At 73.3% G+C, this 227,627-nt stretch carries 193 protein-coding genes, 3 rRNA genes, 2 pseudogenes and 1 riboswitch (2 of these 199 only partly in view); of the genes and pseudogenes, 94 read left to right on the top strand and 104 right to left on the bottom strand.

Going from position 1 to position 227,627, the window contains the following annotated elements:
* Positions 1 to 572 carry the 5' portion of a non-homologous end joining protein Ku gene (ku, locus tag OG294_RS33770; protein WP_327070351.1) on the bottom strand. It extends 502 nt beyond the left edge of the window, so 572 of the gene's 1,074 nt are visible here — the first part of the coding sequence; its start codon is at positions 570 to 572; its stop codon lies beyond the left edge, outside the window.
* A gap of 148 nt (positions 573 to 720) precedes the next feature.
* Here ku and OG294_RS33765 point away from each other — a divergent pair, with 148 nt between their 5' ends.
* Positions 721 to 1,716 (top strand): acyltransferase domain-containing protein, encoded by a 996-nt coding sequence (locus tag OG294_RS33765; protein ID WP_327070350.1) that lies wholly within the window; start codon positions 721 to 723, stop codon positions 1,714 to 1,716.
* A 16-nt stretch (positions 1,717 to 1,732) separates the two neighbouring features.
* Here OG294_RS33765 and OG294_RS33760 read toward each other — a convergent pair whose 3' ends face one another.
* Positions 1,733 to 2,590: a (2Fe-2S)-binding protein gene (locus OG294_RS33760; RefSeq protein ID WP_327070349.1), complete on the bottom strand. Its 858-nt coding sequence runs from the start codon at positions 2,588 to 2,590 to the stop codon at positions 1,733 to 1,735.
* A gap of 110 nt (positions 2,591 to 2,700) precedes the next feature.
* Here OG294_RS33760 and OG294_RS33755 point away from each other — a divergent pair, with 110 nt between their 5' ends.
* From OG294_RS33755 to OG294_RS33715, 9 genes are all read left to right on the top strand, one after another.
* Positions 2,701 to 3,729: a FecCD family ABC transporter permease gene (locus OG294_RS33755; protein WP_442789376.1), complete on the top strand. Its 1,029-nt coding sequence runs from the start codon at positions 2,701 to 2,703 to the stop codon at positions 3,727 to 3,729.
* Complete coding sequence (locus OG294_RS33750; RefSeq protein WP_327070348.1) at positions 3,726 to 4,781, top strand: FecCD family ABC transporter permease; 1,056 nt, start codon at positions 3,726 to 3,728, stop codon at positions 4,779 to 4,781. Before OG294_RS33755 ends, OG294_RS33750 begins: the two co-directional genes overlap by 4 nt.
* A complete protein-coding gene (locus OG294_RS33745) occupies positions 4,778 to 5,602 on the top strand; it encodes an ABC transporter ATP-binding protein (RefSeq protein WP_327070347.1) in 825 nt (274 codons plus the stop codon). Before OG294_RS33750 ends, OG294_RS33745 begins: the two co-directional genes overlap by 4 nt.
* A 50-nt stretch (positions 5,603 to 5,652) precedes the next feature.
* Entirely contained in the window at positions 5,653 to 6,660 is a 1,008-nt protein-coding gene (locus OG294_RS33740) for an ABC transporter substrate-binding protein (protein ID WP_327070346.1), read from the top strand.
* A gap of 132 nt (positions 6,661 to 6,792) precedes the next feature.
* Entirely contained in the window at positions 6,793 to 8,004 is a 1,212-nt protein-coding gene (locus tag OG294_RS33735) for an ATP-grasp domain-containing protein (protein ID WP_327070345.1), read from the top strand.
* Positions 8,001 to 9,740, top strand: a complete 1,740-nt coding sequence (locus tag OG294_RS33730; RefSeq protein WP_327070344.1) for an IucA/IucC family protein — start codon at positions 8,001 to 8,003, stop codon at positions 9,738 to 9,740. The genes OG294_RS33735 and OG294_RS33730 overlap by 4 nt, the downstream gene beginning before the upstream one ends.
* On the top strand, positions 9,737 to 10,987 hold the full coding sequence (locus OG294_RS33725) for an MFS transporter (protein WP_442789276.1): 1,251 nt from the start codon (positions 9,737 to 9,739) through the stop codon (positions 10,985 to 10,987). Before OG294_RS33730 ends, OG294_RS33725 begins: the two co-directional genes overlap by 4 nt.
* Entirely contained in the window at positions 10,987 to 12,747 is a 1,761-nt protein-coding gene (locus OG294_RS33720) for an IucA/IucC family protein (protein ID WP_327070343.1), read from the top strand. The genes OG294_RS33725 and OG294_RS33720 overlap by 1 nt, the downstream gene beginning before the upstream one ends.
* Entirely contained in the window at positions 12,744 to 14,003 is a 1,260-nt protein-coding gene (locus OG294_RS33715; RefSeq protein WP_327070342.1) for an alanine racemase, read from the top strand. Before OG294_RS33720 ends, OG294_RS33715 begins: the two co-directional genes overlap by 4 nt.
* Before the next feature lie 677 nt (positions 14,004 to 14,680).
* Here OG294_RS33715 and OG294_RS33710 read toward each other — a convergent pair.
* Positions 14,681 to 15,889, bottom strand: a pseudogene (locus OG294_RS33710) (MFS transporter); the annotation flags it as partial.
* Between the two features lie 56 nt (positions 15,890 to 15,945).
* On the opposite strand from OG294_RS33710, the gene OG294_RS33705 reads away from it, so the two are divergent.
* Positions 15,946 to 16,503, top strand: coding sequence for a CGNR zinc finger domain-containing protein (locus OG294_RS33705; RefSeq protein WP_327070340.1), 558 nt, complete (start codon positions 15,946 to 15,948; stop codon positions 16,501 to 16,503).
* Between the two features lie 20 nt (positions 16,504 to 16,523).
* On the opposite strand, the gene OG294_RS33700 is transcribed toward OG294_RS33705, so the two are convergent.
* Positions 16,524 to 16,925 (bottom strand): SHOCT domain-containing protein, encoded by a 402-nt coding sequence (locus OG294_RS33700; RefSeq protein ID WP_327070339.1) that lies wholly within the window; start codon positions 16,923 to 16,925, stop codon positions 16,524 to 16,526.
* A gap of 268 nt (positions 16,926 to 17,193) precedes the next feature.
* On the opposite strand from OG294_RS33700, the gene OG294_RS33695 reads away from it, so the two are divergent.
* The gene (locus OG294_RS33695) at positions 17,194 to 19,872 is read left to right on the top strand and encodes a glycoside hydrolase family 31 protein (protein WP_327070338.1); all 2,679 of its coding nucleotides are present in this window, start codon (positions 17,194 to 17,196) and stop codon (positions 19,870 to 19,872) included.
* Positions 19,873 to 20,033: 161 nt separating this feature from the next.
* Positions 20,034 to 21,869, top strand: coding sequence for a SpoIIE family protein phosphatase (locus tag OG294_RS33690; protein ID WP_327070337.1), 1,836 nt, complete (start codon positions 20,034 to 20,036; stop codon positions 21,867 to 21,869).
* 6 nt (positions 21,870 to 21,875) lie between these two features.
* Here OG294_RS33690 and OG294_RS33685 read toward each other — a convergent pair whose 3' ends face one another.
* The 4 genes from OG294_RS33685 to OG294_RS33670 form a co-directional block, all read right to left on the bottom strand.
* A complete protein-coding gene (locus OG294_RS33685) occupies positions 21,876 to 22,106 on the bottom strand; it encodes a hypothetical protein (RefSeq protein ID WP_327070336.1) in 231 nt (76 codons plus the stop codon).
* A gap of 71 nt (positions 22,107 to 22,177) precedes the next feature.
* Entirely contained in the window at positions 22,178 to 23,155 is a 978-nt protein-coding gene (locus tag OG294_RS33680) for an ABC transporter substrate-binding protein (protein WP_327070335.1), read from the bottom strand.
* A 22-nt stretch (positions 23,156 to 23,177) separates the two neighbouring features.
* The gene (locus OG294_RS33675; RefSeq protein ID WP_327070334.1) at positions 23,178 to 24,194 is read right to left on the bottom strand and encodes an ABC transporter permease; all 1,017 of its coding nucleotides are present in this window, start codon (positions 24,192 to 24,194) and stop codon (positions 23,178 to 23,180) included.
* Positions 24,191 to 24,958 carry an ATP-binding cassette domain-containing protein gene (locus OG294_RS33670; protein WP_327070333.1) on the bottom strand — a complete coding sequence of 256 codons (768 nt, stop codon included), beginning with the start codon at positions 24,956 to 24,958 and terminating at the stop codon, positions 24,191 to 24,193. The genes OG294_RS33675 and OG294_RS33670 overlap by 4 nt, the downstream gene beginning before the upstream one ends.
* Before the next feature lie 209 nt (positions 24,959 to 25,167).
* On the opposite strand from OG294_RS33670, the gene OG294_RS33665 reads away from it, so the two are divergent.
* Entirely contained in the window at positions 25,168 to 26,211 is a 1,044-nt protein-coding gene (locus OG294_RS33665) for a LacI family DNA-binding transcriptional regulator (RefSeq protein ID WP_327070332.1), read from the top strand.
* A gap of 37 nt (positions 26,212 to 26,248) precedes the next feature.
* Here OG294_RS33665 and OG294_RS33660 read toward each other — a convergent pair whose 3' ends face one another.
* Positions 26,249 to 26,758: a histidine kinase gene (locus tag OG294_RS33660; protein WP_327070331.1), complete on the bottom strand. Its 510-nt coding sequence runs from the start codon at positions 26,756 to 26,758 to the stop codon at positions 26,249 to 26,251.
* 195 nt (positions 26,759 to 26,953) lie between these two features.
* Here OG294_RS33660 and lnt point away from each other — a divergent pair, with 195 nt between their 5' ends.
* Positions 26,954 to 28,510, top strand: a complete 1,557-nt coding sequence (lnt, locus tag OG294_RS33655; RefSeq protein ID WP_327070330.1) for an apolipoprotein N-acyltransferase — start codon at positions 26,954 to 26,956, stop codon at positions 28,508 to 28,510.
* A gap of 6 nt (positions 28,511 to 28,516) precedes the next feature.
* On the opposite strand, the gene ligD is transcribed toward lnt, so the two are convergent.
* Positions 28,517 to 29,551, bottom strand: coding sequence for a non-homologous end-joining DNA ligase (gene ligD / locus OG294_RS33650; RefSeq protein WP_327070329.1), 1,035 nt, complete (start codon positions 29,549 to 29,551; stop codon positions 28,517 to 28,519).
* Positions 29,552 to 29,608: 57 nt separating this feature from the next.
* Here ligD and OG294_RS33645 point away from each other — a divergent pair, with 57 nt between their 5' ends.
* The 6 genes from OG294_RS33645 to OG294_RS33620 all read left to right on the top strand — a co-directional run bounded on the left by OG294_RS33645 (position 29,609) and on the right by OG294_RS33620 (position 33,906).
* Positions 29,609 to 30,706: an ATP-dependent DNA ligase gene (locus OG294_RS33645; RefSeq protein ID WP_327070328.1), complete on the top strand. Its 1,098-nt coding sequence runs from the start codon at positions 29,609 to 29,611 to the stop codon at positions 30,704 to 30,706.
* Between the two features lie 54 nt (positions 30,707 to 30,760).
* Entirely contained in the window at positions 30,761 to 30,994 is a 234-nt protein-coding gene (locus tag OG294_RS33640) for a DUF3040 domain-containing protein (protein ID WP_327070327.1), read from the top strand.
* 124 nt (positions 30,995 to 31,118) lie between these two features.
* Complete coding sequence (locus OG294_RS33635) at positions 31,119 to 31,622, top strand: hemerythrin domain-containing protein (RefSeq protein WP_327070326.1); 504 nt, start codon at positions 31,119 to 31,121, stop codon at positions 31,620 to 31,622.
* Positions 31,623 to 31,700: 78 nt separating this feature from the next.
* The gene (locus OG294_RS33630; RefSeq protein WP_327070325.1) at positions 31,701 to 31,982 is read left to right on the top strand and encodes a DUF6158 family protein; all 282 of its coding nucleotides are present in this window, start codon (positions 31,701 to 31,703) and stop codon (positions 31,980 to 31,982) included.
* Between the two features lie 53 nt (positions 31,983 to 32,035).
* A complete protein-coding gene (locus tag OG294_RS33625; protein ID WP_327070324.1) occupies positions 32,036 to 32,665 on the top strand; it encodes a TIGR03086 family metal-binding protein in 630 nt (209 codons plus the stop codon).
* A 293-nt stretch (positions 32,666 to 32,958) separates the two neighbouring features.
* Positions 32,959 to 33,906, top strand: a complete 948-nt coding sequence (locus OG294_RS33620; RefSeq protein ID WP_327070323.1) for a hypothetical protein — start codon at positions 32,959 to 32,961, stop codon at positions 33,904 to 33,906.
* A 68-nt stretch (positions 33,907 to 33,974) separates the two neighbouring features.
* On the opposite strand, the gene OG294_RS33615 is transcribed toward OG294_RS33620, so the two are convergent.
* Complete coding sequence (locus OG294_RS33615) at positions 33,975 to 34,199, bottom strand: DUF2277 domain-containing protein (RefSeq protein ID WP_327070322.1); 225 nt, start codon at positions 34,197 to 34,199, stop codon at positions 33,975 to 33,977.
* A 105-nt stretch (positions 34,200 to 34,304) separates the two neighbouring features.
* On the opposite strand from OG294_RS33615, the gene OG294_RS33610 reads away from it, so the two are divergent.
* The 3 genes from OG294_RS33610 to OG294_RS33600 all read left to right on the top strand — a co-directional run bounded on the left by OG294_RS33610 (position 34,305) and on the right by OG294_RS33600 (position 37,255).
* A complete protein-coding gene (locus OG294_RS33610) occupies positions 34,305 to 35,849 on the top strand; it encodes an ATP-dependent DNA ligase (RefSeq protein WP_327070321.1) in 1,545 nt (514 codons plus the stop codon).
* Positions 35,850 to 35,937: 88 nt separating this feature from the next.
* A complete protein-coding gene (locus OG294_RS33605) occupies positions 35,938 to 36,588 on the top strand; it encodes an NAD(P)-dependent oxidoreductase (RefSeq protein WP_327070320.1) in 651 nt (216 codons plus the stop codon).
* 172 nt (positions 36,589 to 36,760) lie between these two features.
* Positions 36,761 to 37,255, top strand: a complete 495-nt coding sequence (locus tag OG294_RS33600) for a MarR family winged helix-turn-helix transcriptional regulator (RefSeq protein ID WP_327070319.1) — start codon at positions 36,761 to 36,763, stop codon at positions 37,253 to 37,255.
* A gap of 38 nt (positions 37,256 to 37,293) precedes the next feature.
* Here the strand turns inward: OG294_RS33600 and OG294_RS33595 are convergent, their stop codons facing one another.
* From OG294_RS33595 to OG294_RS33585, 3 genes are all read right to left on the bottom strand, one after another.
* Positions 37,294 to 37,914: an Rv1733c family protein gene (locus tag OG294_RS33595; protein WP_327070318.1), complete on the bottom strand. Its 621-nt coding sequence runs from the start codon at positions 37,912 to 37,914 to the stop codon at positions 37,294 to 37,296.
* A gap of 190 nt (positions 37,915 to 38,104) precedes the next feature.
* Entirely contained in the window at positions 38,105 to 38,866 is a 762-nt protein-coding gene (locus OG294_RS33590) for a VOC family protein (RefSeq protein WP_327070317.1), read from the bottom strand.
* Between the two features lie 36 nt (positions 38,867 to 38,902).
* Positions 38,903 to 39,970 (bottom strand): helix-turn-helix transcriptional regulator, encoded by a 1,068-nt coding sequence (locus tag OG294_RS33585; protein ID WP_327070316.1) that lies wholly within the window; start codon positions 39,968 to 39,970, stop codon positions 38,903 to 38,905.
* Positions 39,971 to 40,068: 98 nt separating this feature from the next.
* Between OG294_RS33585 and OG294_RS33580 the strand changes: the two genes are divergently transcribed.
* Positions 40,069 to 41,586, top strand: coding sequence for an MFS transporter (locus OG294_RS33580; protein ID WP_327070315.1), 1,518 nt, complete (start codon positions 40,069 to 40,071; stop codon positions 41,584 to 41,586).
* Positions 41,587 to 41,721: 135 nt separating this feature from the next.
* Here the strand turns inward: OG294_RS33580 and OG294_RS33575 are convergent, their stop codons facing one another.
* Both OG294_RS33575 and OG294_RS33570 read right to left on the bottom strand, forming a co-directional pair.
* Entirely contained in the window at positions 41,722 to 42,219 is a 498-nt protein-coding gene (locus tag OG294_RS33575) for a universal stress protein (RefSeq protein ID WP_327070314.1), read from the bottom strand.
* A 123-nt stretch (positions 42,220 to 42,342) separates the two neighbouring features.
* The gene (locus tag OG294_RS33570) at positions 42,343 to 44,016 is read right to left on the bottom strand and encodes a SpoIIE family protein phosphatase (protein ID WP_327070313.1); all 1,674 of its coding nucleotides are present in this window, start codon (positions 44,014 to 44,016) and stop codon (positions 42,343 to 42,345) included.
* A gap of 77 nt (positions 44,017 to 44,093) precedes the next feature.
* Here OG294_RS33570 and OG294_RS33565 point away from each other — a divergent pair, with 77 nt between their 5' ends.
* Entirely contained in the window at positions 44,094 to 45,596 is a 1,503-nt protein-coding gene (locus OG294_RS33565) for an MFS transporter (RefSeq protein ID WP_327070312.1), read from the top strand.
* A gap of 7 nt (positions 45,597 to 45,603) precedes the next feature.
* Here OG294_RS33565 and purB read toward each other — a convergent pair whose 3' ends face one another.
* The 4 genes from purB to OG294_RS33545 form a co-directional block, all read right to left on the bottom strand.
* Positions 45,604 to 47,034 carry an adenylosuccinate lyase gene (purB, locus tag OG294_RS33560; RefSeq protein ID WP_327070311.1) on the bottom strand — a complete coding sequence of 477 codons (1,431 nt, stop codon included), beginning with the start codon at positions 47,032 to 47,034 and terminating at the stop codon, positions 45,604 to 45,606.
* A gap of 94 nt (positions 47,035 to 47,128) precedes the next feature.
* Complete coding sequence (locus tag OG294_RS33555) at positions 47,129 to 47,560, bottom strand: MarR family winged helix-turn-helix transcriptional regulator (protein WP_327070310.1); 432 nt, start codon at positions 47,558 to 47,560, stop codon at positions 47,129 to 47,131.
* Between the two features lie 91 nt (positions 47,561 to 47,651).
* Positions 47,652 to 48,047 (bottom strand): DUF3037 domain-containing protein, encoded by a 396-nt coding sequence (locus tag OG294_RS33550; protein WP_327070309.1) that lies wholly within the window; start codon positions 48,045 to 48,047, stop codon positions 47,652 to 47,654.
* The gene (locus tag OG294_RS33545; RefSeq protein WP_327070308.1) at positions 48,047 to 48,823 is read right to left on the bottom strand and encodes a HipA family kinase; all 777 of its coding nucleotides are present in this window, start codon (positions 48,821 to 48,823) and stop codon (positions 48,047 to 48,049) included. Before OG294_RS33545 ends, OG294_RS33550 begins: the two co-directional genes overlap by 1 nt.
* A gap of 135 nt (positions 48,824 to 48,958) precedes the next feature.
* On the opposite strand from OG294_RS33545, the gene OG294_RS33540 reads away from it, so the two are divergent.
* A complete protein-coding gene (locus tag OG294_RS33540) occupies positions 48,959 to 50,317 on the top strand; it encodes an NAD(P)/FAD-dependent oxidoreductase (protein WP_327070307.1) in 1,359 nt (452 codons plus the stop codon).
* Between the two features lie 73 nt (positions 50,318 to 50,390).
* Here the strand turns inward: OG294_RS33540 and OG294_RS33535 are convergent, their stop codons facing one another.
* Both OG294_RS33535 and OG294_RS33530 read right to left on the bottom strand, forming a co-directional pair.
* A complete protein-coding gene (locus OG294_RS33535) occupies positions 50,391 to 51,569 on the bottom strand; it encodes a GDSL-type esterase/lipase family protein (protein WP_327070306.1) in 1,179 nt (392 codons plus the stop codon).
* 186 nt (positions 51,570 to 51,755) lie between these two features.
* Complete coding sequence (locus OG294_RS33530) at positions 51,756 to 53,108, bottom strand: aminotransferase class I/II-fold pyridoxal phosphate-dependent enzyme (RefSeq protein WP_327070305.1); 1,353 nt, start codon at positions 53,106 to 53,108, stop codon at positions 51,756 to 51,758.
* 35 nt (positions 53,109 to 53,143) lie between these two features.
* Here OG294_RS33530 and OG294_RS33525 point away from each other — a divergent pair, with 35 nt between their 5' ends.
* The 4 genes from OG294_RS33525 (at position 53,144) to OG294_RS33510 (ending at position 56,829) form a co-directional block, all read left to right on the top strand.
* On the top strand, positions 53,144 to 53,866 hold the full coding sequence (locus OG294_RS33525; RefSeq protein WP_327070304.1) for a pyridoxamine 5'-phosphate oxidase family protein: 723 nt from the start codon (positions 53,144 to 53,146) through the stop codon (positions 53,864 to 53,866).
* Positions 53,860 to 54,495, top strand: a complete 636-nt coding sequence (locus tag OG294_RS33520; RefSeq protein ID WP_327070303.1) for an FMN-binding negative transcriptional regulator — start codon at positions 53,860 to 53,862, stop codon at positions 54,493 to 54,495. Before OG294_RS33525 ends, OG294_RS33520 begins: the two co-directional genes overlap by 7 nt.
* Positions 54,496 to 54,545: 50 nt before the next feature.
* Positions 54,546 to 56,000, top strand: a complete 1,455-nt coding sequence (locus OG294_RS33515) for a sugar porter family MFS transporter (protein WP_442789275.1) — start codon at positions 54,546 to 54,548, stop codon at positions 55,998 to 56,000.
* Positions 56,001 to 56,127: 127 nt separating this feature from the next.
* On the top strand, positions 56,128 to 56,829 hold the full coding sequence (locus OG294_RS33510; protein ID WP_327070302.1) for a dienelactone hydrolase family protein: 702 nt from the start codon (positions 56,128 to 56,130) through the stop codon (positions 56,827 to 56,829).
* Here OG294_RS33510 and OG294_RS33505 read toward each other — a convergent pair.
* On the bottom strand, positions 56,801 to 57,901 hold the full coding sequence (locus OG294_RS33505) for a hypothetical protein (RefSeq protein ID WP_327070301.1): 1,101 nt from the start codon (positions 57,899 to 57,901) through the stop codon (positions 56,801 to 56,803). The two genes, OG294_RS33510 and OG294_RS33505, sit on opposite strands and share 29 nt — an antisense overlap.
* Before the next feature lie 153 nt (positions 57,902 to 58,054).
* On the opposite strand from OG294_RS33505, the gene OG294_RS33500 reads away from it, so the two are divergent.
* The gene (locus tag OG294_RS33500; protein ID WP_327070300.1) at positions 58,055 to 59,416 is read left to right on the top strand and encodes an MFS transporter; all 1,362 of its coding nucleotides are present in this window, start codon (positions 58,055 to 58,057) and stop codon (positions 59,414 to 59,416) included.
* Between the two features lie 20 nt (positions 59,417 to 59,436).
* Here OG294_RS33500 and OG294_RS33495 read toward each other — a convergent pair.
* Positions 59,437 to 60,639 (bottom strand): annotated as a pseudogene (locus OG294_RS33495) (MFS transporter); the annotation flags it as partial.
* 44 nt (positions 60,640 to 60,683) lie between these two features.
* Here OG294_RS33495 and OG294_RS33490 point away from each other — a divergent pair.
* Positions 60,684 to 61,322, top strand: coding sequence for a TetR/AcrR family transcriptional regulator (locus tag OG294_RS33490; RefSeq protein WP_327070299.1), 639 nt, complete (start codon positions 60,684 to 60,686; stop codon positions 61,320 to 61,322).
* Positions 61,323 to 61,408: 86 nt separating this feature from the next.
* The gene (locus tag OG294_RS33485; RefSeq protein WP_329587963.1) at positions 61,409 to 61,645 is read left to right on the top strand and encodes a hypothetical protein; all 237 of its coding nucleotides are present in this window, start codon (positions 61,409 to 61,411) and stop codon (positions 61,643 to 61,645) included.
* Positions 61,646 to 61,702: 57 nt separating this feature from the next.
* Here OG294_RS33485 and opgC read toward each other — a convergent pair whose 3' ends face one another.
* Positions 61,703 to 62,854, bottom strand: a complete 1,152-nt coding sequence (gene opgC / locus OG294_RS33480) for an OpgC domain-containing protein (RefSeq protein ID WP_327070298.1) — start codon at positions 62,852 to 62,854, stop codon at positions 61,703 to 61,705.
* 103 nt (positions 62,855 to 62,957) lie between these two features.
* Entirely contained in the window at positions 62,958 to 64,784 is a 1,827-nt protein-coding gene (locus OG294_RS33475) for a penicillin-binding transpeptidase domain-containing protein (RefSeq protein ID WP_327070297.1), read from the bottom strand.
* 170 nt (positions 64,785 to 64,954) lie between these two features.
* Here OG294_RS33475 and OG294_RS33470 point away from each other — a divergent pair, with 170 nt between their 5' ends.
* Positions 64,955 to 66,742 carry a hypothetical protein gene (locus OG294_RS33470; RefSeq protein ID WP_327070296.1) on the top strand — a complete coding sequence of 596 codons (1,788 nt, stop codon included), beginning with the start codon at positions 64,955 to 64,957 and terminating at the stop codon, positions 66,740 to 66,742.
* Here OG294_RS33470 and OG294_RS33465 read toward each other — a convergent pair.
* Together OG294_RS33465 and OG294_RS33460 are read right to left on the bottom strand one after the other, a co-directional pair.
* Complete coding sequence (locus OG294_RS33465; protein WP_327070295.1) at positions 66,666 to 68,804, bottom strand: tetratricopeptide repeat protein; 2,139 nt, start codon at positions 68,802 to 68,804, stop codon at positions 66,666 to 66,668. The genes OG294_RS33470 and OG294_RS33465 overlap by 77 nt on opposite strands.
* A gap of 144 nt (positions 68,805 to 68,948) precedes the next feature.
* The gene (locus OG294_RS33460) at positions 68,949 to 69,365 is read right to left on the bottom strand and encodes a hypothetical protein (protein ID WP_327070294.1); all 417 of its coding nucleotides are present in this window, start codon (positions 69,363 to 69,365) and stop codon (positions 68,949 to 68,951) included.
* 373 nt (positions 69,366 to 69,738) lie between these two features.
* Between OG294_RS33460 and OG294_RS33455 the strand changes: the two genes are divergently transcribed.
* Positions 69,739 to 71,436, top strand: a complete 1,698-nt coding sequence (locus OG294_RS33455; RefSeq protein WP_327070293.1) for a hypothetical protein — start codon at positions 69,739 to 69,741, stop codon at positions 71,434 to 71,436.
* A 7-nt stretch (positions 71,437 to 71,443) separates the two neighbouring features.
* Here OG294_RS33455 and OG294_RS33450 read toward each other — a convergent pair whose 3' ends face one another.
* A complete protein-coding gene (locus tag OG294_RS33450) occupies positions 71,444 to 73,636 on the bottom strand; it encodes an NB-ARC domain-containing protein (RefSeq protein WP_327070292.1) in 2,193 nt (730 codons plus the stop codon).
* Between the two features lie 139 nt (positions 73,637 to 73,775).
* Positions 73,776 to 74,363 carry a hypothetical protein gene (locus OG294_RS33445; RefSeq protein WP_327070291.1) on the bottom strand — a complete coding sequence of 196 codons (588 nt, stop codon included), beginning with the start codon at positions 74,361 to 74,363 and terminating at the stop codon, positions 73,776 to 73,778.
* Between the two features lie 83 nt (positions 74,364 to 74,446).
* On the opposite strand from OG294_RS33445, the gene OG294_RS33440 reads away from it, so the two are divergent.
* The 3 genes from OG294_RS33440 to OG294_RS33430 all read left to right on the top strand — a co-directional run bounded on the left by OG294_RS33440 (position 74,447) and on the right by OG294_RS33430 (position 76,409).
* Entirely contained in the window at positions 74,447 to 74,974 is a 528-nt protein-coding gene (locus OG294_RS33440; protein ID WP_327070290.1) for a PadR family transcriptional regulator, read from the top strand.
* Positions 74,975 to 75,181: 207 nt separating this feature from the next.
* Positions 75,182 to 75,373 (top strand): YegP family protein, encoded by a 192-nt coding sequence (locus OG294_RS33435; protein ID WP_327070289.1) that lies wholly within the window; start codon positions 75,182 to 75,184, stop codon positions 75,371 to 75,373.
* Positions 75,374 to 75,524: 151 nt separating this feature from the next.
* A complete protein-coding gene (locus tag OG294_RS33430) occupies positions 75,525 to 76,409 on the top strand; it encodes a PhzF family phenazine biosynthesis protein (protein ID WP_327070288.1) in 885 nt (294 codons plus the stop codon).
* Here the strand turns inward: OG294_RS33430 and OG294_RS33425 are convergent.
* Together OG294_RS33425 and OG294_RS33420 are read right to left on the bottom strand one after the other, a co-directional pair.
* Positions 76,387 to 77,190, bottom strand: a complete 804-nt coding sequence (locus tag OG294_RS33425; RefSeq protein ID WP_327070287.1) for a CPBP family intramembrane glutamic endopeptidase — start codon at positions 77,188 to 77,190, stop codon at positions 76,387 to 76,389. The two genes, OG294_RS33430 and OG294_RS33425, sit on opposite strands and share 23 nt — an antisense overlap.
* Before the next feature lie 73 nt (positions 77,191 to 77,263).
* Entirely contained in the window at positions 77,264 to 78,766 is a 1,503-nt protein-coding gene (locus tag OG294_RS33420) for a glutamate-cysteine ligase family protein (protein WP_327070286.1), read from the bottom strand.
* 364 nt (positions 78,767 to 79,130) lie between these two features.
* Here OG294_RS33420 and OG294_RS33415 point away from each other — a divergent pair, with 364 nt between their 5' ends.
* Both OG294_RS33415 and OG294_RS33410 read left to right on the top strand, forming a co-directional pair.
* Entirely contained in the window at positions 79,131 to 79,742 is a 612-nt protein-coding gene (locus OG294_RS33415) for a hypothetical protein (RefSeq protein ID WP_327070285.1), read from the top strand.
* Between the two features lie 334 nt (positions 79,743 to 80,076).
* Positions 80,077 to 80,268 carry a DUF5999 family protein gene (locus OG294_RS33410; protein WP_327070284.1) on the top strand — a complete coding sequence of 64 codons (192 nt, stop codon included), beginning with the start codon at positions 80,077 to 80,079 and terminating at the stop codon, positions 80,266 to 80,268.
* A gap of 139 nt (positions 80,269 to 80,407) precedes the next feature.
* Here OG294_RS33410 and gcvP read toward each other — a convergent pair whose 3' ends face one another.
* Complete coding sequence (gene gcvP / locus OG294_RS33405; RefSeq protein ID WP_327070283.1) at positions 80,408 to 83,308, bottom strand: aminomethyl-transferring glycine dehydrogenase; 2,901 nt, start codon at positions 83,306 to 83,308, stop codon at positions 80,408 to 80,410.
* Between the two features lie 232 nt (positions 83,309 to 83,540).
* A riboswitch (glycine riboswitch) is annotated at positions 83,541 to 83,646 on the bottom strand.
* A gap of 173 nt (positions 83,647 to 83,819) precedes the next feature.
* On the opposite strand from gcvP, the gene OG294_RS33400 reads away from it, so the two are divergent.
* Together OG294_RS33400 and OG294_RS33395 are read left to right on the top strand one after the other, a co-directional pair.
* Positions 83,820 to 84,857, top strand: a complete 1,038-nt coding sequence (locus OG294_RS33400; protein WP_327070282.1) for a PRC and DUF2382 domain-containing protein — start codon at positions 83,820 to 83,822, stop codon at positions 84,855 to 84,857.
* Positions 84,858 to 85,056: 199 nt separating this feature from the next.
* Positions 85,057 to 86,550, top strand: coding sequence for an MFS transporter (locus OG294_RS33395; protein WP_327070281.1), 1,494 nt, complete (start codon positions 85,057 to 85,059; stop codon positions 86,548 to 86,550).
* A gap of 164 nt (positions 86,551 to 86,714) precedes the next feature.
* On the opposite strand, the gene OG294_RS33390 is transcribed toward OG294_RS33395, so the two are convergent.
* The 14 genes from OG294_RS33390 to OG294_RS33325 all read right to left on the bottom strand — a co-directional run bounded on the left by OG294_RS33390 (position 86,715) and on the right by OG294_RS33325 (position 103,373).
* Positions 86,715 to 88,133 carry a DNA polymerase IV gene (locus tag OG294_RS33390; protein WP_327070280.1) on the bottom strand — a complete coding sequence of 473 codons (1,419 nt, stop codon included), beginning with the start codon at positions 88,131 to 88,133 and terminating at the stop codon, positions 86,715 to 86,717.
* 91 nt (positions 88,134 to 88,224) lie between these two features.
* Positions 88,225 to 88,953, bottom strand: a complete 729-nt coding sequence (locus tag OG294_RS33385) for a SanA/YdcF family protein (RefSeq protein WP_442789274.1) — start codon at positions 88,951 to 88,953, stop codon at positions 88,225 to 88,227.
* Between the two features lie 76 nt (positions 88,954 to 89,029).
* Positions 89,030 to 89,713, bottom strand: coding sequence for a MerR family transcriptional regulator (locus OG294_RS33380; protein WP_327070279.1), 684 nt, complete (start codon positions 89,711 to 89,713; stop codon positions 89,030 to 89,032).
* 254 nt (positions 89,714 to 89,967) lie between these two features.
* The gene (locus OG294_RS33375; protein WP_327070278.1) at positions 89,968 to 90,441 is read right to left on the bottom strand and encodes a bifunctional nuclease family protein; all 474 of its coding nucleotides are present in this window, start codon (positions 90,439 to 90,441) and stop codon (positions 89,968 to 89,970) included.
* 96 nt (positions 90,442 to 90,537) lie between these two features.
* Positions 90,538 to 91,224, bottom strand: a complete 687-nt coding sequence (gene ftsR, locus OG294_RS33370) for a transcriptional regulator FtsR (RefSeq protein ID WP_327071766.1) — start codon at positions 91,222 to 91,224, stop codon at positions 90,538 to 90,540.
* Between the two features lie 172 nt (positions 91,225 to 91,396).
* Positions 91,397 to 92,245: an FHA domain-containing protein gene (locus tag OG294_RS33365; RefSeq protein WP_442789273.1), complete on the bottom strand. Its 849-nt coding sequence runs from the start codon at positions 92,243 to 92,245 to the stop codon at positions 91,397 to 91,399.
* 208 nt (positions 92,246 to 92,453) lie between these two features.
* Positions 92,454 to 93,455, bottom strand: coding sequence for a DUF881 domain-containing protein (locus OG294_RS33360; RefSeq protein WP_327070277.1), 1,002 nt, complete (start codon positions 93,453 to 93,455; stop codon positions 92,454 to 92,456).
* A gap of 14 nt (positions 93,456 to 93,469) precedes the next feature.
* On the bottom strand, positions 93,470 to 93,802 hold the full coding sequence (locus OG294_RS33355; protein WP_327070276.1) for a small basic family protein: 333 nt from the start codon (positions 93,800 to 93,802) through the stop codon (positions 93,470 to 93,472).
* On the bottom strand, positions 93,799 to 94,812 hold the full coding sequence (locus OG294_RS33350) for a DUF881 domain-containing protein (protein ID WP_442789272.1): 1,014 nt from the start codon (positions 94,810 to 94,812) through the stop codon (positions 93,799 to 93,801). The genes OG294_RS33355 and OG294_RS33350 overlap by 4 nt, the downstream gene beginning before the upstream one ends.
* 81 nt (positions 94,813 to 94,893) lie before the next feature.
* Positions 94,894 to 97,389: a mannose-1-phosphate guanyltransferase gene (locus tag OG294_RS33345; protein ID WP_327070274.1), complete on the bottom strand. Its 2,496-nt coding sequence runs from the start codon at positions 97,387 to 97,389 to the stop codon at positions 94,894 to 94,896.
* 139 nt (positions 97,390 to 97,528) lie between these two features.
* On the bottom strand, positions 97,529 to 98,143 hold the full coding sequence (locus OG294_RS33340) for a CDP-alcohol phosphatidyltransferase family protein (protein ID WP_327070273.1): 615 nt from the start codon (positions 98,141 to 98,143) through the stop codon (positions 97,529 to 97,531).
* Positions 98,144 to 98,252: 109 nt separating this feature from the next.
* Positions 98,253 to 98,369 (bottom strand): 5S ribosomal RNA (gene rrf / locus OG294_RS33335).
* Positions 98,370 to 98,456: 87 nt separating this feature from the next.
* Positions 98,457 to 101,575, bottom strand: a 23S ribosomal RNA gene (locus tag OG294_RS33330).
* Between the two features lie 276 nt (positions 101,576 to 101,851).
* Positions 101,852 to 103,373, bottom strand: a 16S ribosomal RNA gene (locus tag OG294_RS33325).
* Together the 16S, 23S and 5S rRNA genes form the textbook arrangement of a ribosomal RNA operon.
* A 704-nt stretch (positions 103,374 to 104,077) precedes the next feature.
* Between OG294_RS33325 and OG294_RS33320 the strand changes: the two genes are divergently transcribed.
* Positions 104,078 to 104,527, top strand: a complete 450-nt coding sequence (locus OG294_RS33320; RefSeq protein ID WP_327070272.1) for a PTS sugar transporter subunit IIA — start codon at positions 104,078 to 104,080, stop codon at positions 104,525 to 104,527.
* 112 nt (positions 104,528 to 104,639) lie between these two features.
* On the top strand, positions 104,640 to 106,310 hold the full coding sequence (gene ptsP, locus OG294_RS33315) for a phosphoenolpyruvate--protein phosphotransferase (protein WP_327070271.1): 1,671 nt from the start codon (positions 104,640 to 104,642) through the stop codon (positions 106,308 to 106,310).
* A gap of 58 nt (positions 106,311 to 106,368) precedes the next feature.
* Here the strand turns inward: ptsP and OG294_RS33310 are convergent, their stop codons facing one another.
* Together OG294_RS33310 and OG294_RS33305 are read right to left on the bottom strand one after the other, a co-directional pair.
* Positions 106,369 to 108,504 carry an acetoacetate--CoA ligase gene (locus tag OG294_RS33310; protein WP_442789271.1) on the bottom strand — a complete coding sequence of 712 codons (2,136 nt, stop codon included), beginning with the start codon at positions 108,502 to 108,504 and terminating at the stop codon, positions 106,369 to 106,371.
* A gap of 51 nt (positions 108,505 to 108,555) precedes the next feature.
* Complete coding sequence (locus OG294_RS33305) at positions 108,556 to 109,794, bottom strand: M20 metallopeptidase family protein (protein WP_327070269.1); 1,239 nt, start codon at positions 109,792 to 109,794, stop codon at positions 108,556 to 108,558.
* Between the two features lie 144 nt (positions 109,795 to 109,938).
* Here OG294_RS33305 and OG294_RS33300 point away from each other — a divergent pair, with 144 nt between their 5' ends.
* Together OG294_RS33300 and OG294_RS33295 are read left to right on the top strand one after the other, a co-directional pair.
* Entirely contained in the window at positions 109,939 to 110,583 is a 645-nt protein-coding gene (locus tag OG294_RS33300; RefSeq protein WP_327070268.1) for a TIGR03085 family metal-binding protein, read from the top strand.
* 50 nt (positions 110,584 to 110,633) lie between these two features.
* Complete coding sequence (locus OG294_RS33295; RefSeq protein ID WP_327070267.1) at positions 110,634 to 111,350, top strand: ArsR/SmtB family transcription factor; 717 nt, start codon at positions 110,634 to 110,636, stop codon at positions 111,348 to 111,350.
* Between the two features lie 10 nt (positions 111,351 to 111,360).
* On the opposite strand, the gene OG294_RS33290 is transcribed toward OG294_RS33295, so the two are convergent.
* Positions 111,361 to 111,918, bottom strand: a complete 558-nt coding sequence (locus OG294_RS33290; RefSeq protein ID WP_327070266.1) for an NUDIX domain-containing protein — start codon at positions 111,916 to 111,918, stop codon at positions 111,361 to 111,363.
* 102 nt (positions 111,919 to 112,020) lie between these two features.
* Between OG294_RS33290 and mmuM the strand changes: the two genes are divergently transcribed.
* From mmuM to OG294_RS33260, 6 genes are all read left to right on the top strand, one after another.
* Complete coding sequence (gene mmuM, locus OG294_RS33285) at positions 112,021 to 112,947, top strand: homocysteine S-methyltransferase (RefSeq protein ID WP_327070265.1); 927 nt, start codon at positions 112,021 to 112,023, stop codon at positions 112,945 to 112,947.
* Positions 112,948 to 113,214: 267 nt separating this feature from the next.
* A complete protein-coding gene (locus tag OG294_RS33280) occupies positions 113,215 to 113,979 on the top strand; it encodes an IclR family transcriptional regulator (RefSeq protein WP_327070264.1) in 765 nt (254 codons plus the stop codon).
* Positions 113,980 to 114,427: 448 nt separating this feature from the next.
* The gene (locus tag OG294_RS33275) at positions 114,428 to 115,165 is read left to right on the top strand and encodes an MIP/aquaporin family protein (RefSeq protein ID WP_442789270.1); all 738 of its coding nucleotides are present in this window, start codon (positions 114,428 to 114,430) and stop codon (positions 115,163 to 115,165) included.
* 111 nt (positions 115,166 to 115,276) lie between these two features.
* Entirely contained in the window at positions 115,277 to 116,812 is a 1,536-nt protein-coding gene (gene glpK, locus OG294_RS33270) for a glycerol kinase GlpK (RefSeq protein ID WP_327070262.1), read from the top strand.
* Positions 116,813 to 116,939: 127 nt separating this feature from the next.
* Positions 116,940 to 118,535 (top strand): glycerol-3-phosphate dehydrogenase/oxidase, encoded by a 1,596-nt coding sequence (locus OG294_RS33265; RefSeq protein ID WP_327070261.1) that lies wholly within the window; start codon positions 116,940 to 116,942, stop codon positions 118,533 to 118,535.
* 151 nt (positions 118,536 to 118,686) lie between these two features.
* Positions 118,687 to 119,217 (top strand): YbhB/YbcL family Raf kinase inhibitor-like protein, encoded by a 531-nt coding sequence (locus OG294_RS33260; RefSeq protein ID WP_327071764.1) that lies wholly within the window; start codon positions 118,687 to 118,689, stop codon positions 119,215 to 119,217.
* Positions 119,218 to 119,287: 70 nt separating this feature from the next.
* Here the strand turns inward: OG294_RS33260 and OG294_RS33255 are convergent, their stop codons facing one another.
* Entirely contained in the window at positions 119,288 to 119,734 is a 447-nt protein-coding gene (locus OG294_RS33255) for a nitroreductase family deazaflavin-dependent oxidoreductase (protein WP_327070260.1), read from the bottom strand.
* 82 nt (positions 119,735 to 119,816) lie between these two features.
* Positions 119,817 to 122,006 (bottom strand): hypothetical protein, encoded by a 2,190-nt coding sequence (locus tag OG294_RS33250; protein WP_327070259.1) that lies wholly within the window; start codon positions 122,004 to 122,006, stop codon positions 119,817 to 119,819.
* 590 nt (positions 122,007 to 122,596) lie between these two features.
* On the opposite strand from OG294_RS33250, the gene OG294_RS33245 reads away from it, so the two are divergent.
* Entirely contained in the window at positions 122,597 to 123,754 is a 1,158-nt protein-coding gene (locus OG294_RS33245) for a UDP-N-acetylglucosamine--N-acetylmuramyl-(pentapeptide) pyrophosphoryl-undecaprenol N-acetylglucosamine transferase (RefSeq protein ID WP_327071763.1), read from the top strand.
* Between the two features lie 91 nt (positions 123,755 to 123,845).
* Here the strand turns inward: OG294_RS33245 and OG294_RS33240 are convergent.
* Together OG294_RS33240 and OG294_RS33235 are read right to left on the bottom strand one after the other, a co-directional pair.
* Positions 123,846 to 125,083, bottom strand: a protein-coding gene (locus OG294_RS33240; RefSeq protein WP_327065281.1) for an IS3 family transposase whose coding sequence is annotated in 2 segments (ribosomal slippage) — positions 123,846 to 124,810 and positions 124,810 to 125,083 — 1,239 coding nt in all. Because the reading frame shifts where the segments join, the coding sequence is not laid out codon by codon here.
* A 51-nt stretch (positions 125,084 to 125,134) separates the two neighbouring features.
* Positions 125,135 to 125,536: a hypothetical protein gene (locus OG294_RS33235; RefSeq protein WP_327070258.1), complete on the bottom strand. Its 402-nt coding sequence runs from the start codon at positions 125,534 to 125,536 to the stop codon at positions 125,135 to 125,137.
* Between the two features lie 104 nt (positions 125,537 to 125,640).
* Here OG294_RS33235 and OG294_RS33230 point away from each other — a divergent pair, with 104 nt between their 5' ends.
* The gene (locus OG294_RS33230) at positions 125,641 to 126,135 is read left to right on the top strand and encodes an AAA family ATPase (RefSeq protein ID WP_327070257.1); all 495 of its coding nucleotides are present in this window, start codon (positions 125,641 to 125,643) and stop codon (positions 126,133 to 126,135) included.
* Here the strand turns inward: OG294_RS33230 and OG294_RS33225 are convergent.
* From OG294_RS33225 to OG294_RS33210, 4 genes are read right to left on the bottom strand one after another with little or no spacing between them, the layout of a single operon-like run.
* Positions 126,099 to 126,989 carry a glycosyltransferase family 2 protein gene (locus OG294_RS33225; protein WP_327070256.1) on the bottom strand — a complete coding sequence of 297 codons (891 nt, stop codon included), beginning with the start codon at positions 126,987 to 126,989 and terminating at the stop codon, positions 126,099 to 126,101. The two genes, OG294_RS33230 and OG294_RS33225, sit on opposite strands and share 37 nt — an antisense overlap.
* Positions 126,986 to 128,221 carry a glycosyltransferase gene (locus OG294_RS33220; protein ID WP_327070255.1) on the bottom strand — a complete coding sequence of 412 codons (1,236 nt, stop codon included), beginning with the start codon at positions 128,219 to 128,221 and terminating at the stop codon, positions 126,986 to 126,988. The genes OG294_RS33225 and OG294_RS33220 overlap by 4 nt, the downstream gene beginning before the upstream one ends.
* The gene (locus OG294_RS33215; RefSeq protein ID WP_327070254.1) at positions 128,218 to 128,922 is read right to left on the bottom strand and encodes a hypothetical protein; all 705 of its coding nucleotides are present in this window, start codon (positions 128,920 to 128,922) and stop codon (positions 128,218 to 128,220) included. Before OG294_RS33215 ends, OG294_RS33220 begins: the two co-directional genes overlap by 4 nt.
* Complete coding sequence (locus OG294_RS33210) at positions 128,919 to 130,073, bottom strand: glycosyltransferase (RefSeq protein ID WP_327070253.1); 1,155 nt, start codon at positions 130,071 to 130,073, stop codon at positions 128,919 to 128,921. The genes OG294_RS33215 and OG294_RS33210 overlap by 4 nt, the downstream gene beginning before the upstream one ends.
* A 143-nt stretch (positions 130,074 to 130,216) precedes the next feature.
* Between OG294_RS33210 and OG294_RS33205 the strand changes: the two genes are divergently transcribed.
* The 3 genes from OG294_RS33205 to OG294_RS33195 all read left to right on the top strand — a co-directional run bounded on the left by OG294_RS33205 (position 130,217) and on the right by OG294_RS33195 (position 133,269).
* Positions 130,217 to 131,188, top strand: a complete 972-nt coding sequence (locus tag OG294_RS33205) for a helix-turn-helix domain-containing protein (protein ID WP_327070252.1) — start codon at positions 130,217 to 130,219, stop codon at positions 131,186 to 131,188.
* Positions 131,185 to 131,754, top strand: coding sequence for a peptide deformylase (locus tag OG294_RS33200; RefSeq protein WP_327070251.1), 570 nt, complete (start codon positions 131,185 to 131,187; stop codon positions 131,752 to 131,754). The genes OG294_RS33205 and OG294_RS33200 overlap by 4 nt, the downstream gene beginning before the upstream one ends.
* Positions 131,755 to 132,357: 603 nt before the next feature.
* Positions 132,358 to 133,269 carry a hypothetical protein gene (locus OG294_RS33195; RefSeq protein WP_327070250.1) on the top strand — a complete coding sequence of 304 codons (912 nt, stop codon included), beginning with the start codon at positions 132,358 to 132,360 and terminating at the stop codon, positions 133,267 to 133,269.
* A gap of 18 nt (positions 133,270 to 133,287) precedes the next feature.
* Here the strand turns inward: OG294_RS33195 and OG294_RS33190 are convergent, their stop codons facing one another.
* Positions 133,288 to 133,833, bottom strand: coding sequence for a hypothetical protein (locus tag OG294_RS33190; protein ID WP_327070249.1), 546 nt, complete (start codon positions 133,831 to 133,833; stop codon positions 133,288 to 133,290).
* A gap of 445 nt (positions 133,834 to 134,278) precedes the next feature.
* On the opposite strand from OG294_RS33190, the gene OG294_RS33185 reads away from it, so the two are divergent.
* From OG294_RS33185 to OG294_RS33175, 3 genes are all read left to right on the top strand, one after another.
* A complete protein-coding gene (locus OG294_RS33185; RefSeq protein ID WP_327070248.1) occupies positions 134,279 to 135,406 on the top strand; it encodes a hypothetical protein in 1,128 nt (375 codons plus the stop codon).
* 734 nt (positions 135,407 to 136,140) lie between these two features.
* Positions 136,141 to 137,340, top strand: a complete 1,200-nt coding sequence (locus OG294_RS33180) for an SMI1/KNR4 family protein (protein WP_327070247.1) — start codon at positions 136,141 to 136,143, stop codon at positions 137,338 to 137,340.
* A gap of 257 nt (positions 137,341 to 137,597) precedes the next feature.
* A complete protein-coding gene (locus tag OG294_RS33175; protein WP_327070246.1) occupies positions 137,598 to 138,083 on the top strand; it encodes a hypothetical protein in 486 nt (161 codons plus the stop codon).
* 387 nt (positions 138,084 to 138,470) lie between these two features.
* On the opposite strand, the gene OG294_RS33170 is transcribed toward OG294_RS33175, so the two are convergent.
* Positions 138,471 to 139,562, bottom strand: coding sequence for a SagB/ThcOx family dehydrogenase (locus OG294_RS33170; protein WP_327070245.1), 1,092 nt, complete (start codon positions 139,560 to 139,562; stop codon positions 138,471 to 138,473).
* 576 nt (positions 139,563 to 140,138) lie between these two features.
* On the opposite strand from OG294_RS33170, the gene OG294_RS33165 reads away from it, so the two are divergent.
* Together OG294_RS33165 and OG294_RS33160 are read left to right on the top strand one after the other, a co-directional pair.
* Positions 140,139 to 142,577 (top strand): helicase-associated domain-containing protein, encoded by a 2,439-nt coding sequence (locus tag OG294_RS33165; RefSeq protein ID WP_327070244.1) that lies wholly within the window; start codon positions 140,139 to 140,141, stop codon positions 142,575 to 142,577.
* A 69-nt stretch (positions 142,578 to 142,646) separates the two neighbouring features.
* A complete protein-coding gene (locus OG294_RS33160) occupies positions 142,647 to 144,230 on the top strand; it encodes an IS1182 family transposase (RefSeq protein WP_327071662.1) in 1,584 nt (527 codons plus the stop codon).
* A 221-nt stretch (positions 144,231 to 144,451) separates the two neighbouring features.
* On the opposite strand, the gene OG294_RS33155 is transcribed toward OG294_RS33160, so the two are convergent.
* The 4 genes from OG294_RS33155 to OG294_RS33140 all read right to left on the bottom strand — a co-directional run bounded on the left by OG294_RS33155 (position 144,452) and on the right by OG294_RS33140 (position 148,268).
* Positions 144,452 to 145,273, bottom strand: a complete 822-nt coding sequence (locus OG294_RS33155; RefSeq protein ID WP_327070243.1) for a hypothetical protein — start codon at positions 145,271 to 145,273, stop codon at positions 144,452 to 144,454.
* Positions 145,270 to 145,839 (bottom strand): potassium channel family protein, encoded by a 570-nt coding sequence (locus tag OG294_RS33150; protein WP_327070242.1) that lies wholly within the window; start codon positions 145,837 to 145,839, stop codon positions 145,270 to 145,272. Before OG294_RS33150 ends, OG294_RS33155 begins: the two co-directional genes overlap by 4 nt.
* Before the next feature lie 162 nt (positions 145,840 to 146,001).
* Positions 146,002 to 147,357 carry an MFS transporter gene (locus OG294_RS33145; RefSeq protein WP_327070241.1) on the bottom strand — a complete coding sequence of 452 codons (1,356 nt, stop codon included), beginning with the start codon at positions 147,355 to 147,357 and terminating at the stop codon, positions 146,002 to 146,004.
* Positions 147,358 to 147,362: 5 nt separating this feature from the next.
* Positions 147,363 to 148,268 carry a DMT family transporter gene (locus OG294_RS33140; protein ID WP_327070240.1) on the bottom strand — a complete coding sequence of 302 codons (906 nt, stop codon included), beginning with the start codon at positions 148,266 to 148,268 and terminating at the stop codon, positions 147,363 to 147,365.
* Positions 148,269 to 148,399: 131 nt separating this feature from the next.
* Here OG294_RS33140 and OG294_RS33135 point away from each other — a divergent pair, with 131 nt between their 5' ends.
* A complete protein-coding gene (locus OG294_RS33135; protein WP_327070239.1) occupies positions 148,400 to 149,305 on the top strand; it encodes a LysR family transcriptional regulator in 906 nt (301 codons plus the stop codon).
* A 96-nt stretch (positions 149,306 to 149,401) separates the two neighbouring features.
* Here OG294_RS33135 and OG294_RS33130 read toward each other — a convergent pair whose 3' ends face one another.
* From OG294_RS33130 to OG294_RS33110, 5 genes are all read right to left on the bottom strand, one after another.
* The gene (locus tag OG294_RS33130) at positions 149,402 to 149,824 is read right to left on the bottom strand and encodes a hypothetical protein (RefSeq protein WP_327070238.1); all 423 of its coding nucleotides are present in this window, start codon (positions 149,822 to 149,824) and stop codon (positions 149,402 to 149,404) included.
* A gap of 6 nt (positions 149,825 to 149,830) precedes the next feature.
* Entirely contained in the window at positions 149,831 to 151,087 is a 1,257-nt protein-coding gene (locus tag OG294_RS33125) for an amidase domain-containing protein (RefSeq protein WP_327070237.1), read from the bottom strand.
* A gap of 2 nt (positions 151,088 to 151,089) precedes the next feature.
* On the bottom strand, positions 151,090 to 151,413 hold the full coding sequence (locus OG294_RS33120; protein ID WP_327070236.1) for a type VII secretion target: 324 nt from the start codon (positions 151,411 to 151,413) through the stop codon (positions 151,090 to 151,092).
* 176 nt (positions 151,414 to 151,589) lie between these two features.
* The gene (locus OG294_RS33115; RefSeq protein WP_327070235.1) at positions 151,590 to 152,969 is read right to left on the bottom strand and encodes a GntT/GntP/DsdX family permease; all 1,380 of its coding nucleotides are present in this window, start codon (positions 152,967 to 152,969) and stop codon (positions 151,590 to 151,592) included.
* Positions 152,966 to 153,553, bottom strand: a complete 588-nt coding sequence (locus OG294_RS33110) for a gluconokinase (protein WP_442789269.1) — start codon at positions 153,551 to 153,553, stop codon at positions 152,966 to 152,968. Before OG294_RS33110 ends, OG294_RS33115 begins: the two co-directional genes overlap by 4 nt.
* A gap of 184 nt (positions 153,554 to 153,737) precedes the next feature.
* On the opposite strand from OG294_RS33110, the gene OG294_RS33105 reads away from it, so the two are divergent.
* Positions 153,738 to 154,502 carry a FadR/GntR family transcriptional regulator gene (locus OG294_RS33105; protein ID WP_327070234.1) on the top strand — a complete coding sequence of 255 codons (765 nt, stop codon included), beginning with the start codon at positions 153,738 to 153,740 and terminating at the stop codon, positions 154,500 to 154,502.
* Positions 154,503 to 154,613: 111 nt separating this feature from the next.
* Positions 154,614 to 154,895: a hypothetical protein gene (locus tag OG294_RS33100; RefSeq protein WP_327070233.1), complete on the top strand. Its 282-nt coding sequence runs from the start codon at positions 154,614 to 154,616 to the stop codon at positions 154,893 to 154,895.
* 28 nt (positions 154,896 to 154,923) lie between these two features.
* Here OG294_RS33100 and OG294_RS33095 read toward each other — a convergent pair whose 3' ends face one another.
* Entirely contained in the window at positions 154,924 to 156,030 is a 1,107-nt protein-coding gene (locus OG294_RS33095) for an NADH:flavin oxidoreductase/NADH oxidase (protein WP_327070232.1), read from the bottom strand.
* Between the two features lie 449 nt (positions 156,031 to 156,479).
* Here OG294_RS33095 and OG294_RS33090 point away from each other — a divergent pair, with 449 nt between their 5' ends.
* Together OG294_RS33090 and OG294_RS33085 are read left to right on the top strand one after the other, a co-directional pair.
* Complete coding sequence (locus OG294_RS33090; RefSeq protein WP_442789268.1) at positions 156,480 to 160,355, top strand: Pls/PosA family non-ribosomal peptide synthetase; 3,876 nt, start codon at positions 156,480 to 156,482, stop codon at positions 160,353 to 160,355.
* 21 nt (positions 160,356 to 160,376) lie between these two features.
* Positions 160,377 to 161,729: a M1 family metallopeptidase gene (locus OG294_RS33085; RefSeq protein WP_442789267.1), complete on the top strand. Its 1,353-nt coding sequence runs from the start codon at positions 160,377 to 160,379 to the stop codon at positions 161,727 to 161,729.
* A gap of 22 nt (positions 161,730 to 161,751) precedes the next feature.
* On the opposite strand, the gene OG294_RS33080 is transcribed toward OG294_RS33085, so the two are convergent.
* The 4 genes from OG294_RS33080 to OG294_RS33065 all read right to left on the bottom strand — a co-directional run bounded on the left by OG294_RS33080 (position 161,752) and on the right by OG294_RS33065 (position 164,209).
* On the bottom strand, positions 161,752 to 162,213 hold the full coding sequence (locus tag OG294_RS33080; protein WP_327071761.1) for a helix-turn-helix transcriptional regulator: 462 nt from the start codon (positions 162,211 to 162,213) through the stop codon (positions 161,752 to 161,754).
* 48 nt (positions 162,214 to 162,261) lie between these two features.
* Positions 162,262 to 162,672, bottom strand: a complete 411-nt coding sequence (locus OG294_RS33075; RefSeq protein ID WP_327070229.1) for a VOC family protein — start codon at positions 162,670 to 162,672, stop codon at positions 162,262 to 162,264.
* An 82-nt stretch (positions 162,673 to 162,754) separates the two neighbouring features.
* Complete coding sequence (locus tag OG294_RS33070; protein WP_327070228.1) at positions 162,755 to 163,720, bottom strand: pyridoxamine 5'-phosphate oxidase family protein; 966 nt, start codon at positions 163,718 to 163,720, stop codon at positions 162,755 to 162,757.
* A 42-nt stretch (positions 163,721 to 163,762) separates the two neighbouring features.
* A complete protein-coding gene (locus tag OG294_RS33065) occupies positions 163,763 to 164,209 on the bottom strand; it encodes a VOC family protein (RefSeq protein ID WP_327070227.1) in 447 nt (148 codons plus the stop codon).
* A gap of 158 nt (positions 164,210 to 164,367) precedes the next feature.
* On the opposite strand from OG294_RS33065, the gene OG294_RS33060 reads away from it, so the two are divergent.
* Positions 164,368 to 164,922 carry a CGNR zinc finger domain-containing protein gene (locus OG294_RS33060; protein ID WP_327070226.1) on the top strand — a complete coding sequence of 185 codons (555 nt, stop codon included), beginning with the start codon at positions 164,368 to 164,370 and terminating at the stop codon, positions 164,920 to 164,922.
* A gap of 30 nt (positions 164,923 to 164,952) precedes the next feature.
* Here the strand turns inward: OG294_RS33060 and OG294_RS33055 are convergent, their stop codons facing one another.
* On the bottom strand, positions 164,953 to 165,762 hold the full coding sequence (locus tag OG294_RS33055) for a hypothetical protein (RefSeq protein ID WP_327070225.1): 810 nt from the start codon (positions 165,760 to 165,762) through the stop codon (positions 164,953 to 164,955).
* A gap of 248 nt (positions 165,763 to 166,010) precedes the next feature.
* Here OG294_RS33055 and OG294_RS33050 point away from each other — a divergent pair, with 248 nt between their 5' ends.
* Together OG294_RS33050 and OG294_RS33045 are read left to right on the top strand one after the other, a co-directional pair.
* Positions 166,011 to 166,925: a CAP domain-containing protein gene (locus OG294_RS33050; protein WP_327070224.1), complete on the top strand. Its 915-nt coding sequence runs from the start codon at positions 166,011 to 166,013 to the stop codon at positions 166,923 to 166,925.
* A 138-nt stretch (positions 166,926 to 167,063) separates the two neighbouring features.
* A complete protein-coding gene (locus OG294_RS33045; RefSeq protein WP_327070223.1) occupies positions 167,064 to 167,594 on the top strand; it encodes a hypothetical protein in 531 nt (176 codons plus the stop codon).
* 21 nt (positions 167,595 to 167,615) lie between these two features.
* On the opposite strand, the gene OG294_RS33040 is transcribed toward OG294_RS33045, so the two are convergent.
* On the bottom strand, positions 167,616 to 169,127 hold the full coding sequence (locus tag OG294_RS33040) for an AfsR/SARP family transcriptional regulator (RefSeq protein ID WP_327070222.1): 1,512 nt from the start codon (positions 169,125 to 169,127) through the stop codon (positions 167,616 to 167,618).
* A gap of 167 nt (positions 169,128 to 169,294) precedes the next feature.
* On the opposite strand from OG294_RS33040, the gene OG294_RS33035 reads away from it, so the two are divergent.
* On the top strand, positions 169,295 to 172,336 hold the full coding sequence (locus OG294_RS33035) for an AfsR/SARP family transcriptional regulator (protein WP_327070221.1): 3,042 nt from the start codon (positions 169,295 to 169,297) through the stop codon (positions 172,334 to 172,336).
* Positions 172,337 to 172,494: 158 nt separating this feature from the next.
* Positions 172,495 to 172,908 (top strand): VOC family protein, encoded by a 414-nt coding sequence (locus tag OG294_RS33030; protein WP_327070220.1) that lies wholly within the window; start codon positions 172,495 to 172,497, stop codon positions 172,906 to 172,908.
* 11 nt (positions 172,909 to 172,919) lie between these two features.
* Here the strand turns inward: OG294_RS33030 and OG294_RS33025 are convergent, their stop codons facing one another.
* From OG294_RS33025 to OG294_RS33015, 3 genes are all read right to left on the bottom strand, one after another.
* A complete protein-coding gene (locus OG294_RS33025; protein WP_327070219.1) occupies positions 172,920 to 177,494 on the bottom strand; it encodes a hypothetical protein in 4,575 nt (1,524 codons plus the stop codon).
* A gap of 101 nt (positions 177,495 to 177,595) precedes the next feature.
* Positions 177,596 to 178,453: a hypothetical protein gene (locus OG294_RS33020; RefSeq protein WP_327070218.1), complete on the bottom strand. Its 858-nt coding sequence runs from the start codon at positions 178,451 to 178,453 to the stop codon at positions 177,596 to 177,598.
* A 49-nt stretch (positions 178,454 to 178,502) separates the two neighbouring features.
* Entirely contained in the window at positions 178,503 to 180,035 is a 1,533-nt protein-coding gene (locus OG294_RS33015) for a hypothetical protein (RefSeq protein WP_442789266.1), read from the bottom strand.
* A 248-nt stretch (positions 180,036 to 180,283) separates the two neighbouring features.
* Here OG294_RS33015 and OG294_RS33010 point away from each other — a divergent pair, with 248 nt between their 5' ends.
* The 4 genes from OG294_RS33010 (at position 180,284) to OG294_RS32995 (ending at position 184,275) form a co-directional block, all read left to right on the top strand.
* A complete protein-coding gene (locus OG294_RS33010) occupies positions 180,284 to 181,060 on the top strand; it encodes a LamB/YcsF family protein (RefSeq protein ID WP_327070217.1) in 777 nt (258 codons plus the stop codon).
* Positions 181,060 to 181,707 (top strand): 5-oxoprolinase subunit PxpB, encoded by a 648-nt coding sequence (gene pxpB / locus OG294_RS33005; protein WP_327070216.1) that lies wholly within the window; start codon positions 181,060 to 181,062, stop codon positions 181,705 to 181,707. The genes OG294_RS33010 and pxpB overlap by 1 nt, the downstream gene beginning before the upstream one ends.
* A 140-nt stretch (positions 181,708 to 181,847) precedes the next feature.
* Positions 181,848 to 182,900, top strand: coding sequence for a MerR family transcriptional regulator (locus tag OG294_RS33000; protein ID WP_327070215.1), 1,053 nt, complete (start codon positions 181,848 to 181,850; stop codon positions 182,898 to 182,900).
* A gap of 4 nt (positions 182,901 to 182,904) precedes the next feature.
* Positions 182,905 to 184,275 (top strand): MFS transporter, encoded by a 1,371-nt coding sequence (locus tag OG294_RS32995; RefSeq protein ID WP_327070214.1) that lies wholly within the window; start codon positions 182,905 to 182,907, stop codon positions 184,273 to 184,275.
* On the opposite strand, the gene OG294_RS32990 is transcribed toward OG294_RS32995, so the two are convergent.
* Positions 184,252 to 185,697 (bottom strand): HEAT repeat domain-containing protein, encoded by a 1,446-nt coding sequence (locus tag OG294_RS32990; protein WP_327070213.1) that lies wholly within the window; start codon positions 185,695 to 185,697, stop codon positions 184,252 to 184,254. The genes OG294_RS32995 and OG294_RS32990 overlap by 24 nt on opposite strands.
* A gap of 401 nt (positions 185,698 to 186,098) precedes the next feature.
* Here OG294_RS32990 and OG294_RS32985 point away from each other — a divergent pair, with 401 nt between their 5' ends.
* Both OG294_RS32985 and OG294_RS32980 read left to right on the top strand, forming a co-directional pair.
* The gene (locus tag OG294_RS32985) at positions 186,099 to 186,452 is read left to right on the top strand and encodes a hypothetical protein (protein ID WP_327070212.1); all 354 of its coding nucleotides are present in this window, start codon (positions 186,099 to 186,101) and stop codon (positions 186,450 to 186,452) included.
* Positions 186,453 to 186,609: 157 nt separating this feature from the next.
* Complete coding sequence (locus OG294_RS32980; RefSeq protein WP_327070211.1) at positions 186,610 to 186,786, top strand: hypothetical protein; 177 nt, start codon at positions 186,610 to 186,612, stop codon at positions 186,784 to 186,786.
* 52 nt (positions 186,787 to 186,838) lie between these two features.
* Here OG294_RS32980 and OG294_RS32975 read toward each other — a convergent pair whose 3' ends face one another.
* Positions 186,839 to 188,320 carry a DNA-binding protein NsdB gene (locus OG294_RS32975; RefSeq protein WP_327070210.1) on the bottom strand — a complete coding sequence of 494 codons (1,482 nt, stop codon included), beginning with the start codon at positions 188,318 to 188,320 and terminating at the stop codon, positions 186,839 to 186,841.
* A gap of 573 nt (positions 188,321 to 188,893) precedes the next feature.
* Between OG294_RS32975 and OG294_RS32970 the strand changes: the two genes are divergently transcribed.
* Positions 188,894 to 190,018, top strand: coding sequence for a phosphotransferase (locus tag OG294_RS32970; RefSeq protein WP_327070209.1), 1,125 nt, complete (start codon positions 188,894 to 188,896; stop codon positions 190,016 to 190,018).
* A gap of 149 nt (positions 190,019 to 190,167) precedes the next feature.
* On the opposite strand, the gene OG294_RS32965 is transcribed toward OG294_RS32970, so the two are convergent.
* From OG294_RS32965 to OG294_RS32955, 3 genes are all read right to left on the bottom strand, one after another.
* Positions 190,168 to 191,403, bottom strand: coding sequence for an acyl-CoA dehydrogenase family protein (locus OG294_RS32965; protein ID WP_327070208.1), 1,236 nt, complete (start codon positions 191,401 to 191,403; stop codon positions 190,168 to 190,170).
* Between the two features lie 326 nt (positions 191,404 to 191,729).
* A complete protein-coding gene (locus OG294_RS32960) occupies positions 191,730 to 192,224 on the bottom strand; it encodes a hypothetical protein (RefSeq protein WP_327070207.1) in 495 nt (164 codons plus the stop codon).
* A 642-nt stretch (positions 192,225 to 192,866) separates the two neighbouring features.
* Positions 192,867 to 193,088 (bottom strand): DUF397 domain-containing protein, encoded by a 222-nt coding sequence (locus tag OG294_RS32955; protein WP_327071759.1) that lies wholly within the window; start codon positions 193,086 to 193,088, stop codon positions 192,867 to 192,869.
* A gap of 338 nt (positions 193,089 to 193,426) precedes the next feature.
* Here OG294_RS32955 and OG294_RS32950 point away from each other — a divergent pair, with 338 nt between their 5' ends.
* From OG294_RS32950 to OG294_RS32940, 3 genes are all read left to right on the top strand, one after another.
* A complete protein-coding gene (locus OG294_RS32950; RefSeq protein WP_327070206.1) occupies positions 193,427 to 193,942 on the top strand; it encodes a PTS-dependent dihydroxyacetone kinase phosphotransferase subunit DhaM in 516 nt (171 codons plus the stop codon).
* A gap of 201 nt (positions 193,943 to 194,143) precedes the next feature.
* Complete coding sequence (locus OG294_RS32945) at positions 194,144 to 195,082, top strand: NAD-dependent epimerase/dehydratase family protein (RefSeq protein ID WP_327070205.1); 939 nt, start codon at positions 194,144 to 194,146, stop codon at positions 195,080 to 195,082.
* 197 nt (positions 195,083 to 195,279) lie between these two features.
* Positions 195,280 to 196,314 (top strand): polysaccharide deacetylase family protein, encoded by a 1,035-nt coding sequence (locus OG294_RS32940; RefSeq protein ID WP_327070204.1) that lies wholly within the window; start codon positions 195,280 to 195,282, stop codon positions 196,312 to 196,314.
* A gap of 48 nt (positions 196,315 to 196,362) precedes the next feature.
* On the opposite strand, the gene OG294_RS32935 is transcribed toward OG294_RS32940, so the two are convergent.
* Positions 196,363 to 197,157, bottom strand: a complete 795-nt coding sequence (locus OG294_RS32935) for a glutamate racemase (RefSeq protein ID WP_327070203.1) — start codon at positions 197,155 to 197,157, stop codon at positions 196,363 to 196,365.
* Between the two features lie 44 nt (positions 197,158 to 197,201).
* Between OG294_RS32935 and OG294_RS32930 the strand changes: the two genes are divergently transcribed.
* The gene (locus OG294_RS32930) at positions 197,202 to 198,395 is read left to right on the top strand and encodes a glycosyltransferase (RefSeq protein ID WP_442789265.1); all 1,194 of its coding nucleotides are present in this window, start codon (positions 197,202 to 197,204) and stop codon (positions 198,393 to 198,395) included.
* A 52-nt stretch (positions 198,396 to 198,447) separates the two neighbouring features.
* On the opposite strand, the gene OG294_RS32925 is transcribed toward OG294_RS32930, so the two are convergent.
* A complete protein-coding gene (locus OG294_RS32925; RefSeq protein WP_327070201.1) occupies positions 198,448 to 199,119 on the bottom strand; it encodes a thiol:disulfide interchange protein DsbA/DsbL in 672 nt (223 codons plus the stop codon).
* A gap of 75 nt (positions 199,120 to 199,194) precedes the next feature.
* The gene (locus OG294_RS32920; protein ID WP_327070200.1) at positions 199,195 to 199,974 is read right to left on the bottom strand and encodes a slipin family protein; all 780 of its coding nucleotides are present in this window, start codon (positions 199,972 to 199,974) and stop codon (positions 199,195 to 199,197) included.
* A gap of 259 nt (positions 199,975 to 200,233) precedes the next feature.
* Between OG294_RS32920 and mscL the strand changes: the two genes are divergently transcribed.
* From mscL to OG294_RS32895, 5 genes are all read left to right on the top strand, one after another.
* Complete coding sequence (mscL, locus tag OG294_RS32915) at positions 200,234 to 200,677, top strand: large conductance mechanosensitive channel protein MscL (RefSeq protein ID WP_327070199.1); 444 nt, start codon at positions 200,234 to 200,236, stop codon at positions 200,675 to 200,677.
* Between the two features lie 229 nt (positions 200,678 to 200,906).
* Positions 200,907 to 201,581, top strand: a complete 675-nt coding sequence (locus tag OG294_RS32910) for a DUF6643 family protein (RefSeq protein ID WP_327070198.1) — start codon at positions 200,907 to 200,909, stop codon at positions 201,579 to 201,581.
* A gap of 177 nt (positions 201,582 to 201,758) precedes the next feature.
* Positions 201,759 to 202,637 (top strand): MOSC domain-containing protein, encoded by an 879-nt coding sequence (locus OG294_RS32905; protein WP_327070197.1) that lies wholly within the window; start codon positions 201,759 to 201,761, stop codon positions 202,635 to 202,637.
* A gap of 123 nt (positions 202,638 to 202,760) precedes the next feature.
* A complete protein-coding gene (locus OG294_RS32900; protein WP_327070196.1) occupies positions 202,761 to 205,148 on the top strand; it encodes a right-handed parallel beta-helix repeat-containing protein in 2,388 nt (795 codons plus the stop codon).
* An 85-nt stretch (positions 205,149 to 205,233) separates the two neighbouring features.
* A complete protein-coding gene (locus tag OG294_RS32895; protein WP_327070195.1) occupies positions 205,234 to 206,079 on the top strand; it encodes a DeoR/GlpR family DNA-binding transcription regulator in 846 nt (281 codons plus the stop codon).
* On the opposite strand, the gene OG294_RS32890 is transcribed toward OG294_RS32895, so the two are convergent.
* From OG294_RS32890 to OG294_RS32870, 5 genes are all read right to left on the bottom strand, one after another.
* Positions 206,058 to 206,549: a GNAT family N-acetyltransferase gene (locus OG294_RS32890; RefSeq protein ID WP_327070194.1), complete on the bottom strand. Its 492-nt coding sequence runs from the start codon at positions 206,547 to 206,549 to the stop codon at positions 206,058 to 206,060. The two genes, OG294_RS32895 and OG294_RS32890, sit on opposite strands and share 22 nt — an antisense overlap.
* Before the next feature lie 12 nt (positions 206,550 to 206,561).
* The gene (locus OG294_RS32885; protein ID WP_327070193.1) at positions 206,562 to 207,686 is read right to left on the bottom strand and encodes a PLP-dependent cysteine synthase family protein; all 1,125 of its coding nucleotides are present in this window, start codon (positions 207,684 to 207,686) and stop codon (positions 206,562 to 206,564) included.
* Positions 207,687 to 207,779: 93 nt separating this feature from the next.
* Positions 207,780 to 208,106, bottom strand: coding sequence for an SHOCT domain-containing protein (locus OG294_RS32880; protein WP_327070192.1), 327 nt, complete (start codon positions 208,104 to 208,106; stop codon positions 207,780 to 207,782).
* Positions 208,107 to 208,395: 289 nt separating this feature from the next.
* Positions 208,396 to 209,040, bottom strand: coding sequence for an RICIN domain-containing protein (locus OG294_RS32875; RefSeq protein ID WP_327070191.1), 645 nt, complete (start codon positions 209,038 to 209,040; stop codon positions 208,396 to 208,398).
* A 166-nt stretch (positions 209,041 to 209,206) separates the two neighbouring features.
* Entirely contained in the window at positions 209,207 to 210,460 is a 1,254-nt protein-coding gene (locus tag OG294_RS32870) for an ROK family protein (protein ID WP_327070190.1), read from the bottom strand.
* A 17-nt stretch (positions 210,461 to 210,477) separates the two neighbouring features.
* Between OG294_RS32870 and OG294_RS32865 the strand changes: the two genes are divergently transcribed.
* Both OG294_RS32865 and OG294_RS32860 read left to right on the top strand, forming a co-directional pair.
* Complete coding sequence (locus OG294_RS32865; RefSeq protein WP_327070189.1) at positions 210,478 to 211,758, top strand: MFS transporter; 1,281 nt, start codon at positions 210,478 to 210,480, stop codon at positions 211,756 to 211,758.
* A complete protein-coding gene (locus OG294_RS32860) occupies positions 211,755 to 212,243 on the top strand; it encodes a HutD/Ves family protein (RefSeq protein ID WP_327070188.1) in 489 nt (162 codons plus the stop codon). Before OG294_RS32865 ends, OG294_RS32860 begins: the two co-directional genes overlap by 4 nt.
* On the opposite strand, the gene OG294_RS32855 is transcribed toward OG294_RS32860, so the two are convergent.
* The 4 genes from OG294_RS32855 to OG294_RS32840 form a co-directional block, all read right to left on the bottom strand.
* A complete protein-coding gene (locus OG294_RS32855; RefSeq protein ID WP_327070187.1) occupies positions 212,233 to 212,817 on the bottom strand; it encodes a GNAT family N-acetyltransferase in 585 nt (194 codons plus the stop codon). The genes OG294_RS32860 and OG294_RS32855 overlap by 11 nt on opposite strands.
* An 11-nt stretch (positions 212,818 to 212,828) precedes the next feature.
* Complete coding sequence (locus tag OG294_RS32850; RefSeq protein ID WP_327070186.1) at positions 212,829 to 213,581, bottom strand: acyltransferase; 753 nt, start codon at positions 213,579 to 213,581, stop codon at positions 212,829 to 212,831.
* Positions 213,582 to 213,653: 72 nt separating this feature from the next.
* Entirely contained in the window at positions 213,654 to 214,436 is a 783-nt protein-coding gene (locus OG294_RS32845; RefSeq protein WP_327070185.1) for an enoyl-CoA hydratase family protein, read from the bottom strand.
* 151 nt (positions 214,437 to 214,587) lie between these two features.
* Positions 214,588 to 215,859 (bottom strand): MFS transporter, encoded by a 1,272-nt coding sequence (locus tag OG294_RS32840; RefSeq protein WP_327070184.1) that lies wholly within the window; start codon positions 215,857 to 215,859, stop codon positions 214,588 to 214,590.
* Between the two features lie 70 nt (positions 215,860 to 215,929).
* Here OG294_RS32840 and OG294_RS32835 point away from each other — a divergent pair, with 70 nt between their 5' ends.
* Positions 215,930 to 216,925: an ArsR/SmtB family transcription factor gene (locus tag OG294_RS32835; protein ID WP_327070183.1), complete on the top strand. Its 996-nt coding sequence runs from the start codon at positions 215,930 to 215,932 to the stop codon at positions 216,923 to 216,925.
* A gap of 19 nt (positions 216,926 to 216,944) precedes the next feature.
* On the opposite strand, the gene OG294_RS32830 is transcribed toward OG294_RS32835, so the two are convergent.
* The 3 genes from OG294_RS32830 to OG294_RS32820 form a co-directional block, all read right to left on the bottom strand.
* The gene (locus OG294_RS32830) at positions 216,945 to 217,616 is read right to left on the bottom strand and encodes a response regulator transcription factor (protein WP_327070182.1); all 672 of its coding nucleotides are present in this window, start codon (positions 217,614 to 217,616) and stop codon (positions 216,945 to 216,947) included.
* The gene (locus tag OG294_RS32825; RefSeq protein WP_327070181.1) at positions 217,613 to 218,887 is read right to left on the bottom strand and encodes a sensor histidine kinase; all 1,275 of its coding nucleotides are present in this window, start codon (positions 218,885 to 218,887) and stop codon (positions 217,613 to 217,615) included. The genes OG294_RS32830 and OG294_RS32825 overlap by 4 nt, the downstream gene beginning before the upstream one ends.
* Positions 218,888 to 218,977: 90 nt before the next feature.
* The gene (locus OG294_RS32820; RefSeq protein ID WP_442789375.1) at positions 218,978 to 220,207 is read right to left on the bottom strand and encodes a geranylgeranyl reductase family protein; all 1,230 of its coding nucleotides are present in this window, start codon (positions 220,205 to 220,207) and stop codon (positions 218,978 to 218,980) included.
* A gap of 334 nt (positions 220,208 to 220,541) precedes the next feature.
* Between OG294_RS32820 and OG294_RS32815 the strand changes: the two genes are divergently transcribed.
* Positions 220,542 to 221,915, top strand: a complete 1,374-nt coding sequence (locus OG294_RS32815; RefSeq protein WP_327070180.1) for a dipeptidase — start codon at positions 220,542 to 220,544, stop codon at positions 221,913 to 221,915.
* Between the two features lie 7 nt (positions 221,916 to 221,922).
* Here the strand turns inward: OG294_RS32815 and OG294_RS32810 are convergent, their stop codons facing one another.
* Positions 221,923 to 222,786: a DUF4184 family protein gene (locus tag OG294_RS32810; protein WP_327070179.1), complete on the bottom strand. Its 864-nt coding sequence runs from the start codon at positions 222,784 to 222,786 to the stop codon at positions 221,923 to 221,925.
* 51 nt (positions 222,787 to 222,837) lie between these two features.
* On the bottom strand, positions 222,838 to 223,881 hold the full coding sequence (locus OG294_RS32805) for an NUDIX hydrolase (protein WP_327070178.1): 1,044 nt from the start codon (positions 223,879 to 223,881) through the stop codon (positions 222,838 to 222,840).
* A gap of 428 nt (positions 223,882 to 224,309) precedes the next feature.
* Here OG294_RS32805 and OG294_RS32800 point away from each other — a divergent pair, with 428 nt between their 5' ends.
* A complete protein-coding gene (locus tag OG294_RS32800) occupies positions 224,310 to 224,873 on the top strand; it encodes a DUF1707 and FHA domain-containing protein (protein WP_327070177.1) in 564 nt (187 codons plus the stop codon).
* A gap of 31 nt (positions 224,874 to 224,904) precedes the next feature.
* On the opposite strand, the gene OG294_RS32795 is transcribed toward OG294_RS32800, so the two are convergent.
* The 3 genes from OG294_RS32795 to OG294_RS32785 all read right to left on the bottom strand — a co-directional run.
* Positions 224,905 to 226,320 carry an AMP-binding protein gene (locus tag OG294_RS32795; RefSeq protein ID WP_327070176.1) on the bottom strand — a complete coding sequence of 472 codons (1,416 nt, stop codon included), beginning with the start codon at positions 226,318 to 226,320 and terminating at the stop codon, positions 224,905 to 224,907.
* A 126-nt stretch (positions 226,321 to 226,446) separates the two neighbouring features.
* Positions 226,447 to 227,409, bottom strand: coding sequence for an electron transfer flavoprotein subunit alpha/FixB family protein (locus OG294_RS32790; protein WP_327070175.1), 963 nt, complete (start codon positions 227,407 to 227,409; stop codon positions 226,447 to 226,449).
* A 42-nt stretch (positions 227,410 to 227,451) separates the two neighbouring features.
* Positions 227,452 to 227,627, bottom strand: partial view of an electron transfer flavoprotein subunit beta/FixA family protein gene (locus OG294_RS32785; RefSeq protein ID WP_442789264.1) — the 3' portion only. 613 nt of this gene lie beyond the right edge of the window; the window shows 176 of its 789 coding nt (coding positions 614-789); its start codon lies off the right edge, out of view; the stop codon is at positions 227,452 to 227,454.

The raw sequence follows: 227,627 nt of genomic DNA, 5'->3' as shown, positions 1-227,627 counted from the left end.
TTCTCGGAGGGCTCGGCCACCGTCTCGGGCAGGTTGTCGATCTCCTGGTGCGGATCACGCACCTCCTCGGCGTAGTGCATGGTCTGCAGCACCAGCACGTCGCCCTCCACCCGCACCGCCGCCAGGTACTGCTTGCCGCGCATCACGAAGGTGGCCAGCCCCGCCCGGTTGGTGTCCGCCAGCGCGCGGTGCAGCAGCCCGTAGACCCGCGCGTACTCCTTGCCGCGCGGCCCGAGGTAGTACGTCCTGTCGAAGTAGATCGGGTCCACCTCGGCCAGGTCCACGAAACCGCTGATCTCGATGGACTTGGACCGTCCCGGCGAGATCTGCTCCAGCTCGGCGGGCTCCAGCACCACGTACTCGCCCTCGGCCAGTTCGAAGCCCTTGACCACCTCGCGGAACTCGACCTCCTCACCGGTCCGCTCGTTGACCCGCTGGTTGCGCACCCGGTCGGAGGTCCCGCGCTGCAGCTGGCGGAAGTGCACGGAGTGGTCCTCGGTCGCCGAGTACAGGCCGACCGGTACGGTGACCAGTCCAAAACTCAGCGTGCCCGTCCAGATCGGCCTGGCCATCGCCACCTCCTCCTTGCCTTCACCGGGCCTCCAAGTATTTCACCGGATCATCAAGCATGCCGCCGAGCGGACCCGGTCGGCGGACCCTCCCGCGGGGTCCCGCGCAGGTAGCCTGGCGCGGTTGCGAGCCGGGAGGGGAGAACCGCCGATGGGTGCGTTGGGCCAGCTGCTGCGAGCCGACCAGGGCCTGACCCGCTGGTGGGACCGGCAGGCGCCACAGGACGCCTGGCCGACCGGGGTGCGGCTGCCCGGGGCCGGCCAACTGCCGGGGCGACTGCTGGACCTGACGGTGCCGCACGAGGACATCAACCCGTTGCTGGCCGCCTGCGCGCTCACGGCCGCAGAGCCGGTCGCCGGCCGGCTGGTGGAGCACTGCGCCGCACGACTCGTCCGGGAGATCGGCACGGTGGGGCTGCCAGCGCCCGAGCCGCCGCCACTGCCCCCGCTGCCGCCGGGGCTCGCGGCGTTCGGCCGCTGGTTCCCGGTCCTGGTCCATCTGACCGCACTCCCCCACACCCGCGCCTACCACCGGCAGCGCGGCATCCCCGTGGAGGTCTCCCGGCACACGCTCGCCGATCTCGGCCGCACCATGGCCCTGCACCGGCGCCGCCACGGCACCGGCGGCCTGCTGCACCCGCACTGGTTCGCGCACCACGTGCGCGGGGAGCTCTACCAGCTGGGGCGGCTGCAGTTCGAGCGCACCCGGCTCGGCGGGCGCTGCGGGCAGTCGGTCGCGGCCGCGGGGCTGCCGCACGGGCCGGGCACCCCCAGCCTGGCGATCCACATCCCGGACCACCTGGGCCCGTTGACGCCCACCGCCTGCGAGGACGCGCTGGCGCGGGCCCGCGCGTTCTTCCCCCGGCACTTCCCCGAGCAGCCGCTCACCGTCGCCACCTGCCACTCCTGGCTGCTCGACCCGCAGTTGCGCGGCTACCTGCCGGCCGGCGCCAACCTGCTCCGCTTCCAGGACCGGTTCCACCCGTGCTACGAGCCGGACGACACCGCGCCGCTCGTGTACGTCTTCGGCACTCCCGACCCGCCCCTCGACGCACTGCCCGCGGGCACCACCCTGGAGCGTACCCTGGTCGACCACCTGCGCGCCGGCGGCCACTGGTACGGCGGCAACGGGTGGCTGGAACTCTGAGGCGACGCCCACCTGTTCAGGCCTCCAACCTGCGCACCCGTTCCCCGTCCCCCGTGCGCGGGCAGGTGATGCAGGTGTCGGCCGGGCGCACCACGTAGTAGAGGCAGCAGCCCAGCCGGGTGCGCGTCAGGTGCTCGGCGCCGCCGCTGCCCGCCAGGCGCCGGAAGTCGGCCGAGCCGACCATCGGCGCCGTGCCGCCGGGCAGCAGCTCCGCGGCCCGCGCCACCGCGTCCTCCTCCCGGCCGAGTTCGCGGCCCAGGTACCAGAGCGCGGAGACCAGGTCGTCGGTGACCATCCCCCACAGCGCACGGCTGCCGCGCTTGGCGACCGGACGGAAGGCTTCCAGCACCGGCTCGGCGTGCTCCGCCACCGCAGCGCGCAGTTCCGCGCGCAGCTCGGAGCCGCCCGGCACCACCCGCACGCCCGCCACGCCCCGGGCCGCCGGATCGTCGGACAGACAGGCGAAACCGCCGGGCCGGAAGGCCAGTTCACCGCTGTGCGGCGCGATCCACAGCTGATCGGCGCCGAGCACCGGGACCCGGCGCTCCAGGTACCAGGGCCCGACGGCGAGCAGGCAGACCGACCAGAGGTAGTGGTGCAGCAGGCGGGCGGCCGACACGTGCGGGGGCACCGCGCAGCCGTGGTCGGCGCGAATCCGGCGGGCCTCGCCGGCGACGAGCTCGTCCATCCGCTGCGCGAAGTCGCGGGCCGCGACCCAGCCGGTCGGCTCCGGCGCCGACCCCGGCCCGCCCTCCTCGCACACCCGCACCCGCAGCGCCGGACAGTCGGCGTTCAGCTGCCGGCAGGCGTCGGCGAGGAGCTCGGGGGCCGTACGGGGCGTCAACCCCGGGGGCACCATCAGCGTTTCGACCATCGCGAGAACTCCCCGTCAGATTCGGATCTTCAGAGTAAGGTAAGGCTCACCTTAAAGGCGAGCTTGACTTTCTTAGGTTTGCCTAACCTAATATTGATCTCGTGTTGAGAATCGACCTGCCGGCCCCCGCCGGCCCGGCCCAGCGCTCGTCGGCACCCCGGCAGACCCTGCTGTTCGCCCTGAGCCTCGCTGTCCTGCTGCTCTGCCTGGCAGCGAGCCTGGCGCTGGGCTCGCGCTCGGTCCCGCTGTCCACCGTCCTCGACGCGCTGAGCGGCTCGGCCAAGCCGACCGACACCGGCGCCCAGGTGGTGACGGGCCTTCGGGTGCCGCGCACGGTGCTCGGGCTGGTGGTCGGCGCCGCGCTCGGCGCGGCCGGCGCCATCGCGCAGGGCGCCACCCGCAACCCGCTGGCCTCACCCACCACCCTGGGCATCAACGCCGGCGCGAGCTTCGCGGTGGTCACCGCCATCTACGCGCTGCACCTCCACCAGCCCGTCCAGTACGTCTGGTTCGCCGTGGCCGGTGCGACGGTGGCCGCGCTGGCCGCGCACGCGATGGCCCGGCAGACCGGCGATCTCGACCCGACCAAGCTCGCGCTCGGCGGTACCGTGCTGGCCGCGGTGCTGACCTCCTGGACCTCCGCGCTGATGCTGTTCAGCCGCCGGACCCTGGACGAGGCGCGGTTCTGGCTGGTCGGCTCGCTGGACGGGCGCGGGCTCGACGTGCTGACGCCGGTGCTGCCGCTGCTGGTCCTCGGCCTGGTACTGGCGATCGCCGTCGCCCCGGCGCTCAACGCGCTCGCGCTCGGCGACGAGGCCGCCCAGGCGCTGGGCGTGCCGGTGGCCCGGATCCGCGGCACCGCCGGGCTGAGCGTGGTGCTGCTGGCGGCCGGCGCGGTGGCGGTGGCGGGGCCGATCGCCTTCGTCGGCCTGGCCGCCCCGCACCTGTGCCGCCAGGTGTTCGGCAACGACCACCGGCTGCTGCTGCCCGGCTGCCTGATCGGCGGTCCGATCCTGCTGCTGGCCGCCGATGTGCTCGGGCGGCTGGTGATCCGCCCCTCCGAGCTGGAGGTCGGCATCGTCACCGCCTTCCTCGGCGCCCCGCTGCTCGCCCTGCTGGCCCGGCGGGCCGCCCGATGACCACGACCCCGACCTCGCCCACCCGCCCCGCACCGCGCGGCGCCCGGGTCCGCCGGCGCCGGCGCACCCTGCTGATCTGCCTGCTGGCGCTGGCCCTGCTGGTGGTGCTCACCGCGGTCGGCCTGAGCACCGGCGAGGTGTCGATCCCGCCGCTGACCGCGCTGCGCGCGCTGTTCGGCTTCGGCGACTCTGGCGACGTCCTGGTGGTCCAGCAGTTCCGGGCACCCCGGGTGCTGGCCGCGCTGATCGCCGGCGCCGGACTGGCCGTCTCCGGCGCACTGCTGCAGCGGCTCTTCCGCAACCCGCTGGCCTCGCCCGACGTGGTCGGGGTCACCGGCGGCGCCTCGTTCGGCGCGGTGCTGCTGCTCGCCTTGGGCGCCTCCCAACTCCTCGTGCCGCTGGCCGCGCTGGGCGGTGGACTGATCGCCGCCGCACTGCTCGGCGCCTTCGCCTGGCGCTCGCGCGCCGCGGTGGGGCGGCTGGTGCTGGTCGGGCTCGCGGTGCAGTCGGGGCTGGCGGCGGCGGTGAACCTGATGATCGTCCGCTTCCCTGCCGAGCTGGCCTCCTCCGCGCTGCAGTGGACCACCGGTTCGCTCTACGGGCGGACCTGGACGGAGATCTGGGTCGGCGGCGGCGCGATCGCGATCGCACTGACAGCGGTCCTGCTGCTGGATCGCCGGGTGGCGGTGCTGGACCTGGGCGACGACTCGGCCGGCGGCCTCGGCCTGCGCCCCGACCGGGCCCGGCTCCAGCTGCTGCTGCTCGCCATCACCCTCGCCTCGCTGGCGGCCGCGCTCACCGGCCCGGTCGGGTTCGTGGCGCTCGCGGTGCCGCACCTGGTGCGGTTCCTGGCCGGCCCGCCCACCCCCGCGACGCTCGCGCTGTGCGGGCTGCTCGGCGCCGTCCTGCTGCTCGGCGCCGACCTGACGGTGCTGCACCTGCTGCCCGTGGCCGGCCTGCCGGTCGGCGCGATGACCGCCACCCTCGGCGCCCCCTGGCTGCTGGTCCTGATGATCCGTCAGGGCCGACCGATGAACCGGAGTACCCGATGAGCCTGCTCGCCCCGCCGTCGACGGAGCACCCCAACCAGCTCGCCGCGCAGGGCCTGAGCCTGCGCTACGGAGCGCGCACCATCGTCGACGGCCTGGACCTGACGCTGCCCGGCGGCGCGGTGACGGCCGTGGTCGGCCCCAACGCCTGCGGCAAGTCGACCCTGCTGCGGGGCCTGGCCCGGCTGCTCGACCCCGCGGGCGGCACCGTCACGCTGGACGGCTCGGACCTGCACCGGATGCCCGCCCGGGCGCTGGCCAAGCGGATGGGCCTGCTGCCCCAGCAGCCGGTCACCCCCGAGGCGATCACCGTCGAGGCGCTGGTCCGGCTCGGGCGCTACCCGCACCAGCGGCTGCTCAGCCCCTGGTCGGCCGCCGACCAGGCGGCGGTGGAGGCGGCGCTGGAGCGCACCGGCACCGCCGCGCTGCGCGACCAGCCGGTCGACCAGCTCTCCGGCGGGCAGCGCCAGCGGGCCTGGATCGCCCTGACGCTGGCCCAGGACACCGAGCTGCTGCTGCTGGACGAGCCCACCACCTTCCTGGACCTGCGCCACCAGCTCGACGTGCTCGACCTGGTCGCCCGCCTGCACGAGGAACTCGGCCGCACCGTGGTCATGGTGCTGCACGACCTGGGCCAGGCCGCCCGCTACGCCGACCACCTGGTCGTCCTGCACGACGGCCGCCTGGCCGCCGCCGGACCGCCCGCCGAGGTGCTCGACGCCGAGCTGGTGGAGCGCGTCTTCCAGGTGCCGTGCCGGGTCATTCCCGACCCCGAGACCGGGACACCGCTGGTGATCCCGCGCGCCCGGGTCACCGCCGGCTGATCCCCCGCAAAGACCGACCGCCCCTTCCCCCTCGCAGAGAAAGCTCTCCCATGTCCCAGCGCACCACCCGTCTTCGCCGTCTGCCCGTCGCCGTCCTGGCCGCCGCGCTCAGCACCACCCTGCTCGCCGGCTGCGGCGGCGACAAGAGCAGCGCCGACGCCAAGCCCGCCGCGAGCGCCGGCAGCGACGCGGCGGCCGGCTTCCCGCGGAGCATCACGCAGGCGATGGGGACCACCGAGATCAAGAGCCGGCCCAAGCGCGTGGTGGTGCTCGACAGCGGCGAGCTGGACGACGTCACGCTGCTCGGCATCACCCCGCTGGGCGCGGTCTCCCCGCACCTGAAGACCGAGGGCGGCTTCCCGACCTACCTCAAGGGCGAGATCCAGGGCACCAAGGACGTCGGCCCGATGGCCGAGCCCAACCTGGAGCTGATCGCCTCGCTCAAGCCCGACCTGATCCTCTCCTCCAAGGTCCGCCACGAGAAGATCTACGACAAGCTCAGCGCGATCGCCCCCACCGTCTTCGCCCAGACCACCGGCGTGACCTGGAAGGACAACATCGCGCTGTACGCCAAGGCGCTGGGCAAGGAGGACGAGGCCAAGAAGGCGCTGGCCGACTACCAGGCCCGGGCCGCCAAGCTGGGCACCGAGATCAAGGAGAAGAACAACGGCACCATGCCGAACGCCTCGGTGGTGCGCTTCATCGCCGGCCCGACCCGGCTCTACCAGAAGGCCTCGTTCAGCGGCACCGTGCTGCAGGACGTGGGCCTGGGCCGCCCGGCCTCGCAGGACGTCGACGGCTCGATGATGGACGTGAGCCCCGAGCAGATCGACAAGGCCGACGCCGACCTGGTCTTCGTGACCGTGGCGGACGACCCGAACAAGACCCAGCAGAGCCAGGTCGAGTCCACCCCGGTCTGGCAGAACCTCAAGGCCGTCAAGGGCGGCAAGGTCTTCAACGTGCCGGACGAGACCTGGATGTCGGGCATCGGTGTGCAGGCCGCCGACCAGATGCTGAACGACATCGCCAAGGCGACCGGCGTCGCACCGGTCAACTGACGGACCACCGGGGCGGGTTCCCTCCCCGCACCCGCCCCGGTCACCCGGCCCCGCCTCCCGCTCGGGTCATCCCCCCGGTCTCCCATCCGACCAAGGGGTTTCCACCGACGGCTCCACCAAGACGAGGACTCCATGCGGCTCTACCTGCTCGCGCTCAACCCCACCGACTCGGTCACCCAGGGCTTCCTGCCCGCCGCGGCCAGACTGGGCCTGGCGGTCACCGTGCTGACCGACCACGCCGAGGCGCACCGCCTGGCGTACGAGGGGCGCAGCGGCCTGCCGGAGGACTTGGTGGTGCTGCCGTGCGAGGTGGCGGACTTCCGCGAGGTGGCCGGGCTGATCTCCCGCCAGCCGCAGCAGCCCGCCGCCGTGTTCAGCAACAGTGACCACCTGCAGACCTCGGCCGCGCTGGCCGCCGCCTACTTCGGGCTGCCGGCCAAGGACTGGCGGGCCACCCTGCGGGCCAAGAACAAGGCCGAGCTGCGCCGCCACCTGGCCGCCACCGGCCTGGACACCGTGCACAGCGCCGAACTGACGCCCGGTCAGCAGCTGGACGAGCTCGACCTGCCGCCCTTCCCGTGCGTGGTCAAGCCGCGCGAGGGGGTGGCCAGCGAGGACGTGGTGCTGGTCGCCGACCACGCCGAACTGGCCGCCCGCTGCGCGGAGATCCAGCACCGCCGCCCGGCCGCCACCCTGGTGATCGAGGAGTTCCTGACCGGCGAGCTGTACACCGTGGAGACGCTGGGCGACGGGCGGCGCCGCGAGGTGCTGGGCGGGTTCCACACCCGGCTCTCGCCGCCGCCGCACTTCATCGAGGAGGTGCTGACCTTCCTGCCCGAACACCCGCGCGAGGTGCTCGACCAGGTGCTCGCCCAGCTCGACGCGCTGGGGGTCGGGCTCGGCGCCTGCCACACCGAGTTCGTCGTCCAGCCGGACGGCCGGGCCCGGATCATCGAGGTCAACTACCGCGCCATCGGCGACCAGTGCGACCTGATGCTCGCCCAGCTGCTGGAGATCCCGTACTTCGAGCACGTGCTGCGGGTGCACCTCGGCCTCCCGCTGCCCGCCGAACTCGGCGCCCGTGACGACCTGCGGGGCCGCAACGAGGTGGTCTGCGCCGACCGCGCCGGCACGCTGACCGCTGCGCCGGGACCGCACGACGAGACGGCGGACGGCGTGCGACTGAGCTACCGGCCGCTGCGCGACCTGGGCGAGCGCCACGAGCACTACCGCACCAACCGCGACTACCTGGGCGTGGTCTGGGCGATCGGCCCCGACCAGCAGGCCGTGGACAGCGCCGTCGCCCGGTTCATCGCCGCGAACCGCTGGGAGATCAGCGCATGACCCTCGCCGAGACGGCCCCCGTGACCGCCGCCCCCGGCGCCGGCGACCCGCTGGCCGAGGCGCTCACCCTGCGGGTGCTCAGCGCGCTGCTGCGCGAGGACGTGCTCGGGCTGCGCACCCGCTCCCTCCCGGAGCGGCGCCCGGACGGCGACTGGCTGGTGCACGGCCGACTGGCGCTGCCGGTGGCCCCCGACGGCTTCCAGTGCGAACTCGCCGCCCGGCTCCCGCTGCTGGAGCTGGCGGGCCGCGCGCTCACCGACCTGACCGAGATCCTGGCGGCGCTGCGGGCGCAGGCCGAGGAGACGGACCGCGCCGGCTTCACCGCCTTCGCCGCCGAGTGCGCCCAGACGCTGGCCACCATGCGCCTGCACGAGGCCGAAGCACCCGCCGTGCTGGGCGCGTTGACCCGGTCCTGCGGCGCCGACCCGGCCCACTGGAGCGGACCGCGGGCGAGCCTGGGCTTCGACGTGCTGGCCGCCTACCTGGACCACCCGGTCTACCCCACCGCGCGCGGACGCTCCGGCCTGGACGTCGAGGCACTGCGCCGGTACGCGCCGGAGTGCCACCCCGCCTTCCTGCTGCGCTGGCTGGTGATACCGGCCGAGGCGCTGACCGTGCACGGCGAGGCCCCGCTGCCGTCCTGGTGGCCGACGCCCGCCACCCTCGGCCTGCCCGAGCTGAACGGTGGTCACCTCACCATGCCGGTGCACCCGTTGTCGCTCGGCGAGCCGCTGACCGAGGCCCTGCGTGACAGCGGCCTGGCGGGCCGGGCACAGCTGGCCGAGCGCCCGTACCTGGAGGTCACCCCCACGCTGTCGATGCGCACCGTCGCGGTGGCCCTCGACCCCGCGCTGCACGTCAAACTCCCGCTGGCCACCGCGACCCTGGGCCTGCGCAACCGGCGCACCATCAAGCCGGGCACGCTGGTGGACGGCGCGGCCGGGCAGCGGCTGCTCGCCGAGGTGCTGACCCGCGAACCGCGCCTGGCGGAACGGATCCTGCTCGCCGACGAGCAGTGCTACGCGCACGCCGGGCACGAGCTGCTCGCCGTCCTGCTGCGCCGCCTGCCGGACACCGGCCGGTCCGTCACCGTCTCGCTGGCCGCCCTGCTGGCCACCGCCCCGGACGGGCGCCCGGTGCTGGACTCGCTCGCCGACCGCTTCTACGGCGGCGACGCGCTCGCGCTCTACGACGAGCTGCTCACGCTGCTGCTGGACTGGCAGTGCACGCTCTTCGGGTACGGGACAGCCCTGGAGTCGCACCAGCAGAACACCTCGCTGGTGCTCGACCAGGTGGCCGGGCGCACCCGGCTGCGACTGCTCTACAAGGACAACGACGGACCGCGGATCAACCGCAGCCGCGCCGAACTGACGTTCCGTCAGGAACTGCTGGACGCCTTCGACGACGCGCGGGTGTTCGGCGACGACCGGGCGCTGACCGACCTGTTCACCACCATCACCGGCCACCTGTGCACCGCCTCGCTCGCCTTCGGGCTCGCCGAGCGCGGCCGGGCACCGCTCTCGGTCACCCTGGGGCTGCTGCGCCGGCGGCTGGCGGAGGCCATCGAGCGGCTCGGCGCCACCGGTGCCCCGCTGCGGGCCGCGCTGCTGGACGCCGATCGGCTGCCGGTCAAGGCGATGGTGAGCGCCGGCACGCTGCTCAGCAAGGAGCGCTCGGGCGCGGCGGACATCAACAAGCACTACACCAGCGGGCCGAACTACCTGGCGGACCGGTGAGGACGCAGCTGCGGCGCCAGGCCCACCCGGCCGACCGGCCGGACACCCGGCCGACCGACCCGCAGGCCGCCCCCGCTCCGGCGGGCCTGGCCAAGCGCCAGGTGCACGCGGTGGCCGGCTGCTACTTCGTGGCCTCCTTCGCCGCGCTCGGTCTGCCGCCCTACCTCACCGCGATCCTGCCGGGCCTGGGCGACCCGCACGGCCGCTGGGCCGGCCTGCTCTACATCGTCCCCACCGTCTTCAGCGCGCTCGGCGCCCCGCTCTGGGGGCGCCTGGCGGACCGCTTCGGCCGCAAGCGCCTGCTGCTGCGGGCCCAACTCGGCCTGAGCGTCTCGTTCCTGCTCGCCGGGCTGGCGAACAGCCTGCCGGCCTTCGCGCTGGCGCTGGTGCTGCAGGGCTTCCTCGGCGGAACCTTCGCGGCCACCAACGGCTACCTGGCCGCCGCCCTGGAGGGTCCGGGCCTGTCCCGCGCGCTGACCCTGATGCAGGGCGCCGCGCGGGCCGCGCTGGTGGCCGCGCCGATCCTGGTCGGCGCGCTGTCGCCGTGGCTCTCGCCGCACCGCCAGTACGTGGTGATGGCCGTGCTGCCGCTGGCCGCAGCCGCGCTGCTGGCCCGGCTGCCGGAGCCGCGCCGGGCCGAGCCGGTCACCACCGGCGCGGCCGACGCCGGGACCGGGCCGGCCGAGCAGCAGCCGCCCACCGGCCTGCGGGCGCTCTACCTCTACGAGTTCGCCTTCGTCTTCGCCACCATCATCTCCTTCCCCTATCTGATCGCCCTGGTCGAGCAGCGGGTGCCGGGCCTGAACGGAACAGTGGCCGGCGCGCTCTTCGCCCTGCCGCACCTGGTCTACCTGCTGACCGCCTCCCGCGTGCACACCGCCGTCCTGGACCGGCCCCGGGCCGCCCTCGCCCTCGGCTTCGCCCTGGTCGCCGCGGGCCTGGCCGGACACGCTCCCGCGCACTCCACGCTCACCTTCGCACTGGCCCGCCTGACGCTGGGCACCGGCATGACCCTGGGGCTGGTCAGTCTCTCGGTGCTGGCCGCCGACGCCGCCCGCGGCCGCCAGCCGGGCCGGATGTTCGGCACGCTCGAACTCATCTCCAAGGGCGGCGCGGTGGCCGCCGGCGCGATCGCCGCCCTGGTCAACTCGGCGTTCGGCGCCGGCGCCACGGTGCTGGTCGGCACCGCAGCCGCGCTGGTCGCCGCCGCCTCCTCCGTTCTCTCCCGCACCCGTTGGAGCCACTGATGCCGCCCACCGACACCTCCTCGCCCTCGCTCGCGCCCACCGCCCTGCCCGTGGCGGCCGACGTGGTGGCACACACCCTGGTCAACTGCCTGCTGCGGGAGGTCTCCGGACCCGAGCACCAGACCGCGGTGAACGAGGGCCGACTCCTGCTACGCCTGCCCAGGCGCGGCGCGCTGCTGCGGGTCGCGCTGCGCCGCACCTCGCTGCTGGGCGCGCACCGGTTCACCGGCCCCGTGCAGCTGGAGGGTCCCGACGGCTGGTCGGACCTCGGCTGGCGGGAGCTGGCGGAGCTGGTGCAGGCCGAACTGACGCTGCGCACCGGGGTCGCCAACGAGGAGTTCCTGGACCAACTGGCTTCCAGCCACGAGGGCGTGGCTGCCGCGCTGGCCGACCGGCCGGCGGCCGGTGCGGACCGCTACCTGGAGTCCGAGCAGGCGCTGGTCTTCGGCCACCGCTTCCACCCCGCGCCCAAGTCCCGTTCCGCGCAGGGCGCCGACGCCGGGACCTGGGCCGCGTACGCGCCCGAGGCCCGCGCCGCCTTCCCGCTGCGCTACCTGGCGGTGCGCGAACACCTGCTGGCCGAAGAGAGCGTGGACCCGGCGGCGAGCGCGCTGCTGGACGGACTGCACGAGGTGCCCGCCGGCTACCGGCTGCTGCCCGCGCACCCGTGGCAGTACCAGCTGCTCCGTGAGCACCCCCGGCTGCGGGCCGCACTGGCCGACGGCGACGTGCTCGATCTGGGCTGCGGCGGGCCCGAGTTCACCGCCACCGCCTCGGTGCGCACGCTGCACGGTGCCGGCGCCTTCCTCAAGTTCAGCCTGAACGTGCGGATCACCAACTGCCTGCGCAAGAACGCCGCCTACGAGCTGACCGGCGCGGTCGCGCTGACCCGGCTGCTGGACGGCGCGCTGGACGACCTGGCCGAGCGGTTCCCGGACGCCGCCATGCTGCGCGAACCCGCCTACCGCACCCTGGCGCTGCCCGGCCCGGACGGCACCGTGGACACCGAACTCTTCGAGGGCTTCGGCCTGATCGTCCGCGAGGACCTCGCCGCCCGGCTGCGCCCGGGCCTGACCCCGCTGCTGGCCGGCGCGGTCGCCGACGAATACCCCACCAGTTCGGCGCAGCTGGCCCAGCTGGTCGGCGCCGCGGGCCCGGCCGGCCTGCTCGACTGGTGGACCCGCTACCTGCGGCTGCTGCTGCCACCGGTGCTCGCCGCCTACTTCGACCACGGCGTGGTGCTGGAGCCGCACCTGCAGAACGTGCTGATCGCGGTGGACGAGGCGGGGCTGCCCGCCCAGTTGCTCTTCCGCGACCTGGAGGGCACCAAGCTGGTGCCCGAGCACAACACCGCGCTGCTGGCCGAGCTGCCGCCGCAGGTGGCCGGCCCGATGAGCTACGACGCCCAGCGCGGCTGGGACCGGGTGGTGTACTGCCTGCTGGTCAACCACGTGGCCGAGCTGCTCGCCGCCATCGCCGACCAGGACCCGTCCCTGGAGCCGAGGTTGTGGGAGCGGGTGCGGGCGGCACTGGGCGAGTACGCCGAAGGCCACGGCTGCCCGCCGCGGCTGCGCGCCCTGCTGGCCGGCGTGCCGCTGCCGGCCAAGGCCAACCTGCTGACCCGCTGGCAGCGCAAGGCCGACCGGGAGGCGGGCTACGTCCTGCTGCCGTCCCCCTTGGCCGCCTCGGTGCTGGCCCAGGCGGCCTGCCCGCCCGACCCCCGGCCGCTGGCCGACGAGCTGGTCCGGAGCGCCCGATGAGCACCACGCCCACCCTGACCCCCCAGGCCGCCCCGACCGCCCCGGTCATCCTGCCGGCCGCCGTCGCGGCCCAGGCCGGTGAACTGCCCGCCACCGCGCTGCCCGCCTACCTCTACGACCTGCCCGGCCTGCGCGCGCACGCGGCGGCGATCCGGGCCGCCCTGCCCGACCGGGTGGAGCTGTACTACGCCGCCAAGGCCAACCCCGACCCCGCCCTGCTGATCGCCCTGCGCGACTCGGTCGACGGCTACGAGGTATCCTCCGGAGGCGAGTTGGCTCATGTGCGGGCCGCCGTCCCCGGCGCGGCGCTGGCCTTCGGCGGTCCGGGCAAGACGGCCGAGGAGCTGGCCGCCGCGCTCGACGCCGGGGTGCACCGCTGGCACGTGGAGAGCGTGGCCGAGCTGCACCGGCTGGCCGAGGCGACCGCGCACCGCACCGGCGCCGACCGGGTCGACCTGCTGCTGCGCGTCAACCTGCCGCTGGGCGCGGGCGCGTTGGACGGCGTGCCGCTGGCCATGGGCGGGCGGCCCACCCCGTTCGGCCTGGACCCGGAGCAGGTGGCGCAGTGCCTGCGCCTGCTGGCCGGACCGCGCTGCGCCGGGCTGCGGCTGCGCGGCATCCACGCCCACCTGGCCAGCGGGCTCGATGCGGCGGGCCAACTCGCCGTCGCCGAGCAGGTGGTGGCCTGGGCCGCCGACCTCTCGGACCGGCTGCCCGCGCAGCTCGCGGGCGCGATCGAGGAGGTCAACGTCGGCGGCGGCATGGCGGTGGACTACGCCGACCCCACCGCCCGCTTCGACTGGACCGCCTACGGCGAGGGCCTGGCCCGGCTGCTGACCCGGCATCCGGGCCTGCGGCTGCGGATCGAGCCGGGCCGTGCGGTGACCGCCTACTGCGGCTGGTACCTGACCGAGGTGCTGGAGGTCAAGCGCAGCCACGGTGAGGAGTTCGCCGTGGTCCGCGGCGGCACCCACCACCTGCGCACCCCCGCCGCCCGCGGACACGCCCAGCCCTTCGCCGTCCTGCCCGTCGACGCCTGGCCGCACCCGTGGCCCCGCCCGGCACTCACCAGCGGCCGGGTGACCCTGGCCGGACAACTCTGCACCCCCAAGGACGTGCTGGCGCACCGGGCCGCCGTACCCGCCCTGCGCGCCGAGGACCGGGTGGCCTTCGCGATGGCCGGCGCCTACGCCTGGAACATCTCCCACCACGCGTTCCTGATGCACCCACAGCCCGGCTTCCACCTGCTGGAATAGGGCTCTCCACCCCTGGGTGGAGGCCGCGGGTCAACCCGTGCCCCACCCGGGGGCTGACGCCGCGGGGTCACCCGCCGGGCCAGTCTTACTGGTATGTCCACCACTGAGTACTGCATCCAAATCGCCCTGATCCTGCTGGTCCTGCGGCAGATGCGCGGCGGCAAGCTCGACCTGGCGGGTCTGGTACTGCCGGTCGTGATGGTCGGCGCCACCGCCGTCTTCTACCTGCGCCCGTTCCCGACCGCCGGCGGCGACCTCACCCTCGAGCTCGTCCTCGGGGGCACGGGGGTGCTGCTCGGCACGCTGGCCGGGCTGGCCACCCGGGTCTGGCGCACCCAGGAGGGCGTCTTCGCCAAGGCGGGCCTGTGGGCGGCGATCCTGTGGGTCGGCGGCATCGGCGCCCGGATCGCCTTCGTGCTGTGCAGCGAGCACACCGGCTTCGGCGACCAGGTGACCCGGTTCAGCATCGACCAGCACATCACCGGCCAGCAGGCCTGGGTCTGCGCGTTCGTGCTGATGGCGCTGGGCGAGGCCGTCGCCCGCCTGGTGACGATCCGGGTGCGCGCCCTGACCGCCCGCACCGAGTCCCGCCCGCTCGCCGCCCGCGTCGCCTGACGACCGGACGCCCCCCACGGCCCGCTGCCGCCGTTCGGACCCCCGACGGCGCCGCAGCGGGCCGCGAGCAGGTGGAGGCCGGCACCGGCCAGCAGCGCGGCGGTCGGCGAACGGGCGGCGAGGGGTCCGGCCAGGCCCGCGCCGAGCGCGAAGCCGGTGAGCTTCAGGCTGGCGCCGGTGGTGAAGAGCCGCCCCCGCAGCGCCTCGGGCGCCTCCCGGTGCCGGATCGCGAAGAGCGCGGTGAGCTGCGGCCCCTCCGCCGCACCGACGAGCACCACGGCGGCCACCAGCGCCACCGCCGAGCCGGTCGCCGCCAGCAGCAGCGCCCCGGCCTGGAGCACGGGGGCGAGCCGCAGCACCGTCTCCGGAGCCGGGGCCCAGCGCGCCCCGGGCACCCGCGCGAGCAGGGCGTTGGCGGCCAGCGCCGCCACCGCGATACCGGAGAGCAGCACCGCTCCGTCGCCGGCCCCGCCCAGCACCCGCTCGCCCAGCAACGGCACACAGGCCACCAGCACCCCCTGCCCGGCACAGGAGACCACCGAGCCGAGCGTCGCACGGGCCAGCACCCGGCTGTGCGTGATCGCCCGGACCCCGGCGGCAAGCTCGCCCACCAGCGAACCCGTCGAGCCGGTCGAACTCGCCAAGCGCGTCAAGTCCGCCAAGCCCGTCGAGCCGGTCCCAGCGGCCGCCCGCCGCGCCGCCGGCAGCCCCCACGCCGCGGGCACCGCCAGGCAGATCAGCGCGACCGCCACCGCCCCGGCCAGCGGCGCGCCGCACACCCCCGCCACCGTCCCGGGCAGCACAGGGCCGGCCAGGCTCGCGACGTCGAAGGTCATCGCGTCCAGCGCGGTCGCCCGCGACAGCCCGGCCGCCGCGACCACGCCCGGCAGCTGCGCCGTCCAGCCGCCGGACAGTGCCGGCCCCAGCAGCCCGGCCGGCACCGCGATCAGCGCGGTGACCAGCAGCGGCAGCCGTCCCAGGCTCAGCAACGCGGCCGCCAGCGCGCCCGCGTAGAGCGCGAGGGCCCCGGCCAGCAGCCGGCCCGGGCGGGCCGCGCGGTCGAGCAGCACCCCGAGGACCGGCCCGCCGACCGCCGCGGCGACCGTGAGGGCGGCCAGCAGCGCCGAGGCCGCGCCGGCCGACCTGGTGGCGGCCAGGCCCGCGAGCAGCAGGGCCGGTCCTGACATCTCGTCACCGGTCCTGGCCAGCGCCGCACCGACGAGATAGCCGGGAGTACCGAGGCGGGCACGGGGCACATCGCGCTTCTCCATGCGCGGCACGGTACGCAGGTAACGCAAAACTTCGCCACCTGCGTTACATTGACCCGATGCTCCCCACCCCCGCCGACTGGTCCGCCCGGCACTCCGTGACCGCCGTCGCCCGCCGCACCGTCGCGCTGGTCAACGCGCTGACCGGCGAGCCCACGAGCTCGGCCGCCCAGGTCGCCGCGGTGCTGCGGGAGCACGGCGAACCCGAGCCCGTCGAGCTCACCGCCGCCGACCTGGACGAGCTGCGCGCCGCCGCACTGCTGCTCCGCGAGGTCTTCGCCGCCGCGGACGTGGACGGTGCCGCCACCGCCCTCAACCGCCTGCTGGCCGCCCACACCGGGCGCCTGCGGCTCACCTCGCACGACGGCGGCACCCCCTGGCACCCGCACGTCGACGGCTCGGACGACGGACCGTGGGGCGCCTGGCTGCTGACCTCCGGCTGCCTGGCGCTGACCGTCCTGGTCTGGGACCGCCAGCGGCCGCCCGGCGGCCTGTGCTCCTCGCCCGGCTGCGGCAACGTCTACCTCACCCAGGGCAGCGGCCAGACCCGCCGCTACTGCTCGCGCCGCTGCGCGACCCGCGAACGCGTCGCGGCCCACCGCCGCAGCCGCCCCTGAGCGCCGGCTGCGCCTCGGCGTCAGCCCGTCGGCGCCGCGCCCCCGGGCCCACCCGGGCCGCCCGCGCCGTCACCCGCGCCCCCGGCCCCGCCCGCGCCGTCACCCCTGCCCCCACCCGCGCCGGGCCCGCGCAGCGTGCCCAGCCGTCGCAGGTACTCCTCCTCGTCGATCTCGCCGCGCGCATACCGCTCCCCCAGGATGCGCTCCGCCTCGCCGCCGCCCGCCCGGCCCGGCCAGGGGCCGCCGACCGCGGCGCCCGCCCCGGCACCGGACACGTGGTGCCGGTGGGTCGCGATGGTCCGGTACAGCATCACGATCAGCACGACGAGCAGTACCAGCAGCACGAACCCGCCGATCGAGAAGATCCAGAAACCGGCGTGCCAGCCGCCGATTCCCCCGTGGTGATAGCGGTGGAAGAACATCACGCGCCACCTCTCCGACCTCGCTCCCGAGGCCGTCCGCGCCGCACCCCCCGCTGGTCGAAACGCTTCCAGTGTGCTCCTGCTCCATGAGATTCCCTCTCAGAAAGCTGCGCGTTTCTGCTCACTACGCCATTGAGCGCGCAGAAACGCACTGCTAGGGTCAGCCCACGGCCGGTGGCTCGCCCAGCACACCGCCCACAGCCGTGTCATGGCCGCGCCACCTGGCTCCCGCACCAGCGCCCATCCCTCCACTCCTCTGGACGGCTGTATGCGATCGCGCCGAACACCCCACCGCACCCCTCCCCGCAGACTCCGCCGGGCCCGCACCGCCTCGCTGGCCGCCGTGCTCGGCGTGCTCTGCGCACTGCTCGGCGGCCAGGTCGCCGCCCACGCGGACACCACCTCCGGCGGCACCCTCGCCCTGAGCGGCTCGCACACCCTCAGCTGGCAGAGCCCGGTCTTCGCCAAGGGCTCGGTCGCCGACCCGGCGCACTGCCCGAGCCAGGCGCAGGACCCGCAGGGCCTGACCTGCGGCCGCTACGACCTGACCGTCGACGTCCCCGCCTCCTACTGGTCGGGCAACCCGGACGGCGGCGTCCCGCTCTCCGTCCAATGGCCCGACCAGAACAACGACTTCGACCTCTACGTCTACGACTCCACCGGCCACGAGGTCGCCGAGAGCGCCAGCTCCGCCGACCCGGAGGCGACGGTGATCCCGAACGCCTCCGGCACCTACCACGTGCTGGTGGTCCCGTACGCGGTGACCGACTCCGGCTTCACGCTGACCGCGAGCATCCCGCAGGCCACCACGGTGGGCGCCGCCACCGCGCTGAAGCACGACGGCAACGGCTACCTGATCCAGGCCGGCGCCGCCCGCGCCCGGGTGGACTTCACCGCCGAGGACGTCTTCCGCCTCCAGCTGGCCCCGGACGGCACCTTCACCGACCCGCCGGGCAAGGAGATGGTGCCCGACCCGCCGGCCGCGATCGCCGGCACCCACGAGTTCGACGCCGGCACCTACTGGGGGATCGCCTCCAAGGACCTGGTGCTGCGGGCCTACAAGAGCCCGCTGCGCTTCGCCCTCTACAAGTCCGACAACCGCACCGTCGTCTGGCAGGAGACCCGCGGCCTGACGTGGACCCAGGACGCGATGCAGCAGACCCTGGCCCGCGGCCCGCAGGAGCAGTTCTACGGCGCCGGCGAGCAGAACGGCAGCTTCTCGCACCGCGACCAGCAGGTGCACGTGGCCAACAGCTTCAACTGGAACGAGGGCGGCTACAACAACTCCCAGCCGTTCTACCTCTCCAGCGCCGGCTACGGCGTCTTCCGCGACACCTTCGCCCCGGGCCTGTACGACTTCGCCGACCCGGTGACCACCTCCGCCCAGGAGCGCCGCTTCGACGGCTACTTCTTCTACGGCCCGGACCTCAAGAAGATCATCGGCCAGTACACCGACCTGGTCGGCAAGCCCTTCATGCCCCCGGTCTACGGCCTGGAGCCGGGCGACTCGGACTGCTACCTGCACAACGCCAACCGCGGCGACCGGCACACCCTGGACGCGCTCAAGGTCGCCGACGGCTACACCCAGAACCAGACCCCGCTCGGCTGGATGCTGGTCAACGACGGCTACGGCTGCGGCTACGAGGACCTCGCGCAGACCGGCCAGGGCCTGCGCGACCACCACATGCAGCTGGGCCTGTGGACCTCCACCGGCCTGCCCAACCAGGGCGAGGAGGTGAAGGCGGGCGTACGGGTCCGCAAGCTGGACGTCGGCTGGGTCGGCCCCGGCTACCAGTTCGCGCTGGACGGCTGCCAGAGCGCCAAGGACGGGATCGAGCAGAACAGCGACGCGCGCGGCTTCGTCTGGCTGCCGGTCTCCTGGGCCGGCGTGCAGCGCTGCGGCGTGGTCTGGAGCGGTGACCAGACCGGCAACGACGACTACCTGAAGTGGCAGATCCCCACCTACGCGGGCGCCACCATGTCCGGCATCGCCTACGACACCGGTGACGTGGGCGGCATCTTCGGCAGCGATCCCCAGGTCGAGACCCGCGACCTGGAGTGGAAGACCTTCATCCCGACCATCATGACCATGGACGGGTGGGCCGCCAGCGACAAGCAGCCCTGGCAGTTCGGGGCGCCGTACACCGCGATCAACAACCGCTACCTGCAGCTCAAGGAGCAACTGCTGCCGTACTTCTACACGCTGGCCGCCCAGGCGCACCAGAGCGGCGTGGGGCCGGTGCGCCCGCTGGTGCTCGACTACCCGAACGACCCGAACACCTGGGGCGACGCGGCCACGTACGAGTTCCTGTCCGGTGACGACTTCCTGGTCGCGCCGGTCTACGACGGCTCGCAGACCCGCAGCGGGATCTATCTGCCCAAGGGCACCTGGGTGGACTACTGGTCCGGCAGGACCTATCAGGGCCCCACCACGATCAACGACTACCAGGCGCCGCTGGACACCCTGCCGCTCTTCGTCAAGGCGGGCTCCGTCGTGCCGATGTGGCCCAAGGGCACGCTCTCCTGGCAGACCCGGGACACCGGAAGGCTGGGCTACGACATCTACGCCCAGGGCCAGTCCGACTACACCCTCTACGAGGACGACGGCACCACCCGGGCCTACCAGCAGGGCGCCAGCGCCACCCAGCACGTCACCGTCCACGCGCTGGGCCAGGGCCGCGGCGTGACCGAGGTGAACGTCGGCCCGAGCGTGGGCAGCTACACCGGCAAGCCGGCGGCGCGCTCCTACGACTTCAGCGTGCACGTGGGCGCCGCGCCCGCCGTGGTGCTGCTGGACGGCCGTCCGCTGGCCCGCTCCGGGGCGGCGGACGGCAGCAGCTGGAGCTACGACGCGACGGCGGGCGTGGTGCACGTGACCACGCCGAAGGAGTCGACCAGCGGCTCGTTCTCGCTGCTGCTGGCGGGCGCGGGCGGCCTGGCCGGCTGACCCCGCCGCACTGTCCCCGTGCCGCCGGGCACCACCCCGTGGGGTGCCCGGCGGCACGCTGCTATCGATGGGATGATCGGACTGAGGAACGTCCCAGACGCCGCCCCCACCCTGGCAGCCACACCCGGCGCACCCCGCGCCGCCGAGCCGGCAGGAGGACCATGGCCGACCGCCAGCCACGCTCCTTCGACGGGCCCGGGCAGACCGGCCGCGACCCCCCGATCGCCTTCCTCGACGACGACCAGGCCCGGCGGCTGCTGGCCGAACTGGCCTGCGGCTGCGACGACCACCGCGACGAGTTCGACGTCCTGCTCACCGACTACCACCTCGCCCGCCAGGTCCTGGACGGGGCCATGGTGGGCATCGCCGTCTTCGACACCGAGCTGCGCTACCGCTACGTCAACCGGACCTTGGCGGAGATCAACGGGGTCCCCGCCGAGGAGCACACCGGGCGCCGGATGGCCGAGGTGATCCCGGGGATCAACGTCGACGCCGCCGAGAGCGCGCTCCTGGCGGTGCTGGCCGACGGCGAGCCGCGCACCCACATCGTGGAGGGCACCACCCCCTCGGGGCCGCCCACCGAGCCGCGCTGGTGGCACAACGCCTACCACCGCCTGGACAGCGAGGCCGGGACACCGCTGGGCGCGGTGGCCATGGTGCTGGAGATCACCGAGGACCGCCGGATCCGCCAGGCGCTGGACCGGGCCCGCACCCGGCTGGCGCTGCTGGACGAGGCGGCCACCCGGATCGGCACCACGCTCGACGTCGAGCAGGCCTCCAAGGAGCTCACCCGACTGCTGGTCCCGCAGCTGGCGGACGTCGCACTGGTCGACGTCCTGGAGCCCGGCCGCCGCTTCGCCGACTTCCCGGAGCCCGGCGCGCTGGCCATGCGCCGGCTCGCGCTGAGCAGCACCCCCGAGCTGGTCGGCACCGGCGCCACGGTCGGCGGCGCGGGCGCGCTGATCGAGCCCCAGGCGGGCTCCGCGGCCGCCCGCTGCGTGCTCGACCGGGCACCGGTCGTGCTCAACTTCCCGACCGACGAGGAGATCCGCACCTCCGCCACCAACGCCGAACGGGTCGCCCTCTACCGGCGGCTGGGCCTGCACTCGGCGGTCTACGTGCCGCTCACCGCGAGCGGCACGGTGATCGGCGTGGTGCTGCTGGCCCGCGCCGGCCGCTCGCCCGGCTTCAGCCCGGACGAGGTCGCGCTGATGGTCGAACTGGCCAGCCGGGCCGGCTCCAGCATCAGCAACGCCCAGCGCTACTCGCACGAGCACGCCTCCACGCTGGCCCTGCAACGGGCGCTGCTGGCCGAGCCGATGCGCCCGCACCCCGACGTCGAGAGCTGCGGCCGCTACCTGCCGGCCGGGGCCAGCGCCGAGGTGGGCGGCGACTGGTACGACACGGTGGCGCTACCGGGCGGCCGGACCCTGCTGGTGGTCGGCGACGTGATGGGCCACGGCCTGGACGCCGCCGCGACCATGAGCGAGTACCGCACCCTGGTGCGCGCGCTGGCGCTGCAGCGCCGCTCGCCGGCCGGGATCCTGCGGGAGGCCGAGCGCATCGTCGCGGCGCAGGGCCAGGAGCGGGTGGCGACCTGCGTGCTGGCGCTGCTCGACCCGGCCGCGCGGTCCTGCACCTACGCCAGCGCCGGCCACCTGCCGCCGCTGCTGCTGGCCCCGGGCGACCGGGCCCGGCTGCTGCGGCTGCCGGTCGCCCCGCCGCTGGGCGTGGACGTGGGCGGCCACCAGCAGCTCATCCTGCCGTTCGCCCCCGGTGCCACGCTGCTGCTCTACACCGACGGCCTGGTGGAGCGGCGCGACCGCGACATCGAGCAGTCGCTCGACGCGCTGGCCGCGCTCGCCCTGGACCCGACCGCGCCGCTGGAGCACCTGATCGACACCGCGCTGACCGGGCTGGGCGCCGGGCACGGCGAGGACGACGTGGCGGTGCTGGCCGCCCGGGTGGCGGACGGCCGGCCGCCACCGGGCCGCTGACCGGGCTCAGGCCTCGCCCGGGTGCCAGTTCGGCCACTCCCACGGGTGGTCCTGCCACTCCACCTGCTCGGAATCCTCCAGGTCCAGGCCCGGGAAGAGCCGGGCCGCCTCCGCTCGGAACTCCTGCCGGTCGACCGGCTCCCAGTCGTGGCCCTTGAACCGGACCAGGCGGTAGCGGTTGTCGCTGCCGAGCGGGGCGACCTCGACCAGCGGGTCGTGACTTCCATGTGTGTCCATAGCACCAGCGTGCGACAGCCACCGCGGTTCGTCCTGGCGGGGAGCCGCCAGAGGGACCTGGAAAGGCACGGTCAGGAGCTGCAGTCGCTCTTGTAGAGGAACCGGGCCACGCTGGGGTCGCCCACGTTGTCCCGGGTGATGCTGGCCAGGTCGGTCTGGATCGAGGGGGTGACCGGCTTCTTGGTGAGCGCGTCGACCAGCTGGTCGACCGCCTGCTGCCCGATCCCGTAGGGGTCCTGCGAGATCAGGGCGTCCACCGCGCCGCTCTTGAGCGCGGCGACCTGCTGCGGGCCGGCGTCGAAGGAGACCACCTTGATGCTGCCCTGCTTGCCCGCGTTCTTCAGGCCGGTGCCGACCCCCTCGCCGGTCTGCGAGTTGGCCGTGAAGATGCCCACCAGGTTCGGGTGGGCGGCGAGTTCGTCACCCACCGCGGAGGCGGCACCCTGCGCGGTGTCCCCCACCTGGCGGACGTCGTCGATCTTCAACCCGGGGTACTTGGCGGCGAGTTCCTGCTTGAAGCCCTGGATCCGGGCATTGGTGGTGGTCGTGGTCAGGTCGGGCGTGAGCACCACCACCTCTCCGGTTCCGTTGACCAGCTGGGCCATGGTGTCGGCCGCCTTCTGGCCGCCCTGGAGGTTGTTGGAGGAGATCCGGGTGACGCCGATCGAGCCGTCGGTCAGCGTGGTGTCGACGATCGCCACCTTGGTCCCGTTGTTCTGCAGGGTCCGGATCGGCCCCTGCAGCGAGTTCGGGTCCACCGGCGAGATCAGCACCCCGGCCGGCCGGGTGGCGGTCACGCTGGTCACCGAGCTGACCTGCTCCGGCACGCTCCACTCGGCCGAGCCGGTGGCGGTGAACTTCTCGCCGAGCTTGCCCGCCTCCGCCTGGGCGCCGCACTTCATGGTGATGTAGAACGGGTCGCCGGTGTTGCCAGCCACGAAGGCGATGGACTTGCCGCCCGCGCCCCCGCCGGAGCCGCCCGAGCTGCCACAGCCCGCCACCAGCGCCAGCAGGGCGACCGCGCCTACCGCCAGAATCCTTCTCTGCACCGTGAGTTCCACCTTTCTGGGATCATCGGTTGCTGCGTCTGCGCCGGCGCAACTGGTCGAAGTAGACGGCCAGGATCAGCACCGCGCCGACCGCCACGGTCTGCCAGAAGGACTGCACCTGGAGAATGGTGAAGCCGCTCTGCAGCACCGCGGGGATGAAGACGCCGATGACGGTGCCGATCACCGTGCCGACACCGCCGAACAGGCTGGTACCGCCGAGCACCACGGCGGCGATGGCGTTCAGGTTGTCCTGGGCGCCGCTGGTCAGCGTGGTGCTGCTGTAGTGCGCGAGGTTGAGCACGCCCGCCAGCCCGGAGAGCAGGCCGGACAGCGCGTAGACCTTGATCAGGTGCCGGTCCACCCGGATGCCGACCCGGCCGGCCGCCTCCTCGTTGGAGCCCACCGCCCGGGTGTAGCGGCCGAACCGGGTGGTGTTCAGCGCGAGCGTCGCCAGCGCGACCACCAGCACCGCCACCACGATCAGCCAGGGGATGCCGAACACACTGCCGCTGCCCACCGAATTGGCTAGCGAGGCCGGCACGTTGCCGACGTCCACACCGTGCGTGAGGATCTGCGCCAGGCCGAGCGCGATGCCCAGCGTGCCCAGCGTGACGATCAGCGGCGGAACCTTCGCCTTGGCCACCCAGAAGCCGTTGAAGACTCCCCAGACCAGCCCGGCGAGCAGCCCCGCGGCCACGCCGGCCAGCACGACCCCGATGCCCGGGTTCGGCCCCGCGTCCAGCCCGTTCATCGTCCGGACCGCGACGACGCCGGAGAAGATGAGCACCGAGCCGACCGACAGGTCGATGCCGGAGGTGACGATCACGAAGGTCTGGCCGACCGCGAGCACCACCAGGATGGCCGACTCGACGGCGATGGACTTGAACTCGAAGGTGGTGGCGAAGGCGTTCGGGCGCAGCGCCGAGAACACCGCCACCAGGACGAGCAGGACCAGGAAGGTCCACAGGGTGTTCTGGCCCCTGGCCCGCTGCCAGAGCAGCGCGAGGGCATGGTCCACCGGCGCCGGGCCTTTGCTCATGTCTCCTCCTCCTCGGTCGCCAGCGCCCCGGTCATCGCGGCCACCAGTTCGTCCAGCGTGGTCTCCGCCGCCTGGAAGCGCGCCACCCGCCGCCCCAGCCGCAGCACTTCGACCCGGTCGGCGACCGAGAGCACCTCGGGCATGTTGTGGCTGATCAGCACCGTGGACACGCCCCGGTCGCGGACCCGCCGGATCAGGTCGAGCACCCGCCCGCGCTGGAGCACGCCGAGCGCGGCGGTCGGCTCGTCCATGAAGACCACCCGGGAGGCCCAGGCCACCGAGCGGGCGATCGCCACGCTCTGCCGCTGGCCCCCCGAGAGGGTGGCCACCGGCGCGTCGATGTCCTTGAGCTCGACGCCGAGTTCGGCGAAGGCGGCCACCGAGTGCTCGCGCATCCCGCGCTTGTCCAGCACCCCGAACGCGCCCAGCAGCCCGGGGCGCAGGCGCTCGCGGCCGAGGAAGAGGTTGGCGGCGGCATCCAGGTCGGCGGCCAGCGCCAGGTCCTGGTAGACCGTCTCGATGCCCAGGCGCTGGGCGTCCCGCGGGCCGGCGAAGGAGACCGGGCGGCCGTCCAGCAGGATCTCGCCCTCGTCCGGAGCCACCGCGCCCACCAGGGTCTTGACCAGGGTGGACTTGCCCGCACCGTTGTCACCGATGAGCGCGACCACCTCGCCCGGGTACACGGTGAAACCCGCTCCGCGCAGTGCTTCCACCTGGCCGTAGGTCTTCCACAGGCCTCGTGCGTCGAGTAGCGGTTCGGTCATTCCTACCTCCGCCCTGACAACGTTGTCGCCTCTGGCATGAACTCATGGCGGTCGATCACCGTCAAGACTCCGAACCGAAGAAACGGCCGTCAATATCGCTTCGTAACACGCGAGTTCAGCAACTTACCGTCCGCCTGGGCACTACCTATACTGCGCTGGCAACGTTGTCAGAGCCGTCATGTCCACCGCACTCGGAAGGCGGCAGCTCCATGCCTGCACGTCAGGCGCGCCCCGCCGCGGAGCCGGCCGGGCGGTCCACCATGAAGGACGTCGCCGCCGCGGCGGGCGTCGGCGTCAAGACCGTCTCCCGGGTGGTGAACGAGGAGTCCGGGGTCACCGCGGCCACCGCGGCCCGGGTCCGCGAGGCCATCGAGGCACTCGGCTACCGGCGCAACGACGGGGCCCGGCTGCTGCGTCAGGGGCTGCGCACCGGCAGCGTCGGCCTGGTGCTGGAGGACCTCGCCGACCCGTTCTACGCGCCGCTGTGCCGGGCGGTGGAGGAAGTCGCCCGCCGGCACGGCTCGTTGCTCTTCTCCGGCTCCTCCGCCCAGCAGCCGCAGCGCGAACGCGACCTCGCGCTCGCCTTCTGCGCCCGCCGGGTGGACGGGCTGATCCTGGTGCCGACCGGCACCGACCAGGGCTACCTGCTGCCCGAGCAGGCGGCTGGCACCCCGATCGTCTGCGTCGACCGACCGGCCTGCGGCCTGGTGGCCGACACCGTGCTGAGTGCCAACGCGCGCGGCGCCCGCGAGGGCATCGAGCACCTGCTGCGCCAGGGGCACCGCCGGATCGGCTTCCTGGGCGACGCCCCCGAGATCCACACCGCCACCGAACGGCTGCGCGGCTACCGCGCGGCGCTGGCCGCGGCCCGGCTGCCGGCCCGCGAGAGCTGGGTGTCGATGAGCGCGCCCGAACCGGCCCGGATCCGCCTGGCGCTCCAGCGGATGCTCGCGGGCCGCTGGCCGGTCAGCGCCCTGCTGTGCGGCAACAACCGGATCACCGTCGCCGTGCTGCGCGAGCTGGCCGGGCTGCCGCACCGGCCCGCCCTGGTCGGCTTCGACGACTTCGAGCTCGCCGACCTGCTCACCGTGCCGGTCACCGTGGTGGCCCAGGACCCGGCCCGACTCGGGCGCACCGCCGCCGAGTTGCTCTTCGCCCGACTGGCCGGCGAGCACGGCCCGGCGCAGCGGATCGAGCTGCCGACCCGACTGATCCCGCGCGGCTCCGGCGAACTACCGGTGCGCTACGCCTGATCCACGCCCGACCACGCCCCATACATCTGACGAGTCGTCAGTTCTTCCCGCCCTGGGCCTCGTCCGCCGCCTGCTCGGCGGCCCGTACCTCGGCCGCCACCTCCTCGGCCGGCCGGCGCACCAGCTGACCGCCGTGCCGCTCGGCGAGCTCGTCCGCGGGCCGCTGGTCGTGCTCGTGCAGCTCGACGATCAGCATCGCGTGCCCCTCCGCCAGGTCGCGGCTGTAGACCAGCAGGCCCTCGGCCCCCTCCTGGAACTGCTTCAGCTCGGCGGCCCCGCCGAGCACCGTGCCGGCCGTCCAGCCGAGCAGCACCCCCACCGGCCCGCCCAGCAGACCGAGCAGCCCGCCGACGATCCCGGTGGCGACCGTCGGCGTCCCGGCCCCGCGCACCCAGCTCTCCGGCGTGTCGAGCAGTCCCTCGGCCGAGCGCCGCAGCACGGCCGCCTGCCGCGCCCCGGGCAGTTCCTTCGCCTCGGCGAAGGCGGCCAGCGCGGCGGCCGGGTCGGCGAAGGTGACGAAGAGCATGGTGTGGGCGTCGTCCGACATGGGGTCGTCCTCTCCGGAGCTGTGCGGCGCACGGGAGCCGTACCGCGCACGCTGGGGTCTGTCCGGTCGATCCTGCTCGGCAAGATCGGCTGGACAGACCCTAAGCGCCGCGCCCGGGCGGGGCGCGGTGCGACACGCGCGACCCAAGGGGCCGCCGTGGTAGTGCCGAGGGGTGTGTGCGCGGACAATCAGCGCATGTCGCTCCGTGCCGCGCTCAGCGTCCCCGCCCGCTACGGCTGCCTCGTCGCGGGCATGTTCCCGGTGCTCGCCTTCCCCTCGCTCGACCTGGAGCCGCTGGCCTGGGTCGCCCTGGTCCCCGGCCTGCTCCTGCTGCGCGCCGCGCCCAGCGCCCGGGAGGCGGCGGTGCGCGGCTGGTGGTTCGGCACCGGCTTCGTGCTGGCCGCGATGTACTGGCTGCTGCCCAGCGTGGGCCCGGCGCTGCCGCTGATCGCGGTGGTCTTCGGCGTGCTGCAGAGCGGCTTCGGCGTGGCCGCCCGGGCGCTGCTGCGACCGGCGCTGACGGCGCGTCGAGCGCTGGCCGCACTGGTTCTGCTACCGGCCGTCTGGGTGGTGGCGGAGTTCGCCCGCTCCTGGCAGGCGCTCGGCGGCCCCTGGGCGCTGCTCGGCGCCACCCAGTGGCAGCACCCCACCGTGCTGGCGCTGGCCTCGATCGGCGGCATCTGGCTGGTCAGCGCCGCGGTGGTGGCGGTCAACACCGCCGTGCTGCTGGTGCTGGTGGCCGAGCGCACGGCGCTGCGTGCGCTGGGCGCAGGCGCTGCGGCGGCCCTGCTGCTCGCCGGCCCCGCCGCCTTCGCGCTGACCCCGGCCCCGGTCGCGGTGCGCACCGCCACCCTGGCGCTGGTCCAGCCGGGCACCAGCCCCGACGGCGCCTCCCGCCTCGGTGCCTCGGCCGCACTCACCAGCGCCCTCACCGACCAGCCCGACCTGGTGGTCTGGGGCGAGAGCAGCGTCACCACCGACCTGTCCCGGGACACCGCCGCACTCTCGCGGCTGCGCGCGCTGGCGGCGGCCGGCCACACCGAGCTCCTGGTCAACGAGGACGCCCGGAAGGCCGACGGACACATCTCCAAGGACGCCGTACTGCTGGACGCGACCGGCATCCAGGCCCGGTACGCCAAGATGCGCCTGGTCCCGTTCGGCGAGTACATCCCGTTCCGCGCGGCGCTCGGCTGGCTGACGGGGATCAGCAAGGCAGCCGCCGAGAACCGCACCCCCGGCCACAGCTTCCACCTCTTCGAACCCGTCGACCGCTCCGGGCGCCCGCTGCCCACCGGGGTGCTGATCTGCTTCGAGTCGGCCTTCCCCGACCTGTCCAGGACCGCCACCCTGCAGGGCGCGCAGCTGCTCGTCTACCAGTCGGCCACCTCCACCTTCCAGCACACCTGGGCCCCGGAGCAGCACGCCTCCCTGGCCGCACTGCGCGCCGCCGAGACCGGTCGCCCGGTGGTGCAGGCCGCGCTCACCGGCGTATCGGTGGCCTTCGACCCGCAGGGCCGCGAGCTGGCCAGGTACGGCACCGGGCAGCGCGGCACGCTCACCGTCCAGCTCGGCCTGCCCGACCCGCGGGTGCGCACCGTCTACGACCGGATCGGCGACGTGGTGCCCTGGTCGGCGGTGGCGCTCAGCCTCGGCGCGGCCGGCTGTGCCCTGCGCCCGGGCCGCCCGCGCCGCGCCGCCACCGCCCCGGCCGGCGAGGGCGCCGAGCAGCCCGCCACCGCGAGCCGCACCTAGCCCCGTCTACGGCGTGTCCGGCGGCGTGTCCGGCGGATCGTGCCGGGCCCGGCTCGGCTGCACCCGCGGCGGCTCGCCCGGCGCCTTCGGGTGGTCGGGCGGGTAGGGCATCTCGCCCAGCCCCTCGTCCCGTTCCTGACGCTCCGCCAGCTCCAGCACCGCCTCCAACCCGAAGGCGTGCTCGTCCAGTTCGGCGTACGGATCGCCCAGCTCGGCCAGCCGCGCGGGCACCGTGCGCAGCGTGAAGTCGCCGGGCGCCGCCGCGTCCAGCTCCGTCCAGTGCAGCGGGGTCGAGACGGTCGCCTCGGGCCGCGGGCGCAGCGAGTAGGGCGAGGCGATGGTGCGGTCGCGGGCCATCTGGTTGTAGTCGACGAAGACCCGCCGGCCCCGCTCCTCCTTCCACCAGTGCGTGGTGACCTGGTCCGGCATCCGCCGCTCCAGCGCCCGACCGAGCGCGATCGCGCAGCGCCGCACCTCGGCGAAGGTCCACTCGGGGCGGATCGGCACGTAGACGTGCAGGCCGCGCCCGCCGGAGGTCTTGGGCCAGCCGGTCAGCCCGCACTCCGCCAGCACCTCGCGCAGCTGGTGCGCGGCGCGCACCGCGTCCGTGAAGTCGGTGCCGGGCTGCGGGTCGAGGTCCAGGCGCAGCTCGTCGGGCCGGTCGGTGTCGGGGCGGCGCACCGGCCAGGGGTGGAAGGTCAGGCAGCCGAGGTTGGCCGCCCAGAGCACGGCGGCCGGCTCGCCCGGGCAGATCTCGTCCGCGAACCGCCCGCTGGGGAACGCGATCCGCGCCGTGGGCAGCCAGTCGGGCGTGTTCTTCGGGGCCCGCTTCTGGTAGAAGAACTCGCCCTCCACCCCGTCCGGGAACCGCTGCAGCGTGGTCGGCCGGTCCCGCAGCCCGCGCAGCACCGCCTCGCCGACCGCCTGGTAGTACTGCGCGACGTCCAGCTTGGTGTACCCGGGGCCCGGGTAGTAGACCTTGCCGGGGTTGGACAGCTTGACGCTCCGCCCCCCGACCTCCAGCTGCACCGATTCGCCCATGTCTCCACGCTAGGTGCACGCGCTGCGGGGCGCGCGGGGGTGACGCAGGATCAGTGCATGGACCTTCCCGTGATGCCGCCCGTGCAGCCGATGCTCGCCAAGGCGGTCGACGAGATCCCCGCCGGCATGCACTACGAGGCCAAGTGGGACGGCTTCCGGGCGATCGTCTTCCGGGACGGCGACGAGGTGGAGGTGCTCAGCCGCACGGGCAAGTCGCTGGCCCGCTACTTCCCCGAGCTGCTGGAGGCCTGCCGCGCCGAGCTGCCGGCCCGCTGCGTGCTGGACGGCGAGATCGTGCTGGCGCACGACGGCCGGCTGCACTTCGAGGAGCTGCAGGAGCGGATCCACCCCGCGGCCTCCCGGGTGCGCAAGCTCGCCGCCGAGCACCCGGTCACCTTCATCGCCTTCGACCTGCTCGCACTGGACGACCAGGCGCTGACCGAGCAGCCGCTCTCCGTGCGCCGCCCCGCGCTGGTGCGCGCCCTCGCGGACGCCGGGCCCTGGGTGCACGTCGCGCCGGCCACCCGGGACCGCGAGCTGGCCGGCACCTGGTTCACCCGGTTCGAGGGCGCGGGGCTGGACGGCATCGTGGCCAAGCCGCTGGCGGAGCCGTACCGCCCGGGGGTCCGTTCGATGTTCAAGATCAAGCACGGCCGCACCGCCGACTGCGTGGTGGCCGGCTACCGCGAGCACAAGGACGGCCAGGGCGTCGGCTCCCTGCTGCTGGGCCTGTACGACGCGGCGGGCACGCTCCAGCACGTCGGCGTCTGCGCCTCCTTCACCGCCGCCCGCCGCCGCGAGCTGGCCGCCGAACTGGCCCCGCTGCGGCTGACCGATCCCGCCGGGCACCCGTGGGCCGCCTGGACCGAGGAGAGCGCGCACGAGGCGAGCCGGATGCCCGGTGCCCCCAGCCGGTGGAGCAGCGGCAAGGCCGGCCAGGCCGCCAAGGACGCCACCTGGGTCGCGCTCCGCCCTGAGCGGGTCTGCGAGGTCGCGTACGATCACATGGAAGGGACCCGGTTCCGGCACACCACCCGCTTCCAGCGCTGGCGCCCCGACCGGACCCCGCGAAGCTGCGACTACGGCCAGCTGGAGGAGCCGGTCGGCTACCACCTGGCGCAGCTGCTGGACGACGGCAGGTCGCCGGACCGGTGACGCGCGAGGACGTACCACCTGGCGCGGCACCCGAAGGGACAGCAGGTGAGGATCATGGTCCTGTCACGGCACGAGGCTCGGGAGAGCCGGCGGATCGAGGCGCGGCTGACGGCCGAGGACCCACAGCTGGCCCGCCGCTTCGAACAGTGGCGCCGCAGCCGCGAGCGAGTCGCGGAGGCCGCCGCCCTGGCCACCGGGCGCGGCGTGGAGAACCCGCTGGACGACTCCGCCACCCGGCTGCGGCGCCTGTGGCACGAGCTGCTGCGCGGCCGGATCCCGCTCCCCTAGAGCCTCTCCCCCGGGCCACCGGATCCCCCGATCGGGCGCACCCGCGCGCCCGCGCCGCCCGGCGGACCGTTCGTTTTGGCACCATCGACTCAGGGGACACGCGAGGCCGAGAAGGTGAGAGCGGATGTCCAGTGACGCGATCGTGCTGCTGAAGCAGGAACACAAGGAGCTGCAGCGGCTCTTCAAGGAGTACCGCGCGCTCGGCGCCGACCAGTCGGCTGCCCGCGGCGATCTCGCGCTGCACATCGTGCACGACCTCACCGTCCACTCCTACCTGGTCGACGAGGTGCTGTATCCGCAGGTCAGCGCCGTGCTCCGGGATCCGGCCCACGAGGCGCTGCGCGGCTACCGGGACCACCGGGTGATCGACCGGCTGTGCGAGGAGGTGGCGGCGCGCTCGCCCACCGAGCCGGGCTTCACCGGCCAGATGGACGCCCTGCTGTCGGCCGCCGCCCAGCAGATGAGCCGGGAGGAGCGCGAGTGGTTCCCGCAGCTGCGGGCCGCGCTGCGCCGCACCGACCTGCAGCAGATCGGCACCCGGCTGCTGGCCGTGCGCGAGACCGCACCGCGCCACCACCCACCGGTTTCCGGGACCCCGTCCGGGGCACCGGGCCAGACGGGGGCGTGACGAGCCCGGGACGGGTACCTGAAGAGCACGGGGGCACCGAGCACCATCCGCCAGCACGACAGCCAGGAGGCACCCGCTATGCAACCGACCGCCACCCCGGACGGCGACCCCGGGGGCGTCGCCGCCCGCAACCTGCTCGACGAGCGACTGCTGCACGAGCTGGAACAGCTCCACCGGACCAGGCACGAGACCTTCCTCTACGGGTCCGACGACGCGCTGCGGCACCACAACGAGCGCACCGCCGAACTGGAGGCGGAGTACCTGCGGCGCTTCCCGGACCGCCTGGTCACCGCGGGACGCACCCGCTCCGGCGCCCGGGCCAGGGAGACGGCCGCGCACATCGAGGCCACCCCGCAGTGAGCCGACCCGTCAGCACGCCGACCGCCGTGGCACCGCGCAGTGAGGAGGGCCCGATGAGCCAGGAGGGCGCCGACCGGCGCCGGCGCGAGGTGCTGCGCCTGTACGCCGAGGCGCTGGCCTCGGTGGGGCGCCGGGTCCAGGGCGTGGCCGCCAACCAGTGGCAGACCGCCAGCCCGTGCTCGGCGCGGTCGGTCCGCGAACTGGTCAACCACCTGACGGCCGAGCAGCTCTGGGTGCCCGAGCTGCTGCGCGGCGCCACCCCCTGCCAGGTGGGCGGCCGGTTCGCGGGTGACGTGCTGGGCGCCGACCCGGCCGCCAGCTGGAGCGCCGCGGCCACCGCCGCCCGGGAGGCGTTCGGTGCGCCGGGGGCGCTGGAGCTGGCGGTCCGCCTGTCCACCGGTGAGCGCCCCGCGCTGGAGTTCTGCGCGCAGCTGACCGTCGATCTGACCGTGCACACCTGGGACCTGGCCCGAGCCACCGGCCAGGACCCGCACCTGGCACCCGAGCTGGTGGAGTTCGCCCTGCACGAGCTCGCGCCACGCCCGGGGCCGGCGGTCGCGGTCGGGTGCTTCGCGCCCGCGGTGCCGACCGTGCCGCACGCCGATCCGCAGACCAGGATGCTCGGCCTGGTCGGCCGCCGCTGCGCGCCGCAACCACCGTTCGACCCCGAACTCACCGACTGACCTGATCGTCCGCCAGACCGGGCCCGAGGGACCCGGCCGGACCGGCCCGCCCGCGCGCTTGAACGCGCGTCACGCCGGCCCGACGATCGGTCAGGGACAGCTCCGCCCTGGTCATCGACCTGGGCGGATCGTCCGGTATCGTCCCGCTCTCAAGACGCAATGCCCCCGGCCGGCCGCCCGGCCCGCCGGGGCGGTGCGCTCTCACCACAGTGCGCCTACGTTCCCAGGGAGCAATCTCAGTGCACCACCCTCTGCGCCGGACTCTTCCGGCTCTGGCGGCGCTCGGCATAGCCGTGACCGCCCCCCTCCTCGCCGCCGGGCCCGCCCAGGCCCACGAAGGCGCGCGCTGCGACGACGCCGGTCTCAGCTACTCGACCGACGGCACGCACTGGGTCACCAGCGGCGGCCTGTCGGGCACCACCGGCAGCGTCCAGGTCAAGGTCGACGGCGCCAGCAAGGGCTGCTCGTACCAGGTCTCGCTGGCCTCGTACAGCACCCAGGGGCCCACCTGGGCCAGCTCCGGCACCCAGACCTTCCTCGGCTGGGCGACCACGACGCTGACCAGCGCGAAGCCGCAGGCGACGCTGGACATCAGCGCCCACCTGCCGCAGTGCTACGGCCAGATCGACCTGTACAGCGGTTCGGCCAAGCACGACGGGGTCAGCGCCCCGCTGCCGCACTACCCGACCGCCGTCTACAACGGCGACCTGATCAGCGCCTGGAACGGCGGCAAGGCGTGCCAGGCCCCGACGCCCACCCCGTCGCCCAGCGTCCCGGCCCCGACCCCGTCGGCCGGCGCGAGCGTCCCCGGCGTCCCGTCGCCCTCGCCGTCGGCGCCCACCTCGCCGAGCCCCTCGGCCGGTGTGCCGTCGCCGAGCGCCTCGGCCCCCGGCACGGGCACGCCCAGCGCCTCGCACCCGGCCTCGCCCAGTGCCTCGGCCCCGGCGGGCCCGAGCACCAGGCCGAGCGCCTCGGCCACGGTGCAGCCCACCAGCTCGGCCCCGGCCTCCGCGGTCGCCGTCGCGAGCCCGTCCTCGCCGGCGCCCACCGCCTCGGCCGACGCCACCGGTGAGCCGGTCGGCACGCCGTCGGTCAAGCCGGTCTCGGCCACGCCCACCGGCCTGGCCTTCACCGGCACCAACGGCACGCAGCTGACCGCCTTCGCGGGCGGCGGCGCGGCGCTGCTGGTGATCGGCGCCGGCGCGGTGTACTTCGCCCGCCGCCGCAGCGCCCAGCGCTGACCCACCCGCGCCCGTGTCACCGGCCTGCTCGGCCGGTGACACGGGCGCATGCGTCTGTCGGCCCGGGTTCAGTGGGCCCGGGCCGCGGCGCCCCGCACCTCCAGACCGGCCAGCAGCTGACCGGTGGCCGCGGCGATGTCCGCGACGGCCTGGTCGAACACCACCCGGTTGTGTGCGGCCGGCGCCCGGAACCCGGACACCTTGCGGACGTACTGCAGAGCCGCCGCGTGGATGTCGGCCTCGGTGACCTCGGGCGAGACGGGCGGGCGGAGGGTCTTGATGCTTCGGCACATGCCTCCAGTCTGCTCCTCGTCCCCGCGCACCCCCGCGCCACGCCGGCCTGCTCCCGTCGCCGGCCAGGAGTAGCGCCGCCCGGGGCAGCGGGCGAGCATGAGGGCATGCTGCTGGCCGACCTCGCCCGGACCTCGCAGGAGGTCGCCGCCACCTCGGCCCGTTCCCGCAAGACCGCGCTGCTGGCCGAGCTGTTCCGGGCCGGCGAACCGGCCGAGGCCCCCACCGTGATCACCTACCTGGCCGGCCGCCTGCCGCAGGGCCGGCTCGGCGTGGGCTGGAAGCTGCTCGCCGAGCCCGTTCCCCCGGCCACCGACGCCACCTTGACGGTCCGCCAGGTGTCCGCCGCACTGGACCGGCTCGCCGCCGTGCGCGGCGCCGGCGCCCAGGCCGAGCGGCGCCGCCTGCTGGCCGGGCTGCTGGCCGCCGCCACCGCGCCCGAGCAGGAGTTCCTGATCCGGCTGATCGGCGGCGAGGTGCGCCAGGGCGCCCTGGACGCACTGGCGGTGGAGGCGCTCGCGGCGGCGGCCGGCGCACCCGCCGAACAGGTGCGCCGGGCGGTGATGCTCGGCGGCACGCTGGGCGCGGTGGCCGAGCGGCTGCTGACCGAGGGCCCGGCGGCGCTGGCGGAGTTCCGGCTGACGGTCGGCCGCCCGGTGCTGCCGATGCTGGCGCAGAGCGCGAAGAGCGTCGACGAGGCGCTGGGGCGGCTGGGCCCGTGCGCGGTGGAGGAGAAGCTGGACGGCATCCGGATCCAGGTGCACCGCGACGGGCGGGCGGTGCACGTCTACACCAGGACGCTGGAGGAGATCACCGACCGGCTGCCCGAGGTGGTGGCCGCGGTGCTCGCACTGCCCGCGACGCGCGTGGTGCTGGACGGCGAGGTGATCGCGCTGGACGCCCGTGGCCGGCCGCGTCCGTTCCAGCAGATCGCGGGTCGGGTCGGCTCCCGGCTGGACGTCGCCGGCGCCACCGAGTCGGTGCCGCTCTCCCCCGCCTTCTTCGACCTGCTGACCCTGGACGACCGGGACCTGCTGGACCTGCCCGCCGAACGGCGGCACGCCGAGCTGGCCCGTCTGGTGCCGCAACCGCTGCGGGTGCGCCGACTGGTGGCGGCCGACCCGGCGGACCCGGCCACCCGGCAGGCGGCCGAGGCCTTCGCCGCCGCGGCGCTGGCCGGCGGGCAGGAGGGCGTGGTGGTCAAGGCGCTGGACGCCCCGTACACGGCGGGCCGGCGCCAGGCGTCCTGGCTCAAGGTGAAGCCGGTGCACACGCTGGACCTGGTGGTCCTGGCCGCCGAGTGGGGGCACGGGCGCCGGGCCGGGCGGCTGTCCAACCTGCACCTGGGCGCACGGCGGGCGGACGGTTCCTTCGCCATGCTCGGCAAGACCTTCAAGGGACTGACCGACGCGCTGCTCGACTGGCAGACCGAGCAGCTGGCCCGCCTCGCCGTGGAGCGACCGGCCTGGGGCGTGCGGGTGCGGCCCGAGCTGGTGGTGGAGATCGCCTTCGACGGGGTGCAGCGCTCGACCCGCTACCCCGAGGGGGTCACGCTGCGCTTCGCCCGGGTGCTGCGCTACCGCGAGGACAAGCCGGCCGCCGAGGCGGACACGGTCGAGGCGGTGCGGGCGCTGCTTCCGGAAGAAGTCTGAGGAATCCGGGCGCCCCGGAAATATCTGATTAGTCAGGTACTGTTCCCTCTGACGACAGGCCGTACCGAACCCCGCAAGGAGAGCCACCATGTCCAAGATCACCGTCTTCGGCGCCAACGGCACCATCGGCAGCCGCATCGTCCGCGAGGCACTGAACCGCGGCCACCAGGTCACCGCCGTGGTCCGCGACCCCGCCAAGATCACCGAGACGCACCCGTCGCTGACCGTCACCCAGGGCGACGTGCTCGACCCGGCCTCGGTCAGCGCCGTCGCCGCCGGCCAGGACGTGCTGGTCAGCGCTGTGGGCGGCGGGGACGGCCCGGGCCACCTGGCCACCATCGAGCCCTCCGCCAAGTCCCTGGTGGCCGGCCTGCGGGCACTGGGCGACGGCGCGCCGCGGCTGATCGCGGTCGGCGGCGCCGGCTCGCTGCGCACCCCCGACGGCAAGCAGGTCTGGGACAAGGAGGGGCTGCCGGAGTTCCTGCTGCAGATCATGCACGCGCACGGTGACGCGCTGGACTTCTACCGCACCGTCAGCGACGTGACCTGGACCAGCTTCAGCCCGGCCGGGACGATCGAGCCCGGCGAGCGGACCGGCGCCTACCGCACCGGCCTGGAGGACCTGCTGATCGGCGCGGACGGCACCAGCCGGATCTCCACCGAGGACTACGCCTTCGCACTGGTCGACGAGATCGAGCAGCCGGCGCACCTGGGCGAGCGCTTCACCGTCGGCTACTGAGACAGGCCGCTCGGGACGACCCCGGGGCGGGGCCGCCGGCCACCCACTGGACCAGCGGCCCCGCTCCGGCCACGATGGGGCACCGGTCGTCGCGGCCCGCGGCGGCCCGCCGGCCGGACCGTGACAGAGCGACCGGACCAGCAGACCGACAGGACCCCAGGGAGTGCCACCCGTGCCGGAGACCGCCCCGCAGCCCCGCACCGCCGCGCAGGTCGCCGCCGATCCGCGGATCCAGGCGATCGGCGTGCTCTTCAACACCTCCGCACTGATGGAACGGCTGCTGGGCGGCGCGATCCAGCGCGCGGCGGGGATCAGCCACTCGATGTTCGAGGTGCTGCTGATCCTGGCCGCCCACCCCGACGGCACCCCGATGAGCCGCCTCTCCGGCGGCCTGGTGCTCACCAGCGGCGGCGCCACCCGGCTGATCGACCGCATGGTGGAGGCCGGCCTGGTCACCAGGTCGCCCTCCCCCGCCGACCGGCGGGTCCAGCTGGTGACCATGACCCGCCAGGGCGAACGGACCCTGGTGACCGCCGCCGCGGCCCACACCCGCGAGGCCGAACGGCTGATGCACGGCGCCCTGTCGGCCGACGAGGCGAGCGGGCTGGTGACGGCGCTGGACCGGCTGGGCACCCACGCCCGCGCCGAGCTGCCGCCGCTGGGCTGACCCCGGCCGCTCACCGGTCCAGGCCGGGCGATCCACCGTCAGGGCGAGGTGCTGTCCGGGTGACCGTCCAGCCGTCCCGACCAGTGCGGCTCCACCGCCGCCCAGCCGCTGGCCCAGCGCTGCCCGCTGCGGCGCTCGATCACGTGCCGGCGCAGCCCGTAGGCGGCGAGCACGGCCGCGCTCGTCAGCAGCCACAGACCGGTGCCCGTGCCCACCGCCAGCAGGGCCAGGCTCAGGCGGGAGGGCGGCGGGTCGGTGAGGGCGCCGTCGTCGGTCACCCAGACCGGCACCGTGCCGCCCTGGAGGGCCGCCTGCGGCAGGTCGATCCGGGCAGTCACGGCGTACCCGGCCGGATAGTCCCAGGTCACGACCACCCCGTCACCGCCCTTGAAGCGGTGGCCGGGCGAGGTGGCGTCGGGGCGCACCGAACCGGTCACCACCGCCGCGATCCGGTGCAGGCGGGCGGTGCGGTCGGCGGCCCGGGCATCGGCGGCGAGCACGCCGCGGACGGCCGGCAGGGCGCCGAGCAGCAGCGCGGCCAGCAGGCCGAGGACGAGGAGCAGCAGCGCCCGGCTGCGGGCGCGGTCCAGCGGGCGACAGAGCGGGCCGAGGTCACCGCCCAGCGCGCAACGCAGGTGCTGCCAGGTCGCGTTGGGCATGCGCTGTCCGGACGGGACCCGCCGGTTCGGCGGCTCGCGCCGGTCCGGCTGGGGGTGGGTTCCAGGGTTGCGCCGCACGGTCATCCCTCCCCTCCCGTGCCGCACTGACAATCTGACGATAACTCAGCCAAGGGCCCCGACGGCAAGGGTCAGGACGGGGCGGATCCATGCGACCGCGGTGGGCGGACCATCAGTCGGTGCCGGCCGGACAGAGGCCGAAGGCGGCGCCCTGACGGTCGCCCAGCACGGCGATCCGCCGCCCGCCCGCCAGGTCCATCGGCCCCATCAGGGCCCGGCCGCCGAGCTCCTCGGCCCGCCGCACCGTGGCGTCCACCTCCGCCACCGCGAAGTAGGGCAGCCAGTGCGAGGGGACCTCGGGCGGAAACTCCTCGCCCAGCGCCGCCATGCCGCCGAAGTCCGCCCCGTCGATCCCCCACTGGCTGTAGCCCGTACCGGCGTTGAGGCTCCAGCCGAAGACCTCGCGGTAGAAGGCGGTGGCCGCCGGCACGTCGCGGGTGTGCAGCTCGACCCAGCCGAGCGAGACCGCCTCGTTGATCACCGCCGCCCCGGGGAAGGCCCGCGCCTGCCAGAGCGCGAAGACCGCGCCGGTGGGGTCGGCGGCCACCGCGAAGCGGCCCGCGTCGAAGACGTCCACCGGCTCCACCACCAGCCGCCCGCCCGCCCTGCTCACCGCCGCCACGGCGGCGTCGGTGTCGGGCACCGCGAACGAGACGCCCCAGGCGGTGGGCTGCCCGGGAGCGTAGAGCGGGCTGAGTGCGGCCACCGGCTGCTCGCCGCGCAGCAGCATGGTGTAGCCGCCGGCCTCCGGCCGCGGGTCGGTCTCGGCGCGCCAGTCGAAGAGCTCGCGGTAGAACTCCTTGGCGCCCTCCGGGTCGGCCGTGCCCAGCTCCACCCAGCACGGCCCGCCGGTGACCACTTTGTCGTACTTCACCCTGATTGCTCCCTCGGACAGGCCCTGGCCGGGACTCTAGCGGCCACCGTCCGACCCCGCCGGGCAGCGCGCCACGCCCGGACGATGGATTTCACCTCCCTCCGGCCCTTCCCCGGGCCCGGCGACCGGCCCGGTGGCCGGTCCGATGGCCGGTCCGGTGGCGCGGGTGATCCGGCCGCCGAGCTCGCGCAAATGGCTGACGAGCTCGGCCGGCTCCTCCACCTCGAAGTCGCAGCCGAGGGTGAGCAGCCGGAAGGCCAGCCACTCCAGCGTGTCCGCGCCGGAGCGCAGCCGGCAGCGCCGTTCGTCCAGCTCCTCCAGCTCGACCGGCGCCCCGCCGAGCCGGCGCGCCACCTCGGCCGCCGACAGCGGCAGCACCACCACCGCCCGGTAGGTCCGGGCCCGCTCGCGCAGCTTGCCCGCCACGTACGCCGCCGCGTCCGGCGCGGGCAGCTCGCGCGGCGGGCACCGCACCCCGGTCGGCTGTGCCGCCGTGATCCGGTCGACCCGGAAGATCCGCCAGTCGTCGCGGTCGTTGTCGAAGGCGACCAGGTACCAGCGGTGCCCCGTGGCGACCAGGCGGTGCGGCTCCACCTGGCGCCGGCTCTCGGCGCCGTCCGCGGCGCGGTAGGCGAAGCGCAGCCGCTGCGGCCCCGCCACCGCGCCGGCCAGCGCCGCGAGCAGCTCGGGGTCGATCGCCGGGCCGCCACCGGGCAGCGGGACGGTGGCCGCGTTGAGCGCGGTGACCCGGTGCCGCAGCCGGGTGGGGAGCACCTGGACCAGCTTGGCCAGCGCCCGCACCGAGGCCTCCTCTATCCCGCTGATCGCGCTGCCGGCCGCCGTCCGCAGCCCGACCGCGATGGCCACCGCCTCCTCGTCGTCCAGCAGCAGCGGCGGCATCGCCTTGCCGGCGGCCAGCCGGTAGCCGCCGACGGCGCCGAGGCTGGCCTGGACCGGGTAGCCCAGCTCGCGCAGCCGCTCCACGTCGCGCCGCACGGTGCGCGCGCTGACCCCGAGCCGTTCGGCCAGTTCGCTGCCCGGCCACTCGCGCGGGGTCTGCAGCAGGGAGAGCAGCTTGAGCAGGCGGGCTGGTGTGTCGGTCATGCCCCCAACGATGCCAGTCATCTGGGACAGGAACTGGCCTAGATGGCGTCTACCGTCCTTCCCGTCGACCCCCCACCCGCCAGGAAGGCACCCACCTGATGACCGGCACACCCCCGACCGCAGCCGACCAGTTGTCGGCCGTCCACGATCGGCGGCGCTGGATCGCGCTGGCGATCGTGATGATGGCCTCGTTCATGGACCTGGTCGACGTGACCATCGTCAACGTCGCGATCCCGAGCATCCAGGAGCACCTGGGCGCCTCGTTCAGCGCGATCCAGTGGGTGACCGCGGGGTACGCGCTGGCCTTCGCGGTGGGCCTGATCACCGGTGGGCGCCTGGGCGACATCTACGGCCGCAAGCGGGTCTTCCTGATCGGCATCGGCGGCTTCACCCTCGCCTCCGCGCTCTGCGGCCTGGCCGTCGACCCCGGGATGCTGGTGGCCACCCGGATCCTGCAGGGCGCGACCGCCGCGCTGATGGTGCCCCAGGTGCTGTCGATCATCCACACCAGCTTCCCGGCCCACGAGCGCGGCAAGGTCTTCGGGATGTTCGGCGCGATGGTGGGCCTGGGTGCGGTCAGCGGCCCGCTGCTCGGCGCACTGCTGACCGAGTGGAACCTGGGCGGGCTCGAATGGCGCCCGATCTTCCTGATCAACCTGCCGGTGGGCGTGGCCGGTCTGCTGCTGGGCCGGCGCTTCATCGACGAGTCGCGCTCGGCCCAGAGCCTGCGCCTGGACCTGGTGGGCATGGCGCTGGCCGCCCTCGGCCTGCTGATGCTGCTCTACCCGCTCACCCAGGGCCGGGAGTCCGGCTGGCCGCTGTGGGGCTTCGTCTCGATGGGCCTGAGCCTGCCGATGCTGGCGCTGTTCGTCCGCTACGAGCGGTTCAAGGCCCGCAAGGACGGCTCGCCGCTGGTCGAGCTGTCGCTCTTCAAGGTGCGCAGCTTCGCCGGCGGCATCGGGGTGCAGCTGGTCTTCGGGGTGACCTGCGGCATCTTCTTCCTGGTCTGGACGCTGTGGATGCAGATCGGCCTCGGCTGGAGCCCGCTGCGGGCCGGCACCACCGGGATCCCGTTCTCGATCGCGGTCTCGGCGGCGGCCGGGATCTCGGTCCAGCAGCTGGTGCCGCGCTTCGGCCGCAAGGTGCTGCAGACCGGCGCCCTGGTGATGGCCGGCGGCGTGCTGCTCTACCTCTGGGAGGCGCACCGCTACGGCACGGCGATCCACTCGTGGCAGATGGCGCTGCCGCTGGTGGTGATGGGCCTGGGGATGGGGCTGATCGTCGCGCCGCTGACCGACGCCGTGCTCGCCGACGTGCCGCGCGAGCACGCCGGCTCCGCCTCCGGCCTGGTCAACACCACCCAGCAGCTGGGCAACGCGCTCGGGCTGGGCCTGGTCTCGGTGGCCTTCTTCGGCGTGGTGGACGGATCGGCGCCCGGGCGGACGGTGGGCGCCGTCTTCACCCAGGCCTTCAGCCACTCGCTCTGGTGGCTGGTCGGCTGCCTGCTGGCGGTCTTCCTGCTGATGTTCGCGCTGCCGAACCGCAGGCCGGCCACGGCCGAGCCGGTCGAGGCGAGCGAGGCCGCAGCCGATCGCGAGCCGCTGCCGGTCGGCTGACCGCCGCCCGCGGCAGCCGGCCGCGAACCACGCCGGGCCACCAAGCCGCGCCGGGCCGCTGACCAGCCGTCAGCGACCCGGCGCGGTGGCGTGCGGCCTGGCGCGGCGGCGTGCGGCCCGCTGCGGGCCCCGGTCTCAGCCCAGCCGCACCGGCGCGGGCCAGGACCAGGGCAGGCGCGATCCGTGCACCGCGTGCTCCGGACCGGCCAGCAGGTCGCTCGCGGGCACCACCAGCACCGCGCAGTGCGCGTGCGCGTGGCAGTGCCGGGCCACCGAGCCGTGCCGCAGCCGGGCCACCCGGCCCGGGCGGCCCGCTCCCACCACCAGCAGGTCGTCCGGCCGGTCGGCCGCCGCCACCAGCGCCGCGCCGGCCTCCGCCCGCACCACCCGTGGCCGCAGCAGCAGCCCGGCGGGGTAGCCGCCGAAGGCCTGCTCGAAGATCACGTCCAGTCGGCGCCGCGCCGCGTGCTCGATCTCGGACAGCGGGCGCAGCGGGTCGTCCGTGGGCAGCCAGGCGGCCACCGGCACCAGTTCCGCATCCCGGTGCACGGCCTCCCAGGCCGCGCGATGGACGGCCGCCAGCGAGCTCACCGAGCCGCTGACCCCGACGATGACCCGTCCCTGGTCAACCATGGCGACCGCTTCCTCTCCGCGGGCCGGCCCTGTGCGCCGACCGCATTCGGCGCACCCGGGACCCGGCTCCCCATCCATTGGAGCCCCAGGACCCCGCTCGGGCACCGCCCCTTGACGCGCGCCCTACGCCGCGGGTCCGCTCCTTGACGGTTCCCGTACGTCCGAGGACGCCGCGCGGTGCAGGAGCAGCAGCGCGGCGTCGTCCTCGGCGTCCAGCCGCTCGCCGAGGGTGTCGCGCACGTGGTCGGCGAGCGCGGGCAGCGCCGCCGGTCCGCTCCCGAACACCTGGGCCAGCCGGGCCAGTCCGACCTCCAGGTCCTCGCCGGGCCGCTCGACCAGGCCGTCGGTGTAGAGCACCATGGTGTCGCCGGGGGCGAGCCGGAAGTCGGTGTGCGGGTAGCCGGCCGGGGCCCAGTCGACGGGCAGGCCCAGCGGCAGCCCGGTGGCCACCTCGATCCGGGTCACCGTGCCGTCGGCGTGCCGCACCAGCGGCGGCAGGTGCCCCGCGTTGGCCGCCCGCACCCAGCCGGTGGCGAGCGCGACCTGGGCGTACAGGCAGGTGGCGAACCGGTCGGCGTGCAGCTCCGCGAGGAACGACGAGGCCCGCGCCAGCACGGCGCCGCTGCTGTGCCCCTCGGCGGCGTAGGCGGTCATCGCGATCCGCAGCTGCCCCATGATCGCGGCCGCCTCGGTGTCGTGGCCCTGCACGTCGCCGATCGCCACCCCGACCACGTCCTCGGCCAGCGCCACCGCGTCGTACCAGTCCCCGCCGATCCAGATGCCCTCGCGCGCGGTGCGGTAGCGCACCGTCAGCGCGCCGCCGACCAGCACCGGCAGGCGGCGCGGCAGCATCGCGTTCTGCAGACCGGCGGCGATCTCCCGGGACTGGTCGACCAGCATGGCCCGTTGCAGCGACTGCGCGATCGCGCTGGCCAGCGTGGTGAGCAGGGTCCGGTCCTGGCTGCTGAAGCTGCGCTTGCCCTCGTAGACCAGGGCGAGTGCGCCGATCGGGCGACCCTGGGCGGTCAGCGGCAGGAACGCGGCGGCGGTGGCCAGGCTGTCGGTCAGCTGGTCGGCCAGGTCCGGGTAGCGGCGCACGAAGGCGTCGCGCGAGGTGAAGAAGGCGGCCTCTCCGGTGCGCACCACGTCGTTGAGCGGCCGGGGCTCGGTCAGCCGGGCCCGGTGCAGCTCGCGCAGCCGCACGTTCACCCCGCCCACCGCGCCGACCAGCCTGATCCGGCCCTGGTCCACCACGCCGAGGGTGATCCCCTGCGCGCCGAGCCGGCGCATGCTCTGGTCCCCCGTCAGCACGGTCACCACGTCCTCCACGCTGAAGGCCTCGCCGAGCGCCCGGGCCACCTCGCGCAACGCCTCCTCCTGGCGCTGGCGGTCGTCCTCGGCCATCAGGCGCAGCGCCGAGTGGGCCAGCTCCTGGGTGGCGTCGCGGACCACCCCCACCACCCGCAGGCCCGGATCGCGGATCGCCTGCCCCTGGGTGTGGGCCCAGTGCACCGAACCGTCGCGGTGGCGGACCCGGAAGTAGCTGCTGTACGAGTCGGTGCGCCCGGTACGGATCTCCTGCACCAGGGTGACCAGCCGCAGCACCTCCTCCACCGGGATCCGCCGGGACAGGCCGGCCACCATGCCGCTGTACTCCTCGGGCCGCAGGTCGAAGACGGCAAGGCCGCCCTCGTCCAGGGTGAAGCGGCCGGTGTCGGGGTCCCACTCGAAGCAGCCGAGCCCGGTGGCGGCGATCGCCTCCACCGGGTCGACGTGCGGGTGCGGTCGTTCGGTCATCGTCTGCCAGCCTTTCCCGGCAGCTGAGGCACCGCCACCGGGAGGCCGCCGGGCGGCCGGTACGGCAGGATCGAGGAGTGACGACGACACCTCAGGACGGCGGGCTGCGGCTGAACACCCGCCAGGGCCGCTGGGTGGTGCTGGCTGCGGCGCTCGGCTCGGGCATGGCGATGCTGGACGGCACCGTGGTGAACGTGGCGCTGCCGACCATCGGCCGCGACCTCGGCGCGAACCTGGCCGCGCTGCAGTGGACGGTCAACGCCTACCTGCTGACGCTGGCCGGCCTGATCCTGCTCGGCGGGGCGCTCGGCGACCGCTACGGGCGCCGACGGGTCTTCGTGATCGGCGTCTGCTGGTTCGCCGGCGCCTCCGGGCTGTGCGCGGTGGCCCCCGACGTCGACGTGCTGATCGCCGCCCGCGCGCTGCAGGGGATCGGCGGCGCGCTGCTGACGCCCGGTTCGCTCGCGCTGCTGCAGGCCACCTTCCACCCGGACGACCGCTCGGCGGCGGTCGGCGCCTGGTCGGGCCTGGGCGGAGTGGCCACCGCGGTGGGCCCCTTCCTCGGCGGCTGGCTGGTGAGCGGCCCGGGCTGGCGCTGGATCTTCGTGATCAACCTGCCGATCGCCGTCGTGGTGGCCGTGCTGACCCTGCGCCACGTGCCGGAGAGCCGCGACGAGCAGGCCTCCGGCCGCTTCGACGTGCCCGGCGCGGTGCTCGCCGCACTCGCCCTGGGCGGGGTCACCTACGCACTGACGGCGGCGGCGGGCGCGGTGACGCCGGCGGTCTGGCTGGCGGCCTGCGCCGGTGTGCTGCTGGGCGTCGCCTTCGTGGTCGTCGAGCGGCGCAGTCCGCGGCCGATGCTGCCGCTGGAGCTGTTCGAATCACGGCTGTTCAGCGTGATCAACGTGCTGACCCTCGCGGTCTACGGCGCACTGAGCGGGGTGTTCTTCTTCCTGCAGGTCCAGCTGCAGACGGTGTCCGGCTTCACGCCGCTGGTCTCCGGGGTGGCCTTCGCGCCGGTCACGCTGCTGATGCTGCTCTTCTCCGCCCGGGCGGGCCGGCTGGCGGGCCGGATCGGACCCCGGGTGCCGCTGACCCTGGGGCCGCTGATCAGCGCGGGCGGCGTGCTGCTGATGCTGCGGATCGGCCGGCACGCCTCGTACTGGACGGACGTGCTGCCGGCCGCCGTGGTCTTCGGGACCGGGCTGACCCTGCTGGTGGCGCCGCTGACCTCGACGGTGCTGGCGGCGGTGGAGGTGCGCAGGGCCGGTATCGCCAGTGGGGTGAACAACGCGGCGGCGCGGGCCGCGGGCCTGCTGGCGGTGGCGGCGCTGCCCCTGCTGACCGGCCTGAGCGGGGACGAGTACCAGGTGCCGGAGGCGGTGGACTCGGCGTTCCGCACCGCCGTGCTGATCTGCGCCGGCCTGCTCGCGGGCGCGGGCCTGCTGGCGCTGGCCACCGTGCCGGGGCGCACCCCGGCCGCGCCGGAGGTCACGACCGAGCCGGACAGCACCTGGTACTGCTCCACCACGGCCCCGCCGGTGGACCCGGGCCACGAGTGCCCCGGGTCCACCGGCTGACGGCTGCCTACAGGATGTCGCCGGGCGCGTACTTGGCGGCGGCCGGGTAGCGGTCGGCCACGACCTCGATCCGGCGCACCATCTCGGCCACCTGGGCCCCGGCGGCGCCGGTGAAGGAGAGCCGGTCGGCCAGCAGTGCGTCCAGCGCGGCCCGGTCCAGCGGGATCCGCTCGTCGGCGGCGAGCCGGTCGAGCAGCTCGTTCTCCCGCGCACCGGCCCGCATCGCCAGGGCGGAGGCGACCGCGTGCTCCTTGATCACCTCGTGGCCGACCTCGCGGCCCACGCCCGCGCGCACCGCGCCCATCAGCACCTTGGTGGTGGCCAGGAACGGCAGGTAGCGGTCCAGCTCGGCCTCGATCACGGCCGGGAAGGCGCCGAACTCGTCCAGCACCGTCAGGAAGGTCTCCAGCAGGCCGTCGAAGGCGAAGAACGCGTCCGGCAGGGCCACCCGGCGCACCACCGAGCAGGAGACGTCGCCCTCGTTCCACTGGTCGCCGCCGAGCTCGGCGGTCATCGAGGCGTAGCCGCGCAGGATCACGGCCAGGCCGTTGACCCGCTCGCAGGAGCGGGTGTTCATCTTGTGCGGCATCGCCGAGGAGCCGACCTGGCCCTCCTTGAAGCCCTCGGTCACCAGCTCGTGCCCGGCCATCAGACGGATCGTCTTGGCCAGGCTGGAGGGGCCGGCGGCCAGCTGGACCAGCGCGCTGAGCACCTCGAAGTCCAGCGAGCGCGGGTAGACCTGGCCGACGCTGGTCAGCACGTTGTCGAAGCCGAGGTGGCCGGCCACCCGCAGCTCCAGCTCGGCCAGCTTGGCCTCGTCGCCGCCCAACAGGTCGAGCATGTCCTGCGCGGTGCCGACCGGGCCCTTGATCCCGCGCAGCGGGTAGCGGGCGATCAGCTCCTCCAGCCGGACGAAGGCGACCAGCACCTCGTCGGCCACGGTGGCGAACCGCTTGCCGAGCGTGGTGGCCTGGGCCGCCACGTTGTGCGAGCGGCCGGCGATCACCAGCTCGGAGTGCTGGGCGGCGAGGCGGCCCAGGCGGACCAGCACGGCGACCACGCGGTCGCGCACGTGCTCCAGCGACTGACGGATCTGCAGCTGCTCGACGTTCTCGGTCAGGTCCCGGGAGGTCATCCCCTTGTGGATCTGCTCGTGGCCCGCGAGCTCGCTGAACTCCTCGATCCGGGCCTTCACGTCATGCCGGGTGACCCGCTCGCGGGCGGCGATCGAGGCCAGATCGACGTTGTCGACGACCCGCTCGTAGTCGGCGACGGCGGTCTCGGGCACATCGATGCCCAGATCCCGCTGGGCCTTGAGGACGGCGAGCCACAGGTGGCGTTCGAGGACCACCTTGTGCTCGGGGGACCACAGCTGGGCCAAGGTCGCCGAAGCGTACCGGGCGGCCAGGACATTGGGGATCTGGGGCTTGGCGCTCACGCTTCGCAAGCCTAACAGTGGAGGTCAGCGCGGCCGGACGACGGGGCGGCGGCAGCGGGTGCGACCGCCCGGCGCCCGGCAGCCGTCGGGGCGCTCAGCTCGCCAGCAGCGGCAGCAGCTGCTCGCACATGCCCAGCAGCCCGGCCCGCTGCTCGGCGCTGAGCGAGTCCAGCGCACGGTGCGCCCGGGTCATGTCGGCGCGGATCTTGAGCAGGGTCTCGCGACCCGCCTCGGTGATGGTCACGATCTTCACCCGGCGGTCGGTGGCGGCCGCCTCGCGGCGGGCCAGGCCCAGCGACTCCAGGCGGTCCACGATCCCGGTGACGTTGGAGGCGTCGCAGCCCAGGCGGCCGGCCAGGGCGCGCATCGGCACCGGCTCCAGCACCACGCCGAGCGCCTTGGCCTGGGAGGAGCTGAGCCCGTGCCGGCCCGCCGCGCCGGCGAAGTCCTGGAAGTAGGCGGCGCTCACGGCTGCCACCGCCTCCATCAGGGCGGCGGTGGTGACAGGTGATGCGGCGGTCGTCATGGGCACTATGAGATCACAGGAGGCATAAAAGTTTCATTCGCTTGAGCTTTGAGTTGCTCAAGCGACGCGCCGCCCCCGCCGGCGGACCCGCTCACGCGACCAGCTGCTCGAACAGCCGTGCCAGCTCCTGCTCCGCGTCGCCGGTCAGACCGGTGTGCACCGGGCCGGGCTGGACGACGGCGCTGCGCGGCGCGGTGAGCCAGCGGAACCGCTGCCCGGGGGTGTCCCCGGCCGCCGGCCCCGCCGCCGGACCACCGGCGCAGACGCCCTCGATCCCGCGCAGTGCCCGCGCCAGCCCGGCCAGGTCGACCGCCGGATCCAGCGCCAGCAGCTTCGCCTCGGGCAGCAGGGTACGGGCCAGCAGCCGCTCCTGACCGCGGCAGTAGAGGAGCACCCCGAGGTTGACGCACTCGCCGCGCTCCACCCGGGGCACGGCGCGGACCACCGCGTACTCGTAGTCGTGATACGCCACGTCATGGCGGTCCATCAGGCACTCACCTCCGTCAGCACGGGCAACCAGTCGCGCGGCCCGGCCAGCCGCGCCGACAACTGGGCGATGTAGGCGGCCCGGACGGCCTCCGGGTCCGCGAAGCCGGGCTCGTCGAGCAGGAACTCCACCGGGACCGCCGCCACCGCGCGGGCCAGCAGCTCGGGGGTGGCCGCGGCGGCGAGCGCACCGTCCGCCGCCGCCAGTGCGCCCGGGCCGGTGCAGAACCGGCGCAGCGCGTGGTCGCCGGCGTCGTACGGGCGCCGGGTCCAGCCGGCCGCGCCGGGCCAGTGGTGGTGGAAGATCAGGCTGGCGCCGTGGTCGATCAGGTGCAGCCGCCCCTGGGCCACCAGCAGGTTCGGGTTGCGCCAGGACCGGTCGACGTTGCCGATCAGCGCGTCGAACCAGAGCACCCGGGCGGCCTGGTCCGCGTCCACCTCGAAGCAGAGCGGGTCGAAGTTCAGCGCACCGCTGACGAAGGCCAGGCCCACGTTCACCCCGCCGCTGGCCCGCATCTGCTCCTGGATCTGCTGCTCCGGCTCGCTGCGGGCGAGCACCGGGTCGAGGTCGACCCGGACCAGCTCCGGCACCGGCAGCCCGAGCCCGCGCGCCAGCTCACCGGCCAGCACCTCGGCCACCAGCGCCTTGCGCCCCTGTGCCGCGCCACTCCACTTCAGCGCGTACAGCCGGTGGTCGTCGGCCTCCACCAGGCCCGGCATCGAGCCGCCTTCTCGCAGTGGCGTCACATAGCGGACCGCCGTCACCTCACGAAGCACGCGCCAACCCTACCCATCCGACCGGTTGCGGTGGCGCGCCCCCATGGGCCGTGCGAGGGTGGCCAGGATGTGGCGCCCCGTCACCCGGGCCCCACCGGAACCTTCGCCCCGAAGGGGCCTAGCGAAGGAAGTCAGATGGAACGTCCTCGGATCCTGGTGGTGGGCGGCGGCTTCGCCGGACTGGAGTGCGCCCGTCGGCTGGAGCGCAAGCTCGCCGCGACGGAGGCCCGGATCACCCTCGTCGCACCGTTCAGCTATCAGCTCTACCTGCCCCTGCTGCCGCACGTGGCCGCCGGCGTGCTCACCCCGTCGTCGGTCGCGGTCTCGCTGCGCCGCTCGCTGCACCGCACCGACATCATCCCGGGCGGCGCCATCGGGGTGGACCCGCAGGCCAAGGTCTGCATCATCCGGAAGATCACCGACGAGGTGATCACCGAGCCCTACGACTACCTGGTGCTGGCCCCCGGCAGCGTCACCCGCACCTTCGACATCCCGGGCCTGACCGACCACGCGCGCGGCATGAAGACCCTCGCCGAGGCCGCCTACGTGCGCGACCACGTGATCTCCCAGCTCGACCTGGCCGCGGCCACCCTGGACCAGGAGGAGCGCGCCTCCCGGCTGCAGTTCGTGGTGGTCGGCGGCGGCTACGCCGGCACCGAGACCGCCGCCTGCCTGCAGCGGCTGACCACCGCGGCGCTGAACCGCTACCCGCGGCTGGACCCGCAGCTGATCAAGTGGCACCTGATCGACATCGCGCCCAAGCTGATGCCCGAACTGGGCGAGCACCTGGGCAACCGGGCGATGAAGGTGCTGCGCGAGCGCGGCGTCGAGGTCTCGCTCGGGGTCTCGGTGGCCGAGGTCGGCGACACCACCGTGACCTTCACCGACGGCCGGGTGATCCCCTCGCGCACCCTGATCTGGACCGCCGGGGTGGCCGCCAGTCCGCTGATCGGCACGCTGGACGCGGAGACGGTGCGCGGACGGATCGCGGTGACCGCCGAGCTGCGGGTGCCGCAGTTCGAGGGCGTCTTCGCGCTCGGCGACGCGGCGGCGGTGCCCGACCTGGCCAAGGGCGACGGCGCGGTCTGCCCGCCCACCGCCCAGCACTCGGCCCGCCAGGGCCGCCGGGCCGCCGACAACCTGGTCGCCGCGCTGCGCAACCAGCCCCTGGAGCCCTACTACCACAAGGACCTGGGCCTGGTGGTCGACCTGGGCGGCAAGGACGCGGTCTCCAAGCCGCTCGGGGTGGAGATGACCGGCGTGCCGGCCCAACTGGTGGCCCGCGGCTACCACCTGATGGCGATGCGGACCAACGTGGCGAAGTTCCGGGTGGGCGCCAGCTGGCTGCTGAACGCCACCGCCGGGGACGACTTCGTGCGGCTGGGCTTCCTCTCCCGCCGGCCCGCCACGTTGCGCGACTTCGAGTACACCGACGCCTATCTGAGCAAGGAACAGATCCGCGAGCACACCCAGGCGCTGCACGCCAAGCACTGACGCGCCGCACCCGGACGCCGCCGCCGGCCCTCCCCGGGCCGGCGGCGGCGTGCTGCGTGCTGCGCGCGAGGGCTCAGGAGCCGGTCAGGTACATCCCCGAGGCGTCCTGGCCCGGCGTGTTGCGGCAGGCGGCATTGCCGCTCCCCTGCGCCCAGAGCAGCGACAGGCAGCGGCCGAGCGCGAGCTGGGCGTAGTAGTCGGGGTGCATCGACTCCTGGGTGGTGCCCTGGCTGGCACTGGTGAGGCCGGAGTCGACGAAGCGGGCCCACTCGCTGGTGGTCGCCGAGGGCGGGCTGTCCGCGGTGGCCTGCTGGGTGGCGGTGGAGCACACCTCACGGCCCTGGAGCAGGTCGCGCAGGTCCAGGAACTGCACGCCCTTGGCGGCGGCCACCGCCGCCAGCTGGTCGGAGACCTCGGGAACCATGGTGTCCCTGGCCCAGTCCGAGTCGGCGTTCCAGAACGGGCAGCCACCGGTGGAGGCGCGGGACCAGCCGCTCTCCGAGTAGCGGTTCTCGGCTGCGCGCGGGATCGGCGAGGGGTAGGACTGCAGCACGATCCGGTAGGAGCCGGCGGCGTAGCCGTCACCGGTCATCACCGCGCGGATGTCGTCGATCGCCTTGCCGACCCCGGCCATCGCGGCGGGCATCTTCGCCTCGATCGCGGACTGCTGGCTGTCCGCGCAGGTCGAGTCCCAGATCAGGTAGTCCTCGGCGCAGGTGCTGATGACGTCCGAGAAGCCGAGGTCGTTGCCGCCGATCGACAGCGTGATCAGCTTGACGTCGTTGCGGGCGGCCACGGTGGCCAGCTGGTCGGCCTGCGGGGCCTCGCCCTTGAGGCTCTGGCCGCCGTCCGCGGCCCGCAGGACGTTGGCGCTGGTGGCGCCCGAGCAGGCCAGGTTGATGCTCTGCTGGGCGATCCCGGCGGCGCTGTCGGCCTCGGCCACGTCGGAGCGGTCGCACCCGCTGGCGTAGGTCGAGCCGTAGACCGTGCTCGGGTCGGCGGTGCTGCCGTTCCAGGCCCGGTCGGTGCCGTCGTAGCCGCCGGAGGTGGCGTCGCTGTTGCCCATCCAGCGGCCGGCCTCCCCGGAGATGTAGCTGTCGCCGAGCGTGACCACGGCGGTGGGGCCGGCGACGGCGTGCGCCGGGGCGGCCAGCGTGAGCAGGCCGGTGGCGGTGAGCGGGAGGGCGAGCAGGGCGGCCAGCGGCCGGGTGGCCCTGCGGGTGCGCGTGGTTCTGGTCCAGCTTTCGGGCACGGCGGAACTCCTGCGTACGGCGGCTGCCCGAGGTGGGGTCGGGCGCCGCTGCGGGTGAGGGTGGGCCGCCGGCCGGTGGCGTGAGGAATCTGGCATGCCCGCGCCGGTTACCGCTAGGTAGCTGCACCATCTTTTCCGACGTGTTACCCGCGAGTTCAGACTCCGCGGCCCAGGTGCGCCCGCTGTTCAGATCTGCCGGGCACCCGCCTCCGTGCGGCCCAGGACCGCCGCGAGATCGGCGGCCAGCCGCGGCGCCTCGGCCGGATCCAGCCGGGCGACGGTGATCCGGATCCCGGGCGGCGACTGCACCCGGAACGCCGCCCCGGGCGTGACCGCCCAGTTCCGCTGCAGCAGGCCGACCACGACCGCGGTCTCCTCCGGCACCGCGACCCAGACGTTGATCCCGCTGGCGCCGTGCGCGGCGATGCCGTGCCCGGCCAGCGCCGCGAGCAGCGCCTGGCGGCGCTCGCCGTACGCCTGCGCGACGCCGGCCGGCCCCGCGCCGTGGGTGCGCCACAGCTCGGCCACCGCGCGCTGGAGCAGGTGGCTGACCCAGCCGGTGTCCAGCCGCTGGCGGCCCAGCAGCCGTCCGACGGTGTCCTGGTCCCCCATCAGCACGGCCAGCCGCAGGTCCGGGCCGAACGCCTTGGCGGCGGAGCGGACCACCACCCAGCGCGAGCAGATCGGCCGCCGGTCCGGCCCGCAGACCAGGGTGGCAAAGGGCAGGTCGGTGATGCCGTGCCCGTGGTCGTCCTCCAGCAGCAGCACCTCGGGGTGCCCGGCGAGCACCGCGCGCAGCGCGGCGGCGCGGGCGGTGCTGACGGCGGCCCCGGTCGGGTTCTGCGCCCGGCTGGTGACGACCAGCGCGCGGGCACCGGCCGCGAGCGCCGCGGCCACCGACTCGGGCAGCGGGCCCTGGTCGTCCAGGGCGACCGGCAGGGTGCGCAGGCCGTGGGCGGGCAGCAGGTCGAGCAGGCTGCCCCAGCCCGGGTCCTCCACCGCGACCAGGTCGCCGGGCCGCAGGCAGGCGGCGAGCACCCGGTCGATCGCGTCCAGCGCACCCGCGGTGACCGCGAAGGCGGCTCCGGGCACCCCGTCGGCCAGGAAGCCCGCCGTGGCGAGCTCGACCAGGTCGGGATCGGCGGCGGGGTGGCCGTAGAGCACCGGGGCCCGCTCGGCCGCGGCGGCGGCCACCGCGAGCGCCGGGCCGAGGTCGGGCAGCAGGCGCGGGTCGGGGTTGCCGGCCGTCAGGTTCCGGGTGCCGGACGGGACGTCCACCCGCACCTGGTCGCGGTAGCTGGTGACCGGGCGGGGGCGGATCCGGCTGCCCCGACGCCCGGCGGTCTCGATCACCCCGCGGTCGCGCAGCAGGCGGTAGGCCGCGGCCACCGTGTTGGGGTTGACGCCCAGTTCCTCGGCCAGCTCGCGCAGCGGGGGCAGCCCCTGGCCCGGCTCCAGCTCGCCGGAGCCGACCGCGCGCTCGACGTCGGCCGCGATCTCCGTGGCGCGTCGTCCTTGAATCCGATAGTCTCCTAGCACAAAGACAATTATGCACTAGTACATAGGGGGCTGTCATGTCGGACCCGCAGGCGCGGCGGACCGATCGGAGCGAGGAGCAGGGCGAGGAGACGGGCACCTCCTACGCGCGCACCACGCGGACCACACCCACCCGCTACAAGGACCGGGCCAGCTGGGAGCGGGCCGAGATCCACGCCGTGCTGGACACCGCCTGGGTCTGCCACCTGGGCTTCGTCGCGGCCGGCGGTCCGGTCGTGCTGCCCACGATCTTCGCCCGGGTGGACGACCGGCTCTACATCCACGGCTCCACCGGCAGCCGCCCGCTGCGCGCCGCCGGCGGCGAGGGCGGGCTGCCGGTCTGCGTCACGGTCACCCAGCTGGACGCCCTGGTGCTGACCAAGTCCGCCTTCAACCACTCCGTGAACTTCCGCTCGGTGGTCGCCCACGGCATCGCCGAGCAGGTCACCGACCCCGAGGAGCTGACGCTGGCGCTGGACGCGCTGGTCGACCACGCGATCCCGGGGCGCTCCAAGGACTGCCGGCCCGCCAACCCCAAGGAGCTGGCCAAGACGGCGGTGATCCGCCTGGTGCTCGACGAGGTCTCGGCCAAGAGCCGCGCGGACGGCGCCCACGACGATCCGGAGGACATGGACCTGCCGTACTGGTCGGGCGTCGTGCCCGTCAGCACCGTCTACGGCACGCCCGTGCCGCTCCCGGGCACCGAGCCCGAACTGCCCGGCTACCTGCGCGACTTCCAGCCGCCCGGTGCGCCGTGCTGATCCGCTCCTGGGACCGGGGCGAGCCGGCCGAGTGGCGCCAGTGGCTGGCCGGGCGCGACTTCGGCGTGCTGGCGGCCAACGGCACGGGCGGGAGCGGCCCGGTGCTGGTGCCCACCCACTTCGTGCTGGACGCCGACCGGGGCGAGATCGTGCTGCACCTGGGCAAGCCCAACCCGCTCTTCGCGGCGATCGAGGCCGACCCGCAGGTGACCCTCGCGGTGACCGACGACTACGCCTTCGTGCCCGGCTACTGGCGGCCCAGTCAGGTGCCCACCAGCTACTACGCCTCGGTGCAGTTCGACTGCCTGGCCGAGCCGGTGGACGACGCGGCGGGCAAGGCCGCGATCCTCAACCAGCAGCTGGCGCACTTCCAGCCGGAGACCCCGCAGGTCCGGGTGGTCCCGGGCGCCGAGCCCTACGGGCCGCAGCTGTCGGGCATCCGCGCGCTGCGGCTGACGGTGCGCCAGGTGCGGGCGAAGTTCAAGTACGACGACAAGGTGCCGGCCGAGCAGCAGGCGGCGATGGCCGAGCGGCTCGCCGAGCGCGCCGGCCCCGGGGACGCAGGGGCCCGGGCGCAGCTGCTGCGGCGCAACGCGCAGCGGGGCGGCTGCCCGCTCGGACCGCCGTAGGGCTGACATACCGGGCTCGTTGCGGGGCAGACGGGCGCTCAGCTGATCTGATGGAACGGATCGCCTCCGCCCACCCCCGGGAGCCCGCCCTGTCCAGGACCGCCTCGGCCCACCCCTCCCCCGAGCTCGCCCCGCTGGGCCATGTCGTCTTCATCTCGGCGGCGGCCGCCATGGGCGGCTTCCTGTTCGGCTACGACAGCGCGGTCATCAACGGCGCGGTCACCGGCATCCAGAAGCACTTCCGGGTGGGCAGCGGCGAGACCGCCTTCGTGGTGGCCATCGCCCTGCTCGGCTCGGCAGCCGGCGCGGTCGCGGCCGGCTGGCTGGCCGACCACTTCGGCCGGGTGCGGACCATGGTGCTGGCCGCCGTGCTCTTCGCGGTCAGCGGCGTCGGCTCGATGTTCCCGCCGAGCATCCAGGTGCTGGCCACCTGGCGGGTGCTGGGCGGCATCGCGATCGGCCTCGCCTCGGTGATCGCGCCCACCTACATCGCCGAGGTGGCGCCCCCGGCCTACCGGGGCCGGCTGGCCTCCTTCCAGCAGATGGCGATCGTGCTCGGCATCACCATCTCCCAACTGGCCAACTACGCGCTCAACTCGGCGGCCGGCGGGGAGTCCACCGGCCACCTGGCCGGGATCCAGGCCTGGCAGTGGATGCTCGGCGTGGAGACGGTGCCGGCGCTGGTCTACGGGCTGATGGCGCTCAGCATCCCCGAGTCGCCGCGTCACCTGATCGCCACCGGGCGGGAGGAGAAGGCCCGTCAGGTGCTGCGCGAGGTCGAGGGGCCCGGGGCGGACCTGGACCAGCGGACGGCGGAGATCCGCGCGGTGCTGCGCAGCGAGCACAAGCCCCGGCTCACGGACCTGACCGGCGGGCGCCTCGGCCTGCTGCCGATCGTCTGGGTGGGCATCGGTGCCTCGGTCTTCCAGCAGTTCGTCGGCATCAACGTGATCTTCTACTACTCCTCGCTGCTCTGGCAGTCTGTCGGGATCAACGAGAGCAACTCGCTGCTGATCAGCCTCTCCACCTCGATCGTCAACGTCATCGGCACGGTGATCGCGATGCTGCTGGTGGACCGGATCGGCCGCAAGCCGCTGGCGCTGGCCGGCTCGATCGGCATGGCGGCCTCGCTGGGCACCGCCGCCTGGGCCTTCTCCTACCGCCACGGCACCGGCACCAGCGCCACCCTGCCGAGCGCGCAGGGCACCGTGGCACTGGTCGCCGCCCACGTCTTCGTGCTCTGCTTCGCCTTCTCCTGGGGCGTGGTGGTCTGGGTGCTGCTCGGCGAGATGTTCCCGAACAGGATCCGCGCGCTGGCCCTCTCGGTGGCCGCCTCGGCCCAGTGGATCGCCAACTGGGCGATCACCGTCAGCTTCCCCGACCTGGCGGACTGGAACCTGTCGGCCACCTACGTGATCTACGCCTGCTTCGCGCTGCTCTCCATCCCGTTCGTGGCCTTCTGCATCAAGGAGACCCGCGGAAAGACGCTGGAGGAGATGGGCTGACGCCCCACCGGTGGCGCGCGACACGCCGATCATGGGCCGGGAACTGACTGCCGCTCGGCTCCCGGCCCGCATACCATCATCCCCGCGGGCCGCCCGGCCCGGTCCGCGGCTCACCAGGAGATGCCCGATGGCCGACCCCACCTCTGGAGCGCAGAACGTCACCTTCCCCAGCAACGGGGACCAGGCGCACGGCTACCTCGCGCTGCCACCCGCCGGGCGCGGGCCCGGGCTGCTGGTGGTCCAGGAGTGGTGGGGGCTGACCACCCACATGACCTCGATGGTCGACCGGTTCGCCGCCGAGGGCTTCCTGGCGCTGGCCCCTGACCTGTACGGCGGCGCCACCACCCACGACCGCGCCGAGGCCGCCGAGCTGCTCGCCGCCCTCCCGGCCGAGCGCGCCGCGCAGGACCTGCGCGGCGCCGTCGACTTCCTGCTCGAACACCCCGCCCTGGTCGGCGACGCGGTCGCCGTGGTCGGCTTCTGCATGGGCGGCGGCTTCGCGCTGCGCCTGGCCGCGCAGGAGGGTGACAAGGTGGCCGCCGTGGTCCCGTTCTACGGCCTGCCACGCGAGCAGGGCTACGACTACCGGGGCCTGACCGCCCACGTCCTGGGCCACTTCGCCGAGTACGACAAGGGACTGCCCACCGAGGCGGTCGACGAGGCCGCCATCCTGATCGGCGAGGCCACCGACCGCCGCCCCGAGATCCACTTCTACCCGGCCGGCCACGCCTTCATGAACGACGAGAACCTGCTGGGCACCTACGACCCCCTGCAGGCCAAGGTCGCCTGGCGCCGCACCCTCAGCTTCCTCCGCGGCCACCTGGGCTGAGGGCTTCGAAGGCGGGGTAGCCGGGCAGCGTGGGAGCGCTCCAGCCCGACGCCACGGTCGTCAGGAGCCGCTCCATCGTCCCGCTCAGCGCCGGCAGTCCGGGCAGCGCCGCCGCCTTCGCCCAGCGGTGGCCCAGCAGCTGGCGCCGGGTGGGCACCGGGCGCCGGGTGCGGTGCATCGGAGCGTCCTCGGGCAGGGCGCGCGGCAGCAGGCCGACCGTCAGGTCCACCGTCCACACCGCGACCGCCTCGGTCATGCCCTGCTCCCAGCACGCGTCCTCGGCCAGCTCGGGCCAGCTCGCCACCACCTCGGCGCGGAAGGTGCGCTCGACCTCGTCCGCCAGCGCCGCCGGCGGCTCGAAGACGCACCAGCAGGTGGCGAAGGGCATCCGGCAGTAGGCGGCGGTCAGGAAGACCGACTGGAAGCAGGCCGACTCGAAGTCGATCAACCGCAGCCCCCCGTCGGTCAGCAGGTTGTTGTCCGGGCAGGTGTCACCGGGTGTGAAGCCGGGGTAGCGCTCACCACCGGCCGTGCCGATCCGGGCCAGCTCAGCCGCGAGCCCCGGGGCGGGCTCGACACCGGCCGCCGCGAGCACGGCGGGCAGGTCGGCAGCATTCTGCGCGATCCACGGCTCGTGCGTCCAGGACGGCAGGCCCTGGTCGTAGCGCGCCCACAGCCGCTCGAACTCCGCGCGCCGGGTGGTGCCGGCGGCGGCCAGCCGGCCCAGGCCGCGCGCCCACGCCAGCAGTCCGCGCTCGGCGGCCTTCGGGTCGCTGCCGAGCAGCAGGTCGGCCAGGGTCGGCGCGGTGCCCAGGTCCGCCATCACCAGCAGCGGGAACTCCCGGTCCACTGCGAGCAGTTCGGGCCCACCCAGGCCGAGGGCGAGCCCGGCCGCCTCGGCGGTGAAGGCCCGGTGCGACTCGGGCTCGGCGGTGAAGGCCTTGACGATCACCGTGCCGCCCGCATCCGTGCGGCAGCGCAGGACGGTGCTGCGGCGGCTGCCGCCCAGGTCCACCGGGTCGGTCAGCTGACGGCCCAGCAGGGCGCTCGCGGTGCGGAGGATCTGGTCCATCGGGGCATCGTGCCAGCACGGAGGCCTCGGCACAGTTGATTTTCGATCAGCGCCGAGTTGTTTTCGATCGGCTTCTGCCGGGTAACTCACCCAACCTGTCCGTACCTGTCCGTAGCGTGGACAGGCAACCATGCCACCGTCATAGTCAGGCGAATGCCGAACCGAACCAAGGGCCACACCCGTCCGCCCGCCTGGGCCGGCCGCGAGTACCTGATCCAGACCGGCGCCACCGTGGTCAGCGGCCTCGGCAACGCCGGCGCACCGATCGCCACCGCCTTCGCGCTGCTGCGGATGGGCGGCGGCGCCGCCGCGATCGGCTACGTCACCGGCGCGCGGCTGGCCGCCACCGTGCTCTTCCTGCTGATCGGCGGCGCGGTGGCCGACCGGCTGCCGCGGCACCGGGTGATGGTCGCCGCCAACATCGGCAACGCGCTCTCCCAGGCGGCGCTGGCGGGCCTGGTGCTGACCGGGTCGGCCCGGCTGTGGCAGGTGGTCCTGCTGGCCGCGGCGAACGGGATCGGCCAGGCCTTCTACGCGCCCGCCGCCGAGGGCATGATCATGGAGTCGGTCGACCAGGAGCAGGCCCCACGGGCCTTCGCGCTCTTCCGCACCGCGCTGAACTCCGCACAGATCGGCGGCGCCGCGCTCGGCGGCGCGCTGGTCGCGGCGGTCGGACCGGGCTGGGTGCTCGCCCTGGACGCCACCACGCTGGCGGCGGCCGGCGCGCTGCGGCTCTTCCTGCGCGGGCCCGCGCCGACCGGGCACGTGGCGGACGGGCACGCGGCGGACGCCGTCGCCGAGCGTGGGGCCGGGCCCGGAATGCTCGCCGATCTGCGCGAGGGCTGGCGGGAGTTCACCTCCCGGCGCTGGCTGTGGGCCGTGGTGGTGCAGTACGGGGTGGTGAACGCCTGTCTGATCGCCGCCGAATCGGTGCTCGGCCCGCTCGTCGCCGACCAGCGGCTCGGCGGTCCCCGGCCGTGGGGCCTGGTCAACGCGGCGATGGGCGCCGGGCTGGTGGCCGGCGGCCTGCTGATGGTCCGTTGGCAACCGCGCCGGCTGCTGCTGGCCGGCACCGCGGGCGTGCTGCTCTTCGCCCTGCCCGCCGCCACCCTGGCGGCCGGCGCGCCGCTCGCCGTGCTGGGCGGCGCGATGTTCGCCTCCGGGATCGGCGGCACGGTCTACGGGGTCTGCTGGATGATCGCGCTGCAGCAGGAGATCCCGGCCGCCAGCTTCTCCCGGGTCGCCGCCTACGACTGGTGCGGCTCGGTGGCGCTGGCCCCGGTGGGCACGATGGCAGCCGCGCCACTGGCCGGCGGGCTCGGCCTGAACGGGGCGCTGTGGGCCTGCGCGGGCGGGATGACGCTGCTGTCGCTGCTGGTGCTGGCGGTCCCCGAGGTGCGGCAGCTGGCCCGGGTGACGGCGGACTCGTCCTCGACCGCACCGCGCCCGCCGGTGCCCGCCCCGGCCGCGGGCCGCCCGGAGACCGTTCCCGGCCCGGCGGAGGCGGCGGCCTGACCGCTCCCCAGCAGCCGGAACACCAGCGGCGCGACCAGCACCATCAGCACCGCGCCCACCAGGAAAGGGGCGCGCAGCCCGTAGCCGTGGGCCAGGACCCCGGCCAGCGCCGCGCCGACCGCGATGCCACCGTTGGCCACCATCTGGTAGGCCATGCCGACCCGGCCGAGCAGCTGCTCCGGCACCAGGTCCTGCCGCAGCGAGACCGCCAGCACGTTCCAGGCCATGCTCAGCGCCCCGTAGCCGACCGTGGCGCAGCCCGCCGTGCGCCAGCCGTCGGCCAGACCGGCGGTGGTCAGCGCCAGCGCCGAACCGAGCATGGTGACCAGCAGCGTCCAGCGCATGCCCAGCCGCCGGCCGAGGCGGGGCGCGACCAGCGAGCCGAGCACGCCGCCGACCGCGAAGGCCATGCTCAGCAGGCCGTAGCCGACCGGGCCCAGGTGCAGGATCCGGCGGGCGTAGAGCACCAGCACGGCGAGCACACCGCCGAAGACCAGGTTGGCCGTGGCCGCCGTCAGGCAGAGCGTGCGCAGCACCCGGTGCGCGGCCAGCCAGCGCGCGCCCTGGAGCGCCTCGGTGAAGAGGCCGGCCGGCGCCTGCCGGTCCGCCGGTGCCTCGGGCCGCTCGACCCGCAGCGTGCCCGGCAGCAGGAAGACCAGCAGAGCCGCCAGCGCGAAGGAGACCGCGTCCACCGCGAACGGCGCCAGCGCCGCGAGCCCGAAGCAGACGGTGCCCAGGGGCGCGCCGAGCAGCGAGTCCGTCACCAGCGCGCCCGCCTGCAGCCGCCCGTTGGCCCGGGGCCGGTCGGCCGGGCGCACCACGGCCGGCACCACCCCCGCCCAGCCCGCGTTGTAGAGCGTCTGCCCGCAGCCCAGCAGGAACCCGACCAGCGCGATCAGCGGAATCCCGGCGATCCCGCAGGCCACCGCGGCAGCGAAGCCTGCCACCAGCACCGCCCGGCAGGCGTCCACCGTCCAGAGCAGGCGCCGCCGGTCCACCCGGTCGGCCAACGCCCCGGCCGGCAGGCCGAACAGCAGCCACGGCAGCTGCTCGGCGACGGTCACCAGGGCGAGGTCGCGCGGGTCGCCGGAGATCCGGGCGGCCAGCAGCGGCAGCGCGACGAACCGCATGCCGTCGCCGAGCGAGGAGACGGTGACCGAGGTCCAGAGCAGCCGAAAACGGGATCCCAGCGGCTCGGCGGCCGCTCCCCCAGCGGGAAACATGAACTAGACTCTGGTTCAGCTTTGAGGTGCTGTCAAGGAGCGCGATGACCGAGAACGTCCCCCCGCCGCCCGCCGGCATCCTGCGCGAGCCGCAGCAGCAACGCAGCAGGGAGAAGGTCGCCCGCATCCTGGCGGCCACCACCCGCCTGCTGGAGGAGCATGCGTACGAGGAGATCGGCACCAAACTGATCGCCGCCGAGGCCGGCGTCTCGATCGGCGTGCTGTACCGCTTCTTCCCGGACAAGCACGCGATCGCCGGCACACTGACGCTGCGCTGGCTGGACGAGTTCCTGGAGCTGACCGAGCGCGCCCTGGCCGGCCCGCGCCCCGCGACGGCCGGCGAGCTGACCTCCCGGGTGCTCGACGCGCACGTGCGCTTCCGACGCGAGCAACCGGGCTTTCGCGGACTGTGGTTCAACGGCCCCCCGCAGCCGGCCCTGCGCGCCTACGACGAGGAGAACGACGCCCGGCTGGCTGCCGCGATCCGCACCGTCCTGGTGAGCGACTACGGCTACCCCGACACCCCCGCCTTCGCGCTGCGCACCGCTCTCGCCGTCTCCACCACGGGCAAACTGCTCGACACCGCCTTCCGCCACCGGCCCGAGGGGGACGAGGCGGTCCTCGCCGAGATCAGGCTGATGCTGAACGGCTGGCTGCTCGACCGCTCCCGCTCGTCCGGCTGAACTCGCCGACGCGGCACAACCTTTCACCCCCGGCGGCGGTCTCACCCGACAGGACTTCGAGGTCCGCCGCCCGGGAGGGAGACCCGTTGCCACGGCCGCCGCAGCTCTTCGTCTCCGACCTGCCGTCCGCCCGGCCGGAGGACCGCTGCTGGCTGGTCGAGCTGGCCGGCGTGGACGGCCGCCGGTACGCCTACCGGGTCTACGCCTCCGAACACGCGCTGCCGGGCGACCTGTTCTGGTCCGCCCTGCACCACCACGACGAGGGGCCGCTGCCGCGTGCGCTCGACCTCTTCGACAGCGCGCTGATCCGCCTGCTGGGCTGACGGCCGGGCCCCTGACAGCTGCGGGTGCCGCGGTCCGGCCCGCGGCACCCGCAGCCGCTACCGGGGGATCAGGAACGTCAGGAACCGTGCGCGCACCGCGACGTAGATCACCGCGATCACCGAGACGTCGAAGAGGGTGTTGCCCCAGAAACCGCGTGGCCCGATCACGAACGGGATCAGGAAGACGAAGAAGCTCTGCGCGACGTAGACGTACAGCGAGCTCCGGCCGAACGGCAGCAGCACCCGGCCCACGGTCCGCGCGATCGGCTCCTCGAACCTGCGGACCAGCAGGAAGGTGCCCGCGAAGCTGATCGGGGCCGCGAACGGGCGCAGCAGCCCCAGCCGGTTGTTCTGGAACAGGTGGTTGTAGGTGGCCGGGTCGACGATCAGTTCGGGGTGGAAGAGCAGGATCATGCCGACCACGTAGAGCGCGATGGTCGCCACGACCAGCCCGGTGCTCAGCACGCGCCGCGCCGTGGGCGAGAGCCGGCCCACCAGCCGCCGCAGGTCGTCCCAGTGGTAGCCGGCGATGGTGCCGAGGAAGAAGTACACGCCCCACTGCAGGAACGGGCTGAAGAACTTGGTGTCGTAGTGCGAGGGCAGCAGGAAGCCGGCGTAGGCCAGCAGCACGACCACCGGCGCCAGGCGGCGGGAGAGCAGCCACACCATCAGCGGCGCGAGCAGGAACATCGGCACGTAGAAGGTCAGGAAGTCCGCCCAGCCGTAGGTGTAGCGCAGGGTCAGGGTGTTGGCGACCAGGCCCAGCGGCGAGGAGTCGCTGTCGAGGCCGTCCTTGACGTTCGAGATGCCGTGCGCCACCGCGAGACGGCCGATCACGGTGAACAGCAGGGTGAGGGTGACGGCCAGCACGTACAGCTGGCCGGCCCGCTTCCAGGCATTGCGCGCCATCCGCATCGGGCCGTGCTGCTCCAGGTCGCGGCGGCGCAGCATCCCCACCAGCAGGCCGGAGATCAGGAAGAAGTTCTCGGCCTCGGAGACCAGCAACGAGCCGCGACCGTCGAAGAGGCCCAGCAACGAGGGGACGTAGTCCAGGTGGACCGCGGCGAGCACCCCCACGTAGTACCCGCGCATCAGATCGAGCGTCAGAAGGCGGGGCCGTCTCGCGACGGTCCCGCCAGGACCGGTCAGACCGGTCGCGCGCGCGGTGACGTTGGCCGGGGCCAGGGCAGGCAGATGCAGGAACGTCATGTGCCCATTGCGCCAGGCAAGTCTTTGACGCAGGTGAGAAGAGGGTTCACCCGGGCTCAGATATCAGGATCTTCTCAGGTTCCGCCGCGTGGCGTTCCCGGTGCTATCCGTTGCCGACCGCCAGCACCTGGGCCACCGCGCTGCCCGCCGCGCCCGCGCCGTGGCCGCCGCCCTCCACCTCGGCGGCCACCGCGAGGTTGCCCCGGTAGCCGGTGAACCAGCTGTTGGGGGCCGGGGCGCCGTCCACGTCCGCGGTGCCGGTCTTGGCGCCGACCTCACCGCTCAGGCCCGCCATCGCCTGCTGGGCGGTGCCGGCGGCCGCGGTCTGCGCCATCATCGCGCGCAGGCCCTTGGCCACCGGGGCCGGCAGCGACTCGGCAGCCTTCACCTGCTGCTGGCCGGGCAGCAGGACCGGCTGGCGGAAGGTGCCGTTCTGCACGGTCGCGGCGACCGAGGCCATGGTCAGCGCGTTGGCCTGGACGGTGCCCTGCCCGATCGCCTCGGCCGCCGCCTGGTCGGAGGCGTCCGGGTCGCCCGGCACCGGGATCCTGGCGTCGAAGCTCTGCACGCCCGGGGCCGTCGACCAGCTGAGGCCGATGCCGAACTGATCGCGCGCCACCGTGGTCAGGGTGCCGGAGGGAAGCTTGGCGCTCTCGTTGATGAAGGCCGTGTTGCAGGACTGGGCGAAGTCGTCGGCCAGCGTGTAGCCGGGGAACGAACCCTGTTCGTCGTTGTGCCAGAGCCGGGGCGAGTTGGCGGTCTCGGGGCAGGCCACCGGGGTGCTCGGCGTGTCACCGGCCTCCAGCAGGGCCGCCGCGGTGATCACCTTCATCGTCGAGCCGGGCGCGAGTTCGGCCAGGAACGCCTGGTCGAAGCCGCCCGCGGGCGCGTTCGCGACAGCCAGGATGTCGCCGGTGCTCGGCTCCACCGCGACCAGGCCGGCGGCGTTGCTGCCCGCCTGGCTCTGCAGTGCCTGCTCGGCGGCCCGCTGCACGTCGGCGTCCAGGGTCAGCCGCACCTGGCGGCCGGCCGACGGCGGCGTCACCACGAAGAGCTGCTGGGCCGGATTCCGGCCCGAGTCGTCCAGGAGCACCACGGCCTGACCGTTCCCGGTGTCCGGGTCGGCGCCCCCGTCGGGTGGGGCCGCGGACGACGCGCCGGCCGGGGAGAGGGCGGCCGAGGACGAGCCGGCGTTGCTCTGGATCGCGGCGATCAGCGGGGCCAGCGAGGGAAAGCCGGCGAGCGAGCGGCCCTTGCGGTCGGTCACCACCGCGGCCGCCTGCGGGGCGATCGCGCGCAGGGCGAGCGTCTGTCCGTTCGTCAGCTGCGGGTAGAGCACGCTCGGCGCCCAGTGCACCAGGGCCCGACCGTCGGCGGTGCGCAGCACGCCCAGCTGTCCCTGGTACTGCCAGGCCTGCGCGCCCGCGGCCGGGAAGCCGACCGTGGCCGTGAACCCCAGCGTCAGTCGGCCGGGCGCGGCGAGGGGCGATGCGCCCGACCCGGCGCCCGTGGCGGGCGAGGCGCTGTCCGGGGTGAGGGCCAGCGCGCTGAAGCCCAGTTGCTGGTGGAAGGCGCCGAGCGCGTCACCGGCGTCGCCCGGGTCGTCGGTCAGGCCGGCCGCGCTCGTCAGGTCGCCCTTGGCCCAGGCGGCCAGGAAGGCATCAACCGTGCCGGCGGCCTCGGCGGCGGTGGGCGGGGTGGGCGAGGCCGTCGCGCCGGACGCCGTGTGCGCGGTGGCGCCGGGCGCGGAGCGGGTGCCCAGCACCGCGGAGGCCAGGTTGTACGCGCCGCAGCCACCGACCGTCAGCAGGCCGGCGAAGACCAGCCCGCAGGCGATCCGCACCGCCGTGCGCGAGGGAGTGCGGCGGGCGGTGGGCGGGTCCTGTCCGTCGTGGCCCGCGTCCGCCCGGTGTTCGTCCTCGGGTTCCATCTCCGTGCTCCCCCTGTCGTCGGCCTTGACCGCTGTTCCGTGAGTCTGACGCGCCGACGCGGGAAGATGTTGCGGCGATTTCGATGAATCTTTCCCGGGCCGATCCGACGTGCATACTTACCGTCCGGACGCCGTCGGACGGCCCCGGTGAGCGGACGAGGGAGGGTGCATTGCGCGAGCGGTCGGACGACTGGATCCGTGTTCCGGTCGGCGATGAGGCGCACCGATGGGCCACCCGCGGGCGGTGCAAACGGGTCCTGCTGGTGGTGCACAACGTGACGGCCGCCACCCGCCTGCTCGACGTCATCCCCCTCTTCCGTGACGACCTCCGGATCCAGCTGCTGGCCACCTGCACGGGGTCCTCGCCGTTCGGGGCGGGCGTCACGGCTCTGCTGGCGTCGGTCGGCGTGCCGGTCCTCCCCTGGGAGCAGGCCACCCGGATACCGGTCGACCTGGCGATCTCGGCCAGCTTCGGCGGCCAACTCGACGCGATCAGAGGGAAGTTGGTAGTCCTGTCGCATGGCGTCGGATACAATAAGACGCTCGCAGCACCGGACACCGGACACCGGACACCGGACACCGGACATCCGGTCTTCGGCCTCGCCCCCGAGTGGCTCCTCGCCGACGGTGCTCCGGTCGCCGACGCGATGGTGCTCTCCCACCCCGAGCAGCTCGACCGGCTGCGCGAGGCGTGCCCCGAGGCAGTGGCGACGGCGGTGCTCGGCGGGGACCCGTGCTTCGACCGCATCCTGGCCGCCCGTCACCACCGTGACCGCTACCGGCGGGCGCTGGGTGTCCGCCCCGGACAGCGCCTGCTGCTGCTCAACTCCACCTGGAACCCCGCCTCGCTCTTCGGGGACGGCGGCGAGGAGGACGTCCTGCCACTGCTGCTCCCCCGGCTGACCGAGGAGCTGCCGCTGGACGACTACCGCCTCGCGGCCGTCCTGCACCCGAACATCTGGCACGGCCACGGCGCCGGCCAGATCCGGCTCTGGCTGGACCGGGCGCGCCGGGCCGGCCTGACCCTCGTCGACCCGCTGGACGGCTGGCGCCAGGCGCTCATCGCCTCGGACCTCGTCCTCGGCGACTTCGGCTCGGTCTCCTACTACGCGGCCGCCCTGGGCACACCCGTCCTGCTCGGCGCGGCGCCGCTGGACCTGCTCGGCCCCACCTCCCCGGTGGCCGACTTCGTGCGACGAGCACCCCGGCTGGACCCGTTCGCACCACTGCTCCCCCAGATCGACCGCCTCCTCCACGGGCATCAACCGCTGCCCGGCCCGGCCGAACTGACCAGCTCGGCCCCCGGGCGGTCGGCCGAGCTGCTGCGCGGGCTCTTCTACCGCCTGATCGGCACCCCGGAGCCCGCCGGACGAGCCGTGCTGGAGCCGCTCCCGCTGCCGCCCCACGAACCCGCGCCGCGCCGCGCACCACTGCGCGTGCTGACCCAGCTGCTCGACGGGGCCGAGGGCCCCGAGATCGCCCTGCACCGGTACGCCGACCCGCGCCACGAGCCCCAGGGCCCCGGCGAAGGTCAGCTGGCCGTTCCCGAGGACACGCTCGACCCGGGCGTCCTGGCGCTGGCCGACCTGATCCTCCGCCACGGCCCCGCCCACGACCCGCGCCTGGGCACCCCGCAGGCATGGGCCGCCGAAGTCCTGGAGCGGCACCCCTCCTGCACCCTCGCGGCCTACCTCACCGAGCCGGACGGCTGCACCGCACTGCACCGCGACGGCACGCTGTTCCGCCTCACCGCCGCTCCGGCCGGCGCCGACCCGGCCGCACACGCCTCCGCCCTGCTCGCCTGGCTGGGCGCCGGCCGGGCCGTCCCGCCCGGCCTGGAGCTCGCCGTCCGCACGGGGGCCGGCGTCGACCGGGTGAAGGTCACCGCTGTGGCTCCCGGCAGCGCCGGCGCAGCGCCTCGAGATGGACGAGATGGGTCTCCGCCTTCTCCTCGGTGAGGATCACCGCGGCCTCGTCGATCAGGGCCAGCGCCTCGGCGGGCCGCCCGGCGAGCAGGCGGGTCTCGGCGAGGTCGGTCAGCGTCCGGGCGGCGTTGTACTGCTCGCCGCCGTCGGCGCTGCGGAAGAACGCCAGTGCGCCGCTGAGCAGCTCGTCGGCGTGGGTCAGGTCGCCGAGCCCGCGCCGGGCCCGGCCGCGGTGGCGTTCCAGCAGGGCGCGGGCGCGCGGCAGCTCCTTGGCGTCCGGGTCGTCCTCGGCGATCCCGTCGAGCACCCGGTCGGCCTCCTCGAAGCAGCACAGCGCGTCCTGGAACCGCCACTGCCGCAGGCGCAGCAGGCCCAGCGACTCGACCGCGGTGGCCCGGCCCAGCGGCCGCCCGGTGGCCCGGGCGGCGTCGCCGGCCGCGCGCAGCTGGGTCTCGGCCTCCTCGTAGAGCTGGGACTCCATCAAGCCGTGGGCGAGCTGGGTGTGCATCCGCGCGACCATGCGCGGATCGAGGTCGCGCAGCCGGCCCGCGGCTCGCGCCCCGGCCCGCAGAGCGGGGAGCAGGACGTCGACGTGACCGACTTTCAGCTGCCAGGCCCAGAGCGCCTCCACCAGTTGGCAGACGGTGTCCGGATCCCCGAGGTCCTCCGCGGCACGGACGGCTTCGAGGAGGTTGCCCATCTCCTCGCCCAGCGCTGCCAACGCCTTGCCCTCGTCCTCGTACGGACCTTGGCCCAGCTGCTCGAAGAGGGGGCCGACGTGCCAGCGCTTCGGCAGCGCCCGGTGGTCCGCCCGGACGGCGACGTGCAGGTACCACTCGACCAGCGCAGCGGTGGCCGCGGCGCCGGCGGCCGCGCCCTCGGTCCGCAGCGCCTCCTGCTCGGCGTGCTTCCGCGCGGCCGGGCGGTAGCGGTACCGGCCGCTGCCCGCCTCCTCGAGCAGGCCCAGCGCGGTGAGTTCGGCGAGCATCCGGGCCGCCTGTGCGTGCGGGACGCCGGCGGCCACGGCCGCGCTGTCGGCGCTGACGGACGGCCAGGGGCGGAGCGCGTTGCGCCGGTAGAAGGCGGCGAGCTGCGGGTCGAACTCGCGGTACCGGTCCGCGATGACGGTGCGCACCGGATCCGCGGCGGTGCTGCCGCCGCCGTGCCGCGGGGGCACCGCCGTCAGGTGCCGGGCCGCCGCACGCAGCGCGAACGGGGAGCCGGCGCAGCGCTCCAGGACCGAGGGCAGGGTGGCGCGCGCCGCCGCGACGGCCTGCTTGCCCGCCACCTCGACGAGCAGGCGCTTGGCATCCCGCTCGGGCAACGGCCCGACCTCGATCGGCACCGCGTCCAGACCCGTCAGGGGACGGCGGGCGATCACCACGAGGAAGACCCCCGGAGCGGTGGTGATCAGCGGCTGGACCTGGCCGGCGGACTGGGCGTGGTCGAGCACCACCAGGAGGCTCCGGTCGGCCAGCAGGGTGCGGTAGAGATCGACCCGGTCCTCCAGCGTGGCCGGCAGCTGTGCGTCGGGCACGCCCAGTCGGCTCAGGAAGTACCGCAGGACGACGGCCGGTTCGGGCGCCGAGCCGAGCGCTCCGCCGCGCAGGTCGGCGTAGAGCTGGCCGTCGGGGAAGCGCTCGGTCTCCCGGTGCCCGAAGTGGACGGCCAGCGCCGTGGTCCCGATCAGCTCGGGCCCCACCAGCATCGCGATCCGGGCCCGTCCGTCCGGCTTGCGCGCCGCCTCGCGCTGCAGGGCGGCCAGTTGCTTCGCGCGGTCGGTGAAGAAACGGGTCGACGGCGGCAGCAGCGCCGGCGCACCGTGGCCCGGCGAGCGCCCCATCGCTCCCGCGGCCCCCATCCACACGGCCAACGCCTGGGCCTGCTCCGGTTCCTGCCGAAGCCGCTCCACGATCAGCGCAGCCAGCGCCGCCCGCTCCTGGGCCCCGCGGGGAGCCGGAACCTCCCGGCCGAACGCCCGCCGGACCACCCCGCCGAAGGATTCGTAGACCGCCTTGCCCGCCTCGGTGGCCATGCTCGCGCTCATCGCGCTCAGGACTCCCGTGACCGCCGAGACCGACAGCGGATCCACCACGCGCCACCCCCTGCTCCGTCGGCACAGCCGACCAGCACTGCTGCTCCTACCCTGCGTCACCCCAACCGTAGCCCCCGCAGGCCCCGTTGTCCGGCAACCCCTTCGTCCACGACCACCACCGGCGCCCGTGCGGGGACCGGCCGGCTACTGGGTGCCGTAGGTCAGCTTTCCGACGGTTCCGATCTGGAGCACCGTCCCGTGCACGGTTCCCTCGTTGTGGTTGTGCACGACGACCGAGGGCTGAGCCGCGTTCCCAGGGTCCAGGATGTCGAGCAGCGAGCGCAGCTCAGCCGCTGCTGCCGGATCGCTCGCCAGTAGTTCGCGCAGGCGTGACTCCCAGTCCTGCTGGATCCTCTGGACGACCGCACCATCGCCGGTCTCCTCGGCGAGCGCGAGTTCCGCGTACGCGACCTCCAAGCGCGCCGCCTCGGCCCGGTCGGCACGACCGTGGGTCAGCAGCCGGCCCGCCCGCTCCTTCACCTCCCCCCACAGGTCGGTTGCCGCGGCGCTCACGAACACCGCCGCGCCGCTCATCGCCAGCTCCACCAGTTCCGCCCCCATGGCGCCCCTCCTTCGACCGGGCTCGGGCAACCACCCTAGAGACAGCGGGAGTGGTTGGGTAGTGACCGTCCCGGGCGTGCCCGCATGCGGCGGCCGCAGGCGGCTCTGCCGCGCCACCACTGGTCACATAAAATGTGCTCACGATGCCAGCTCTGAGCAAACGGGGCGGTCAGCCAGTCAAGATGCCCGCTTCGCCGACTCAGGGAATCGAGGTCCAGGGGTTGTCCAGGAGCCGATCATGCGGTATCCAAAGTGGCCGCGAGCCGCGAGCCGCGAGCCGCGAGCCGCGAGCCGCGAGCCGCGAGCCGCGAGCCGCGAGCCGCGAGCCGCGAGGCCGTAGAGATCAGGGTTGAGCCAATGGTGCGGGGCGAGCGTGGACGGTAGGGCGAGTCTGCGGGCCCCGGTCGGCCCGGACGCCTGGCGCTGGCGTACCTTCCAGAGCGTCCGGACCCTCGTGGTCCCCGCCCGCACCGTCACCTCCACGGTGCGGGTGCTCGAAGTCCTTCCCGACCTGCTGCGCGGCGACGACCGGGTCTGCGTCGTGTTCGCCTACGATCCGACCTCCGCGTTCAGCGACGGGGTGCTGGAGCTGCTGCGCAGCGCGGATTGCCGCTTCGTCCCCTGGGACCACCTGTCCGATGTCGCGCCGCACCTCATCCTGTCGGCCAGTGAGAACATCGACCTGCCGGACAGCGACTGCCCGGTGCTCGTGCTCCCGCACGGCGTCGGTTTCCAGAAGCTCGTCCCCGACTCCCGCAGCACCGGCAGCCGACTGTCCGGCATGGTGTCCGAGAGGCTGCTGAAACGGGCCCGGCTTGCCGTCTCCCACCCGGACCAGGCGGCTCAGCTGCTGGCAGCGCACCCGGAGACCGAGGGACGCACCGTTCTCATCGGCGATCCTTGCTACGACCGGCTGGTGGCCAGTGTGCCGCAGCGCGACACGTACCTGCGGGCACTGCGCCTGGAGCCCGGCCAGCGGCTGGTGGTGGTCAGCTCGACGTGGGGACCGACCTCGCTGATCGCCCGGGTCCCGGATCTCCCTGCCCGCCTGCTGGCCGAGCTCCCGCTCGACGAGTACCGGGTCGCGGTCGTCCTGCATCCCAATATCTGGTCGACGCACGGGGCTTGGCAGATCCGCACGCTCCAGGCCGCCGCGTTGGAGGCCGGGCTGCTGATCATCCCGCCCACGCGCGGCTGGCAGGCGGCCGTCGTCGCCGCCGCCGCGGTCGTGGGCGATCACGGCTCGGTGACGCTGTACAGCGCGTCGCTGGGGCGGCCCGTGCTGCTCGCGGCCTTCGGCGACGACGCGGTGCCCGGGACCGCGGGGGCCGAGCTCGGTCGACGCGCTCCTCGGCTCGACCTCCAGGCCCCCTTGCGCGCCCAGGTCGAGCAGGCCATCGCCGGCCAGGAACCCGACCGGTGGACCGACATCGCACAGCGGGCCTTCGACCAGCCGGGCCGGGCCATGGAGCGACTGCGCTCCGCCGTCTACGACTTGATCGGGCTGCCGGAGCCGACCGGCCCGACACCCGTGCACGCGTTCCCGGTACCGCAGGTCCAACCGGGCCCGGTCACCGCGGCGGTGGTCTCGCTCCACCTCACCGCGGACGCCGACGGCTGGTCGCTGGCCGTGGAACGGTATCCCGCTCCGGTCGCGCGCCGGGCCGACGAGGGCCCCGGCGAGTTCCGCTACCTGGCCTGCGACCTGGCGGAGCCCGATCCGAAGCAGGTGCTCAACGCGTCGGTGCTGATCGAGCGGACACCACTCGACGCGACCGCGGCCACGCACCGGATCGCCGAGATCCTCCGGGCCTGTCCGGGAAGCCGCGCGGCGGCCACGGCGCTGGAGACCGCCGGCGAACACCTCGTCGGGCTGCGGGACCACCGCCTGATCCGGGTGACCACCGCCGACGGGGCGGCGGACCCCGATCTCGCAGCAGCCGCCGTCTACGCCTGCCTGCGTGCGGACATCCCCCTCGACGGAGCCCGGCTGACCGTGCGGATCGGTTTCGCGCGGACACCGGCCGTGCGGACACGGACCGTGGAGCTGCGTCAGCTCCGGAGAGGTTGAGGCGGTCCTACCGCTCCTGAGGACCGTCCTCCTCCGCCAGCCGACGCCGCAGGTCCTCCGCCTCCGGGCTTCCTCCCGCCTCGAAGATCTCCAGGGCACGGGCACGATGACGCCGGGCTCCGGCCCGGTCCGCCGTCGTCCGCTCGATCAGGTCGGCCAGTGCGATGCGGGCCCGTGCCTCGTAGTGCGTGGCATCCGCGTTCCGCAGGGCTTCCGCTGCCCGTTCGAGGTCGCCCCGGGCTCCCTCGACCTCACCCAGGCGCGCCCGAGCCCGACCGAGGGCAGCCAGCGCCCGGGCCGCCATCCTGCGGTCCGGCGGGCCGAGGCTCTCGAACTGCGTGATGACCCGCCGCAACGTGACGCAAGCCGCCTCGGGGCTGCCCGCGGCGTCCTGCGCACAGCCGAGGAAGTAGCTGGCGACGGCCACCCCTCGCGGGTCCTGGGCCTCGTGGTTGAGTCGGAGCGACAGCTCGAAGACCGTGACCGCACGAGCGGGGTCGTGCCGCTCCCAGTAGCGGCCGAGGAACTCCTGCACCGAGGCACGAAGCAGGGGGTGCCCCGACTCCTCCGCACGCACCACGGCCGTCTCCAGTTCGGCACTGGCCCGGTCGTCCTCCCCGAGATCGAGCAGGGGGCGGGAGAGCAGACTGCGCAGACGCGCTTCGGCCGCCACCGCCCGGTCGGCGATCGCGGCGTCCACGCCGAGTCGCAGGGAGTCGCACCAGTCGCCCAGGTGCCGGTGATGCAGGAAGAGCGCGGTGAACGCCTCGGCGAGCTGCCAGGCCTGCCGGTCCAGCGCCTGCCGCCGGGCGGCCCGCAGCACCGCGAGGACGTTGCCCCGCTCGGCCTCCAGCCAGGCCAGGGCCAGTTGGCCGGCCTCCTGCCCGGCCTGCGCGAAGGGGTCCGGAGCGTCCCGGAGCAGGTCTCGCAGGTCGGCGATCCGCAGCCGGTCGGCCTGGACGGCCCGGTCCGCCAGCGCGGTGAGGGCCAGGTAGTGCGTCACGAGGCGGGACAGAGCCGTGGCCTGCTCAGCCTCGGGGGTCTCCAGCTCGGCGCAGTGACGTGCGTGCAGGCGCACCAGGTCGTTCAGGTGGTAGCGGCCGTCGGCCGTCGCCTCCAGCAGGCTCGCCCGGACCAGTTGTGCCATGAGCCGCTGGACGGCGGCCGTTTCGAGCCCGCCGGCCGCGGCCACCGCGCCGGCGTCGAAGCTGGGCGTGGGCAGGATCCCCAGCAACCGGTAGAGCCAGGCCTGCTCCGGTGCCAGGGACCGGTAGGCGAGATCGAAGGCACCGGACACACTGCGCTCCCCTCCGGGGGTCTGTAGCGTCATCACCGACAGCCGGGCCGCGTCGTCCTCGAGTTCCCGTGCCACCGACGCCAGTGTGAGGTGCGGTTGCATCGACAGCCGGGCCGCCACCAGGTGCAGGGCGACGGGAAGCCCGCCGCACAGGGCCACGACCCGACGCGCGGCCGTCGGGTCGGCGCGGACCGGCTCCGGTTCGCACAGGGCGGTCAGCAGCTCCAGGCCGGCCGACTCGTCCAGCGGGTCCAGCTTCATCAGTCGCACGCCGTCGAGCCTCAGCTCGCCCAGCAGGATGTCACTGGTGGCCAGGAGCGCACTGCCCGCTCCCTTGGGGGTCAGCATCTGGACCTGGGCCGGCTCGGTCACATTGTCGAGCACCACCAGCAGGCGGTGCGCGCCGGACAGCCGACGGTACTCGCGCAGCCGGTCGTCGACACTGTTCGGCAGGTACTCCTCGGCCTGCCCGAGGGCCTTCAGGCAGACCGCCAGCGCCTCGGCGACGCTCCCGCTCACGCCGCCGTCCGAGGCCGCGAAGTCGACGTAGAGCTGCCCACCGGGGAAGCGCTGCCTGCAGTCGTACGCGAGCCGGCGGACCGTCGCGCGCCGACCGACCCCCGGCAGTCCGCTCACCACCGCCGACGCGACAGCATCGGCCGCGTCGTCATCCAACCATGCGCTCAGGGTGCCCAGTTCACTGACCCGGTTGATGAACCGGGACAGGTGCTGCGGCACGTCGTCAGGCCTGCTGCTGCTCCTGGAGGGCGTGGCCACGGGCACGTTGACGGTGATACCGCCGTGGACCCGACCGATCTGCAAGGCGTTGCCGTGGACCGTGCCGTCCAGGACGTTGCGGACGAAGGTCCGCTCAGCCGGCTCCTCGAAGCGGTCGTGGTCCATCCACTCTCCTGTCCTGGAGCCAGCCTGACAGGCCATCACGTTACCGGAGCACCTCCTCCACCACCGCTGGCTTCCCGATTTCCGGCACCGCGCTCCGAGCCGCCCCGTGGGTTCGGCCGGAGTCGCCCGGCACCCGGGCCTATACGGCCGGATCCACCCTCTGGTCCGCGGCGGCCTGGGCGCGCGCGGCGTACTTGCCCGAGAGGACGAACGGAACCACGAAGCCGAGCACCTGCACGGTGACCAGCGCCGCGGCGGCGGAGTGCGCGCAGCCGACGATGGCGGCGCAGGCGATCGCCGCACCGGTGAAGCCGGCCGCCCAGATGCCGGTGAGGACCTTGTTGACGTGGATGAAGCGCGGGGCGTTCCAGAACTCCTCGGGGACCTCGGCACGCGCGAAGGAGAGCGTGAAGGGCTTGCCGACGGCGAGCGAGCCGAGCGCCACGGCGGCCAGGGTCGCGTTGGCCAGCGCGCAGGTCCACCGGTGCAGGCCCGAAGTCGGGTCGGCCACCGCGATCACGGCCATCACCACGAAGAAACCGCAGGTGGCGGCGGACAGCAGGTCGGCTCCCTGCCGGCGTACCGCGCCGAGGAGCAGCAGCACGGCGGCGGTGGCGGCCGTGCACATGCCCAGGCGCCAGTCGAAGGCGCCCAGTACCGCGTAACAGAGCCAGGGGGCGAATCCGCGGACGTAGTTCACCGCGATGATCTCCTTTCGGAGCGACATTCCACTATTGGACGGTCACAGTGTGACCGGTCAGTCTTGGTCTGTCCAGACCTGACAGGTCAGCCCGGTAGTAGAGTGAGCCCATGAGCCTGCGCCACGCCGTCCTGGGCCTGCTGGCCGAGACCCCCAGCAGCGGATACGACCTGCTCAAGCGCTTCGAGTCGTCACTCGCCGCCGTCTGGCCCGCGAAGCAGAGCCAGGTCTACGGCGAGCTCGCCAAGCTCAGCGAGGCGGGCCTGATCGAGGTCACCGGCACCGGCGCCCGCAACCGCACCGAGTACGGCATCACCGACGCCGGACGCGCCGAACTGAAGGAGTGGCTGACCGGCCCCGGCCCCGGCGCCGACGCCGCCTACCGCAGCGCCGCACTCCTGCGCGTCTTCTTCCTCTGGACCCTCCCGCGCGAGGAGGGCGCCGCGTACCTCAAGGAGTTCGCCCGCCGCAACCAGGAGCGCAACGCCGTCCTTGCGCGCGTGCGTGAAGAGGCCGAGTGGATCGGCGACCCGGTCCAGGTCTGCGAATGGCTGGCCCTGGAGTTCGGGATCCGCGCTTCGCAGTCCGCCGGGGACTGGGCGGACTGGGCGGCCGAGCAACTGAACGAGCACCTGTAGGGCCACCCGGAGCGCCCGCAGCGCCCGGAGCGTCCGACGACGAGATCATCGACGCCCTCACCGTTCTCAACGGTAGAAGGCCAGTTGAACGCTGCCGCACACCGCCTCCCGGCACCCGCCCCCTGACGGACCGTCCGGCGTGCGACCCCGCCATCGACCCCCTACGGTGCGTCAGGAGGGGGCGTCCAACCCGAGAGGTGAAGATCCATGGCAGGGAAGTTCGAACTGTTCACCGACGAGAGCGGCATGCACCGGTTCCGGCTCAAGGCCAGCAACGGCTCGGTCGTCGTGGTCGGCGACGCGCACGAGACCAAGGAATCGCTGCTGCAGAACATCGAGTCGCTCCGCAAGCTCGCGCCGTACGCGGAAGTCCGCGAAGCTAGCGCGAGCCCGGCGTAGCAGGTCTCGACGCGGGTCGCGACGCGGGTCGCGAAGGCGCGGCGGGGAGCGGCCACGGTCGGCCGCTCCCCGCCGCTTTGCCCAGCCCGACCGGGCCAGACCCGCCGGATTGGCCCTGTTGACGGTTCCTGGGTACCCGTACGCTCGGGGAATGCGCATCTCGATCATCGACGCCTTCACCGACCGACCGTTCGCCGGCAACCCGGCCGGCGTCTGCCTGTTGGAGACGGCCAGCTGGCCGGACGAGAAATGGATGCGCCAGGTGGCCCGCGAGCTCAACCTCTCCGAGACGGCCTTCGTCCGCCCGCCGAGCCCGGCCGAAGCGGCCACCGGCACGGCTGCCGCTACCGCTTCGGACGGCGAAGTCGACTGGCTGCTGCGCTGGTTCACCCCGATGACCGAGGTCCCGCTCTGCGGCCACGCCACCCTGGCCGCCACCCACGCGCTGCGCACCCAGGGTCTGACCAACAGCCGCCCGATCCGGTTCGGAACGCTGAGCGGGGTGCTGACCGCGGTGCCGCAGGCCGACGGGACGATCAGCCTGGACCTGCCGGCCGCGCGACCGGAGCCGGCCGAGGTGCCGGACGGCCTGGCGCAGGCGCTCGGCCGACCGGTGGTCGGCTGCTGGACCACCGGTGAGCTCGACGTCCTGCTGGTCGAGCTGCGCAGCGAGCACACCGTCCGGGGCCTGGCCCCGGACCTGGCGGCCGTCACCCGCCAGCAGGCCCGCGGCGTGGCGGTCACCGCGCTCGCCGAGGACCCGGCGGACGGCTACGACTTCGTCTCGCGCTACTTCGCCCCGGCGGCCGGCGTGCCCGAGGACCCGGTGACCGGCAGCGCGCACACCGCGCTGGCGCCGTTCTGGGCCGAGCGGCTGGGACGCACCGTGCTGAGGGGCTACCAGGCCTCGGCCCGCGGCGGCCTGGTCCACTGCGAACTGCGCGGTGCGGCCGGGACCGGCTGGGACCGGGTGCTGCTCTCCGGCGGGGCCGTCACCGTGTTGGACGGCCGGCTCACCCCGTCGGCAGCCAGCTGACGTGACCGGCCAGCAGCGCGTACCCGACGAAGGCCGTCGTGTCGATCAGCGCGTGCGCCATGGCCATCGGCATCACCCGGCCCCAGCGCCGGTAGAGCAGGCAGAAGATCGCGCCCATCACCATGTTGCCGACCAGCCCGCCGACGCCCTGGTAGAGGTGGTACGAACCGCGCACCAGCGAGCTGGTCAGCACCACGGCCGGCCAGCCCCACCCGCGTTGTTCGAGGCGGCGGATCAGGTAGCCGAGCACCACCACCTCCTCCAGCACGGCGTTCTGGCAGGCGGAGCCGATCAGCACCGGGATCCGCCACCAGACGTCGGGCAGGCCGGAGGGCACCACGGTGAGGTTGGCACCGGCCGCCCGCGAACCCAGGTAGAGGGCCAGGCCGCTGCCGCCGATCACGGCGGCCACCGCCGCGCCGCGTCCGAGGTCGGCGAGCTTGTGGCGCAGGTCGAAGCCGAGCACCCGCAGGCTGGTGCCCTCGCGGATCAGCAGGTAGCCGACCAGCACCACCGGCATCAGGCCGCGGCCGATGTAGTAGAGCTGGTAGGCCAGGTCGATCCAGGGCCGCCCGGGGGCGGCCGAGGAGTTCAGCGGCGCGACCTGCTGGCTGAGCGCGGCGTGCTGGGTGAGCGAGTCGGCGAAGCTGATCGCCGCGTAGATCCCGCTGGCGCCCAGGGACAGGCCCAGGACGATCAGCAGCTCGGCGCCGAGCAGCCGCCGCCCGGGCGAGCCGGGCGGCAGGATGTTCTCCGGAGAGGCGGGCGGTGCGATCGTCATGGCCGATCATCCTGTCACACCGCCATGAGCACGCCCTTCACGGCTTTCACCCCCGCGCCGACCCGGCCGGCCCTCACCCCACCGGCCAGGTGTGCACGGGTTCCCCGCCGCGCATCAGCTCCATGTACCGCTTGGTCATGGTGGCCAGCGCGGTCGCCTGGTCCATCCCGTAGCGCTCGCGCAGTTGGTGGACGGTGGCAGCCTGCCAGGCGGCACCGTTGGTCCGGCGCAGGCAGCGCTGCTCGATGATGCCCAGGTAGCGGTCCCGGTCGGCCGGCTGCACGCCCCACTCGTCCAGGCCCTGGTGGGCCAGCGGCAGCAGCTCGCCGAGCACCAGGTCGACCACCGGCACCTCGGCGAGCGCGCCGCGCGCCCCGCGGCCCTGGCGCGGCCAGTGCAGCGCGGTGTCGATGCCGTAGCGCGCCGCGGTGTGGAAGTTCCGGTCGGCCCGGTCGAACGGCAGCCTGGTCCAGATCGGCCGGCTCTGCTCGGCGAGCACCCGGACCAGTCCGTAGTAGAAGGCGGCGTTGGCCAGCGTGTCGGCGACCGTGGGACCGGCCGGCAGGCAGCGGTTCTCCACCCGCAGGTGCGGCACGCCGTCGGCCACGTCGTAGACCGGCCGGTTCCACCGGTAGATGGTGCCGTTGTGCAGCCGCATCTCGGCGAGCCGCGGGATACCGCCGCAGGAGAGCACCTTGGCCGGGTCCTCGTCGTCGCAGATCGGCAGCAGGGCGGGGAAGTAGCGCAGGTTCTCGGCGAAGAGCTCCGCGGCCGAGTCCACCCAGCGCTCGCCGAACCAGGTGATCGGGCGCACCCCCTGGGCCTTGAGCTCGGCCGAGCGGGTGTCGCAGGCCTGCTGGAAGAGGACCGGACGGGTCTCGCGCCACAGCTCGCGTCCGAACAGGAAGGGCGAGTTGGCCCCCAGCGCCACCTGGACGGCGGCGATCGCCTGGGCCGCGTTCCAGACCGGGGCGAAGCGGTCCGGGGTGACCTGCAGGTGCAGCTGCAGCGAGGTCGCCGCCGCCTCCGCCACCATGGTCACCGAGTCCAGCACCAGGTGCTCGACCCCCTCGATGTCCAGCGCGATGTCCTCGCCGCGCGCCGCCATGATCTGGTCGCTGAGCAGCGTGTAGCGGTTGTTGTGCGACATCGAGTCCAGGCCGGTGTGCTCGACCCCCAGGGTCGGCAGCACGCCGACCATGATGATCCGGGCGCCGGCCTCGGCGGCCCGGCGGTCGGCGTAGCGCAGGCCGGTGTCGATCTCCTCGCGCAGCTCCTCGAAGACGTGGCCGCTGAGCCGGTGCGGGGCGATGTTGACCTCGATGTTGAACTTGCCCAGCTCGGTCTGGAAGTCGGCGGAGCCGATCGCCGCGAGCACCTGCTCGTTGCTCATCAGCGGCAGGCCCTGCTCGTCGGCCAGGTTCAGCTCGATCTCGAGGCCCAGGACGGCCCTGGGCCGGTCGAACCGGCCCTCGCGCAGCATCCGGTCCAGCGCCTCCTGACAGGACTGCAGTTTGCGTCGGTACTGCTGTCGGTCCGCCAGGTCGGCCCGGGTCGCGATGACCTTCTCCCCCACGGATACCCCCTTCGGCCGGTGTCACCGTGCCCAGCATCATGGTGCCCAGCATCATGCCCAGCCGGAAGATCGATACCCGATGCGCCCTTATGCCTTGCGCCACAAGGGAGCTGACGGCTTCTCACCTGTGTTTCCCGACTTGCCGGGCACGACAGAAGGTGATAAACAGGTCACCCTGCGCACTTGTTCGAGTAGGCTTCGCGCTGCACGCCGCCCCGACCCTTGGCCGAGGCGGCTCCCTCGCTTGCCGCGTGGCCCCCTCGCGCGCTCAGCCCCGCGATCACGCCCAACCGGACCCGGCTCTGTCGCGCCACGCCGGTATGCCGCTTTCGCACGCCGATCTCGCACGGAGAGGCGACCCGCCATGACCTTGCAAACGCCCCAGCCCCCGCCGAGCGCCCTGCGCGCCGTCCTGGCCGCCCTGAACTCCCAAGCCGCCCTGCGGCAGGCCGGGGCCGCCGCGCTGCGCAGTCCCACCGGGCCGCTGCAGCCCTCCCATCCCCTGGCGGTTCACCAGCTGCCGCCCGCGACGGCGACGGCGCGCGCGCTGGCGGAGGCCCCGCGCACGGGTTGGCGGTTCCTGATCGAGCACGGCGGCCAAGTGGTGGCGGCGGCCGAGGTGGTGAAGTCGGCCGAGGGCCACAGCTTCGCGCACTTCGCGGCGGGACCCTATCTCGACTCCACCATGCGGGCACTGGCTCAGGCCCGACACCTGGTGCAGTCGCTGCGCACCAGCCACCAGGCGCGGCTGCTCTCGATGCCCGGGCACTACGCCACCGCACTGTGGCTGCACGGCATCGACGCCGCGCCGGAGGAGGACCTGCTGATCCCGCTGGCCCCGGCCCCGCTCGGGGTGGCCGCGCACCGCGCCCATCCAGCGGGCGACCTGCTCGCGCTGCTCGCCCGCCCGAGTGCCGCGGCGCCGGTGCGGCCGGCCGCGCCCGCTCCGTTGGCCGCGGCGGTGCCCGCCCTCTGACCCCACCCGTTCGGACTACCTCGCAGCCACCCGGTCGAGTCATGGCCGGGTGGCCCGTTTTTGCGCCGCCGCCCGGTTCGACCATCTGAATGGGTGATCTCTGCCCTGGAGTTGTGGCGCATGTCACCAAACAGCTGCGGGACGGCCTCCGGATGCCGACACTGGGAACTGCGTGGAAGGACCACCTGTCCTACCCACAGAAGCGCCGACTCACACCTGGGCCGGCGGGACAGGATCCGACCACCGTCAACGGCGTTCCGGGGTTCGTGGGGCCTCAGGGCCCGGGCCGGCACCGCTGAGGGGGGCGGGATCGTGAGTGAAGCGGGGTACAACGATGTGCCAGCACCGACCTGAGTGTCCGTCGGCCGAGTCGGCCGACCGTGAGGCGGCGGTTCCGGTCGCCCGCCACCCCGAGCAGGGCTGGAGCCTGCTCTGCAACGGGGTCCTGCTGTTCGAGGACACCGGTGAGCTGCTGCCGGACGGCCGGGTGATCGCGCCGCACCGTTCGCGGCTGGTCGCCGCCTGACAGCCCACCCGGACGGGTTGCGGCCCCGGCCCACCGGGGCCCGGACGTGACGAGGTCCCCTGCGGAACCTGCCGCAGGGGACCTCGTCACGCGCGCGGCCGGGGCCGGCCCACCGGGGCCGACCGCCGGCTCATCCCGCTCAGGAGCCGTACTCGTCCAGCGGCGGGCAGGAGCAGACCAGGTGCCGGTCGCCGTAGGCGCCGTCGATCCGGCTCACCGGCGGCCAGTACTTGTCCGCCGGGTTCACGCCCGCCGGGAAGACCGCCTCCTGGCGGCTGTAGCCGTGCGCCCAGTCGCCGGCCAGCGTGGCGGCGGTGTGCGGGGCGTTGCGGAGCGGGTTGTCGTCCGCGGCCCAGGTGCCCGAGCCGACCTTGTCGATCTCGGCCCGGATCTCGATCATCGCGGCGCAGAACCGGTCGATCTCGTGCAGGTCCTCGGACTCGGTGGGCTCGATCATCAGCGTGCCGGCCACCGGGAAGGACATGGTCGGGGCGTGGAAGCCGTAGTCGATCAGGCGCTTGGCGATGTCGTCCACGCTCACCCCCGTCTCCTTGGTGAGCGGGCGCAGGTCGATGATGCACTCGTGCGCGACCAGGCCGCCGGGGCCGGTGTAGAGCACCGGGAAGTGCGGGGCCAGCCGCTTGGCGATGTAGTTGGCGTTCAGCACCGCGACCTGGGTGGCGCGCTTGAGGCCCTCGCCGCCCATCAGCCGCACGTACGCCCAGGAGATCGGCAGGATCGCCGCCGAGCCCCACGGCGCGGCCGAGATCGGGCCGACACCGGTGGCCGGACCGGCCTCGCTCTGCAGCGGGTGGTTGGGCAGGTACGGCGCCAGGTGCGCGCGCACCGCGACCGGGCCGACGCCCGGGCCGCCGCCGCCGTGCGGGATGCAGAAGGTCTTGTGCAGGTTCAGGTGCGAGACGTCCGCACCGAACTTGCCCGGCTTGGCCAGGCCGACCAGCGCGTTGAGGTTGGCGCCGTCCACGTAGACCTGGCCGCCGGCCTCGTGCACCAGGGCGCAGATGTCGGTGATCTGGGTCTCGAAGACGCCGTGGGTGGACGGGTAGGTGACCATCAGCACGGCGAGCTGCTCGCGGTGCTGCTCGATCTTGGCCTTCAGGTCCTCGACGTCCACGTCGCCGTCGGTCAGCGTCTTGACGACGACCACCCGCATGCCGGCCATCACGGCGGAGGCGGCGTTGGTGCCGTGCGCCGAGGCCGGGATCAGGCAGACGTCGCGCTGGGTGTCGCCGTTCGCGTGGTGGTAGGCGCGCACCGCGAGCAGACCGGCCAGCTCGCCCTGGGAGCCGGCGTTCGGCTGGATCGAGACGGCGTCGTAGCCGGTGACCTCGACCAGCTGCTGCTCCAGCTGGCGGATCAGGGTCAGGTAGCCCTGGGCCTGGTCGATCGGGGCGAAGGGGTGCAGCTGGCCGAACTCCGGCCAGGTGACCGCCTCCATCTCGGTGGTGGCGTTGAGCTTCATGGTGCAGGAGCCCAGCGGGATCATGCCGCGGTCCAGCGCGTAGTCCCGGTCCGAGAGGCGGCGCAGGTAGCGCAGCATCGCGGTCTCCGAGCGGTGGCTGTGGAAGACCGGGTGGGTGAGGTACTCGTCCTCGCGCAGCAGGTCGCCCGGGAGCGTCTCGGCGACCGAGTCCGCGTCCACGCCCGCGACGCCGAAGGCGGCCCAGACGGCGGCCAGGTGCTCGCGGGTGGTGGTCTCGTCGCAGGAGATCGAGACGGTGTCGGCGTCCACCTGGTAGAGGTTGATGCCCGCCTCGCGCGCGGTGGCGAGCACCGCGGCGGCACGGCCCGGGACCTTGGCGGTCACGGTGTCGAAGAACGCCTCGTGGGCGAGCTCGACGCCGCCGGCCCGCAGGCCCGCGGCCAGCGCGGCGGCGTAGCGGTGGGTGCGGCGGGCGATGTCGGCCAGGCCGTCGGGGCCGTGGTAGACGGCGTACATCGAGGCCATCACGGCGAGCAGCACCTGGGCGGTGCAGATGTTGCTGGTGGCCTTCTCGCGGCGGATGTGCTGCTCACGGGTCTGCAGCGCCAGCCGGTAGGCGCGGTGGCCGTCGGCGTCCACCGAGACGCCGACCAGGCGGCCGGGCAGCGAGCGGGCGTACTCGGCGCGCACCGACAGGTAGCCGGCGTGCGGGCCGCCGAAGCCCATCGGGACGCCGAAGCGCTGCGAGGTGCCGCAGGCGATGTCGGCGCCGAGCGCGCCGGGCGACTTGAGCAGGGTGAGCGCCAGCAGGTCGGCGGCGACCGCGACGATCGCGCCGAGCCCGTGCGCCTGCTCGATCACGGCGGCCAGGTCGCGCACCGCGCCGGAGGCGCCGGGGTACTGCAGCAGCACGCCGAAGACGCCGCCCTCGGCGATGTCGGCCGGGATGCCCTCGGACAGGTCGGCGACGACCACCTCGACGCCGGTGGGCAGCGCGCGGGTGCGGATCACCGCGAGGGTCTGCGGCAGGGTGTCGGCGTCGACCAGGAAGACGCCGCCCTTGACCTTGGTGACCCGGCGGGCCAGCGCCATCGCCTCGGCGGCCGCGGTGCCCTCGTCGAGCAGCGAGGAGCCGGAGGTGGGCAGGCCGGTCAGGTCGGAGACCAGGGTCTGGAAGTTGAGCAGCGCCTCCAGGCGGCCCTGCGAGATCTCCGGCTGGTACGGGGTGTAGGCGGTGTACCAGGCCGGGTTCTCCATGACGTTGCGCAGGATCACCGGCGGGGTGAAGGTGCCGTAGTAGCCCAGCCCGATCATCGGGGTGAGCACCTGGTTCTGCCGGGCCAGCTCGCGCAGTTCGGCCAGTACCTGGGCCTCGCTGCGGCCGGCCGGCAGGTCCAGGCCGGTGATGCTGCGGATCGCCTCGGGGACCGCGGCGGCGGAGAGCTCGTCCAGCGAGCCGTAGCCGACCTGGGCCAGCATCTTCTCCTGGGCGGCGGCGTCGGGGCCGATGTGGCGGGACTCGAAGGGGCTGGCGGTTTCGAGCTCGGCGAGGGTGGCGGAGCTGCGGGGGCGACCGGCGGTCGGCTGGGCAGTCATGGTGGTCGAGGCCTCCTGGTCACGGACCGGCGGGGGCACGCACGCCGCGGGCCCGCGCCGCTGTGGAGAGCGGATGGACCTGGACGGGCGAGCCCGACAGGCCTCCCCCTCTGTCATCGGGACCTGAGAGCTTCGCCCGCACGGAGCTGACGCCCCGCCGGCTTGCACCGTCGGTGAGGGTGGTGCCCGCCGGCTCCCTCGCCCGCGGCCCTGCCCTGCTTTCCAGAGTGACCTATCCCACACGGTACGGATGCCTGAGAGATTCCGGGGAGGGTTTGCTCCTTCGGCGCCCCAGTCCCCTCTGTTCCGAAGGGTGGGGACTCTCCCGAGCGGGTTCGGCGGTCGCGCCCAGGGTACCAGCGCGGGCCTGTCGGACGACCGTGCAGGTGAGCGAATGTGCTCGCCCACTTGGCGCAGTCCGCGCACGGACGGCGGCGCTTGGCTCGCCGTCATCCGATCCGTGCCTTTTGGTGTGAATCGCAGGCAGCAGCCACAGGAGGAAGAGGAAAGCGTGCAGACCGACATCGATCCCCGAGACCTGATCGGGCACAAGGCCGTCGACCGCAACGGCGACAAGATCGGCACGGTGGACGAGGTCTACCTCGACGACGCCACGGGCGAGCCCGAGTGGGCCGCCGTGCGCACCGGGATCTTCGGCCGGGACGCGTTCGTCCCGCTGACCACGAGCGAGTTCTCCGGCGAGGAGCTGCGCGTGCCCTACGACAAGTCCCTGATCAAGGAGTCGCCGGACTTCGGCGTCGGTCAGCACCTCTCGCCCGCCCAGGAGCTGCAGCTCTACCGCTACTACGGCCTGGACTCCCCCGGCACCGGCCGCACGACCGAGCGCGCCACCACCACGAACGGCTCGCCGGACCTGGACTTCGGGGTGGCCGCCGCCCCCGTGGCAGCCGCTGCGGCCCGCACCAACGGCTCGGCCGAGGCGGGCGCGGGCCAGCCGACCACCCAGCTGCCCCGGGCCCAGGGTGCCGCGCAGTCGGCGCCGGCCACCATCGGACTGGACAAGCCGGTCGAGCCGCCGCCGAGCCCCACCCCCGACCCGGTGCGCACCGCGCCCAAGACCGGCGCCGACCACGGCCCGGCCACCAACGCGCCGCCCGGGCCGGTGGAGCTGACGCTGCGCGAGGAGCGCCTGGAGATCGTCAACGAGTGGCACGTGCTGGGCACCGCCAGTCTGCGCAAGTACGTGGTGGCCGAGCCGGTGGAGCGCCGGATCGAGGTGGTGCGCGAACGGGTCCGGGTGGAGCGGGTACCGGTCAGCGATGCGGAGCGGGCCACCCTCACCGCGCAGGAGATCGCCGAGGCGGTCGAGGAGGTGACGCTGCGCGAGGAGCGTCCGACGGTGCGCAAGTACGTGGCTCCGCTCGAACGGGTGCGCCTGGTGGTCGAGCGGTACACCGAGGAGAAGGTGATCCGCGACGAGCTGCGCCGTGAGCAGGTGGAGATCCACGACAGCACCGCCGCCACCCCCGGGCACACCCCGATGCCCGCGCCGCAGCAGGCGGGCACCCCCACCGGCCTCGTCGGCTGACCCCCGGCGGCCCGGCCGAACCGGCCCGATCGAACGGCCCGGACCCGCTCGCGCGGGTCCGGGCCGTCGGCCTCGACAAAGCTTCAGCGGTAGATATTTGACAGAGTGAAGCACTTTCGGCATGGTTACTTCAGTTCATTGACTATCGCTGGCTTGAAGCAGCTGGAAAGCCGCTCAGCCCGTTTCTGAAGGAGCCACCGTGAGTGAGGCAGTCAAGCCCACCGCCTCGGCCGCGAAACCGAGCAGTGCCCGGGTACTGCCCGCCCTGATCCTGGCGATGCTGGCCTACAGCGTCATCCAGACCGCGGTCGTGCCGATCCTGCCGTCGCTGGCCCTGGAGCTGAAGGTCTCGGGCTCCAACATCACCTGGCTGATGACCGCCAACCTGCTCTCGGCGGCCGTCCTGACCCCGCTGCTGGGCCGCTTCGGCGACCTGCGGGGCCGCAAGCCGATGCTGCTGATCTCGCTGGGCGGGCTGGTGCTCGGCTCCGGGCTCGCGGTGGCGACCCACTCCTTCACCCTGCTGATCGTCGCCCGCGTGCTGCAGGGCGCCGGCGGTGGCGTGCTGCCGCTGGCGATCAGCATCGTCCGCGACGAGCTGCCGCGCGAGAAGATCACCGGCGGCGTCGCCGCGATCAGTGCCTCGATGGGCGTCGGCAGCGGTCTCGGCCTGGTCGCCACCGGCGTGCTGCTGGAGCACTGGGACTACAAGTCCATCTTCTGGATGGGCCTGGTCGCCGCCGTCGTCGCCATCGCCCTGGTGGTCCTGCGGGTGCCGAACGACCCGGTGACCGACAAGAACGGCGGCGCCGACCCGCTGGGCGCCATCGCCCTGGCCGGCTGGCTCTCCGCCCTGCTGATCGCGGTCAGCCGCGGCAACGAGTGGGGCTGGACCTCCACCAAGACGCTGGGCCTGTTCGCCGTCGCCGCCGTGGTCGCGCTGATCTGGGGCATCGTCGAGGTCAAGGTCAAGCACCCGCTGGTCGACATGAAGATGATGGCCCGCCCGGCCGTCGCCTTCACCAACATCTCCGGCCTGCTCATCGGCTTCGGCATGTACGGCTCCTTCCTGGTGATCAGCAACTTCACCCAGACCCCCGCGCAGCTCGCCCACTACGGCTTCACCGCCACCGTGCTGCACGCCGGTGTGCTGCTGCTGCCCTCCGCGGCCGGCTCGATGGTCGCCGCCCCGATCGGCGCGATGCTGATCGGCCGCAGCGGCCCGCGCCTGCCGCTGGTGCTCGGCGGCCTGTTCGGTGCCGTCTCGATGGCCTACCTGGCCCTGCGGCACAGCGCCGAGGGCGACGTCTACTTCGCCGCCGGGCTCTTCGGCCTCGGCGTCGGCCTGGCCTACGCGGCCATGCCCGCCTTCATCAACGGCGCCGTCCCGGCCGAGCAGAGCGGTATCGCCAACGGCATGAACGCGGTGCTGCGCACCGTGGGTGGCGCGATCGGCACCGCCGTGCTGGGTGCAGTCCTGACCGGCGACACCATCAAGTTCCCGCCGCAGATCGCGGCGATGGTCAAGGTGCAGCTGCCGACCCTGGACGCCTACAAGCACGCCTACTGGATCACCGCCGTGATCTGCCTGATCGCCGCCCTGGTCCCGTTCGCGATCCGGACGGCCCGGCAGGCCACCGCCCCGGTCGACCAGTCGGCCGACGCGCCGCAGCCCACCAAGACCAGCGCCTGACGCGCTGGGGCTCCCGCCGGTGCACGACCGCCGGGAGCCCGCCCGGCGCCGTCCAGGGATCGGTGGCGCCGGACCGTCGAACGCCCCGCCCGAGCTTCTCGGGCGGGGCGTTCGCCCTTTCCGGCCCTGTGGCGCCCTGGGGGCGACCGGCCCTGGCCGGGTGGCTACTCCTCCACCGGCCGCAGCGGCAGCGGCTCGGCCGGGCTCAGCGCCGGGTCGTCCACCAGGAAGGTGCGCACCCGGCCCGGCGGCGAGTCGGGCGTCTCGAAGCGGACCGTGACCCGGCCGACCCCGCTGCCCTGCACCCAGCCGGCGCCGAACTCCTCGTGCCGCACGTCCTGGCCCGGCATCCAGATCCGGGTGCCCAGCGCCTGGTCGGCCCCCGCCGTCGGGGTGGGGGCGGTGGCGGGCTCGCCCGGCTCCGTCCGGTCCGCCTGCTCGGCCTCGGCCGCCGCCTGCGCTTCGGCCTCCTCGGCCGCCTCGGCCGCCGCCTGGGCGAACAGGTCCTCCTGGGTGAACTCGGCCAGCTGGGAGACCCCGACGCCGAGCAGCCGGATCCCGCCCGTCAGGTTGACCTGGGCGGCCAGCCGTCGGGCGGTGGCGGCGATCACCCGCTCGTCGTCGGTGGGTCCGCGCAGCGTCTCGGAGCGGGTCAGCGTGCTGAAGTCGAACCGGCGCACCTTGATCACCACCGTCCGACCGGAACGGCCGGCCGCCCGCAGCCGTCGCACGCAGCGCGCGGCCAGCACGTCCAGTTCGTGCAGCACCCGGTCGCGATCGGCCAGGTCGACCTCGTAGGTGTCCTCCACGGAGACCGACTTGGCGTCCCGGTCCGGGACCACGGCGCGCTCGTCCAGCCCCCGCGCCATCAGCGACACGCCCGCCCCGTGCGCCCGTCCGAGCAGCCGCACCAGCTCGTCCTCCGGCTGCTTCGCCACCTCGGCCACGGTCAGCAGCCCGGCCCGGCGCAGCGCCTGCTCGGTGGCGGGGCCCACCCCCGGCAGCGCCCGCACCGGCATCGGACCGAGCACCGCCCGCTCCTGGCCGGGGGCCACCAGCACCAGGCCGTCCGGCTTGGCCTGCTCGGAGGCGATCTTGGCCATCAGCTTCGAGCCGGCTGCGCCGATCGAGGCGGTCAGTCCGGTGCGGCGGCGGATGTCGGCCCGCAGGTCCTGGGCGATCGCCTCGACGAGCGCGCTGCCCTCGCCCGGCGGCACCGCGGCCAGCGCCGCACCGTAGGGGCCGGCGGCCAGGTCCACGTACGCCTCGTCCACGCTCAGCTGCTCGACCAGGGGCGACAGCTCGCGCATCATCGCCATCACCTGCTCGCTGATCTCCCGGTAGGCGACGAAGCGCGGCCACAGGTAGGCGGCGTTCGGGCAGAGCCGACGGGCCACGGCCATCGCCATCGCGGAGTGCACCCCGAAGACCCGGGCCTCGTAGGAGGCGGTGGAGACCACGCCGCGGCCGCCGAGGCCGCCGACGACCACCGGCTTGCCGCGCAGGCTCGGCTTGGCCGCCTGCTCCACCGAGGCGAAGAAGGCGTCCATGTCGAGGTGGAGGATGCTCGGCACTGTCCGCACGAGTCGATCATCGCGCAGTGGTCTGACAGAGCGGGGCTGACAGAGCGGGTCCGGCAGGCACGGGCCGGCCGGGCCCTCGCCAGGGCCTGTCCTAGCCCGCCGGGTGCACCGCGTCCGCCAGCGCCCGCGCCACGCCCGGGTCCTTGGGCCCGAGATCCGTCGGGTCCGGGTGGAAGAGGGCGCTGAAGGCGGCCTTGTCCGCCCCGGGCAGCTCCCGCAGGCCGCCGTAGTACCAGGTGGCGTCACGTGTCTCGGGCACCCCGACGGCGTAGGAGTCGATGCCCGCCGCCCGGCAGAGCGCCAGCGCCCGGCGCACGTGGTAGTCCTGGCTGACCAGCACCGCGTGGTCGACGCCGAAGATCCGCCGGGCCCGGTCGCAGGAGTCCCAGGTGTCGAAGCCCGCGTAGTCGCGCACCACCCGCACCGCCGGCACCCCGTGCGCGACCAGGTAGTCGTACATCGTGCCGGGCTCGTTGTAGTCGGGCCGGCTGTTGTCCCCGGTGACCAGGATCGCCTGGACCTTGTGCGCCCGGTAGAGCTGCAGGGCGGCGTCCAGCCGGTGCGCCAGGTAGTCCGAGGGCTGCCCGTTCACCACCCCGGCGCCGAAGACCACCGCGACCGGCTCGGCCGGCACGTCGGCCACAGTTCGGATCCGGGAGTCCTGCGAGCAGAACAGCCAGGCACTGGGCAGCAGCGCGGCCGCGCCGAGCAGCACCAGGCCCTGGAAGATCCGCCGCTGCCGCCGACGCCCCCGCAGCAGCCCGCTCACTCGTATCCGCACCCGCACGATCAGTCCGCCCCTGGTCGACCCATGATCCATCACCAGCGCGGACGAGTGGCCGATCCCGGATGGTTCCGCGGCGGGGCGCCCGCTGTCACGGCCGCCGGTGCAGGGCTCAGACCGCGCGGTTGCGCCGCTGGGCCAGTTCGTCGGCCGGGTCGTGTCCGAGCAACGTCTCGCCGGTGTCGGTGCGCTCGGCGTGCAGCCGGGACAGGGTGCCCTCCAGCTCCTGCGCCACCGCACCCACCGCGATGCCGAACATCCCCTGACCGCCCTTCAGCAGGTCGACCACCTGCTGCGGCGAGGTGCACTCGTAGACCGTCGCCCCGTCGCTCATCAGGGTCAACCCGGAGAGCGCGGCCACCTCGGCGCACTGCAGATGGGTGACGGCCACCCGGATGTTCTGCAGCGATACGCCGGCGTCCAGCAGCCGCTTGACGATCTTGAGGATCAGGATGTCCCGGAAGCTGTAGAGCCGCTGCGCACCGGTCGGGTACGAGGCCCGCACGCTCGGCTCGAGCAGGCCGGTCCTGGCCCAGTAGTCGAGCTGACGGTAGGTGATGCCCGCCGCCGCACAGGCCGTCGGCCCGCGATAGGCCAGCGCCCCGGGGGCCGGGGTGATCCGCTCGACGGCCGGCTGGCCGGGCTGGACCGCGGGGAAGCGGCCGACTCTGGGCAGGTCGGCGATGGTCTCGACCGCCGGAGCCTCCCAGGAACGGCCGATCATCGCCCGGTTGCCACGTGGCGGATGGAGGGCGCACGGGCCTCCCAGGGCCGCCTCGTCGCCGCTGCTGCTCATGCCAACCTCCGTCCACTCGTGCGCCGGGCGCCCGGTTCAGGTCAACCCGGCGGCCACCCCTGACGGTAGGCAGTCGTCCAAGACGCGTCAACGATCGCCACGCCGGGTTGGCGAAACCGAATCACTCCGGAGAGTGGTTTCGCGTGCCCCCAGTGTGGGTACGACCGAACACTTTGGCAAAACAGCTGATCGACTCCCGCTCGGACGCCAGACCGCGCGGCCCACTGCGGGCCGCTCGCCGACCGGATCCGCGGCTACTGGGCGCTGCCGCCGAAGTCCTCCGGCGAGACCTGGTCGAGGAACTCGCGGAACTTCTCGACCTCGTCCTCCTGCTCGTCCGGGATCGCGATGCCGGCCTCTGCCAGCACCTCCTCGGCACCGAAGATCGGGGTGCCGGTGCGCAGCGCCAGCGCTATCGCGTCGGAGGGCCGGGCACTGACCTCCACACCACCGGTGAAGACCAGCTCGGCGTAGAAGACGCCCTCGCGCAGGTCGGTGATCCGCACCTCGGTGAGCTGCTGGCCCAGCGCCTCCAGCACGTCCTTGAACAGGTCGTGGGTCAGCGGTCGCACAGGCGTCATGCCCTGCTGGGCGAAGGCGATCGCGGTCGCCTCGCCTGGGCCGATCCAAATCGGCAAGTACCGATCACCCCCCACTTCGCGCAGCAGGACGATCGGCTGGTTGGAGGGCATCTCCACCCGGACACCTACGACGTCGAGCTCATTCACAAGGCAACCCTATGGCCCCGCTCCGAGATATGAAAGCGCGGCCGGTCCCCGCGCACGGGCGCGCCGCACCCGACCCGACCTCGCGGGTCAGAACACCTAGGGCCGCAGCCCGGCCTGGACCATGGTGGCGTGCAGCCGCACGGCCAGGGTGGCCAGCTCGCGGGCGGTGGTCTCGGCGTGTGCCCTGGTCTGCGGGTTGCGGTGGCGGCGCAACGGGGCGACCACCTGGTCCACCAGCGCGATCTCCCGCTCGGCAGCGGCCTTCACCTGGCGCAGGTGGCGCGGTTCGAGACCGAACCGTCCGAGCTCTGCCACCAGACGGGCGATCTGCAGGGTGTCGGCGTCGTACCCGCCGTCCGGTCCGGCCACCACCAGGCCGTAGGACTCCCAGGCGGCCAGGTCCCGCTCCTCGGCCCCGGCGGCGGCCAGCAGCTCGGCCCGGCCCAGCCGCACGCCCGAGCTCGGGCCCGCGGCTGCGACCAGCTCGCGGTCGGCCTCCTCCAGCGGGCCGGGGCGGGCGTCCGCCGCCGGCAGGGCCGGCGGCGCCTCCCCGCGCTCGATCGCGTCCAGGTGCTCGCGGATCACCCGCAGCGGCAGGTAGTGGTCGCGCTGCATGCGCAGCACGTAGGCCAGCCGCTCGACGTCGGAGGGGCCGAACTTGCGGTAGCCCGAGGGCGTGCGCTGCGGCTCGACCAGGCCCTCCGCCTCCAGGAAGCGGATCTTGGAGATGGTGACTTCCGGGAAGTCCTCGCGCAGGAAGGCGAGCACCGCGCCGATGCTCAGCAGCTCGCCGCCGCGTGGTTCGGCCGCCCGGGGCACGAGGCCGCCGGGGCGACGCTGGGGGGTCACGGTCTGATTCGAGGTCACTCGCGCTCTCCTGCCGCCGTCGTGGTGCCGAATCCCCCCGCCGTCCGCCCGTGCCCCAGCCCCGTGCCCCGCCGGCGCCCCCGGTGCCTCAGTACCGCTGAGGTCCCGCGAAGAACACCAGGCGGTACTTGCCGATCTGCACCTCGTCACCGTTGTTCAGACCGACCTCGTCGATCCGCTCACGGTTGACGTACGTCCCGTTCAGGCTGCCGACGTCCGCGACGCTGAAACCACCCGGGCGACGGCGGAACTCCACGTGCCGGCGCGAGACGGTGACGTCGTCGAGGAAGATGTCGCCCTGCGGGTGCCGACCGGCGGTGGTGACGTCCGCGTCCAGCAGGAAGCGGCTGCCGGAGTTCGGACCGCGCTGGACGATCAGCAGCGCGGAGCCCGGGGGCAGCGCGTCGATCGCGGCCAGCACCTCGGCCGAGAGCGCCGGGGTGGCCCCGGTGCCGGTGGCCGTGGGGTCGTAGGACTCCAGGCCGGAGATCGAGATGGTCGAGGTGGTCTCGGCCGGCATCTCCGGCGCACCACCGCGCAGCGGGCTGCCGCAGTTGTTGCAGAACCTGGCGGTGGCCGGGTTCTGGTTGCCGCACCGGGGACAGACGATCGGGCCGGTCATGTTCGCAGCCTCCTGGCGCGGTACTCCCCCTGGGACATGCCCGGCATAGGACTCCGGGGCAAACCCTCCACCAGAGGTTGAGGGTCCTGACGGGAAACCTATGCGCGGGCCGCCCGAAGGGTCAACCGACGCGCCGTAGCCCGCGTCGCGGAAGAGCGGGCGCTCACCGGCCGGCTGGTAGCCGTCCTGCGGGGCGCCACGCATCCCGGGGACCTGGCCCGCCTCGTCCTCCTCGCGCCGATGGCGCGCGGTGGGCATTTCCACCGCCGCGCGACGGCGGTTGGAGCGGCCGAACAGCTTCGAGAAAAAACTCACGGGCGAATCCCCTTGCGTGAAACAGACCCGCCCGCGGGGCAGGGTGAGAACCTCGGACAGGCGGCGAGCCCGGCGTTCGGCCGGGGCTTCGGGAGTGGTACAGCACAGTCTGACCGACGCCGTTCCGGTGGTCTGCACCGGGGGGCGCTCAGTCGCGCAGGTGGGAAGTGGTCCAGCCGACGGGGCGTCAGGCGAATCGGATGGTTCCTCACTTCGCCGCCGGCTTGGCGAACTGCGCCGATCCGGGTGCGGCCAGTGCGTCCACCGTCAGCTTCTGCTGCTCCGAGATGTTGGTACCCACCTGCTCCTTCTCCAAAGTACGGACGATGCCGCCCGGAATGTTCAGAGCGGGCGTCAGGTCCTGCGGACTGCCGATCACCGTGAAGCGGTACGGCTGCGCGACCTTCTTCCCGTCGATCGCCACCCCGCCCGAGGGCAGGTCGGTGAAGTAGGTGTGCGCCACCACTCGGACATCGTTGATCTGAATCGCCTCCGCCCCCGCAGCTCGGAGTTCCTGCAGGGTGTCCAGCAGCATATCTGCCTTGACCTGCCCCTGGGGGTCATCGACAGTCAGTACGATCCCCGGTCCGCTGGCCTTGACCGTGCCGGCCAGCACGCCCAGCTCCAGCGCCTTCTGCCGGGTCTGCTCCTGCGCCTCCTTGGCCTGGTTCGAGCTGTTCTCCAACTGGGTGAGGGACTGGTCCAGTTGACCCTTCTCCTGTTGCAGACGCTGCTGACGGCTGTCCAGTTCGTCCAGGATCCGGACCAGGTCCTCCTGACGGGCGCCGCGCAGCGCGCTGTGGTCGTTGGTGCTGCGCACCTGGATCGCCAGGCCCAGGCCCAGCGCGAAGAGCAGCAGGGCCACCACCAGCTGGCCACGGGACAGGCGCGGCGGCCACAGGGCCTTGCGCAGGCGTCCGCGGCCGTCGAGCGGGGGCCGCGCGGGGGCGGACGACTCGTCGGCCCTCTCGTCCCCGGCGACGCCCTCCGCAGCCGGGGCCTGCTCCTCGGCGGGTTCGTCCGTGCCGAGTCCGTCCGTGCCGGGGTCCTCCGTGCTGAGTTCGTCCGTGCCGGGGTCGTCGCCGACCGGCTCGTCGGTGTCGGGTTCGCCGCCGTCAGGTGCGTCGATCGGGGGCGCGCCGGTCTCGGGCGCCGTCGCGTGGCGCTCCCCCGGCTCGCGCGGTTCGTCCGCAGTCTCGTCCTGTGTCACGTCTCGCCCCGGCCTCAGGCCCGGAACACATGGCGCCGAATGGCGGCCGCGTTCGAGAAGATCCGGATGCCCAGCACCACGACCACGCCGGTGGACAGCTGCGACCCCACGCCCAGCTGGTCGCCGAGGAAGACGATCAGCGCGGCCACCACCACGTTGGACAGGAAGGAGACCACGAAGACCTTGTCGTCGAAGATCCCGTCCAGCATCGCCCGCACCCCGCCGAAGACGGCGTCCAGCGCGGCCACCACCGCGATCGGCAGGTACGGGACCACGGCGGCCGGCACCGAGGGCTGCACGAAGAGTCCGGCGACGACCCCGGCCACCAGGCCCAGTACGGCGATCACGGCTTGGATGCTCCTGTCGTTGAAGGCGAGGGGCCTATGGAGGCTGTGGAAGAGGGCTTGGCTGCCGGACTCCCGGCGGGAGCGGGTGCCGGGCCTGCGGAGGACACCGGTGCGGGAGCGGCCGAACCCTCGTCGGGTGTGGCGAGCCGCAGCGTGAAGCCGACCGCACCCGGCAGGTCCAACGAGTGCTGCGGGCTGACGGTCGCCCTGATCCCGTAGCTGTCCTCCAAAAGCCGGAGGTACTGACCGCCCATGCTGTCCTGGAAGGCGCCCGGCAGCCGCTTCTCGTCGCCCACCACCAGCACCGTGTACGGCGGCACCAGCGGCCGGTTGTCGACCAGGATCGCGTCACCGGCGGCCCGGATCGCCGAGAGCGCGGTGAGCCGCTGTCCGTTCACCGCGACCGCCTCCGCACCGGCCTGCCAGAGGCCGTTGACGATCAGTTGCAGGTCCCGGTCGTGCAGCCGCTCGCCGCTGAAGTTGTCGGCGGTGCGCGGGTCGACCCCGCCGCCGCCGGTATCGGAGGCGTCGTCGAGGACCAGCTTGAGACCGGGGCCCTTGACCGCGCCGGTGCCCACCGCGGAGGTCAGCGCGGCGAGGGCGGCGTCGTCGCCGTTCTCCTTCAGGGCGCGCCGCTGCTCCTGGTCGACCTGGGTCCGCGCCGCCTCGACCTGCGCCTGCAGCTTGTCGTCGGCCGCGGTGCCGTCGTTGACCCGCTGGACCAGCGCGTCGTGCTGCTTGGCCAGGGTGGGCTCGGCCTCGTGCGCGTTGACCCCACTGACCGTCACCACCGCGGCCGCCAGGGCCAGACCTGTCGCGAGCACCAGCCGGCCCTTGGCGGTGGTGGGCAGCCGACGGCGGCCCACCTCGCCCCGGGCCCGGGCGGCAGCCGCGTAGCCCTCGTCCAGACTCTGGTCCATGACGGTGGTCAGCAACGTCATCGAGGCGTCAGGGCGGGAGAACCGCCCGTGTCCCCTGGTCGGTGGCCGCGTCGCTGACATGCGGGACATCGTCCCATGACCGCGCGGCCCGCGACGACCAGCCCCCGACGTCAGGGACCGGCCGTGACGGGCCGCGCGGTCAGGCCTGGCTCAGCGTCCGGCGCTGTCGACCACCGCCGCCCACTCCTCCAGCAGGCTCTGGGTCGCCTCGTCGTCCGGCCCCTCGGCCCACAGGTGGGTGACCGCCTCCGCCGGGTCGGGCAGCACCAGGGTCCAGCGGCCGTCCGGCTCGACCACCCGGACACCGTCGGTGGTGTCCAGCAGCCGGTTGCCGGCCGCCTCCACCACCGAGCGCATCACCATGCCCTTGGCCGCCCACGGGGTGGCCACGTCGCGGCGCTGCATGTGGGCCTGCGGAATCCGCGCGTCGATCTGACTGAGCGTCAGCTGGGTGCGGGCCACCAGGCCGACCAGCCGGACGAACGCCGCAGCCCCGTCGAGCACCCCGCTGAACTCGGGGACCACGAAGCCGCCCCGGCCGTCACCGCCGAAGATCGTGCCCTCGGCGGCGGCCGCCTTGGCGAGGTCGTCGGGTGAGGTGCTGGTCCAGGTGACCTGGGTGCCGTGGTACGCCGCGACCTGCTCGGCGATCCGCGTGGTGGTCACCGGCAGCGCGGCCTGCCCGCTGCGCCGCTCGGCGGCGACCAGGTCGAGCAGCACCAGCAGCGCCCGGTCGTCCTCGATCACCCGGCCCAGCTCGTCCACGAAGGAGACCCGCTCGCCCACCGGGTCGAACCGCACCCCGAAGGCCGCCCGGGAGGAGGCCACCAGGGCACCGAGCCGGGCCAGGCCCGCCCTGCGCTCCTCGGCGTCCTCGGTGGGCCTGGCCTCGTCCAGACCGCTGCTGACGCTCAGTGCCTCCACCCCGAGCCGGCCCAGGATGCTGGGCAGGACCAGACCGGCGCTGCCGTGCGCGGTGTCCACCACCACCTTGAGCCCGGCCTCGCGCACCCCCGTGGTGTCGATCGCCCGCAGCAGGTTGCCCGCGTAGGAGTCGAAGACACTGGACGGGAAGGTCAGGTCGCCGATCTCGCCCGGGAACGCCCGGCGGTACTCCTGGCGGGCGTAGACCCGGTCCAGCTTGCGCTGGCCGGCCTGCGAAAGGTCGGCACCGCGCTCGTCGAAGAACAGGATGTCCAGCGAGTCCGGCACACCGGGCGTGGTGCGCAGGAAGATCCCGCCGGCACTGCCGCGCGCGGTGTGCTGACGGGCCACCGGCATCGGCACGTTCTCCAGGTCCCGGACGTCGATCGCGCTGGTCTGCAGTGCCGAGATCATCGCCCGTTTGAGCGCACGGGCACCACGCGAGTGGTCACGCGCGATGGTGACGGTCGCGCCCTTCTTCAGGGTGGTCGCGTACGCGCCGGCCAGCCGCACGGCCAGCTCCGGGGTGATCTCGACGTTGAGGATGCCGGAGACGCCGCGGGCCCCGAACAGGTGCTCCTGGCCGCGCGACTCCCAGATCACCGAGGTGTTGACGAAGGCGCCGGCCTCGATGGTCTTGAACGGGTAGACCCGCACCCCGCCGGCGATGATCGACTCCTCGCCGATCAGGCACTCGTCGCCGATGACCGCGCCGTCCTCGATCCGGGCCGCGCGCATCACATCGGTGTTCTTGCCGACCACGCAGCCGCGCAGGTTGGTCTGGGGTCCGATGTAGACGTTGTCGTGGATCACGGCCTTGTGCAGGAACGCGCCGCGCTTGACCACCACGTTGCTGCCGAGCACCGTGTGCTCGCGCAGCTCCACACCGGCCTCCACCTTGGCGTAGTCGCCGATGTAGAGCGGGCCGCGCAGGACCGCCTCCGGATCCACCTCGGCGCCCTCCGCGACCCAGACGCCCGGCGAGATCTCGAAGCCGTCCAGCTCGACGTCGACCTTGCCCTCCAGGACGTCGGCCTGCGCCTTGCCGTAGCTCTCGTGCGTGCCGACGTCCTCCCAGTAGCCCTCGGCCACGTACCCGTAGACCGGCTTGCCCTCCTTGAGCAACTGGGGGAAGACGTCACTCGACCAGTCCACCGACTGCCCCGCCGCGACGTAGTCGAAGACCTCGGGCTCCATGACGTAGATCCCGGTGTTCACCGTGTCCGAGAAGACCTGCCCCCAGGTGGGCTTCTCCAGGAACCGCTCGACCCGGCCCTCGTCGTCGACGATCGTGATTCCGAATTCCAATGGGTCGGGGACCCGGGTGAGGCAGACGGTGACCAGGGCGCCCTTGCTCCGGTGAAAAGCGATCAGCTCGGAAAGATCAAAATCGGTGAGGGCGTCTCCGGAGATCACCAGAAAGGAGTCGTCCCGCAGTGCGTCCTCGGCGTTCTTGACGCTCCCCGCGGTGCCGAGCGGAATCTCCTCGTTCGCATAGCTGAGGCTCATACCGAGTTCCTCGCCATCGCCGAAGTAGTTCTTCACCAGCGATGCGAGGAACTGCACGGTGACGACCGTATCGGTGAGGCCGTGCCGCTTGAGCAGCCGAAGCACGTGCTCCATGATCGGGCGATTGGCCACCGGCAGAAGCGGCTTCGGCATACTCGAAGTCATCGGGCGGAGACGAGTTCCCTCGCCTCCTGCCATCACAACGGCTTTCATTGCGGGTGCGTCCTCCTTCGCGGCAATGGACTCGCCGTCCATCAAACCGTTCCAGGACACCTCTACCCGGCAAAAATGATCCGACGCGCGGGAGCGCGGGTTAACTGCGCCACGATTACAGCGTGTCGGGCACCGTGTCTCAGAGGGTGGTCGCTCCGGTCGCCGCCCTGGCGATCTGCCGGGTCTGCATCGCATAGAGGATGCCGGCCCACCAGTACAGCACCGTGCCCCACCAGATGAACGCCCAGCTGACGGCGTTCGCCGTGCTGTGGAACCAGCCGTCGCCCTGCCCCAGCAGCAGCAGCGGGAAGCCGTACATCAGATTGAAGGTGGCCGCCTTGCCCAGAAAACTCACCTGCAGCGGGCCGTAGCCGTGACGGTTGAGAACGGGCAGCAGGCAAGTGATGAAGAGGTCGCGGGCCAGCAGGATGCCGGTCAGCCACCACGGCAGGATCCCGCGCCAGGTCAGCCCGAGCAGGGTGGAGAGCACGAACAGCCGGTCCGCCAGCGGATCGAGGATCTGACCGATCCGGCTGATCTGCCCCCAGCGGCGGGCCAGCTTCCCGTCCAGGTAGTCGCTGACACCGCTGAACATCAGGATCGCCAATGCCCAGCCGTCGTTGTTCGGCCCACCGAACTCGGGCCAGAGGATGAGCCAGAGGAAGACCGGGACCCCGACCAGCCTCGCCATGCTGAGCAGGTTGGGGATGGTGAGGACGCGGTCGGTCTGGACGCGCGTCTCCTGGACCTCCACCCGGAGCCTCCTGTCGTACGGTGACGTTGCGGGCAAGACTTTACCCGGCACCGTCGCTAAACGCGAAGAAGCCCCCTTCCCGAAGGAAGGGGGCTTCTTCTGAATGATTGTTCGGCGGCGTCCTACTCTCCCACAGGGTCCCCCCTGCAGTACCATCGGCGCTGTGAGGCTTAGCTTCCGGGTTCGGAATGTAACCGGGCGTTTCCCTCACGCTATGACCACCGAAACACTATGAAACTGTCGACCGCAACCCGCCCGTTCTTTCCCTGGCGGGGGTCGTTGTTTCAGAACAACACAGTGGACGCGAGCAACTGAGGACAAGCCCTCGGCCTATTAGTACCGGTCAGCTCCACCCCTTACAGGGCTTCCACATCCGGCCTATCAACCCAGTCGTCTACTGGGAGCCTTACCCTCTCAAGGAGGTGGGAGTGCTCATCTCGAAGCAGGCTTCCCGCTTAGATGCTTTCAGCGGTTATCCCTCCCGAACGTAGCCAACCAGCCATGCCCTTGGCAGGACAACTGGCACACCAGAGGTTCGTCCGTCCCGGTCCTCTCGTACTAGGGACAGCCCTTCTCAACACTCCTACGCGCACAGCGGATAGGGACCGAACTGTCTCACGACGTTCTAAACCCAGCTCGCGTACCGCTTTAATGGGCGAACAGCCCAACCCTTGGGACCTACTCCAGCCCCAGGATGCGACGAGCCGACATCGAGGTGCCAAACCATCCCGTCGATATGGACTCTTGGGGAAGATCAGCCTGTTATCCCCGGGGTACCTTTTATCCGTTGAGCGACGGCGCTTCCACAAGCCACCGCCGGATCACTAGTCCCTGCTTTCGCACCTGCTCGACCCGTCGGTCTCACAGTCAAGCTCCCTTGTGCACTTACACTCAACACCTGATTGCCAACCAGGCTGAGGGAACCTTTGGGCGCCTCCGTTACTCTTTAGGAGGCAACCGCCCCAGTTAAACTACCCACCAGACACTGTCCCTGATCCGGATCACGGACCCAGGTTAGACATCCAGCACGACCAGAGTGGTATTTCAACGTCGACTCCACAACAACTGGCGTTGCCGCTTCAAAGTCTCCCACCTATCCTACACAAGCCGAACCGAACACCAATATCAAGCTATAGTAAAGGTCCCGGGGTCTTTCCGTCCTGCTGCGCGAAACGAGCATCTTTACTCGTAATGCAATTTCACCGGGCCTATGGTTGAGACAGTCGAGAAGTCGTTACGCCATTCGTGCAGGTCGGAACTTACCCGACAAGGAATTTCGCTACCTTAGGATGGTTATAGTTACCACCGCCGTTTACTGGCGCTTAAGTTCTCAGCTTCGCCCCGACGAATCAGAGCTAACCGGTCCCCTTAACGTTCCAGCACCGGGCAGGCGTCAGTCCGTATACATCGCCTTACGGCTTCGCACGGACCTGTGTTTTTAGTAAACAGTCGCTTCTCGCTGGTCTCTGCGGCCGGCCCCAGCTCGGGCAGCAAGTGCCTCCACCAGTTCCGGCCCCCTTCTCCCGAAGTTACGGGGGCATTTTGCCGAGTTCCTTAACCATAGTTCACCCGAACGCCTCGGTATTCTCTACCTGACCACCTGAGTCGGTTTGGGGTACGGGCCGCCATGAAACTCGCTAGAGGCTTTTCTCGACAGCATAGGATCATCCACTTCACCACAATCGGCTCGGCATCAGGTCTCAGACTATGTGCAAGGCGGATTTGCCTACCTTGCGTCCTACACCCTTACCCCGGGACAACCACCGCCCGGGCTGGACTACCTTCCTGCGTCACCCCATCGCTCACCTAATACCCTGTTGGATCAGCGGCTCCACCACGTCCCATTGTCCGAAGACTCCGGGCCGGCTTCACGGCTTTAGCATTCAGAGGTTCAGCGTTGGCGCTTCAAAGCGGGTACGGGAATATCAACCCGTTGTCCATCGACTACGCCTGTCGGCCTCGCCTTAGGTCCCGACTTACCCTGGGCAGATCAGCTTGACCCAGGAACCCTTGGTCAATCGGCGCAAGAGTTTCCCACTCTTGTATCGCTACTCATGCCTGCATTCTCACTCGTATACCGTCCACGACTGGATTCCTCCGCCGCTTCACCCGGCACACGACGCTCCCCTACCCATCCACAGCGCCGTTGGGCGTATTCTGTGAATGACACGACTTCGGTGGTGTGCTTGAGCCCCGCTACATTGTCGGCGCGGAATCACTTGACCAGTGAGCTATTACGCACTCTTTCAAGGGTGGCTGCTTCTAAGCCAACCTCCTGGTTGTCTCTGCGACTCCACATCCTTTCCCACTTAGCACACGCTTAGGGACCTTAGTCGGTGTTCTGGGCTGTTTCCCTCTCGACCATGGAGCTTATCCCCCACAGTCTCACTGCCACGCTCTCACTTACCGGCATTCGGAGTTTGGCTAAGGTCAGTAACCCGGTAAGGCCCATCGCCTATCCAGTGCTCTACCTCCGGCAAGAAACACGTGACGCTGCACCTAAATGCATTTCGGGGAGAACCAGCTATCACGGAGTTTGATTGGCCTTTCACCCCTAACCACAGGTCATCCCCCAGGTTTTCAACCCTGGTGGGTTCGGTCCTCCACGCGGTCTTACCCGCGCTTCAACCTGCCCATGGCTAGATCACTCCGCTTCGGGTCTTGGGCATGCAACTCAACCGCCCTATTCGGACTCGCTTTCGCTACGGCTACCCCACACGGGTTAACCTCGCTACACACCGCAAACTCGCAGGCTCATTCTTCAAAAGGCACGCAGTCACGGCTGATCAGCAAGCTGACCAACGACGCTCCCACGGCTTGTAGGCACACGGTTTCAGGTACTATTTCACTCCGCTCCCGCGGTACTTTTCACCATTCCCTCACGGTACTATCCGCTATCGGTCACTAGGGAATATTTAGGCTTAGCGGGTGGTCCCGCCAGATTCACACGGAATTTCTCGGGCTCCGTGCTACTTGGGAGAAGCTCAAGTGAGCCGTACAAGTTTCGTCTACGGGGGTCTTACCCTCTACGCCGGACCTTTCGCATGTCCTTCGACTACCCATACGGTTTCTGACTCACCCGATCGCCGGCAGACGACCGAAGAACTTTCCCACGACCCCGAAGTGGCAACCCCTGCCGGGTCTCACACCACAACGGTTTAGCCTCATCCGGTTTCGCTCGCCACTACTCCCGGAATCACGGTTGTTTTCTCTTCCTGCGGGTACTGAGATGTTTCACTTCCCCGCGTTCCCTCCACATACCCTATGTGTTCAGGTATGGGTGACAGCCCATGACGACTGCCGGGTTTCCCCATTCGGACACCCCCGGATCAAAGCTCGGTTGACAGCTCCCCGGGGCCTATCGCGGCCTCCCACGTCCTTCATCGGTTCCTAGTGCCAAGGCATCCACCGTGCGCCCTTAAAAACTTGGCCACAGATGCTCGCGTCCACTGTGCAGTTCTCAAACAACGACCAGACACCCACCTACACAACCCGGCAAACACCAGGTCGGTCCGTGGGACCGGCACTGAGACAACGATTACTCGTTCCCTCAGGACCCAACAACGTGCCCGACACACCAGACTCAAGAAACGCTTTCCACGCCGAAGCAGTACTCACGAACCATCACCCAGTGTGCCGAATAGTCAACGTTCCACCCATGAGCAACCGTGCGAGACATTCGCTCGCATCCGGCCATGTGCTCCTTAGAAAGGAGGTGATCCAGCCGCACCTTCCGGTACGGCTACCTTGTTACGACTTCGTCCCAATCGCTGGTCCCACCTTCGACGGCTCCCTCCCAAGGGTTAGGCCACCGGCTTCGGGTGTTACCGACTTTCGTGACGTGACGGGCGGTGTGTACAAGGCCCGGGAACGTATTCACCGCAGCATGCTGATCTGCGATTACTAGCAACTCCAACTTCATGGGGTCGAGTTGCAGACCCCAATCCGAACTGAGGCCGGCTTTTTGGGATTCGCTCCACCTCACGGTATCGCAGCCCTTTGTACCGACCATTGTAGCACGTGTGCAGCCCAAGACATAAGGGGCATGATGATTTGACGTCGTCCCCACCTTCCTCCGAGTTGACCCCGGCAGTCTCCTGTGAGTCCCCATCACCCCGAAAGGCATGCTGGCAACACAGAACAAGGGTTGCGCTCGTTGCGGGACTTAACCCAACATCTCACGACACGAGCTGACGACAACCATGCACCACCTGTATACCGACCACAAGGGGGCGACTATCTCTAGCCGTTTCCGGTATATGTCAAGCCTTGGTAAGGTTCTTCGCGTTGCGTCGAATTAAGCCACATGCTCCGCTGCTTGTGCGGGCCCCCGTCAATTCCTTTGAGTTTTAGCCTTGCGGCCGTACTCCCCAGGCGGGGAACTTAATGCGTTAGCTGCGGCACCGACGACGTGGAATGTCGCCAACACCTAGTTCCCAACGTTTACGGCGTGGACTACCAGGGTATCTAATCCTGTTCGCTCCCCACGCTTTCGCTCCTCAGCGTCAGTAATGGCCCAGAGATCCGCCTTCGCCACCGGTGTTCCTCCTGATATCTGCGCATTTCACCGCTACACCAGGAATTCCGATCTCCCCTACCACACTCTAGCCTGCCCGTATCGAATGCAGACCCGGGGTTAAGCCCCGGGCTTTCACATCCGACGCGACAGGCCGCCTACGAGCTCTTTACGCCCAATAATTCCGGACAACGCTCGCACCCTACGTATTACCGCGGCTGCTGGCACGTAGTTAGCCGGTGCTTCTTCTGCAGGTACCGTCACTTGCGCTTCTTCCCTGCTGAAAGAGGTTTACAACCCGAAGGCCGTCATCCCTCACGCGGCGTCGCTGCATCAGGCTTTCGCCCATTGTGCAATATTCCCCACTGCTGCCTCCCGTAGGAGTCTGGGCCGTGTCTCAGTCCCAGTGTGGCCGGTCGCCCTCTCAGGCCGGCTACCCGTCGTCGCCTTGGTAGGCCATTACCCCACCAACAAGCTGATAGGCCGCGGGCTCATCCTGCACCGCCGGAGCTTTCCACCAACCCCCATGCAGAGGAAGGTCGTATCCGGTATTAGACCCCGTTTCCAGGGCTTGTCCCAGAGTGCAGGGCAGATTGCCCACGTGTTACTCACCCGTTCGCCACTGATCCACCCCGAAGGGCTTCACCGTTCGACTTGCATGTGTTAAGCACGCCGCCAGCGTTCGTCCTGAGCCAGGATCAAACTCTCCGTGAATGTTTACCCGTCATCGGGTCGACACCCGCGTCGAGCGGCACGACAACCACCGGAATAGGGTGGCCTCGCGCACTGCGTCCTCGCTAGTGTTTTACTTCAAAAGGAATCTCCAACCCCAGTCCGAAGACCAAGGCCGGGGATGTCAACATATCTGGCGTTGACTTTTGGCACGCTGTTGAGTTCTCAAGGAACGGACGCTTCCTTCGCAGCCACTTCCGTGGCCCCTCCAGGCGCTTCGTTCTTTCGTGTTCCGAGCTTATCACGTGAGTTTCGCGCCGATTTAACCGGGCATTCACTCAGGCGTTTCGCTGGATTCACATCGCCTCGTGGCGACTCGGCCAACCATAGCCGCTCCCGGCCGGTGCGCCTAATCGAGCATGGTGACCGGCCGAGGGAAGGAGGGCCAGCACCCCGTCGGTTGGCGCGCCGCACCGATCGTCCAGCTCACCCGGATGCCGTAGAGTGCGGCGCGTCGACCAAGAGGACTAGACCACTTGGGTCACGCAGGGGCCTGACCGGCCCGGGATCCGGTCGGCGGCCGGCAGTGGGATGACCGCTGGGTGTCGCATGTGACCGGCCGGGCCGCCTGTCTCTTATGTGGCGAGATGTCCAAAGTTGGCATGATTTAGGCTTCAGTCGACATACGCCCCCGCCGCTCCCCCGCGGCCGCACGCCATGTACTCCGCACCTGGGAGGCCCCCACCATGACCACTGTGACGTCGCCGCTGACCGGCCGCGCCATTGGACTCGCCAACGTGCCCGACCCCGTCTTCGCCGGCGCGATGGTGGGTCCCGGGACCGCCATCGACCCGGTGCGCGAGCCCACCACCGCGGTCGCGCCGGTGGACGGCCTGGTCGTCTCCATGCACCCGCACGCGTTCGTGGTGATGGACGCGGACGGGCACGGTGTGCTGACCCACCTCGGCATCGACACCGTGCAGCTGAACGGTGAGGGCTTCGAGCTGCTGGTCAGCAAGGGTGACCAGGTCAAGCGCGGTCAGCCGGTCATCTCGTGGAACCCCGCCGCGGTCGAGGCCGCCGGCAAGTCGCCGATCTCCCCGATCGTTGCGCTGGAGGCCACGGCCGAGGCGCTCAGCGCAGTGGCCGAGACCGGTGAGGTCGCCACCGGCGGCGACCTCTTCACCTGGAACTGAGACACCCCGGCACCGATACTCCCGGCGCCAAGACGACGAAACGCCGGACAGTGCCCCGTTCCACGTGCTCGAGTGGGACGGGGCGGCAGTGCGGGCGAAAGGAAAGAAGTACATGGAGAAGACGCTGCGCGGCGTAGGTGTCAGCCACGGGGTCGCCATCGGCCAGGTGCGGCACATGGGGACCGCAGTGCTGGAGCCCCCGGCCCACCAGATTCCGACCGAGGACGCACCGCGCGAGCAGGCCCGGGCCAAGCAGGCCGTGGACGCCGTGGCCGCCGACCTGATCGCACGCGGCACGCTGGCCGGCGGCGAGGCGCAGGCCGTGCTGGAGGCCCAGGCGCTGATGGCGCAGGACCCGGAGCTGCTCGCGGACGTGGAGCGGCGGATCACCGTGGGCAGCAGCGCCGAGCGCGCGGTCTACGACGCGTTCGCGGCCTACCGGGCGCTGCTCGCCGCGGCCGGCGAGTACCTGGCGGGCCGGGTGGCGGACCTGGACGACGTGCGCAACCGGATCGTGGCGCGGCTGCTGGGCGTGCCGATGCCCGGTGTGCCGGACAGCGACGAGCCGTACGTGCTGTTCGCCCGCGACCTGGCGCCGGCCGACACCGCGCTGCTGGACCCGACCCTGGTGCTCGGCTTCGTGACCGAGGAGGGCGGCCCGACCAGCCACTCGGCGATCCTGGCCCGCGCGCTGGGCGTGCCGGCCGTGGTGGCGCTGCCGAACGCCACCGACGTGGCCGAGGGTGTCGTGGTGGCGGTGGACGGCAGCAGCGGTGAGGTGCTGCTGGACCCGAGCGGGGAGAAGCAGGACGAGCTGCGCCGGCTGGCCGCCGAGCGCAAGGCCGCGCTGGCCGCCTCGTCCGGCCCCGGGCGGACCTCGGACGGGCACCTGGTGCCGCTGCTGGCGAACGTCGGCGGCCCGGCCGACGTGGCCGCGGCGCTGGAGGCGGGCGCCGAGGGCGTCGGGCTGTTCCGCACCGAGTTCCTCTTCCTGGACGACTCGAAGCGTGCGCCGAGCGAGCAGTCCCAGGTCGAGGCCTATCGCAAGGTGCTGGAGGCCTTCCCGGAGGGCCGCGTGGTGGTGCGCGTGCTGGACGCGGGCGCGGACAAGCCGCTGGAGTTCCTGACCCCGGCCGACGAGCCGAACCCGGCGCTGGGGGTGCGGGGTCTGCGCACCCTGCTGGAGCACCCGGAGGTGCTGCGGACCCAGCTGCGCGCGCTGGCCGCCGCGGCCGAGGGCCTGCCGGTGCACCTGGAGGTCATGGCCCCGATGGTGGCCGACCGGGCGGACGCCAAGGCGTTCGCGCAGGCCTGCCGCGAGGCCGGGCTGCAGGCGAAGTACGGGGCGATGGTGGAGATCCCGTCCGCCGCGCTGCGGGCCCGCTCGATCCTGGAGGAGGTCGAGTTCCTCTCGCTGGGCACCAACGACCTCGCGCAGTACACCTTCGCGGCGGACCGTCAGGTCGGCGCGCTGGCCCGGCTGCAGGACCCCTGGCAGCCGGCCCTGCTGGACCTGATCGCGGCTGCCGCGGGTGCGGCCAAGGCCGCGGGCAAGAGCTGCGGCGTCTGCGGCGAGGCGGCTGCCGACCCGCTGCTGGCCTGCGTGCTGACCGGCCTCGGGGTGACCAGCCTGTCGATGGGCTCGGCCTCGATCCCGTACGTGCGGGCCTCGCTGGCGACCTACACGCTGGCCCAGTGCCGGCGGGCGGCGGAGGCGGCGCGGGCCGCCGACAGCGCCGAGGAGGCGCGGATCGCCGCGCAGCAGGTGCTGTCCGGCGAGTGAGCCGGGAGCTGTACGGGTAGCGGGGCCGCGCCGTCGTGGCGGGGCCCCGCTCGCGTGCTCAGGCCCGGCGCTCGCGGCCCAGGCGCTCGAAGAAGCGCAGGTGCTCCAGGTTGTCGACCGAACCGGGGTTGACCGCCTGGTCGAGCGGGGTGCCGGCGAGCAGGCGCTTGACCGGGACCTCGATCCGCTTGCCGGTGAGGGTGTGCGGCAGGCCGGTGACGGCGACGACCTCGTCGGGGACGTGGCGCGGCGAGAGCTGCTCGCGCAGCACGGTGCGGATCCGTCCGCGCAGCTCGTCGTCCAGCTCGGCGCCGGGGGCGAGGACGACGAAGAGCGGCATCCAGTAGCCGCCGTTCTCCTCCTCCAGGCCGATCACCAGGGACTCGGCGATCTCGGGGAGGCGCTCGACCACCTCGTAGATGTCGGAGGAGCCCATCCGCACGCCCTGGCGGTTGAGGGTGGAGTCGGAGCGGCCGTGGATGATCACGGTGCCGCGCGAGGTGACGGTGATCCAGTCGCCGTGCCGCCAGGTGCCGGGGAACATCTCGAAGTAGCTGTCCCGGTAGCGGGTGCCGTCGGGGTCGTTCCAGAAGCCGGTGGGCATCGAGGGGATCGGCTGGGTGACGACCAGCTCGCCGACCTCGTCGGTGTGCGGCTTGCCGTTGACGTCCCAGGACTCGACGGCCGCGCCCAGGCAGGGGGCCTGGATCTCGCCCAGGTGGACCGGCAGGGTGGGGACGCCGCCGACGAAGCAGCTGCAGACGTCGGTGCCGCCGCTGACCGAGGCGAGCCAGACGTCCGTCTTGACCTCGTCGTAGATCCAGCGGAAGCCGTCGGGGGGCAGCGGGGAGCCGGTGGTGCCGATGCAGCGCACGGCCGAGAGGTCGAGGTCGCGGCCGGGGTGCAGTTCGGCCTTGCGGCTGGCGATCACGTAGGCCGCCGAGGTGCCGAGCACGGTGGCGCGGGTGCGGGCGGCCACCTCCCACAGGGCGCCCGTGGTGGGGTGGCCCGGGCTGCCGTCGTAGGTGACCACGGTGGCGCCCACCAGCAGGCCGGCGACCAGGAAGTTCCACATCATCCAGCCGGTGGAGGTGTACCAGAGGAAGCGGTCCTTCGGGCCGAGGTCGAGCTGGAGGGCGGCCTGCTTGAGGTGCTCGACCAGGATGCCGCCCTGGCTCTGCACGATGGCCTTGGGCAGGCCGGTGGTGCCCGAGGAGTAGAGCACCCAGAGCGGGTGGTCGAAGGGGAGCTGCTCGAAGACGGGCTCGACGGCGGCGGCGGTCAGGTCGGCCCAGTCGAGGGCGCCCTCGGGGGCCGGGGAGCCGAGCAGCGGCACGTGCACCAGCGCACGCACGGTGGGCAGCTCGCGGCGCAGCTCGGCGACCACCTCGGTGCGGTCGTGGTTCTTGCCGCCGTAGTGGTAGCCGTCGACCGCGAAGAGCACCACGGGTTCGATCTGCTGCAGGCGGTCCAGCACGCTGCGGGCGCCGAAGTCGGGGGCGCAGGAGGTCCAGATCGCGCCGATCGAGGCGGTGGCGAGCAGCGCGACGACGGCCTGCGGGATGTTGGGCAGGTAGGCGCCGACCCGGTCGCCGGGGCGCACGCCGAGCGCGCGCAGCTCGGCGGCCAGCGAGCCGACCTGGCGGCGCAGCTCGGCCCAGCTCAGCGCGATCGGCTCGGCGGTGGTCTCGTCCAGGTGCAGGATCGCGGGCAGCTCGGTGTGCGCGGGGTCGGCGCCGAAGCGCAGCGCGTGCTCCGCGTAGTTGAGGGTGGCACCGGGGAACCAGCGGGTGCCGGGCATCGTGGCGTCGGCGAGCACGGCCTGCGGCGGGGTGCCGAAACGGACGTCGAAGTACTCGGTGACCGCGGTCCAGAAGCGCGCCAGATCGGCGGTGGACCAGGCGTGCAGCGCGGCGTAGCGGGCGGCGGCGGTGGCGTCGTCCGGGGCGGGGGCCAGCGGGGCGGCGGGGGCGTCGTGGTGCTCGGCGGCCCAGGCCTGGAAGGCGACCAGGCGGGTCGCCGCTGCCGCCTCGGGGCGGGGACGCCAGAGCGGCTGGTCGGCGGGCGCGCCGGCGGCGGCCTGGTCCTGGGATGGGGTGCTCACGGTGGTGGTCTCCCGGCCGGAAGGTGGGGGCGGGGGTGGCGCTGGTGGCGGCTCCCGTCCCGTGCGTACGGACGGTCCAGACCCTGCCATGTGATCGTTCGCCGCGCCAGAGGCGAGGTGGGAGGCGATATGGGGGTGCGGTCAGGCGGCGCCGGGTGAGGTGGCACCCGCCGCCTGCTGGTCGAGGCGGTCGAGGGCGAGGGCGGCGAGCAGGGCCGCCGCGTCGCCGAGGACCGAGTCGTCGAAGGCGGCCTGCGGCGCGTGGTTGTAGGGGGCCTTGGCCGGGTCGCGGTCGGGCGGGCAGGCGCCGACCATCAGGTAGGCGCTGGGGACCCGTTCGGCGACCATGCCGAAGTCCTCGGAGCCGGTGACCGGGCGGGGCATCTCGACGAGGCGTTCGGTGCCGAGCAGCCGGCCCGCCGTGCGGATGGCGAAGGCGGTCTCCGCCGCGTGGTTGACGGTGACCGGGTAGCCCTCGCGGTGCTCGACCTCGGCGCTCAGGCCGTGCGCCGCCGCGATGCCGCGCACCACCGTGGCGGCCTCGGTCAGGGCGCGCTCGCGGGCTTCGGGCGAGAAGGCGCGGACGGTGGCGCCGAGCACCGCCTGGTCGGGGATCACGTTCTCGGCGGTGCCCGCGTGGAAGCTGCCGACGGTCAGCACCACCGGGTCCTGGACGTCGAAGCGGCGGGTGGCCATGGTCTGCAGAGCCAGCACCGCCTCGCAGGCGACCGGGATCGGGTCCAGCGCGTAGTGCGGGCTGGAGCCGTGGCCGCCGCGCCCGCGCACGGTGATGCTCAGGGTGTCCGAGCTGGCCATGATCGGCCCCGGGCGGGTGGCGACCAGGCCCAGCGGCAGCACGGCGGCGGCCACGTGCAGTGCGTAGGCGGCCACCGGGGGCTCGCCCGCGGCGGTCAGCACGCCCTCCTCGATCATGATCCCGGCGCCGCCGCCGCCCTCCTCGCCGGGCTGGAACATGAAGACCACCGAGCCGGCCAGCTCGGCCCGCCGCTCGGCCAGCAGCCGGACGGCGCCGACCAGGGCGGCGGTGTGCAGGTCGTGGCCGCAGGCGTGCATCGCGCCGGGGACGGCGGAGGCGTACGGGAGTTCGGTGGCCTCCTGGACCGGGAGCGCGTCCAGGTCGGCACGGAGCAGCACCACCGGGCCCGGGCGAGCGCCGCGCAGCACCGCGGTGACCGAGCTGAGCCGCCGGCCCAGGGTCACCTCCAGCGGCAGGCCGTCCAGTGCGGCGAGCAGCCTGGCCTGGGTGCGCGGCAGCTCCATGCCGATCTCGGGCTCCTGGTGCAGCGCGCGGCGCAGCGCGGTCAGCTCGGGCTGGAGCCTGGCGGCGGACGCGCGCAGGTCGGCGGGGTCGACGGGCATGTGGGCCTCCTCGTGGGGGATGGGGCTGGGATCATGGTGCCCGCAGGAGGGGCGCGGGCGGGGCGCTTTGCACGGTCTCGCACAGGCGGCCGGGTTCGGTGCACGCATGCGCCAGGTCCCCCGGGCCGCCGCTACCCTGACGGCATGTCGAATCACGCGCGCGGCGAGCGGCAGCGGTTGGCCGACCTCCTGGCGGCGGCGGGGCCCGAGGCGCCCACGCTCTGCGCCGGCTGGCTGACCCGTGACCTGGCCGCGCACCTGGTGGTGCGCGAGGGGCGGCCGGACGCGGCCCCGGGCATCCAGCTGCCGTGGCTGGCCGGCTGGACCAGGCGGGTGCAGGACGGCTACGCGCGGCGCCCGTACGCCGAGTTGGTGCGGCGGTTCCGGGCGGGGCCGCCGCGCGGCTCGCTCTTCGCGCTGCCGGGTGCGGACGAGGCGGCGAACACCGTGGAGTACTTCGTGCACGCCGAGGACGTGCGGCGGGCCGGCGAGTGGCAGCCGCAGGCGGTCGGTCCCGCGCTCGCGGAGCTGCTGTGGCGGCGGCTGCCGATGCTCAGCCGGTTCGAGCTGGGACGCCGGACACCGGTGCGGCTGCTGCTCTGCCGGCCGGACGGACGCAACCTCACGGTGGGTCAGCGGCGGCCCGGTTCGGTGCGGGTCACCGGTGAGCCGGCCGAGTTGCTGCTCTTCGCCTTCGGGCGCGGGGCGCAGGCCGAGGTCACCGTGACCGGACCGCCGGCCGAGGTGGCGCGGCTGCGGGCTGCGGTGGGGCTGCCGGCCGACCGGTAGGGGCCGTCGTTTCGGCGCCGGCCGAACCGTCCGGAACGACAATGGGTCCTATGGCGAAACGTGACACGGCGGAGGGCGCGGCGGAACTGGCGGCGGTGGCCGGGCTGCTGGCCGACGGCACCCGGGCAACGTTCTGCCTGGCGCTGCTGGACGGCCGGGCCTGGACGGCGGGCGAGCTGGCCCGGCACGCGGGGGTGGCACCGGCCACCGCGACCGAGCACCTGAACCTGCTGGTGGGCGGCCGGCTGCTGGCCGAGCAGCGGCAGGGTCGGCACCGGTACGTGCGGCTGGCCGACCCGCAGGTCGCCGAACTGATCGAGCAACTGGCCGCGCTGGCACCGCCCGGGACGGTCCCGGCGCCGCCGCGCTCGCTGTCGGCGGCCGGGCGGCGCAGCGCCCTGGCCCGGGCGCGGACCTGCTACGACCACCTGGCGGGCACGGTGGGGGTGGCGATCTACGACGCGATGACCGAGCGCGGGCTGCTGGACCGGCACGGCGGCCTGCGGCTGACCGGGGAGGGCGATGCCTGGCTGGCCGGGCTGGGCGTCACCGTGCCGTCCGGGGGGCGGCGGCCGGCCGTGCTGGCCTGCCTGGACTGGACCGAGCGGCGCCCGCACCTGGCGGGCGCCGTCGGTGCGGCGTTCTGCCACCGGGCGCTGGAGGCCGGCTGGGTGACCCGGATCGGCAGCAGCCGGGCGGTGGCGGTCACGGCGGCCGGGCGTGAGGTGCTGCGCGAGCGGCTCGGGGTGTCGGCCGAGCCTGCCTGAGCAGTCGCGCTCAGCCCTTGACCGGCGGGTACTCGCCGGCGAACCAGGCGTTGGTGATCCTGGTGTGGAAGGGGAAGGCGAGCCGGGTCGGTTCGTCGATCAGCTGCCAGCCCTCGGTCTCCTCGGTGGGGACGGACGGCGGCAGGTCGGCGAGGTCCTGGGCGGGCAGCAGGGCGAACAGGCCGATGAAGCTGCCGCCGGGGTCCGAGGTGGTGGCGATCAGGGTGACGCCGGAGACGTCGGCGTGGATCCCGGTCTCCTCGCGCAGCTCGCGCACCGCCGCCTGCTGCCAGCTCTCGCCGTAGTCGACGTAGCCGCCGGGCAGCGCCAGCTCGCCGTAGCCGGGCTCGATGGTGCGGCGGATCACCACCAGGCTCTGGCCGCCGTCGGGGCGGTTGACCGGGAGCAGGGAGACGGCCACCGGCAGCGGGTTGCGGTAGCTGATCTCGCCGCAGCCCGGGCAGGTGCGCGGCCAGCCGGAGGTGCCGGCCGGGTAGGCGGTGCCGCACCAGTGGCAGTGCGCCCACGGGCCGAAGGTGGCGGGCCGGGCAGCCTGATCAGTGGTCATGGGGTGGATGGTAGTCCGAACGGCAGGAGCGGGGCCCGGGTAGGTCCGGAGTGCGGGACATGCGGGGGTCTACCGTTCGGGACGGGGGCTGTGGAGGTGGCGATGGAGGACTTCGGGCGGGCGCTCGCGGCGGGGCCGCTGGTGCTGGACGGCGGGCTGTCGAACGCGCTGGCCGCCGCCGGCCACGACCTGTCGGACGAGCTGTGGTCCGCGCGGCTGCTGCTGGACGCGCCCGAGGCGCTGGTGGCGGCGCACCGGGCCTACTACGAGGCCGGCGCCGACGTGGTGATCACGGCCAGCTACCAGGCGGGCTTCGCGGGGTTCGCCCGGCGCGGGATCGGGCGGCGGGCGGCGGAGCGGCTGCTGGCGTTCAGCGTGGCGCTGGCCCGGCGGGCGGGCGAGGAGGCCGCTCCCGCGCCGGGCGGGCGGCGGCGCTGGGTGGCCGCCTCGGTGGGGCCGTACGGCGCGGTGCTGGCGGACGGGTCGGAGTACCGCGGGCGCTACGGCCTGAGCGTCGCGGAGCTGACCCGGTTCCACCGGCCGCGGCTGGCGGCACTGGCGGCGGCCGGTCCCGACGTGCTGGCGCTGGAGACGGTGCCGGACGCGGACGAGGCGCGGGCGCTGCTGACGGCGGTGCGCGGGCTGGGGGTGCCGGCCTGGCTCAGCTACACGGTGGCCGGTGGCCGCACCCGGGCCGGGCAGCCGCTGGAGCGGGCCTTCGCGCTGGCCGCCGAGGTGCCGGAGGTGGTGGCGGTGGGGGTCAACTGCTGCGCGCCCGAGGAGGTGGGCGAAGCGGTGCGGCTGGCCGCGCGGGTGACCGGCAAACCGGTGGTGGCCTATCCGAACAGCGGCGAGCGCTGGGCGGCGGCCGACCGGAGCTGGCACGGCACGGCGCGGGGGCCGGCGGAGTGGGCGCCCGGCTGGGTCGCGGACGGCGCGCGCCTGGTGGGTGGCTGCTGCCGGGTGGGCCCGGCCGAGATCGCCGCGTTGGCCGCGCGGCTGAGATCGCCGGGTCGGCCGCCCGGTTGACGGCGCGCCGGGCGGCTGCGCGGGCGCCCGGCGGCTGCGCCGAACGCGCTCGGCCGTCCGGGTAGCGGCGGCGCGGTGGCCCGGAACTGACGGGTCGAAAGCACCCGGAAAGGGTGGCGCCCCGATCCGATCAGGTGTTTTGTCGCGCACTGATGTGCATCTCCAGGGGTCCGCCTGGCAGACTCGGGACGATACCCCCGCAGTCGACATGACCACGAACCGTACGACATTGTCGACCGTAAGCCAGTTTGCCAGTGGAGGTCCCCCATGCCCGGCCCGATCCAGTCGCTCTCCCGAGCCGCCGCGATCATGCGCCTGCTGGCCGGCGGCGAGCGCCGGCTGGGCCTGTCCGAGGTCGCCACCTCGCTCGACCTCGCCAAGGGCACCGCGCACGGCATCCTGCGCACCCTGCAGCAGGAGGGCTTCGTCGAGCAGGATCCGGAGAGCGGCAAGTACCAGCTGGGCGCCGAGCTGCTGCGCCTGGGCCAGAGCTACCTGGACGTGCACGAGCTGCGGGCCCGCGCGCTGGTGTGGGCCGACGACCTGGCCAGGGCCAGCGGCGAGACGGTCTACCTGGGCGTGCTGCACCAGCGCGGAGTGCTGATCGTGCACCACGTCTTCCGCCCCGACGACACCCGCCAGGTGCTGGAGGTCGGCTCGATGCACCCGCTGCACAGCACCGCGCTGGGCAAGGTGCTGCTCGCCTTCGACCCGGTGGCGCGCGGCGAGCTGGGCGAGGGCCCGCTGGAGGCGTACACCCCACGCACGCTCACCGAGCTGGACGACGTCGACGCCGAGTGCGCGCTGATCCGCGAGCGCGGCTGGGCGGACGCGATCGAGGAGACCTGGACCGGGGTGGCCTCGATCGGCGCGCTGATCCAGGACCGGCGGCGCAACCCGGTCGGCGCGGTCTGCGTGAACGGGGCGGTGGAGCGGGTCTGCGAGGACGGCTTCGTGCGTCCGCAGCTGGTCGCCTCGGTGCGCGACGCAGCACGGGCGATCTCCCGGGACCTGGGCGCCGGGCGGTTCTGACCCGGCCTCCGACCTGCTGGAACACGCCTCGTCGCAGGACCGCGGAGGGTGGACGGGATTCCTGTCCACCCTCCGCTGTTCTGTCCGGATTTCCGTCCGTTCGGCGCCCCGCCCGGCCCCGGCACGGCCCCGTCGCAGCTCTCTCGTGGCCCCTTCGCGGCCCCTTCGTGGCCCCGGGCCACCGGCCGGGCCGACGAGGGCCAGGTCACAGCCCGGTCACCCACCTTGACGTAGCCGCCCACCAGGGGGAAAACTCCCGCATAGCGGTCGACATTGTCGAACGGTGGCCGCCGGAAGCGCCTGGCAAGCCCGGTTCTCCACGCACCGGTCGTCGCCTCGCCGCAGGGCCGCCTCCCGGGGACGGGACGCCCGCCCGTCACGGTCTCCCCCGCCGTGGCGCTCTCCCCCACCCGCCTGCCACGGGGTCGACCCACCAGGCGCCGGCCATATGGACAAAGGAGTCTTTGTGTCCGCCTTCACCAACGGCGACATCTTCGTCGGCGAAACGCTCGGCACCGCCGCGCTGATACTCCTCGGCGGTGGCGTCTGCGCCGCCGTCACGCTCAAGAAGTCCAAGGCCCAGAACGCCGGCTGGGTGGCCATCACCTTCGGCTGGGGCTTCGCGGTCATGATCGCCGCCTACATGGTCGCCCCGAAGTCGGGTGCCCACCTCAACCCGGCGGTCACCCTGGCCCTCGCCGTCAAGAGCGGCGACTGGAGCCACGTGCCGCTCTACCTCGGCTCCCAGCTGCTCGGCGCGATGATCGGCGCCGTACTCGTCTGGCTGACCTACCTCGGCCAGTTCCAGGCCAACAAGGAGCCCACCCTGGGCATCTTCTCGACCGGGCCCGAGATCCGGAACCCGATCCAGAACCTGCTCACCGAGATCATCGCCACCATGGTGCTCTGCATGGCGATCCTGACCCAGGGCCTGACCGTCAACGGCAGCCTGTCCGGGATCGGCGTGCTGATCACCGCCTTCACCGTGGTCGGCATCGGCCTCTCGCTCGGCGGCCCGACCGGCTACGCCATCAACCCGGTCCGCGACCTCGGCCCGCGCATCGTGCACTCGCTGCTGCCCATCCCGAACAAGGGCAGCTCGGACTGGAGCTACGCCTGGGTCCCGGTCGTCGGCCCGGTCATCGGCGGTCTGCTCTCCGGTCTGCTGTACAAGGGTTTGTTCTAAGGCCTTTCACGCCGCGGTGCCCGGTCTGCCGGCCGGGCACCGCGGCCCAGGGCAGCAGCAACCAGCCAACTGCCAGTCCCCCACCCCACCTCAGAGCCGAGGACCCATCACATGACTGCCAACACCGTGTCGACCGGGAACTACATCGCCGCGATCGACCAGGGCACCACCTCCAGCCGCTGCATCATCTTCGGCGCGGACGGCCGGATCGTCGCCGTCGACCAGCAGGAGCACCGCCAGATCTTCCCCCAGCCCGGCTACGTCGAGCACGACGCCGCCGAGATCTGGACCCGGGTGCAGTCCGTGGTCCGCGGCGCGCTGGAGAAGGCCGGCCTGACCCGGGACGACATCCGCGCGATCGGCATCACCAACCAGCGCGAGACCACCGTGCTGTGGGACAAGAACACCGGCGAGCCGGTCTACAACGCGCTCGTCTGGCAGGACACCCGCACCGAGGCGCTCTGCCGCGAGCTGGGCCGCAACGTGGGCCAGGACCGCTTCCGCCGCGAGACCGGCCTGCCGCTGGCCAGCTACTTCGCCGGCCCGAAGATCCGCTGGCTGCTGGACAACGTCGAGGGCCTGCGTGAGCGCGCCGAGGCCGGCGACATCCTCTTCGGCACCATGGACACCTGGGTCATCTGGAACCTCACCGGTGGCGTCAACGGCGGCAAGCACATCACCGATGTCACCAACGCCTCGCGCACCATGCTGATGAACCTGTCCACGCTGGCCTGGGACGAGAAGATCGCCGACTCGATGGGCGTGCCGCTGAGCGTGCTCCCCGAGATCCGCTCCTCCGCCGAGGTCTACGGCCACGCGGTCGGCGACCTGGAGGGCGTCCCGGTCGCCTCCGCGCTCGGTGACCAGCAGGCCGCGCTGTTCGGCCAGACCTGCTTCAGCGAGGGCGAGGCCAAGTCGACCTACGGCACCGGCACCTTCCTGCTGCTGAACACCGGCGAGAAGATCGTCAACTCGTACCACGGCCTGCTGACCACGGTCGGCTACCGGATCGGCGACCAGAAGCCGGTCTACGCCCTGGAGGGCTCGATCGCGGTCACCGGCTCGCTCGTGCAGTGGCTGCGCGACCAGCTCGGCATCATCTCGACGGCGGCCGAGATCGAGACCCTGGCCAACACGGTCGAGGACAACGGCGGCGCCTACTTCGTCCCGGCCTTCTCCGGCCTGTTCGCCCCGTACTGGCGCTCCGACGCCCGCGGTGTGATCGCCGGCCTGACCCGGTACGTGACCAAGGGTCACCTGGCCCGCGCCGTGCTGGAGGCCACCGCCTGGCAGACCCGCGAGGTCGTCGACGCGATGGAGAAGGACTCCGGGGTCACCCTGACCGCCCTCAAGGTCGACGGCGGCATGACCTCCAACAACCTGCTGATGCAGAACATCGCCGATGTGCTGAACGCCCCGGTCGAGCGCCCGTTCGTGGCCGAGACCACGGCGCTGGGCGCCGCCTACGCGGCCGGCCTGGCCGTCGGCTTCTGGAACGACCTCGACACCCTGCGGGCCAACTGGCACCGCGCCGCCGAGTGGACCCCGCGGATGGACGAGGCCACCCGGGAGCGCGAGTACAAGAAGTGGCTCAAGGCCGTGGAGCGCACCATGGGCTGGGTCGAAGAGGACGACCAGGAGAGCTGAGCAGACCGCCGGCCGGGGCAGCGCCGCCCCGGCCGGCAGCTTCGTTTCCCCGGCCTCAGCTGAGGCCGGAACGCACTGTGAGAGGAGACTCCGGCGCCGCCCGCACCGCGGAGCCGGAACACACACCATGGCAACCATCCCGACCCTGGGCGCCGAGCGCACCCCCGGCCGCACCGCTTCCCGCGCCGAGACCCGTGAGCTGCTGGGCAAGGCCACCTACGACCTGCTGGTGATCGGGGGCGGCATCCTCGGCACGGCCGTCGCCTGGACCGCCTCCCAGGCGGGCCTGAAGGTCGCCATGGTGGACGCGGGCGACTTCGCGGGCGCCACCTCCAGCGCCTCCTCCAAGCTGGTCCACGGCGGTCTGCGCTACCTGCAGACCGGCGCGGTCAAGCTGGTGGCGGAGAACCACAAGGAGCGCCGGGCGCTGGCCACCGACGTGGCCCCGCACCTGGTCAACCCGCTGACCTTCTTCGTGCCGGTCTACAAGGGCGGCCCGCACAGCGCCCCCAAGCTCGGCGCCGGCGTCTTCCTCTACTCGGCGCTGTCCGCCTTCCGTGACGGCATGGGCCGGGTCTCCACCGCCGCCCACGCCGCCCAGCAGGTGCCGGCGCTGCGCACCGAGGGCCTGCGCTCGGTCGCGGTCTACGGCGACCACCAGATGAACGACTCGCGGGTCGCCGTCATGACGGTCCGTGCGGCCGTCGAGGCCGGCGCCGTGGTGCTCAACCACGCCGAGGTGACCGGCCTGCGCTTCACCGGCGGCCGGGTGACCGGGGCCGAGCTGAAGGACCGCCTCGACGGCGCCGAGTTCGGCGTCAACGCCCGCCTGGTGCTCAACGCCACCGGCCCCTGGGTCGACCACCTGCGCGCGATGGAGGACGCCGGCGCCGCGCCGTCGATCCGCCTGTCCAAGGGCGCGCACGTGGTGGTCAAGCGCCGCTCGCCGTGGCGCGCCGCGCTGACCATCCCGATCGACAAGTACCGCGTCTCCTTCGCCATCCCGTGGGAGGACCACGTCCTGCTCGGGACCACCGACGAGGAGTACACCGGCGACCCGCAGGACGTGCGGGCCACCGACGCCGACATCGACCAGATCATGGACGAGGCCGGCCACGCGATCAAGGACGAGCACCTCGACCGCGACCTGATCACCTACGCCTTCGCGGGCCTGCGGGTGCTGCCCGGCGGCCCCGGCGACACCGCCGCCGCCAAGCGCGAGACCGTGGTGACCGAGGGCAAGGGCGGCATGCTCTCGGTGGCCGGCGGCAAGTGGACCACCTACCGGCACATCGGCCGCACCGTGCTGGAGAAGCTCTCGCACGTGCGCGGCACCGGGATCGGCGAGGACATATCGCCGATCGCGGCCACCGTCCCGCTGCCGGGCGTCGGCGCGCCGAACGCGGTCGCGCACCGGCTGCTGATCGACCGTGAGCCCGGCTCGCGGATGGAGCCGCTGGTGGCCAAGCACCTGGCCAGCCACTACGGCACGCTCTCCTTCGAGATCGCCCGCATGATCGACGAGGACCCCGCGCTGGGCGAGCCGATCCACGCGGACGGGCCGGACGTGTGGGCGCAGGTCGCCTTCGCGGCCGACAACGAGTGGGCGTACACCGCGGACGACGTGCTGCGCCGCCGCACCACGATGACAGTGCGCGGGCTGGACACCCCGGAGATCCAGGAGCGGGTCACCGAGTTCCTGAGCAAGCGGGCCCAGGGCTGACACCTGGTCACCAGGGCTGATGCCTGGTCACCAGGGCTGACACGCTGGTCAGCCAGGGCTGATGCCTGATCGGGCGAAGGGCGGCCACCCGGCTGGGGTGGCCGCCCTTCGTCTACGCTCAGGAGTGACCTGATTCCCCGCTACTGGAGGCATCCCCGACGTGACCAGGCCACCGCTTCCGCACGACTTCCAGCGTCCGGTTCCCGGCTTCACGCTGACCAGCACCGATGTGACCGACGGCGGCGTGCTGCCCGAGGCCCAGGTGCTGGCCGGCGGCGACCTGTCGCCGCAGCTGAGCTGGTCCGGCTTCCCGGCCGGGACCAAGAGCTTCGCGGTCACCTGCTTCGACCCCGACGCGCCGAGCGGCAGCGGCTGGTGGCACTGGGTGCTGTTCGACATCCCGGCGGACGTGACCTCGCTGCCGACGGGTGCCGGCAGCGGCGACTTCCCGGGGCTGCCGGCCGGCGCAATCCAGGCGCGCAACGACTACGGCACGAAGAACTTCGGCGGTGCCGCCCCGCCGGCCGGGCACGGCCCGCACCGCTACGTCTTCTCGGTGACCGCGGTGGGCGAGGAGAAGCTCGGCCTGGACGCCGACACGTCGCCGGCGGCGATCGGCGCGACCCTCGGGTTCCAGGCCGTGGCGCGGGCCGTCATCGTGGCCACCTACGAGAACAAGTGACCGTCCATTCTGGATAGTTGACAGCATGTGGGGGTCCGCCAGGAATGGCGGACCCCCGGATCCGTTCGAGTCAGGCGGCGTCCGCGACCGGCTCCAGGACGAAGACCGGGATCACACGATCGGTCTTCTTCTGGTATTCGGCGAAGTCCGGCCAGACCGCGATGGCGCGCTCCAGCCACAACTCACGCTCCGCGCCGGTGACCTCACGAGCCGTCATGTCCTGGCGTACGGCGCCGTCCTGGAGCTCGACCAGCGGGTGGGCTACCAGGTTGTGGTACCAGGAGGGGTGCTTGGGAGCGCCACCCTGCGAGGCCACCACGGCGTACTGACCGTCGTGCTCGACCCGCATCAGCCCGTTCTTGCGGATCTTGCCGCTCTTGGCCCCCAGACTGGTGAGGATGACAACCGGCACGCCCTGCAGGGTCGTTCCCTCGGTGCCACCGGAGCCCTCGTACAACGCGACCTGGTCACGCACCCACTGATCCGTGCTCGGCTGGTATTCGCCGGTGAGAGGCATGGTGTTCAGTCCCATCCTTTGGTTGGTTCTGCTACTGCCCATCATTCACCAGCCGAGCCGGATGTGCGGTCAGCGGCGGGCTTCAGCGGCGGGCGGAACGGGCCGCCTGCAGCCGGGTGGTGTCCTGCGGGCCGAACGGGACCGGCATCGCGACGCTGGCGGGCACCGGCGGGTGGGCGGTGACCGCCTGGCCGGCCGCGGCGGCGGACCGCAGCTGCGCCTTGGCGGCCGGGGCGGTGGTGGTGGTCTGGATGGTCACCGCGCTCTGGCCGGCGGCGGGGGTGAGCCAGCCGGACAGCTCCTGGGCGTAGGCGGTCCCGGCGGGGGCGGTGCCGGTCGCCAGCACCTGGACGGCGGTGGACGGCGCGGTCACCGGCACCTGGACCCCGGCGGGGGCCGTGACGGTCACCGTCGAGCCGCTGCGGTAGGCGGTCACCGTGCCGGCCGCGAGCGCGGCGTTCCAGGCGGCCTCGTTGCGCAGTTGGGTGGCGACGTCGGCGGTGCGCAGGTCGACCAGCGGGGCGTTGGCGTTGAAGAGCGCGCTGTAGCTGGCCAGCACCTGGTTGAACACCGGGTAGCCGATCCGCTCCTCGGCCAGGGCGGACTGGGAGACCACGTTCGGGGTCGGGTCGCCCACGAGCACCCGGGCGAACGCCTGCCTCGCCAGGCTCGGCACGATGGTGCTCGTGTAGCCGGTGGTCTCGTCCAGCGGCGCGGCCAGGCAGGTGGAGGTCGTCGAACCGGTGCAAGTGCCGCTGCCGCCCTGCGCGGTGGCGGTGTAGAGCCAGTTGTACTCGTCGGTCTCCTCCGCCGCGGTGGCGGCGTTGCCGTAGACGCTGAGCTGGTGCGAGGGCACCGTGTACGCCGAGCCGACCGCGTGGCCGGCGGGGTCGGTGCCGGCGTTGGAGGCGAGCGCGGTGATGCCGAGCGCGGTGAGCGCCGACCCGAGGTTGGGGTTGTCCAGCGACTGCTGCGGGGCCAGCGCCAGACCGGAGTTCTGGGAGGTCACCAGCTCATTCGCGTTGAGCGGCAGGCCCTTGGCCTGGGCCCAGGTGAGGTTGGCCTGGATCGCCGAGGTGATGGCGGCCTGACTGGTCCACTCGGTGGCGCCGGTGTTGTCGGTGAGGCAGACCCACGGCACCACGCCGACGTTGCGGGTGCAGCCCAGGAACGGCTGGCCGTAGGTGGCGTTGACGAACCGGAAGGAGGCCGCGTTGGCCGCGAACTCGGTCTCGGTGGCGTCGGTGCCGCCGGCCGGGGCGGCGCTGTCGCTGCCGCTGCCGTCGACGGCCAGGTCCAGGGTGACGTTGTTGGCCGCCTCCCACTGCTTGGCGTAGTCGACGTCGGCGGCGGTCATCCGGATCGGGACGTTGTCCTGGCTGCCCGCGACGGTGTTGCAACCCGCGCTCTGCGCGGTGCACTTCAAGGTGGTGCTCCACCGGTTGTCGGAGAGCAGGGTGTTGTCGACCTGGACGCCGAAGTAGTAGCGGCCGAAGCCGAGGTGGACGCCCCCGGTCATCCAGTCGACCACCCCGCGGGCCAGCGCCCGCCACTGCTCCTGGTACTGGTTGAAGGCGAAGGTGAAGACCAGCTGCTGGCGCCCGGCGTTGGTGTACTGGCCCACCAGCACACCGGGCGTGGTGGTGCCCGGGATCGGGGTGGTCAGGATCGGGGTGAAGTTAGTGCTGCCCGGCGTCGCCAGATAGCCGTAACTCTCCACCACGTTGGGGTCGTTGTTCTCGAACTGGAAGGTGCCCTTGAGGTAGTTGAAGGGCCCGGTCGCGTCGGCGGTGGTGGTACTGGCGGTCATGCCGTCCAACGCGCCGATGTAGCCCGGGTCCTGGGCCCAGTTCAGGCCGATCGCGGGCTGCGCGTAGGTGTTGAGGTCCACCTCAGGGATGCTGTACGAGGTCTCGTAGCTGGTCAGCGCGGTGGTCTCGGCACTGCCGGCGCCCAGCGCGCCGAGGGTGGGGAGCACCACCGACTGGAACTTGGCCTCGATCGTGCCGTCGGGCAGCGTGCCGGCGAGGTAGGCGGCGTTGATCACCGGGCGGTTCGGGTCGGAGAGGGTCACCGTGGTGAACGGCACGCCCTCGCCGACCAGTTCGGCACGGACGGCCGCCACCGAGCTGCTGCCGTCGTCGAGCAGCAGCACGCGCAGGTCCGTCCGGACGGCCGGCGCGGTGTCCGCGTGCGCCGCCACCGCCGGCGAGGCGATCGCCAGCAGAGCGGCCGTGGCCAACGCGGCCGACCATCGTCGTGTCAGAGCCATGGATTTCCTCCCGGGAAAAGGCGTGCGCCCTCGCACACACCTCGAAGTGACCGGCCGCGGACACGGGTCTGCCCGCGCGCGGCTCGCGCTTGTGCGGGTGGAACGAGCTGGAAGGAGCTGGGTGGAGTTGCGCAACGTTGCATGGAGCCGAGCTGCGGGCATCGCGGAGGGCGAGGATCCAGGGCCCCCGCCCCGCCTCGGCAACGCGATGAACCTAGCCCACCGGCCGATCCGCCGACAGACGGCCGAACCGGCCCGCACCCGAAGTGCTGGCCGATTCCCTCACCCGCACCGCCACACCCGGCCGATGCGCCAGGTCCACAACCGGGTGGTCATGCTCCGGTCATCTGTGGTCACGGGCATGCCCCGGGCACGTGCCCGGCCGGGGGCACGGGCGCATCACCGGACGGGTAATGGCGAGAATCCGCCGCCCGGGCGGCACCGGCCAGGGCCGGGCGGCGTCGAACGAGTGTGATCATGGCCTGCTATCGTTCGACTACCCTCCGGTACCGGATGCATGTGGCTTGGCCAGATTGGGAGTTACCCCTGTGAACAACGATGCCGTCGCTTCTGCCGGGGCCCTGCGGCTGATGGTGACCGGTGGTGGCACGGGTGGCCACACCTACCCCGCGCTCACCACCATCCGAACGCTGCGAGCCCGGCTGGCAGCCGTCGGCCAGACCGTGGACGTCCTGTGGGTCGGCACCGCCGACGGCCTGGAGGCCCGGGTCGCGGCCAGCGAGGGGATCGCGTTCGCCACCGTCGCGACGGGCAAGATCCGCCGCAGCGCCAACCCCCTGAAGATGCTCTCCCCAGCGAACATCCGGGACATGGCGCGGGTACCGCTCGGGATCCTCCAGGCCCGGTCACGGATCAACGGCTTCGCTCCTGACGTGGTGCTGGCCACCGGCGGCTACGTGGCCGTTCCGGTGGGTGTGGCCGCGAAGATGTGCCGCCGTCCCCTGGTGATCCACGAGCAGACGGTCCGCCTCGGACTCGCCAACCGCTCACTCGCCCGCCGGGCGACACGCATCGCCGTCTCCTCCGAGTCGACCCTGCCGCTGCTGGCCGATTCGGTGCGCGGGGCCGCGGTGGTGACGGGCAATCCGGTGCGCCCCGAGGTCCTGGCCGGGCAGGCAGACAAGGCGGTCGCGGCACTGGGCCTGTGGTCGTTCGACCGTGCCCGTCCGACTGTCTACGTGACCGGTGGCGCGCAGGGAAGCCAGCAGATCAACGACCTGGTGCGCGGGATCCTGCCCTGGCTGCTGGAGCGGGCCAACGTGATCCACCAGTGCGGACCGAGCCACGAGGCGGCCCTGCGCCAGGCCGCCGCCGCACTCCCCGGAGACCTGGCCGGCCGCTACCTGGTCTCCGGCTTCGTCGGCCCCGAACTGCCGGACGTCCTCGACCTGGCGGACGTCGTGGTCTCGCGGAGCGGGGCGGGAACGATCGCCGAGCTGACAGCCCTGGGCCGGGCAGCCGTCCTGATCCCGCTGGCCACCTCGGCCGGCAATGAGCAGGAGCACAACGCCCGCCACCTCCAGGACGCCGGTGCCGCCGTCGCCCTCCTCGGCCAGCCGACCCCGGACACGCTGCGCGAGGCGGTCGCCCCCCTCCTGACCGACCCGGCCCGCCGCACGGCAATGGCCCAGCGCGCCCGCGCCCAGGGCCGCCCGGACGCCGCGGAGCGGCTGGTGGACGTCCTGCTGTCGGTCATCGGTGCGGACGATCGGCAGCGCTCGCGCTGACGCGGCGTCCGGCTGGGGGGCGGGCGCACGCTTGGAGAGCGTGTTGGGGGCAACCCCTCACGAGTGAATCGCTGCGGGTTCTTCAGAGGCTCTAGATTGTGGCTGTGACCTGCAGGTTTGGCTGTTGGCTGTAGTACTTGGCTTCGTATTCGGCGGGTGGGGTGTGGCCGAGTTCACTATGGAGCCGGGTGGAGTTGAACCAGTCGACATACTCTGCGGTGGCGATCTCAACGTCGGCAAGGGTGCGCCAGGGGCCCTGACGCTTGATGAGCTCGGTTTTGTACAGCCCGATGGTCGATTCCATCAGGGCGTTGTCCAGGGCGTCTCCGACCGATCCGATGGACGCGGCGATCTTCTCCTTGGCCAGGTGGGTTGCCAGGCGGAACGACGTGTACTGCGAGCCGGCATCGGAGTGGTGTATCAACTCCCTTGGCATTACCGGGAATCCGGAGCGGTCCCGCTGCCACAGGCCCATCTCGAGGGCTGAGAGGATCAGTGGGGTCTGCTTGTTGGTGGCCGCCGACCAGCCGACGATCCGCCGTGAGAAGGTGTCGACGACGAAGGCGACGTAGACGGTGCCGGCCCACGCCGCCACGTGCGTGAAGTCCGCCACCCAGACGCGGTTCGGTGCGCTCGCGACGAAGTTGCGCTGGAGCAGGTCGGGCGCCCGGTCGACGCTCTTGTCCGAGACGGTGGTGACGATCTTCTTGCCGCGCACCGCTCCTGACAGTCCTTCTGCCTTCATCAGGCGGGAGACCGTGCACTGGGCGACCGTGTGGCCGCGCCGGTTGAGTTCGGCCCAGACCTTGCGGTAGCCGTAGACGCCGTAGTTGCTCTCGTGGATCTCCTTGATGATCGGGACGATTTCGGCGTCGCGGCGGGCGCGGGCGGAGGTGGTGCCGCTCTTGTGGGCGTAGTAGGTGCTGGGGTGGATGCCGCAGTCGTTCGCGGTGAGCGTCCTGCAGATCGGCTCGACTCCGCCGAAGCGGTCCCGGTGCTCGTCGATGAACGCTACGAGCGTGTGTGTGGCCGGTCGAGCTCGGCCGCGAAGAAAGACGCCGCGGCCTTGAGGATCTCGTTGGCGCGCTTCAGCTCGGCGTTCTCCCGCTTGAGCGCCTTCATCGCCGCGGATTCCTCCGTCGTCGTGCCCGGCCGGGCGCCGGCGTCGGTCTGGGCCTGGCGGACCCACTTGCGCAGGCTTTCCGGGCCCACGTCGAGCTTGGCGCCGATCGACCGGATGCACTGGTACTCGGTCTCGTACTGATCGCGGGTCTCCAGCACCAGGCGTACCGCCCGCTCCCGGACCTCACTGGGGTATGGCTTCCTCATAACGGAATCGATCCTTCCAAGAGAAGGAGTCTCGGTCAAACCCGCAGCGATTCAGTGGTTGGTGGTGGCCGCGATGGTGAGGTCGTCGTGGAACCGCGGGGTGGGCTCGATGGCGATGACTCGGCCGGTCGGTCCGACTGCGTGGGAGGCCAGGAGGCTGAACGCGCCGCGGTGGGCTCCGACGTCAATGAAGGTGTCCCCGGGCCGCAGGCGGTCGCGCAGGAAGGCGCTCAGGTTCGGCTCCCACTCGCCGAAGAGGTACTGGTAGCGCTGGATGACGTCGCTGGTGGTGACGGTGACCAGGTCACCCGAGCGCAACCGGGCGGTTGTGTGGAGGGGACGGGTTCGCAGGTGGTCGTCGAGGAAACGGTCGACGAGCTCGGCCTTGCCGACTGTTCCGGGCGCGTGGCGGACGTAGGCCCGCAGCAGGCGGGCGAGGGCGGAGGCGGGCACGCGTGTACTCCTTTAGGTGGCGGAGAGTGCGGAACGCCGTTCCCGGTGCTGGCCGTGGTGGCAGACTTGCCGGTGAACGCTGGTGGCGGTGAGGGGAGTTGTCGGTGGCCGAGAGTGGTCCGGTGGTGTTCCTGCTGGTGGGGCTCACCGGTTCGGGGAAGACGACCTACGCCCAGCGGGAGCTGGAGCCGCAGGGTGCGGTGCGGCTGTCGGTGGACGAGGTCGTCCACGAGCGGCATGGCCGGTACGGCGTCGACTATCCGGAGAACACCTACTTCGAGAAGGAGGCCCCGGTCGCCGCCGAGCTGCACTCCCGGCTGGTCGAGCTGGTCTCCGAGGGCCGGGACGTGGTGTGGGACCACGGGTTGTGGCCGCGCAAGGACCGCGACGCGATGAAGGAGCTGGTGGAGTCGGCCGGCGGCAGGTGGCGGCTGCTGTACTTCCCCGTCGATCGGGACGAGCTGCTGCGCAGGTTGGCCGAGCGCAACCAGCGGGGGGACGCGAACGCGCTGATCGTGACCCCTGAGGCTCTGGACGACTTCTTCGCGCGGTTCGAGGCGCCTCAGGACGAGGGCGAGGAGATCGTGGAGCCGGGCTGACTCTGAAGGGGAGGGCGCCAGGCGGCGTGGATCTGGGCGGCTTCGGTGGCCCAGTCGTCGGGCAGGCGGTCGAGGGTGACGTGGCGGAAGGCCAGGCGGGGGTCGGAGACGTCGATGCGGCCGTGGTGGCGGTCGATGTGCTGCAGCAGGCGGGTGGCCTCGGTCCGGACTGCCGGGGTGTGCTCGGTCCAGGCGCCGGAAGTGAAGCGGTCGACACGGCGGCGCAGGTCGTCCAGGACGCCGGCGCGCCACTTGAAGTGGTGGACGCATGCGAGCGTGAGCGGATCGGGCCTGCGGCCGGGCGCGCGGTGGTTGCCCGAGGCCACGGCGACGTCCGAGAGCGCGAGGACGATCTTGCGGGGGTCGCCCTGGAGGAGGCGGTGGGTGAGGTGGCCGCCGAGCGGGAAGGCGCGGTCGAGTCCGGTCTCAGGGCGCCAGAGGGCGATTCGGCCGTCAGCGGCCACGCGGTCGAGCATCAAGCCGCCCACCACCGCCCAGCCGTTCTCTTCGGCTGCCTCGGTGACCTCGCTCAGTGGGGCCGGATAAGTGTGGAACTCGTCGGAGTCGGCGAGCAGGTGCCAGCCGGGGCCGGCCTGCTCCCGCAGCGCGTCGCGCAGTTCGGTGTTGGTGTGCTCGTGCCACGCTCCGATGCTGACCTGGCCGGTGGGGAGGCCGAGGCTCTGGGCGGTGTCCAGTAGCTGGCGGCGCCAGGCGTCGGGGACGTGCTCGGCGAAGTGGAAGGCGAGGTGGAAGCGCTCGATGCCGAGCGCGCGGTAGTGGGCGGTCCAGGCGGTCAGCAGGGCCGGTTCGACCGGGCCGATCACGGCGACCAAGGTGGGAGAAGCGGGCGTCATCGGTACTCCTTGACCAGGTCGGTGTACGTCTCGGTGAGGTAGGCGGCCTGCTCGGAGGCCGGGAGCATGTCCAGCACCGCAGGGGCCCGCGTCCCCGGCCGGGCGGTCGGCCCGTCCGCCAGCTGGTCCAGGGTCTTGGCGAGGGCGCCCGGGTCGCCGGCCGGGAAGAGCTGGGCCCAGGGCTGTCCGGCCAGCCGCTCGGTCAGGTCCGGGTCGTGGTCGGAGACGACCAGGGGGACGCCGAGCCGGGCGGCGTCCATGACCAGCCCGGACTCCTTGCCGGTCCCGGGACGCCGTGCCACCAGGGCGGCATCGGCGGCAGCGTAGACGAGCCGAAGGACGTCCTCGCCGACCGGGCCAGGCACGGTGTGGACCCGGACGAGGGGCAGGCGGTGCCAGCGTTCGAGTACCGCGTCGTCCAGCGGAGTGCCGCAGACCAGGACGTATAGCGGCTTGGTGAGGCGGGCCAGGGCCGCGTCGACGGTGGCGATGTCCTTGTAGGGCCACCAGCCGCCGACCAGGCAGACCGCCGTCGCCGAGTCGGGGATGGTGAAGGCGGCGCGGGCACCGTCGCGCTCGGCGGCGGTGAGAGGCCGACCGTCGTCGACCGCGAACGCCCGCACCCGCCCTGGGAGGTGGGGGAAGGCCGTGGAGAGCCGGTCGCGGACCGCGGTGGTCGGATAGAGGGCGACCGCCTGCTTCTCGCTCCGCCGGGCGAGCCGACCCAGCAGCCGGACCGGCGAGTCTTCGGTGGTGACCAGCTCGTGGATGAACCGCAGGTGCGGGGTACCGCCGAGCAGGGCGGCCATGCCGTGCAGGGCTTCGCTCGCACTGAGGATCACCACGGCCGTCGGCTGAGGGGCGAGGCGACGGGCGGTACGCAGGCATCCGGCTTCGGTCAGGCAGCGGGCGATCAGGGTGACCTGGTGCGGCAGCCGGCGGAGCGGCAACGGCCAGCGCCGTGAGCGGAAGGCCCGCTTGCCAGCGGTTGAAACGCGTTCCGCCGCGCGTGCCGCGGCCAGCAGGGCCTTCGCCGCCGGACCCACCGGTCCGGCGGCGATGCAGGAGCCGGCCCGCAGCAGCGGACCGGGCCCGTCTGCGATCCCCTGCGGGGTGATGACCACGGCACCCGGGCGGGCGGCGGCGAGCGCCGTCAGCGTGCGCTGGTGGTGCCCGCCGCCGAGGTGCGCCTGCGGCTCGATCAGGACCAGTGGCCCGCAGCGGGTGCTCATCCGGCGACCGCCTGCTCGCCGTGCAGCGTGATGAAGTGCCGGTGCAGCCAGGGCGGGTCGTTGAGCGCCTCGAAGCGCTTGGGGTCGCGGGCTGCAGTGCGGGCGAACTCAAGGCCGTCGCGGGCCCCGGCTGCCGCGTAGTCGGCGAAGTCGCCGTCCTTGCTGGCCGTCCAGGCGTCGATGCGTTCCTGGGCGGAGGCGTCGGTCATGCCGTACTCGCTGCCGCGCGCGAGCATCGCGCACTCCCGGAAGCCCGCTTTCCAGGCGTGGAACGGGGTCTGGTTGAACAGGGTGGTCCCGGCTGTGTGCGGGCTGAACTCGACCCGGCCGGGCAGCGCGGCCAGCACATCGACGGCCTGGCCCATCTCCCGCAGTGCGCTGGTGCGGATCAGCTTGAGGCCGCCGTACCCGTAGGTGAGCCCGTTGACCGGGTTGACGGCCCGCCAGACCCGCATCGACACGCCCGATTCCAGCGGCTCCACCGCGCTAGCGGGGAAGGCGGGGTCGATGGCGAAGTCGCCGTCAGCGAGGAAGAACTGGTCGGTGTCGACGAGTTCGGCCGTGAGCCGGTAGGCGCGGCGCATCCCGCGCACCCCGTGCAGACGCTTGACGGTTCCGCCCAGCACGCGAGCAAGGCGGGTGTGCAGGGAGTCGGCCAGCGGCTCGTCGTAGGAGAGCAGGACCGCGTCGAAGCCGGTCACTTGATCGCCTCCAGGTAGCGTGCGGCCACCGCAGCGGGCGTCAGGTCCGTGGTGGAGGCGTGCGCGCGCTTGGCCTGCACCAGGTAGAACTCGGGGTCGGTGGCGAGGCGTTCGGCGATTCGGACGGCCTGATCGTCAGTGTCGAACAGCAGCTCCGGGTCGAGGTGCTCGGCCAGCCAGCCGATGCGAGGGCCGATCACCGGCAGGCCCATGGCCTGGCAGTCGATGACCGACATGGACCAGGGGCAGCCGGGCCGGAACGGCGCGATGCCGAAGTGGGCGGCGGCCAGCATGTTGCGGTAGCGGACGCGGTCACCGCGGTCGGAGGCGATGGCGACGCCGTCCACGGCCGCCAGATCCTCCAGGTTCCGCTCGGGGCTGGGATCCAGGCGGATCCGCTCGGCGCTGCGGGTGCCGAACAGGTCCATCACGGTCAGCCGCACCGGGGCCTCGGCAACGAGGTGGCGGGCGAGCTGGGTGAAGCGGGCGGTGCCGTAGTGGGCGTACAGGCGGTGGTTGTAGATGCCGACCGCCCGGCCCTCCGGCGGGGTGATCTCGGCAAGGTCGCGGACCAGGCGCACATCCCTGGGGGCGGGGACCACGTGCAACTTCTCGGTGAGCTCGACGCCGGTGCGGGCGGCGGCAGCGGCGGTCCACGAAGCGGCGGTGCCGGAGTGAACCAGAACACGGTCGCAGGCCGCGAGGCCGGCGGCGAAGGCCAGCAGGACGCTGCGGCCCAGCCCGCCGTCGTCCATCGCGGGGTCCAGCTCCAGCTGGCCAGTGTCGGTGAAGGAGAACGGCAGGTAGTGGCAGTAGCCGACGATCCGCGCGTCCACTCCGGCTTCCACGAGCGCGGCGCGGATCGCGGGGGCGGCCTCGATCTGGTTGGCCACGACCACTTCGGGCTGCTGGCGGCGGAACAGCCGCACCAGGGCGCCCACGCCCGGGGTGAAGCGGGCCCGGTATTTGGTCGACGGCGAGGCGGTCCGCACGAACTGCACGCGGTCGTCGCCGGCCGGGACGGGAGCGGCCACGGTGACCTCGACCCCGGCATCGGCCAGGGCCGGGGTGAGCATATCGGCGAAGGTGTAGCCGGAATCGGCAGTCAGCTGGCTGGAGTTGGAGACGTTGAGCAGGTACAGCAGGCGCATCGCTTGAGCCCTCCCTCTCTCGGCCCGGGTCTCGACCCGGGCTGGCAAAAGAAGGAAACCGGCGACCAGGACCGTGACAGAATGATGAATCGAGATCACTCACGGTTCATTCATCTCATCCAGCAGCCAGGGCGGGGGCCTTGATGGACGAGCGCGACGACAGCCCGACCGTTGAGCAAGCCGCCGAGGCGTTCGCAGCGGAGGTCTCGTACTGGCGCGAGGTGCGCGGCCTGTCCAAGCGGGGGCTCGCCCTCAAAATGGGCTTCGACCCGTCGTACGTGAGCCACGTGGAATCCGGCCGGCACAAGCCGACCGAGGACTTCGCGCGTCGCTCGGAGGAGACCCTCAACGCGGGCAAGGCCGTCTGGAAGCGCTGGCTGGACTTCGAGGCCGCCAAGAACCGAGCGGCCCCGGCTGCAGCTCCGCCAGCCCCGCGCCGCCCCGAACAGCCGTACGCGACGGGCTCAGCGATCATCGTGGCGCACGACGGTGCCCGCCTGGACTTCGACGGCTCCCACTACCGGCTGACGATGCGCCGGCTGTTGCGGAACACCGGCAGCGAGCCGATCACCCGCTACCTGATCCGTATCAGCGTCGACCGCTACCCCGGCGAGCCTGAGCGCTCCAACGCCCACTACCGCGAACACCCACTGACCTGGGACGAACTCGCACTGACCGCGACCTGCCGCGGCGAGGCGATGAACTGGCAGACCAAGCACGACCGCGACGCGTTCAAGGAAGTGTGGCTGCTGTTCGAGAACGAGCACGGCCGCTTCCCGCTCTACCCGAGCGAGGAGGTCTGGATCGAGTACGCCTACTCGGTCGGCGAGGAGAAGTGGGGCCGCTGGTTCCAGCGCGCGGTCCGCCTGCCCACCGAGCACCTGGAAGTCGAACTCGCCTTCCCCGCCGACCTCGACCCAGCAGTGTGGGGCATGGAAACCTCCATGACGGCCGAGGCGGCACCGCTTCGGACCGCCCCGATCCGGCGCGAGGAGGGCGGCATGCGCGTCTTCTCCTGGAGCACCTCCACACCGGCCCTCCACGCCCGGTACCGTCTCGAATGGCGGTTCCGGGCCCGACCCGAACGCGACACGACCCAAGGGGAGTTCAGGTGATCCAGGTGCGGCCCAGCGAGCAGATGCGCGACCTCGGCGTCGTCCAGGAGGGCGCGCCCATCCTCGCCGAGCCCGCCCGCCCGTTCGACCTGCCCACCGAGCGCGGGGCCGCAGAGCAGGTCATCGAGCAGCTGTTCACTGCGATGGAGCGCATCGGCCAGGTCCACCCCTTCGCCAAGGGCATGGGCATCGCGGCACCGCAGATCGGGATCGGCCGGGCCGCCGCCATCGTCCAGCCCGCTTCTCCGGAGGCTGCGGCGATCGTCCTGCTGAACCCGCGGATCACCAACCGCTCCGACGAGACGGACGAGCAGTTCGAGGGCTGCCTGTCGTTCTTCGACGTCCGTGGCTTGGTCCCCCGGCCGCTGCGGATCACCGTGGAGACCACCACCCTGGACGGCCAGGTGGCCACCGCCATCTACGAACGCGGACTCGCCCGCCTGATCCACCACGAGATCGACCACCTCGATGGCTTGCTGTACACCGCTCGGATGAGGTCCGGCGTCGACCCCATCCCCGTCGAGCAATACCGACAGACAGGCCAGACTTGGACGTATAAGGAGTAGTAGCAGGAGGGACGTCCCGTCGATCCAGTTGAACAGGCCCCAGTCCAGTATTACCGAGAAATGCTTTTTCCAGCCGAGGTGGAACGTGCCTTCCATTATCAAGAGCACCCTGAGGACTGACGGGTCATCCTTGGTGGTGACATTCGAAGTGAGCCAGGACGATGAACTCTCCGCCCCACTGCATCTGAACCTCGCCGCTCACGATGACTTCTCCGTTGGATTCTTCGCCGCACCCCCTTGCCATCGAGCTGGATCCAGCTGGGGAAGCCCGGATAAATATCGAGCCATCTACGGAGCGACGCCTGGTAGAAATGGTCAGAATTTTCGACTCCGATAATTCCGCAGTCGAAATTCCCGGGCGGCAACTATTTCTCGAACCAGACTCTGACGGAGCCTGGAGCACGGGAAGTGCAGCAGAGTGTGAATTGAAACGAGTCGAAGCGAACCGGGTTAAGCGATTTGAGGCCACCCCTGACGTCCGAGGCTGCCACTTCGACTGATCCAATCTTTACATCAGTCGTACTGGTAGACAATCTGCACGTCACCGCAGTCAATCGCATCCCAGGCGTCGACATTATGCCACTCAACGAGTCCACTGTCGGAATGGACGGTGTTGAGGTGCTCAATTCCGTGCTTTCCCAGCTCGGATTTTCGACTGGGATTCACCCTGACGCATGGCTTAGCGAGATGCGACGACGGCGCCCCGCCGCCATCTTGCATATGCGGAGCATTCAAGTCGACAGCCCCAAATCGGCGCATCTCGTTGCTCAGCACACCAGCCATCAGCTACTCGACCTGATGGCTTTGAAGCGTGGAGCGACTCCACGAATCATTGGGGGCGCCATAGGGGCAGCCGATGATAATGGGCTTCTTCAGTTTCTCGGCTCCTGGGTTGAAGGGGCTGGATACACGGGAAATCTCATGGGCGGCTTTCTGGCAGGCGAAGAGCCGCGCGCCCTACTCAACCATTGGCAAGGCATGCAGTCGGATGCGAGACTTAAACTCTGGCTATCACTTTACGCGGACGCCCTGGCGGATGAGCGCTGGGAGTATCGACTCTTCCGGTGCTTTAATCTGCTGGAGGGTATCGCGACTCAAGCAGTCCCCAAGAAGAAGACCATTGTCGATTCCGCTGGTACTCCCCGACTCAAGAGCGACGGGAAACCCTACACCACTGCAGAGGCCCGCGGGAAAGCCTACGATCTTCTGCAGCTGGTTGCCGCAGTGACAAACCAGGCCGAATCGAATTTTCTAGCCCAGAAGTATGCCGGAAGCACCATGGAGCTCTGGGATGAATTGGACATCTGGGTTTCAGTTCGAAACGCAGTAGCACATCGAGGAAGCTGGGAGCTTCCAGCTGGCGCTACTCCGACCGCTCGCCACGCGGCAGTTGAACTTGAAATCACGAGCAGGGGTCATGACCAGACGCTTTCATCAGGCCAATGGGCGGTCGTACGCGCGATTCGGGTAGCAGTAGAATCCTGCCTCTTCGCCGGCCTACAGGGAAAACTGTAGATCTCGGAAAGTCGCGAATCAGCCGCAGCGGCTCTGCCGTGGCTCCATGGAACCCACCTGCTCCATTCGCCGGATCTCGCGCTCTGCAGCTTCCAAGTGCCCGAGGTCGAGGGCCATCGCCGCACGCCCGGCGATGTAGTAGACGTCCTGGCGGATTCGACAGCCCAACCCCGGTTGACGGCACAATGCCAGGAGCCGCACTTCAAGACTGAGTTCGATGCGGCCCATCTCGTCCCGAACGCGGACCGGGAGTGAGGCATACCGGAGATCCTTGGCGTGGTCACGCATCTGCCGGTCGGCCTCGTCAGGCCGGGCTTCCACGGGGCGAAAGGGGTGATCGGCCCACTCCGTGTCAGCCCACCAGACGAGTTCATCCAGGTACTCCGAGGCGACCACCAGATCCGGGGGCAAGGCGGAGAGGGCCGCGTCCGCACCGGCAACCAGCTGGGCGAGACGGCGTCGCGCGTCGTCTTCTCCCGCCACGCACATCGCGATGAAGCCCGACAGCACGTCGAGCCTGCGCGACACCTCCGCCCGCTGCCAGATCTCGTACAGTCCAGCCATCCACCGTTCCCTCTCCGCCGACCACGTCTCCGCGCCCCGAACCATACGACGCGCCCCCGCCAGCGGGTCCAACGGTTTTCCCGGGCTCAGCAAACGAACAGTGCGGCGCAGGTTCTCCTCTCATCCGGGCATGCTCTCGGCGGCAGCCGGCCCTTGAAGGCGACTTGCTGCCCCACCTGTCCGTGTGACGGGCTACCGTCTGGCGAGCAAGGCCAGACCGACCTTCAAGGGATCAGTCCTGTTGAAGCCCCGACCGGCCAGCCAGAGCCGGCGATCTTGCGCTTCCTTGATGCCGGACCTGCCCTCCGAACCCGCGTCGCAAAGACCCTGGCCGACGCCTGTACCTCGCGCTGAACGGCCTGGGATTTCCTGAATTTGCCAGATGCTCCGCGGCGCTGGGGGCCCGCCCTTAGATGTGGTTCTGGGGTTTCAGAGGAGGCGTTCCATGGGCTTCGCTCGGCGTGTGGTCCGCAAGTCGATACGCAAGGCGACGCCTCGGCCCGTGCGCCGCGCCATGCATCCCGCGCGGACAGTCAAGAACGCGGTGACCCCGCGGCCAGTGAAACAAGTGAGTCGTGCCGCGTATGTGGTCACGCATCCCATCGGGGCAGCCGAGAACGAGGTCATCGGTGCAGCCCTTGGCGGGGGCGGGCGGCGCACCTCAGGTGCCGGCCGCTCGTTCTCGTCTGGTGCTCGCCAGCCTGCCGAAGCCAATGGCGCCGTGGGTGGTGGGATTCGTGCCAACGAGGCGGCCGCTGTTCTGGAGCGGATGAATCGGCTGATGGCTATCGGACGCCAACGGTTCGCTGATGTCCGGCCTCCGCTGATCCCTGAGGCCACCGCGGTTGATCCGAAGCCGTTCGTAGCGCGCGAATGGGAGCGCCGCAAGGGCGAGGCGTCATGGTGGCAGCGCGGCCGTCGAAAGCAGATCCGTACGGAAGCACGTGCCTACGGGGAGAGACAAGCAGTGGAGGCCTTCGCACAGGCCCGACGTGACCAACAGGTGCGCCAGGGGGCGGCCGACGCCGCCTGGAGCGCCCTCTGCCGTGGCGAGCACTCCGCCGTCATGACGGCTATCAGGGGCGTTTTCCACGGCACCCCGACACCGGCCATCGTGCTGAACGCCGGCGGGGCTGTAGCAACGGTTGCTGTCCTGTTGCCGGGACCACACGTGCTCCCTGAGAAGATGCCGCACGTCACGCCCACAGGCCGGCTGTCGATCAAGGCCTGGCCGAAGACGGAGCTGAATCAGGCGTATGCCGGGCTGCTCGGAGCGTATCTCCTGTCGGCATGTCGCGGTGCTTGGGCGGCGGCGCCCTCGCTCTCCAAGCTGCGGATCATTGGCCTGCGCGAGGAGGCCGACGTGCGGCGGGAGGTTCTGTTCGATGTGGAAGTCTTCCGGGCCGTCGGCGCGTGGGACAAGGACGACTGGGGCACTTCGGTGCTCGACCAGGCACACCACGGGCTCAATCGGGTGGGCAAGAGCCGGGAGGTCAGGGCCTGGGCGAAAGGCGACGTGGCAGCTGACGTCCTTCCTTTGCTGACGCCCGCGAAGCGCCGTGGGGCCCCGTAGGCGACGCCCACCCTGGTCTCAGTTCTGGTCTCGTTCACCCCCGTCCAGCCGGGTCCAACCGCCGCCCAGCAGCTCGCGCCACCGCAGGTCAGAACGGCCACAGACCCCAGCGAACACCGTTCAGCAGAATTGGAAAGCGTGTTGGGGGCAACCCCTCACGAGTCCGGATCTCGTCTCCTCCGCCATGGCTGACCAGCCATAACGAAGGCCCCGACCGCACTGCGGTCGGGGCCTTCGTCGTTCCGTGGTTGCAGTTCTGGTTGCAATTGCCGTGGCCAGCCTCCACCGGCCCCAGGCTGAGGGCCTCTGACTGGGGAATCGAGTGATCGCACAGCGACGACGTCCTGTCGGTCATCCCGACCGATTCGTACTGGCAACCCCGGAAGCAACTGCGAGGACGGCTTCGCCCCCTGGCGATCAGGGTCCCGTGTGGTCCCGTGTTGCGGCACCGAGTCGTCACTGGACGCGCTGGACTACGACTGGCCTTGCGGATTCGCCCGCTTCGAGATCGCCGGCTGGAACCCCGATCGCACTTGGTTCACTGACGAGGAGTTGACCAGGCCCGCGGAGGTGCTCGGGCACCCCGTCCGCCAGGTCCGGGCTCACCTCTGACCTCCACCCGCCGGACGCCGGACGCCGGACGCCGGATCAACGTGACCAGGCCGACCTCACGTGATCAAGCTCGCATAGTCTCGCCGCTACACACTTGAGCTACCCGACGCGGAGGAAACCACGTGAGCTTGGACGTAGCCGCCTTCACCACACCTCACCCGGAGCGTCCACCAATGCCGGTCGTGGTCGACTGGACAGGGGTCGAGGAGTGGCTGGGACTCAGGCTGCCGGACGACTACAAGCAGCTGGCCAACGCCCACGGCCCGCTGGACTTCGGCGAGTACCTGTGGATACACATCCCCTGCGTCCAGGAGGGCCGCTTCGACTACGGTGACTGGCTCCGCGAAACTCACCGCGAGGCTCGCATCGAGGCCCGTGAACTACCGGAGCACAAGCGGCCCGCCATCCACCCCGAGCCAGGCGGGCTGCTCGCCTGGGGCGAAACCCGGGGCAATGATGTCCTGTTCTGGGACACCTCCGTCTCCGAAAACCCCAACGAGTGGACGGTGGTCGTCAGCCACTCGGGCGGCATCCCTGGCAACGGCCTGGAGCCCTGGCACCGCTACGGCCTCACCCTCAGCGGCTATCTCCGGCACACCGTTCGAGCCGAATGGGAGCTGCCGTCCCCACCCGGACCGCTGATCGGTCCCCTCCCCGGCGCCATCGCCCGCACAGCCTTCCTGCCGACCGCCCGGGCCTGGACCCTGCCCGAGCCCACCACTCCTCGGCTCACTGACGCCGAGCGCCGCATCGCCCTGGAAACCGGTACCGGCCTGGGCGCCCTGCGCCTGCTGTCTCCACCACCGGGGAATCCCTACCTCGGCGGCGGCACCTGGGCAGGACTCTTCGACGAGTTGAGCACGACGCTGCCGCGCGAGTACGTGACCCTCATGGACCTGTACGGCGCCGGCTGCTGGAGCAACTGGCTGCGGTTCTTCACCCCGCTGCGCACTGGCGAACGGCGCTACCTTCAGCACATCGAGTCGACCACCGACGGGTACCGGCAGCTCAAGGGCAGCCACCCCCAGTGGTATCCGCTCGCTACCTGGCCCGAGCTCGGCGGGTTCCTCCCGTTCGCCAACTCCATCGACGGCGACCAACTCGGCTGGCTCACCGAAGGAGACGACCCCGACAACTGGCCCCTGATCGTCTGGCCACGCCACGCAGACCAGGGACCGCCCCTGGAGCAGGGGCTGATCGACACTCTCCTGGCCTGGCAGCGCGGCACCTTCAGTACCGCAGGGCTGGCCGCGCTGGACGAGGACGACGACCCCATCGAGTTCGCCGGCTTCGAACCGTGGGACGACCGCGCCTACTGGTAAGCCACCACCTCGCAAACGGCACCGCTCGGTCATACGACCCGAAGCGCCCCGACCACGAAGGTGATCGGGGCGCCCGTCGGCCGATCTCAGCCGCCCGCGCCTGTCCCCCACCGCAGGCCGCCGATCTTGTGGAGGTCCAGCCTCGAGAACGAGCACGGCCACTTCCCGCTCTACCCAGGCGAGGAGGTCTGGATCGAGTACGTCTACCCGGATTCTCTTGGGATTATGGTTGTCCGCTCGACTACTGGAGGGGCAACATGGTCGAAAACCAGGAGCGAACGTGCGGGCGGCCGACGCGCGCCGGCAAGCCGTGCCGTGTTCGCATAACCGGCTCGGATGTCGCCTGCGGTACGCACGCGACGGACGAAGATCGCGCAGTAGCGAAGGCGCATCGACAGGGCTGGAGCGAGGGGTACACGGTTGGCTGCGAGTCTGGAGCCAGGGCATCCAAGCTGAAGATCGAGTGGCTGGAGCGGCGGGTCAAGGAACTCGAGCAACGGATCGACGAGGCCACTCGCATCTATGAACTCGGCGGCGATCAGATCGTAGATGTCGGTGGGTACGCATACCGGTGGCGAGGCGGTGATCACCTCGAAGTGGGCGACCGGGTACTGCTCCCGGAGAACTACGTGAGCCGTATGAAGAACGGCCCAGGACCGGTGATTGGTGTGGTCACTGCGCTTGGCACGACGTATCGGGGCACGCTTTCCTCCATCGTCCGGCGGGCGCCGGCGGAGGCGTAGAACACACGAGCAGTCCTTGAGCGATCTCCTGAGTCGTGCGCCAGACTGTCACCCGGACGTCGAGCCTGGCCATGATGCGTTCCGCGGTGGCCCGGGCGAGGCAGAGTGCCTCCGCCTGGTCGGGCAGAAGGGGCGTCGTGGCGCCCGGCCGACGCTCGCTGCCGGAGGGAACGCGAGCTCGGCGCGGCAGAGCTGACGGGCCTCACCAGCCTCCCCGGGCCGGAAGAGTGCGAGGGCAAGGAGGTTGGCTGCCCATGGGAGATCCACGGGCGCGGCGTCCGGATCGGCGGGCAGGGGCTTGACCGCGCCGCGCCAGGGCGAGTTCGTCCTCCGGAACCCGGCTGTCGTCGATGAGGAACGCCAGGGGGCGCGGAGCAGTCGGTGCGGTCAGCTCAGCGCCCAGGGCTCGGTGGGGAAATCGGAGTCGAGCGGCATGCCGTCGGGCCTGGTCCGAGGAGTGCCGCAGACCATGACGAAGGTCGCGAACTCTGAGCCTGGGTCGAGCCCGAGCGCCTGATCGACCAGGTCGTCCTGGAAGGCGCCGGTGATAGCAGCGCCCAGACCGAGTGCGGTAGCCGTCATGGACACCACCTGTGCCACGTGGCCGACATCCTGCATGAGGAAGCGATAGGCCCGTGCGTGCCGGTACTTCCAGGACATCCGTTCAGCCACGGCGACGGTGATCAGGGCAAAGCTGCCGGTGGTGAAGAATCCCTGCCGCGACGTCAGCTCTTCCCAGGATTCCCGGTCGACTCGGGCATCGACGGGGAGGAGGCCGTGGCGGATCGCGTCGTACCGGTACAGGCCGGGTGAGACGTCGCGGACGTTGAAGACGGCCACGTAGGCGTCGGTCTCGTGCCGGGCACCGCCCGTGGCCGCGGCCCGCAGCTGGGTGACGCCCAGATCGCCGCAGTCGGAGAAGCGGAGCGGGGCGAAGGAGTAGTGGAGCAGTGTCGCGAGGGCGTCGAGCGACACCGGCTGATCCGTGAAAGTGCGATGGGTGCGCCGCTGTTCGAGCACGTCCTGGAAGGACATGGTCATCGGCTGGCGAACCCGGGGAAGCAGGAGCACCGGGGTCTCCGGGCCGGGGTGGGCGTAACCGCTCGGGCGAGGCCGGGTGAGCAACTCGCTCCGGAAGGCCCCGACCTCCTCCTCCGGGAGGAAGGCCACGTTCCTGGTGCGCTGGTGGAACCACCAAGCGACGGGCCCCCAGGCATCCCACGGGCTCGGGGCCGCCGGAACGGGTTCGTCGTCCGCCTTGACCAGAAAGCCCAGCGCGAGCAGCTGTTCCACCGCTGCCAGGAGGGAGGACGTGGTGCCGGGCTCAGCCTCGGGGACGGACAGCGGGGTCCGCGCACTGATCAGGAGCTGGGCGGTCTCGGGCCCTACCCGGAGCCGGGCGGGCACCAGCGGGCTCGATACCTGGATCCCGCTGGCATCGGGTTGGATGAACAGCGGGTCTACCGCGCGAACCAGCATTCGGAGCTCCATTGTCGACTGGGGGAAGGGCGACGGCACGCATGCTTCGGCTGTCACCGGGGCTCCCACCAGGTCTGCGGATCAGGGCGGCGCGGGGCCGGTAGCAGCCCCGCGCCGCGGTTTTGATGACGGTCGGTCAGCAGGCGTTGTTCTTGTTCAGCGCCAGGAGGACCTCGTCGTCGGTGTCGATGACCTCGATCAGGAAGGTGTCCTGGTCCTGGTGGTTGGTCCGGTCTGCAGTGATCTCGGCATGCATGGCCAGCCTCCTTGTTCTCTCGGTGCACGGCCACCCGAGCGGTGGGCCTGCACCGAGTCAACGCGGTGGCGCGGGCTGGGGGCAACCCCTCACGAATTCGGATCTCGTATCCTCCGCCGGCTGTACCGAAGGCTCCGGCTGCATCTCAGTCGGAGCCTCGTCATTTCACGGCTCCAGCTTGGCGGGCTCGCGGTCGTCGAGCAGCTTGGAGAAACCTTCGGAGAAGGAGGAGTGCTGTTCCCTGATCGCGATGCCCGCCCGGTGCGCCATGATGGAGTTCCCCGGCTGTTGTCGGGACAGAACGGCCCCAACCTGGCGAGGTGTTCCCCATCACCAAGAAGAGCGGATCGACGCTGGCCGCATGGCTTCGGGATCTCGACCCAGCTGCGTTGGAACGGGTCCTGGCGGCGCGCCCGGATGCGGCGTCGGCCCCGGAGCCCCGATCCGCCGGTGAACTGGCGGACCGCCTCCAGCGCCCGGCGTCGGTGGCGCTGGCGCTGCCCCGGCTCGTGCTCCCGCACCTGCAGGTGGCGGAGGCCCTCGCCGCGCTGGCACCTGCCTCGCGGGACTCCCTGGGGAGCCTTCTGGACGCGGACGACGGGGAACGCGCTCGCGCGCTCGAGGCCGCCCTGGAAGGGCTGGCCGATCGCGCTCTGGTGTGGCCGGACGGCAACGGGCTGCTGCACATGGTGGCACCGCTGCGGCAGGCATGGGACACGCCGCTGGGACTGGACGCGCCCCTGGCGCGGCTCCTGGCGGGCACCAACTCCGATGAACTGGGGCGCATGGTGGCGGCCCTCCGTATCAAACCCTCCGGCCACACCAAGCAGAAGCGGCTGGCGGCGCTGATCGACCATCACGGCGATCCGGAGCGGGTCGCCGCGTTGGTGGCCAAGGCTCCCGCCGCCGCGCGGAAGCTCCTCGAGCGGCATGCGAGTCGGGCTCCGGAGCGATCGGGGTTCATCCTGTTCGGAGCTCCGCCGCCCGACTCCGGGCCGGGCGAACGGTGGGCGCTGGAGCGGGGACTGCTGGTCCGGGAACGGCACCGGTACGGCCCGGCCCGCATGCCCGCGGAGGTGGCGCTCGCGCTGCGCGGCCCTGGCTGGAGAGCTCCGTTCACGCCCGTCCCGCCCGTCCCGCGGTCGGTGTCCGTCAGCGCTTCGAGGATCGGGCAGGAGGCCGCAGCCGCCTCGATGGCCTTCGCCACCCACGCCGCCTCCGTTCTCCGGGTGTGCGCGACCGCTCCCCCGGCCCGGCTGAAGGCCGGCGGGATCGGTGCCCGCGAACTGTCCCGGATCGGCAAGGCTGCGCAGTGTGAGGAGATCGTGGTCCGCCTCGCGTTGGAGACGGCGAGCGCTGCCGGGCTGCTCGCCCGGGACGGCGACCGGGTGGCGGCGAGCGACGCCTACGACAGCTGGGCCGAGGAGGAACCGGCCGACCAAATCGTCGCGCTTCTCCGGGCGTGGTGGACACTGCCGATGACCCCCGGCGGGAGCCGCGACGAGAACGGGAAAGCGCTGCCGGCCCTCGTCGGTGCACCGCCGTGCGAAGGCTGCGTACAGGCCCGGCAGGGACTGCTCACAGCGGTGTCGCAGCTCCCGCCGGGCGAAGGCGCGGCGGACCCGGCGGAACTGGGGCCGCTGATCCGGTGGAACCGTCCGCTTGTCGATGAACTCCCGCAGGACGAAACGCCGTTCGCCACCCTGATCCGGGAAGCGGAACTGCTCGGCGCACTCGCCCTCGGCGCCCTGTCCCCGCTCGGGGCCGCGCTGCTCGCCGGTGACGTCCAGGCGCTGGCGGAGGCCGGCCGGCAGTTGCTGCCCGCCTCCAGCGCGACCGCCCGATTCGGCAGCGACCTCACGGCCGTGGTCGCAGGCACGCCGTCGACGGCCCTCGGCACGCTGCTGGACTCCGTCGCGGACCGGGAGGCCGGCGGTGCCGCATCCGTATGGCGGTTCAGCCCGGGAAGCGTCCGCCGCGCCCTCGATGCGGGCCTGACCCCCGAGGTCCTGACGGCCGACCTGACCGCCGTCGCCGTCGAACCGCTTCCCCAACCGCTCGCGTACCTGCTCCACGACGCCGCGCGCGGCCACGGCCGGGTCCGCGTGGCCTCCGCAGCCTGTGTGATCCACGGCGAGGAGCCGGCCCTCCTGGCCGAGCTGGCCGCCCACCGCAAGCTCACCCCACTGGGTCTGCGACAAGTGGCCCCGACGGTTCTGATCGGCCGGGCCTCACCGGACAAGACGCTCGCGGCACTTCGGTCCGCGGGCTACGCCCCCGTCTCCGAGAAGCCCGACGGGTCCGTTCGCATCGAGCGGGCCCAGCGTCCCCGCGCGGCGAGTCCGGTCCCGTCACCGCGCCTTCCCGCCGGCCGGTCCCGGCCGCGACGGACGGAGGCCGACACTCCCGACGCGCGGTCGGCCGTCGACCTGAGCGCGCTCGCCGCCCGGCTGCTGGCCGCCTCGCAGGGCGTCCCCGAACCCGACCCGGGGCACCGCCCTCCCGACGCCGGCGACACGGAGAAGACCATCGCCGGGCACGCGCGCAACCTGTCCTCCACCGACGTCCGCCAGCTGGCTCACGCCGTCGACGGCGGCGCGGCGATCACGATCGAGTACGTCGCCGCTTCGGGCGCCACGACCGTCCGCACGCTCAGCCGACTCGATCTCGATCCGCCCTACCTGCACGCCTGGTGCCACCTGCGAAACGACGAACGCGCGTTCACCCTCTCCCGCATCCACGGGGTGATGCCCGCCTAGGAGGCTCGTGAAGATCTTGGGTTCTGGCCTCGCCGCGCGAGCGGCGGGGCCAGACTGTTTCTTGTGGCGATGGGTGAGTGGTCCGGGGAGACGGTCGGGCCGGATGTCTGGGAGACGTGCCGGGGGTTGATCCCGGTGGGCAGCGTGTTCGCGTTCCTGGCCGAGCACCGTGGTGAGTTGTTCCCGGCGGTGATGTTCGCGGACATGTACCCGTCGGCGAACGGGCGGCCGAGCATGCCGCCGCAGATCCTGGCCGCGGCGATCGCGCTGCAGGCCCTGCACGGCCTGTCGGACTTCGAGACGGTCCAGGAACTGCGGTGCGACCTGCGGTGGAAGGCCGCGTGCGGACTGGGCCTGAACGACACCGCGTTCGACCCGTCGCTGCTGGCCTACTTCCGCCGCCGGCTGGCCCGCTCTCCCCGGCCCAACCGGATCTTCGAGGCCGTGCGGGAGGTCGTGCGGGCCACCGGTGTCCTCAAGGGCAAGCACCGGCGGGCGCTGGACTCCACCGTGCTGGACGACGCGGTGGCCACCCAGGACACCGTCACCCAGATCATCGCCTCCGTCCGGGCGGTGATCCGCGAAGTCCCCGGCGCGGATGCGGTCGCGGCCGTGCACTGCACCGCCCACGACTACACCGACCCGGGCAAACCCCGCATCGCGTGGAACGACGAGCAGGCCCGAGCCGACCTCGTCGACGCCCTGGTCGGCGACGCGCTGCGGCTGCTCGGGCACCTGCCCGAGCAACAGCTCGGCGAGAAGGCCGCGAACGCGGTCGGCCTGCTGGCCCTGGTCGCCGGGCAGGACGTCGAGCCCGCCGAGGACTCCGACGGACGCGACGGACGCTGGCGCATCACCCGGGGCACCGCCCACGACCGGATGGTCTCCACCGTCGACCCCGAGGCCCGGCACGTGCACAAGACCCGCACCCACCGGCAGGACGGCTTCAAGGCCCACCTCGCCATCGAGCCCGAGACAGGGTTATACACCGCGGTCGCCCTGCGGCCCGGCGCCGGAGCAGAACACCACGAGGCCGCCGTCGGACTCGACCTGCTCGCCGACGAGGACGCCCCGGTGGACGCCTTCGCAGACACCGCCTACTCCACCGGCGACGCCCGCCAGGCCCTGGAACAGCAAGGGCACCGACTGTTCCTCAAACCCGCCCCACTGCGGGCAGCCGTCCCCGGCGGCTTCACCCTCGACGACTTCACCATCGACACCACCGCCGCCACCGTGACCTGCCCCGCCGGACACACCGTCCCGCTCTCCGACCCCGGCGGCCGCCACCAGCAGCGCAAGGCCACCTTCGCCGGCCTGTGCACCGGGTGCCCCCTGCGCGAGCGGTGCACCAAGGCCAGGGCCGGACGCACCCTGACCATCCGCCCGCACCACGACCTCCTCACCGCCGCCCGCCGCCAGGCCGCCACCGACCCCGACTGGCAAGCCGACTACCGCCGCTGGCGACCACCCGTCGAACGCGCAGTCGCCTGGATCGTCCACCGGGGCAACCGCAGACTCCGCTACCGCGGCACCATCAAGAACGACACCTGGCTCCACACCCGAGCCGCCGCCCTCAACCTCCGCCGCCTGATCAACCTCGGACTCACCCACACCGGCAGCACCTGGCAACTCACCCCGGCAACCAACGCATAACCAGAGGGGCAGCCCGGCCTACGGCCGGACAGCCCCTCAACAAGATCTTCACGAGCCTCCTAGGACGTGTCCGGTGGATCGTGCCGGACAGGTCCTGGCGCAGCAGCCGGAGGCGGGCCGCACGAGCCGGAGCGTGATCGATCCGGACGACGGGACGCGCAGCGCGGGGGAACACCAGCGAGCTGCAACACCGGCGGAGGTCACGGCACGCCCCCTGTCGCTCAGTTGCGCGGTTCCTCGGTGCGTTCGGGGAGCAGCAGTACGGCGCCGGCGAGGAAGCACACCGCGCCGATCAGGGTTTGCGTGTTGGCTCGGTCGATGTTGTGCACCTGGCCGGTGGCCGGGTTGATGTAGCCGGCCACCGCCGAGATGCCGAAGGCGATGGACCCGATCAGGTTGGCCAGGGTGATCCACCAGGCCCAGGACCGGGGGTGCCAGGCGAGCCAGCCGTGGCAGGCCTCGTACCAGGCCAGCATGCTGGCCACCAGGAAGCAGACGGAGCCGATCGCGTCGGGGCGCCACACGTGCTGGTGGGCGGCGCGGGCGGAGAGGTTGTCGGCCATGGCGAGCCCGGTGCTGACGTTGAAGTAGACGGTTCCGACCAGTTGGACCGCGGTGGCCCACCAGTCGATCCGGCGGGGCTGGCAGGTGAGGAAGCGCCGGTGGTGGGGGTTCTGCGCTGGTGAGGCGGCGTCGACCGTCTCGCGGTAGCAGAGGAACGAGGCCGAGGTGAAGAAGAGCGAGCCGGTGAAGTAGGTGATCGTGTCCGTTCGGGCTCCGACGGCGTCGGCGTAGCCGGGTATCGACCCGAGCGCGAACAGCAGTGATCCGATGGCGAACAGGACCGCGATCCACCAGCCACGGGCCGCAGGGGCCCACCAGGTCGATCCGGTGGCCGGTCGCTGGTGCTTGCGGTGACGGCGCGACTCCAGGCGGACGACGACCCCGTCCGCGCCCACGTGGTCGACGAACGTCGCCGAGCTCCTTGGGTGCGGGCGGTGGCCGGCGGGGCTCCGTCCGGGTGTCCTGTCGGCTCGGCTCATCGTCCCTCCCGGTGCTGCCGCGGAGCCTTCCGCTGTTGGCTGCGCCGGACGGCACTCACGATGACCCTGATCCCGAGGCCGAGGATGACGAGGTCGCTGATCATCTGCGCGGTGACCACAAGCCGGGCGGTCTCGGACTTCGCGGTGATGTCCCCGAAGCCGACCGTGGAGAACACGGTGACAGCGAAGTACAGACCGTCGGTGTGCGAGAGGTGCCCGCTGAAGTTGCCGGGGGACAGCCCGGCCAGGGCCACGTAGCTGCCGGCGAACAGCAGCAGGAAGAACGGCACGCTGATGGCCATCGCCTCGACCGCGCACACGACCGGTAACGGCGACCGGACGATCTGGCGCACCTGGAAGGTGACCAGGACGACGGAGGCCACAAGCCCCGTGACCAGCATCGTGACGGTGGCTGCGAGGGAGGAGCGGTCCAGCGGCAGCACGTAGTACAGGGCCACCAGCGCGGCGACCGACCCGACCACCCGCAGCACGATCCGGGTGACCGCGCCGGGCGAGAGCCGGTTCATGGCCTGGAGGCCGTGCCCCGACCTGGTGCTGCCGTTCATGAGGCCGGCACCTTGAAGGCCCGCCGATGCGACTGCTTCACCGCGGTGGCCACCAGGACGGACCTTCCCTGGGCGCGCTCATGCTCCCTCCTTCCGGCGACGTCCGTCCGGAGATCGGAGACCTGCTCGAGCGGCCGGACGCGCGACTCCGGCGCCCGGCGATCATGCAGCCGGGCGGGTCTTCACCGCCTCCATCGTCCCCCGTGTCGGCCTTGCCCGCGAGGCGCCCGCCCGGTCGACCAGGACTTCCGCGCCGGGGTCCTCGCAGGCCGGACTTTCGTGCTGCTTCGGCAGTTCGCGTCGCGTTCGGAGGGGCGAGAGGAAGACGGGGAGGAAGGCCGTCGCCAGGAAGGCGGCGCCCACCCAGAGCGTGGTGTGGACGGTGGCCAGCTCACCGATCACGCCTGCCACGGCAGAGCCGACGGCGAGTGCACCGGTGAGCAGGAAGCGGAAGGTGGCGTTCATCCGGCCGAGGAGTACATCCGGCGTCGCACGTTGCCGCAGGCTGACGCCCAGCACGTTGTCCATACCCGTCTTGAACATGGCCAGCAGCCAGCCGGTCCCGGCCAGCCAGAGCCAGGGGCCACGACCCACCAGCGGGACAAGGAGTCCGGCGGGCGCCAGCCACAGGCCGAGCAGGCCGAGGGTGCGGCCGTGGCCGAGGCGCCCGGCGATGGGCCGGGCGCAGCGTGCTCCGAGCAGGAGGCCGACTCCGCCCATCGCCCAGAACAGGCCCAGCACCTCGGCCGGGAAATGGAGTTCTCGGACGAACAGCACCGGGAGCATGGTGTTGATGATCTGGGAGCCGAGGTTGCTCAGGGCCGCGGTGAGCGCGAGGGCTCGTAGCTCCCGGTTGCCGAGGACGTGCCGCAGACCTTCGGCGATCTGTGCCCTCAGCTGCGTGGGCCTCCCGGACGGCGGTGAGGCCGGCAGGGGTGCGCGGCTGATCGCGGTGAGGCGCAGGGCCGAGGCCAGGTAGCCCACGGCCGCGCAGGCCACGGCCACGGGGGCCGTGAGCAGTTGGACGAGTCCTCCGCCCACGCCCCGGCCCGCCACGTTGGCGACGGCTGTCAGGCTCACCACGGCGGCGTTCGCCCGGACGAGACCGTCACGGCCGACCAGTTGCGGCAGCACGCTCTGTGAACCGACGTCGAAGAAGACGGTGGCGCAGCCGTTCAGCAGGACGGTCACGTACAACTGGCCGAGCGTGAGGGAGCCGAGCCACCAGGTCGACGGGACGGTGGCGAGGAGGGTTGCCCGCATCAGATCGGCGGCGATCAGCACGCGCCGATGCCGCATCCGGTCCACCCATGCTCCGGCCGGCAGGCCGACGAGGAGAAAGGCGGCCGTGCTCAGGGCGGCCAGTGCCCCGACCTGGCCGGGACTCGCGTCGAGGGCGGACACCGCGATGAACGGGATGGCGACGTAGCCGATGTTGGTGCCGAGCTGGCTGAGTGTCGTCGCACCGAACAGGGTGCGGAAGTCGGCCTCCCGCCAAGGGGATTCTTCCTGCGTCATCGGTTTCATCCGGTGCTCGATCCAGAGCTTCGCAGCGGCGCGGCGGCGCCGGACCGGGCGAGGCCGCTGGTCGGGCTGCGCGTCAGTCCGACGCCGACGAGCACCAGGGCCATGCCCGCGATGACCCGAGGGCCCACCCGTTCGTCGAGGACCATCGCGCCCAGCGCCACCGAGACCACCGGCAGCAGGTAGCCGACGCTCGCAGCAGTGGTGGGGCCCTCGTCGGCAATGAGCCGGGAGTTGAGGTGGAACGTGACACCCGTGCCGAAGACGCCCAGGACGACGACGGCGGCCACCGCGGTGAGGGTGGGAGCGGACGGGGTCGTGCTACCTGCGGGCAGGGCAAGGGTGGTCAGGCCTGTGGCGGCGAGGAGTTGGGCCGCCGAGAGGGCGAGCGGGGCGGTCCGGCGGCCGATGAGGTGCCGCGCCATGTAGGCGAAGGCCACCGCGTAGCTGACGGCTGCGGCGAGCAGGGCCGACACGCCCCAGCCGGTCAGGCCGCCACGCTGCCACGGGGCGAAGATGAGCACCGTCCCTGCGAAGCCGAGCAGCAGGCCGGCCAGGCGGACCGGACGGATACCGCGCTCCGTGCCCAGAGCGGCTCCGATGGCCAAGGACCACAGCGGAGTTGTGGCGTTCAGGACGCCGGCCACGCCTGAGTCGACGCTCTGTTCGCCGATGCCGAAGAGGAAGAACGGCAGGGCGTTGCAGAAGAAGGCGGCCACCACGAGGTGGCCCCAGGTCCTGCGGTCACGTGGCAGGCGCTGGCCGCCGGAGCGGGCCAGGAGCAGCAGAACGCCCGCTCCCAGCACACAGCGGATGACGGTGATGTGGAGCGGGGACAGACCGCCGTCCAGGGCGAGTTTGATCCAGAGGAAGCCCGATCCCCACAGCAGGGCGAGGACGGACATCCGCATGAGGGTTCCGCGTGGGCCGCTGAGCACTGTCCGCCTCCTGGTGGGTTCTTCCTTCCACGTACGGTGCCTCGCAGGCCGTCGTAAGACAAGCGAAAAGATCTTGAGGGAGGGTTAAGCTGTTCTACATGCTTGATATGCGGCGTATGCAGGTGCTGAGGGCCGTGGTCACCAGCGGTTCGGTCACCGCGGCAGCACGGAACCTGGGCTACACGCCTTCCGCCGTCAGCCAGCAGATGGCGGCACTGGAGAAGGAGGCCGGGATCGGGCTGCTGGAGCGGACCGGGCGGGGCGTGCGGCCCACCGAGGCCGGGAGGCTGCTCACCGAGTACGCGGCTGTCATCGGCCGACACGTCGCCGAGGCGGAGACCGCGCTCGCCGAACTGCGGGCCGGACGGACGGGCCGGGTGGTGGTCCGGTACTTCGCCACGGCGGGCGCCACGATGGTGGCCCCCGCCGTGGCGGCGCTCCGCCGAGAGCAGCCGGGTGTCCAGGTCGAACTCAGACTGAGCGATCCCGAGGATTCCCTGCTGGAGGTGCAGGAGCGCCGGGCCGACGTGGCCCTCGTGGTCCGGCCACGGGACAAGGCCTCCGTGGACGGCCTCCGGTTCGTGCACCTGGCCGACGACAGGTACGTCGCGGTGCTGCCCCGGGGACACCACCTCGCCGCGAAGCAGGCGCTCGACCTGACCGACCTCGCCGACGAGGCGTGGGTCGGCAGCGACCAGCCCGGCCCGTGCCTGGACCCCGTCCTCGACGCCTGTGCCTCGGCCGGCTTCAGCCCGGACTTCGTCGTCGAGAGCGGGGACTACGCCACCGCGCAGGGATTCGTCGCCGCCGGGCTCGGGGTGAGCCTGATTCCGACGATGGGGCTGGGCAACCGCCATCCCGACGTCGTCGTACGCGAGGTCCGCAACCCGGAGCCGGTGCGGGCGATCTACGCAGCGGTACGGGAGTCGTCACCCGCCCAGCCCGCGCTGCACAGACTGCTCGACGCGCTGCGGAGCGCGGCCGCTCGACCCACCGGGCGCTGAGCAGGCCCGGGCCCTCCGTCCTCCCCTGCTGTCGGTCCATCGCGGCCGGCGACGTGGTCGCGTCGCCGGAAACGAAGCACGTACGGCTCTGCGGTCTCAGCGGACTTCGGTCGCGAGTCGCGCGCTGCCGAAACAGGGGCTCGGTCGCGGGTGGGAGTCCTTGACCGCGGTCTGCAGCACGGCGGCTTGGAGCAGCACGCCGATGACCGCCAGGGGCAGGACGGCGTGGAGGAGGGCGTGACCGGTGCTGAGCCGGCGGGACTTGCCACGCAGGACGGTGGCCAACTGCCAGGCGCTCCAACCGGCGGCGGCGACGCCCAGCAGCAGGCCGGCCCAGGCGAGGGGCAGGACGTAGGCCGGAGCGCCGGGGCTGTCGCGGCACGTGCGCAACAGCGCGCCCATGTCGTCGTCGGCCAGGATCGTGGGGACGGAGCACGCCCAGGCTGCGACGACGAGAGCCAGCGAGTACCGGGCCTTGAGCCACCCGGGAGCCCCGGGAGTCCGCTTGAGTTCGAGCACGGCCTGTCACCAATCCGGATTCACGCGGACGAAGTGCAGCTTCTGGTGCCCGCGTTGCTCCTGGAAGCCGTCCATGCGACCGCCGATGCTGACGTCCTTCTGGTCGCCGCTGTGCTGGGTGTAGCGGATGTCGCCGTCCGGGGTCACGGCCGTGACGACCGCCGTGTGGTGGATGACGCCCTTTCCGTCCTGCGCGTCCTGGTCGGAGTCCTCCTCGTAGTAGACGAGGTCTCCGGGCTTCACCTGGTCCGGCGCCACCTCCTGGCCGCCGTGGCGCATCATGAAGTCGTGCATGTTCTGCGCGCCGGCCCAGGTCTTCGAGTAGTCGGTCCGTTGGGACAGCCAGTCGTCGCCCGGGTCGTCGCTGCGGCCCCAGGTGTCGTCGCCCCGCCAGCCCCACCAGGAGTCCCACTTGGGTGTGAGGCCGCCTTGCAGCAGTGCCTCGGAGGCGAAGTCGGTGCAGTTGTCGTCGAACCGGTCGACGCTGTCGTCGTTCCAGTGGTCGAGCGCCCACTGCACCATCTTGACGCGGTCGTACTTGGCGCCGGGGCCACCGCGGAGTTCCAGCTTCACGTCGTCCGGGATGCCCGGGAGGTTGGCCAGCGTCACCGGGTCGGAGAGCATCAACTGCCGGCGCTGGTCGTCGGGCAGCGCCTTCCACCAGTCGGCGACCAGACGCGGGTCCTGACCGTCGGGGATGCCGCCCTGGTACATGGTCAGCTCGACCTGGGAAGCCTCGTTCTGAAGGACGTTCAGCGCCTTGTTCGGGTCCGTCTCGCAGGTGGCTGCGCCGAGCTTGGCGAGTTCGGCAGCCGCCTGCTGGTCGGCCTGCGCGGCCTCGCGCAGTGCCTCCCGGACCATGGCGCCGACCTCCTGGACGACGGAGTCCAGGGAGGAGGCCGCACCACCGGGAGCAGTGACCGTTCCGGACGCCTCGTCGACGGTCAGCCCGTAGTCATGGGCCATGCCGAGTGCGGAGTCGAGCAGGAGCTGGGCCCGGTTGATCTCGGCACCGAGCCCGTCGAGAACCATGGCCACGCCGCGCATGATGTCGGCGCCGGCCTCCAATGCGTTTGCCTGCGCCTCGAGTTTGCGACCGGCCGCATCACCGACGCGGTCCTTCCAGTTCGCCTTGAGCGGGTCCACGCCGTTGGCGTGGATGTCATTGACGGCCTGCCAGCACTCCTTGGAGAGGGACATCCAGCTGCCGGCGGCGGCATTGACGTCACCGCTCCGCGCGGCTTTGAGGGTTGGGATGTCCACGATCAGCTCTCCGTCGCGTTCAGGTCGGTCAGAGCGGCAGCGATACGCCGATGGGCCTCCTGCTCGGCCGCGTCGTAGGACTGCGCCGAATCGCTCAACTGTCCGGCATAAACGTTGAGTTGATCGACAATCGACGCGATGTGAGTCTGCCAGGCGTCGGTGCAGCCCTTGAGGGTGGATCCGGACTGCCAGCCGGTCAGCGCGGCCGCGGCGGTGGAACTGGCGTCGAGCCAGTGCCCGCTGGCCGCCCCGACCTGCCCCGTGGCGCCCTGCACACCGTTCGCCGAGCTCCGCAACGTAGCCGGGTGGACGCTAATGTCGTTCATGTACCCCCCTTTACTTCCACAACGCCCTGGAGATCTACCCGTTCCAGAGCGCCGTCCATTGTTACAGGTCGTATGGGGAACGAGGGAATGCGTGCAACGGGCACGAACCGTCTTGACGAAAGGGCGGCGGCTCGGTGGTCCGAGCCGCCGCCCGCGGTGGAGCGTCTTCGTCGGCGTCAGATGATCAGGCTCAGCGGCAGGATCAGCGCGATCGCCACCACCGAGATCACCGTCTCCATCACCGACCAGCTCTTCAGCGTCTGTCCGACGCTCATCCCGAAGTACTCCTTGACCAGCCAGAAGCCCGCGTCGTTCACGTGCGAGAAGAAGAGCGAGCCCGCGCCGACCGCCAGCACCAGGAGCGCGGTGTGGGTGCTGGACATCCCGGTGGCCAGCGGGGAGACGATGCCCGCCGCGGTGATGGTGGCCACCGTGGCCGAGCCGGTGGCGAGGCGGATCAGGACGGCGATCAGCCAGCCGAGGAGGAGGGCGGAGATGTGCAGCCTGGTCGCCCAGTGGCTGACCGCGTCGCCGACGCCCACGTCGACCAGGGTCTGCTTGAAGCCGCCGCCCGCGCCGACGATGAAGACGATGCCGGCGATCGGGCCGAGCGAGGAGGCCACCGTCTCCGAGATCCGTGCCTTGGTGAACCCGGCTGCCCGGCCCAGGGTGAGCATGGCCAGCAGGACGGCCAGCAGCAGCGCGATCAGCGGGGAGCCGATGAAGTCGAGGATGCGCTGGGCGTGGTCCTTGGGGTTGTCGATCACCACGTCCGCCAGTGCCTTGGCGAGCATCAGCACGACGGGCAGCAGGATGGTGGCGAGGACGGCGCCGAACGAGGGCGCGGGGCCGGAGCGTTCGGGCTGTTCGGCGGCGACGGCCTGCGGCGGCGTCAGCGGGCCGACCCAGCGCTCGGCGAGGCGGGCGAAGAGCGGGCCGGCGATGACCAGGGTGGGCACCGCGATCAGCAGGCCGAGGGCCAGGGTGGTGCCCAGGTCGGCCTTCAGCGCGTCGACCGCGACCAGCGGGCCGGGGTGCGGCGGGATGAGCCCGTGCAGCACGGAGAGGCCGGCCAGTGCCGGGATGCCGACCCGGATCACGCTCAGGTTCCCGCGCCGGGCGACCAGCAGCACGATCGGGATCAGCAGCACCACGCCGATCTCGAAGAAGAGCGGCAGCCCCAGCACCGCGGCTGTCAGCGCCATCGCCCAGGGCAGCATCCGCTTGCTGGAGCGGGCCAGCACGGTGTCCGCGATGATGTTCGCCCCGCCCGAGTCGGCGAGCAGCTTGCCGAGCATCGCGCCCAGCCCGATCAGCAGGCCCACGCTGGTCACGGTGGCGCCGAAGCCGGTGGAGAAGCTCGTCATCAGCTGGTCGAACGGCGCGCCCGCGACGGCCGCGAGCAGGCCGGAGCCGACCGTGAGGGCGAGGAAGGGGTGCAGCTTCAGCCGGCTGATCGCCAGCACGACGACGCCGATGCTGAGCAGGGTGGCGAGCAGCAGTCGCCCGTCACTGTGGGCGTGCGGCAGACCCGCGGCGAGGAGGTGGGGGTTCAATCGAGGTCTCCATTGACGGGCCGCAGCAACGCGACGGCCAGCTCGACGAGTTCGTGGGGGGTGTGCGCGCCGAGTTCCAGCACCGCGCCGTGCTCGTCCGGCTGGAGCGGTTCGAGCAGGGCGTACTGGGAGTCGAGCAGCGAGGGCGGCATGAAGTGGCCGGTGCGCAGCGCGAGTCGGCCGGCGACCAGGCCGCGGCTGCCGTCCAGGTGCAGGAAGTACGCCGCCGGGCAGCCGGCGCGCAGGGTGTCGCGGTAGTGGCGCTTGAGCGCGGAGCAGGTGACCACTCCCCCGGTGCCGGCCTCGCCGCGCTCGTGCAGCCAGCCGGCCAGGGCGCGCAGCCACGGGGCGCGGTCGGCGTCGTCCAGCGGGATGCCGGCGGTCATCTTGGCGATGTTGGCGGCCGGGTGGAAGTCGTCGGCCTCCGCGTACGGCAGGCCGAGGCGGTCGGCGAGCAGCCGGGCGACGGTGGTCTTGCCGACGCCGGAGACGCCCATCACCACGATCAGCGGTGCGGGGTCCGGCGCTCCGGTCGGCCGGTCGGTCGACGGGCCGGTCGGCTGGTTCTCGGCGCTGAGAGCCATGGGTTCTGCTCCTGACACGTTCGGGGCGGACCCGGCGGTCTGGTTCTCCCCGCGCGGCGCCTGCGATGACGTCACTATCAACCCAAAGGTATGACCTATTCAAGAGGCCGACATCAAATCGTCATACTTGTCGGCGCGCCCGTGCGGGTCCTCCGGGCTGACGCGGGTCCTCTAGGCTGAGCGGATGGAGATCCAGGGACTGCCCGGCAAACTGCTCGCCGAGCTCGGGCCGGCGATCGCGGCGGGCGAGATCCCCGAGGGGGCGGTGCTGCGGATCGAGGAGCTGGAGGCGCGGTTCGGGGTGTCGCGCACGGTGGTCCGCGAGGCGGTGCGGATCCTGGAGTCGATGCGCCTGGTGGCCTCCAAGCGGCGGATCGGCATCACCGTGCAGCCCCGGCGGGACTGGGACGTCTTCGATCCGCTGGTGATCCGCTGGCGGCTGGCCGGCGCCGACCGGGCGGCCCAGCTGCGCTCGCTCGGCTCGCTGCGGGTGGCCGTCGAGCCGGCCGCCGCGGCGCTGGCAGCGCAGTGCGCCACCGCCGACCAGTGCCGCGAACTGAGCGCCCTGGCAGTCGAGTTGACGGTCACCGCACGGGCTGCCGACCTGGTCTCGTTCCTGCGGCACGACATCGCGTTCCACGCCACCGTGCTGCGCGCCTCCGGCAACGAGATGTTCGCGCACCTGGGCGACACGGTGGGCGCGGTGCTCACCGGCCGGACCGAGCACAATCTGATGCCGCACCAGCCGCGGGCCTACGCCGTGCAGTTGCACCGGGAGGTGGCGGAGGCGATCTGCGCGGGCGCGCCCGACCGGGCGGAGCAGGCGATGCGCACCATCGTCACGGGTGCGCTGGCGGAACTGGCCACCGAGTTGGACGCCCGACCGGCTGCCCAGCCGCTCGCCCGACCGGCTGCCCAGCCGGGGGAACAGCCGGGGGAACAGCTCTGACGCACGCGGGGGGCGTGCGCCTGCCGCACGGTTTCGCGCCGGGCGCGGCGGGCAATCGGTACATAAGGGCGCGCCAGACCGCCCAGTTCGCTCACCCGGGGGTTGCCACCGATGTCCGCTGCACGCCGACGGATGCCGGACGAGGTGCGCGCGGCAGCCGTGCGCACCGTGCTCTTCGTGGCCTTCACGCAGGTCGGCCTGACCGTCGCCACGCTCGCCTCGCTCGCCCACGCCCGGCGGACCATGGCGGTGGCGCTGCTGATCAGCGGGGTGGGCGTGTTCGGGATCCTCTGGTGCCTGCTGGAGGTCGTGATCGCGCGTCAGATCGCCGCCCAGCGCCGCCGCGGCCCCGGGCGCGACTCACCCCTCACCGGCAGCCGTCCGCCCCGCTGACCCACACCGCGGGGCGGACGGCGGGTGCTCAGCCCTGGGCGCCGACGGCGACGGCGTACTGCGAGGGCCAGCGGCGCTCGGCACCCAGTTCGCGCGCGGCGTGCTGCGCCCAGTACGGGTTGCGCAGCAGCTCGCGGCCGAGCAGCACGACGTCCGCGCGCCCGTCGGCGATGATCTGCTCGGCCTGCGCGGCCTCGGTGATCAGCCCGACGGCGCCGACCGGCAGCCCGGTGGAGCCGCGCACCTGCTCGGCGAACGGCACCTGGTAGCCGGGCTCGACCGGGATCCGCGCGCCCGGCACCAGGCCGCCGGTGGAGACGTCCAGCAGGTCGATGCCGATGGCCTGCAGCTCCTTGGCCAGCCGCACGGTGTCCTCGCCGGTCCAGCCCTCCCGCTCGTCCTCGGGGTTCTCGGTCAGCCAGTCGGTGGCCGAGGTGCGGAAGAAGACCGGCAGGTCGGCGGGCCAGACGGCGCGGACCGCGGCCGAGACCTCCAGCGCGAACCTGATCCGGTTCTCGAAGGAGCCGCCGTAGGCGTCGGTGCGGTGGTTGGAGTTCGGAGAGAGGAAGGAGTGGGTGAGGTAGCCGTGCGCACCGTGCACCTCCACCGCCTGGAAGCCGGCCGCCAGCGCCCGCTCGGCCGCGGCCGCGAAGGCGCGCACGATCTCGCCGATCTGCTCGACGCCGAGCTCGTCCGGCTCCGGGTGGCCCTCGAACGCCTGCGGGCTGGGCGCCACGGTGCGCCAGCCGCCCTCGCCCTCGGGGATCGCCCGGCCGCCGACCCACGGCGACTGCGAGGAGGCCTTGCGCCCGGCGTGCGCGAGCTGGATCGCGGGCACCGAGCCGTAGCCGCGGATCGCGGCGGTCACCCGGGCGAGCTCCTGCTGCTGGCGCTCGTTCCACAGGCCGAGGTCGAAGGGGCTGATCCGGCCCTCCGGCAGCACCGCGGTCGCCTCGACGATCACCAGGCCGGCGCCGCCGGCGGCCCGGCTGGCCAGGTGGGTGAGGTGGAAGTCGGTGGCCACCCCGGTCTCCGGACCCTCGGCGGCGGCCGAGTACATGCACATCGGGGCCATCCAGACCCGGTTGGGGACGGTCAGTCCGCGCAGCGTGATGGGCTCGAACAGGGCAGACACGCACAGCTCCTAGCAGGTCGGACCGGTTAGTACGGGAATGATCGTACTACGGGATCCGACTTTGTACGAGACTACTCGTACAGTAAGCCGATCGACCCATCCGTGCGCACGGGCCGATGTCGACCGGCCCGCCCGACCGGCGCCGACCGACACACCCGGCCGGTGTCGCCTGGGTCACATTCCGGATTTCGATCTGACGGTCCGTCAATTCGGCTGACGAACCGTCACCCTCCTTGCCCAGCAATCGGGATGGGAGCTGATGGTTCGTCAGTTCCGAGCCAATCACGGCCAGTTGGCCGCTTCGGCCACCCGGCGCACGGCGGCGGACCGGACTACCATCGATGGGTTGTTGTGCTCACCACCAGCTCCGTATCACCCGTGCGGGCGGCATTCGCGCAGGTCGGCCCGGGTCTGGTGAGAGCCTGGTGGGGGACGAGGGATGAGGACCGATGGCTGTCATGACGCAGATCAGCACCCAGGGTGACCGGCAGGAGCCGGCCGCCCCCGGTGGCGAGCCCGCGCGCTTCGGCACCCGGCCGGCCCCCGCGCCGCGCACCCTGGTCGACCTGCTGGACGCCACCGTGCGCGCCCACCCCCAGGAGCCCGCGCTCGACGACGGGCGCACCCAGCTCAGCTACCGCGCGCTGGCCGCCGAGGTGGCCGCGCTGCGCCGCCGGCTGACCGCCGCCGGTGTCGGGCTCGGCGACCGGGTGGGGATCCGGGTCCCGTCCGGCACCAACGACCTCTACGTCGGGATCCTGGCGGTGCTCGCGGCCGGCGCCGCCTACGTGCCGGTGGACGCCGAGGACCCGCAGGAGCGCGCCGACCTGGTCTTCGGCGAGGCCGAGGTGACCGCCGTGCTGGGCGCGGGCGGCGAGCTGACCGTGCTGCGGCCCGGCAGCGGCATCGACCAGCGCCCGGGCCCCGAGCACGACGCCTGGATCATCTTCACCTCCGGCTCCACCGGCAAGCCCAAGGGCGTGGCCGTCACCCACCGCAATGCCGCCGCCTTCGTGGACGCCGAGGCCGCGCTCTTCCTGCAGGAGGAGCCGATCGCGCCCGGCGACCGGGTGATGGCCGGGCTCTCGGTCGCCTTCGACGCCTCCTGCGAGGAGATGTGGCTGGCCTGGCGGCACGGCGCCTGCCTGGTGCCGGTACCGCGCTCCCAGGTGCGCGGCGGCGCCGACCTGGGCCCCTGGCTGGCCGAGCAGGAGATCACCGTGGTCTCCACCGTGCCGACACTGGCCGCGCTGTGGCCCGCCGAGTCGCTGGGCGACGTCCGGCTGCTGATCTTCGGCGGCGAGGCCTGCCCGCCCGAGCTGGTCGAGCGCCTGGTCACCGAGGGCCGCGAGGTGTGGAACACCTACGGCCCGACCGAGGCCACCGTGGTGGCCTGCGGCGCCCTGCTGACCGGCGAGGGGCCGGTGCGGATCGGCCTGCCGCTGGACGGCTGGGAGCTGGCCGTGGTCGACGAGGCCGGCCGGCCGGTGCCGATGGGCGGGAGCGGCCAGCTGGTGATCGGCGGGGTGGGCCTGGCCCGCTACCTGGACCCGGCCAAGGACGCCGAGAAGTACGCGCCGCTGGAGTCGCTCGGCTGGCAGCGCGCCTACCGCAGCGGCGACCTGGTGCGCGCCGAGCCCGAGGGCCTGGTCTTCCTCGGCCGCGCGGACGAGCAGATCAAGCTCGGCGGACGGCGGATCGAGCTGGGCGAGGTGGACTCGGCGCTGCAGGCGCTGCCGGGCGTGGCGGGCGCCGCGGCGGCCGTGCGCACGGCGCGCGGCGGCAACCAGCTGCTGGTGGGCTACCTGGTCACCCAGGAGGGCTTCGACCGCGAGACAGCGGTGGCGAAGCTGCGCGCCGAGCTGCCGGCCGCGCTGGTGCCGCTGCTCGCGCCGGTCGCCGAACTGCCCACCCGCACCTCCGGCAAGGTCGACCGCGACGCGCTGCCCTGGCCGCTGGACCTGGGCGACACCGGTCCCGTCGAACAGCTCTACGGCACCGAGGCCTGGCTGGCCGAGCAGTGGAGCGAGATCCTCGGCGTGCCGGTGACCAGCGCGCGCGACGACTTCTTCGCGATCGGCGGCGGCAGCCTGGCCGCGGCCCGGCTCACCACGCTGCTGCGCACCCGCTACCCGTCCGCCGCCGTGCTGGACATCTACCAGCAGCCGGTGCTGCGCAAGCTGGCCCGCCACCTGGAGCGCTCGGGCCAGGGCGACGGCGCCAAGCGCGAGATCGCGCCCACCCCGCGGCGTGCCGGGCTGGTGCAGCTGCTGCTGCTCGTCCCGCTCTTCACCCTGGTCGGCCTGCGCTGGACCACCGCGCTGCTGGCGCTCGGCAACGTGCTGCACTGGTTCGGCCCCTACCCCTGGGCGCCGACCGCCTCGTGGTGGCTGCTGGGCGCGGCCGGCCTGCTGCTGTTCAGCGCACCGGGCCGGCTCGCGATCGCGGCGGGCGGGGCGCGGCTGCTGCTGCGCGGGCTGCGGCCCGGCAGCTACCCGCGCGGCGGCAGCGTGCACCTGCGGCTGTGGACGGCCGAGCGGCTGGCCGAGTACAGCGGTGCCACCCAGCTCTCCGGCTCCTGGCTGAACCGCTACGGGCGGGCGCTGGGCGCCCGGATCGCCGAGGACGTCGACCTGCACTCGCTGCCGCCGGTCACCGGCATGCTGCGGCTCGGCAAGGGCTGCGCGGTGGAGGCCGAGGTGGACCTGTCCGGCCACTGGCTGGACGGCGACCGGCTGGAGATCGGCGCGCTGCGGGTCGGCTCGGGCGCCGTGATCGGCACCCGCAGCACGCTGCTGCCCGGCGCACGGGTCGGCAAGCGGGCCGAGGTGGCCCCGGGCTCCAGCGTCACCGGACAGATCCCCACCGGGCAGCGCTGGGCGGGCGCGCCCGCCGCCAAGCTCGGCAAGGCCGAGCGTGCCTGGCCCAAGCAGCGCCCGCCGCACCTGCGGCGCTGGTCCGTGGTGTACGGGCTGACCGGGTTCGGCCTGAGCCTGCTGCCGCTGCTGGCCGCGGTGCCCGCGCTGCTGGTGGCCGTGCGGTTCGTCCCGTCCACCGCAGGGCTGGGCACGGCGCTGGGCGGCGCGCTGGCGGCCGTGCTGCCGGCCACGCTGGCCTACGGGCTCTGCTACGCGCTGCTGGTGCTGGCCGCCGTGCGGCTGCTGAGCCTGGGTCTGAGCACCGGGCACCACCCGCTGCACGGGCGGGTCGGCTGGCAGGCCTGGACGGTCAGCCAGCTGATGGACCTGGCCCGGGAGACCCTCTTCCCGCTCTACGCGGGCCTGGCCACCCCCGTCTGGCTGCGCCTGCTGGGCATGAAGGTCGGCCGGCGCGCCGAGGTCTCCACCGTGCTCGCGCTGCCCAGCCTGACCACCGTCGGCGACGGCGCCTTCCTCGCCGACGACACCCTGATCGCCCCCTACGAGCTGGGCGGCGGCTGGCTGCGGATCGGCCGGGCCGAGATCGGCCGCCGGGCCTTCCTGGGCAACTCCGGGATGACCGCGCCCGGGCGCGCCGTGCCGGACCGGGGCCTGGTCGGCGTGCTGTCCGCGACCCCGAAGAAGGCCAAGAAGGGCAGCTCCTACCTCGGCATGCCGCCGGTGAAGCTGCCGCGCGCCGCCGACACGGGCGACCAGAGCCTGACCTACGACCCGCCGGCCCGGCTGCTCTGGGCCCGCGGCCTCGTCGAGCTCTGCCGGCTGGTCCCGGTGCTCTGCTCGGCCGCGCTCGGCGTGCTGACCGCCGCCGCGCTCTGCGCGCTGGGCTCGCCGTGGCTGATCGCGCTGCTCTGCGGCCTGGTGCTGCTGGCGGCCGGGGCGCTGGCCTGCCTGGTCTCGCTCGCCGCCAAGTGGCTGCTGGTCGGCCGGTTCCGGGCGGTCGAGCACCCGCTGTGGAGCTCGTTCGTCTGGCGCAACGAGCTGGCCGACACCTTCACCGAGGTGCTGGCCGTGCCGTGGCTGATCGGCGCGGTGCCCGGCACCCCAGTCATGCCGCTGTGGCTGCGCGGCCTGGGCGCCCGGATCGGCGCCGGGGTGTGGTGCGAGAGCTACTGGCTGCCCGAGGCCGACCTGGTCACCCTGGGCGAGGGGGTCAGCATCAACCGCGGCTGCGTGCTGCAGACCCACCTCTTCCACGACCGGATCATGCGCATGGATACTGTGGTGCTGCGTGCGGGCGCCACCCTGGGCCCGGGCGGGATCGTGCTGCCCGGCAGCACCGTCGGCGCCCGCAGCACGCTGGGTCCGGCCTCCCTGGTGATGCGCGCGGAGTCCGTCCCGGCGGACAGCCGCTGGCTGGGCAACCCGATCGAGGCCTGGCAGGCGTGACGCGGCGCAGGGCGTAACACGGTGAACGGCACAGAACAGGGAGCGGTCGCAGCGGTGGGTGGCAAGCAGGTCGATCCCTATTTCCCGAACAACGGCGACCCCCGCTACCGGGTGCACCGCTACGAGCTGACCCTGGACTACCGCCCCGGCCCCAACCGGCTGGCCGGGGCCGCCCGGCTCAGCGCGCTGGCCGGGCCCGAGCCGCTGCGCGAGTTCACGCTGGACCTGGCCGACTTCCGGATCGGGCGGGTGCTGGTGGACGGCAAGGCCGCGCACTACGCCCACCGGGGCGGCAAGCTGCGGATCCGGCCGGCCCGGACGCCGGCCGCGGGCGCCGCGTTCACCGTGGAGGTGCACTACAGCGGCAACCCGAGGCCGGTGCGCAGCGACTGGGGCGGGCTCGGCTGGGAGGAGCTGACGGACGGCGCCCTGGTGGCCAGCCAGCCGGTCGGCGCGCCGTCCTGGTTCCCGTGCAACGACCGGCCCGCCGACAAGGCCTCGTACCTGATCTCGATCACCACGCCCTCGTCGTACGCGGTGGTCACCGGCGGGCGGCTGCTCGCCCGCACCACCAAGGCCAGCAGCACCACCTGGGTCTACGAGCAGGCCGCGCCCACCGCGAGCTACCTGGTCGGGATAGCGATCGGCGCCTTCGAGCGGGTCCTGCTGGTGGACGCCGAGCCCGGCGCGGTGCCGCAGGCCGGCTACGTGCCCTTGGCGCAGGTCTCGCGGTTCGCCGCCGACTTCGGGCGGCAGCCGCGGATGATGCGGTACTTCGCCGAGCTGTTCGGGCCCTACCCGTTCGACGCGTACGTGGTGGTGGTCGCCGACGAGGAGCTCGACGTCCCGGTCGAGGCGCAGGGCATGGCCTGCTTCGGCACCAACCACGTGGACGGGGTGCGCGGCGCCGAGCGGCTGGTGGCGCACGAGCTGGCGCACCAGTGGTTCGGCAACAGCGTCACCATCGCCGACTGGCGGCACATCTGGCTCAACGAGGGCTTCGCGAAGTACACCGAGTGGCTCTGGGCCGAGCACGCGGGCGGCCGCAGCGCCCAGGCGCACGCCGCCGACGCGCACCGGCTGCTCGCCGCGCTCCCCCAGGACCTGTGCCTGGCCGATCCGGGCCGGGCGCTGATGTTCGACGACCGCCTCTACGAGCGCGGCGGCCTGACCGTGCACGCGCTGCGCTGCGCGCTCGGCGAGGAGGCGTTCCACCGGATGCTGCGCGACTGGACGACCGGGCGGCGGCACGGCGTGGTGACCACGGCGGACTTCATGGCGCACGTGCAGCGGTACGCGGCCGAACCGGTGGTGGGGCTGTTCGACGCCTGGCTGTTCGCGGGGGCGCTGCCGCCGCTGCCGGTGCTGGGCTGACGCCTGCTGCTGCCCCGCTTCGTCAGGCCGGCTGCGGCTCGACGGGCCGTGCCGGACGGCTTCGGACCGGTCGGGCCACCTGCTTGGCCACGCACGGCGGCAGCCCCGCCGCGGTGCCCGCGCTGCGGCGGTAGGCGCTGGGCGGCATGCCGATCAGCTCGGTGAAGCGGGTGCTGAAGGTGCCCAGCGAGGCGCAGCCGACCGCGAAGCAGGCCTCGGTGACGCTCAGGTCGCCGCGCCGCAGGAACGCCGCCGCGCGCTCGATGCGACGCGTCATCAGGTACGCGTACGGGGATTCGCCGTACGCGAGCCGGAACTGGCGGCTGAGGTGCCCGGCCGACATGTTCGCGCCGCGGGCCAGCGCCTCGACGTTCAGCGGCTGCGCGTACTCCCGGTCGATCCGGTCGCGGACCCGGCGCAGCCGGGCCAGGTCGGCCAGGCGCTGCGCCTCGGCGCGGGCGCGGCCCCAGGCGGGGTGGCACATGCGAGTACTCCCCTCGTCGAGCTCGGCGGGCGCTCGGGTGCGCATGGCTCAGCGCAGTTCCTGGATCCGGATCAGGTTGCCCGCGGGGTCGCGGAAGGCGCAGTCCCGGATGCCGTACGGCTGCTCGGTCGGCTCCTGGACCACCTCGGCGTCGGCCCCCTGCACCTTCTCGAAGGTGGCGTCGAGGTCCCGGGTGGCCAGCAGGATCCAGCCGTAGGTGCCCTTGGCCATCATCTCGGAGATGGTGCGGCGCTCGTCCTCGGTGATCCCGGGGTCGATGGCGGGCGGCGCCAGCAGGATGGAGGTGTCGGGCTGGCCGACGGGGCCGACCGTGATCCAGCGCATCTTGCCCTGGCCGACGTCGCTGCGTACCTCGAAGCCGAGGGCGTCGCGGTAGAAGGCCACGGACGCGTCCGGGTCGACGTGCGGGAGGGCGCTGGTGTGAATGGTGATGTCCATGGCCGCCATGCTAGGTCTGGCCCGACGGCCCGCGCTTCTCGAAAACTGACCGGTCCGGCCGCCGGGCGTGCCGCTCGCGCGGTCAGGCGGCCGGCGGGTTGAAGCGCGAGTAGCCGGGTTCGGTCCAGCGCAGCGGGTGGGCGCCGCGCAGTTCCACGACCTGGAGCACGGTGAACTCCACCAGCCGTTCGGCGCCCGGGACTTCGGCGATGTGCGCGGGGTCCCAGTCGGTGCGGGCGGTGCCGGTGAGCTGGAGGGTGGTGCCGGTCTCCCAGTCGACGAAGAGCAGGCCGGCGGCGGGGTTCTCCTGGAGGTTGCCGAGCGTGCTGAACATCGCGTTGCCGCGGTAGTCCGGAAAGAGGATCCGGTCGGGGCCGAGCACCCGGACGAAGCCGGGGTTGCCGCCACGGTGCGAGGCGTCCGGCTGCCCGCCGCGGTCGGCGGTGGCGATGAAGAACGTGTCGGCGGTGCCGATGTCGAGCTGCTGCCCGAGGGTCAGGGCACTGCCGCGCAAGGCCGTCACGCTGCCCGCGGCGGGTGGCTGCGCGAACGTGAAGTCCCGGGTCTGGATGTACTTGGGGCAGTTGGAGAAGACCTGCGCGAGGGTCAGGCGCAGGCCCGCGTCGGTGGGAGCGGCGCGGCCGTTCATCCGCATCCGGCGGCGGCGGGCCGGTTCGACGGCGATGCTGCCGACCTCGGCCGGTGCCGCCAGGACCTCCGCCAGCGGGTCGCCGGGCACCGGGCGCGCCTGGATCGCGACGGTGTCCGGTGCGTCGTCGTCCGGGGAGCCGCCCGCCGGCTCCGCCTGCAGGAACCCGGGCCGGCCGGTCAGCAGGCCCGCCCAGACCCGGCCCTCGGCATCGGCCGCGCCGACCACGAGCATCGGCTGGGCGGTGAGGAACTGTGCGGCGACGGCGGGCATCCGCCGGTACCTGGTCGGGCCCGCGTAGCCGGCGCGGGCGAACCCGGCGCGGTGGCGGACCAGCTCCTCGCCGGAGGCGGCGGGGGCGGCGGGGACGGCGGCGGGGTGGTCGGAGCGGGCGTTCACGGCTGCCTCCGGGGGCGTGGGGCGGGCGGTACGGGGGCGGGCTCAGAAGAAGCCGCAGGTCGGGGCGGTGCCGCTGGGGGCGGCGCCGGCCCCGGCGATGGACGCGGTGCAGATCTCCAGGCGGGTGCCGTCCGGGTCGGTGAAGAAGATCCCGCCCGAGGCCGCGCCCTCCCCGTGCGGCACCACGCCCTCGCGCTCGAACTCGGCGCCCAGCGCGCGCAGCACCTGCTCGGCCCGCAGCACGTCCACGAGGTCCGGCACCTCGAAGGAGAGGTGGTGCAGGCCGGGCGCGGCGGTGGAGAAGCGGCCCTCGCTCTGCTGCCAGAGGGTGATCACCAGTTGACCGTCCCGGCCCAGGAAGTGCCACGGGTGCTCGGGGTCGGCGCTGCGGTCGACCACCTCGAAGCCGAACACCTGCTGGTAGAAGGCGCTGGACCGGTCGAGGTCGGTGACGTTGAGGCCGATGTGGCCGGTCTTCAGGCTCGTCATGGCGGTGGCTCCTCGCGGGATGCGGAACGGGCGGCAGGCGGGGGACGATCTCCGACTAACCTCTGTGATCGAGTATGGAGGTTAGAGAGAAGGAGCGTCAACCACCATTGGCGCCGTACGGTGGTTAGAATCAAGGGTCAGTCGAGGAGAGGAGTCCGATGTCCCTGCAGGTGCCACCGCGGGACCCGCGTCCGCTGCCCGGCGAGCCGCTCAGCCTGGACCTGCTCAACACCCGCTGGAACAGCGGCGGCAGTCCCCGTGACCTGCTGGACTCGGTGGCCGGGCTGGCGGCCTGGCTGGAGTTCAACGGCCTGGCCGACCGGGCCGGCGCCGACCGGGCCACGCTCGACGCGCTGCTCACCGCCCGCGCGGCGATCGGCCGACTGGTGGACGACAGGGACGATCCACAGGCCCGCACGGCGCTCAACGCCGTTCTCGCGCACGGCTGGATCGACCGCAGGCTCGGCCCGGACGGCCCGGTCGACCAGGTCCGCACCGACGACCCCGGGTGGCTGCCGGCCTGGCAGGCCGCCGCCGACTACCTGCGCCTGCTCGCCGAGGCACCCGAGCGGATCCGCTCCTGCGCGCACCCCGACTGCGTGCTGCACTTCCACGACATCTCGAAGAACGGCACCCGCCGCTGGTGCTCGATGGCCTCCTGCGGCAACCGCGCCAAGGCCTCACGGCACTACGCCCGCGGCAAGCCCTCCTGAGCCGCGGGGGCCGTCATCGTCAGGGGGCGTTCAGACCGACTGCAGCTCCTGCTGGAACTGGCTGACGTCGATGACCTGATCGGCGGGCGGGGCCTGGACGGTGAGCGGCTTGTCGTAGTCGGAGAAGTCCACCGTGCCCGGCGAGTCGCCGCCCACCTGCACGATCCGGACCGGGTACGGCTTGGCGGAAGTCGCCACTGAGATCGTTCCGGTCGCGTCACCGTCCACCGAGGTCACCGTGAGGGCGTCGACACCGTTGACGGTACCGGTGCCCCCCACCGTGGCCGAGGACCCTTGGTCGAGCTCGCTACCGAGCTGGTTGGCGATGTCACACGCCGCTGTCACCTGCTTCGTGACAGCGGCGATGCCGACCCCGGTGAGGTAGCGGTTCGCCAACCGGCGCGCGACCTGGTCCCCGGTCTCCGGGTGGCCCTGCTGCCCGGCGAGGTACTTCCAGAAGGCGGCGTCCGGCTTCACCCAGGTCCGGTCACCGGAGTGCCGGATCTCCAGCTCGCCCGCGCCGGAGATGCCGACGGTGCCCTGGCAGTCGCCTCCAAGGGTGGTCTGAAGGTTCACGCTGGACGTCCGGCCGCCCGAGACGACGGTCCCCGACACACGCACCGACTCCGCCGATTCCAGTGCGCTCGCGGCCTGCCGGAGGATCTCCTGGCCACTGAGCGAGGCGAGGCCGGAACCGGCGCCCCGGCTCGGCCCCGGGCTGGGACTCGTACTCGCCTGCGCCCCCGCGGCCGACGCACCGTCACCCGCTCCACAGGCGGTGGCACCCAACAGGACGGACACGCCCAGGGCAGCCGGGAGCAGAAAACGCTTGGAACGCATCGGAATTCCTTCGTGACAGCGGGCTGGACCTGACGCGGCGACAGCACCGCGAAGCAAGTGAGCCAATTATCGGATCAGATGATTCGTGCGCGCAGGCATTTTCGTACATCCGACCGCCCAGCCCTGCCTGCGGCCCTCAAAGGCGGCGGAAGTGCCCTGTCAAGACGGCGTTGATCGGGGCTTTCTAACGTCCTCCCCAAGCGGTGCGGGCCTTCCGGCCCGGCACCGACCGAAGGGGAGGGACACGCATGACCATCCGCACGCTGACCAAGGTGGCGCTCACCGCGGCCACCGTCCTGGCGGCGACCGCAGGCTTCACGACCGGGGCCCAGGCCGACACCGGCCTGTCGGGCTCGGTCAACGGCGACGGGGGCAAGTGCCTGGACGTCCGGGCGGCCGGCACCGCCAACGGGACGGCCGTGCAGCTCTACGACTGCAACGGAACCGGCGCGCAGACCTGGACGTACAGCGGCGGCACGCTGTCGGCGCTCGGCAAGTGCCTGGACGTCACCTCGGGCGGGACGGCCGACCGCACGCCGGTCCAGCTCTACGACTGCAACGGCACCGGTGCGCAGCAGTGGACGTACCCCGCCGGCGGCTCGCTGGGCAGCCCGCAGCCAGGGGACGGCGTGCTGGTCAACCCGCAGTCGGGCAAGTGCCTCGACGTGCCGGGCGGCAACGCCGTCAACGGCACCCAGCTGCAGATCTACACCTGCAACTACAGCGCGGCCCAGCAGTGGTCGCAGCCGGTACCCCAGTTCCAGCCGACGCAGCCCGGGCCGAGCATGCAGCAGCAGGTGCTCGACCTGGTCAACACCTACCGCGCGCAGAACGGCAAGCCGGCGCTGCAGGCCGATCCGGCCCTCGCCCGGACGGCGCAGGACGAGGCCAACGCCGAGTCCGCGCACGGCCAGCAGGGCCACTTCGCGTTCGGCGACATGTCCAACTCGCTGCGCGCCTACGGCTACGCGCACCCCATCGGCGCGCTCGCGGAGAACGCGGCGGGCGCACCCGGCTTCTGGACCGACGCGCAGTCGGTGGTCCAGGCCTGGACCGGTGACGCGCTGCACCGGAACAACATCCTCGGCGACTACACCTACACCGGAGTCGGCCTGACCGTGGCCAACGGCACCTACTGGTGGGCGCAGGACTTCGCGGCCTGAGGCCGGCAGAACACCTGGTCATCCCTTGATCATCTGATGATCAGCTGTTTATTCGTGACCCCTAGCTTCATCCCGGGTGACCAGCCGCCGTTCCGGCGCGTCACCACTCGGCAGTGGAAACAGTGAAAGGCAGTTGGCATGACTCAGCGCACCGGACGGGCCGTCCGCAGGATCCTCGGGCTGGCCTCGGCGGGCATCATCGCCGCCACCGGGGTCCTGGCCACCGGCGGCACCGCCCAGGCCGCCTACGACCCCGGCTCCGGGACCATCTGGAACGACGAGCCGCTCTACCCGGGCTGGCACGTCGACCGCTACGGCCCCACCGGCGCCGGCCGGCTGATCATGCAGTCGGACGGCAACCTGGTCAGCTACACGACGTCGGACAACAACTGGAACGACGTGCGGCCCGTGTGGGCGAGCAACACCGTGGGCTGCGGCGCCAAGGCGGTCATGCAGTCCGACGGCAACCTCGTGGTCTACGCGGCCGACGGACACGCCTGCTGGGCGAGCTACACGTTCACGGACGGGATCCACCCGACCAACTACCTGACGGTGGAACCGGACGGCCACCTGGACATCTGGGCCGGCCCCGTGCGCAACGGGACGAACGGCATGGTGCCCTACGGCGGGCTGATCGGCGACGGGGGCACACCGGTCAAGACCCTCTGAACCGCCCCGGCGGCGCCCAGGTCAGACCCGCTCCGCCCGGGCCAGCCGCTCGGCCAGCTCCGCCACCGCCCAGCGCGGCCGGGCGGCCAGCCTGCCCGCCGCCGCCCGGATCGCCGACGGCAGGCCCGCGCAGACCGTGACCAGCCGGCCGACGGCGTCCGGCTCGGCGGCGGCGCGGGCCGCGCCGATGATGGCGGCCACCAGTGCGCAGCCCTGGGCGAGGTCCAACGGGCCGAGCACCAGCCGCACCGCGTCGGGCCATGGGTCCTGGGCGGCTCGGCCCCCGGCGGCCGCCGCCGTCGGCGACCGGCTGGTGACCAGCGCCGCGCAGCCCGCCGCCCGGGGCAGCAGCGGTCCGACCTGCGCCTGGTCGGCGGCGTCGTCCAGCAGCACCAGCACCCGCCGCCCGGCCAGCGCCTGCTGGTAGCGGGCCGCCAACAGGTCGGCGGGCCCGTGCGGATCGGCGCCCAGCGCGCGCAGGAAGGCCGGCAACACCTCGGCGGCGCCGGCCGGGGGGTCCTGGCTCGCGCGCAGGTCCGCGTAGAGCTGGCCGTCGGGGTAGCCGGCGCGGGCCTGCTGGGCCGCCCGGACGGCGAGCGCCGACTTGCCGGTGCCCGCCGGACCGCCGACCACCAGCAGTGCGGCGGCGCTGCGAGGGGTTCCGCCCAGCCCGTCCAGCCCGCCCAGCCCGTCCAGCAGGAGCGCGAGCTCCGCACCGCGGCCGGTGAAGTCGGCGGCGTCCGACGGGAGCTGACCGGGCGTCGGCCGAGTGGCAGGCCGCCCGTCGGGCCGCCGGATCCGCTGGTACAGCTCGGTCAAGGCCGCACCGGGAGCCAGGCCCAGTTCCTCGTCCAGGGTCCGCCGCGTCCGCCGGAAGACCTCCAGCGCCTCGGCCGGGCGCCCGCAGGCTTCCAGCGCCCGCATCCGCAGCAGGTGCAGCCGCTCGCGCAGCGGGAACCGCTCGGCCAACTCCGACACCTGATCCAGGACCTCCGCGTGCCGGCCGAGCCGCAGGCCCAGCTCGAAGCGCAACTCCAGGGCGGCCAGCCGGCGTTCGGCCAACCGGGCCCGGTGGCGTTCCGCCCAGGCCCCGGGCACGCCCGTCAGCGCCGGTCCGGTCCACAGCTCCAGAGCGGTGCCGAGCAGCGCCCAGCCGGCGGCCGGGTCGTCCACCCGGCAGGCGGTGGCGTCGGCCAGCGCCCGCTCGAAGCGGTGCGCGTCGATCCGGTCGGGCGACAGCTCCAGCCGGTAGCCGCGGGTGATGGAGGCCAGGACCGAGTCCCGGCCGGCCGCCGGCTCGGCCAACCCCCGGCGGATCCGGCTGATGTGGGTGCGCAGGGCGCCCGTCGGATCGCGCGGCCAGCCCTCCTCGTCCTCACCCCAGACCGCCTCGATCAGCTGACGGTCCGTGACAGGCCGCCCCGGCGCCAGCAGCAGCACCGAGAGCACCGCCTGCTGCTGCGGCCGCCCCACCTCCAGCGCCCGCCCCGCCCGCGTGGCGGTGACCGCGCCGAGCAGTGTGAAGCTGAGCACCCCGGGGTCCCCTTCCCCTCGTCCCGTCCCCGATCGTTCGTGGGTCACCGTAGTGGCAGCGCGGCCCCCGGGGACAAATGGACGAGCCGCCTCCGGCTGGTGACATCAGACGTTTATCCGTCCTCGCCATACTGACCGCTCGGTCCCCGGGGCGATGGAGTACGAGCATGCAGGAAGCGCGATCCGCGCTGGTCACGACGGTACCGGCGGCGAAGGACGGCGCCGGGCAGCGCGCCGCTATCCGCCGGACGGACCGCCAGGAGGGGGACGCGACCAGGCTGCGCTTCGCCCTGCTCGGCCCGCTGCGCGGCTGGGCGGGCGAGGTGGAACTCGACCTGGGCCGTCCGCAGCAGCAGGAGGTACTGGCGATGCTGCTCACCGCCGCGGGCCGCACGGTCTCCGTCGAGCTGCTCGCCGAGGGCGTCTGGGGCGGGCGCGCCTGGCCCGGCAACCCGGTCCAGGTGCTGCGCACCCACGTCTACCGGCTGCGCGCCCTGCTCAAGCAGCATGCGGCCGCCTCCTGCTTGGTCACCGTCGGTGACGGGTACGCCCTGCGGCTGGCTCCCGACGCGCTGGACACCACCGCCTTCGAGCTCGCCCTGCCGCAGGCCGCGCAGGCCCGCCACGAGGGGGCCCCGCCCGGCGAGGTCCGGGCCGTCCTGACCGGCGCCCTCCAGCTGTGGACCGCCGAGCCGCTGACCGGGCTGGCCGGACCGCACGCCGAGGCCGTGCGGCTGGCCCTGACCGAGCGCCGTCTGGCCGTCCTGGAAGCCAAGCTGGAGCTGGACGCGGAGTTGGGCGACCGCCCCGACCTCGCCGCCGAGGTCGGCGACCTGGTTCTGGAACACCCGGAACGGCAGCGGCTGCGGGCCGTGCAGATGCTGGCCCTGCACCGGGCCGGGCGCACCGCCGAGGCACTCGCCGTCCACGAGGACGTGCGCCGCTCGCTGGCCGGGGTCTGCCCGGACCGAGCGCTGAGCGAACTCCAGGCCCGGATCCTGCGCGCCGACCCGGAGCTCTGCCCGGCCCCGTCCCAGGCGGCCCCGGCCGAGCGGACCAGACCCGCCGGACTGCCGCCCCGGATCACCGATTTCACCGGCCGGGAGGCGGAGCTGGCCCGGCTCGCCGAGGTGCTCGCGACGCCCACCGCCGGCCCCGCCCCCACCGCCGGCCCCGCCCCCACCGCGGTCAACCCGACCGTGGTGATCTCCGCGATCGACGGCATCGGCGGCGTCGGGAAGACGGCCCTGGCCGTCCAGGCCGCCCACCGACTGCGCGGCCACTACCCCGACGGCCAGCTCTACGCCGACCTGCGCGGCCCCGACCGGGCGCCCGCCGAGCCGCTGGCCGTGCTCACCGGCTTCCTGCGCGCGCTCGGCCTCGACGACGCCGCGATCGCCGGCGACCTCGCCGAACGCGCCGCCCTCTACCGCTCGGCGCTCGCCGGCTCCCGCGTCCTGGTGGTGCTGGACAACGCCGCCGACGCGGCACAGGTGGCACCCCTGCTGCCCGGCTCGCCCGGTTGCGCGGTGCTGATCACCAGCCGCGGCCGACTGAGCGGGCCCGCCGGGGCCCACCAACTGCGGCTCGACGTGCTGGGCGAGGAGGAGGCCGTCGCGCTCCTGGTGCGGATCGTGGGCACCGAGCGGGCCGCGGCCGAGCCAGCGCACCTGGCCGCCGTGGTCGCGGCCTGCGGGCACCTCCCGCTGGCGATCCGGATCGCCGCCTCCCGGCTGGTCGCCCGCCTCGACTGGTCGCTCGCCTCGCTGGCCGAGCGGCTGGCCGACGAGCAGCACCGGCTGGCCGAACTGAGCACCGGCGACATCGCGGTGGAGGCGACCTTCGCACTCTCCTACGCGGGTCTGACCCCGGAGCAGGCCCGCGCCTTCCGCCTGCTGTCGCTGCCCGAGGCACCGGACCTGAACCTGAGCTGCGCCGCCGCGCTGCTCGGCCTGGCGCCGGACGCCGCCGAGGACCTGCTGGAGTCGCTGGTCGACCTCAACCTCCTGGAGTCGCGCGCGTTCGAGCGCTACCGGTTCCACGACCTGGTCCGGGTCTACGCGCGAAGCCGCTGCGCACAGGAGGAGAGCGGGCCGACGACGCGTCGGGCGCTGGCCGGGCTGCTTGCCTTCTGCCTGGCGAGTGCGCGCAACGCGGAGGCCGCGGCGCACGCGGTGGAGCAGGAGCGGCGCGACCTGGTCGAGGTCGAACCGGGCACCACCGGTGCGCACTTCCAGAGCGCCGAGCGGGCGACGGACTGGATGCGCTCCGAGGCCGCCGTGCACCGGGCGCTGGTCGAGCGCTGCTGCGCGGACCCCGAACTGCCGCTCGTGCAGGCTGCCAGCCTGATCGACAAGATGGGCGCGGTGCTCTTCGACCGCGGCTACATGGACACCGTCGCGGAACTCGCGGCCCGCATCGCCGCCGTCGCCGCCGAGCGCGGCGAGAACCGGTGCGAAGCCCTGGCCCGGTACGTGCGCGGCAACCTGCTCTGGCACACCAGCGACTTCACCGCGGCCGGGGCCGAACTCACCGCGGCGGTCGCACTCTGCGCCGACGGCTCGGCCCCGCGGCTGCGCGGCTGCGCCCTGCTCTCCCTCGGCTCCAACGCCCGGGTGTACGGGCGGTTCGCCGAGGCGGTGACGTACTGCGAGGAGTCGATCGAGCTCTTCCGCGAGCTGCGCGACACCCACTCCGAGGGCGCGTCACTGGGCGAACTGGCCTTCAGTCTGGCCAAGCTGGGCCGCTGCGCCGAGGCGCGGGCGGCGGCCGAGCGGGGCGTCGAACTGAGCGGTGGCACCGAGTCGATGGGCCGGGCCACCGGTTGGTACTCGCTGGCCCGGGTGCTGCGGATGTGCGGCGAGCCGACCGCCGCGCTGGCGAGCGCCGAGCGCGCGCTGCCGCTCTTCCGCTCGCTGGGCGTGCCGGCCTTCGAGGCGGCGACCGGCAACCTGATCGCGCAGGTCCACGTCGAGACCGGGCACCACGAGCAGGCGGTGCACGCCGCGGAGAGCGCGCTGCCGCTGGCCCGGCGCACCAGCGAGATGCTGGCCGCCGGTCTGCTGCGCTCGCTCGGCCACAGCCTGGGACGCCTCGCCCAGCCGGCCCGGGCGCGGGCCTGCCTGGGCGAGGCGGTGCGCCTCTTCGAGGGCCTCGGGGTGAGCGCGGAGGCCGCGGAGGCCCGGGCACTGCTGGCCGAACTGGGCTGAGCCGCACGAGCCTCGGCGGCGGTGGTCCTAGGACCAGCGACGCAGCCCGCCCGCCGCCGGGCGGGCGACCGCGGCCCGATGCCCGCAAGATCGACTTCCGGGTACGGTCGTGGCCCACCGCTCGCCGCCCGCGAGCCCCGGCAGCCCAGGAGACCGACATGCCGTTGACCGGACAGAGCCACATCCGGATCGCCCGACCGTCGCGCGATCTCGCCGCGGCCGAGCGGTTCTGGGTCCTGGGGCTCGGGCTGAGCGTGCTCCACCGCGGCGAGGGCGACCACGCGGCGGGCGAGCACGACCTGCTGATGCTCGGCCTGCCCGACGCGCCCTGGCACCTGGAGCTGGTCGCCGGGTCCGGGCAGGCGCCCCTGGAACCGCGCCCGACCGCCGAGGACCTGCTCGTGGTCTACCTGGACGAGCCGGTCTCCGAGGCGCTGGTCGCCACCTTGGCGGAGCACGGCGGCCGACCGGTCCCCTCGCCCAACCCGTACTGGAACGCGTGGGGCACAACCGTCGAGGACCCGGACGGCTACCGGCTGGTGCTCTGCAGCCGCGGCTGGTCCAACTCCTGAGGCCGGGGGCCTCAGTCCGTCGCAACCGCCGCCTCCGCCGGGCGCTTGAACATCCGGGTGGCCGTGATCTCGCCGTGGATCACCGGGCCGTCCGGGTCCTGCGGGGCCGGCAGGCCGGGGCGCAGGTGCTCCTCGACCGAGATGTACTTGAGCCCGGCCCGCAGGTCGGCGTCGTTGCGCAGCCGGATGACCAGCGGGAACTCGGCCAGCGCGGTGGTGTCGAACAGCCCGGTGGTGTAGATCAGCTGGACGCCCAGCGCGTCGGCCACCGCGCGCTGCAGCTCCAGCAGGTACGTGGCGTTGGCGCGCCCGATCGGGTTGTCCAGGAAGAGCGTGCCCGCGTGCCGCAGCTGTGACTGGCCGCGGTCGTTGGCCCGCAGCGCGGCCATCGTGCAGTAGAGCGCGATGGCCGCCGTCAGCAGCTGGCCGCCGGAGAAGACGTCGGACATCTGACCCACGCTCACCCGCTCGGCGCGCAGCACCGCGTCGGGCTTGAGGATCTCCACCGAGACGCCCTTGGGCCCGATCGCGGCGGCCACCGCGCGCAGCAGCAGGGACATGCCGTCGCGCCGCAGGTCGGAGTTCTTGCGCACGGCGGCCATGGTCGCCTCGTCGATCACCTCGCCGAGCCGTTCGGCGAGCACCGTCTGGTCCGGGTCCTCGAAGCGGATCCGCAGGAACTCCTGGCCCGACCACTCCCCCAGCCCCTCGGGCAGCCGGGAGAGCCGCTGGGCGGCGCGCAGCGTGGCCAGCGAGCTCTCCACCAGTCCACGCAGCCGGTCCACGATGGAGCCGCGGTTGCGCTCCAGCTGGGTCAGCTCGTCGGTGAGCACCCGCAGCCGGGGGGCGAAGGCGGCGGCCCAGGCGGCGGCGTGCTCGGGCAGCGCGGCGGCCGGCAGTTCGCGGATCTGCTGGCGGGCGGGGGTGCGCACGGCCTCGTAGCGGGCCGCGTTGGCGTGCCGGACCAGCGCGTCGCTCGCGTCGCGCACCGCGAGGTCGGCGGCGGTCAGCTCGGCGGAGGCGGTGCGCAGCGCGCGGCGGGTCTCGGTGGCCGCGCTGCGGGCCTCGGCGAGCGAGTCCAGGTACGGCTCGGTGGGCGCCTCGCCCTCGTCGGGGGCGTGGTCGCGCAGACCGTCGCGCAGCTGGGCGGCCGCCTCGTCGAAGTCGGCGGCGGCCGACTGCGCGGACTGCAGGGTGCGCAGCAGCTCGCCGTGCTCGATCCGGGCGCTCTCCAACGCCTCGCGCCGCTCGGCCAGTTCGCCGGTGGCCACGCGCAGCAGCTGCTGGGCGTGCTCGGGGTCGGTGGGGACGAGCTCCGCGGGCAGCTCGGTGTGCGCCTCCTCGCCGCCGGCCGGGGCCGAGCGCTCGACCTCGCCGCGCAGCCGGCCGAGCTGCTCGCTGGCGACGGCCGAGCGCGCCTCGATGGTGGCGACCAGCTCCTCGGCGCGGCCGGCGGCGGCCTGCCGGGCCGGGCCGTCGGCGCCGTCGGGGCTGTTCAGCAGCTCCTCGGCACGGGTGCGGACCTTGTTGGTCAGCCGGTCCAGCTCGGCCTGCGCGGCGGTCTCGTCGCTCTCCGCGCGGGCCTGCTCGGCGCGCAGGTCGGCGCCCACACCGACCTTCTCGTAGAGCTGGGCGGCGGCCCGGTAGGCCTCGCGCAGCGCGGGCAGCGAGGCGGTGGGCAGCTCCTCGGCGGGGGTGACGATGCCGGACAGCTCGGCGCGTTCGGCGCGCAGCGTGCGCGCGGTGCGGCGGGCGTCGTCGGCGGCGCGCTGGGCGGCGCGGCGGTCCTCGTCGCAGGCCTGGGCGCGCTCGGCGCAGGCCGCCTGGCGGCGCTCGCACTCGGCGGCGTCCTCGGCCAGTTCGCGCAGCGAGCGGGTCCAGCTGGGCCGCTCGCGCAGCCGGAAGGCGAGGCCGGCCAGCGCGTCCGCGCGGCGGCGGGTCTGCTGGGCGGCCTCCCGGCGCTCCTCGTGGACGGCGACGGCGGCCACCCGGTCGGCCTCGGCCTCGGTGTGGTCGGCCCGGGCGGCGGCGAGCTGGGCGGCGGCGAGCTCGGCCTGCTCGGCGGCGGCGCTGGTGGCCTCGGCCAGTTCGGCCAGGGTGCCGGGCGGGCAGCTGGCCTGCCAGGAGGCGAGCCGGGCGGCGAGCGCGCGGTCGGCGCCGAGCCGGGCGGCGAGCGTGCGGATCTGCTCGTCACGGGCGCCGGCCCGCGCGCGCAGCTCGCGGCGCTCGGTGTCGGCGGCGGACTCGTCGTGCATGGCCGGGTTCGGCGGCACCAGGAAGAACGTCGGTTCGTCGGTGATCGGGGCGATCAGTGCGGCGGCGGTGCCGACCGCGACGGTGGAGCGCGGCAGCAGCGCGGCGGCCTGCAGCGCCTCCCGGGCCCGCTCGAGCGAGGACGGGTCGGTGACCACCACGCCGTCGACCAGTTCGGGGCGGGCGGCCAGGATCGCCTCGTGGTCCAGCGGGTCGACCGACTGGGCCAGGTAGCGCCAGCCGGGCAGCGCGGGCACGCCCTGCTCGCCGAGGAACTCCACGGTGGCGAGCACGTCGGGGCCGGGCGGCAGCAGACCGCCGTCGCCGAGCGCGGCCAGGATCCGGGAGTCGTCGGCGGCAGCGGTGCGCAGGTCGAACAGGGTCCGCTCGGCGCTGCTCACCGCGCCTTCGAGCAGCTCCGCGAGGTCCTCGGCGGCGCGGTCCAGCACGTCGGGGGTGAGGGCACCCGAGGCGTCGTCACCCTCGCCGTCGTAGTAGGGATCCAGCCCCAGCAGCTCGGCCAGCCGGGGCTCGGCGGCCAGCTGCACGGCGGTGCGCCGCTCGGCGGCCAGCGCGCGCTGGGTGGCGCTGCGGGCGTCGCTGGCCCGCGCGGCGGCGAGCTCGGCGCGGCCCTCGGCGGCGGCGGCCTCGCGGGTGCGGGCGGTGGCCTGCTCGGCGGCGGCGCGGGCCTGCTCCAGGCCGGCGGTGGCGGCCTGTTCGGCGTCGGCGGCGTGCAGCGCGGCGCGGGCCGGGTCGGGCTCCTCGGTGGTCGGGTCGATCCAGCCGGCGGCCACCGCGGCCTGGGTCTCCTGCTCGACCTCGGCCAGGCGCTGGCGCAGGTGCTCGGCGTCCGAACGGGCCTTCTGTGCGGCGGTGGCGGCGGCCAGCGAGTCGGCCTGGGCGCGGGCGCCGTCCTCCTGCAGCTCGGCGGAGCGGGCCTCCTCGGCCTCGGCCCGCTCCTCGGCGGTGCCGGCGGCGGCCTCCAGCGCGTGGGCGAGCGCACCGGCGGCCTGGGCGCGGGCGGCCAGCGCCGGGGCGGCGTCCAGCTCGGCCTCCCGGATCGCGACGGCCACCCGGGCCGCCCGGTCGGCGGCGGCGCGCTGGCGCAGCACGGCCTCGGCGGCCTGCCAGGCGGAGTACAGCGTGCGGGCGTCGAGCAGTTCGCGGCGCAGCCCGGCGGCCTCGGTGGTGGCGGCGGCCAGGCTCAGGGTGGCGTGCCGGTGGGTCAGCTCGGCGGTGATCAGCGCGTGCCGGGTCCGGTCGCCCTCGGCGGCGGTGACCGCGCTCGCGGCGGCGGCCACCTCGATGGCGAGGTCCTGGGCCCGGTCCCGCTCGGCGCCGGCCCGGGCGGCGAGCGCCTGGGCGAGGCGGCGGGTGCGGCGCTCGGCGCCGCGGTGCGCCTCGCGGACCGTCTCGCGGGCGGTGGTGGCCGTGACGATCCGCTCCAGCAGGTCGAGCGAGCCGCCGGTGAAGTCGCGCTCGGCGGTCAGTTCGCCGCGCCGGCCGAGCTTGGCGGCGAAGCCGTGCACCAGGTCGGCCAGGCCGTCGGTGTCCCGGGTGTCGGTGACCGCGCGCAGCAGCAGGTCGGTGAAGTCGGCGTCGTGCTTGACCGCGAAGAGACCGGCCGCCTCGCCCTCGTCGGCGTTCATCTCGCGCTGGTAGCGGAAGAGTTCGGGGTCCAGGCCGAGGTCACCGAGGTGCTCGGTCCAGCGGTCGTGGCCGTCCTCGAAGGTGAGGTCGAGGTACGGGTAGGCCTTGCCGGCCTCGGTGAGGGCGTCGCGGAAGCCCTTCATGGTGCGGCGCCGGCCGCGCGGGCGGGCGCTGGGGTCGCCGAGGGGGGCCCGCTCGGCGACCGGCAGCGCGTCCAGGCTCAGGCCGGGGCCGGGCCGGAAGGAGTACCAGGTCTCGGCGAACTTGCGCGGGTCGGAGGAGACCTGACGCCCGCGCCACTCGCTGACCTTGCCGACCACGATCAGCTCGCCGGTCACGGTGTGCTGCCACTCCAGCGCCACGTGGCCGCAGTCGTCGGCCAGCAGGAACTTGCGCAGCACGCCGGAGCTGGCGCCGCCGAGCGTGTTGCGGTGGCCCGGCAGCATCACCGAGAAGATCAGCTTGAGCAGGACCGACTTGCCGCCGCCGTTCTCCAGGAAGAGCACACCGGCCGGGGCCGGGCGGCGCGGCGGACCCTGCGGCTCCTCGCCGAACAGGCCCGGCTGCTGCGGGGCGGGGTTGGCCACCGGCTCACCGACACCGCGCAGGTCCAGCACGGTGTCGGCATAGCGGGCGCCGGCCGGGCCGATGGAGTAGAGGCGGACCCGGTTGAGCTCGTACATGAACCGACTTTCAGCTAGGGAGGTCTCGGGGACTCACGGCGACGGACTCACGGACTCCGAGCGGCTGTCCGCCCGGGCGGGCGGACTCGGAGCGCCCGGACTCAGAGCGAGTGGAACGGCAGGCCGGCGTCGGCCACCAGTTCCTCGCTCTGGTCGGCGGGCAGCAGGGTGGCCGTGCCGTCGGTCACCAGGACCACCCCCAGGTCGAGCAGCTCGGCCATCGCGGCGCTGCCCGCCAGGTCGCGCACCTGGAGCTGGTAGCGGGCGGTGGTGCGGTAGGTGCCGCCGGCATCGTCCGAAGTCTTCTGCAGGAAGCCGGAGTCGACCAGGAAGGCCACCGCCTTGCCGGTGATCCCGATGGTGGAGCCGGCCAGCCGGCGGGCGTCCTTGGTGGCGCCGGTGGTGGAGCGGCGGGCCCAGACCCGCCAGGCCGCCTCCAGGCCCGGCGCGTCGCTGGCCGGGTCGGTGTTGTCGCCGGCCTGCTCGGCCTGCTCCTCCAGCCGGCGGCAGGCCTGGCGGACGAAGGCGTCCACGCCGTTGACGGTCACCCGGCCCAGGTAGCCCTCGTCGGCCAGGTCCTCGGGGCGGGGGAAGGCCAGGGCGGCGACGGCCAGGTGTGCCAGGCCGTGCAGGAAGCGGTCGGTGGTCTCGGAGGCGGCGCGGCGCGAGTAGTCGCCCATCTTGACCGCGAAGACCGAGTCCTCGGCGGCGGCCAGCGCCATGCCGGCCCGCACCGAGACCTCCAGCACCACCAGGCCGAGCCCGGTGGCCACCGCGTCGGCCAGCCGGGCGAACGGCGGGTCCTCGCGGTGGCGGCGGACCAGCTCGGTGTACTCGGCGTCGCGCGCGGGCAGCAGCTTGGCCTGCAGACCGAACGAGACCAGCCGGGCGGCGTCGGCGACGTCCGCGGGGGTGACCGCGCTCTCGCGCGGCTGGGCGTCGTCGTGCGGCGTCGTCACGAGAGGTGCTCCTGGGTACGGGTGAGGGCCTGGGGCTGATGGGTGCTGGTCACTGGGCGTCCTGCCGGTCCGCCGCCATGCCGACCGCGTCCAGCAGCGCGCTGCCGACGATCAGGTCGGCGCCGCCGAACTCGGGGTCGGCGAGCGTGCTGCCGTCGTCGACCGCGAAGAGCAGCCGCTCCTCGCCCTGGCGGTAGGCGGTGCCGACCGGCGGGCTGGCCGCGTGCACCGCCAGCAGCGCGACCAGGTACGGCAGTTCCGGGTCCTGCCGGCGGGCGTCGGCGAGCAGGCCGGAGAGCCGGCGCGGCGCGTCCGCGGGCAGGTCGAGCAGCACCAGGGCGGCCTCCAGCTGGGCCTCGGAGAAGCGGCTGTCGTCGGGGGTGGCCACCAGGTCGGGGTCCGGCAGCTCGGCGCCCAGGTGCTCGCGCTCCACCGGCGGGGTGAGCAGCAGGTCGACCAGGTCGGCCAGCCGGGTGGCGGTGGGCGTGCGCAGCCCGGTGCCGCGGGCGAAGAACGCGTCGGTGGGCCGGATCGCCTGGTCTATCGGCAGCCGCAGCACGGGCGCCAGCAGGTGCCCGTAGAGGTCGATGCCGGAGCGGGCGGTGGGCGCGGCGAAGGCCTGGCGGTCCTGTTCGGCGCGGAACAGCGGCCCGGCCTCCAGCAGCCTGGTCTGCAGCTGGGTGTGCCGGCGGATGCAGTCCTTGACGATGTCGACCAGCTCGGCGGCCTGCCGCTTGTGCTCCGCGCTCTCGGCCTCGTCGCGGGCCCGGCGGATGTTGGTGAGGATCGCGTTCTCGTGCCGGTAGCGGTCGGCGATGTGGTCGAGCGCCTCGTCGATCAGGTCGGGGACGGCCCGCATCCAGTCGACGGCGCGCACGTTGCGCCGGGTGGCGTCCAGCGCGCGGCGCAGCGTCTCGGCGTACTGGACGGTGCGGTAGCGGGCCTGCTCGGCGGCGAGCTGCGCGTCGGCCAGCCGGCCGCGGCGGATCAGCACCTCCAGCTTGACCTCGGCGGCGATCTGGGCGGAGGTGACGTCGGTGTCCAGCGCGCCGACCAGGACGTTGACCGCCTCGTCGGTGGTGCGCAGGTAGACCCCGCCGTCCGGCCCGGGGACCTCCTCGATCAGCTTGAAGTCGTAGTCGCGCCGGACGTAGCCGCCGTCGGCGGCGAAGGTGCCGTAGACCGCGCGGAAGCCGCGGTCCACGCTGCCGACGTTGATCAGCGACTCCAGCACCCAGCGGGCCACCCGCTGGTGCTCGGTGCCCGAGCGCTCGGGGTGCTGGGCGGCGACCCTGGGCAGCAGGCGGGCGAGCACTATCTCGCGGTCCGCGCCGGTGTCGAAGTCCATGTGCAGGGTGACCAGGTCGATCGCCGCCAGGCCGACCTCGGCCATCGCGTAACCGCCGTACTCGCCGGCCAGGTTCACCTTGCGGTTGTCCAGGTCGTGCAGCGGCGCGGTGCAGGCCAGCGCCTTCAGCCGACGGGCCAGGCCCTCGTCGGCCGCCGGCCCGGGCGCGGGGCGGGTGCCGCCGGCGGGCGGGCGGAGCTCACGCTCGGCGGGTTGATCTGCGATGACGGTCACGGTGGACAAGATTAGGGCCCCACAGGGACATGGTCCGAAACGGGGTGGCTGTACCCCTTTCTCCCGGTACCGGCGCACTCGTACCCAAAGGCCCGGCCGATCGGCCGCCCCGAGCCCGTCGAACCGTCCGCTGCGCAATCAGGCGCACGCCCCGCACAGCCAACGGGGTGACCGGGGCGGCTCCGGCCAACCGAGAGGCCCTACCATCCCCCTTGGGCATCCGCAGCAGCTCTGGGAGGCAATCGCTCGTGACCGGTGCGGTGATCGATCTCAACGCGGACCTCGGCGAGGGGTTCGGACGCTGGACACTGACCGATGACGAAGCCCTGCTCTCGGTCGTGACCAGCGCCAACGTGGCCTGCGGGTTCCACGCGGGCGACCCCGCCACGATGCGCCGGGTCTGCGCGCTGGCCGCCGAGCGCGGCGTGCGGATCGGCGCCCAGGTCTCCTACCGGGACCTGGCCGGTTTCGGCCGCCGGGCGATGGACGTGCCGCCCGACGAGCTGGCCGACGAGGTGGCCTACCAGATCGGCGCCCTGCAGGTGTTCGCCCGCGCGGCCGGCTCCCGGGTGAGCTACGTCAAGCCGCACGGCGCGCTCTACAACCGGGTGGTGGCCGACAGCGAGCAGGCCGAGGCGGTGGTCGCGGGCGTGCTGCGGGCCGGCGCGGTCTGCGACGGGCCGCTGCCGGTGCTCGGGCTGCCGGGCTCCAAGCTGCTGGCGGTGGCCGAGGGGGTGGGCCTGCCCGCGGTGACCGAGGCCTTCGCCGACCGGGCCTACACCTGGGCCGGCACGCTCGTCCCGCGCACCGACGCGGACGCCGTGGTGCACGATCCCGAGACGGTGATCGCGCGCGCGGTCGGGATGGCCAGGGACGGCCTGGTGACGGCGATCGGCGGCGAGCCGGTGGCCGTCGACGCCCGCTCGCTCTGCGTCCACGGCGACACCCCGGGCGCCACCCAGCTGGCCTGGCGGGTGCGCGGGGCGCTGGCCTCGGCCGGGATCCGGGTCGAGGCGTTCACCTGATGGACCGCCAGGGCACCGTGACGGTCCGGGCGGTGGGCGACCACGCGCTGCTCCTGGAGGTCGACTCGGGGCCGCAGGTGGCCGCGCTCTACGCCCGGCTGCTGGCCGAACGGGCGCGCGGCGGGCTCGGCGGGGCCACCGAGATCGTCCCGGCCGCGCGCACCGTGCTGCTGGACGGCCTGCCCAGGCCCGCCGAGCTGGCCGGGCGGCTCGGCAGCTGGCGGGTGGCCGGGGACGCCCCGCCCGAGGGGCCGCTGATCGAGGTCCCGACCGTCTACGACGGCGCCGACCTGGCGGCGGTGGCCGCGCACTGGGGGGTCACGCCCGCGCAGGCGGTGGCGCTGCACAGCGGGATCGAGTACCGGGTGGCGTTCTGCGGCTTCGCGCCCGGCTTCGGCTACCTGACCGGCCTGCCCGCCGACCGGGCCGTGCCCCGCCGGGCCACCCCGCGCGCCGCCGTGCCGCCCGGCGCGGTGGCGGTGGCCGGCGAGTACACCGGGGTCTATCCGCGCTCCTCCCCCGGCGGCTGGCAGCTGCTGGGCCGCACCGACCTGGTGCTCTGGGACGCCGACCGGGAGCCGCCCGCGCTGCTGCGCCCGGGCGCGCGGGTGCGGTTCGTCCCGGTCCCCGGCCCGGTGACGGGCTGAGCGGTGGCCGTGCCCGGGCGCTCCGGTACGTTTCGTGCCGGCCCCGGCGGTGATCGTCCGTCCCCGTTGACCTTCCCCCTGGGGGAAGGCCCAGCATCCTTCCCACCGGGCCGAACGCCCGGTACGAGGAGGACCCACGGATGGACCGGCTCACCATCGGCGCCTTCGCCCGGACCTGCGGGCTGACGCCGAAAGCGCTGCGGCTCTACGACGAGCTCGGCCTGCTGCGCCCGGCCGAGGTGGACCCGGTCTCCGGCTACCGCTTCTACCGCCGCGAGCAGCTGGAGCGCGCCCGGCTGGTCGCCCACCTGCGCCGGATCGGCCTGCCGCTGGCCCGGATCGGCCGGCTCTGCGAGCTGGCGCCCGAGCAGGCGGCCCGCGAGCTGACCGCCTACTGGGACACCGTGCTGGCCGACACCGCCGCCCGGCAGGACCTGGTCGCCCTCCTCGTCGACCACCTCACTGGGAGGACCACCATGACCACCACGCTCGGGCTGCGCTACGCCGCCCGCACCGACCAGGGCCTGGTCCGGGCCCGCAACGAGGACGCCGCCTACGCGGGCGGCGCGCTGGTGGCCGTCGCGGACGGCTTCGGCGGCCCGCAGGCGGCCGGGGCCGCGGTGGCGGCCCTGAAGAGCTTCGACGCGGCCGCCGTGGGCCCGGGCGACCTGCTGAACGCGCTGGCCGAGGCGGTGCGCACCGGCGTCGGGTCGGTGCCGGGCGAGGCGGGCACCACGCTCACCGCGCTGCTGCTGACCGGCTCCCGCCTGGCCCTGGTGCACATCGGGGACTCCCGGGCCTACCTGCTGCGGGAGGGCGAGCTGTTCCAGATCACCCACGACCACACGCTCGTGCAGGCGATGGTGGACGAGGGCCGGATCACCGCCGCGGAGGCCGCCTCGCACCCGCAGCGCGCGCTGCTGCTGCGCGCGCTGAGCGGGCCGGTCGGCGACGCCCGGCCCGACCTGTCGCTGCACACCGCCAGGGCCGGGGACCGCTACCTGCTCTGCTCGGACGGGCTGAGCGCGGTGGTGCCCGAGTCCCGGCTGCACACTGCACTGAGCACGATCGCCGAGCCCGAGCAGCTGGTGCAGCAGCTGATCGCGCTGGCCAACCGGGCGGGCGGCCCGGACAACATCGCCTGCGCGGTGGCCGACGTGGTCGCCGAGCCGGCCGGCACCGAGGCGGGCTGAGGCGATGCCGCTGCGCACCGCCTTCCTCGACGCCCGGCCGCTGCGACTGCCCGCCTTCCGCCGGCTCTGGCTCGGCTCCGCCGTCACCGCCGTGGGCGGGCAGCTCACCGCCTTCGCGGTGCCGCTCCAGCTCTTCCACCGGACCGGCTCCTCGCTCTGGGTGGGTCTGGGCAGTGCGGCCGGACTGCTGCCGCTGGTGCTCGCCGCGCTCTGGGGCGGCGCGCTGGCCGACAGCACCGACCGGCGCCGGGTGCTGCTGCTCGGCAACGCGGGCATCGCGCTCTGCTCGCTGCTGCTCTGGGCCCAGGCCGCCGCCGGCGGCGCCGACCCGCTCGTCCTGCTGCTCCTGATCGCCGCCCAGCAGGCCTGCTTCGGGGCCAACACCGCCGTCCGCGGCGCGGTGGTGCCCCGCCTGGTGCCCGCCGAGCTGCTGCCCGCCGCCAACGCGCTGCAGTCCACGGTGAGCTGGCTCGGCGGCATCGGCGGACCACTGCTGGCCGGTGCGCTGCTCGCGGCGGGCGGCCTGGCCCCGCTCTACCTGCTGGACGCCCTCGCCCTGCTGGGCGCGCTGCTCGGCGTGCGGCGGCTGCCCGCGATGCCGCCCGCCGGGGGCGCTGCGCCCCGGCCCGCAGCGCGCTCGATCGGCGCCGGTCTGCGCCACCTGGTCGGCTGTCGGATCCTGTTGGCCGCCTACCTCGCCGACTTCACCGCGATGTTCTTCGGCATGCCGGTGGCGCTCTTCCCGCAGCGGGCCCGCGAGGTGTTCGGCGAGCCGGCCGGCGGGCCGGTGATCGGTGTGCTGTCGGCCGCGCTCTCGGTCGGCGCGCTGCTCGCGGGCGGCTGCTCGGGCAGCTTCAGCCGGATCCGGCGGCACGGCGCGATGGTGGTGGGCGCGGTCTGCGCCTGGGGGCTGGCGATGGCCGGCTTCGGCCTGGTCCGCTCGCTCTGGCCGGCGGCGGCGCTGCTGGCGGCGGGCGGCGGGGCGCTGGTGGTGCTGAGCGCCTTCCGCAAGACGATCCTGCAGGACGCCGTGACGGACGCGATGCGCGGGCGGCTGCAGGGCGCCGACACCGTGATCGCCGCCGGCGGGCCACGGCTGGCGGGCCTGGCGCACGGCGCGGCGGGTGCGGCGTACGGGACGAGCTGGGCGATCGGCGGCGGCGGCGTGCTGGTGATGCTGACCACCGCGGCGGCCTGTCCGGCCCTCTGGCGCTACCGCGCCCCGGCATCGGCGGGCAGCGCGCCACCGAGCTCCCAGGCGGCGGCCGGCCCGGTGCCGGCGAGCGCGGCGGCCGCAGGCCCGTCGGCAGCGAGCGCGGTGGCAGGCCCGGTGGCGGCGCGAGCCTGGGAGCTAAGCCCCGGCCGGGCCGCGTGAGGTCAGCCGGCCACGCACCGCGGCGTGCACCTCGGCCTCCTCGGCGGGATCGGCGGCCAGCCTGCGCAGCCGCTCCAGCACCCGGGCGTCGCCGGTGGTCACCACATGGCGGGCGGCGAGTTCCCGGGTGGACTCCTCACAGTCCCACAGGCACTCGACCGCGGTGCCGCAGGCGAAGTAGCGGTCGGTGGCGGCCAGCGCCTGCGCGGCCCGGCCGCGCAGGTCGGAGGAGGCCGCCTCACCGTAGATGTGGCGCAGGATCGGAGCGGCGCCGGCGGCGGCCAGCCGCCCCACACCGTCCACCAGGCCGCCCAGTTGGGCGCCGCGCACGCCGTGCACCAGCACCCACCGCCGCAGGCCCGCCACCACCGCGGGGGCGTCCGACGGCTCGCCGATGTCGGCGAGCAGCAGCACCGCGGCCTCGCCGAGCGCGCTGTCCGCGCCGCCGGTGGCCGGGTCGGCCCAACGGCGGGCCCGGGCCAGGGCACGCGGGCCGCGCATCCGGGCCAGCACCTCGAGCGCGGCGCGCACCACCCGCTCGTCGGCGTCGGCGGCAGCGGCCTCGATCAGCTCGGTGAGCGCCGGATCGTCCTGGTCGACCAGGTGCCGCAGCGCGGCCCGGCGGGCGCCCTCGGCACCGTCGCGGGCGGCGGCGAACAGGGTGTCGCGGTCCTCGGGCCGGGCCACGGCGGCCAGGCAGCGCGCGGCAGCCGCGGCGCGGCGCTCGACCGCCTCCGGCTCGGGGCGGGCCGCGGTGTCGGCCTGGTCGGCCCAGGCGAGCACGTCGGCCACGCTCCAGCCCGGGGTCACCCCGCCCCGGTTCAGCTGCCGTTGCCACAGGTCGAAGGGGGACTGCTCGCTGGCGGCGGCCACCCGCGGGTGGTGCTCGGCCCACAGGCGCCAGGCGCGTGGTTCGTAGGCGGCGCGGATCGCCGCGCGCAGGTCCGCCTCGCCCTGCTCGGTGGCCGGGAAGCGGCCCAGCACGGCGGGGGCCAGCGCCAGCAGCGCCTCGTCCTCGTCGCGCAGCGCCAGCTCGTCCAGCGCCCAGGCCCAGTTGCTGCCGGTGGCGGCGTACTGGCGCAGCAGCAGCAGCGCGTCGCGCCGGCCGTAGCCCGCCAGGTGGCCCAGGACCGCCAGCGCCAGGCCCGTGCGCTGCTCGTCGGGGTCGAGCAGGTCGTCGGGGTGGCTCAGGTGCTGCTCGATGCCGCCGAGCGGGGCTTCCAGGTCCATGTAGACGCGGGCGTAGTAGAGGGAGCGGTTCTCGACCTGCCAGTCGGCGCGCGGGTCGCTGGTGACGCACTCCTCCAGGGCGGCGATCGCCTCGTCACGGTCGGCTGCGAGCGCATGCAACTGCCCGTCACCGCGTCCTCGCTGGAGCAGGCCGAGGAGGCTGGCGCTTGGGGCTATCACGGGCTCGAACATGAGGTCAGCATCCGTTGCGGCGGTCGTCATGGCAACGGGATTTCCGTCGCCGGGGGTCTGATGGTCACGCTGGGCGGGCGCCCGGGCGCCGGAATCACCGTAGGTTACCGCCTGGCCGCCCTGGACGCACCCGCCTCGGCAGAACCGGCCCTGACCAGTGGTTTTGCCGGGAGCCCGGCCGACCCACCGGCCACTGGGCCACCAGGGCGGGCCGATCCGGCGGCGGCGCCCCGGTCCGGCCGGCCCGCCCTCGCCCACCCCGGCCGGCAGACGCTTCCGGCATATGCCAGATGAAAAGTCCCGCTGTTTCTGCCATTACCCCCACACGGAGGGTGATGGTGTGCGACAGTCGTCCCACACCATCCCACCGCCCGTCACCCTCACCCCCGTGGGACACGTCGATGAGTCTCCACCTGCCCAGCGCTCCCCCGGCCCCGACCACGGCGGCCGTCGAGTGGGACCTGCTCCGCGACACCGTGCGCTGGGAGGCGGACGCCTACCAGGTGCTCGCCCGCGATCCCGGCCTCGGCCCCCTCACGCTCGACCAGCTGCCGGGCCAACTGGTGCCGCAGGACCGCCCGGCGCTCTGCCGGATGGTGACCGCGGCCCTGGTCCACGGCCGGCCGCTGGACGGCGTGGTCCACCTGCTGGCGCCCGGCGACCGGGGCCCCGCCGTGCACTGCTCGGGCCGCCCGGTGCTCGGCCCCGACGGCCAGGTGGTCTCGCTGCGCATGGTGCTGCGCACCGCGGGCTGAGCCGCGGGCCACGCCGCGCGCGTGCCTCCCCTCTCTCTGTACCGCCGCCCCGGGCACCGTGTCACGGCGCCCCCGGCGATCAGTTGCCGCCGAGCGCACATATGCTGTCGGCCGCAGCGTCGGCACAGGGCGGGCCTGCACCGAGGGAGGACCGATCATGGACAGCCAGATTCTTCACAAGGCCGCGTTCCTGCTGCACGAGTGCCACGAGCCCGAGCAGACCGTGGTGGAGCGGCTCAAGGAGTACTTCCCGGCCCTGAGCCTGGTCGAGCGCGAGCGCTACGTCCAGGAGGCCTGGGACCAGGTCCACAGCGCGGCCGTCGACACCCTCTGAGTCGAGACCCCCTGACCAGGGATCCGCGCCGAGCGGTGGGAACCGGTCGGCCTCAGCCGGCAGGGCGGCGGGCCGGTGGCACCGCCGCCCTGATCTCGGCCCGCAGCTCGGCCACCGCGGGCAGCCCCTGGTAGCGCGCGGCCAGCTCGTCCATCCGCCGCAGCCGGTCCCAGGTGCGGTGCGAGGAGGTGTCACCGATCCTCGCCAGCACCGCCCGGGTCTGCAGCTCGCCCTGCTCCGGCTCCCCGGTGATCCAGTGCACCGCGGCGTACGAGATCAGGTCGAAGATGCCGGACCGCTCCTGTCCCTGCCCCTCGCGCAGCCGGATCGCGTCCGCCACCTGGGCCACCGCCCGCGGCGCCGCCGCCGGATCGTGCTCCGCCAGGGTGCGGTAGACCAGCGACTGCATACCGCGCAGCTCGGCCTCGTTGAAGGTCTGCATCCAGCTCGGCTGCGGCTCGCCCACCCCCCGCACGTACAGCTCCTCGGCCTCCCCGAGCAGCCGCACCACCTCCTGGGAGCGGCCCAGTGAGGCCTGCGCCCAGGCCTCGACCGTGTTGAACATCGCCCGGGTCAGCGGCGAGGTGTCCGGCCCGGCACCGGAACGGGCCATCCGCATCAGGTCGAGCGCCTCGTCGGCCCGGCCGTAGTGCAGCAATTGGCGGGCGCAGCGCGAGATCGCCTCCCCCGCCCTGGGCCGGTCGCCCGCCTCCCGGGCGGCCTGCGCGGCGATCACGAAGTAGCGCTGCCCGGTGACCTCCAGGCCGATGTCGTGCGACATCCAGCCGGCCAGCGCGGCCAGGTTGGCCGCCACCAGCCACAGTCTGCGCGCCAGCTCCGGCGGATGGCGGTGGGTCAGCAGACCGCCCACCTCGTTGAGCTGGCCGATCACCGCCTTGCGCTGCAGGCCGCCGCCGCGGGAGGCGTCCCAGGCCCGGAAGACCTCGAACGAGCGCTCCAGGGCCGCGACCTCCTCCACGCCGGCCGGCCCCGACTCGTAGACGTCCACGATCGGCTTGCCCGAACTCCCGGGCAGTTGCCCGGTGATCACCCGGCGGGCACCGGGACGGTCGGCGGCGTAACTGACGCTCTCGCCGGAGAGCCAGCGGTGCAGGGAGTCGGGGATTGCTGAGAGGCCCGGCAGTACCGGGGCCGTATCGGCCTGTTGACGTCGGTTGAGCATGAGATCCATTCCCGTGAACTCGGTGAGGATCTCGGCCGTCCGCTCCGGCTCTTCGGCCGTGGCGCCACCCGCCCCGGCCGTACTTGATCGCCGATGTCGCGCCAGACCGAGGTCCTCGATGGAGACGACACGGCCGAGCCGCTCGGTGAACACCGCGGCCAGCACCCGCGGCACCGGATCGCGCGGCACCTCCCCGCGCTCGATCCAACGCCGCACCCGCGAGGTGTCGGTGGAGAGCTGCTGCTGCCCCATCGCCGCACCACGCCGGTTGACCAGCCGGGCCAGCTCACCCTTCGACCAACCGGTCAGGGCGAACAGATCGGCGAGTCTGGTGTTGGGTCCGCTGCTCACATCAAGCCCCCAGGCTCCTCGGCTGGTTCGAGCCTAATGCGCTGTCATGTGCCACGCGAGCATTCGCCAGGCTTCGCCAGGGCACGCCAACTGGTGAGCCAGTGCACTCAAGGTGTCAGCTATGAATGCGCAACCCCACCCCGGGGCTCCGGATCCTTCCGGGCCTTGGCAGCACTGGGCTCGGCGGTCCGAACCGGTCCGAGCGCACAGGCTGACGGACCGCCCCGGCGGCCTGGCGAGGGGGGTGGCGCGACCGGGTGGCGCGTCGGCGCCGGGCCCGGCCGCCAGGGCGGACCAGCGCATTTCCCCAGGGTGCGCGGGTCCGGCAAGGCGGCCGGACCCGGTCCGGCGTCCCATCCGACCCGGCCAGCCATCCGGTCCCACCCACCCCGGGCGGCCACCGCGCCGGGTACGCCGGAGCACACCCCCCGTGCGCCGTCGCACGCACCAGCGAGTGGTGACGCCCAGCAGCACCGGTTGACGCGCCAGGGCGCCGCCGTCCAGCCCCGCCGGACAGCCGCAGCTGGCTGACCTGACATATGCCGTCGGCAAGGAAGGGACTCCCTCCCCCTCATGTACTCCTCCGCGACTTCCCCCACCGCGCCCCGGACCGGGACCGTTCAACGGCCGCCGTCCTCCGTGGCGGTCCGCCGGCCCGGGCCGAAGCCAGCTCTGCCCGCCCGCCCTGCCGGGCGCATCGAGGCACCCGGGTTCCTGCCGCGCGCCGGCGAGCGCCTGCTGCGCCCCCGCGCACCCCAGCCGGCCGCCCCCCTGGTCGAGCGGGTCGACACCGCCGCGCTCGCCACCCCGGCCGTGCGGGCCGCGCTCGCCCACATCACGCGGATATGTCCCGCCTTCTCGGCGCGTCAGGTGCTGCGCGAGGACGGGGCGCACATCCTGATCACCGGGCTGATCGGCCGCACCGCCGTGGTCGCCAAGTGCCTCTCCCCGCAGGCGGTGCAGGGCGACCAGCGGGCTCTGCTGGTGGAGCGGTTCCGTCGCGAGGTGGCGATCTACCGCGCCTTCGTCCGGCACCGGCCGCCGGTGCGGATGCCGCGGCTGGTGGCGGCCGACCACGACCGCTGCGTGCTGGTGATGGAACGGATCCCGGGCCGCCCGGCCGCCGTCGAGCGCCACCCGGCCAACGCCCCGACGCCGGGCGAGGTGCGGGCCGTGCTCGGCTCGGTCCGCGCGCTGAACCTCTGGCGCCCGCCCACCGACGTCTTCCAGCAGCCGCTCGACTACCACTTCGAGATCGGCCGCTACCACTCGGTGGGCCAGCTGACCGACCGCGACGCCGGCGACCTGCGGCAACTGCTGCACGGCCTGACGCACACCGGCTGGCAGCTGTGCCACGGCGACGCGCTGCTCAGCAACATCATGCTGGCGCCCTCGGGCCCGGTGCTGCTCGACTGGGAGCAGGCCGGCTGGTACCTGCCCGGCTACGACCTGGCGGTGCTGTGGAGCGTGCTCTCCGGGGACACCGCGGCGCGACGGCAGATCGCCCAGCTCGCCCAGCTCGGCGGCACGGTGGCGCGGGACGCCTTCCTGGTCAACCTGGTGCTGGTGCTGATGCGCGAGCTGCGGATCTACGACGTGCCGGGGGCGGGCGAGGAGCAGCGGCTGATGATCCGTCGGCTCTACGACGACGCGGCCCTCGCCCGCCGCGCGGTGCGGGCCGCGGTGGGGACGCGCTGAGTGGGACGGGCAGAACCGGTGCTGCCGGTGCTGCAGCTCCTGGCGGTGCTGCCGGTTCCACCGGTGGGGCCGGTGCGCATGGGGCGGTCGGGACGACGGGATTCGGCCGGCCCCGGTCGGCCGGGGCCGGGCCGTCGTCCGACGGCCGGTCAGACCCCGCGCGAGCGGCCGGCCCGGGCCAGGGCGGCCCGCCCCGTCTGCGCCAGCATCGTCTCCTCGCAGCGCCCGTGCTGCCGGGCGCTGAGCGCGTCGCGCAGGTAGCGCTCCAGCGGGTGGCGCCGGCTCAGCCCCGGGCTGCCGGTGAGCGCCACCGCCCGCTGCACCGCGTCCACCACCGCGCGGGTGACCACCAGTTGGGCCGGGCCGGTGCGCTCCAGGGCCCCGGTCTCCCCCGCGTCGATCCGCGCCGCCAGGCCCGCCACCAGCTCCTGCGCCCCGATCAGCGCGCTCTCCACCTCGCCGAGCGCCGCCTGGTAGCGCGGCAGGGTCCCCAGCGGCTCGGCCAGATTGGCCGGAGTGCGCTGGTTGAGGAAGCGCACCAACCAGTCCCGGGCCGCCCGGCCGATGCCCAGCTGCACCGCCGCCAGCGCCAGGTCCCGCCAGGCGGTGGCCGCCGCGGCCACCGGATCGGCCCCGGTCCCCGCCGCGCCCGGGTCGCCCGGCACCGGCCGCAGCCCGAGAGCCGCCTCGGCCGGCACCTCGACCTCGGTCAGGACCACGTCGTGCCCCGCACTGGCCCGCAGACCCAGCTGGTCCCAGACCGGATCGACCTCGACTCCCGGGCTCTCGCCCCGGACCAGGAAGAGTCCACCGCGCGGGTGCGGCTCGTCGGTCTCGGCCCGCACCACCAGCCAGGCCAGCGCCTCGGCGCCGGTGCAGCCGCTCCACCGGCCGGTCAGCAGCCAGCCCGTGCCGTTGCGCCGGGCGGTCAGCGGCGCGGTCCGGCCCGGCTCCACCTCCAACGTGTTCACCAGCGCGGGTCCGCGGCGGGACTCGGTCAGCAGCCGGCGGTAGGCGGCGGCCGGCCAGTACGCGGCACGCGTCTGCTCGGCGTGGAGCAGCAGGGTGCAGGCGGTGACCAGGGCCACCGAGGCGTCGCCGCGGCCGAGTTCGGCCAGCACCTGGACGGTGTCGGCGAGCGTGCCGCCCGGTCCGCCGAAGCGCTGACCGACCGTCAGGGTGAGCAGGCCGGCCTCGTGCACCGCCTCGACGCCCTGGTAGGGGAAGGTCGCGTCACGGTCGTGCTCCTCGGCGCGGGCGGCCAGCAGGTCGACCACCCGGGGCAGTCCGGCCAGCGCCTCGGCAACCTCGGCCCGCTGCCCGGCCGCTGACGGGTGCTCGACCGATGACTGATCGACTGGCGGGCGTTCGGAACGGGTGGTCATGGCGCTGCTGCCTCCGGTGCGTCCGTGGGGGTCCCCCGGCCGAGGGCCGGGGAGGGATGCCCGGCGTCGCGCGCCCGGCGGGAAATGGCGAGACACGGCCTCAGGGCCTGTCCGGCAGGCTCCGCCGAACAGGCCCTGAGGCCGACGCTTCCTAGCGACAGATCGCGCTGGCGGTCCGCCGCAGGTCCAGATAGCTGCGCCTGGTCAGCAGCGGGCGGCGGGACGGCATGCCGTGACTGTACGAAGTGTTGATCGAGCACGTCAAGCAATGGTCGAACACCTGACGCAACGCCCGTCGCGCCGGCGCATCCGAACGCGCCGGTCGGTCAGCCCTGCTGGAAGAGGTCCGCCGGCAGCGGCTTGAGCAGCTGGTAGAGGTCGTCCGCGATCGGCCGGTCCCAGGAGGCGATGGTGACCTGCACCTGGTCGCTCCGGTCGAACTGGGCGCAGAACACCCGCTCCTCGGAGACCTTGACCTTCTTCACGATCAGCAGATCGTCGCCGAGCATCACCGGGAAGTCCTCGGCCGAGACGAACTCGACCGGCTCGTCCAGCTCCAGCGCCGCCAGCAGTTGTCTGACCTCGAACGGGACGCCGTCCGCGGTGTCGCGCGCGGGCGAGCCCTCGGGCAGGTTGCCGATGAACATCGCCGGGCCGCGACCGCCGAACAGGTCGTAGCGCAGGAAGATCCCCTGGCAGGAGCCGTCCGGGCCGGTCATCACCGCGGCGCCGAAGAGGCCTGGCCAGTCGCCCGGGTCCATCGCGAGGACGTCGAAGTCCGGGCCCGCGGGGGTGCCGGAGCGGCGGCGGAGAAATGACATGTCGCCATCGTACGTGCCCGGGGGCGCGCGACCGCACGGGGCGGCGCCGAGGCGCGTTTGCCAGACGTTCACACGTGCGCGAGCTCCACGCTCCGAGACGAATGTTGACGCTGAGCAACCGTCCGGGCTACGGTCGCGGATGTACGGCAGCTGCTGTGGTCCGTCCACGTGGGGGTGGCCTGCTGTGGCGCATTCGTGTGCGCCCATCCTCCGTTGGCACACCGTCGTGCGGCGACTGCGGCTGTTGCGCTAGTGAGTTTGCCCGAGTCTGTCACTCTTTCACCCAAAGCCTGGTTCACGGGTTCCCCGACTTCGTCGCGCTCGTGAACCGCGCTCGGGACACCGACGCGTGGGGGCGTTCGGATCCCGGGCACCGGCGGCCTGGACCCTCAGGGTCCCGCCGCCAGCCTCCCGGCGACGGGACCGGTCCACTCGGGCCGGCCCCGGGGAACCTCGGGAGGGAAACCCGGTTTCGCGAACCGGGTCGTACAGCAGGCGCCGTGCACGACCGCGTGGGGGCGGTCGGCACGGCGCCTGCCTGTTGTGCGCGCCGCCTGCGGCGCCCGCCGATACCCCCGGGCCCGGACACGCGAAGGGCCGCCGGTCGGTGGACCGACGGCCCTCGGGCCGGAACTCCGCGGCTCAGGTCAGGTCGAACTCGCCGTCCTGGGCGCCGAGCACGAAGGCCCGCCACTCCTCCGGCGTGAAGACCAGCACCGGGCCGTCGGGAAAGCGCCCGTCGCGCATGGCGATGTAGCCGTCGACGAAGGCGATCTGCACGTCACCCGGAGAGCCGTCCTCCTGCTTCGCGGAGAGCCACTCCGCGCCGGTGGTGTCCAACTTGGGCTTGCGCGCCGCGGGCACGCTCTCCGTGCCCTGGGCGCTCTGGCCGGCCCCGGCGGTCTCGGTTGTCACTGGTCGTGCTCCTCCCGAACGTCCTTCAGGGGGGTCAGCGTAACGGCCGACGACCCGGCCGGGGCGGCCTGTGCACGAACTCCACCCCCGGCGGCGGGCATCGGCGGGAGCGGGCCCCGCACGGGCAGCGGTCGTGCTATCGGCGGATCCTGCCCGGGCCGGGCCCGACCGGCGCGGCGGGGCCCGGGCGGCGAGCCGCGTTTGCGAGAGTGGGCACGGCCGGCGCCGGTCGGGCGCGGCCCCCGCACGCGGGCGGCGGGAGAGGCCGGGAGAGCTGGGAGCAGCCGATGGGGCAGATCAGCCCGCGGGGCGGGAACGGGGCGGACGTCATCCCGATCGGGGAGGCGCCCTCGGCCGCCCGGGTGCCGAGCCAGGCCCCGCTCCGCTCGGCCGCGCTGGGCCGGGTCGGCGTCGTGCTGGTCTCGCACAGCGGGGAGCTGGCGCAGGACACCGCCGACCTGGCCCGCGCGATGTCGGGGACCGATGACCCGGCCCCCGTCGCGGCGACCGGCGGACAGCCGGGCGACGGCCTGGGCAGCAGCGCGCTGCTGATCGCGGCGGCGGCCCGGCGGGTGGACCAGGGCCACGGCGTGGCGGTGCTGGCCGACCTGCCCTCGGCCGTCCAGACGGTGGCCGCGGTGCTGGCGGCCGCCGACGAGCACGGTCTGCCGTTCCCGGTGCGGTTCGCCGACGCCCCGTTCGTGGAGGGCGCGGTGGTGGCCGTGCTGACCGCCTCGGCCGGCGGCGACCTGGCCGCGGTGGTGGAGGCCGCGGAGGAGACCTACCGGCAGCGCAAGCTCTGAGCCCGCACGGCGGTCCGCCGGCCCACCGGACGCCACCGATGGCCGCCACCGCCGGGCGGCGGCGGCGGAGGCTATGAGTCCGCTCTCATCCGCCGACGGGGTCTACACGGACCGTGTCCGGTCGGCTACGATCGGCTGCGCGTCCCGGCCGCCCCCGGCCCGGACCGACGAGCCCTCGTACTTCCGGGAGGAGGCCCCGCGATGCGCGTGGTCGTCACCGGCGGAGCCGGTTTCATCGGCGCCAACCTGGTGGCGGCGCTGCTGGAGCGTCCCGAGGTCACCGAGGTCCGGGTGGTCGACGACCTCACCGGCGGCGCCAAGGCCGACCTGGCCGGCTGCGACGCCACGCTGTACGACGGCTCGATCCTCGATCCCGGCCTGCTCGACGCGGCCTTCGCCGGGGCCGACGCGGTGGTCCACCTGGCCGCGCTGCCCTCGGTGCCGCGCTCGGTGGCCGACCCGCTGGCCAGCCACGAGGTCAACACCACCGGCACCCTGCAGGTGCTGGAGGCGGCCCGGCGGGCCGGCGGCCTCTACGTCGCGGCGGCCTCCTCGTCCTCGGTCTACGGGGCCAACCGCGAACTGCCCAAGCGCGAGACCATGCGGGCCGAGCCGCTGAGCCCCTACGCGGTGAGCAAGCTGGCCGCCGAGGGCTACCTGGCGGCCTACCACCACTGCTACGGGCTGGACGTGCTGCCGCTGCGGCTGTTCAACGTCTTCGGTCCGCTGCAGCCGGCCGGGCACGCGTACGCCGCGGTGGTCCCGTCCTTCGTGGCCGCCGCACTGGCCGGCCGGCCGCTGACCGTGCACGGCGACGGCCGCCAGAGCCGCGACTTCACCTATGTCGGCACGGTGGCGCGGGTGTTCACCGAGGCGGTGGTGCGCCGGGTGGTCCATCCGGCGCCGGTCAACGTCGCCCTCGGCACCCGGACCACCCTGCTGGAGCTGGTCGACGAGCTCGCCGCCGTCCTCGGGCGACCGCTGGAGGTGACGCACTCCGGGCCCCGGGCCGGTGACGTGCGTGACTCGGTGGCCGACGACGCCCTGCTGCGCTCCCTCTTCCCCGGCCTCGCGCCGGTGCCGCTGCGGGTGGGGCTGGAGCGGACGGTCGAGTGGTTCCGCACCCGGCCGGCCGCCTGATCCCGCCGCCCGCGCGCCACCCCTCTCCCCTGGATCCGCCGCCCCCGCGCAAACCGGTTCAAGGTGTCGTACCCATCGCGTACAACCATCCGGATTACGTACGAGTCGGTAGTACGTAGAGCGATCTCCTTGCCGGGTCCGCCCGGCCGCGCCTTGGGGGCACTGTGCCGCGACCGGATGCCAGTACGCCGGACCAGATGACCACGCCCGACCTGTGGTCGGCCGCGTGGCGGGCGATCACGCCCGGGCTCGTCGGGCCCAGGTCGCGCCCGGCACCGGCCCTCGCCCCCGAGCAGCCGGCGCCGGCCGGCACCGACCGTCTGGTGCACTGGCTGCGCCACTCCCCCGCGCAGCCGCTCTTCCGCGCCTGCGCGGCCCGCCGGCTGGCGGTGCTGGCCTACCGCCGGGTGACCGACCGGCGCGCCTTCGGTGCGCAGCTGGACCGGCTGTGCCGGGTCGCCGTCCCGGTGTCGCTGCCCGCCCTGGAGCAGGCGCTGCGCGAGGGCCGGCCGCTGCCGCCGCGCAGTGTGCTGATCACCTTCGACGACGCCGACCGCGGCGTGCTGGACCACGCGTTGCCCGCGCTGACCGCCCGCCGGCTGCCCGCGGTCGCCTTCGTGGTGACCGAGCTGGTCGGCACCGACCGCCCGTCCTGGCGCCAGGAGGCCGCCTTCCTGCTGGCCAACGGCGGCTACGCGCGCGCCGTCACCGCCGACGGGCTGCCCGCCCGGCTGGCGCAGCTGGCCGCGCTGCCCGACCCGGACCGCCGCCGCAGCCTGCACGAACTGCGGGTCAGCTCGCCGGTCCGCCCGCCGCACCGGCAGCGGCTGACGCCCGAGCAGCTGCGCCAGCTGGCAGCCGGACAGGTGGCGATCGGCAGCCAGACCCTCGGGGATCCGGAGCTGCGGCACTGCGACGACGACACCGTGCAGGCCGAGATCCGCACCGCGCACCGGACCCTGACCGGCTGGCTCGGCACCGCCCCCACCGCCTTCGCCTACCCTGGCGGCGGCCACGACGTGCGCGCGGCCCGGCTGCTCGCCGAACTCGGCTACCGCAGCGCCTTCCTGGCCGACCACCGGCTCAATCCGCGGCTGCCGCGCGAGGCGCTGCGGGTCAGCCGCCTGACCGTGGACCCGGGCTGCGACGGGGACCAGTTCGAGGCGGTCCTGTCCGGGCTGCACCCGGCGGTCAGCCGCTGGCGCGGGGCGCAGCGCCTGGTCGGCAGCTGACCGCCGGGCAGCGCACGTCATCGACGCGCGCCGCCCGGGTCCGTCGCGTCAGTGCGCGCCGGCCGCCACGCTCTGCGGCTGGCCGAGCGCCCGCCCCTGCGGGTAGCAGGCCGCCGCCGCGGGCAGCGGGTGCGGCCGGCCGGCGTGCAGCACCGTCAGGGTGCCGCTCCCCCGGCGGGCCAGGGCCTCGGCGGGCAGCCGGCGCAGCACCTGGGCGACCACCGCGTCGGCGGAGCCGTGCAGCACCAGCTCCGGGTGCGCGGTCGGCGCCAGCGCCGTGCGGATCGACTCGGCGACCAGCTCGTAGTGCGTGCAGCCGAGCACCACGGCCACCGTGCCCGGCGGGGTGAGCGCGGCGGCGGCCTCGATCGCCGCCGCCCGGCCCGCCTCGTCGGCGTGCTCCACCGCGTCGGCCAGTCCGGGGCACGGGACTTCGGTCACCTGCGCGTCACCCGCGAAGTCCGCGATCAGCGCGCGCTGGTAGGGGCTGCCGGTGGTGGCCGGGGTGGCCCAGATCGCCACCGGGCCGCCGCCGCGGGCGGCCGGCTTGATCGCCGGCACGGTGCCGATCACCGGCAGCTCGGGCTCCAACTCGGCACGGATCGCGGCCAGCGCGTGCACGGTGGCGGTGTTGCAGGCCACCACCAGCGCGTCCGGACGCTGCGCGGCCGCCGCCCGGGCGCAGCCCAGCGCGTGCTCGACGAGGTCCTCGGTGGCACGCAGTCCCCAGGGCATGCTCTCGGGGTCGCTGGAAAGGACGAGATCGACGTCCGGGCGCAGGTTCCGCAGAGCGGCCGCGGCCGGAAGCAATCCAATTCCGGAGTCCATCAGTGCGATCTTCACAGGGTACGACCCTAGCGGATCCGGCCGGGCGGCCGCCTGAAGCGATGCCGCTGCGGCAGACTGCCACCGTGACGCTGCTGCCGTGGGTGACCGGTGTGACCGGACTGTCGCTGCTCTGCTGGCTCTGGCTGGCCTGCTGCCAGGGTTTCTTCTGGCGCACCGACCTGCGGATGCCGCCGCACCGGCCCGAGCCGGTGCTCTGGCCCGCGGTCGCGGTCGTGGTGCCGGCCCGGGACGAGGCCGCGGTGCTGCCGTCGAGCCTGCCGGGGCTGCTGGCCCAGAAGTACCCGGGGCGGGCCCGGGTGATCCTGGTGGACGACCACAGCTCTGACGGCACCGCACAGGTCGCCCGGGCCCTGGCCGACCAGTGCCCGGAGGGTCTGCCGCTCACCGTGACCACCCCGCCCGCGCTGCCGGCCGGCTGGACCGGGAAGCTCTGGGCGGTGCGGCACGGGGTGGAGCTGGCGGGCGGGGTCGAGTGGCTGCTGCTCACCGACGCCGACATCGCGCACGGCCCGGGAACCCTGGCGGCACTGGTCGCCGGTGCCCAGGCCGGGCGGCTCGACCTGGTCTCGCAGATGGCCCGGCTGCGCACCGAGACCCGCTGGGAGCGGCTGATCGTGCCGGCCTTCGTCTACTTCTTCGCCCAGCTCTACCCGTTCCGCTGGAGCAACCGCCCCGGCGCCCGCACGGCCGCGGCTGCCGGCGGCTGCTCGCTGGTGCGGCGCGAGGCGCTGGAGCGGGCGGGCGGGGTGGCCGCGATCCGGGGCGCGGTGATCGACGACGTCTCGCTGGCCCGGGCCGTCAAGCGCAGCGGCGGCCGGACCTGGCTCGGGCTGGCCGAGCGTCCCGAGGAGCTGCGGGTGCTGAGCGTGCGCCCCTACCCCGGGCTCGGCCCGCTGTGGCGGATGGTCTCGCGCAGTGCCTACGCCCAGCTGCGGCACTCGCCGCCGCTGCTGCTCGGAACGGTGCTCGGGCTGGGGCTGGTCTACCTGCTGCCCCCGGTCGCGACGGTGGCCGGGCTGCTGACCGGCCACTGGGAGCTGGTGGCCACCGGCGCCGCGGCCTGGGCCCTGCTGACGGCGACCTACCTGCCGATGATCCGCTACTACGACCGCCCGGCCCCGGCCGCGCTGCTGCTGCCGTTCACCGCTCTGCTCTACCTGCTGATGACCGTGGACTCGGCGGTGCAGCACTACCGCGGCCGGGGCGCGGCCTGGAAGGGCCGCACATACTGACGGGCCGGACGTACGGACGGGGGGTCGGGCGGTACGGGTCAGGCGGCTCGGGTCAGGCGGTACGGGCGGAGCGCACCTGGCCGAGCATCCGGTCCAGCGCCCCCGGGATCGCGTCCACGCCGCCGGCCTTGGTCGGCGAGGTCCGGTAGCGTCCCTGGACCACCACGCTGGGCAGCTCGTCGACCTCGTACCGGGCCAGGTCGCGGGGCGCCTGGTCGACCTCGCCGCGCACCTGCTCGGACTCGTAGGCCCGGGTGAACCGCGCGCGGTCCACGCCCTGCGTCTCGGCCCAGTCGGCGGCCGTCTCCTCGCTGGTCAGATCGCGGTCCTGGTCGCGCACGGCGTGGAAGACGGCCCGCTGCAGGCGGTCGACCTCGCCGAGCTGGTCCAGCGTGTAGTAGAGCCGGGCGTGCGCGCGTTCGACCGTCTGGTCCGAGGTGCCGGGCCACACGGCGGGCAGCCGGCGCAGCACCACGTCGGCGGGCTGCCGGGCCGCCCACTCCTCCAGCGGCGCTTCGAGCAGCTGGGAGTGCTGGCAGCCGTACCAGAAGACCTCCAGCACCTCGCGGCCCTTGGTCCCGTGCACCTCCTGCGGGTGACGCAGGCTCACATACGGCTCGTTCGCGCGGCTCGTGCGGGTCGCGGCGGAGCCGCTCGGCGCGGTGCCGCCGAGCGCACAGGCGACGGAGACCAGCAGGACGAGGGTACGGGTGACGGGCTTCATGCCCGCCACCGTGCCAGCTCGGCACCGGGCCAAGCCAGTTGGAACGCCGCAGTTCCCCCGATCGGGCGGTTCCGGCTACTCCGGGCGGGCTTCCGGGCGGGCCTTCGCCGCGTCCGCCGCGGACTCGAAGAAGCGCAGCAGCTCGACCGGAAACGGCAGCACCAGCGTGGAGTTCTTCTCCGCCGCCACCTCCACCACGGTCTGCAGCAGGCGCAACTGCATCGCGGCCGGCGTCTCGGCCATCCGGTCCGCCGCCTCGGCGAGCTTGGCGGCGGCCTGGAACTCGCCGTCCGCGGTGATGATCCGGGCCCGCCGCTCGCGGTCGGCCTCGGCCTGCCGGGCCATCGAGCGCTTCATCGAGTCGGGCAGCGCGACGTCCTTGATCTCCACCCGGTCGATGTGCACGCCCCAGCCGACCGCCGGGCTCTCCAGCATCAACTCCAGCCCGCGGTGGAGCTGTTCGCGCCCGGTGAGCAGATCGTCCAGCTCGCTCTTGCCGATGATCGAGCGCAGCGAGGTCTGCGCGACCTGGAGCATTGCGAAGGAGTAGTTCTGCACGTCCACGGTGGCCCGCACCGGCTCGACCACCCGGAAGTAGAGCACCGCGTCCACCCGCACGGTGACGTTGTCCTTGGTGATCCCCTCCTGGGCCGGCACCGGCATGGTCACCACCTGCACGTTGACCTTGCGCATCCGGTCCACCACCGGCAACAGCAGCGCGAGCCCCGGCTCCCGCACGGCGCTGCGCACCCGCCCGAGCCGGAACACCACCCCGCGCTCGTACTGCTGGACCACCCGGACACTGGTGACCAGCCAGAGCAGCAACACGACGACCAGCACGACGACGATCGGCATGTCTCGTCCCCCTCGTACGGCGCGGACCACGCCGGGCCAGTATGCGCCCGCCGGCGGCCGCCGCACAGGGGGCGTGCAGCACCTCCGGCGCAGCCACCCGGCCGGTGCGTGCACGTCACATCTGATGAACCGTCAATTCTGTGCACCCGTTAGGCAGAGCGGGTGAATGCGGTTGGACCGCGGCACCCGCGCCCGGACAGGATGGCGCCGTGAGCGGGGCCGGCCGTCGCCCCGCGTGAACCCCCCTGGAGTCAGAGCCGTGTTCAAGGGCTTCCGCAGCTTCCTGCTGCGTGGAAACGTGGTCGACCTGGCCGTCGGCATCGTCATCGGCGCGGCCTTCACCGCCGTCGTCACCGGCTTCGTCACGGCGTTCCTGACCCCGCTGATCGGGGTCGCGGCCGGTGCGGTCGGGGACTTCAGCAAGCAGAGCTTCACGATCGGCGCCACCACCTTCCCCTACGGCGCCTTCCTGAACGCGCTGATCAGCTTTGTGCTGGTCAGCGCGGTGATCTACGTCGCCGTGGTGGTGCCGGTCGGGCGCCTGCAGGCACGGCTGGAGAAGCCGAAGGCGGCTGAACCGGCCAAGGTGGACTGCCCGCAGTGCCTGAGCCGGATTCCGGCCGCGGCCGTGCGCTGCGCCTTCTGCACCGCCGAGGTGGCCGAGCTGCCCGGGTTCCCGGCCCAGGCGATGCAGCGCGGCTGATCAGACGCCAGTTCGGCCGCGTGGCGCGGGCCTGCGGGTGTGCCGGCGTGAGCCCCCCGATCCGGGAGGCTCACGCGTCGACGATGAGCAAGATTGACCGGAATGTGTCGGCAGAATGTCCGAAGTCTGACCATTCATCCGCTTTGCGTTGGCGAAGGTTGCGTAAACACTCGAACTGCCACCCCTCCCAGGCTCCTCAGGGGCGCATTCTGGGCTTACGGTATGCCCCATGACCTCGCCCCGCTCCTACGACGGAGTCGGCTACTACCCTCCGTCCTTCTCGTCGGGCACGCCCATCTACGACAGCTTGGTCGCAGAACGTGGAGTCCCCCAGATCGCGCCGATCAACGTGCCGGCCGCGCTCCCGCCGGCCCCCACCCCGGTGCCCGGCTACGGTTCGGCGATGGAGTCGACCAGCCTGCTCCCGGCCCTGCCGCCGGCCCGCCTGGCACTGGGCCCCGGCCCGAGTTCCGGCCCCGGCTACCAGAACGTGCAACCGGTTCCCGGTCCCGGCGGCCAGCCGTACGTGCCCGGTCCTCGGGTACCCGGGCCGATGCAGCCGGGCTACCCGCAGCCGTCCGCGCCGCAGGCCTGGGACCAGCAGCCCGGCGCCTTCCGGCCGGCCGGACCGATGGCGCCCGCGCCGGGCGCCCCGATGCGGCCGATGCCGCCCCAGCAGTTCTTCCAGCAGCCCGGGCAGCAGTTCCCCGGGCAGCAGTTCACGGGAGCGCCGCAGACCGGCCAGCAGCAGCCGCAGGGCTATGCGGGCCAGCAGCCGATGGGTCAGCAGCCCTTCGGTCAGCCGCAGTTCGGCCAGCAGCCGATGGGCCAGTCGCAGTTCGGCCAGTCCCAGTTCGGCCAGGCACCGCAGCCGCCGCAGCCGGGCCAGGGGCAGGCCTTCTGACCGAAGGCAGGCCGGTCGTCCCGACCGGGCGACAACCGAGGGGGATCGGTCATCCACGGGCCGCTGGGACCGCCGTTCGACGGCGGACCCGGCGGCCCGCGCGCATCCGCCCAGGGGCGACCGCCGACGGCCCGCCCCGTGGCCGGCGCAGGCCTCGCGACCTGGCAGGATGGTCATATGCCACTCCTCACCGGCCTGCACCGCTACCCCGTGAAGTCGTTCCACCGGCAGAGCCTGGAGCACGCCGTGGTGGAGCCGTGGGGACTGCGCGGGGACCGGCGGTGGATGCTGGCCCGCCCCAGCGGCCTGGCCGTCACCCAGCGGGACCTTCCGCAACTCGCCGGCTACCGGGCGGAACCGCAGGAGGACGGCACGCTGTGGCTCACCTCCCCCGAGGGCGACCGGCTGCGGATACCCGTGCCCCGAGCCGCCGAGGGCGCCCGGCCCACCGAGGCCGACGTGTTCGGCACCCGGTTCGCCGCCCTGGAGGCCGACCCGAAGGCGCATCTCTGGCTCGCCGAACGGCTCGGTCCGCACACGTTGGGCGAGATCCGGCTGCTGCACCTGGCGGACCCGCGGGCCCGCGCGATCGTGCCCGGCTTCGGCAACCCCGGTGAGACCGTGAGCATGGCCGACGGCTTCCCGCTGCTGGCCGTCACCACCGCCTCGCTGGCCGCGCTGGGCGAGTGGCTGGTGACCGGCGGTTCGCCCGCCGTCCCGATGGAGCGGTTCCGGCCCAACCTGGTGATCGAGGACACCGAGGCCTGGGAGGAGGACCACTGGCGACGCGTCAGGGTCGGCGAGGTGACCTTCCGGGCGGTCAAGCTCTGCGGGCGCTGCGTGGTGACCACCACCGACCAGGAGAGCGGCGAGCGGGCGGGGGCCGAGCCGCTGCGCACCCTGGCCAAGCGCCGACGTTTCGAGAAGAAATCCGTCTTCGGCGTCAACCTGGTTCCCGAACGCCCCGAGCAGCTGGGCGGCCCCGAACTGGGCACGGTGCGCCTGGGCGACGAGGTGACCGTGCTGGCCCGTGGTGAACGGCTGCCGGCCGCTTGACGCGATCGAGGCCACCCGGGACGCGCTACGGTGTGGCAACGGTGCACCGGACGGCTCGGACGAGCCCCGGCGCGGGCGACCGGCGGCACAGCACGACCAGCGGAAGGCGGACGACGGAGCGTCATGACTGAGCACAGGGTCCGGGTCACGCAGGACAGCGGCTCGCGCTGGCGGCGCCGTGCCGGGGAGTACCAGACACTGGCCGAGGCGCTGGCCGCCGCCGAGCCCGGCGACACCGTCACCGTGCGGCCCGGCGTCTTCCGGGAGAACGTGCTGCTCGACAAGGCGGTCACGGTGGTGCCCGCCGAGGGCCCCGGCACGGTGCGGATCGACCCGTCCTCGGGCGTGGCGCTCACCATCACCGCCGCCGCCACTGTGCGCGACCTGGTCGTCGAGGGCTTCGACAGCTCCGCCGCCGCCGTGCTGGTCACCGGCCCCGAGGCGGCGGCCACGCTGATCGGCTGCCGGGTGGACACCCACTCCGCGGTCGGCATCGAGGTGACCGAGCGGGCCACCGCCCGGCTGACCGGATGCACCGTCAGCAACCCCGCCGGACTGGGCCTGCGGCTGCGCGGCGCGGCCACCGCGCAGATCGAGGAGTGCGAGGTCGCCGCGGCCGGACAGGCCGGCCTGGCGGTGCTGGAGGGGGCCGAGGCCAGGCTGGACCGCTGCCGGCTGCACCACGCGGCGGGCGCCGGGGTGCTGCTCACCGACGCCGGCAGCCTGGCCGAGCTGACCGGCTGCGAGCTGTACGAGATCCGCGGCAGCGGGGTGCAGGCCGAGGCCAAGGCGGTGGGCCGGCTGACCGACTGCGCGGTGCACCGGGTGACCGGCAACGGCCTGACCCTGGACACCGAGGCCGAGCTGCACCTGGTGGAGTGCCGGCTGCACGAGCTGCCGGAGAACGCCGCCGACCTGCGCGGCCACTCCACGCTGACGCTCGAGCGCTGCACGGTGCGGGCGTTCGGCCGCGGCGCGCTCTCGGTCTGGGACCCGGGCACCAGGGCCGAGGCCACCGGCTGCGTGATCGAGGACAGCACCGGCGACTACCCGGCGATCTGGGTCAGCGACGGCGCCCAGCTCACCCTGGCCGACTGCACCCTGCACGACCTGCCGGACGCGCTCTTCGTGCTCGACCGCGACTCCCGGGCCACCGTCACCGACACCTCGTTCAGCCGGATCCGCAGCTCCGCGATCTCGGTCAGCTCCGGCGCCACGGTGGCGCTGGAGCGCTGCCGGGTGCGCGAGGCGGGCACCGGCCTGTGGTTCCGCGACCACGGCAGCGGCGGTCTGCTGACGGAGTGCGAGATCGCCGAGGTGGCCACCGGGGTGATCGTCACCAAGGGGGCCGACCCGGTGCTGCGCGACTGCGTGGTGCGGGGCAGCGCGGAGGCGGCGGTCTACGTCTCGGCGCAGGGCAGGGGCAGTTTCGAGAACTGCCGGGCGGTGCAGGGCAAGGGCTTCGGCTTCCATGTGATCGACGGCTGCCGCACCGTGCTGACCCGCTGCCGGGCCGAGCAGAACGGCCGGGCCGGCTTCGAGTTCGCCGAGCCGGGCCCGGTGGTGGAGGCCTGCACCTCGGACGACGTGCCCAGTGCCAAGGCCCCCGCCGAGACCGTCCCCGCGCCGCGCACCGCGCAGCTGACGGCGGGTCCGGCGCTGGTCGCCCCGCCCCAGATCGCGCCGATCCCGGACTGCCGCCCCGCGGACGAGGCGCTGGCCGAACTGGACGCGCTGATCGGGCTGGCCACCGTGAAGCAGGAGGTGCGCACCCTGATCGACCTGATCTCGGTGGGGCGCCGCCGCCAGCAGGCCGGGCTGAAGGCGCCCTCGCTCCGCCGGCACCTGGTCTTCACCGGCTCCCCCGGGACCGGCAAGACCACGGTGGCCCGGCTCTACGGCGAGATCCTGGCCTCGCTCGGGGTGCTGCAGCGCGGGCACCTGGTCGAGGTGGCCCGGGTGGACCTGGTGGGCGAGCACATCGGCTCCACCGCGATCCGCACCCAGGCCGCCTTCGAACAGGCCCGGGGCGGGGTGCTGTTCATCGACGAGGCGTACACGCTCTCCCCCGAGGACGGCGCCCGCGACTTCGGCCGGGAGGCGATCGACACCCTGGTGAAGCTGATGGAGGACCACCGCGACGCGGTGGTGGTGATCGTGGCCGGCTACACCGCCGAGATGGAGCGCTTCCTGGGCTCCAACCCCGGGGTCTCCTCCCGGTTCTCGCGCACCATCACCTTCCCCGACTACACCGACGCCGAACTGCTGGAGATCGCCCGCACCCAGTGCGCGGAGCACGAGTACGAGCTCGCCGAGGCCACCGCCGGCGCGCTGCTCGACCACTTCGGCACGCTGCACCGCGGGCCGTCCTTCGGCAACGGACGCACCGCCCGGCAGGTCTTCGAGACCATGGTCGAGCGGCACGCGATGCGGGTCGCCCAGCTGCCGGACCCCTCCACCGAGGACCTCCAGCTCCTGGTGCCCGCCGACCTCCCGCTGCCCCGCGGGTGACCCCCGGGCCGCTGCTCCCCGTCCGGCCGGGCTGACGTGGCAGGATAATCCCATTGAAGGAGCACCGAGAGGCGGGACAGCGCACGTGGCCGACAACAGCAACCTGCTCGCCGAGCAGCGCCGGGCGCTGATCCTCGACGAGGTCCGGCGGCGCGGCGGTGTGCGGGTCAACGAGCTGACCCGGCGGCTGAACGTCTCCGACATGACGATCCGCCGTGACCTGGACGCGCTCGCCAAGCTCGGCGCGATCGAGAAGGTGCACGGCGGCGCGGTGCCGGTCGAGGAGGCCCGCACCCACGAGCCGGGCTTCGAGGCGAAGTCGGCGCTGGAGCTGTCCGCCAAGGAGGAGATCGCCCGGGCGGCGTCCTGCCTGGTGGCGCCCGGCAGCGCGATCGCGCTCTCCGGCGGCACCACCACCTTCGCGCTCGCCCAGCACCTCACGTCGGTCGGGCAGTTGACGGTGGTGACCAACTCGGTGCGGGTGGCCGACGTGTTCGAGCGGGCCCAGCGGCAGGGCGAGGCGGTGGGCACCACCGTGGTGCTGACCGGCGGGGTGCGCACCCCCTCGGACTCGCTGGTCGGCCCGGTGGCCGACCGGGCGATCCGCTCGCTCCACTTCGACCTGCTCTTCCTCGGCACCCACGGCCTCTCCCCGGAGGCGGGCCTGTCCACCCCGAACCTGGCCGAGGCGGAGACCAACCGGAACTTCGTGGCCTCGGCCCGCCGGGTGGTGGCGGTGGCCGACCACACCAAGTGGGGCGTGGTCGGCCTGTCGACCTTCGCCGAACTGGCCGAGGTGGACACCTGGGTGACCGACGCGGCGCTGCCCGCCGAGGCGGCCGAGGCGGCGCGGGAGCACGTGCGCGAGCTGCTCCTGGCCCCGGCCGGCGACCGTCCCGACCGGGCTGGTCAGGCCAGGTCGATCCCGTAGTACTTCAGCTCCTCGTCCTGGTGGGTGAAGGTCAGGCCGCAGGCCTCCATCACCCGCTGGGACGGGGTGTTGCCGAGGTCGGTGTCGCCGATCAGGCGCTTGACGCCCCAGCCGGGCGCGGCCGCCAGGATGCCGCGCAGCGCCTCGCTCGCGTAGCCCTGGCCGCGCACCGACTCGGACAGGCCGTAGCCGATGGTGGCGGTGCCGTGCTCGTCGGGCGCCCCGTGGAAACCGATGCCGCCGATCGCCGCGCCGTCCGAGCGCCGACGGATCTCCCAGCCGCCGAACGGCTGGCGGGCGCCGTGGTTCGCGGCCCGCTTGGCGAACATGCCGGCGCCCACCCGCTCGCCCGCGCTCGGGTAGTCGGCGGCCCAGTTGTCGCCGGGCTCCGCCTGGCCCGCTGCCACCCGCTCGGCCTCGGCGACGGTGAAGGGGTGCAGGATCAGACGGTCGGTCAGCAGATCATTCATGTCCGGTGAATATCACACCGCGCTCTGCTCCGACCAGGGGTTTCCCGCCAGGAACGCCTCCAGCGCGCGCTGGTAGGGGGCGATGTCCAGCCCCTGCGCGGCCAGCCAGGAGTCCGCGTAGTACTTGTCCAGGTAGCGGTCGCCCGGGTCGCAGATGAGCGTGACCACGCTGCCGCGCTCGCCGCGCTCGCGCATCTCGGCCACGATCCGCAGCGCGCTCCACAGCCCGGTCCCGCTGGAGGCGCCCGCCCGCTTGCCGAGCACCCGCTCCAGCACCCGGATCCCCGCGATGGACGCGGCGTCGGGGACCTTCATCATCCGGTCGATCGCGCCGGGTACGAAGCTGGGCTCCATCCGCTGGCGGCCGATCCCCTCGATCCGCGAGCCGCTCTCGCAGGTGGCCCCGGCGTCGTGGTCGAGCCAGCCGTCGAAGAAGCAGGAGTTCTCCGGGTCGGCGACGCAGATCCGGGTGTCGTACTGCTGGTAGCGCACGTACCGGGCGATGGTGGCCGAGGTGCCGCCGGTACCGGCGGTGGCCACGATCCAGGCCGGTTCGGGGTGCGGCTCCAGGCGCAGCTGGGCGAAGACCGACTCGGCGATGTTGTTGTTGCCGCGCCAGTCGGTGGCCCGCTCGGCGTAGGTGAACTGGTCCATGTAGTGGCCGCCGGTCTCGGCCGCGAGCCGGGCGGAGACCTCGTAGACCTCGCTCGGGTCGTCCACCAGGTGGCAGCTGCCGCCGTGCAGCTGGATCAGGTCGATCTTGGCCTGGCTGGTGGTCTTGGCCATCACCGCGATGAACGGCACGCCGATCAGCTTGGCGAAGTAGGCCTCCGAGACCGCGGTGGAGCCGCTGGAGGCCTCGATCACCGGCTTGCCGGGCCGGATCCAGCCGTTGCACAGCCCGTAGAGGAAGAGCGAGCGGGCCAGCCGGTGCTTGAGGCTGCCGGTGGGGTGGGTCGACTCGTCCTTGAGGTAGAGGTCGATGCCCCACTGCGGCGGCAGCGGGAAGCGCAGCAGGTGGGTGTCGGCCGAGCGGTTGGCGTCGGCCTGCACCCGACGGACCGCCTCCTTGAGCCAGCCGCGGTAGTCGGCGTCGGAGCGGTCCACGTCCACGGTGCTGGTGAGTGTCACTGCCATGCATCGATTGTAACGGAAAGTAATCATTTTGAGAGGTCCAGGTTCCGCTTATCGGGCCCCCGGAGTGGTCCGGGGGCCCGGCTGGCGGACGTCTCAGGTGTGGTCGGACCCGGTGTCGCCCGGCCCGCGTTCGATCAACACCGCACGCCGGGCGCGGTATTCGTCCTCGTCGATCTCGCCGCGCGCATAGCGCTCACCGAGCACGGCCAGCGGCGACTGCAGGGGGCCCGCGGCGCCGAAACGACCGGCGGGGCCGAAGGAGCCGACCGGGCCGCCGTAGCAGCCGCGCCGCCAGAGGGTGCGACGCAGCGTCACGAAGACCAGCACCAGGAAGGCCAGCCAGAGCAGTGGGAAGATCACGAACCACGGGCCCGCGTGCCAGTGGTCACCGGCCAGCAGGCCGGTCGCGAAGGTGTGCATCAGGATCCATCTCCTCGGGTGCGACCCGGGCGTCACCGGGTCCGTCCCTGTGAGCCTCCCGCGCACCGGTCCCCGGCGCGTCCTGCCGGCGGCGGCACCCTGCCTACCGCCCGTGGAGTAGCCGGCGGCGCGGCGACTACTCCACGGCGATGGGGATGCGGCACGGCCGCCGGTCCTCGGACGAGGAACGGCGGCCGCGGCGGCGGGAGGGCTCAGCTCTTCAGGTGCTCAGCTCTTCAGGTGCTCAGGGTTCAGGTGCTCAGGGGTTCGAGCTCAGTGGTTCGAGCGCTCAGTGCCAGGTCCAGCTCTGGTTGGTCCAGCCGTTGCAGGACCACAGCTGGACCTTCGCACCATTGGCGGGAATGGTGTTGGTGTCGCCGTCCAGGCACTGGCCCTTGTCCGCGTTCCTCAGCGTGCTGCCGTTCCAGATCCAGGTCTGGTTGCTCCAGCCGTTGCAGCCCCAGAGCTGGACCTTCGCACCGTTGTTGCCGATGGTGTTGGTGTCACCATCCAGACACTGCCATTGGTCGCCGTTCTGGATGGTGTAGTAGCCGGTGGGCTGGCCCGGCGCGGGGGTCCAGTACCAGTTCTGGTTGCTCCAGCCGTTGCAGCCCCAGAGCTGGACCTTCGCACCGTTGTTGCCGATGGTGTTGGTGTCACCATCCAGACACTCGCCACCGTCGTTGTTGGTGAACGCGGTGGTGTGGTAGGTGACGTCGGGCGTCATGGCGTCGTCCGGCCGGGCGTCGCCGACCGCCGGGAGCGCTTGCGTCTGCGAGCCGAGCTCGACGACGTGCTTGCCGGAGGCCGGCCCGGCGGCGTCGCGCACCGCCGGGACGCTGGAGGCGTGCGGGACGGCGGCGTGGGCAGTGGCACCGAGCGCGAGGATGCTCGTCCCGACGGTGAGCGCGAGCATGAACCGGTTGATACGCATGTACTGTCCTCGGATTCGTCGCAGGTCTTGCTCCGTGTACGCCATTACAGGGAATGCGAAGAGCTCCGAGCAAGGGGTTCGAAAATAGAGTGACAGTAAGAAGAAGGGGACGGTGTGCACACAATCAAGCCACCGTCACTCTTTTCTGAGATTCAGTCAGAATGACTTATCCATAGGACGCGTCGGCCACCAGCTGGGGGTCCGCCAGGTACGGCCCCCAGGCCAGCTCCCCGGCGCCCACCAACCCCGCCCCCCGCAAGGCCGAGGCGACGATCGGGACCTGGTCGCACCGCCCCCACAGGCTGTGCCGGGTGACCGCCGCCGGGAGCCGCTCGGGCGCGGCGGCGAGCAGGTCGCCGTGCAGGCCGCCGAGCACGATCCGGTCGGGGTTGAGGATGTTGGCCAGGCCCGCCAGCCCCAGGGCGAGCCGGTCCACCACCTTGTCCACGGCCGCGCGGGCGAGGGGGTCGTGCGCGGCGGCCCGCGCGAGCTCCTGGGCCTGGTCGAGCAACGGGCGGGCCGGGTCCGGGGTGCGGCCGGCGGCGGCGAGCAGCGCCTGGGGGTCGGCCTCCACATTGAGGCAGCCGCGGTTGCCGCAGGGGCACGGGCGGCCCTGCGGATCCACCGTCAGATGGCCGACCTCCAGGGCGAGCCCGGCGCTACCGGTGTGCAGCCGGCCGTCCACCACCAGCGCGCCGCCGACGCCCAGGTGGCCGGAGGTGACCAGCAGCAGGTGCCGGGCGTCGCGACCGGCGCCGTGGCGGTGCTCGGCAAGGGCGACGAGGTTGGCGTCGTTGCCGACCGCGGTGGGCAACGGGCGGCGGGCCGAGGGGCCCAGGTCCTGGGCGGCGATCGCGTCGGCGAACAGCTCCGCCGCCGGGGTGTCGCCGGGCCAGCCGAAGATCAGCGCGGCCGGCGCGGTCCCCCGCGGCTCGCGCACCGGGTTGGGCAGCGCGAGCGCGGCGCCCAGGCAGCGGCGGCGGTCGGCACGGACCAGCGCGGCGCCGGCGGTGGCGATGGCGGTCAGCAGTGTGGCCGGATCGGTGCGGTCGGGCACCGGGTGGTGCGCCCGCTCGCCCAGCGCGCCGCCGAGTCCGACCAGCGCCACCGACAGGCGGTCGGCGTGCAGTTGGGCGGCGAGCACCACCGGTCCGTCGGCGGCCGGGCCGAGCCGGTGCGAGGGCCGCCCGCGGCTGCTGCCGATCGGGTGCTGGTCGACGGTCACCAGGCCGAGCGCGGCCAGCTCGCCGGCGACGGCGCCGGCCGTGGCCCGGGTGACGCCGAGGGCGCTGGTCAGTGCGGAGCGGGTGGGCGCGCGGCCGGTGTGGATGAGCTCCAGGGCCGGGCCGAGCAGGTTGCGGCCCCGGTCGGGGGCGCGGCGGTGGGCGGGTTCGCCGAGTCTTGTCGGAGTGTGCTGCACTCCTCTATTCTGACTTTGTGCCGCTCCTAAACAAAATAAGTCGCCCCACCACCTCCTCACCCCGCTCCACCGCCTCCCCTGCCGCCTCCCCCCTCGACCGGCCGACCGGTCGCGGCTGGTCCTCCGCCCGGCTGGCACTCACCGCGATCTTCGCCGTCGACGGCTTCCTCTTCGCCGCCTGGGTGGTCCGGATCCCCGACATCCGCGCCCAGGTGCACGCCTCGCACACCGCCCTCGGCCTCGCGCTGCTCTGCCTGTCGGCCGGGGCGGTGGCCACCATGCCGGTGATCGGCCGGCTCTGCCTGCGCTTCGGCAGCCGCCCGGTCACCGTGGTCGCGCTCACGGTGCTGAGCGGCGCGGTGCTGCTGCCGTCGCACGCGCACTCCGTGCTCACCCTGGGCGCGGCGCTGCTGCTCTTCGGCGCGGGTTACGGCGCGGCCAACGTCGCGATGAACAGCGCCGCCGTCGAGCTGGTGAGCGAGCTGCGACGCCCCGTCATGCCCAGTTTCCACGCCGGCTACAGCCTGGGCGGCCTGCTCGGCGCGGCCATCGGCGGGCTGCTGGCCGGGCAGCTGACGGCGAGCTGGGCACTGGCCTGCAGCGGGGTGCTCGGGGCGCTGGTCACCGCCGGCGCGGGCGCGGTGCTGCTGCGCGCGGCGCCGAGCGCCCCGCATCGGGCCGAGCGCCGGGCCGGGGCCGCGCCGAGCGGGCGGCTGCTGCCGCAGGCCCGGCTCCTGGTGCTGCTGGTCGGCTGCACCGCGCTGTGCAGCTCCTACGGCGAGGGCTCGCTGGCCGACTGGGCCACCCTGCACCTGACCGACGACGTGCATGCGAGCGCCGCGCTGGCCGCCTTCGGGTACGCCGCCTACGCCTTCGCGATGACCGCCGGGCGGCTGGCCGGCACCTGGCTGGCGATCAGGCTCGGCCCCGCACGGCTGATGACCGCGGGCGGGCTGACCGCCGGCGTCGGGATGCTGATCGCCGCGCTGGTCCCCTCCGTGCCGGCGGTGCTGGGCGGCTTCGTGCTGGTCGGGCTGGGCCTGTCCAACCTGTTCCCGCTCGCCATCGCCAAGGCCGGCGAGACCGGTGGGCCGCAGGGCGTGGCCACCGCCTCCACGCTGGGCTACGCGGGCATGCTGATCGGCCCGCCGGTGATCGGCTTCCTGGCCGACGCGGCGAGCCTGCCGATCGCGCTCACCACGGTCGCGGCGGCCGGCGCCGGGGCCGCCGCGCTCGCCGTGGTGGTGCACCGCCCCGGCCGCCAGGCCCGCGGCCGGGCGGGTACGCTGCCCGGATGACCGTCCAGCAACTGCCCGCCGCCGACCGCACCCCCAGCCCCTGGCGCAACGGCGGCGGTGTCACCCGGGAGGTCGCGGCCGACCCGGCGGGCGCCTGGCGGGTGAGCCTGGCGCTGGTGGCGGCGGACGGGGCGTTCTCGCTCTTCCCGGAGTTCGACCGGGTGCTGACGGTGGTCGAGGGCCCCGGGCTCGAACTGACGGTGGGCGACGCCGCACCGGTCACCGTCGGCCCGCTGCGGCCCTTCGCCTTCTCCGGCGCGCTGCCCACCACCGCCCGCCTGCTGGGCGGCCCGGTCACCGCGCTCAACCTGATGACCCGTCGGCCCGGCGCCACCGTCACCGCGACCCCCGGCGGCGGCGAGCTGCGGCCCGCACCGGGCACCGCGGTGCTGGCGCTGACCCTGGCCGGCCAGGACGCGGTGCTGGTCACGCATCCCTCGACGGCCCCGGGCCCGGCCGGTCCCGGCGTGCTGATCACGCTCTGAGACCCCCGGGCGGGGCGAGCCGCACCGGCGCCGTCGTGCCGGCACGCTCAAGGTCGACCAGGCCGACTTCCGACGCCCCAACACCAGCCCCAGCCCCCGGCCCCGGCCCCGGCCGCCGTGCCATGAAGACGTCGACCTCGTCCGCGCGCTCCGCCACGAAGCCGAAGCGCTCGTAGAGCCGCCGGGCGGGGCTGCCCCGGAGCACGTTGAGCCGCACCGTCCAGCCGCGCTCGTCCGCCCGCGCGAGCAGGGTGCGCAGCACCGCGCTGCCCAGCCCGCGGCCCTGGACGGCCGGGTCCAGGTAGAAGTGCTCCAGCCAGTGACCGTCCGCCGCCGGGCGCAGCGCCACGCACCCGGCGAAGGCGCCGGCGGCCAGCACCACCGAGGTGTGCTCGGGCTGGTAGGCGTCCCGCAGGCGCTGGCGGACCCGCTCGGGGTCGTAGCGGCCGAGGCGCTCCAGGTCGGCGCGCATCACCACCGCGCGCAGCTCGACGAGCGGTTCGAGGTCGTCGGCGGTGGCGGGACGCAGGCGAAGGCCTGCCGAGGGCCGGCTCACGGTGTCGGCTGCCGTCATCGCAGGAGTCCTCAGCCTTCGGTCGGCGGACGCAGGTCCCAGCCCACCAGCGCCCGCAGCTGCTCGGCGGTCACGCCGTCCGGCAGCGGCCTCGGCGGGTCGTTGCGGAACGGCGGCTGCCAGCCCTCCACCTCGCTGAAGCTGCGCACCACGCGGGCGGGCGCGCCGGCCACCACGCTGTGGTCGGGCACCTCGCCGCGCACCACCGAGCCCGCCGCGACCACCACGTTGCGTCCCAGCCGGGCACCCGGCAGGATCACCGCGCCGGTGCCGATCCAGCTGCCCGAGCCGATCTCCACCGGCTCGTTGCGCGGCCACTGCTTGCCGATCGGCAGCGTGGTGTCGCGGTACTCGTGGGCCTGGTCGCTGATGTAGACGTTCGGTCCGGTCCACACGTCGTCGCCGAGCACGATCGACTGGTGCCCCACCAGGTGGCTGCCGCGGCCGATCACGCAGCCGCCGCCGATGGTGATCACCGGCTCGGGGCCGAGGTCGAGCCCGGGCAGGAAGCCCGCCGACATGGTGACCCGCTCGCCGATGATGCAGAACGGCCCGATCGCTATCGACTGCTCGTTGAAGACGGTGCCGAGCGGGAAGGCCAGCTTGCTGCCGTCGCCGAGGGTGTGGAACCGGTAGGGCCCGGGGTTCTGGTTGGAGACCGCGCCGCACTCCTGCACCCAGCGCCAGCCCTGGTGCACGGCCCGCCCGGCGGCGCGGCGGGCCCGGGAGCGGACGGAGGCGAGCAGGGCGGCGGCGTTCGGCATGCGCACACCGTAGCCGCCGCCCACCGGCCGCGGACCGCCGGGGCGATCAAGGTCACACGGACCGGAGCCGCCCTACGGCGCGTCGACCGCCCACGGCGCCGGGCGGCGCTCCAGGAAGGCCTTCATGCCCTGCTGCGCCTCGGCGGAGCCGAACAGCCGGGCGGACTGCTCGACCCGGGCGTCCGCGTCCTGCTCGAAGGAGCGCACCACCTCGGCGTTGACCAGCCGCTTGGACTCCGCGAGCCCCTGCGGGGAGGCCAGCCGCAGCGCCGCCAGCACCTCGGCCAGCGCCTTGGCGGCCTCGTCGACCTCGGCGGCGGCCACCGTGACCAGGCCGATCCGGGCCGCCTCGACGGGGCCGAAGGTCTCGCCGGTCAGGTAGTAGCGGGCGGCCGCACGCGGCTCCAGCTTGGGGCGCAGCGGCAGCGAGATGACGGCGGGGGCCAGCCCGAGGCGCACCTCGGTGAAGGCGAAGGTGGTCGCGGGCCCGGCGATCACCAGGTCCGCGGCGCCGAGCAGGCCCAGCCCGCCCGCCCTGACGTGGCCGTTGACGTAGGCGATCACCGGCTTGGGGCAGTCCACGATGGCGCGCTGGATGTCCACCAGCCCGCGCGGACCGACCGTGGGGTCGGCGCCGGTGGCCTCGGACAGGTCCGCGCCCGCGCAGAACACCGTGCCGGTGTGGCCGAGCACCACGGCCCGCACCGCCGGGTCGGCGGCGGCCTGCTCCAGCCCCTGCGCCAGCTCGGCCATCAGCCGGGTGGACAGCGCGTTGCGGTTGTGCGGGGAGTCGAGCTCCAGGGTGGTGACGGCACCGGCCGTGCTGACGCGGACGAAGGGTGCTGCGCTGGTCATCGGGTGGGACCTGCTTTCCGGTATCCGACAGGCGATCTGAGGGTGGATCGCTCGGGCTGGGAAGACTCTGGCACGCCGGACCCGGCGATCACCAGACCCGCCCCGGCCCACCGCGCTCGATCGGGTCACCCGGCGGCCCGCTCGCCGGCTCTCACCCGGCGACGCGCTGCGACCAGCGGGTGACCGGCCCCATCGCCGCCCCCGCGGCGGCGAAGAGGGCACCGAAGGCGAGCCAGCCGAGCGGCCCGTGGCCGACCACGCCCAGGGTGATCAGCGCGGGTCCGGCCATCAGGGCGGCGGCCATGCCGGCGTTGTAGACGCCCTGGTAGGCGCCGGCCGCGCGGTCCCCCGCCAGGTCGTAGCTGAGCGCCCAGCCGCCGGCCTGGGTGAGCACCTCGCCGCCGCCCTCGATCACCACGCCGAGCACCAGCACCACCGAGGCGAGCACCGCCGGCAGCCCGTGCGCCAGCCCGACCACCGCACAGCCCGCGCCCAGCAGCAGCCCGCCGCGCAGGCAGGCCCGGGCCGCAAGACGCGGCTCCTCGGTGCCCTTGGTCGCGCGGACCTGGAAGAGCACCACCAGCACGGTGTTGACGATCATGACGGCAGCGACGAGGAAGCGCGGCGCGTGGGTGTCGCGCACGACCCACAGCGGGATGCCGATCTCCAGCATCGCGAACTGCAGGGTGAGCACGGCGTTCAGGCCGGTGAGGGCGAGGAACGGCAGGTCGCGCAGCGCGGGGTTGCGGCGCTCGGCCCTGGGTGCGGCGGCGGCCTCGTCGGCCGCGGCCGCGGCGGCGGCCGAGCGCCCGGGCAGCCGCCGCAGGACGAGCGCCACCAGCACGAAGCTGAGCGCGTCGGCGAGCACCGTCGCCTGGTAGGCGGCCCGGCTGTCGAGCTGCAGCGTCACGCCGGCCAGCACCGAGCCCAGGCCCATCGCCACGTTGGTGACCGCCCGCAGGTAGGCGCGCCCGGCCACCCGCTGATCGGCGGTCAGCACCTCGGCGTAGAGCGCGCTGCGGGTGGTGGTGGTACCCCGGTCGACCGCGGTCACCACGCAGGCGAGCAGCGCGAAGGCGGCCAGGCCGTGCACCAGGGTGTAGCCGATGGTCCCCACTCCCTCGGCGGCCACCAGCGCGATCAGCACCCGCTTGCTGCCCCAGCGGTCGGCGGCCCGCCCGGCCGGGATGCTGGCCGCCACCCCGCACAGCCCGGCCACCGTCAGCACCACGCCGACCTGGCCGACGCCGTAGCCGAGGATCCGGGTGAAGTAGAGCGCGCTGACCGTGTAGAACAGGCCGTTGCCGAACGCGTTGACCAGCGTGGTCCAGCTCAGCAGCCGCATGACCGGATCGCCCGGCAACAGGCGGCCACGGGGGCGGATGGTGCTCGCCGGCGCGGCGGCCGAGGTTGTCGTCGTCATGACACGATCTCAGCCCACGGTCCGTACTCTTCGGTATTGATTTAGCTCCAGCCTGAAGCGAAGGGTCGCTATGTACCGGTTCCACCTCGGCCTGGCGGATCTGGCCGCGGTCTCCTTCGCCTGCTCACCGCTCCAGGAGACGGTGCTGAGCCTGCGGATGTGGACGCACCCGGCGAGCTACCCGGCGCAGCAGGCGTGGTTCCGCCGGCTGCGGCCGGACTTCGAGCAGTTGGAGAGCCGCCGGCTGCTGTGCTCGCTGATCGCGGGCAACCGGTACGTCGCCGACTTCCTGACCCCGCGGCCGGCCGGCCCCGCCCCCAGCTTCCGGTCCGAGCTGGGCGTGCTGCGGGCCACCGACCCGGCCACCCTGCGGGTCGAGCTGGAGCGCGCCTTCCTGCCGCACGACGGCCGGCTGCCGACGCCGCTGGCCGAGCGGCTGGCCGAGCCCGCCCGGCTGCTGGAGGAGATCTGCCCGGCGCTGGAGGAGTACTGGGAGAACTGCCTGGCCCCGCACTGGTGGCCGCGCGCCCGCTCGGTGCTGGAGGCCGACATCGTGCACCGTGCCCGGACCCTGGCCCAGCACGGCGTGGGCGTGCTGCTGAGCGAGCTGGACCAGCGGCTGCGCTGGGGGGACGGGGTGCTGACGATCGACCGCGGCTGGGGCCGCGGGCGGGACGTCGCCGGCCGGGACATCCGGGTCGACCGGCGCGGCCTGGTCTTCACCCCGAGCTGCTTCATCCGCTCGGCCAACACCTTCATCAGCGACCAGTACCCGCCCGCCATCGCCTACCCCGCCCGCGGCCAGGGCTCGATGGCAGGCGCGCTGGACCGGCCGAGCACCTCGCGCGCGCTGGAGCAGCTGCTCGGCGCGCCCAAGGCCCGCCTGCTCGCCCTGCTGCACGAGCCCGTCTCCACCACCGAGTTGGCGCTGCGACTGGGCGTCACCCCGGGCGCGGTCAGCCAGCACCTGGCGGTGCTGCTGGCCACCCGGCTGGTCAGCCGGGCCCGGCACGGCCGCTCGGTGCTCTACCTGCGCACCGCGCTGGGCGACGAACTGGCCGGCTGACCGGTCCACCGGACACGGCCTAGCCCAGCCAGCCCGGCCGGACCAGCCCGCTCTCATAGGCCAGCACCACCAGCTGCGCCCGGTCGCGCACCCCCGACTTGACCATCGCCCGGCTCACATGGGTCTTGGCGGTGAGCGGGCTGACCACCAGGCGGCGGGCGATCTCGTCGTTGGAGAGCCCCATCCCGACCAGCGTCAGCACCTCCCGCTCGCGCTCCGTCAGCAGCGCGAGCCCGGGTGCGCCCGGCCGCCCGGGTGCCTTGGAGCGGGCCGCGAACTCGCCGATCAGCCGGCGGGTCACCCCGGGCGAGAGCAGCGCGTCGCCGCCCGCCACCACCCGCACCGCGCGCAGCAGATCGGCCGGCTCGGTGTCCTTGACCAGGAACCCGGCCGCCCCGCCGCGCAGCGCCTCGAAGACGTACTCGTCCAGCTCGAAGGTGGTCAGCACCACCACCCTGACCCCGGCCAGGTCGGGCCTGGCGCAGATCTGCCGGGTGGCCTCCAGCCCGTCCAGGCCGGGCATCCGGATGTCCATCAGCACCACGTCGGGGCGCAGTTCGGCGGCCAGCGCCACCGCCGCCGCGCCGTCGTCCGCCTCGCCCACCACCTCGATGTCGCCCTGCGCGTCCAGCAGCGCCCGAAAGCCCGCCCGGACCAGCACCTGGTCGTCCGCCAGCAGCACCCGAATCATCGCGCCTCCCGCGCACTCGTTGCGGCCGAGCCCTCGCCGCGCGTCGGGAGCAGGGCCCGCACCCGGAACCCGCCCTCGCGCGGCCCCGCCGTGAGCGTGCCACCGAGGGCGGCGGCCCGCTCGCGCATCCCGGCCAGCCCGCTGCCGCCGCCGGCCGGCTCCCCGGCCTCGGGCGCGGCGGCCGGGCCCGGGTCGTCCACCTGCACGGTCAGCGCGTCGGGCTCGCTCCAGTCCAGCAGCACCTCGGCCCGGCGCGCGGCCGAGTGCCGGATCACGTTGGTCAGCGCCTCCTGGACGACCCGGAAGGCGGCCAGCCCCACCCCGGCGGGCAGCTCCCGGGGCCCGCCCACCGTGCGCACGGTGACGGTCAGCCCGGCGTGCGCGGCCTGCTCGGTCAGCTCGGTCAGCCGGTCCAGGCCCGGGGCCGGTCGGCGCGGCGCCGCGTCGCCGGGCCCGCGCAGCGTGCCGAGCACCTGGCGGACCTCGCCCAGCGCCTCCTTGCTGGCCGCCTTGATGGTGACCAGCGCGGCCCTGGCCTGCTCGGGCCGGTCGTCGATCAGCTCCAGCGCCACCCCGGCCTGGAGATGGATCAGCGAAATGCTGTGCGCCAGGATGTCGTGCAGCTCGCGGGCCATCCGCAGGCGTTCCTCGTCCGCCCGGCGCCGGGCAGCGGCCTGCCGGGCGGCGTGGCGCGCGGCGGCCTGCTCGTGGCGGATCCGCAGCAGCTCGGCGACGGCGGCCAGCAGCAGCGCGACCAGGCCGAGCCCGAACTCCGGCCAGCCGCCGCCCCCGGCGCCCGCCCCGCGCAGCCAGCCGTGCGGCACCGCGAAGGCGAGCAGCAGGTGGCCGCCGTAGAGGGCGAGCAGGCTCAGCACGGCCGCCCGCCGGTGCCCGCTCCACACCGCCACGCAGTAGGCGACCACGAAGCTGGCGAAGACCGGACCGTAGGGGTAGCCGGCCGCCAGGTAGACCAGCGTCACCGCGGCGGTGCCGGCCACCACCGCCACCGGCCGCCGCCGGCGCAGCACCAGCAGCACCGGGCCGGCCACCAGCAGCAGGTAGCCGAACGCATCCAGCGGCACCCGCCCGGAGGCCTGGTGCCGCCACTCGCCGGCGGTGCCCACCAGCTGGAGCAGGGCGACCAGCGCCGAGGACCGGACCGGCAGACCGCCGCCCGGGCCACCGCCGGGGCCGCGGGCCCACGGCGGTCCGCCGGAGAGCCCCCCGAAGAGGCCCCGGGTACCGCGCTCGCTGCTGCCGGTAGGGCTCATGCCGGAAGGCTAGGCGAGGCGGGCCCCGGCGCACGTCAGCCGACCGGGGTGGTCACCCGTACTCCCCCGGGAGTACGCGGCGGGCACTGCCTACCGCGCGGCCATCGCGGCCAGCCGCCGGGCGGCCCGGTACTGCCGCAGGATCTGGGCGAAGGTGGTGTGTCCCTGGGTGGTCTGGGCGAACGCCCCCCAGGCCGGCTTGATCGTGCAGACCGCCAGGTGGAACAGGTGCGGCCGGCGCTCGAAGGCCGCCAGCATCACCTTGCCGGCCCGCATCTCCACGCCCAGGCCCGCCTTGACCGCGAAGGCGTAGTTCAGGGCCTGGCGGCGCACCTCGCCGGGGCCGTCGGCCTCGGCCACCTGGACGGCCCACTCCCCGGCCAGCCGGCCCGAGCGCAGCGCGTACGAGATGCCCTCGCGGGTCCACGGCTCCAGCAGCCCGGCCGCGTCGCCGGCCACCAGCACCCGGCCGCGGGAGAGCGGCGAGTCCTCGGCCCGGCAGCGGGTCAGGTGGCCGGACTCGACGGCCGGGGTGAAGCCGGCCAGGCCGAGCCGGCGGATGTAGTCCGCCAGGTACTGCTTGGTCAGTTCGCCGTCGCCGCGTGCCGAGATCACCCCGACGGTCAGCGTGCCGGAGTCGGTCTTCGGGAAGACCCAGCCGTAACTGCCGGGCAGCGGGCCCCAGTCCAGGTGGATCCGGCCCTCCCAGGCCCGCACCACCCGCTCGGGCACCGGGATCTCGGCCTCCAGCCCCAGGTCGATCTGGTCGAAGGTCACCCCGACGTGCCGCCCGATCCGGCTGGCGCTGCCGTCCGCACCGACCACCGCGCGCGCCTGCACCGCGCGCCCGTCGGCCAGGGTCACGGCCACCGTGCGGCGGTCCGCACCGCCCTGCTGCTCCACGCCGGTGACGGTCACCCCGGTCACCAGCACCGCGCCGGACTGCTGGGCCGACTCGACCAGGCGCAGGTCGAACTCGCTCCGGTTGACCAGGCCGAAGAGCATCCGCCGGGAGCGGCGGGTGCGGGTGAACCGGCCGTTCAGCGCGAAGGTGACGGCATGCACCCGGTCCTGGAGCGGCAGCTTGAAGTCGGGCGGCAGGCTGTCCCGGGACGGCCCGATGATGCCGCCGCCGCAGGTCTTGTAGCGCGGGTGCTCGGCCTTGTCCAGCAGCAGCACCCGGCGGCCCTGCGCGGCGGCGGCCTGCGCCGCCGAGGCGCCGGCCGGGCCGGCCCCGACCACGACGACGTCCCAGACGCCGTCGAGCGGGTCGGGGGCGGTGTTCTCGGCTTCGGGGTCGGCTTCGGGTTCAGCCGCCACCGGCTCGGCCCGGGCGTCGGGTTCGACGGTCGTCAGGTCGCTGGGCAGGCTCGATTCGGGCGCGGTACCGGAGTCTCTCACGTCGAGTCATCCTATGCGGCGCGGCCCGGCGCACCGCCCTCGCCACCAGCGACAGCCCGGCGCGGCATCGCCGCCCGGGGCTGCGCCTATGCTCGATCGCGCACTGAGCACCGGCATCCGACCGGTGCTCCAGCCGACCGACCAGCCCCACCGACCAGCCCGACCACGAGCCCGTCCGACCGACAGACCGACCAGCCTGTCCGACCCGCAGACCGACCGACAGACCGACCAGCCGACGCTTCCGGAGCCCGTTATGACCCAGCCCTCGTCCGATCTCGCCACCGCCGTCCGCGCCCTGATGCCCCGTGCCCACGACGAGCTGGCCGAGCTGGTGGCCTTCCCCTCGATCGCCGACCCCGAGCTCGGGCTGGAGCAGGAGTGCCAGGCGGCCGCCCACTGGGTGGCCGAGGCGCTGCGCGCCGAGGGCCTGACCGGCGTCCGGCTGATCGACACCCCCGACGGCACGCAGTCCGTGTACGGCGAGCTGACCGGGGTGCCCGGCGCGCCGACCGTGCTGCTCTACTCGCACTACGACGTGCAGCCGTCGCTGGACGAGAACGCCTGGACCACCCCGCCGTTCCAGCTCACCGAGCGCGACGGCCGCTGGTACGGACGCGGCGCGGCGGACTGCAAGGGCAACATCCTGATGCACCTGACGGCCCTTCGGGCGCTGCGCGCCAGCGGCGGCCCGCAGCTGCCGGTCAACCTGAAGGTGATCGTGGAGGGCTCCGAGGAGCAGGGCACCGGCGGGATGGAGCAGTACGCGCTGGCCCACCCCGATCTGCTCACCGCGGACGCGATCGTGATCGGCGACGTGGGCAACTTCGCGGCCGGTCTGCCGACCGCCACCGCCTCGCTGCGCGGGATCACCGAGGTGTCGGTGGAGGTCCGCACGCTGGCCGGCAACCTGCACTCGGGCGCCTTCGGCGGCGCCGCCCCCGACGCGCTGGCCGCGCTGCTGAAGATCCTCGCCTCGCTCTACGACGAGCACGGCGCCACCGCGATCGACGGGCTGCCCGCCGACCAGAGCTGGCCCGGCGTCAGCTACCCGGAGGACCGCTTCCGCGCCGACGCCCAGGTCCTGGAGGGCGTGCAGCTGGTCGGCACCGGCGACGTCGCCGACCGGCTCTGGGCCCGCCCGGCCGTCACCGTGGTCGGCATCGACGTGCCTTCGGTGATCGGCTCGACCTCCTCGGTGCAGGCCGCGGCGAAGGCCAAGGTCAGCCTGCGGGTGCCGCCCGGCATGTCGACCGGGACGGCGCAGGACGCCCTGGTCGCCCACCTGGAGCAGGCCGCCCCGTGGCAGGTCCAGCTCACCGTCACCCGGCTGCACAGCGGTTCCCCGTTCCTCGCCGAGACCTCGGGCCCGGCCTACGAGGCGCTGGGCGAGGCGATGCGGGAGGCGTACGGGGTGGACATGGTGGTGGCCGGCGAGGGCGGCTCGATCCCGCTCTGCAACACGCTGCGCACGCTCTACCCGCAGGCGGAGATCGTGCTGATCGGCGTGGAGGAGCCGACCACCCAGATCCACGCGGTCAACGAGAGCCTGGACCCGCAGGAGCTGGAGCGGATGGCGCTCTCCGAGGCCCTGTTCCTGCAGCGCTACGCGCAGGCCTGGCAGGGCTGACCGGCCCTCACCCCGCCCCGGCGGCCGCCGGGCCCGCAGCCGGGGCGGGGTCGCCGGCCAGGCCCAGGCGCTGGGCCGCGCCGAGAGCGGCCGCGGCGGCCAGGACGCCCGCGCCGGCGCCGAAGCAGAGGTCGGCGATCAGATCGGGCCGGCCGCCCGGGCCGCGCACCCGACGCGCGTGGCGCACCCGGTGCGCCGCCCCGACCACCCCGGCGACGGCGACCAGCGCGCGGCGCCGGGCCGACCCGGCGGTCGCGGCGGGCGTGACGGTCGTGGCAGTCACGGCGGGCGCGGCCGCCACGGCGGCCGGAGCCGTCTCCGCCGGGCGCAGCTCGCGGGCCAGGTAACCGCCCAGGGCCGCCAGCGCGAGCGCCGAACCGCCGTACTGGGCCACCGTGCAGAGCGGCACCCCGGCCACCCGCCGCTCCAGCACCGGGAGCAGCCGCACCCCCGCCCGGCCCGGGTGGGTGAAGGCGTCCCAGCCGACGTGGCTGGCCGCGCCCAGCGCGGCCGAGAGCGCGAACCACCCCGCCCGGCCACGGACCCCGCCCGCCGCCGGGCGCCACGCGGTGGCGGCATCGGCGGTCCGGGCCCAGGGCGGCGGCAGCAGGTCGAGCAGCGGTCGGCGCAGCACCGCGTGCCAACCGCCCACCAGACCGGCCGCGAGCGCGACGTCGAGGGTGGGCACCGCCCACCAACGGTGCGTCAGCCCGCCCGCCGCGTAGAGCCCGGGGCGCACGGAGGCGGCGAAGAACGGCAGGTCCGGCGCCATCGACCCGGCCACCAGCGCCGAGGCGACCAGCGGGCCGCGGGCGCGCAGCCCGCGCAGCAGCGGAAGCACGGCGGCGGGGTGGCTGAAGGTGAACGGCATGCCCCCATCCTGCCGCCACCGCGCGCCGCCGGCCCGCCCGGGTCCGGGGCCCTACCCCTGCGCCGCCGGCCGGCCCGCCTCCAGGTAGCGCGGGGCACCGACCCCGCGTGCCTCCAGGGCCACCGCGAGGCGGCGGTAGCGGCCCGCCGAGAGCAGTTCGCGCGACTCCCCCAGGGTCACGAAGCGCCAGTCCCGCAGCTCGTCCGGCGGCAGCCGCAGCGCCGCCCGCTGGCCGGCCGTCAGGTGTCCGCCGTCGTAGACCAGGCGCATCCCGCCGCGGCGCACCCCGGAGCGCGGCTCCCAGTCGACGGCCAGCAGGCGCAGCGCCTCCGGGGCCAGGTTCAGGCCCAGCTCCTCGGCCGCCTCCCGGACGGCCGCCAGGGTCGGCGCCTCGCCGCGTTCGACCACGCCGCCGGGAAACTCCCAGTCCGGCTTGTAGACCGGGTCGACCAGCAGCACCCGGTCGTCCTCGTCGAAGAAGAGCACGGCCGCGGCCACGGTGTCGTCCGCCGAGTCCGCGGCCCGCACGATCGGGCAGTGCCCGGCGCCCTCCTTGACCAGGGCGGCCAGCGTGCGGGCGACCTGGAGGGGCGTCAGCCCGCCGGTCTCCAGCACCCGGGCGTCGCGGTGCAGCCAGGACTGCGCCCGCTGGTAGGCGGGCAGCTTGGCGAAGCGCCAGCGGCGGCACTGCTCGCTCGCCTCGGGGTCGCCGGGATACTCCTCGCTGTGCGCTATCCGCTCGCGCAGGATCGTTTCCTCAGCGTGCAGCACGAAGTGGTGCACGGTCAGGCCGCGGGCCGCCAGCGCGCCGAAGATCTCGTCCCGGTAGTCCTCGCGCAGCAGCGTCATCGGCACCACCAGGGTGCCCGGCACCTCGGCCAGCACGGCCGCCGCCACCTCCGGGACCAGCCGGCGCCAGGCCGGCAGGTCCTGGAAGTCCCTGACCTCGGCCAGCCGGTGGGCCGGCAGGATCCGGCGCAGCGCGTCGCCGACCTGCTCCGGATCGAAGAGCGTACTGCCGGGCAGCAGCTCGACCAGCTCGCGACAGGCGCTGCTCTTGCCCGCGCCGAATGTCCCGTTGACCCAGATGATCACGATTCCCCCTGACCTAGGGCTTGTCCGACCCTGGGGCGAACCCGGCAGCGTCCGCGCCGGACGGTGCCGGCCGCCCCCGCACGGGGGCGGCCGGCTCGCCGACGCACCCCGACGCACCGAGCGCCCCGGCACCATCCGAGGTGGTACCCCCCGGGCCCGACCCCTCATTCCTCAAGATCTGACGTCACGTCACTTCGCACCCGCTTGATCCCGCGCACACACCGCGGCGGCGTACCCCCGCCCCCGCGCACAGGCGCCGCGCGCGCCGTGCGACCCTCCCGGCACGCCCCCGTCAGGTCCGAGCCGACCACCGCCCGGTGGCGGCCCCGACCCTCCGCCCCCACCTGCTGGACTGCCGTACCGGGCCCCGCGGTTCCCGTCCCCCGCTTTCTGGACACCGCCGCCCACCGGGCCCGAGAATCGACCTCATGAGCGCTCTCGAGCCCTGCACCGGCGCGGTCTCCGCCGACGCCTCGGCCCGCCCCTCGGAGGCCGACCGCGAGCACGCCCTCGGGCTGCTGCGCGAGGGCGCGGGGCAGGGCCGACTGTCCCACGACACCTTCATGCGCCGGATGGAGCTGGTGCTGACCGCGCGCAGCTCGGCCGAGCTGGACGCGGTGCTCGCCGACCTGCGTGCCGACGGGCGCCTGGCCCAGCTGGCGCTGCGCACCGTGGGGCGCCTGTCGGCGTTCACCGTGCGGCTGCGCGAGGCCTGGCGGACCGAGCGGCTGCCCGGCCTGACACTGCCCCAGCAGGGTCAGCCGGCCGTCCGGATCGGCCGCGCACCCGGTTGCGGCCTGCGGCTGAGCGACCACTCGGTCTCCCGTCAGCACGCCGAGCTGCGCCTGGGTGCGGACGGCTGGGTGCTGTACGACCTCGGCTCGACCAACGGCACCCTGGTCAACGGCCACCGGGTGACCGGCGGGGTGCGGGTCAAGCCGGGCGACCAGGTGGCGTTCGGCAGCCTGGCGTTCCGCCTCGCGACCACCTGACGCCCCGCCCCGGACAGGCCCTGACGGCCGGTCAGCCCTCCAGCAGCTTCTTCTTCAGCACCTTGCCCATCGCGTTCCGCGGCAGCTCCTGGACCAGCACGACCCGGCGCGGGCGCTTGTGCGCCGACAGCCGGGTGGCGACGAACTCGGTGAGCTGGTCGCCCGTCACCGGCCCCGCCGGGATCACGAACGCCACCACCGCCTGCCCGAGGTCGGGATCGGGTGTGCCGACCACGGCCGCGTCCGCCACGGCGGGGTGGTCGCGCAGCGCGGCCTCCACCTCGCCGGCGCCGATCTTGAAGCCGCCGCTCTTGATCAGGTCCACCGAGGCCCGGCCGACGATCCGGTGGAAGCCGTCGGGGCCGACGGTGGCCACGTCGCCGGTGCGGAACCAGCCGTCGGCGGTGCGCACCTCGGCCTCGGCGTCCGGGCGGTTCAGGTAGCCGTCGAACAGCACCGGGCCGCTGACCTCCAGGTCGCCCACGCTCTCGCCGTCGGCGGGCACCGGTCGTCCGTCCTCGCCGACCAGCCGGGTGGCCACACCGGTCAGCGGCAGCCCGACGCTGCCGGGGCGGCGCTCGCCGCCGGCCCGGGTGCTCAGCGTGATCAGCGTCTCGGTCATGCCGTAGCGCTCGACCGGCTGGTGGCCGGTGAGCGCGGCCAGCCGGTCGAAGACCGGCACCGGCAGCGGGGCGCTGCCCGAGACCAGCAGCCGGGCACCGCTCAGCGCCCGGGCCGCGGCCTCGTCGGCGGCCACCCGGGACCAGACCGTGGGCACCCCGAAGTAGAGCGTGCCGCCCGCCTCGGCGTACGCCGCCGGAGTCGGGCGCCCGGTGTGCACCAGGCGGCAGCCGGTGCGCAGCGCGCCGAGCACGCCGAGCACCAGGCCGTGCACGTGGAACAGCGGCAGGCCGTGCACCAGGGTGTCCTCGGCGGTCCAGGCCCAGGCCTCGGCCAGCGCGTCCAGGTCGGCGGCCACCGCCCGCCGGGAGAGGATCGCGCCCTTCGGCGGCCCGGTGGTCCCGGAGGTGTAGAGCACGAAGGCCGGGCCCGTGGGCTCGGCCTCGCCGCGGCCGAAGTCGTGCCGCTCGGCGAGGTCGACCGGGAGCGCCTCGATGCCGTCCTCGGCCGCCACCTCGCGGATCGCCGCCCCCGCACCGGCGATCAGCTCGGCACCGCTGTCGCGCAGGATGTGCGAACGCTCCATCGGCCCGGCGTCCGGCGGCACCGGGACCACCGGCACGCCCGCCAGCAGACCGCCCACCACCGCCGTCACCGTCTCCGCCGAGGGCCGGGCCAGCACGGCCAGCGCCCGGGCGCCCGCGGCCCGGGCGGCCACCGCCCCGGCGGCCCCCAGCAGTCCTTCGCGGGAGAGCTCCCGGCCGTCGATCCGCAGCGCGTCGGCCGAATCCCCGCGCCCGTCCTGAAGTGCCGTCAAGAGAGTCACGTCGGCACTCTACGGTCCTGTCGGACGCCACAGGGCGTGATCCACACCACTGGGTGGATCACGCCCTGTGCCGGCACCGGTGCCGGATCGGCCCGGGCCCCTCGGGGGCCGCAGGCTCCCGCGTACTCAGCCCTTGCGGGCCTTGACCTCGCCGGTCAGCTGCGGCAGCACGTCGAACAGGTCGCCGACCACGCCGTAGTCGACCAGCTCGAAGATCGGCGCCTCGGCGTCCTTGTTGATCGCCACGATGGTCTTCGAGGTCTGCATGCCGGCGCGGTGCTGGATCGCGCCGGAGATGCCCGCCGCGACGTACAGCTGCGGGGAGACCTGCTTGCCGGTCTGGCCGACCTGGTTGCTGTGCGGGTACCAGCCGGCGTCCACGGCGGCGCGCGAGGCACCGACGGCCGCGCCGAGCGCGTCCGCGAGCTCCTCGACCACTCCGAAGCCCTCGGCGGCACCGACACCACGGCCGCCGGAGACCACGATCGCGGCCTCGGTCAGCTCGGGGCGGCCCGAGGAGACCCGCGGGGTGCGCGAGGTGACCTTGGCGGCCTTGCCGGTGAACTCGACGGTGACGTTCTCGACCGCACCTGCGGCCGGGGCGGCCTCGGGGCCGACGGCGTTCGGCTTCACGGTGATGACCGGGGTGCCACGGGTGATCTTCGACTTGACCTGGAAGGAGGCCGCGAAGACGGACTGGGTGGCGACCGGGCCGTCGGCCCCGGCCTCCAGGTCGACGGCGTCGGTGATGACACCCGACTCCAGGCGCAGCGCGACGCGGGCCGCGATCTCCTTGCCCTCACCGGAGGAGGTCACCAGGACGGCGGCGGCACCGGAGGCCTTGGCGATCTGGGTGAGCGCGTCGACCTTCGGGACGACCAGGTAGTCGGCGAACTCGGCGGCGTCGGCGACGTACACCTTCGCGGCACCGAACTCGGCGGCCTTGGCGGCGATGTCGGCGGCAGCGGCGCCGGCACCGAGGACGACCGCGGAGGGCTCGCCGATGCGGCGGGCCAGGGTGAGCAGCTCCAGGGCGGGCTTGCGGACGGCGCCGTCGGCGTGGTCCACGAGGACCAGGATCTCAGCCATGATTCTTTATCTCCTGATGGAACGTGGGTCCGGACGGCGGGATCAGATGAACTTCTGCGCGGCGAGGAAGCCGGCGAGCTGCTTGCCGCCCTCGCCCTCGTCCTTGACGATCGTCCCGGCGGTACGGGCCGGACGCTCGGTGACGGTCTCGACCGCGGTCCAGGCGCCGGCCAGGCCGACCTCGTCCGCATCGATGCCCAGGTCGTCCAGGTCCAGGT

The sequence above is a fragment of the Kitasatospora sp. NBC_01302 genome (assembly GCF_035976515.1).
In the GTDB taxonomy this organism is placed as follows: domain Bacteria; phylum Actinomycetota; class Actinomycetes; order Streptomycetales; family Streptomycetaceae; genus Kitasatospora.
This window is presented reverse-complemented; position numbering and strand designations above follow the sequence as displayed.

Bases quoted from the DNA above. Each gene is read 5' to 3' on its own strand.
- OG294_RS33765 (WP_327070350.1), top strand. From the start codon at position 721: ATGGGTGCGTTGGGCCAGCTGCTGCGAGCCGACCAGGGCCTGACCCGC.
- OG294_RS33760 (WP_327070349.1), bottom strand. From the start codon at position 2,590: ATGGTCGAAACGCTGATGGTGCCCCCGGGGTTGACGCCCCGTACGGCC.
- OG294_RS33750 (WP_327070348.1), top strand. From the start codon at position 3,726: ATGACCACGACCCCGACCTCGCCCACCCGCCCCGCACCGCGCGGCGCC.
- OG294_RS33745 (WP_327070347.1), top strand. From the start codon at position 4,778: ATGAGCCTGCTCGCCCCGCCGTCGACGGAGCACCCCAACCAGCTCGCC.
- OG294_RS33740 (WP_327070346.1), top strand. From the start codon at position 5,653: ATGTCCCAGCGCACCACCCGTCTTCGCCGTCTGCCCGTCGCCGTCCTG.
- OG294_RS33735 (WP_327070345.1), top strand. From the start codon at position 6,793: ATGCGGCTCTACCTGCTCGCGCTCAACCCCACCGACTCGGTCACCCAG.
- OG294_RS33730 (WP_327070344.1), top strand. From the start codon at position 8,001: ATGACCCTCGCCGAGACGGCCCCCGTGACCGCCGCCCCCGGCGCCGGC.
- OG294_RS33720 (WP_327070343.1), top strand. From the start codon at position 10,987: ATGCCGCCCACCGACACCTCCTCGCCCTCGCTCGCGCCCACCGCCCTG.
- OG294_RS33715 (WP_327070342.1), top strand. From the start codon at position 12,744: ATGAGCACCACGCCCACCCTGACCCCCCAGGCCGCCCCGACCGCCCCG.
- OG294_RS33705 (WP_327070340.1), top strand. From the start codon at position 15,946: ATGCTCCCCACCCCCGCCGACTGGTCCGCCCGGCACTCCGTGACCGCC.
- OG294_RS33700 (WP_327070339.1), bottom strand. From the start codon at position 16,925: ATGTTCTTCCACCGCTATCACCACGGGGGAATCGGCGGCTGGCACGCC.
- OG294_RS33695 (WP_327070338.1), top strand. From the start codon at position 17,194: ATGCGATCGCGCCGAACACCCCACCGCACCCCTCCCCGCAGACTCCGC.
- OG294_RS33690 (WP_327070337.1), top strand. From the start codon at position 20,034: ATGGCCGACCGCCAGCCACGCTCCTTCGACGGGCCCGGGCAGACCGGC.
- OG294_RS33685 (WP_327070336.1), bottom strand. From the start codon at position 22,106: ATGGACACACATGGAAGTCACGACCCGCTGGTCGAGGTCGCCCCGCTC.
- OG294_RS33675 (WP_327070334.1), bottom strand. From the start codon at position 24,194: ATGAGCAAAGGCCCGGCGCCGGTGGACCATGCCCTCGCGCTGCTCTGG.
- OG294_RS33670 (WP_327070333.1), bottom strand. From the start codon at position 24,958: ATGACCGAACCGCTACTCGACGCACGAGGCCTGTGGAAGACCTACGGC.
- OG294_RS33665 (WP_327070332.1), top strand. From the start codon at position 25,168: ATGCCTGCACGTCAGGCGCGCCCCGCCGCGGAGCCGGCCGGGCGGTCC.
- OG294_RS33660 (WP_327070331.1), bottom strand. From the start codon at position 26,758: ATGTCGGACGACGCCCACACCATGCTCTTCGTCACCTTCGCCGACCCG.
- lnt (WP_327070330.1), top strand. From the start codon at position 26,954: ATGTCGCTCCGTGCCGCGCTCAGCGTCCCCGCCCGCTACGGCTGCCTC.
- ligD (WP_327070329.1), bottom strand. From the start codon at position 29,551: ATGGGCGAATCGGTGCAGCTGGAGGTCGGGGGGCGGAGCGTCAAGCTG.
- OG294_RS33645 (WP_327070328.1), top strand. From the start codon at position 29,609: ATGGACCTTCCCGTGATGCCGCCCGTGCAGCCGATGCTCGCCAAGGCG.
- OG294_RS33640 (WP_327070327.1), top strand. From the start codon at position 30,761: ATGGTCCTGTCACGGCACGAGGCTCGGGAGAGCCGGCGGATCGAGGCG.
- OG294_RS33635 (WP_327070326.1), top strand. From the start codon at position 31,119: ATGTCCAGTGACGCGATCGTGCTGCTGAAGCAGGAACACAAGGAGCTG.
- OG294_RS33630 (WP_327070325.1), top strand. From the start codon at position 31,701: ATGCAACCGACCGCCACCCCGGACGGCGACCCCGGGGGCGTCGCCGCC.
- OG294_RS33625 (WP_327070324.1), top strand. From the start codon at position 32,036: ATGAGCCAGGAGGGCGCCGACCGGCGCCGGCGCGAGGTGCTGCGCCTG.
- OG294_RS33615 (WP_327070322.1), bottom strand. From the start codon at position 34,199: ATGTGCCGAAGCATCAAGACCCTCCGCCCGCCCGTCTCGCCCGAGGTC.
- OG294_RS33610 (WP_327070321.1), top strand. From the start codon at position 34,305: ATGCTGCTGGCCGACCTCGCCCGGACCTCGCAGGAGGTCGCCGCCACC.
- OG294_RS33605 (WP_327070320.1), top strand. From the start codon at position 35,938: ATGTCCAAGATCACCGTCTTCGGCGCCAACGGCACCATCGGCAGCCGC.
- OG294_RS33595 (WP_327070318.1), bottom strand. From the start codon at position 37,914: ATGCCCAACGCGACCTGGCAGCACCTGCGTTGCGCGCTGGGCGGTGAC.
- OG294_RS33585 (WP_327070316.1), bottom strand. From the start codon at position 39,970: ATGACCGACACACCAGCCCGCCTGCTCAAGCTGCTCTCCCTGCTGCAG.
- OG294_RS33580 (WP_327070315.1), top strand. From the start codon at position 40,069: ATGACCGGCACACCCCCGACCGCAGCCGACCAGTTGTCGGCCGTCCAC.
- OG294_RS33575 (WP_327070314.1), bottom strand. From the start codon at position 42,219: ATGGTTGACCAGGGACGGGTCATCGTCGGGGTCAGCGGCTCGGTGAGC.
- OG294_RS33570 (WP_327070313.1), bottom strand. From the start codon at position 44,016: ATGACCGAACGACCGCACCCGCACGTCGACCCGGTGGAGGCGATCGCC.
- OG294_RS33555 (WP_327070310.1), bottom strand. From the start codon at position 47,560: ATGACGACCGCCGCATCACCTGTCACCACCGCCGCCCTGATGGAGGCG.
- OG294_RS33550 (WP_327070309.1), bottom strand. From the start codon at position 48,047: ATGGACCGCCATGACGTGGCGTATCACGACTACGAGTACGCGGTGGTC.
- OG294_RS33540 (WP_327070307.1), top strand. From the start codon at position 48,959: ATGGAACGTCCTCGGATCCTGGTGGTGGGCGGCGGCTTCGCCGGACTG.
- OG294_RS33525 (WP_327070304.1), top strand. From the start codon at position 53,144: ATGTCGGACCCGCAGGCGCGGCGGACCGATCGGAGCGAGGAGCAGGGC.
- OG294_RS33515 (WP_442789275.1), top strand. From the start codon at position 54,546: ATGGAACGGATCGCCTCCGCCCACCCCCGGGAGCCCGCCCTGTCCAGG.
- OG294_RS33510 (WP_327070302.1), top strand. From the start codon at position 56,128: ATGGCCGACCCCACCTCTGGAGCGCAGAACGTCACCTTCCCCAGCAAC.
- OG294_RS33505 (WP_327070301.1), bottom strand. From the start codon at position 57,901: ATGGACCAGATCCTCCGCACCGCGAGCGCCCTGCTGGGCCGTCAGCTG.
- OG294_RS33500 (WP_327070300.1), top strand. From the start codon at position 58,055: ATGCCGAACCGAACCAAGGGCCACACCCGTCCGCCCGCCTGGGCCGGC.
- OG294_RS33490 (WP_327070299.1), top strand. From the start codon at position 60,684: ATGACCGAGAACGTCCCCCCGCCGCCCGCCGGCATCCTGCGCGAGCCG.
- opgC (WP_327070298.1), bottom strand. From the start codon at position 62,854: ATGACGTTCCTGCATCTGCCTGCCCTGGCCCCGGCCAACGTCACCGCG.
- OG294_RS33475 (WP_327070297.1), bottom strand. From the start codon at position 64,784: ATGGAACCCGAGGACGAACACCGGGCGGACGCGGGCCACGACGGACAG.
- OG294_RS33460 (WP_327070294.1), bottom strand. From the start codon at position 69,365: ATGGGGGCGGAACTGGTGGAGCTGGCGATGAGCGGCGCGGCGGTGTTC.
- OG294_RS33450 (WP_327070292.1), bottom strand. From the start codon at position 73,636: ATGGACCACGACCGCTTCGAGGAGCCGGCTGAGCGGACCTTCGTCCGC.
- OG294_RS33445 (WP_327070291.1), bottom strand. From the start codon at position 74,363: ATGTCGCTCCGAAAGGAGATCATCGCGGTGAACTACGTCCGCGGATTC.
- OG294_RS33440 (WP_327070290.1), top strand. From the start codon at position 74,447: ATGAGCCTGCGCCACGCCGTCCTGGGCCTGCTGGCCGAGACCCCCAGC.
- OG294_RS33435 (WP_327070289.1), top strand. From the start codon at position 75,182: ATGGCAGGGAAGTTCGAACTGTTCACCGACGAGAGCGGCATGCACCGG.
- OG294_RS33430 (WP_327070288.1), top strand. From the start codon at position 75,525: ATGCGCATCTCGATCATCGACGCCTTCACCGACCGACCGTTCGCCGGC.
- OG294_RS33425 (WP_327070287.1), bottom strand. From the start codon at position 77,190: ATGACGATCGCACCGCCCGCCTCTCCGGAGAACATCCTGCCGCCCGGC.
- OG294_RS33415 (WP_327070285.1), top strand. From the start codon at position 79,131: ATGACCTTGCAAACGCCCCAGCCCCCGCCGAGCGCCCTGCGCGCCGTC.
- OG294_RS33410 (WP_327070284.1), top strand. From the start codon at position 80,077: ATGTGCCAGCACCGACCTGAGTGTCCGTCGGCCGAGTCGGCCGACCGT.
- gcvP (WP_327070283.1), bottom strand. From the start codon at position 83,308: ATGACTGCCCAGCCGACCGCCGGTCGCCCCCGCAGCTCCGCCACCCTC.
- OG294_RS33385 (WP_442789274.1), bottom strand. From the start codon at position 88,953: ATGGATCATGGGTCGACCAGGGGCGGACTGATCGTGCGGGTGCGGATA.
- OG294_RS33380 (WP_327070279.1), bottom strand. From the start codon at position 89,713: ATGAGCAGCAGCGGCGACGAGGCGGCCCTGGGAGGCCCGTGCGCCCTC.
- OG294_RS33350 (WP_442789272.1), bottom strand. From the start codon at position 94,812: ATGTCCCGCATGTCAGCGACGCGGCCACCGACCAGGGGACACGGGCGG.
- OG294_RS33345 (WP_327070274.1), bottom strand. From the start codon at position 97,389: ATGAAAGCCGTTGTGATGGCAGGAGGCGAGGGAACTCGTCTCCGCCCG.
- OG294_RS33320 (WP_327070272.1), top strand. From the start codon at position 104,078: ATGACCACTGTGACGTCGCCGCTGACCGGCCGCGCCATTGGACTCGCC.
- ptsP (WP_327070271.1), top strand. From the start codon at position 104,640: ATGGAGAAGACGCTGCGCGGCGTAGGTGTCAGCCACGGGGTCGCCATC.
- OG294_RS33310 (WP_442789271.1), bottom strand. From the start codon at position 108,504: ATGGCAGGGTCTGGACCGTCCGTACGCACGGGACGGGAGCCGCCACCA.
- OG294_RS33305 (WP_327070269.1), bottom strand. From the start codon at position 109,794: ATGCCCGTCGACCCCGCCGACCTGCGCGCGTCCGCCGCCAGGCTCCAG.
- OG294_RS33300 (WP_327070268.1), top strand. From the start codon at position 109,939: ATGTCGAATCACGCGCGCGGCGAGCGGCAGCGGTTGGCCGACCTCCTG.
- OG294_RS33295 (WP_327070267.1), top strand. From the start codon at position 110,634: ATGGCGAAACGTGACACGGCGGAGGGCGCGGCGGAACTGGCGGCGGTG.
- OG294_RS33290 (WP_327070266.1), bottom strand. From the start codon at position 111,918: ATGACCACTGATCAGGCTGCCCGGCCCGCCACCTTCGGCCCGTGGGCG.
- mmuM (WP_327070265.1), top strand. From the start codon at position 112,021: ATGGAGGACTTCGGGCGGGCGCTCGCGGCGGGGCCGCTGGTGCTGGAC.
- OG294_RS33280 (WP_327070264.1), top strand. From the start codon at position 113,215: ATGCCCGGCCCGATCCAGTCGCTCTCCCGAGCCGCCGCGATCATGCGC.
- OG294_RS33275 (WP_442789270.1), top strand. From the start codon at position 114,428: ATGGACAAAGGAGTCTTTGTGTCCGCCTTCACCAACGGCGACATCTTC.
- glpK (WP_327070262.1), top strand. From the start codon at position 115,277: ATGACTGCCAACACCGTGTCGACCGGGAACTACATCGCCGCGATCGAC.
- OG294_RS33265 (WP_327070261.1), top strand. From the start codon at position 116,940: ATGGCAACCATCCCGACCCTGGGCGCCGAGCGCACCCCCGGCCGCACC.
- OG294_RS33255 (WP_327070260.1), bottom strand. From the start codon at position 119,734: ATGCCTCTCACCGGCGAATACCAGCCGAGCACGGATCAGTGGGTGCGT.
- OG294_RS33250 (WP_327070259.1), bottom strand. From the start codon at position 122,006: ATGGCTCTGACACGACGATGGTCGGCCGCGTTGGCCACGGCCGCTCTG.
- OG294_RS33245 (WP_327071763.1), top strand. From the start codon at position 122,597: ATGGTGACCGGTGGTGGCACGGGTGGCCACACCTACCCCGCGCTCACC.
- OG294_RS33225 (WP_327070256.1), bottom strand. From the start codon at position 126,989: ATGACGCCCGCTTCTCCCACCTTGGTCGCCGTGATCGGCCCGGTCGAA.
- OG294_RS33220 (WP_327070255.1), bottom strand. From the start codon at position 128,221: ATGAGCACCCGCTGCGGGCCACTGGTCCTGATCGAGCCGCAGGCGCAC.
- OG294_RS33210 (WP_327070253.1), bottom strand. From the start codon at position 130,073: ATGCGCCTGCTGTACCTGCTCAACGTCTCCAACTCCAGCCAGCTGACT.
- OG294_RS33205 (WP_327070252.1), top strand. From the start codon at position 130,217: ATGGACGAGCGCGACGACAGCCCGACCGTTGAGCAAGCCGCCGAGGCG.
- OG294_RS33195 (WP_327070250.1), top strand. From the start codon at position 132,358: ATGGACGGTGTTGAGGTGCTCAATTCCGTGCTTTCCCAGCTCGGATTT.
- OG294_RS33190 (WP_327070249.1), bottom strand. From the start codon at position 133,833: ATGGCTGGACTGTACGAGATCTGGCAGCGGGCGGAGGTGTCGCGCAGG.
- OG294_RS33185 (WP_327070248.1), top strand. From the start codon at position 134,279: ATGGGCTTCGCTCGGCGTGTGGTCCGCAAGTCGATACGCAAGGCGACG.
- OG294_RS33175 (WP_327070246.1), top strand. From the start codon at position 137,598: ATGGTCGAAAACCAGGAGCGAACGTGCGGGCGGCCGACGCGCGCCGGC.
- OG294_RS33170 (WP_327070245.1), bottom strand. From the start codon at position 139,562: ATGCTGGTTCGCGCGGTAGACCCGCTGTTCATCCAACCCGATGCCAGC.
- OG294_RS33160 (WP_327071662.1), top strand. From the start codon at position 142,647: ATGGGTGAGTGGTCCGGGGAGACGGTCGGGCCGGATGTCTGGGAGACG.
- OG294_RS33155 (WP_327070243.1), bottom strand. From the start codon at position 145,273: ATGAGCCGAGCCGACAGGACACCCGGACGGAGCCCCGCCGGCCACCGC.
- OG294_RS33150 (WP_327070242.1), bottom strand. From the start codon at position 145,839: ATGAACGGCAGCACCAGGTCGGGGCACGGCCTCCAGGCCATGAACCGG.
- OG294_RS33145 (WP_327070241.1), bottom strand. From the start codon at position 147,357: ATGACGCAGGAAGAATCCCCTTGGCGGGAGGCCGACTTCCGCACCCTG.
- OG294_RS33140 (WP_327070240.1), bottom strand. From the start codon at position 148,268: ATGTCCGTCCTCGCCCTGCTGTGGGGATCGGGCTTCCTCTGGATCAAA.
- OG294_RS33135 (WP_327070239.1), top strand. From the start codon at position 148,400: ATGCTTGATATGCGGCGTATGCAGGTGCTGAGGGCCGTGGTCACCAGC.
- OG294_RS33120 (WP_327070236.1), bottom strand. From the start codon at position 151,413: ATGAACGACATTAGCGTCCACCCGGCTACGTTGCGGAGCTCGGCGAAC.
- OG294_RS33110 (WP_442789269.1), bottom strand. From the start codon at position 153,553: ATGGCTCTCAGCGCCGAGAACCAGCCGACCGGCCCGTCGACCGACCGG.
- OG294_RS33105 (WP_327070234.1), top strand. From the start codon at position 153,738: ATGGAGATCCAGGGACTGCCCGGCAAACTGCTCGCCGAGCTCGGGCCG.
- OG294_RS33100 (WP_327070233.1), top strand. From the start codon at position 154,614: ATGTCCGCTGCACGCCGACGGATGCCGGACGAGGTGCGCGCGGCAGCC.
- OG294_RS33090 (WP_442789268.1), top strand. From the start codon at position 156,480: ATGGCTGTCATGACGCAGATCAGCACCCAGGGTGACCGGCAGGAGCCG.
- OG294_RS33080 (WP_327071761.1), bottom strand. From the start codon at position 162,213: ATGTGCCACCCCGCCTGGGGCCGCGCCCGCGCCGAGGCGCAGCGCCTG.
- OG294_RS33075 (WP_327070229.1), bottom strand. From the start codon at position 162,672: ATGGACATCACCATTCACACCAGCGCCCTCCCGCACGTCGACCCGGAC.
- OG294_RS33065 (WP_327070227.1), bottom strand. From the start codon at position 164,209: ATGACGAGCCTGAAGACCGGCCACATCGGCCTCAACGTCACCGACCTC.
- OG294_RS33060 (WP_327070226.1), top strand. From the start codon at position 164,368: ATGTCCCTGCAGGTGCCACCGCGGGACCCGCGTCCGCTGCCCGGCGAG.
- OG294_RS33055 (WP_327070225.1), bottom strand. From the start codon at position 165,762: ATGCGTTCCAAGCGTTTTCTGCTCCCGGCTGCCCTGGGCGTGTCCGTC.
- OG294_RS33050 (WP_327070224.1), top strand. From the start codon at position 166,011: ATGACCATCCGCACGCTGACCAAGGTGGCGCTCACCGCGGCCACCGTC.
- OG294_RS33045 (WP_327070223.1), top strand. From the start codon at position 167,064: ATGACTCAGCGCACCGGACGGGCCGTCCGCAGGATCCTCGGGCTGGCC.
- OG294_RS33035 (WP_327070221.1), top strand. From the start codon at position 169,295: ATGCAGGAAGCGCGATCCGCGCTGGTCACGACGGTACCGGCGGCGAAG.
- OG294_RS33030 (WP_327070220.1), top strand. From the start codon at position 172,495: ATGCCGTTGACCGGACAGAGCCACATCCGGATCGCCCGACCGTCGCGC.
- OG294_RS33025 (WP_327070219.1), bottom strand. From the start codon at position 177,494: ATGTACGAGCTCAACCGGGTCCGCCTCTACTCCATCGGCCCGGCCGGC.
- pxpB (WP_327070216.1), top strand. From the start codon at position 181,060: ATGGACCGCCAGGGCACCGTGACGGTCCGGGCGGTGGGCGACCACGCG.
- OG294_RS33000 (WP_327070215.1), top strand. From the start codon at position 181,848: ATGGACCGGCTCACCATCGGCGCCTTCGCCCGGACCTGCGGGCTGACG.
- OG294_RS32995 (WP_327070214.1), top strand. From the start codon at position 182,905: ATGCCGCTGCGCACCGCCTTCCTCGACGCCCGGCCGCTGCGACTGCCC.
- OG294_RS32990 (WP_327070213.1), bottom strand. From the start codon at position 185,697: ATGTTCGAGCCCGTGATAGCCCCAAGCGCCAGCCTCCTCGGCCTGCTC.
- OG294_RS32985 (WP_327070212.1), top strand. From the start codon at position 186,099: ATGAGTCTCCACCTGCCCAGCGCTCCCCCGGCCCCGACCACGGCGGCC.
- OG294_RS32980 (WP_327070211.1), top strand. From the start codon at position 186,610: ATGGACAGCCAGATTCTTCACAAGGCCGCGTTCCTGCTGCACGAGTGC.
- OG294_RS32970 (WP_327070209.1), top strand. From the start codon at position 188,894: ATGTACTCCTCCGCGACTTCCCCCACCGCGCCCCGGACCGGGACCGTT.
- OG294_RS32965 (WP_327070208.1), bottom strand. From the start codon at position 191,403: ATGACCACCCGTTCCGAACGCCCGCCAGTCGATCAGTCATCGGTCGAG.
- OG294_RS32960 (WP_327070207.1), bottom strand. From the start codon at position 192,224: ATGTCATTTCTCCGCCGCCGCTCCGGCACCCCCGCGGGCCCGGACTTC.
- OG294_RS32950 (WP_327070206.1), top strand. From the start codon at position 193,427: ATGGGGCAGATCAGCCCGCGGGGCGGGAACGGGGCGGACGTCATCCCG.
- OG294_RS32945 (WP_327070205.1), top strand. From the start codon at position 194,144: ATGCGCGTGGTCGTCACCGGCGGAGCCGGTTTCATCGGCGCCAACCTG.
- OG294_RS32940 (WP_327070204.1), top strand. From the start codon at position 195,280: ATGACCACGCCCGACCTGTGGTCGGCCGCGTGGCGGGCGATCACGCCC.
- OG294_RS32930 (WP_442789265.1), top strand. From the start codon at position 197,202: ATGCCGCTGCGGCAGACTGCCACCGTGACGCTGCTGCCGTGGGTGACC.
- OG294_RS32925 (WP_327070201.1), bottom strand. From the start codon at position 199,119: ATGAAGCCCGTCACCCGTACCCTCGTCCTGCTGGTCTCCGTCGCCTGT.
- OG294_RS32920 (WP_327070200.1), bottom strand. From the start codon at position 199,974: ATGCCGATCGTCGTCGTGCTGGTCGTCGTGTTGCTGCTCTGGCTGGTC.
- OG294_RS32910 (WP_327070198.1), top strand. From the start codon at position 200,907: ATGACCTCGCCCCGCTCCTACGACGGAGTCGGCTACTACCCTCCGTCC.
- OG294_RS32905 (WP_327070197.1), top strand. From the start codon at position 201,759: ATGCCACTCCTCACCGGCCTGCACCGCTACCCCGTGAAGTCGTTCCAC.
- OG294_RS32900 (WP_327070196.1), top strand. From the start codon at position 202,761: ATGACTGAGCACAGGGTCCGGGTCACGCAGGACAGCGGCTCGCGCTGG.
- OG294_RS32890 (WP_327070194.1), bottom strand. From the start codon at position 206,549: ATGAATGATCTGCTGACCGACCGTCTGATCCTGCACCCCTTCACCGTC.
- OG294_RS32885 (WP_327070193.1), bottom strand. From the start codon at position 207,686: ATGGCAGTGACACTCACCAGCACCGTGGACGTGGACCGCTCCGACGCC.
- OG294_RS32880 (WP_327070192.1), bottom strand. From the start codon at position 208,106: ATGCACACCTTCGCGACCGGCCTGCTGGCCGGTGACCACTGGCACGCG.
- OG294_RS32875 (WP_327070191.1), bottom strand. From the start codon at position 209,040: ATGCGTATCAACCGGTTCATGCTCGCGCTCACCGTCGGGACGAGCATC.
- OG294_RS32860 (WP_327070188.1), top strand. From the start codon at position 211,755: ATGACCGTCCAGCAACTGCCCGCCGCCGACCGCACCCCCAGCCCCTGG.
- OG294_RS32855 (WP_327070187.1), bottom strand. From the start codon at position 212,817: ATGACGGCAGCCGACACCGTGAGCCGGCCCTCGGCAGGCCTTCGCCTG.
- OG294_RS32850 (WP_327070186.1), bottom strand. From the start codon at position 213,581: ATGCCGAACGCCGCCGCCCTGCTCGCCTCCGTCCGCTCCCGGGCCCGC.
- OG294_RS32845 (WP_327070185.1), bottom strand. From the start codon at position 214,436: ATGACCAGCGCAGCACCCTTCGTCCGCGTCAGCACGGCCGGTGCCGTC.
- OG294_RS32840 (WP_327070184.1), bottom strand. From the start codon at position 215,859: ATGACGACGACAACCTCGGCCGCCGCGCCGGCGAGCACCATCCGCCCC.
- OG294_RS32835 (WP_327070183.1), top strand. From the start codon at position 215,930: ATGTACCGGTTCCACCTCGGCCTGGCGGATCTGGCCGCGGTCTCCTTC.
- OG294_RS32830 (WP_327070182.1), bottom strand. From the start codon at position 217,616: ATGATTCGGGTGCTGCTGGCGGACGACCAGGTGCTGGTCCGGGCGGGC.
- OG294_RS32825 (WP_327070181.1), bottom strand. From the start codon at position 218,887: ATGAGCCCTACCGGCAGCAGCGAGCGCGGTACCCGGGGCCTCTTCGGG.
- OG294_RS32815 (WP_327070180.1), top strand. From the start codon at position 220,542: ATGACCCAGCCCTCGTCCGATCTCGCCACCGCCGTCCGCGCCCTGATG.
- OG294_RS32810 (WP_327070179.1), bottom strand. From the start codon at position 222,786: ATGCCGTTCACCTTCAGCCACCCCGCCGCCGTGCTTCCGCTGCTGCGC.
- OG294_RS32800 (WP_327070177.1), top strand. From the start codon at position 224,310: ATGAGCGCTCTCGAGCCCTGCACCGGCGCGGTCTCCGCCGACGCCTCG.
- OG294_RS32790 (WP_327070175.1), bottom strand. From the start codon at position 227,409: ATGGCTGAGATCCTGGTCCTCGTGGACCACGCCGACGGCGCCGTCCGC.